207 protein-coding genes, 7 tRNA genes and 4 pseudogenes (2 of these 218 only partly in view) are annotated in these 228958 nt (G+C 71.5%); 123 read left to right on the plus strand and 95 right to left on the minus strand.

Features of this window, described 5'->3' with window-relative positions:
* The 4 genes in view from O7614_RS07310 to O7614_RS07325 are tightly spaced (at most 40 nt apart) and all read right to left on the minus strand, a layout consistent with a single transcriptional unit that may run on beyond the window.
* Positions 1 to 958 carry the 5' portion of an MFS transporter gene (locus O7614_RS07310; RefSeq protein WP_278137711.1) on the minus strand. 290 nt of this gene lie to the left of the window's left edge, so 958 of the gene's 1248 nt are visible here — the first part of the coding sequence; it begins with the start codon at positions 956 to 958; the stop codon falls past the left edge of the window.
* A gap of 40 nt (positions 959 to 998) precedes the next feature.
* Positions 999 to 1580: an isochorismatase family protein gene (locus tag O7614_RS07315; RefSeq protein ID WP_278137712.1), complete on the minus strand. Its 582-nt coding sequence runs from the start codon at positions 1578 to 1580 to the stop codon at positions 999 to 1001.
* A 36-nt stretch (positions 1581 to 1616) separates the two neighbouring features.
* Positions 1617 to 2903 carry a nicotinate phosphoribosyltransferase gene (locus O7614_RS07320; RefSeq protein ID WP_278137713.1) on the minus strand — a complete coding sequence of 429 codons (1287 nt, stop codon included), beginning with the start codon at positions 2901 to 2903 and terminating at the stop codon, positions 1617 to 1619.
* Between the two features lie 16 nt (positions 2904 to 2919).
* Positions 2920 to 5598, minus strand: coding sequence for a LuxR family transcriptional regulator (locus tag O7614_RS07325; RefSeq protein ID WP_278137714.1), 2679 nt, complete (start codon positions 5596 to 5598; stop codon positions 2920 to 2922).
* Positions 5599 to 5792: 194 nt separating this feature from the next.
* On the opposite strand from O7614_RS07325, the gene O7614_RS07330 reads away from it, so the two are divergent.
* The 11 genes from O7614_RS07330 to rdgB all read left to right on the plus strand — a co-directional run bounded on the left by O7614_RS07330 (position 5793) and on the right by rdgB (position 15050).
* Positions 5793 to 7343 (plus strand): hypothetical protein, encoded by a 1551-nt coding sequence (locus O7614_RS07330; RefSeq protein ID WP_278137715.1) that lies wholly within the window; start codon positions 5793 to 5795, stop codon positions 7341 to 7343.
* A gap of 148 nt (positions 7344 to 7491) precedes the next feature.
* Positions 7492 to 7782, plus strand: coding sequence for an ATP-dependent Clp protease adapter ClpS (clpS, locus tag O7614_RS07335; RefSeq protein WP_030487198.1), 291 nt, complete (start codon positions 7492 to 7494; stop codon positions 7780 to 7782).
* Between the two features lie 2 nt (positions 7783 to 7784).
* A complete protein-coding gene (locus O7614_RS07340) occupies positions 7785 to 8279 on the plus strand; it encodes a DUF2017 domain-containing protein (RefSeq protein ID WP_278142183.1) in 495 nt (164 codons plus the stop codon).
* Between the two features lie 52 nt (positions 8280 to 8331).
* The gene (locus O7614_RS07345; protein ID WP_278137716.1) at positions 8332 to 8820 is read left to right on the plus strand and encodes a M67 family metallopeptidase; all 489 of its coding nucleotides are present in this window, start codon (positions 8332 to 8334) and stop codon (positions 8818 to 8820) included.
* A 65-nt stretch (positions 8821 to 8885) separates the two neighbouring features.
* Complete coding sequence (locus O7614_RS07350; protein ID WP_278137717.1) at positions 8886 to 9269, plus strand: MoaD family protein; 384 nt, start codon at positions 8886 to 8888, stop codon at positions 9267 to 9269.
* 11 nt (positions 9270 to 9280) lie between these two features.
* Positions 9281 to 10246 (plus strand): pyridoxal-phosphate dependent enzyme, encoded by a 966-nt coding sequence (locus tag O7614_RS07355; protein WP_278137718.1) that lies wholly within the window; start codon positions 9281 to 9283, stop codon positions 10244 to 10246.
* A gap of 224 nt (positions 10247 to 10470) precedes the next feature.
* The gene (locus tag O7614_RS07360) at positions 10471 to 11214 is read left to right on the plus strand and encodes an MBL fold metallo-hydrolase (protein ID WP_196921334.1); all 744 of its coding nucleotides are present in this window, start codon (positions 10471 to 10473) and stop codon (positions 11212 to 11214) included.
* 110 nt (positions 11215 to 11324) lie between these two features.
* Positions 11325 to 12473, plus strand: coding sequence for a glycosyltransferase family 1 protein (locus O7614_RS07365; RefSeq protein WP_278137719.1), 1149 nt, complete (start codon positions 11325 to 11327; stop codon positions 12471 to 12473).
* Positions 12470 to 13639 carry a glycosyltransferase gene (locus O7614_RS07370; RefSeq protein ID WP_278137720.1) on the plus strand — a complete coding sequence of 390 codons (1170 nt, stop codon included), beginning with the start codon at positions 12470 to 12472 and terminating at the stop codon, positions 13637 to 13639. Before O7614_RS07365 ends, O7614_RS07370 begins: the two co-directional genes overlap by 4 nt.
* A 9-nt stretch (positions 13640 to 13648) precedes the next feature.
* Positions 13649 to 14380 carry a ribonuclease PH gene (gene rph / locus O7614_RS07375; RefSeq protein ID WP_278137721.1) on the plus strand — a complete coding sequence of 244 codons (732 nt, stop codon included), beginning with the start codon at positions 13649 to 13651 and terminating at the stop codon, positions 14378 to 14380.
* A 52-nt stretch (positions 14381 to 14432) separates the two neighbouring features.
* Positions 14433 to 15050, plus strand: a complete 618-nt coding sequence (gene rdgB / locus O7614_RS07380) for an RdgB/HAM1 family non-canonical purine NTP pyrophosphatase (RefSeq protein WP_278137722.1) — start codon at positions 14433 to 14435, stop codon at positions 15048 to 15050.
* Between the two features lie 61 nt (positions 15051 to 15111).
* Here rdgB and hutH read toward each other — a convergent pair whose 3' ends face one another.
* The 6 genes from hutH to O7614_RS07410 all read right to left on the minus strand — a co-directional run bounded on the left by hutH (position 15112) and on the right by O7614_RS07410 (position 23064).
* Complete coding sequence (gene hutH, locus O7614_RS07385; RefSeq protein ID WP_278137723.1) at positions 15112 to 16650, minus strand: histidine ammonia-lyase; 1539 nt, start codon at positions 16648 to 16650, stop codon at positions 15112 to 15114.
* Positions 16647 to 17831 (minus strand): imidazolonepropionase, encoded by a 1185-nt coding sequence (gene hutI, locus O7614_RS07390; protein ID WP_278137724.1) that lies wholly within the window; start codon positions 17829 to 17831, stop codon positions 16647 to 16649. The genes hutH and hutI overlap by 4 nt, the downstream gene beginning before the upstream one ends.
* The gene (locus O7614_RS07395) at positions 17828 to 19189 is read right to left on the minus strand and encodes a formimidoylglutamate deiminase (protein WP_278137725.1); all 1362 of its coding nucleotides are present in this window, start codon (positions 19187 to 19189) and stop codon (positions 17828 to 17830) included. The genes hutI and O7614_RS07395 overlap by 4 nt, the downstream gene beginning before the upstream one ends.
* 148 nt (positions 19190 to 19337) lie before the next feature.
* On the minus strand, positions 19338 to 20540 hold the full coding sequence (locus O7614_RS07400) for an allantoate amidohydrolase (protein ID WP_278137726.1): 1203 nt from the start codon (positions 20538 to 20540) through the stop codon (positions 19338 to 19340).
* Complete coding sequence (gene hutU / locus O7614_RS07405) at positions 20537 to 22195, minus strand: urocanate hydratase (RefSeq protein ID WP_278137727.1); 1659 nt, start codon at positions 22193 to 22195, stop codon at positions 20537 to 20539. Before hutU ends, O7614_RS07400 begins: the two co-directional genes overlap by 4 nt.
* 17 nt (positions 22196 to 22212) lie before the next feature.
* Complete coding sequence (locus O7614_RS07410) at positions 22213 to 23064, minus strand: MurR/RpiR family transcriptional regulator (protein ID WP_278137728.1); 852 nt, start codon at positions 23062 to 23064, stop codon at positions 22213 to 22215.
* 130 nt (positions 23065 to 23194) lie between these two features.
* Between O7614_RS07410 and O7614_RS07415 the strand changes: the two genes are divergently transcribed.
* The 7 genes from O7614_RS07415 (at position 23195) to O7614_RS07445 (ending at position 31939) form a co-directional block, all read left to right on the plus strand.
* Positions 23195 to 24499, plus strand: coding sequence for a hypothetical protein (locus O7614_RS07415; protein WP_278137729.1), 1305 nt, complete (start codon positions 23195 to 23197; stop codon positions 24497 to 24499).
* A gap of 89 nt (positions 24500 to 24588) precedes the next feature.
* A complete protein-coding gene (locus O7614_RS07420) occupies positions 24589 to 25710 on the plus strand; it encodes a glycosyltransferase (protein ID WP_278137730.1) in 1122 nt (373 codons plus the stop codon).
* Positions 25711 to 25818: 108 nt separating this feature from the next.
* The gene (locus O7614_RS07425) at positions 25819 to 27033 is read left to right on the plus strand and encodes a glycosyltransferase (protein WP_278137731.1); all 1215 of its coding nucleotides are present in this window, start codon (positions 25819 to 25821) and stop codon (positions 27031 to 27033) included.
* Between the two features lie 65 nt (positions 27034 to 27098).
* Positions 27099 to 28253: a glycosyltransferase gene (locus O7614_RS07430; protein WP_278137732.1), complete on the plus strand. Its 1155-nt coding sequence runs from the start codon at positions 27099 to 27101 to the stop codon at positions 28251 to 28253.
* Between the two features lie 8 nt (positions 28254 to 28261).
* Positions 28262 to 29332: a glycosyltransferase gene (locus O7614_RS07435; RefSeq protein ID WP_278137733.1), complete on the plus strand. Its 1071-nt coding sequence runs from the start codon at positions 28262 to 28264 to the stop codon at positions 29330 to 29332.
* 22 nt (positions 29333 to 29354) lie between these two features.
* Positions 29355 to 30419 carry a glycosyltransferase family 4 protein gene (locus tag O7614_RS07440; protein WP_278137734.1) on the plus strand — a complete coding sequence of 355 codons (1065 nt, stop codon included), beginning with the start codon at positions 29355 to 29357 and terminating at the stop codon, positions 30417 to 30419.
* Positions 30416 to 31939 carry a flippase gene (locus O7614_RS07445; RefSeq protein ID WP_278137735.1) on the plus strand — a complete coding sequence of 508 codons (1524 nt, stop codon included), beginning with the start codon at positions 30416 to 30418 and terminating at the stop codon, positions 31937 to 31939. Before O7614_RS07440 ends, O7614_RS07445 begins: the two co-directional genes overlap by 4 nt.
* Positions 31940 to 31960: 21 nt before the next feature.
* Here O7614_RS07445 and O7614_RS07450 read toward each other — a convergent pair whose 3' ends face one another.
* Complete coding sequence (locus O7614_RS07450; RefSeq protein ID WP_278137736.1) at positions 31961 to 33661, minus strand: hypothetical protein; 1701 nt, start codon at positions 33659 to 33661, stop codon at positions 31961 to 31963.
* A gap of 14 nt (positions 33662 to 33675) precedes the next feature.
* Between O7614_RS07450 and O7614_RS07455 the strand changes: the two genes are divergently transcribed.
* The 3 genes from O7614_RS07455 (at position 33676) to O7614_RS07465 (ending at position 37781) form a co-directional block, all read left to right on the plus strand.
* Complete coding sequence (locus O7614_RS07455) at positions 33676 to 35754, plus strand: O-antigen ligase family protein (protein ID WP_278137737.1); 2079 nt, start codon at positions 33676 to 33678, stop codon at positions 35752 to 35754.
* Between the two features lie 183 nt (positions 35755 to 35937).
* The gene (locus O7614_RS07460; RefSeq protein WP_278137738.1) at positions 35938 to 36783 is read left to right on the plus strand and encodes a glycosyltransferase family 2 protein; all 846 of its coding nucleotides are present in this window, start codon (positions 35938 to 35940) and stop codon (positions 36781 to 36783) included.
* Positions 36780 to 37781 (plus strand): glycosyltransferase family 4 protein, encoded by a 1002-nt coding sequence (locus O7614_RS07465; RefSeq protein ID WP_278137739.1) that lies wholly within the window; start codon positions 36780 to 36782, stop codon positions 37779 to 37781. Before O7614_RS07460 ends, O7614_RS07465 begins: the two co-directional genes overlap by 4 nt.
* 127 nt (positions 37782 to 37908) lie before the next feature.
* Here the strand turns inward: O7614_RS07465 and O7614_RS07470 are convergent, their stop codons facing one another.
* Together O7614_RS07470 and O7614_RS07475 are read right to left on the minus strand one after the other, a co-directional pair.
* Entirely contained in the window at positions 37909 to 39213 is a 1305-nt protein-coding gene (locus O7614_RS07470; protein ID WP_278137740.1) for a sugar transferase, read from the minus strand.
* Positions 39214 to 39521: 308 nt separating this feature from the next.
* A complete protein-coding gene (locus O7614_RS07475) occupies positions 39522 to 40433 on the minus strand; it encodes an LCP family protein (protein WP_278142184.1) in 912 nt (303 codons plus the stop codon).
* 276 nt (positions 40434 to 40709) lie between these two features.
* Between O7614_RS07475 and O7614_RS07480 the strand changes: the two genes are divergently transcribed.
* The 3 genes from O7614_RS07480 (at position 40710) to O7614_RS07490 (ending at position 43470) form a co-directional block, all read left to right on the plus strand.
* A complete protein-coding gene (locus tag O7614_RS07480; RefSeq protein ID WP_278137741.1) occupies positions 40710 to 41543 on the plus strand; it encodes a class I SAM-dependent methyltransferase in 834 nt (277 codons plus the stop codon).
* 4 nt (positions 41544 to 41547) lie between these two features.
* Positions 41548 to 42366 (plus strand): MOSC N-terminal beta barrel domain-containing protein, encoded by an 819-nt coding sequence (locus O7614_RS07485; protein WP_278137742.1) that lies wholly within the window; start codon positions 41548 to 41550, stop codon positions 42364 to 42366.
* Between the two features lie 114 nt (positions 42367 to 42480).
* Positions 42481 to 43470 carry an expansin EXLX1 family cellulose-binding protein gene (locus O7614_RS07490; RefSeq protein ID WP_278137743.1) on the plus strand — a complete coding sequence of 330 codons (990 nt, stop codon included), beginning with the start codon at positions 42481 to 42483 and terminating at the stop codon, positions 43468 to 43470.
* A gap of 247 nt (positions 43471 to 43717) precedes the next feature.
* Here the strand turns inward: O7614_RS07490 and O7614_RS07495 are convergent, their stop codons facing one another.
* The 4 genes from O7614_RS07495 to bcp form a co-directional block, all read right to left on the minus strand.
* The gene (locus O7614_RS07495) at positions 43718 to 44257 is read right to left on the minus strand and encodes a GNAT family N-acetyltransferase (protein ID WP_278137744.1); all 540 of its coding nucleotides are present in this window, start codon (positions 44255 to 44257) and stop codon (positions 43718 to 43720) included.
* Between the two features lie 82 nt (positions 44258 to 44339).
* Positions 44340 to 44422 (minus strand) — tRNA-Leu (locus O7614_RS07500).
* Complete coding sequence (locus tag O7614_RS07505; protein ID WP_278137745.1) at positions 44408 to 45331, minus strand: hypothetical protein; 924 nt, start codon at positions 45329 to 45331, stop codon at positions 44408 to 44410. The genes O7614_RS07500 and O7614_RS07505 overlap by 15 nt, the downstream gene beginning before the upstream one ends.
* Positions 45332 to 45361: 30 nt before the next feature.
* Entirely contained in the window at positions 45362 to 45838 is a 477-nt protein-coding gene (bcp, locus tag O7614_RS07510; protein WP_278137746.1) for a thioredoxin-dependent thiol peroxidase, read from the minus strand.
* 185 nt (positions 45839 to 46023) lie between these two features.
* Here bcp and O7614_RS07515 point away from each other — a divergent pair, with 185 nt between their 5' ends.
* Genes O7614_RS07515 through O7614_RS07530 form a run of 4 tightly spaced genes read left to right on the plus strand, consistent with a single transcriptional unit; the run spans position 46024 to position 48707 of the window.
* A complete protein-coding gene (locus tag O7614_RS07515; RefSeq protein ID WP_278137747.1) occupies positions 46024 to 46740 on the plus strand; it encodes an energy-coupling factor ABC transporter permease in 717 nt (238 codons plus the stop codon).
* Positions 46737 to 47165, plus strand: a complete 429-nt coding sequence (locus tag O7614_RS07520; RefSeq protein ID WP_278137748.1) for a PDGLE domain-containing protein — start codon at positions 46737 to 46739, stop codon at positions 47163 to 47165. The genes O7614_RS07515 and O7614_RS07520 overlap by 4 nt, the downstream gene beginning before the upstream one ends.
* A 16-nt stretch (positions 47166 to 47181) precedes the next feature.
* Positions 47182 to 47952, plus strand: a complete 771-nt coding sequence (cbiQ, locus tag O7614_RS07525; RefSeq protein ID WP_278137749.1) for a cobalt ECF transporter T component CbiQ — start codon at positions 47182 to 47184, stop codon at positions 47950 to 47952.
* Complete coding sequence (locus tag O7614_RS07530) at positions 47949 to 48707, plus strand: ABC transporter ATP-binding protein (protein WP_278137750.1); 759 nt, start codon at positions 47949 to 47951, stop codon at positions 48705 to 48707. Before cbiQ ends, O7614_RS07530 begins: the two co-directional genes overlap by 4 nt.
* On the opposite strand, the gene O7614_RS07535 is transcribed toward O7614_RS07530, so the two are convergent.
* Genes O7614_RS07535 through O7614_RS07550 form a run of 4 tightly spaced genes read right to left on the minus strand, consistent with a single transcriptional unit; the run spans position 48691 to position 51647 of the window.
* A complete protein-coding gene (locus tag O7614_RS07535) occupies positions 48691 to 49803 on the minus strand; it encodes a hypothetical protein (protein ID WP_278137751.1) in 1113 nt (370 codons plus the stop codon). The genes O7614_RS07530 and O7614_RS07535 overlap by 17 nt on opposite strands.
* Entirely contained in the window at positions 49800 to 50516 is a 717-nt protein-coding gene (locus O7614_RS07540) for a thioredoxin domain-containing protein (protein ID WP_278137752.1), read from the minus strand. Before O7614_RS07540 ends, O7614_RS07535 begins: the two co-directional genes overlap by 4 nt.
* A complete protein-coding gene (locus tag O7614_RS07545; protein ID WP_278137753.1) occupies positions 50509 to 51024 on the minus strand; it encodes a MauE/DoxX family redox-associated membrane protein in 516 nt (171 codons plus the stop codon). Before O7614_RS07545 ends, O7614_RS07540 begins: the two co-directional genes overlap by 8 nt.
* A 32-nt stretch (positions 51025 to 51056) precedes the next feature.
* Positions 51057 to 51647, minus strand: a complete 591-nt coding sequence (locus tag O7614_RS07550) for a sigma-70 family RNA polymerase sigma factor (RefSeq protein WP_278137754.1) — start codon at positions 51645 to 51647, stop codon at positions 51057 to 51059.
* Positions 51648 to 51849: 202 nt separating this feature from the next.
* Here O7614_RS07550 and O7614_RS07555 point away from each other — a divergent pair, with 202 nt between their 5' ends.
* Entirely contained in the window at positions 51850 to 53517 is a 1668-nt protein-coding gene (locus O7614_RS07555; RefSeq protein WP_278137755.1) for a copper resistance protein CopC, read from the plus strand.
* Positions 53518 to 53534: 17 nt separating this feature from the next.
* The gene (locus O7614_RS07560) at positions 53535 to 54278 is read left to right on the plus strand and encodes a YcnI family protein (RefSeq protein ID WP_278137757.1); all 744 of its coding nucleotides are present in this window, start codon (positions 53535 to 53537) and stop codon (positions 54276 to 54278) included.
* Positions 54279 to 54475: 197 nt separating this feature from the next.
* On the opposite strand, the gene O7614_RS07565 is transcribed toward O7614_RS07560, so the two are convergent.
* Entirely contained in the window at positions 54476 to 55759 is a 1284-nt protein-coding gene (locus O7614_RS07565; protein ID WP_278137758.1) for a glycosyltransferase 87 family protein, read from the minus strand.
* A gap of 66 nt (positions 55760 to 55825) precedes the next feature.
* Between O7614_RS07565 and orn the strand changes: the two genes are divergently transcribed.
* Complete coding sequence (orn, locus tag O7614_RS07570) at positions 55826 to 56422, plus strand: oligoribonuclease (protein WP_278137759.1); 597 nt, start codon at positions 55826 to 55828, stop codon at positions 56420 to 56422.
* Between the two features lie 105 nt (positions 56423 to 56527).
* Positions 56528 to 56600, plus strand: a tRNA-His gene (locus tag O7614_RS07575).
* 116 nt (positions 56601 to 56716) lie between these two features.
* On the opposite strand, the gene O7614_RS07580 is transcribed toward O7614_RS07575, so the two are convergent.
* On the minus strand, positions 56717 to 58006 hold the full coding sequence (locus O7614_RS07580; protein WP_278137760.1) for an Ig-like domain-containing protein: 1290 nt from the start codon (positions 58004 to 58006) through the stop codon (positions 56717 to 56719).
* A 251-nt stretch (positions 58007 to 58257) separates the two neighbouring features.
* Positions 58258 to 59532, minus strand: coding sequence for an Ig-like domain-containing protein (locus O7614_RS07585; RefSeq protein WP_278137761.1), 1275 nt, complete (start codon positions 59530 to 59532; stop codon positions 58258 to 58260).
* A gap of 187 nt (positions 59533 to 59719) precedes the next feature.
* On the opposite strand from O7614_RS07585, the gene O7614_RS07590 reads away from it, so the two are divergent.
* From O7614_RS07590 to O7614_RS07600, 3 genes are all read left to right on the plus strand, one after another.
* Positions 59720 to 59795 (plus strand) — tRNA-Lys (locus tag O7614_RS07590).
* A gap of 141 nt (positions 59796 to 59936) precedes the next feature.
* Positions 59937 to 63017 carry a VWD domain-containing protein gene (locus tag O7614_RS07595; RefSeq protein ID WP_278137762.1) on the plus strand — a complete coding sequence of 1027 codons (3081 nt, stop codon included), beginning with the start codon at positions 59937 to 59939 and terminating at the stop codon, positions 63015 to 63017.
* A gap of 65 nt (positions 63018 to 63082) precedes the next feature.
* A tRNA-Lys gene (locus O7614_RS07600) sits at positions 63083 to 63158 on the plus strand.
* Positions 63159 to 63403: 245 nt separating this feature from the next.
* Here the strand turns inward: O7614_RS07600 and O7614_RS07605 are convergent.
* Positions 63404 to 64267 carry a helix-turn-helix transcriptional regulator gene (locus tag O7614_RS07605; RefSeq protein WP_278137763.1) on the minus strand — a complete coding sequence of 288 codons (864 nt, stop codon included), beginning with the start codon at positions 64265 to 64267 and terminating at the stop codon, positions 63404 to 63406.
* A 195-nt stretch (positions 64268 to 64462) separates the two neighbouring features.
* On the opposite strand from O7614_RS07605, the gene O7614_RS07610 reads away from it, so the two are divergent.
* Positions 64463 to 65335 carry an SDR family NAD(P)-dependent oxidoreductase gene (locus O7614_RS07610; protein ID WP_278137764.1) on the plus strand — a complete coding sequence of 291 codons (873 nt, stop codon included), beginning with the start codon at positions 64463 to 64465 and terminating at the stop codon, positions 65333 to 65335.
* A gap of 176 nt (positions 65336 to 65511) precedes the next feature.
* Positions 65512 to 65979 carry a carboxymuconolactone decarboxylase family protein gene (locus O7614_RS07615; protein ID WP_278137765.1) on the plus strand — a complete coding sequence of 156 codons (468 nt, stop codon included), beginning with the start codon at positions 65512 to 65514 and terminating at the stop codon, positions 65977 to 65979.
* Between the two features lie 378 nt (positions 65980 to 66357).
* Here the strand turns inward: O7614_RS07615 and O7614_RS07620 are convergent, their stop codons facing one another.
* Positions 66358 to 67470 carry a ricin-type beta-trefoil lectin domain protein gene (locus tag O7614_RS07620; protein WP_278137766.1) on the minus strand — a complete coding sequence of 371 codons (1113 nt, stop codon included), beginning with the start codon at positions 67468 to 67470 and terminating at the stop codon, positions 66358 to 66360.
* 441 nt (positions 67471 to 67911) lie between these two features.
* Here O7614_RS07620 and O7614_RS07625 point away from each other — a divergent pair.
* Positions 67912 to 68322, plus strand: a pseudogene (locus O7614_RS07625) (beta-glucosidase); the annotation flags it as partial.
* Positions 68323 to 68428: 106 nt separating this feature from the next.
* Entirely contained in the window at positions 68429 to 70897 is a 2469-nt protein-coding gene (locus O7614_RS07630) for a glycoside hydrolase family 3 protein (protein WP_278137767.1), read from the plus strand.
* A 52-nt stretch (positions 70898 to 70949) separates the two neighbouring features.
* On the opposite strand, the pseudogene O7614_RS07635 reads toward O7614_RS07630, so the two are convergent.
* From O7614_RS07635 to O7614_RS07650, 4 genes and pseudogenes are all read right to left on the minus strand, one after another.
* Positions 70950 to 71312, minus strand: a pseudogene (locus O7614_RS07635) (cellulose binding domain-containing protein); the annotation flags it as partial.
* A 42-nt stretch (positions 71313 to 71354) separates the two neighbouring features.
* A pseudogene (locus O7614_RS07640) lies at positions 71355 to 73136 on the minus strand (CotH kinase family protein); the annotation flags it as partial.
* Positions 73034 to 73855, minus strand: a complete 822-nt coding sequence (locus tag O7614_RS07645; RefSeq protein WP_278137768.1) for a polyphosphate polymerase domain-containing protein — start codon at positions 73853 to 73855, stop codon at positions 73034 to 73036. The pseudogene O7614_RS07640 and the gene O7614_RS07645, both read right to left, overlap by 103 nt.
* Positions 73852 to 74454: a DUF4956 domain-containing protein gene (locus O7614_RS07650; RefSeq protein WP_278137769.1), complete on the minus strand. Its 603-nt coding sequence runs from the start codon at positions 74452 to 74454 to the stop codon at positions 73852 to 73854. The genes O7614_RS07645 and O7614_RS07650 overlap by 4 nt, the downstream gene beginning before the upstream one ends.
* A gap of 954 nt (positions 74455 to 75408) precedes the next feature.
* Between O7614_RS07650 and O7614_RS07655 the strand changes: the two genes are divergently transcribed.
* On the plus strand, positions 75409 to 78102 hold the full coding sequence (locus tag O7614_RS07655) for an RICIN domain-containing protein (protein ID WP_278137770.1): 2694 nt from the start codon (positions 75409 to 75411) through the stop codon (positions 78100 to 78102).
* A 44-nt stretch (positions 78103 to 78146) separates the two neighbouring features.
* Here O7614_RS07655 and O7614_RS07660 read toward each other — a convergent pair whose 3' ends face one another.
* Positions 78147 to 79358, minus strand: coding sequence for a DUF1996 domain-containing protein (locus O7614_RS07660; protein ID WP_278137771.1), 1212 nt, complete (start codon positions 79356 to 79358; stop codon positions 78147 to 78149).
* 367 nt (positions 79359 to 79725) lie between these two features.
* Here O7614_RS07660 and O7614_RS07665 point away from each other — a divergent pair, with 367 nt between their 5' ends.
* Together O7614_RS07665 and O7614_RS07670 are read left to right on the plus strand one after the other, a co-directional pair.
* Positions 79726 to 80022 carry a DUF6582 domain-containing protein gene (locus O7614_RS07665; RefSeq protein ID WP_278137772.1) on the plus strand — a complete coding sequence of 99 codons (297 nt, stop codon included), beginning with the start codon at positions 79726 to 79728 and terminating at the stop codon, positions 80020 to 80022.
* Positions 80023 to 80135: 113 nt separating this feature from the next.
* On the plus strand, positions 80136 to 81968 hold the full coding sequence (locus O7614_RS07670) for a glycoside hydrolase family 15 protein (RefSeq protein ID WP_278137773.1): 1833 nt from the start codon (positions 80136 to 80138) through the stop codon (positions 81966 to 81968).
* Between the two features lie 9 nt (positions 81969 to 81977).
* Here the strand turns inward: O7614_RS07670 and O7614_RS07675 are convergent, their stop codons facing one another.
* Positions 81978 to 82793 carry a DUF72 domain-containing protein gene (locus O7614_RS07675; protein WP_278142185.1) on the minus strand — a complete coding sequence of 272 codons (816 nt, stop codon included), beginning with the start codon at positions 82791 to 82793 and terminating at the stop codon, positions 81978 to 81980.
* 255 nt (positions 82794 to 83048) lie between these two features.
* Between O7614_RS07675 and O7614_RS07680 the strand changes: the two genes are divergently transcribed.
* From O7614_RS07680 to O7614_RS07690, 3 genes are all read left to right on the plus strand, one after another.
* Positions 83049 to 83798, plus strand: a complete 750-nt coding sequence (locus O7614_RS07680; protein WP_278137774.1) for a Clp protease N-terminal domain-containing protein — start codon at positions 83049 to 83051, stop codon at positions 83796 to 83798.
* Between the two features lie 278 nt (positions 83799 to 84076).
* A complete protein-coding gene (locus tag O7614_RS07685; RefSeq protein ID WP_278137775.1) occupies positions 84077 to 87415 on the plus strand; it encodes an ALF repeat-containing protein in 3339 nt (1112 codons plus the stop codon).
* A gap of 34 nt (positions 87416 to 87449) precedes the next feature.
* Positions 87450 to 87911 (plus strand): hypothetical protein, encoded by a 462-nt coding sequence (locus tag O7614_RS07690; protein ID WP_278137777.1) that lies wholly within the window; start codon positions 87450 to 87452, stop codon positions 87909 to 87911.
* A gap of 9 nt (positions 87912 to 87920) precedes the next feature.
* Here O7614_RS07690 and O7614_RS07695 read toward each other — a convergent pair whose 3' ends face one another.
* The 4 genes from O7614_RS07695 to O7614_RS07710 form a co-directional block, all read right to left on the minus strand.
* Positions 87921 to 88439: a hypothetical protein gene (locus O7614_RS07695; protein ID WP_278137778.1), complete on the minus strand. Its 519-nt coding sequence runs from the start codon at positions 88437 to 88439 to the stop codon at positions 87921 to 87923.
* Positions 88440 to 88548: 109 nt separating this feature from the next.
* A complete protein-coding gene (locus O7614_RS07700) occupies positions 88549 to 88968 on the minus strand; it encodes a PIN domain nuclease (protein ID WP_278137779.1) in 420 nt (139 codons plus the stop codon).
* Positions 88968 to 89222, minus strand: a complete 255-nt coding sequence (locus tag O7614_RS07705; protein WP_269680765.1) for a type II toxin-antitoxin system VapB family antitoxin — start codon at positions 89220 to 89222, stop codon at positions 88968 to 88970. Before O7614_RS07705 ends, O7614_RS07700 begins: the two co-directional genes overlap by 1 nt.
* Before the next feature lie 63 nt (positions 89223 to 89285).
* Positions 89286 to 89480, minus strand: a complete 195-nt coding sequence (locus tag O7614_RS07710; RefSeq protein WP_278137780.1) for a DNA repair protein — start codon at positions 89478 to 89480, stop codon at positions 89286 to 89288.
* Between the two features lie 172 nt (positions 89481 to 89652).
* On the opposite strand from O7614_RS07710, the gene O7614_RS07715 reads away from it, so the two are divergent.
* Positions 89653 to 90315: a GNAT family N-acetyltransferase gene (locus tag O7614_RS07715; protein ID WP_278137781.1), complete on the plus strand. Its 663-nt coding sequence runs from the start codon at positions 89653 to 89655 to the stop codon at positions 90313 to 90315.
* 295 nt (positions 90316 to 90610) lie between these two features.
* Here O7614_RS07715 and O7614_RS07720 read toward each other — a convergent pair whose 3' ends face one another.
* On the minus strand, positions 90611 to 92065 hold the full coding sequence (locus O7614_RS07720; RefSeq protein ID WP_278137782.1) for a glycoside hydrolase family 3 N-terminal domain-containing protein: 1455 nt from the start codon (positions 92063 to 92065) through the stop codon (positions 90611 to 90613).
* Between the two features lie 168 nt (positions 92066 to 92233).
* Between O7614_RS07720 and O7614_RS07725 the strand changes: the two genes are divergently transcribed.
* Complete coding sequence (locus O7614_RS07725) at positions 92234 to 93409, plus strand: ROK family transcriptional regulator (RefSeq protein WP_278137783.1); 1176 nt, start codon at positions 92234 to 92236, stop codon at positions 93407 to 93409.
* Positions 93410 to 93518: 109 nt separating this feature from the next.
* Here O7614_RS07725 and O7614_RS07730 read toward each other — a convergent pair whose 3' ends face one another.
* Positions 93519 to 94529, minus strand: a complete 1011-nt coding sequence (locus O7614_RS07730; RefSeq protein WP_278137784.1) for an ABC transporter permease subunit — start codon at positions 94527 to 94529, stop codon at positions 93519 to 93521.
* Positions 94526 to 95530 (minus strand): ATP-binding cassette domain-containing protein, encoded by a 1005-nt coding sequence (locus O7614_RS07735; RefSeq protein ID WP_278137785.1) that lies wholly within the window; start codon positions 95528 to 95530, stop codon positions 94526 to 94528. Before O7614_RS07735 ends, O7614_RS07730 begins: the two co-directional genes overlap by 4 nt.
* Before the next feature lie 131 nt (positions 95531 to 95661).
* Here O7614_RS07735 and O7614_RS07740 point away from each other — a divergent pair, with 131 nt between their 5' ends.
* Together O7614_RS07740 and O7614_RS07745 are read left to right on the plus strand one after the other, a co-directional pair.
* A complete protein-coding gene (locus O7614_RS07740) occupies positions 95662 to 96504 on the plus strand; it encodes an ABC transporter ATP-binding protein (RefSeq protein ID WP_278137786.1) in 843 nt (280 codons plus the stop codon).
* Between the two features lie 24 nt (positions 96505 to 96528).
* Entirely contained in the window at positions 96529 to 97425 is an 897-nt protein-coding gene (locus O7614_RS07745; RefSeq protein WP_278137787.1) for a ribokinase, read from the plus strand.
* 57 nt (positions 97426 to 97482) lie between these two features.
* On the opposite strand, the gene O7614_RS07750 is transcribed toward O7614_RS07745, so the two are convergent.
* The gene (locus O7614_RS07750; RefSeq protein WP_278137788.1) at positions 97483 to 98211 is read right to left on the minus strand and encodes a hypothetical protein; all 729 of its coding nucleotides are present in this window, start codon (positions 98209 to 98211) and stop codon (positions 97483 to 97485) included.
* A gap of 90 nt (positions 98212 to 98301) precedes the next feature.
* Between O7614_RS07750 and O7614_RS07755 the strand changes: the two genes are divergently transcribed.
* Positions 98302 to 99918 carry an alpha/beta fold hydrolase gene (locus tag O7614_RS07755; protein ID WP_278137789.1) on the plus strand — a complete coding sequence of 539 codons (1617 nt, stop codon included), beginning with the start codon at positions 98302 to 98304 and terminating at the stop codon, positions 99916 to 99918.
* A gap of 32 nt (positions 99919 to 99950) precedes the next feature.
* Here O7614_RS07755 and O7614_RS07760 read toward each other — a convergent pair whose 3' ends face one another.
* The 3 genes from O7614_RS07760 to O7614_RS07770 form a co-directional block, all read right to left on the minus strand.
* Entirely contained in the window at positions 99951 to 100322 is a 372-nt protein-coding gene (locus O7614_RS07760; RefSeq protein WP_278137790.1) for a hypothetical protein, read from the minus strand.
* Entirely contained in the window at positions 100319 to 100801 is a 483-nt protein-coding gene (locus O7614_RS07765; RefSeq protein ID WP_278137791.1) for a DUF6232 family protein, read from the minus strand. Before O7614_RS07765 ends, O7614_RS07760 begins: the two co-directional genes overlap by 4 nt.
* Positions 100802 to 101219: 418 nt before the next feature.
* A complete protein-coding gene (locus O7614_RS07770; RefSeq protein ID WP_278137792.1) occupies positions 101220 to 101699 on the minus strand; it encodes a DUF6232 family protein in 480 nt (159 codons plus the stop codon).
* A 98-nt stretch (positions 101700 to 101797) separates the two neighbouring features.
* Here O7614_RS07770 and O7614_RS07775 point away from each other — a divergent pair, with 98 nt between their 5' ends.
* Positions 101798 to 102571 (plus strand): enoyl-CoA hydratase-related protein, encoded by a 774-nt coding sequence (locus O7614_RS07775; RefSeq protein ID WP_278137793.1) that lies wholly within the window; start codon positions 101798 to 101800, stop codon positions 102569 to 102571.
* Between the two features lie 82 nt (positions 102572 to 102653).
* Positions 102654 to 104276 (plus strand): acetolactate synthase, encoded by a 1623-nt coding sequence (locus O7614_RS07780; RefSeq protein ID WP_278137794.1) that lies wholly within the window; start codon positions 102654 to 102656, stop codon positions 104274 to 104276.
* Between the two features lie 47 nt (positions 104277 to 104323).
* On the opposite strand, the gene O7614_RS07785 is transcribed toward O7614_RS07780, so the two are convergent.
* From O7614_RS07785 to O7614_RS07795, 3 genes are read right to left on the minus strand one after another with little or no spacing between them, the layout of a single operon-like run.
* Complete coding sequence (locus O7614_RS07785) at positions 104324 to 104740, minus strand: PLD nuclease N-terminal domain-containing protein (RefSeq protein ID WP_278137795.1); 417 nt, start codon at positions 104738 to 104740, stop codon at positions 104324 to 104326.
* A gap of 27 nt (positions 104741 to 104767) precedes the next feature.
* A complete protein-coding gene (locus O7614_RS07790) occupies positions 104768 to 105073 on the minus strand; it encodes a DUF202 domain-containing protein (protein ID WP_278137796.1) in 306 nt (101 codons plus the stop codon).
* Positions 105070 to 105462 (minus strand): DUF202 domain-containing protein, encoded by a 393-nt coding sequence (locus O7614_RS07795; protein WP_278137797.1) that lies wholly within the window; start codon positions 105460 to 105462, stop codon positions 105070 to 105072. The genes O7614_RS07790 and O7614_RS07795 overlap by 4 nt, the downstream gene beginning before the upstream one ends.
* Before the next feature lie 42 nt (positions 105463 to 105504).
* Here O7614_RS07795 and O7614_RS07800 point away from each other — a divergent pair, with 42 nt between their 5' ends.
* The 4 genes from O7614_RS07800 (at position 105505) to O7614_RS07815 (ending at position 108654) form a co-directional block, all read left to right on the plus strand.
* The gene (locus tag O7614_RS07800) at positions 105505 to 106302 is read left to right on the plus strand and encodes a GNAT family N-acetyltransferase (protein ID WP_278137798.1); all 798 of its coding nucleotides are present in this window, start codon (positions 105505 to 105507) and stop codon (positions 106300 to 106302) included.
* Positions 106299 to 106712: a hypothetical protein gene (locus tag O7614_RS07805; RefSeq protein WP_278137799.1), complete on the plus strand. Its 414-nt coding sequence runs from the start codon at positions 106299 to 106301 to the stop codon at positions 106710 to 106712. The genes O7614_RS07800 and O7614_RS07805 overlap by 4 nt, the downstream gene beginning before the upstream one ends.
* A gap of 188 nt (positions 106713 to 106900) precedes the next feature.
* Positions 106901 to 107680: an electron transfer flavoprotein subunit beta/FixA family protein gene (locus O7614_RS07810; RefSeq protein WP_278137800.1), complete on the plus strand. Its 780-nt coding sequence runs from the start codon at positions 106901 to 106903 to the stop codon at positions 107678 to 107680.
* 14 nt (positions 107681 to 107694) lie between these two features.
* Positions 107695 to 108654 carry an electron transfer flavoprotein subunit alpha/FixB family protein gene (locus tag O7614_RS07815; protein WP_278137801.1) on the plus strand — a complete coding sequence of 320 codons (960 nt, stop codon included), beginning with the start codon at positions 107695 to 107697 and terminating at the stop codon, positions 108652 to 108654.
* A 96-nt stretch (positions 108655 to 108750) separates the two neighbouring features.
* On the opposite strand, the gene O7614_RS07820 is transcribed toward O7614_RS07815, so the two are convergent.
* Positions 108751 to 109635 (minus strand): anti-sigma factor, encoded by an 885-nt coding sequence (locus O7614_RS07820; RefSeq protein ID WP_278137802.1) that lies wholly within the window; start codon positions 109633 to 109635, stop codon positions 108751 to 108753.
* Positions 109589 to 110191 carry a sigma-70 family RNA polymerase sigma factor gene (locus O7614_RS07825; RefSeq protein WP_278137803.1) on the minus strand — a complete coding sequence of 201 codons (603 nt, stop codon included), beginning with the start codon at positions 110189 to 110191 and terminating at the stop codon, positions 109589 to 109591. Before O7614_RS07825 ends, O7614_RS07820 begins: the two co-directional genes overlap by 47 nt.
* Before the next feature lie 230 nt (positions 110192 to 110421).
* Between O7614_RS07825 and O7614_RS07830 the strand changes: the two genes are divergently transcribed.
* The 7 genes from O7614_RS07830 (at position 110422) to O7614_RS07860 (ending at position 116957) form a co-directional block, all read left to right on the plus strand.
* Positions 110422 to 111252: a DUF4397 domain-containing protein gene (locus O7614_RS07830; protein WP_278137804.1), complete on the plus strand. Its 831-nt coding sequence runs from the start codon at positions 110422 to 110424 to the stop codon at positions 111250 to 111252.
* A complete protein-coding gene (locus O7614_RS07835) occupies positions 111249 to 111902 on the plus strand; it encodes a class F sortase (RefSeq protein WP_278137805.1) in 654 nt (217 codons plus the stop codon). The genes O7614_RS07830 and O7614_RS07835 overlap by 4 nt, the downstream gene beginning before the upstream one ends.
* Before the next feature lie 103 nt (positions 111903 to 112005).
* Complete coding sequence (locus O7614_RS07840) at positions 112006 to 113181, plus strand: cysteine desulfurase family protein (protein WP_278137806.1); 1176 nt, start codon at positions 112006 to 112008, stop codon at positions 113179 to 113181.
* Positions 113182 to 113367: 186 nt separating this feature from the next.
* Entirely contained in the window at positions 113368 to 114441 is a 1074-nt protein-coding gene (gene mnmA, locus O7614_RS07845) for a tRNA 2-thiouridine(34) synthase MnmA (protein ID WP_278137807.1), read from the plus strand.
* Positions 114442 to 114478: 37 nt separating this feature from the next.
* Positions 114479 to 115483 (plus strand): methionine synthase, encoded by a 1005-nt coding sequence (locus O7614_RS07850; protein ID WP_278137808.1) that lies wholly within the window; start codon positions 114479 to 114481, stop codon positions 115481 to 115483.
* A 36-nt stretch (positions 115484 to 115519) separates the two neighbouring features.
* A complete protein-coding gene (locus tag O7614_RS07855) occupies positions 115520 to 115885 on the plus strand; it encodes a VOC family protein (RefSeq protein ID WP_278137809.1) in 366 nt (121 codons plus the stop codon).
* A gap of 31 nt (positions 115886 to 115916) precedes the next feature.
* Positions 115917 to 116957 (plus strand): ADP-ribosylglycohydrolase family protein, encoded by a 1041-nt coding sequence (locus tag O7614_RS07860; RefSeq protein ID WP_278137810.1) that lies wholly within the window; start codon positions 115917 to 115919, stop codon positions 116955 to 116957.
* A 159-nt stretch (positions 116958 to 117116) separates the two neighbouring features.
* Here the strand turns inward: O7614_RS07860 and O7614_RS07865 are convergent, their stop codons facing one another.
* Entirely contained in the window at positions 117117 to 117653 is a 537-nt protein-coding gene (locus tag O7614_RS07865; protein WP_278137811.1) for a type II toxin-antitoxin system PemK/MazF family toxin, read from the minus strand.
* A gap of 324 nt (positions 117654 to 117977) precedes the next feature.
* Between O7614_RS07865 and ligA the strand changes: the two genes are divergently transcribed.
* The 4 genes from ligA to gatA all read left to right on the plus strand — a co-directional run bounded on the left by ligA (position 117978) and on the right by gatA (position 124947).
* On the plus strand, positions 117978 to 120113 hold the full coding sequence (ligA, locus tag O7614_RS07870; RefSeq protein ID WP_278137813.1) for an NAD-dependent DNA ligase LigA: 2136 nt from the start codon (positions 117978 to 117980) through the stop codon (positions 120111 to 120113).
* Positions 120114 to 120271: 158 nt separating this feature from the next.
* Entirely contained in the window at positions 120272 to 122953 is a 2682-nt protein-coding gene (locus O7614_RS07875) for a GGDEF domain-containing phosphodiesterase (protein WP_278137814.1), read from the plus strand.
* 136 nt (positions 122954 to 123089) lie between these two features.
* Positions 123090 to 123395 (plus strand): Asp-tRNA(Asn)/Glu-tRNA(Gln) amidotransferase subunit GatC, encoded by a 306-nt coding sequence (gatC, locus tag O7614_RS07880; RefSeq protein ID WP_088991147.1) that lies wholly within the window; start codon positions 123090 to 123092, stop codon positions 123393 to 123395.
* A 76-nt stretch (positions 123396 to 123471) separates the two neighbouring features.
* Positions 123472 to 124947, plus strand: coding sequence for an Asp-tRNA(Asn)/Glu-tRNA(Gln) amidotransferase subunit GatA (gatA, locus tag O7614_RS07885; protein ID WP_278137815.1), 1476 nt, complete (start codon positions 123472 to 123474; stop codon positions 124945 to 124947).
* A gap of 75 nt (positions 124948 to 125022) precedes the next feature.
* Here the strand turns inward: gatA and O7614_RS07890 are convergent, their stop codons facing one another.
* Both O7614_RS07890 and O7614_RS07895 read right to left on the minus strand, forming a co-directional pair.
* The gene (locus tag O7614_RS07890) at positions 125023 to 125457 is read right to left on the minus strand and encodes a hypothetical protein (RefSeq protein ID WP_278137816.1); all 435 of its coding nucleotides are present in this window, start codon (positions 125455 to 125457) and stop codon (positions 125023 to 125025) included.
* A 206-nt stretch (positions 125458 to 125663) separates the two neighbouring features.
* Positions 125664 to 125867 carry a hypothetical protein gene (locus O7614_RS07895; protein ID WP_278137817.1) on the minus strand — a complete coding sequence of 68 codons (204 nt, stop codon included), beginning with the start codon at positions 125865 to 125867 and terminating at the stop codon, positions 125664 to 125666.
* A gap of 205 nt (positions 125868 to 126072) precedes the next feature.
* Between O7614_RS07895 and gatB the strand changes: the two genes are divergently transcribed.
* Positions 126073 to 127572 carry an Asp-tRNA(Asn)/Glu-tRNA(Gln) amidotransferase subunit GatB gene (gatB, locus tag O7614_RS07900; protein ID WP_278137818.1) on the plus strand — a complete coding sequence of 500 codons (1500 nt, stop codon included), beginning with the start codon at positions 126073 to 126075 and terminating at the stop codon, positions 127570 to 127572.
* A 108-nt stretch (positions 127573 to 127680) separates the two neighbouring features.
* A complete protein-coding gene (locus O7614_RS07905; protein WP_278137819.1) occupies positions 127681 to 130038 on the plus strand; it encodes a pyruvate dehydrogenase in 2358 nt (785 codons plus the stop codon).
* A 27-nt stretch (positions 130039 to 130065) separates the two neighbouring features.
* Here the strand turns inward: O7614_RS07905 and O7614_RS07910 are convergent, their stop codons facing one another.
* From O7614_RS07910 to O7614_RS07920, 3 genes are all read right to left on the minus strand, one after another.
* On the minus strand, positions 130066 to 131658 hold the full coding sequence (locus tag O7614_RS07910) for a metallophosphoesterase (RefSeq protein WP_278137820.1): 1593 nt from the start codon (positions 131656 to 131658) through the stop codon (positions 130066 to 130068).
* Positions 131659 to 131719: 61 nt separating this feature from the next.
* Positions 131720 to 132892: a PQQ-dependent sugar dehydrogenase gene (locus O7614_RS07915; RefSeq protein ID WP_278137821.1), complete on the minus strand. Its 1173-nt coding sequence runs from the start codon at positions 132890 to 132892 to the stop codon at positions 131720 to 131722.
* Positions 132893 to 132985: 93 nt separating this feature from the next.
* On the minus strand, positions 132986 to 134803 hold the full coding sequence (locus O7614_RS07920; RefSeq protein ID WP_278137822.1) for a SpoIIE family protein phosphatase: 1818 nt from the start codon (positions 134801 to 134803) through the stop codon (positions 132986 to 132988).
* Between the two features lie 186 nt (positions 134804 to 134989).
* Here O7614_RS07920 and O7614_RS07925 point away from each other — a divergent pair, with 186 nt between their 5' ends.
* Positions 134990 to 135916: a 2-hydroxyacid dehydrogenase gene (locus O7614_RS07925; protein ID WP_278137823.1), complete on the plus strand. Its 927-nt coding sequence runs from the start codon at positions 134990 to 134992 to the stop codon at positions 135914 to 135916.
* Here the strand turns inward: O7614_RS07925 and O7614_RS07930 are convergent.
* Entirely contained in the window at positions 135910 to 136290 is a 381-nt protein-coding gene (locus O7614_RS07930) for a PH domain-containing protein (RefSeq protein WP_278137824.1), read from the minus strand. The genes O7614_RS07925 and O7614_RS07930 overlap by 7 nt on opposite strands.
* A 218-nt stretch (positions 136291 to 136508) precedes the next feature.
* Between O7614_RS07930 and O7614_RS07935 the strand changes: the two genes are divergently transcribed.
* Positions 136509 to 138875, plus strand: coding sequence for a GGDEF domain-containing phosphodiesterase (locus tag O7614_RS07935; RefSeq protein WP_278137825.1), 2367 nt, complete (start codon positions 136509 to 136511; stop codon positions 138873 to 138875).
* Between the two features lie 6 nt (positions 138876 to 138881).
* Here the strand turns inward: O7614_RS07935 and O7614_RS07940 are convergent, their stop codons facing one another.
* Complete coding sequence (locus O7614_RS07940) at positions 138882 to 139901, minus strand: LacI family DNA-binding transcriptional regulator (protein WP_278137826.1); 1020 nt, start codon at positions 139899 to 139901, stop codon at positions 138882 to 138884.
* Between the two features lie 111 nt (positions 139902 to 140012).
* On the opposite strand from O7614_RS07940, the gene O7614_RS07945 reads away from it, so the two are divergent.
* Entirely contained in the window at positions 140013 to 142463 is a 2451-nt protein-coding gene (locus tag O7614_RS07945) for a glycoside hydrolase family 2 protein (protein WP_278137827.1), read from the plus strand.
* Between the two features lie 251 nt (positions 142464 to 142714).
* Here the strand turns inward: O7614_RS07945 and O7614_RS07950 are convergent, their stop codons facing one another.
* From O7614_RS07950 to O7614_RS07975, 6 genes are all read right to left on the minus strand, one after another.
* On the minus strand, positions 142715 to 143458 hold the full coding sequence (locus tag O7614_RS07950) for a copper homeostasis protein CutC (protein ID WP_278137828.1): 744 nt from the start codon (positions 143456 to 143458) through the stop codon (positions 142715 to 142717).
* A 73-nt stretch (positions 143459 to 143531) separates the two neighbouring features.
* A complete protein-coding gene (locus O7614_RS07955) occupies positions 143532 to 144533 on the minus strand; it encodes an asparaginase (RefSeq protein WP_278137829.1) in 1002 nt (333 codons plus the stop codon).
* Positions 144530 to 145399, minus strand: coding sequence for an amino acid ABC transporter permease (locus O7614_RS07960; protein WP_278137830.1), 870 nt, complete (start codon positions 145397 to 145399; stop codon positions 144530 to 144532). Before O7614_RS07960 ends, O7614_RS07955 begins: the two co-directional genes overlap by 4 nt.
* Complete coding sequence (locus O7614_RS07965; RefSeq protein ID WP_278137831.1) at positions 145396 to 146040, minus strand: amino acid ABC transporter permease; 645 nt, start codon at positions 146038 to 146040, stop codon at positions 145396 to 145398. Before O7614_RS07965 ends, O7614_RS07960 begins: the two co-directional genes overlap by 4 nt.
* Before the next feature lie 16 nt (positions 146041 to 146056).
* Positions 146057 to 147025 carry a glutamate ABC transporter substrate-binding protein gene (locus O7614_RS07970; protein WP_278137832.1) on the minus strand — a complete coding sequence of 323 codons (969 nt, stop codon included), beginning with the start codon at positions 147023 to 147025 and terminating at the stop codon, positions 146057 to 146059.
* 19 nt (positions 147026 to 147044) lie between these two features.
* Positions 147045 to 147773 (minus strand): amino acid ABC transporter ATP-binding protein, encoded by a 729-nt coding sequence (locus tag O7614_RS07975; protein WP_278142186.1) that lies wholly within the window; start codon positions 147771 to 147773, stop codon positions 147045 to 147047.
* A 163-nt stretch (positions 147774 to 147936) separates the two neighbouring features.
* Here O7614_RS07975 and O7614_RS07980 point away from each other — a divergent pair, with 163 nt between their 5' ends.
* Entirely contained in the window at positions 147937 to 149166 is a 1230-nt protein-coding gene (locus O7614_RS07980) for an ROK family transcriptional regulator (protein WP_278137833.1), read from the plus strand.
* Positions 149167 to 149191: 25 nt separating this feature from the next.
* On the opposite strand, the gene O7614_RS07985 is transcribed toward O7614_RS07980, so the two are convergent.
* The 9 genes from O7614_RS07985 to O7614_RS08025 all read right to left on the minus strand — a co-directional run bounded on the left by O7614_RS07985 (position 149192) and on the right by O7614_RS08025 (position 155406).
* Positions 149192 to 149800 (minus strand): RloB family protein, encoded by a 609-nt coding sequence (locus O7614_RS07985; protein ID WP_278137834.1) that lies wholly within the window; start codon positions 149798 to 149800, stop codon positions 149192 to 149194.
* A complete protein-coding gene (locus O7614_RS07990; protein ID WP_278137835.1) occupies positions 149781 to 151175 on the minus strand; it encodes an AAA family ATPase in 1395 nt (464 codons plus the stop codon). Before O7614_RS07990 ends, O7614_RS07985 begins: the two co-directional genes overlap by 20 nt.
* 36 nt (positions 151176 to 151211) lie before the next feature.
* Positions 151212 to 152147, minus strand: a complete 936-nt coding sequence (locus tag O7614_RS07995; RefSeq protein WP_278137836.1) for an HNH endonuclease — start codon at positions 152145 to 152147, stop codon at positions 151212 to 151214.
* Positions 152148 to 152450: 303 nt separating this feature from the next.
* Complete coding sequence (locus tag O7614_RS08000) at positions 152451 to 152714, minus strand: hypothetical protein (protein WP_278137838.1); 264 nt, start codon at positions 152712 to 152714, stop codon at positions 152451 to 152453.
* A gap of 91 nt (positions 152715 to 152805) precedes the next feature.
* The gene (locus O7614_RS08005) at positions 152806 to 153237 is read right to left on the minus strand and encodes a hypothetical protein (RefSeq protein ID WP_278137839.1); all 432 of its coding nucleotides are present in this window, start codon (positions 153235 to 153237) and stop codon (positions 152806 to 152808) included.
* Positions 153185 to 153895: a hypothetical protein gene (locus tag O7614_RS08010; protein WP_278137840.1), complete on the minus strand. Its 711-nt coding sequence runs from the start codon at positions 153893 to 153895 to the stop codon at positions 153185 to 153187. Before O7614_RS08010 ends, O7614_RS08005 begins: the two co-directional genes overlap by 53 nt.
* Entirely contained in the window at positions 153892 to 154152 is a 261-nt protein-coding gene (locus O7614_RS08015; protein ID WP_278137841.1) for a hypothetical protein, read from the minus strand. The genes O7614_RS08010 and O7614_RS08015 overlap by 4 nt, the downstream gene beginning before the upstream one ends.
* Positions 154153 to 154238: 86 nt before the next feature.
* Positions 154239 to 154433, minus strand: coding sequence for a DUF397 domain-containing protein (locus O7614_RS08020; RefSeq protein WP_278137842.1), 195 nt, complete (start codon positions 154431 to 154433; stop codon positions 154239 to 154241).
* Complete coding sequence (locus O7614_RS08025; protein ID WP_347404340.1) at positions 154426 to 155406, minus strand: helix-turn-helix transcriptional regulator; 981 nt, start codon at positions 155404 to 155406, stop codon at positions 154426 to 154428. Before O7614_RS08025 ends, O7614_RS08020 begins: the two co-directional genes overlap by 8 nt.
* A 111-nt stretch (positions 155407 to 155517) precedes the next feature.
* Here O7614_RS08025 and O7614_RS08030 point away from each other — a divergent pair, with 111 nt between their 5' ends.
* From O7614_RS08030 to O7614_RS08050, 5 genes are all read left to right on the plus strand, one after another.
* Positions 155518 to 155811, plus strand: a complete 294-nt coding sequence (locus tag O7614_RS08030; RefSeq protein WP_278137843.1) for a DivIVA domain-containing protein — start codon at positions 155518 to 155520, stop codon at positions 155809 to 155811.
* Positions 155808 to 156059 (plus strand): hypothetical protein, encoded by a 252-nt coding sequence (locus O7614_RS08035; protein ID WP_278137844.1) that lies wholly within the window; start codon positions 155808 to 155810, stop codon positions 156057 to 156059. The genes O7614_RS08030 and O7614_RS08035 overlap by 4 nt, the downstream gene beginning before the upstream one ends.
* The gene (locus O7614_RS08040) at positions 156056 to 158083 is read left to right on the plus strand and encodes a hypothetical protein (protein ID WP_278137845.1); all 2028 of its coding nucleotides are present in this window, start codon (positions 156056 to 156058) and stop codon (positions 158081 to 158083) included. The genes O7614_RS08035 and O7614_RS08040 overlap by 4 nt, the downstream gene beginning before the upstream one ends.
* Positions 158084 to 158200: 117 nt before the next feature.
* Complete coding sequence (locus O7614_RS08045) at positions 158201 to 159115, plus strand: DNA-processing protein DprA (protein WP_278137846.1); 915 nt, start codon at positions 158201 to 158203, stop codon at positions 159113 to 159115.
* Positions 159116 to 159344: 229 nt separating this feature from the next.
* A complete protein-coding gene (locus tag O7614_RS08050) occupies positions 159345 to 159848 on the plus strand; it encodes a phosphoribosyltransferase (RefSeq protein ID WP_278137847.1) in 504 nt (167 codons plus the stop codon).
* Positions 159849 to 159953: 105 nt separating this feature from the next.
* On the opposite strand, the gene O7614_RS08055 is transcribed toward O7614_RS08050, so the two are convergent.
* Both O7614_RS08055 and ilvD read right to left on the minus strand, forming a co-directional pair.
* Positions 159954 to 160802 (minus strand): hypothetical protein, encoded by an 849-nt coding sequence (locus O7614_RS08055; RefSeq protein WP_278137848.1) that lies wholly within the window; start codon positions 160800 to 160802, stop codon positions 159954 to 159956.
* 140 nt (positions 160803 to 160942) lie between these two features.
* Complete coding sequence (gene ilvD / locus O7614_RS08060; protein WP_278137849.1) at positions 160943 to 162790, minus strand: dihydroxy-acid dehydratase; 1848 nt, start codon at positions 162788 to 162790, stop codon at positions 160943 to 160945.
* Between the two features lie 111 nt (positions 162791 to 162901).
* Here ilvD and O7614_RS08065 point away from each other — a divergent pair, with 111 nt between their 5' ends.
* From O7614_RS08065 to ilvC, 4 genes are all read left to right on the plus strand, one after another.
* Entirely contained in the window at positions 162902 to 165274 is a 2373-nt protein-coding gene (locus O7614_RS08065; protein ID WP_278137850.1) for a bifunctional diguanylate cyclase/phosphodiesterase, read from the plus strand.
* A 187-nt stretch (positions 165275 to 165461) separates the two neighbouring features.
* A complete protein-coding gene (locus O7614_RS08070; protein WP_278137851.1) occupies positions 165462 to 167345 on the plus strand; it encodes an acetolactate synthase large subunit in 1884 nt (627 codons plus the stop codon).
* 81 nt (positions 167346 to 167426) lie between these two features.
* Positions 167427 to 167942, plus strand: a complete 516-nt coding sequence (ilvN, locus tag O7614_RS08075; protein WP_088991111.1) for an acetolactate synthase small subunit — start codon at positions 167427 to 167429, stop codon at positions 167940 to 167942.
* A 90-nt stretch (positions 167943 to 168032) separates the two neighbouring features.
* Positions 168033 to 169046, plus strand: coding sequence for a ketol-acid reductoisomerase (ilvC, locus tag O7614_RS08080; RefSeq protein WP_088991110.1), 1014 nt, complete (start codon positions 168033 to 168035; stop codon positions 169044 to 169046).
* Between the two features lie 81 nt (positions 169047 to 169127).
* Here the strand turns inward: ilvC and O7614_RS08085 are convergent, their stop codons facing one another.
* Positions 169128 to 170111 carry a hypothetical protein gene (locus O7614_RS08085; RefSeq protein ID WP_278137852.1) on the minus strand — a complete coding sequence of 328 codons (984 nt, stop codon included), beginning with the start codon at positions 170109 to 170111 and terminating at the stop codon, positions 169128 to 169130.
* A 271-nt stretch (positions 170112 to 170382) separates the two neighbouring features.
* On the opposite strand from O7614_RS08085, the gene serA reads away from it, so the two are divergent.
* Positions 170383 to 171981 (plus strand): phosphoglycerate dehydrogenase, encoded by a 1599-nt coding sequence (gene serA, locus O7614_RS08090; protein WP_278137853.1) that lies wholly within the window; start codon positions 170383 to 170385, stop codon positions 171979 to 171981.
* Between the two features lie 72 nt (positions 171982 to 172053).
* Here the strand turns inward: serA and O7614_RS08095 are convergent, their stop codons facing one another.
* Both O7614_RS08095 and O7614_RS08100 read right to left on the minus strand, forming a co-directional pair.
* Positions 172054 to 172410 carry a hypothetical protein gene (locus tag O7614_RS08095; RefSeq protein ID WP_278137854.1) on the minus strand — a complete coding sequence of 119 codons (357 nt, stop codon included), beginning with the start codon at positions 172408 to 172410 and terminating at the stop codon, positions 172054 to 172056.
* 437 nt (positions 172411 to 172847) lie between these two features.
* On the minus strand, positions 172848 to 173690 hold the full coding sequence (locus O7614_RS08100; RefSeq protein WP_278137855.1) for an FAD:protein FMN transferase: 843 nt from the start codon (positions 173688 to 173690) through the stop codon (positions 172848 to 172850).
* Between the two features lie 229 nt (positions 173691 to 173919).
* On the opposite strand from O7614_RS08100, the gene O7614_RS08105 reads away from it, so the two are divergent.
* Both O7614_RS08105 and O7614_RS08110 read left to right on the plus strand, forming a co-directional pair.
* Complete coding sequence (locus O7614_RS08105) at positions 173920 to 174951, plus strand: 3-isopropylmalate dehydrogenase (RefSeq protein WP_278137856.1); 1032 nt, start codon at positions 173920 to 173922, stop codon at positions 174949 to 174951.
* A 142-nt stretch (positions 174952 to 175093) separates the two neighbouring features.
* Entirely contained in the window at positions 175094 to 176191 is a 1098-nt protein-coding gene (locus tag O7614_RS08110; protein ID WP_278137857.1) for a branched-chain amino acid aminotransferase, read from the plus strand.
* A gap of 50 nt (positions 176192 to 176241) precedes the next feature.
* Here the strand turns inward: O7614_RS08110 and O7614_RS08115 are convergent, their stop codons facing one another.
* The 4 genes from O7614_RS08115 to O7614_RS08130 all read right to left on the minus strand — a co-directional run bounded on the left by O7614_RS08115 (position 176242) and on the right by O7614_RS08130 (position 178378).
* The gene (locus O7614_RS08115; protein ID WP_278137859.1) at positions 176242 to 177024 is read right to left on the minus strand and encodes a tyrosine-protein phosphatase; all 783 of its coding nucleotides are present in this window, start codon (positions 177022 to 177024) and stop codon (positions 176242 to 176244) included.
* Between the two features lie 19 nt (positions 177025 to 177043).
* Positions 177044 to 177502: a PRC-barrel domain containing protein gene (locus O7614_RS08120; protein ID WP_278137860.1), complete on the minus strand. Its 459-nt coding sequence runs from the start codon at positions 177500 to 177502 to the stop codon at positions 177044 to 177046.
* A gap of 166 nt (positions 177503 to 177668) precedes the next feature.
* Positions 177669 to 178199 carry a carboxymuconolactone decarboxylase family protein gene (locus tag O7614_RS08125; protein WP_278137861.1) on the minus strand — a complete coding sequence of 177 codons (531 nt, stop codon included), beginning with the start codon at positions 178197 to 178199 and terminating at the stop codon, positions 177669 to 177671.
* Between the two features lie 2 nt (positions 178200 to 178201).
* Positions 178202 to 178378, minus strand: a complete 177-nt coding sequence (locus O7614_RS08130; protein ID WP_278137862.1) for a hypothetical protein — start codon at positions 178376 to 178378, stop codon at positions 178202 to 178204.
* Positions 178379 to 178692: 314 nt separating this feature from the next.
* On the opposite strand from O7614_RS08130, the gene cimA reads away from it, so the two are divergent.
* Positions 178693 to 180276 (plus strand): citramalate synthase, encoded by a 1584-nt coding sequence (gene cimA / locus O7614_RS08135; protein ID WP_278137863.1) that lies wholly within the window; start codon positions 178693 to 178695, stop codon positions 180274 to 180276.
* A 144-nt stretch (positions 180277 to 180420) separates the two neighbouring features.
* On the opposite strand, the gene O7614_RS08140 is transcribed toward cimA, so the two are convergent.
* Positions 180421 to 181440 carry an endonuclease/exonuclease/phosphatase family protein gene (locus O7614_RS08140; protein ID WP_278137864.1) on the minus strand — a complete coding sequence of 340 codons (1020 nt, stop codon included), beginning with the start codon at positions 181438 to 181440 and terminating at the stop codon, positions 180421 to 180423.
* Between the two features lie 340 nt (positions 181441 to 181780).
* Between O7614_RS08140 and O7614_RS08145 the strand changes: the two genes are divergently transcribed.
* The 9 genes from O7614_RS08145 (at position 181781) to O7614_RS08185 (ending at position 189463) form a co-directional block, all read left to right on the plus strand.
* Positions 181781 to 182290, plus strand: coding sequence for a hypothetical protein (locus tag O7614_RS08145; protein WP_278137865.1), 510 nt, complete (start codon positions 181781 to 181783; stop codon positions 182288 to 182290).
* 309 nt (positions 182291 to 182599) lie between these two features.
* Complete coding sequence (locus O7614_RS08150) at positions 182600 to 183649, plus strand: MoxR family ATPase (RefSeq protein ID WP_278137866.1); 1050 nt, start codon at positions 182600 to 182602, stop codon at positions 183647 to 183649.
* A complete protein-coding gene (locus O7614_RS08155; RefSeq protein WP_278137867.1) occupies positions 183646 to 184671 on the plus strand; it encodes a DUF58 domain-containing protein in 1026 nt (341 codons plus the stop codon). The genes O7614_RS08150 and O7614_RS08155 overlap by 4 nt, the downstream gene beginning before the upstream one ends.
* Complete coding sequence (locus tag O7614_RS08160; RefSeq protein ID WP_278137868.1) at positions 184668 to 185627, plus strand: VWA domain-containing protein; 960 nt, start codon at positions 184668 to 184670, stop codon at positions 185625 to 185627. Before O7614_RS08155 ends, O7614_RS08160 begins: the two co-directional genes overlap by 4 nt.
* Before the next feature lie 36 nt (positions 185628 to 185663).
* Positions 185664 to 186548, plus strand: a complete 885-nt coding sequence (locus O7614_RS08165) for a trypsin-like peptidase domain-containing protein (RefSeq protein ID WP_278137869.1) — start codon at positions 185664 to 185666, stop codon at positions 186546 to 186548.
* Positions 186549 to 186635: 87 nt separating this feature from the next.
* Entirely contained in the window at positions 186636 to 186932 is a 297-nt protein-coding gene (locus tag O7614_RS08170; RefSeq protein ID WP_278137870.1) for a hypothetical protein, read from the plus strand.
* A 328-nt stretch (positions 186933 to 187260) separates the two neighbouring features.
* Positions 187261 to 187686, plus strand: a complete 426-nt coding sequence (gene arfB, locus O7614_RS08175; RefSeq protein ID WP_278137871.1) for an alternative ribosome rescue aminoacyl-tRNA hydrolase ArfB — start codon at positions 187261 to 187263, stop codon at positions 187684 to 187686.
* 108 nt (positions 187687 to 187794) lie between these two features.
* Positions 187795 to 188793, plus strand: coding sequence for an aldo/keto reductase (locus O7614_RS08180; protein WP_278137872.1), 999 nt, complete (start codon positions 187795 to 187797; stop codon positions 188791 to 188793).
* A gap of 73 nt (positions 188794 to 188866) precedes the next feature.
* Positions 188867 to 189463 carry a TetR family transcriptional regulator gene (locus O7614_RS08185; protein ID WP_278137873.1) on the plus strand — a complete coding sequence of 199 codons (597 nt, stop codon included), beginning with the start codon at positions 188867 to 188869 and terminating at the stop codon, positions 189461 to 189463.
* Between the two features lie 15 nt (positions 189464 to 189478).
* Here O7614_RS08185 and O7614_RS08190 read toward each other — a convergent pair whose 3' ends face one another.
* Both O7614_RS08190 and O7614_RS08195 read right to left on the minus strand, forming a co-directional pair.
* A complete protein-coding gene (locus O7614_RS08190; protein WP_278137874.1) occupies positions 189479 to 190345 on the minus strand; it encodes a 3-methyladenine DNA glycosylase in 867 nt (288 codons plus the stop codon).
* Between the two features lie 34 nt (positions 190346 to 190379).
* On the minus strand, positions 190380 to 191939 hold the full coding sequence (locus tag O7614_RS08195) for a hypothetical protein (protein WP_278137875.1): 1560 nt from the start codon (positions 191937 to 191939) through the stop codon (positions 190380 to 190382).
* A 174-nt stretch (positions 191940 to 192113) separates the two neighbouring features.
* Here O7614_RS08195 and O7614_RS08200 point away from each other — a divergent pair, with 174 nt between their 5' ends.
* The 4 genes from O7614_RS08200 to O7614_RS08215 all read left to right on the plus strand — a co-directional run bounded on the left by O7614_RS08200 (position 192114) and on the right by O7614_RS08215 (position 193537).
* Positions 192114 to 192917, plus strand: a complete 804-nt coding sequence (locus O7614_RS08200; protein WP_145785131.1) for a fumarylacetoacetate hydrolase family protein — start codon at positions 192114 to 192116, stop codon at positions 192915 to 192917.
* 108 nt (positions 192918 to 193025) lie between these two features.
* Positions 193026 to 193097 (plus strand) — tRNA-Gln (locus O7614_RS08205).
* Between the two features lie 134 nt (positions 193098 to 193231).
* Positions 193232 to 193304, plus strand: a tRNA-Glu gene (locus tag O7614_RS08210).
* Positions 193305 to 193464: 160 nt separating this feature from the next.
* Positions 193465 to 193537, plus strand: a tRNA-Glu gene (locus O7614_RS08215).
* A 249-nt stretch (positions 193538 to 193786) separates the two neighbouring features.
* Here the strand turns inward: O7614_RS08215 and O7614_RS08220 are convergent.
* Positions 193787 to 194473, minus strand: coding sequence for an IclR family transcriptional regulator (locus O7614_RS08220; RefSeq protein ID WP_007456408.1), 687 nt, complete (start codon positions 194471 to 194473; stop codon positions 193787 to 193789).
* Between the two features lie 49 nt (positions 194474 to 194522).
* Here O7614_RS08220 and leuC point away from each other — a divergent pair, with 49 nt between their 5' ends.
* The 4 genes from leuC to O7614_RS08240 all read left to right on the plus strand — a co-directional run bounded on the left by leuC (position 194523) and on the right by O7614_RS08240 (position 199508).
* Positions 194523 to 195968, plus strand: coding sequence for a 3-isopropylmalate dehydratase large subunit (gene leuC / locus O7614_RS08225; RefSeq protein ID WP_278137876.1), 1446 nt, complete (start codon positions 194523 to 194525; stop codon positions 195966 to 195968).
* 15 nt (positions 195969 to 195983) lie between these two features.
* Positions 195984 to 196571 (plus strand): 3-isopropylmalate dehydratase small subunit, encoded by a 588-nt coding sequence (leuD, locus tag O7614_RS08230; RefSeq protein WP_278137877.1) that lies wholly within the window; start codon positions 195984 to 195986, stop codon positions 196569 to 196571.
* Positions 196572 to 196743: 172 nt separating this feature from the next.
* Positions 196744 to 197427, plus strand: coding sequence for an HU family DNA-binding protein (locus O7614_RS08235; RefSeq protein WP_347404341.1), 684 nt, complete (start codon positions 196744 to 196746; stop codon positions 197425 to 197427).
* 140 nt (positions 197428 to 197567) lie between these two features.
* A complete protein-coding gene (locus tag O7614_RS08240) occupies positions 197568 to 199508 on the plus strand; it encodes an endonuclease/exonuclease/phosphatase family protein (RefSeq protein WP_278137879.1) in 1941 nt (646 codons plus the stop codon).
* A 6-nt stretch (positions 199509 to 199514) separates the two neighbouring features.
* Here O7614_RS08240 and O7614_RS08245 read toward each other — a convergent pair whose 3' ends face one another.
* Genes O7614_RS08245 through cofC form a run of 5 tightly spaced genes read right to left on the minus strand, consistent with a single transcriptional unit; the run spans position 199515 to position 205232 of the window.
* Positions 199515 to 200393, minus strand: coding sequence for an NUDIX hydrolase (locus tag O7614_RS08245; RefSeq protein WP_278137880.1), 879 nt, complete (start codon positions 200391 to 200393; stop codon positions 199515 to 199517).
* Positions 200381 to 201901, minus strand: coding sequence for a CYTH and CHAD domain-containing protein (locus O7614_RS08250; RefSeq protein ID WP_278137881.1), 1521 nt, complete (start codon positions 201899 to 201901; stop codon positions 200381 to 200383). The genes O7614_RS08245 and O7614_RS08250 overlap by 13 nt, the downstream gene beginning before the upstream one ends.
* A gap of 24 nt (positions 201902 to 201925) precedes the next feature.
* Positions 201926 to 204283 carry an RNA degradosome polyphosphate kinase gene (locus tag O7614_RS08255; RefSeq protein ID WP_278137882.1) on the minus strand — a complete coding sequence of 786 codons (2358 nt, stop codon included), beginning with the start codon at positions 204281 to 204283 and terminating at the stop codon, positions 201926 to 201928.
* Between the two features lie 54 nt (positions 204284 to 204337).
* Positions 204338 to 204535: a cold-shock protein gene (locus O7614_RS08260; protein ID WP_278137883.1), complete on the minus strand. Its 198-nt coding sequence runs from the start codon at positions 204533 to 204535 to the stop codon at positions 204338 to 204340.
* A gap of 49 nt (positions 204536 to 204584) precedes the next feature.
* Entirely contained in the window at positions 204585 to 205232 is a 648-nt protein-coding gene (cofC, locus tag O7614_RS08265; protein WP_278137884.1) for a 2-phospho-L-lactate guanylyltransferase, read from the minus strand.
* Between the two features lie 128 nt (positions 205233 to 205360).
* On the opposite strand from cofC, the gene O7614_RS08270 reads away from it, so the two are divergent.
* The 5 genes from O7614_RS08270 (at position 205361) to O7614_RS08290 (ending at position 210367) form a co-directional block, all read left to right on the plus strand.
* Positions 205361 to 206098 (plus strand): lysophospholipid acyltransferase family protein, encoded by a 738-nt coding sequence (locus O7614_RS08270; RefSeq protein WP_278137885.1) that lies wholly within the window; start codon positions 205361 to 205363, stop codon positions 206096 to 206098.
* Positions 206099 to 206153: 55 nt separating this feature from the next.
* Positions 206154 to 207161 carry an NAD(P)H-dependent glycerol-3-phosphate dehydrogenase gene (locus O7614_RS08275; RefSeq protein WP_278137886.1) on the plus strand — a complete coding sequence of 336 codons (1008 nt, stop codon included), beginning with the start codon at positions 206154 to 206156 and terminating at the stop codon, positions 207159 to 207161.
* Between the two features lie 7 nt (positions 207162 to 207168).
* Complete coding sequence (locus O7614_RS08280) at positions 207169 to 208287, plus strand: cystathionine gamma-lyase (RefSeq protein ID WP_278137887.1); 1119 nt, start codon at positions 207169 to 207171, stop codon at positions 208285 to 208287.
* 8 nt (positions 208288 to 208295) lie between these two features.
* Positions 208296 to 209075 carry a putative protein N(5)-glutamine methyltransferase gene (locus O7614_RS08285; RefSeq protein WP_278137888.1) on the plus strand — a complete coding sequence of 260 codons (780 nt, stop codon included), beginning with the start codon at positions 208296 to 208298 and terminating at the stop codon, positions 209073 to 209075.
* A 242-nt stretch (positions 209076 to 209317) separates the two neighbouring features.
* The gene (locus O7614_RS08290) at positions 209318 to 210367 is read left to right on the plus strand and encodes an ROK family protein (RefSeq protein ID WP_278137889.1); all 1050 of its coding nucleotides are present in this window, start codon (positions 209318 to 209320) and stop codon (positions 210365 to 210367) included.
* Positions 210368 to 210465: 98 nt separating this feature from the next.
* On the opposite strand, the gene O7614_RS08295 is transcribed toward O7614_RS08290, so the two are convergent.
* Together O7614_RS08295 and O7614_RS08300 are read right to left on the minus strand one after the other, a co-directional pair.
* A complete protein-coding gene (locus O7614_RS08295) occupies positions 210466 to 210666 on the minus strand; it encodes a DUF397 domain-containing protein (RefSeq protein WP_278137890.1) in 201 nt (66 codons plus the stop codon).
* A gap of 5 nt (positions 210667 to 210671) precedes the next feature.
* Positions 210672 to 211517 (minus strand): helix-turn-helix transcriptional regulator, encoded by an 846-nt coding sequence (locus O7614_RS08300; RefSeq protein WP_278137891.1) that lies wholly within the window; start codon positions 211515 to 211517, stop codon positions 210672 to 210674.
* A gap of 278 nt (positions 211518 to 211795) precedes the next feature.
* Here O7614_RS08300 and O7614_RS08305 point away from each other — a divergent pair, with 278 nt between their 5' ends.
* Positions 211796 to 212014 (plus strand): hypothetical protein, encoded by a 219-nt coding sequence (locus O7614_RS08305; RefSeq protein WP_145785114.1) that lies wholly within the window; start codon positions 211796 to 211798, stop codon positions 212012 to 212014.
* Between the two features lie 195 nt (positions 212015 to 212209).
* Positions 212210 to 213310 carry a D-alanine--D-alanine ligase family protein gene (locus tag O7614_RS08310; protein WP_278137892.1) on the plus strand — a complete coding sequence of 367 codons (1101 nt, stop codon included), beginning with the start codon at positions 212210 to 212212 and terminating at the stop codon, positions 213308 to 213310.
* 74 nt (positions 213311 to 213384) lie between these two features.
* On the opposite strand, the gene O7614_RS08315 is transcribed toward O7614_RS08310, so the two are convergent.
* Both O7614_RS08315 and O7614_RS08320 read right to left on the minus strand, forming a co-directional pair.
* The gene (locus O7614_RS08315; RefSeq protein WP_278137893.1) at positions 213385 to 214056 is read right to left on the minus strand and encodes a DUF3515 domain-containing protein; all 672 of its coding nucleotides are present in this window, start codon (positions 214054 to 214056) and stop codon (positions 213385 to 213387) included.
* Positions 214057 to 214290, minus strand: coding sequence for an Lrp/AsnC ligand binding domain-containing protein (locus O7614_RS08320; protein WP_007456453.1), 234 nt, complete (start codon positions 214288 to 214290; stop codon positions 214057 to 214059).
* 153 nt (positions 214291 to 214443) lie between these two features.
* On the opposite strand from O7614_RS08320, the gene O7614_RS08325 reads away from it, so the two are divergent.
* Together O7614_RS08325 and O7614_RS08330 are read left to right on the plus strand one after the other, a co-directional pair.
* Positions 214444 to 215376 (plus strand): thiamine-phosphate kinase, encoded by a 933-nt coding sequence (locus O7614_RS08325; RefSeq protein WP_278142188.1) that lies wholly within the window; start codon positions 214444 to 214446, stop codon positions 215374 to 215376.
* A 29-nt stretch (positions 215377 to 215405) separates the two neighbouring features.
* Complete coding sequence (locus O7614_RS08330) at positions 215406 to 215867, plus strand: GNAT family N-acetyltransferase (protein WP_278137894.1); 462 nt, start codon at positions 215406 to 215408, stop codon at positions 215865 to 215867.
* Between the two features lie 101 nt (positions 215868 to 215968).
* On the opposite strand, the gene rpmB is transcribed toward O7614_RS08330, so the two are convergent.
* Positions 215969 to 216160, minus strand: a complete 192-nt coding sequence (rpmB, locus tag O7614_RS08335) for a 50S ribosomal protein L28 (RefSeq protein ID WP_011905179.1) — start codon at positions 216158 to 216160, stop codon at positions 215969 to 215971.
* Between the two features lie 287 nt (positions 216161 to 216447).
* Here rpmB and O7614_RS08340 point away from each other — a divergent pair, with 287 nt between their 5' ends.
* Both O7614_RS08340 and recG read left to right on the plus strand, forming a co-directional pair.
* Entirely contained in the window at positions 216448 to 218061 is a 1614-nt protein-coding gene (locus O7614_RS08340; RefSeq protein WP_278137895.1) for a DAK2 domain-containing protein, read from the plus strand.
* A complete protein-coding gene (gene recG / locus O7614_RS08345) occupies positions 218058 to 220256 on the plus strand; it encodes an ATP-dependent DNA helicase RecG (RefSeq protein ID WP_278137896.1) in 2199 nt (732 codons plus the stop codon). The genes O7614_RS08340 and recG overlap by 4 nt, the downstream gene beginning before the upstream one ends.
* Positions 220257 to 220357: 101 nt before the next feature.
* Here recG and O7614_RS08350 read toward each other — a convergent pair whose 3' ends face one another.
* Positions 220358 to 221866, minus strand: a complete 1509-nt coding sequence (locus O7614_RS08350; protein WP_278137897.1) for a cell wall anchor protein — start codon at positions 221864 to 221866, stop codon at positions 220358 to 220360.
* 305 nt (positions 221867 to 222171) lie between these two features.
* On the opposite strand from O7614_RS08350, the gene rsmD reads away from it, so the two are divergent.
* The 9 genes and pseudogenes from rsmD to O7614_RS08395 form a co-directional block, all read left to right on the plus strand.
* Positions 222172 to 222735: a 16S rRNA (guanine(966)-N(2))-methyltransferase RsmD gene (gene rsmD / locus O7614_RS08355; protein WP_278137898.1), complete on the plus strand. Its 564-nt coding sequence runs from the start codon at positions 222172 to 222174 to the stop codon at positions 222733 to 222735.
* Positions 222732 to 223214, plus strand: a complete 483-nt coding sequence (gene coaD / locus O7614_RS08360; RefSeq protein ID WP_278137899.1) for a pantetheine-phosphate adenylyltransferase — start codon at positions 222732 to 222734, stop codon at positions 223212 to 223214. The genes rsmD and coaD overlap by 4 nt, the downstream gene beginning before the upstream one ends.
* Positions 223215 to 223442: 228 nt before the next feature.
* Positions 223443 to 223940 (plus strand): hypothetical protein, encoded by a 498-nt coding sequence (locus tag O7614_RS08365; protein ID WP_088991070.1) that lies wholly within the window; start codon positions 223443 to 223445, stop codon positions 223938 to 223940.
* Between the two features lie 111 nt (positions 223941 to 224051).
* A complete protein-coding gene (locus O7614_RS08370; protein ID WP_278137900.1) occupies positions 224052 to 224615 on the plus strand; it encodes a YceD family protein in 564 nt (187 codons plus the stop codon).
* Between the two features lie 5 nt (positions 224616 to 224620).
* Positions 224621 to 224794: a 50S ribosomal protein L32 gene (gene rpmF, locus O7614_RS08375; protein WP_030335284.1), complete on the plus strand. Its 174-nt coding sequence runs from the start codon at positions 224621 to 224623 to the stop codon at positions 224792 to 224794.
* 111 nt (positions 224795 to 224905) lie between these two features.
* A complete protein-coding gene (locus tag O7614_RS08380) occupies positions 224906 to 225892 on the plus strand; it encodes a phosphate acyltransferase PlsX (RefSeq protein WP_278137901.1) in 987 nt (328 codons plus the stop codon).
* Positions 225889 to 226596 (plus strand): annotated as a pseudogene (gene rnc / locus O7614_RS08385) (ribonuclease III); the annotation flags it as partial. The gene O7614_RS08380 and the pseudogene rnc, both read left to right, overlap by 4 nt.
* 244 nt (positions 226597 to 226840) lie before the next feature.
* Complete coding sequence (mutM, locus tag O7614_RS08390) at positions 226841 to 227698, plus strand: bifunctional DNA-formamidopyrimidine glycosylase/DNA-(apurinic or apyrimidinic site) lyase (RefSeq protein WP_278137902.1); 858 nt, start codon at positions 226841 to 226843, stop codon at positions 227696 to 227698.
* A gap of 223 nt (positions 227699 to 227921) precedes the next feature.
* Positions 227922 to 228958, plus strand: partial view of an MMPL family transporter gene (locus O7614_RS08395; protein WP_278137903.1) — the beginning only. 1183 nt of this gene lie beyond the right edge of the window; the window shows 1037 of its 2220 coding nt (coding positions 1–1037); the start codon lies at positions 227922 to 227924; its stop codon lies off the right edge, out of view.

The raw sequence follows: 228958 nt of genomic DNA on the forward strand, positions 1-228958 counted from the left end.
CGCAGAGCGCGCCGGCCGGGATCAGCGCCAGGCACAGCAGCCACCAGTGCGCCCCGCCCAGCCCGACCGGGATGGTGCACAGGGCGAGTGCGGCGGTCAACGCCAGTGGGGAGAACGAGCGGTGCACAGCCCCGTAGGCGAACCCTCCGGCCAGCGAGGCGACCGCCCAGATGGCCAGCACCGCGCCGGTCCAACCGACCTCACCGCTGGCCCGCAGTACGGCGACCACCGCCACGTCGGTGCCGCCGAGCACCAGGGTCGCCGCGGCGCTGAGTGCCAGTACGGCGAGCAGTCGGGGAGTCAGCCACTCCCGGCGAGGCACCCGCTGGGGTGGGCCGCTGGGCTCCGCGGTGGCTTCGCGGATCGGCGGGTTGACCAGCCACAGACCGATTCCGGCGGCCACGATGCCGCCGCCGACCAGGTACATGGTGGTCTGCGCAGAGATAGCGGTGACCAGAGCCACCGCCAACGCCGGGCCGATCATGAATGACAGCTCCACCGACATGGAGTCCAACGCGTACGCCGGGCGGCGCTGGTGCTCCGGAACCAGCGCGGCGATCGACTGACGGACCACGGAGAAGATCGGCAGGGCCAGGGAGCCGGCCACGAAGGCAGCCGGCAACAGCAGGGGGTACGGCAGTGACGGCGCGGTGGACCAGAAGATCGCCTCGACGATGCCGGTGAGCACCAGGACCGGGCGTAGACCCCGACGGTCCACCAGTCGGCCGAGGATCGGGCCGCCGATCGCCGCGCCCACGGTGACCGCCGCACCCACCAGGCCGGCGGCCCCGTAACCTCGACCAAGGTCGAAGACCACGTGGAAGGTAAGCGTCACCCCGGTCGCGGTGAGCGGGATGCGGGCGAGGACGGCCACCACCAGCAGCGACCGCAGGCCGGGTAGCGCGAGCGCTTGCCGGTAAGGCTTCATGTTCACGTGGGTCCGTACCTCCGGCGTCATCCTCGACCGGAGACGGTCCGATGGCCAATCATTTACGCTCTCATGCGGCAGTGATCACAGGCTCCCCGTGCAGAGTCACCCCGGCACCCTCCATCGAGCGAAGCGCCACGTCGGTGGTCGCCGGGGCGACGGCCGCGGTCAGCTCCAGCAGCACGGTGGTGGCGAACCCCTCCCGGGCGGCGTCCAGCGCGGTCGCCCGCACGCAGTGGTCGGTGGCGATGCCGACCACGTCGACCCGGTCCACGTCGTGCCGCCGCAGCCAGTCGGCCAGGCACTCGCCGTCGGCGGCGTGCCCCTCGAACCCGGAGTACGCCGCCGCGTGCTCGCCCTTGTGGAAGATCGCCTCGACCCGGCCGGTGTCGAGCTCCGGGTGGAACTCGGAGCCGCTGGTGCCGACCACGCAGTGCCGGGGCCAGGACTCCACGAAGTCCGGCGGATCGCCGAAGTGCGCACCCGGGTCGACGTGGTAGTCCTTGGTGGCGACGACGTGCGTCCACCGGTCCGGCTCGCTGGCGAGCAGCCGGGAGATGCCCGAGGCCACCCCCGCGCCGCCTGCGACGGCCAACGAACCGCCCTCGCAGAAGTCGTTCTGCACGTCCACGATGATCAGCGCGTTGGCCATCGGGGTTCCCTTTCCAGATCGGTTCGGTGGGAGGGGTCAGCCAGCGGGCACTACGGTGACCGGCACGGCCGGGTCACCGGCCGAAAGCTTCAACCCCTCCCACGGGATAGAGATCAGGCACTCCCGCAGGTGCTCCCGTGACGCGTCGAGCGACGGTCGCGACACCGGCTCGCCGTCGACCACGTACGAGTGCTGGAGCATGCGGTCGTTCGGCTTCCGGTCCGGTACGCCCTGCGGGACGATGACCTCCTCGGTGGCGGTGCCGGTCGGCTTGTGCCGGCGGACCGCGACCTTCCGGCCGCCGATGGTCGCCTTGTGCTCGGAGCGCTTCACCACCGGCCGTCCCTCGACCTCGACGAGCTTGTAGACCAGCCCGGCGGTCGGCGCTCCGGAGCCGGTGACCACGGCCGTGCCGGCGCCGTACATGTCCACCGGTTCGGCGGCCAGCGCGGCGATCGCGTACTCGTCGAGGTCACCCGAAACGATGATCTTGGTTTCGGTGGCGCCCAGCGAGTCGAGCAGTTCCCGGGACTGCTGAGCGATCACCGCCAGATCGCCCGAGTCGATCCGTACCGCCCGCAGGTCCGGTCCGGCCACCGCGATCGCGTTGCGGATGCCCTGACTGATGTCGTACGTGTCGACCAGCAGCGTGGTGTCCCTGCCCAGCGTGGCGACCTGTGAGGCGAACGCCGCCCGCTCGTCGTCGTGCAGCAGCGTGAACGCGTGCGCCGCCGTGCCCGCCGTCGGGATGCCGTAGCGCGCACCGGCGGCGAGGTTGGACGTGAACCGGAACCCGGCCAGGTACGCGGCCCGCGCCGCGGCCACCGCGGCCTCCTCGTGCGCCCGACGCGATCCCATCTCGATCAGCGCCCGGCCCCGTGCCGCGGTCACCATGCGTGCCGCCGCCGCAGCCACCGCGCTGTCGTGGTTGAGCACGGAGAGCACCAGCGTCTCCAGCACCACGCACTCGGCGAAGCCGCCGGAGACGGTGAGGATCGGTGAACCGGGGAAGAACAGCTCGCCCTCGGCGTACCCGTCGACGTCGCCGGTGAAGCGGTAGTCGGTGAGCCACGCCGCGGCCGATTCGTCGACCACTCCGGTCCGGCGCAGGAAGTCGACCTCGGAGGGGTCGAACCGGAAGTCGCGGATCAGCTCGACCAGTCGGGCGGTGCCGGCGACCACGCCGTACCGGCGACCGCTGGGCAGCCGGCGGCTGAACACCTCGAAGACACACCGGCGGTCGGCGGTGCCGTCCCGCAGTGCCGCGCTGACCATGGTCAGCTCGTAGTGGTCGGTCAGCAGCGCGGGTCGGTGGTTGCTCACCGCCCCAGCCTAAGGTTCAGCCCGCGTCGCCGCCTTCGTGGCCCGGGATCGAGCGCAGCGCGGCCCACAGTTCGGCGCGGCCGGTCACGCCGAGCTTGGTGTAGATCCGCTGGAGGTGGTTCTCCACGGTGCGTGCCGAGAGGTAGAGCCGTTCGGCGATGGCCCGGCTGGGCGCGCCGTGCGCGGCGAGACGGGCCACCTGCCACTCCCGCTCGGTCAGCACCGGCGCGCCCGCGTGCAGCGCCGGCGTCCGGATCGAGTCACAGCGCCCGAGCAGCCCGGCCAGGCGCTCCCGGGCGTCGTTGGCCGCCGCCGAGTGCTGCCGGCGCAACCGCTGTACGGCCTGGGAGGTGGCCTCGGCCGCGTACACGGTCAACTCCAACGCGGCATAGTCGTCGGCGACCGCCAGTAGGTCGGTGGCAGAGTCGGTGGCCGCGGCGCGGGCGTGCCGGGCCAGCAGCGGCGGAAGCACCCCGTCGACCCGTTCGGAGAGTTCGGCGAGGCGCTGGGCGACCGTGCGCCGGCCGCCGTCGGAGCAGGTGGGCCCGACTGCCATGCCGGCCTGGTCCAGTCGGACGAGGTCGTGCAGCACGTGCACCTCGTGTCCGGCGAAACCGTCCGCGCGCAGCCGGTCCACCAGGTCGCCGAGGTGCTTGACCGCGCCCGGCAGGTCACCCGACGCGGCGAGCGCCGCGCCCCGGGCCTGCTCCAGCCACGGGTAGAGCACCGCCATACCCGGCGCGTGGGTGCGGTCCGCCTCGGCCATCGCCGCGGTCGCCTGCGCGGCGTCACCGCGCAGCGCCGCCGACTGGGCGCGCTCCGCCTGGGCCAGGCCGGCGTAGACCCGGCTGGTGGCCAGCACCGCGCAGGCGCCCAGCGCGGTACGCATGGCCGCGTCGCTCTGCCCACGCATCCGGGCCGCGTACGCCTGGAGGATGGCGAGGTAGCCGGTGCCGAGCCGGAAGTCACCGGCACCGGCGAGGTCGGCGAACTCGTCCGCCACGATCGCGTCGATCCCGGCCAGGTCGCCGGTGAGCATGAGCCTGGTGCCCCGGGCCAGCTCCAGTGCCAACTGCAGGTACGGCATGTCGGTGCGCCAGTTGGCGGCAGCGGAGTGCACCTGGGCGATCGCCGTACCGCTGCGGTTGAGCTGGCCCTGCGCGGCCTGGACGTACGCGATGGTGGAACGCGCCAGCTCGCGGGCGGCGACGCCGGCCGCCGGCCGGTCCAGCACGCGTTGGCTGAGTCGCACGGCGGTCGTCGTGTCCAGCCCGTGCAGGCGCATGATCGCCTCGAAGGCGTGCACCCGGGACCGGTCTGCCGAGTCGCTGAGTTGCTCGACCCGGCTCGCGATCTCCTCCACCGTGGACTGTCGGCTCAATCCCCAGTAGCTGACCATCCCGCGCACGGTCAGCCAGCGGCAGAGTCGCCGCTCGTCGCCGGGCTCGGGGGTCACCGTGTCGAGAACCCCGATCGCCTCCTCCGGTCGGTCGGCGAACATCAGGATGGTGGCCAGCAGCTCCGCCGCGTCGGAGCCGCCGTCGGCGTTGAGCGCGGCGCGCGCCAGGCGGGTGGCCAGCGGCACGTCGTAGCGGGTGAACGCCTGGACCGCGGCATCCACCAGCAGCGCCGGATCCTGCGCGGTGCCCGAGTCGAGTCGCCAGACCGCCACCCGCAGCAGGTCGTCGCGGCGGCGCTTGCCAACCTGTTCGAGCAGTTCCGCGAGGTGCGCCTGGAGTCGGCGGGTGCGGCTGACCGGGCAGCGGCGGCGCATCACCTCGCCGTAGAGCGGGTGGGCCAACCGGACGTCGGTGCGCCGGTCGTGCTGGATCACACTGATCAGGCCGCGTTCCTCGGCGGTCTCCACGTCCGCCTGGTCGGCGGCCTGCTTGAGCAGGTGCAGGCCGAGTGGTTCGCCGAACGCCACCAGTTCGACGACCGCGCGGACGCCGTCGGTGAGCTTGCCGACCCGGGTGTCGATCAGGTCGGTGAGGTTGGGCGCCAACTCCAGTCGCCCGGTCCACTTCCAGATCCCGTAGGTGCGCTTCAGTTCCGCGCTGCCGCTGGCGGCGTGCACCAACTCGCGTAGCAGCAGCGGGTTGCCGGCCGCGAGTGCCCCGAGCCGGTCGGCGGAGCCGGCATCGACCGGGCCACCGAGGATCGCCGCCAGCAGGCCGGCGGTCTCCTCCTGCGGCATCGGGGTCAGCTCGACGTGCTCGACCAGGTCGTCGGTCCAGAGTGCGCGGATCGGCAGCGGAATCTGTTCGCCGTCGCGCAGGGTGCCGAGCACCGTGGCGTTCTCCGCTCGGGCGACCAGGTGCACCAGCGCCGCCGAGGGCGGGTCGAGCAGGTGGGCGTCGTCGATGGCCAGCACGATGCGTCGGCCCGCCGCCTGCTGTTGCAGCACGTTGAGCGCCCAGCGCAGGATGCCCGCGGGGGAGAGGCCCTGGGGCTGCTCGGCGGGGAGGATCTGCACCAGCCCGCCGAACGGCAGCGCGGCGGTGGTGGCGCTGGCGGCGATGTGCCAGATCGCGAACCGGTCGGTGGGCAGCGCGGTGACGCCTTCACGCAGTAATCGACTCTTGCCGATGCCCGCGCTGCCGCTGAAGAAGAGCCCTCGGCCGGCCTCGCCGGTCACCGCCGCCAGCAGGCGGTTCAGCTCATCTGTCCGGCCGACGAACTTCCATCGACTCATCCGCGCAGCATATCGACCGGAATCCGTCCGCGCCCGTATCGTCACCGAACGAAGTTGAGTAGCCGCACAATTACCGATGAGTATTCGATGTGTCCACCCGGTCGCTGGCCCGCCCGTAGTCTTCCGGCATCCGGGTTCTTCACCGATCTTCCACGCGACCGGGCAACCGGTCACCTGCCACGGGAGGCCACCTGATGAAGCAGGGCCCTCTCCCCTCGGTCGATTCGCCGGACGACATGGCCGGCCCAGCCGACCTGCCCACCTGCGGCCCGCTGCCCACTCGGATCGGCGTGACCGGCCCCACCCCGGCGGAGCCGCTCGGCGTGGTCGCCGTCGGCCCGGCCGGCGCCGACCGGCGCGCCGTGCTCGCCACCCTGGTCGGGCTCGACCCGGTCATGCTCACCGTGCCCACCGGCAGTTGGCTGGTGGTGCGCAACGCCAAGGTGCCCACCCGGGCCGCGTTCGTGCCCGGTTACCGCCAGCCGCACTCCTACGGCGCCGACCGCAACGCCGCCGGACCGGCGTTGGCCCGTCCGCCCCGGCGTGTCGAGCTGAGCGTGCCCGAGCCACTGCTGCGGCACTTCACCCTGATCGACAGCCCGGACACCGCCACGCTCGGTGCGGCCGGCGCCCGGGTGCTGCTCGACGCGGTGGGCCGGGCCGGCGCGCTGCTCTTCGTGATCGCCGCCGACCAGGCTTTCACCGCTGCGGAGCTGAACCTGCTCACCGAGGTCGCCCCGACCTCGGTGGAGGTCGTCTTCGCGGTGACCCCCGGTGCGGCGGGTTGGGCCCCACTGGCCGACGGCGCGGTGACTACGGAGGACGCGGGGGCGTCCGTCCCGCCGGCCGAAGGTGCGGCGACCGAGGTCGACTCGGCCTCGGTGACCGTGGCGGCACACCGCGCGGCGCTGTTGGCCGCGGTGCCCGCGCTGGCCGGCGCACGGTGGTTCCCGGTCGGTGACACCGATTCCGCCGCCGACCTACGGCGGGCGCTGGTGGGATGGTCGTCGCGGGAAGGGCTGCAACGGGCCAGTGTCGACCCGCCGGTGTTGCCGGGCGGGCAGGGCCGCATCCCGGTGGCCGCCGACCCTGGCGACTGGTCCGAGCGACTCGACCGGCACACCCGCTCGTGCGCTCAGCGGATCCGTCAGCACCTCGCCCTGGAGTTGGCGAACATCCACCTCCGGGCGGTCCAGGAGATCGTGTTCGGGGTCGGCTGTGCGGGTCTACCGGATCTGCTGGACCGGGAGATGGCGGCGTTGTCGTTGTTGGCCACGGCACAGTGCGACCAGGCGGTGCGCGGCATCATGAACGACGTGGTGGGCCAGGTGCTCGGCGCGCCGCCGACCGAAGGCGTGCGACGGCGGATCTCCACCGCCGTGCAGTACGGCCTGGTCGACGACCGGCCCGGCCAGGAACTGGACAAGGTGCTTCTGATCACCAGCACGGCCGGGGTCGCGGGGCTGACCGGCCCGGAGGCGATCGACGCTCTCGCCAGCTATCCGGCGGCGGCCCGTGCCGAGGTGCTCCCGCCGGTCGCGGTGGCGCTCTCCGGCGGGTGCTGGCAGCAGTGGCGTACACCCGGCAACGACGACCACAGCGCGGCGCGGGCCTGGTCCCAGCGGGCCGTGCGGGAGGTCGAGCTGGGGTTGTCCAGGGAGATCTCCCGACGGTTCGAGGTGATCCGCCTCTCGCTGGGCGCGGTGCTCTCCGATGCAGTCGACCACGGCATCCTGCTCGCCTGACCGCGTGGTGGCACCTCGGTCCGGGTTCGTCTCGCACCGCGCGTCGGATGGCGTGCGGGGCGACTCAGGGGGGCCCGGCGTGGGTGATCCACGACGGGCCGGCGTTCCGGTTCCTCGGTTCCGGGAAACCGGTGGCACGATGGGGGGCATGGCGGCTCCGCAGGTTGCACCGGTCGAGACGCCGGCCACTGACGAGGTGCCGGCGTCCGACCGGCAGTGGGTGACGATCGTGTGGGACGACCCGGTCAATCTGATGACGTACGTGACCTGGGTCTTCCAGAAGCTTTTCGGCTACAGCCGGGAGAGGGCCGAGCAGCTGATGCTGGACGTGCACCACAAGGGCCGTGCCGTGGTCTCCACCGGTGCCCGGGAGCGGATGGAGCACGACGCGTCGCAGCTGCACGCGTACGGGCTGTGGGCGACGGTGGACAAGTCGTGAGCATGTTCCGTCGTCAGGCCGGCTGCTACGTCGCCACCTTCGCCGTCGACGAGGCGCGGGTGTTGCGCAAGGTCGCCTCCGAGGTGGTCGGCCTGCTCACCGATGGCTTCGACCACACCGACCCGGTCGTCGGTCGACTCTTTCCGGCGGTCTATCCGCAGGACGCCCCGAGCACCGCCGAGTTCCGCCGCTACACCGAGGGTGACCTGAAGACCGCGAAGATCGACCAGGCGGGGGCCATCCTGGCCGCGCTTCCCGACGAGGCGGGCGGCGAGGTGCGGCTGGACGCCGAGGCGGCCGAGGCGTGGTTGCGGGCGCTGAACGACGCCCGCCTCGCGATGGGTGTCCGGCTGGAGATCAAGGACGGCACGGACCTGGGCGAGGAGTTGGACGACGCCGTCGCCGAGGACCCGGCGTCCAGCCGGGTGTTCCAGCTTTCGGTCTACGCGTACCTCGGATATTTGCAGGAGTCGCTGCTCAACGCCTTGATCGACTAAGCGTGACCGGCACCACTTCGACCCGTGCTCGTCAGGCGTTAGGCTGGTGCTCGTGCTGAGCATCGACCGGTCGATCATCGACGCGATCGTCGCCCACGCTCGCCGGGATCACCCCGACGAGGCGTGCGGCGTGGTCGCCGGTCCCGTGGGCGGCGACACCCCGACCCGGCACATCCCGATGGACAACGCCGCGCGGTCGATGACCTTCTACGAGTTCGACTCGATGGAGCACCTGCGGGTGTGGCGGGAGATGGACGATCGGGACGAGGAGCCCGTCGTCATCTACCACTCGCACACCGCCACCGAGGCGTACCCGTCGCGGACGGATGTCTCCTTCGCGGGCGAGCCGAACGCGCACTACCTTCTCGTCTCGACCCGTGAGCCCGACTCGGAGGAGATCCGGTCGTTCCGGATCGTCGACGGCGTGGTCACCGAGGAGCCGGTTCGCATCGTGGAGGCCGGTGTCGACCCGCATGCCGTCCAGTCCTACATGTTCGGGCAGAGCCCGGCGACGGTCGACTACGAGTGTTCCGGCCGCTGATCCGTCAGCGTCCGACCCGTCTCGTCCCGTCACCGTAGGCACACCCGATCGAGGAGCTCGACATCATGGCCATTGAGGTTCGCATCCCCACCATCCTGCGCAGCTACACCGGCGGCGCCAAGGTCGTCGACGGCACCGGCGACACCCTCGCCGATCTGCTCACCGACCTGGACTCCCGGCACGGCGGTCTGCGCGGCCGGCTGATCACCGAGGCGGGCACGTTGCACCGCTTCGTCAACGTCTACGTCAACGACGAGGACGTCCGTTTCCTCGGCGCGCTGGACGCCAAGCTCTCCGACGGTGACAGCGTCACCATCCTGCCCGCCGTGGCCGGCGGCGCGTTCGGCTTCGCGGCGGCAGCGGCGATCAGCTCGCACGGCGCGGCGGCAGCGGCGATCAGCTCGCACGGCACCGCGGTGGCGGTGCGCGGCGTCGTCGCGGCTCGCTGAGGTCGGCCGCCATGGCGCGGTACGACAGCCTGCTCGACGCGTGTGGGGGCACGCCCCTGGTCGGCCTGCCCCGGCTCTCCCCGACGGTGCCCGACGGGGCACCGCCGGTGCGGCTCTGGGCCAAGCTGGAGGACCGGAACCCGACCGGCAGCATCAAGGACCGCGCGGCGCTGTTCATGGTGCGGGCGGCGGAGGAGGCCGGCCGGCTCCGGACGGGTGACACCATCCTCGAGCCGACGAGTGGCAACACCGGCATCTCGTTGGCGATGGTGGCCAAGCTGCGCGGCTACCGGTTGGTCTGCGTGATGCCGGAGAACGTCTCCACCGAGCGGGTCCAGCTACTTCGGATGTACGGTGCCGAGATCATCTTCTCGCCGGCGGCGGGTGGTTCCAACCAGGCGGTCGCCACGGCCAAGCAGATCTCGGTCGAGCACCCCGACTGGGTGATGCTCTACCAGTACGGCAACGAGGCCAACGCTCGGGCGCACTACGAGACGACCGGGCCGGAGCTGCTGCACGACCTGCCCACGATCACGCACTTCGTGGCCGGGCTCGGCACCACCGGCACGCTGATGGGCACCGGCCGCTACCTGCGGGAGAAGGTCGACGGGATCCAGGTCGTGGCCGCCGAGCCGCGCTACGGCGAGCTGGTCTACGGCCTGCGCAACATCGACGAGGGCTACGTGCCGGAGCTGTACGACGCCTCGGTGCTCTCCCGGCGGTTCTCGGTCGGCACCCGGGACGCGGTGCTGCGTACCCGGCAGCTCGTGGAGGTGGAGGGCATCTTCGCCGGCTTCTCCACGGGTGCCATCCTGCACGCCGCCCTCGCGGTGGCGCACGAGGCGGTCCGTGACGGCCGGCGTGCAGACGTGGCCTTCGTGGTCTGCGACGGCGGCTGGAAGTACCTGTCCACCGGCGCGTACGGCGGCACGCTCGCCGATGCCGAGGACGCCCTGGAGGGGCAGCTCTGGGCCTGACCGATCTTGATCAGCCGACTACGGGCCGTCGACATGCGTCGACGGCCCGTTCGCTGCCGGGGGTACCGCGAGCGGGTGTCACGTTCGCGACAACTTCCGTTGGATGATTCTTGCCGCCGGGTGCGCCAGCGTAGGCTGCGCAGCGTGGCGTACGCGTCGGTAGAGATCATGGCCGGGACCATCGCCGGCACGGGCGCTACTGATAGTGACAGCGAGAACACTCGATGCGACTGACCGTTCTGGGAAGCGCCGGCAGTTTCCCTGGCCCCGAATCCCCCTGCTCGGCCTATCTCGTCGAGGCCGACGGCTTCCGGCTCCTGGTCGACTTCGGTTCGGGGTCGCTGTCCAGCCTTCAGCGGTACGCGGGGTTGCACGCCCCGGACGCGATCCTGCTGACCCACCTGCACTGCGACCACATGTTCGACGCCGTGCTGTACGTGGTGGTGCGCCGTTGGGCCCCGGACGGCCCCTACCCGGCGCTGCCGGTGTACGCGCCCGCCGGCGCGCCGGACCGGCTCAGCGCCGCGTACGGCGAGGACAGTTCGGTGGAGGACGTGTACCAGTTCTACGCGCTGCAGCCGGGCACCTTCCCGATCGGCCCGTTCAGCGTCACCGTCGACCGGGTCAACCATCCCGTCGAGACGTACGGCGTGCGGCTGGAGCACGACGGCCGTTCGCTGTGCTACTCGTCGGACACCGCGCCCTGTGAGGCGCTGCTGCGGCTGGCCCAGAACGCCGACGTGTTCCTCTGCGAGGCCAGTTACCTCGATGGTGTGGACAATCCGCCGGATCTGCACCTGACCGGTCGGGAGGCCGGTGAGGCGGCGACCAAGGCCGCCGTGGGCCGGCTGTTGCTCACCCACCTGGTGCCCGCCTGGGGCAGCGAGGCGCACACGCTGGAGTCGGCCGCCTCCGCGTACACCGGGCCGCTCGAAGTGGTCCGGCCCGGGGCCAGTTACGACGTCTGACGCGCCGAGTCCCGGTTCGCGGGGCCGGGCCGCGGTGTTGTGCCGAACTGTTCGCCGGCCGGTCAGCGGACGGTCGTCTGACGCACCCGTGGCACCCGCACGGTGTGGGCATGCGGATCGCCATCGTGACCGAGTCGTTCCCACCGGACGTGAACGGCGTCGCGCACTCCGTGGTGCGCACGGCGGAGCACCTGCTCGACCGGGGCCACGAGCCGGTCGTCATCGCGCCCGCCCCACCCGGTGCCAGCCGGCAGAACATCGACCGACTGCCGTACCCGGTGGTGCGCATCCCCAGCGTGCCGCTGCCCCGATACCAGGGTTTCCGGTTGGGCGTGCCGACCACCACCCGGCTGACCGGGGCGTTGCTGTCGGCTCAGCCGGACGTGGTCCACCTGGCCAGTCCGTTCGTCCTCGGCGCACGGGCGGCCACCCTGGCCAGCCGGCACGGGCTGCCCATGGTGGCGGTGTACCAGACCGATGTGGCCGCGTACGCGCGGGCGTACCGGGTGAGCTGGGGTGAGGCGGCGGCCTGGCGGCGGATCCGGGAGATCCACAACTCGGCGCAGCGCACCCTCGCCCCGTCCACCCGGGCGGCGGCCGACCTGATCGCCAACGGGGTGCAGCGGATCTGGCTGTGGCGTCGTGGCGTGGACGCCGTGCGCTTCGACCCGGCCAAACGGTGTGCGGCACTGCGGGAGCGGCTGGCACCCAACGGTGAGCTGCTGATCGGCTACGTCGGCCGGCTCGCCCCGGAGAAGCGGGTGGAGTTGTTGGCGGCGACGTCGCGGCTGCCCGGTGTGCGGGTGGTGGTGGCCGGCGACGGCCCGGCCCGCCGGCAGTTGGCCCGGGAGCTGCCCGGGGTGACCTTCCTCGGCGTGCAGCAGGGTGAGGACCTGGCCCGGCTCTACGCGAGCCTGGACGTGTTCGTGCACACCGGACCGCACGAGACCTTCGGCCAGACCATCCAGGAGGCGTTGGCCTCCGGGGTGCCGGTGGTGGCACCGGCCAGCGGCGGCCCGGTCGACCTGGTCGACGAGGGCGTGACCGGGTCGCTGGTGCCGCCGAACGACGGCGACGCCCTCGCCGCGGCGGTGGCCGGCCTTGCCGGCGACGCGGACCGGCGGCGGGCCTACGGGCTGGCCGCCCGGGTCGCGGTCAGTCGCCGAAGCTGGTCGGCCGTCGGCGACGAGTTGGTCGGCCACTACCACGCGGTACGCGCCGTGGCCGCCACCACCGCCGGCCTCCCGGCCGCCTCGTGACCGGGGGCACTGACGGTCTGCGGATCGTGCGGCTCGCCAACTTCGTGACCGCACGCTCCGGCGGTCTGCGTACCGCGCTGCGACACCTGGGCGAGGGCTACCGGGCGGCGGGACACGATCCGGTGCTGGTGGTACCCGGCCGGCACGCCTCCGACGACTCGTACCCGTGGGGGCGGGTGATCACAGTGCCCGGCCCGGAGATGCCGGGCAGCGGCGGTTACCGGATGCTCGCCGGCCGGCGTCGGCTGGCCCGGCTCCTCGCCGACCTCACCCCGGACCGGTTGGAGGTGTCCGACCGCTCGTCGCTGCGCTGGACGGGCCGGTGGGCGCGGGCGCACGGGGTGCCGTCGGTGATGGTGTCGCACGAGTCGCTGACCGGCCTGCTCGGCCAGTGGGGTGTGCCGCACACGCTGCGCCGGTCGATCGCCGACCGGCTCAACCGGGCGACCAGCCAGGCGTACGACCGGATCGTCTGCACGACCCGGTGGGCCGCCGAGGAGTTCGACCGGATCGGCGCCGGCAACGTCGACCTGGTGCCGCTCGGGGTGGACCTGGACACCTTCTCCCCGGACCGGGTCGACCCGCGGCTGCGCGCGCGGTACGCCGACCCGGGTGAGCTGCTGGTGGTGCACTGCGCCCGGCTGTCCCCGGAGAAGCGGCCGGAGCTGGCCGTGCAGGCCCTCGCCGAGCTGCGTCGGGCCGGCGTACCGGCGGTGCTGGTGATGGCCGGGGACGGCCCGCTGCGCGGCACCCTCGCCCGTCGGGCGCAAGGGTTGCCGGTCACGTTCACCGGCTTCCTCCCGGACCGTGCCGCGGTGGCGGCGTTGCTCGCGAGCGCCGATGTCGTACTGGCGCCCGGCCCGGTGGAGACCTTCGGCCTCGCCGGGCTGGAGGCGTTGGCCTGCGGCACCCCGGTCGTCGTCAACGCGGCCAGCGCACTACCCGAGGTGGTCGGCGCCGCCGGCCTGGCCGCGTACGGCTCGGGGGAGTCGATGGCCGCGGCGGTGACCCGCCTGGCGGCCCGCCCGGAGGCGCAGCGGCGACTGGCCGCTCGGGCGCGGGCCGAGGAGTTCGGGTGGCCGGCCGCCGTCGCCGGGTTCCTCCGGGTGCACGACGCGACCGCGCTCGTGGGCACCCCGAGCGAGGTGGATCCCCGCACCGCATAGGGTGCAGTCATGGCGCGACCTGACGGGCGAGGGCCCTCTCAACTTCGACCGGTGACCCTGACCCGAGGCTGGAGCACCCATCCGGAGGGCTCGGTGCTCGTCGAGTTCGGCGGCACCCGGGTGCTCTGCACGGCGAGCGTCACCGAGGGGGTGCCCCGCTGGCGTAAGGGCTCCGGGCTCGGCTGGGTGACCGCCGAGTACGCGATGCTGCCCCGGGCCACCAACACCCGCTCCGACCGGGAGAGCGTCAAGGGTCGGGTCGGTGGTCGTACCCACGAGATCTCCCGGTTGATCGGCCGCAGCCTGCGGGCCAGCATCGACCTCAAGGCGCTCGGTGAGAACTCGATCGTGCTCGACTGCGACGTGCTCCAGGCCGACGGTGGCACCCGCACCGCGGCGATCACCGGCGCGTACGTCGCCCTGCACGACGCCGTGGGCTGGCTCGCCGCGCGGAAGGCGCTGGCCGGTAAGCCGGAGAAGGTGATGCACCGGTCGGTAGCGGCGGTCAGCGTCGGGATCATCGCCGGCGAGGCACGTCTCGACCTCTGCTACGAGGAGGACGTCGCCGCCGAGGTGGACATGAACGTGGTGTGCACCGGCGCGGGTGACTTCGTCGAGGTGCAGGGCACCGGTGAGGCGGGCGTGTTCGCCCGGGACCAGCTCGACAGCCTGCTCGACCTGGCCGTCGCGGGTTGCACCGAACTGGCCGAAGCCCAGCGGAAGGCACTTTCCTCCCCGTGAGCGCGAGGAGTGAGCTTGCGAGCCCCGCAGTCGCGAACAAAGGTGATTCAGCATGAACAAGGTCCTGCTCGCCACCCGCAACCGGAAGAAGCTGGTGGAGCTTCAGCGGATCCTGGACGGCGCGCTCGGCGCGCACCGGATCGCCCTGCTCGGGCTGGACGACGTCGAGCAGTACACGGAGCTGCCGGAGACCGGCCTGACCTTCGGTGAGAACGCACTGATCAAGGCGCGGGAGGGGTGCCGGCAGACCGGTCTGCCGACCATCGCCGACGACTCCGGGCTCGCGGTGGACGCGCTCAACGGGATGCCGGGGGTGTTCAGCGCCCGCTGGTCCGGACAGCACGGCGACGACCAGGCCAACCTTCAGTTGGTGCTGAACCAGATCGCCGACGTGCCGGACGAGCAGCGGGCAGCCTCGTTCGTCTGCACTGTGGCGCTGGTGCTGCCCGGCGGCAAGGAACACCTGGTCGACGGCCGGCAGTCCGGGCAGGTGCTGCGCGCTCCGCGCGGCGACGGCGGGTTCGGCTACGACCCGATCTTCCTGGGTGACGGGCAGGACCGGACCAACGCCGAGCTGACGCCGGCCGAGAAGGACGCGATCAGCCACCGTGGCAAGGCGCTGCGCGAGCTGGCCAAGCTGGTCGCGAAGGTGCTGCCGCCCGCCAGCTGACGGGCGCGAGGTGCTGCCGCCCGCCAGCTGACCCGTGGCGGACGGCAGCGCCCGGCCTGGGTCAGCCCAGCGGGCCGACCTCCCGTTCGATGGCCGCGCGCAACTCCGGTCCGGCGACGACGGCACGGGCCGCCTCCATCACCGGGGCGAGGAACACGTCCGGGCCGGGCTCGCCGGCCGCCGGGCCGAGCGCGGTGACGGCGGCCCGTCCGGCCGGTGACGGCTCCAGCGGTGCGCGCAGTTGCAGACCGCGTACGCCGGCCAGCAGCTCCACCGCGAGCAGGCTGGTCAGGTTGTCCAGCACGCTGCGCAGCTTCTTCGCCGCCGCCCAGCCCATCGAGACGTGGTCCTCCTGCATGCCGCTGGTGGGCAGGGAGTCCACCGAGGCAGGGGCGGCCAGGCGACGGTTCTCGGCGACGATGCCGGCCGCCGTGTACTGGGCGATCATCAGCCCGGAGTTGACCCCGGCGTCGGGGGAGAGGAACGCCGGCAGTTCCCGGGAGCGGGTGACGTCGAGCAGCCGGTCCACCCGCCGTTCAGCGATCGCGCCCACCTCGGCGGCGGCGATGGCGAGGAAGTCCGCGGCGAAGCCGAGCGGCGCGCCGTGGAAGTTGCCCGTCGACTCGACCCGGCCGTCCGGCAGCACGACCGGGTTGTCCACCACCGACACCAGTTCCCGCGCGGCGACGGTGCGGACGAAGTCCAGGGTGTCGCGGGCCGCGCCGGCCACCTGCGGGGCGCAGCGCATCGAGTACGCGTCCTGCACGGCGTGTGCCAGGTCGTCGCGGTGCGAGTCCATCACCCGGGAGTCCTGCAGCAGTCGATGGATGTTCGCCGCCGAGGCGGCCTGACCGGGGTGCGGCCGGATCGCGTGCAGCTCGGGCAGGAACGGCCGCTCGGAGCCCAGCATCGCCTCGATGGCCAGCGCGGCCGTCACGTCGGCCATGGCGAACAGGTGCGCCGCGTCGTTGATCGCCAACAGCAGCATGCCGAGCATGCCGTCGGTGCCGTTGATCAGCGCCAGCCCTTCCTTGGCGGCCAGCTCGATCGGTTTGAGCCCGGCGGCGGTCAACGCGTCGGCCGCGTCCTGCCGCTCACCGGCCGGGCCGAGGACCCAGCCCTCACCCAGCAGCGCCAGCGCGCAGTGCGCCAGCGGCGCCAGGTCACCGGAGGCGCCCAGCGAGCCGTGCTCGGGCACCCACGGGGTGATGTCGTGGTTGAGCAGGTCGACCAGGGCCTCGGCGACCACCGGCCGGACCCCGGAGCGGCCCAGGGCGAGGGACCGGACCCGCAGCAGCATCATCGCCCGGACCACCTCGCGCGGCATCGGGGCACCCACCCCGGCGGCGTGCGACCGGATCAGCGCGTGTTGCAGCTCGGCCCGCCGCTGCGGGGCGATGAAGGTGTTGGCCAGCGCCCCGAACCCGGTGGAGACCCCGTAGACGGGGCGGCCGGACGACTCGATCCCGTCCACGATGGCCCGACTGGTCGCCATCGCGTCGATGGTGGCCGGGTCGAGGACGACCTTGGCGGTGCCGCGCGCCACGCTGAGCACGTCGTCGGCGGAAATTCCGGTGGGCTGGATGGTCACGGTCGTCATTGCGGCACTCCGTTGAGCAGGACCTGGCGGATCAGGGGGACACCGGGCCGGTAGGCCAGGTGCAGGTACGACGGCGCGTCCAGGACGATCAGGTCCGCCCGCGCGCCGGGGGTGAGGACGCCGATGTCGTCGCGGCGCAGCGCCCGCGCGCCGCCGGCGGTGGCGGCCCAGACCGCCTCCGCCGGGGTCATCCGCATCTCGCGGACCGCGAGGGCGACGCAGAACGGCATCGAGGAGGTGTACGACGAGCCCGGGTTGCAGTCCGTCGCCAACGCCACTGTGACACCGGCGTCGAGCAGCCGACGCGCGTCCGGGTAGGGCGAGCGGGTGGAGAACTCGGCACCGGGCAGCAGGGTGGCCACCGTGCGGGTGCCCGACCCGTCGCTGTGGGCGGTGTCGGCGAGCGCGTCGATGTCGGCGTCGCTGAGGTGGGTGCAGTGGTCGACGCTCGCCGCGCCCAGCTCGACGCCGAGCTGAACGCCGGGGCCGGGGCCGAGCTGGTTGGCGTGCAGCCGGACGCCCAGCCCGGCAGCCTGCCCGCAGGCCAGGATGGCGCGGGCGTGGTCGACGTCGAAGGCGCCCCGCTCGCAGAACACGTCGATCCACTTCGCGTACGGGGCGGCGGCGGCCAACATCGGTCCGCAGACCAGCCCCACGTAGTCGTCGGGGCGGTCGGCGTACTCGGTGGGCACCACGTGCGCGCCCAGGAAGGTGGTCTCGCTGCTGCTCTCGGCGGCGATCCGCAGCGAGCGGGCCTCGTCGGCGACGGTCAGCCCGTACCCACTCTTGATCTCCATGGTCGTGGTGCCCTGGCGCAGCGCCTCCCCGCGCAGCCGGCGCACGGTGGCCCGGAGTTCGTTGTCGGTGGCGGCCCGGGTCGCACCGACAGTGGTCCGGATGCCGCCGCCGGTGTACGGCTGCCCGGCCATCCGGGCGGCGAACTCGGCGGACCGGTCCCCGGCGAAGACCAGGTGGGCGTGGCTGTCCACGAAGCCGGGCAGCACCGCGGCCCCACCGGCGTCGATCCGCCGGTCGGCGGCCGGGGCGTACGCGGACGGCCCGACCCAGGCCACCCGCCCCTCCTCGATCAGCACGGCGGCGTCGCGGCGGATGCCGAGCGGGCCGTTACCGGGACTGTTGGTGACCAACTCCCCGATGTCGTCGACCAGCAGACTGCTCATGTCGGGTTCACCGCCTCGATCGCCGCCGACAACTCGGCCGGCACGTCCACGCTCAGGTGTCGACCCTCGGCCACCACCACCCGGCCGTCCACCACGACCCGCTCGACGTCTGCCGCGCCGGCCGCGAAGAAGGCGCCCACCGGCGGTACCCCGGCGGTGCGGGCGCTGTCCAGGCGTACCGTCACCAGGTCGGCACGCCCGCCCACCGTGATCCTCCCGGCGTCGGCCCAGCCCAGCGCGGCGTGCCCGGCGACGCTGGCCGCGGTCAGCAGGTCGAGCGGCGCGAAGTGGCCGCGCCGACGGGTGCGCAGCCGCTCGTCCAACTCCACCGCCCGGGCCTCCTCGAACAGGTCGACCACCGCGTGACTGTCGCTGCCCAGGCTGAGCCGGATCCCCGCCTCGGCCATCAGCCGGGCCGGGCCGATCCCGTCGGCGAGGTCCCGCTCGGTGGTCGGGCAGAGGCACACGCCGGTCCGGCTGTCGGCGAGCAGGGTGAGGTCGGCGCTGGTCGGGTGGGTGGCGTGCACGGCTGTGGTGTTCGGCCCGAGCACGCCGTGCTCGCCGAGCAGCGCGGTCGGCGAACGCCCGTGCACCGCCCGGCACTCGTCGTTCTCGGCCGGCTGCTCGGAGAGGTGCACGTGCAGCGGCGACTGCCGCTCCCCGGCCCACTCGGCGATCGTGCGGAGCTGGTCGGCCGGGACCGCGCGCACCGAGTGCACGGCCGCGCCGACCCGGACGTGGGGGTCCGTCGGCTGGAACGCCCCGGCCCGCTGCGTCCAGCGGGCCGCGTCCCCGTCGCCGAAGCGGCGCTGCGGTCCGGCCAGGGCCTGCCCGTCCACGGTGGAGGTCAGGTAGCAGGTGTCCAGCAGGGTCAGCCGGATCCCGGCGTGCGCGGCGGCCTCGACCAGCGCGGCGCCCATCTCGTTCGGGTCGTCGTACGCGCCGCCGTCGGGCCGGTGGTGCAGGTAGTGGAACTCGCCCACGCAGGTGACCCCGGCGAGCGCCATCTCCGCGTAGACCGCGCGGGCCAGGGCCAGGTAGGTGTCCGGGTCCAGCCGGTCCGCGACGCCGTACATCTGGTCCCGCCAGGTCCAGAAGTCTCCCCGGCCGCCGTGGGTGCGCCCGCGCAGCGCCCGGTGGAAGGCGTGCGAGTGCGCGTTGGCCAGCCCGGGCAGGGTCAGTCCGGGCAGTGCCACGGCGTCCGCGTACACGTCGACGCCGGAGGGCGGCCGGCTCCCGGGGGTCAGCGGCGTCACCCCGGTGATCCGCCCCCCGTCGGTCTCGATCAGCACGTCGGGCGTGGGCTCGGCGTGCTCGGGCAGCCAGGCGTACTCCGCCAGCCAGCGGGTGGTGGTCATGCCGCTCGCCTCCTTTGGAGCTGAATCGTCTGTGACATCAGCGGCAGCACCGGTGTCGGGTCTCGGTGTGATTCGTTTGCGACATCAGCTCCAAAGGACGACACCACCAGAGGTCGACCCCCGCCGTGTCGGCGCCGCCGCACCTCGCCTACCGGCATGTCAGCTCCTCCAGCGCCCGGGCCAGCGCCCGGACCCCGGCGGCGCAGTCGTCGTCGGTCGCCGTCTCGGCGGGGGAGTGCGACACCCCGGTCGGGTTGCGCACGAAGAGCATCGCGGTGGGCAGGTGCCCGGCGAGCACCCCGGCGTCGTGCCCCGCACCGGTGGGCAGCACCGGCGCGTCCAGCAGTGTGGCGAGGCGCTTGGCCAGCCCACCGTCGAAGGCGACCAGCGGAGTCGCCGACTCCTCGGTGACCGTCACCGCCGTACCGTCGCGGCGGGCCCGTTCGGCGAGCTTGCCGCGTACCGCGTCGACCAGGCCGGCGAGGGTCTCCGGGTCGGCGGCGCGGGCGTCCAGCCAACCGGTCACCGTGGACGGGATCGCGTTTGTGGCGTTGGGTTCGACGGCGACCCGTCCCACTGTGGCGTGTGCCCCCCGCAGCCGGGCCTCCTTGTTCGCCGCCAGCACGGTGAACGCGTAGGTGAGCATCGGGTCGCGGCGGTCGGCCATCCGGGTCGTACCCGCGTGGTTGCCCTCGCCGACCACGTCGAAGCGCCACCGGCCGTGCGGCCAGATCGCACTGGCCACCGCGACCGGCGCGTCGCTGTCGACCAGCGCGCGGCCCTGCTCGACGTGCAGCTCGACGAACGCGCCGATCCGGCCCAGCAACTCCGGGCGGGCGCCCGCCGGCCGGTCGCCCAGCGCCTCGGCGAAGCTCACCCCGGCCGCGTCGCGCAGGCCGGCCGCGCGCTCGGGTGACAGCGCCCCGGTGAGCAGCCGAGACCCCAGGCAGGGTACGCCGAAACGCGCCCCCTCCTCCTCGACGAACGCACCCAGCACCAGCGGCCGGTCCGGGGTGACCCCGGCGGCGCGTAGTTCGTCCACGGCGAGGAAGGCGCTGACGATGCCGAGTGGCCCGTCGTACGCCCCGCCGTGCGGCACCGAGTCGAAGTGGCTGCCGGTCAGCACGGCGTCGGCGCCCTCGGGGTCACCCCAGTGCGCGAAGAGGTTGCCGTTGCCGTCCTCGGTGACCGGCATCGCACGCCGTTCGGCCTGCGCCCGGAACCAGCCCCGTAGTTCCAGCTCCGGCGCGGTCAACGCGTACCGCAGATAGCCGCCACTGTCGGCGTCCCGCCCGATCGGCGCGATCTCGTCCCACAAAGCCCGGAACCGGGCGGAGAGGTCGCCGCTCACGAGTCGGCGCCCTCGGTCATCGGGATGCGGACTCCGGTGCGCTCGGCGACCTCGCGGGCACTGTCGTAGCCGGCGTCGACGTGTCGGATCACGCCCATCGCCGGGTCGTTGGTGAGCACCCGCTCGATCTTCTGACCGGCCAGGGCGGTGCCGTCGGCCACGCAGACCTGCCCGGCGTGGATCGACCGGCCGATGCCGACGCCACCGCCGTGGTGGATGGACACCCAGGACGCGCCGCTGGCGGTGTTGACCAGGGCGTTGAGCAGCGGCCAGTCGGCGATGGCGTCGGAGCCGTCGGCCATCCCCTCGGTCTCCCGGTACGGGCTGGCGACGCTGCCGGTGTCCAGGTGGTCCCGGCCGATCACCACCGGCGCGGAGAGTTCGCCGGAGGCGACCATGTCGTTGAACCGAACGCCTGCCTTGTCCCGCTCGCCCTGGCCGAGCCAGCAGATCCGGGCGGGCAGGCCCTGGAAGGCGACCCGCTCACCGGCCAGCTTGATCCAACGGGCCAACGACTCGTTCTCCGGGAACAGCTCCAGGATGGCCCGGTCGGTGGCGGCGATGTCCGCCGGGTCACCGGAGAGCGCCGCCCACCGGAACGGGCCCCTGCCCTCGCAGAACAACGGCCGGATGTACGCCGGCACGAAGCCGGGGAAGTCGAAGGCCCGCTGGTAGCCGCCGAGCTGCGCCTCGCCCCGGATCGAGTTGCCGTAGTCGAACACCTCGGCGCCGGCGTCGAGGAAGCCGACCATCGCCTCGACGTGCTTCGCCATCGACGCCCTGGCCCGGTCGGTGAACTCGGCCGGCTTCGCCGCGGCGTAGTCCCGTGCCTCGGCCAGCTCGACCCCCACCGGCAGGTACGCCAACGGGTCGTGCGCGCTGGTCTGGTCGGTCACGATGTCGATCCCGATGCCCCGGTTGAGCAGCTCGGGGAAGACCTCGGCGGCGTTGCCGACCACCCCGACGCTCAGGGCCCGACGGTCCCGCTTCGCCGCGAGCACCCGCTCGACCGCGTCGTCCAACGAGTCGGCGACCTCGTCCAGGTAGCGGTCGTGCACCCGACGGTCCAGCCGGGTGCGGTCCACGTCCACGATCAGGCAGACGCCGCCGTTCATGGTGACCGCGAGCGGCTGCGCGCCGCCCATCCCGCCGCAGCCGGCGGTCAGCGTGAGGGTGCCGGCGAGGGTGCCCCCGAACCGTTTGGCTGCCACCGCCGCGAACGTCTCGTAGGTGCCCTGGAGGATGCCCTGGGTGCCGATGTAGATCCACGAGCCGGCCGTCATCTGCCCGTACATGGTCAGGCCGAGCTGTTCGAGGCGACGGAACTCCGGCCAGGTCGCCCAGTCGCCGACCAGATTGGAGTTGGCCAGCAGCACCCGGGGCGCCCACTCGTGGGTACGCATCACCCCGACCGGGCGGCCCGACTGCACCAGCATCGTCTCGTCCTCGCGCAGGTCGGTGAGCGTACGGACCAACGCGTGGTACGACGGCCAGTCCCGCGCCGCCTTCCCGGTGCCGCCGTAGACCACCAGGTCGTCGGGACGCTCGGCCACCTCGGGATCGAGGTTGTTCATCAACATTCGCAGAGCGGCCTCCTGCTGCCACCCTCGGGTGGTGAGCTGGCTGCCCCGTGCGGCACGGATGGGCTTGGTCATCTCTGCTTCTCCTCCGGTCATCCGAGGAACAACTGTCGGCGGGCCGCAGAGGCTTCGAACGCCTCCAGTCGGCGCTGGGTGTCGGCCGGCGCGGCGTCGCAGATCGCCTGCAACAGCACCATGGCCAGGGTCATCGGTGCGGTGTGCAGGTCGAACACGAGCCGCGCGCCGACCGCGGCGGGCAGCACCACATGGGCGTACTCGGTGGCCGGGCTGACCGGTGAGTCGGTGATCGCCACCACGGTCAGCCCGGCGGCGCGCGCGTCGCGCAGCGCGTCCAGGGTCTCCCGGGGATAGCGGGGCAGGACGAAGGCGAGCAGCGCGGACGCTCCGGCCTCGGCAGCCTGCTCCAGCCGGTCGGTGAGCAGACTGCCGCCGTCGTCGAGCACCCGTACGTCCGGGTGCACCTTGGCCGCGAAGTAGGCGAAGTACGCGGCCAGCGGCGCGGCAGCACGCAGGCCGAGCACCGGCAGCGGGCGGCTCTCGGCGAGCAGCCGCCCGGTCTCGGCGAGCCGGTCCCGGTCGGCGAGTTGACCGGCCAGCCGGTTCAGGTTGCCCATCTCGGCGCGTACCGCCTGCTGGAGTTCGTTGCCGGCGTCCGCCGGCCCGCCGGGTGTCCCGGCGGTCAGGTCGCGCAGCCGGCGGCGCAGCGCCGGGTAACCGTCGTGCCCGAGCGCGACGGCGAACCGGGTGACCGACGGCTGACTGACCCCGGCGAGATCGGCGACCTCGGCGGCGGACAGGTACGCCACGGCGGGGGCGTGCTGCACGAGGCAGTGCGCGATCCGGCGCTGGGTGGGGGTGAGCCGCACCCCCTGGAACAGGTCGAGCACCCGGTCAGCGGGTGCCTCGACAGCTCCTTCATTCATGAGCTGACTCTATGCATAGAAACTTTCACGAAGCAAGCAGTGGCCTGCTCATCGAAGCGGGCCAACCGGGGCCGGTCCGGCTGGACGACGGTCGGTACTATCCGCACGGCGGTTCAACGGAGGAGTGCGCATGCAGCCGGAAGGCCCCTACAGGTTCACCCACGCGCTCGGCGGGTCACCAGTGGGGAAGGCGTGGGCAGCGATCGACGAGCAGGGCCGGTTCGTCACGGTGGCGGTGCTCGACGCCACCGTCGCCGCCACGGCCGGCTGGCGCGAGGCGTTCTCCGGAGCCGCCGACCTGCTGGCCCAGTCGGCCGACCCGACGCCCTACACGTACGCCGACTTCTCCGCCGCCGCACCCTGGGTGGCCTACTCGGCGGAGGTCGGCCCCGGCGCGGAGAAGCTGTTCCGGGCCCTCGGCGTCGACTACACCCCCGCCCCGACGAGCGCCCCACCGACCTCCGCGCCACCGTCGTCCGCCCCACCGATCTCCGCCCCACCGTCGGTGTCCGCGCCTCCCGTGTCGGCCCCGCCGCAGCCCGTCTCCGGTGGACCGCCGGCCCCGTGGGCCGTGCAGGCCGCGCCGATCCCGAGCCAACTGGTGTCCGCCGCCCCGCACCCGGTCTCCGGCGCACCCACCTCACCGGGCGCGGTGACCTCGGCGCCGCCGGCGGTCCCGATGCCGACGAGTGGGCCGGGCGGCGACGCGTTCTCCTCACCGGTCCGCCGCATCGCGCCGTCCGCGCCGAAGCCCCAGCGGACCGGTCTCTGGATCGGGATCGCCGCGTTGGTCCTGGTGGTGCTCGCCGGTGCCGGCGGCCTGGCGCTCTGGAAGGGCTCGGGCGACAACGACACCCCGACGGTGACTGCGTCCGGCAGCAGCCTCGGCTCGCCGCCTCTGCCGACGGCGCCGCCGCAGGCGCCCGGCATCGAGCCGCCGAAGCCCGGAGCATGGCCGACCCAGTGGCCGAAGTACAACGAGCGGGATGAGGTGCAGACCCTGACCGACCTCGACGGGGTCGGCTTCCCGGTCAAGCTTCCGATGGACTGGAAGTGTGCCCTCGCGGCCCGCGCCGACGGCTTCATCAAGTACAACTGCGGGAACAATGCGCCGGGCGAGCAGATGATCGGTGGCGAGTTGATCGTGCGAAGCTGCCCTGCGCCGTGCAACGAGCAGTGGCAGGTCGCGATGCGCGCGGTCGAGGAGGCATGGGGCGCGCAGTGGGTTCGCAGCGGCCAGCACGCGGCCTACGCCGAGCAGATCATCGAGGCCAACGGCACGAAGCGGCACGGGCTGGTCGTCGTCGCCTACGTCCGCAGCGGCGAGGCCGGCACGATCGACCGGCAGGTGGTGGTCCGGATGACCTCGCCGGTGGAGGGCGCGTACCTGCTGCGGCGCTTCGCCAGCTACATCCGGGATGTCACCGTCTTCTGAGCGCGCCCGCGGAGTCCGCCACCCTGGTTCGTCCGAATCTCTGTCGCAGCGAGTGTGACCGGTGACCCGGTCGCCTGAGGGGAAAGTCAGTGAGCCTCACTTCGTCCACACCCGACGCGGGTCTGCGGCCCCTGGCCGACCGGTCGGTCGCTCTGATCCACGAGTGGTTCGGTGCGACCGGCGGCTCGGAGCAGGTCTTTCTGAGCATGGCCGACGTGGTGCCACACGCGGATCGCTTCGTCCTGTGGAAGGACGACGATGCCACTGTGGACCAGGGCATCCACGAGTCCTGGATGGCCAAGACGCCGCTGCGGCGCAGCAAGGCCCTTGCGCTCCCGCTGATGCCGCTGACGTGGCGAACGCTGACCCGTAAGAAGTACGAGTTCGTCATCTCGTCGAGCCACGCCTTCGCGCACACCGTCAAGATCGGCGACCCGGACGAGACCCGGCACCTGAGTTACGTGCACTCGCCAGCTCGCTATGTCTGGAGCCCCGAACTGGACCAGCGGGGTGCGAACGCCGTGCTCGCACCGATGCGCGCGGTGCTGCAGGCCGGCGACAAGCGGCTGAGCCGGCACGTGCACAGCTACGCGGCGAACTCCATGGAGGTCCAGGCACGGATCCGCCGATTCTGGGGCCGCGACGCACGGGTGATCAACCCTCCGGTGGAGGTGGAGTACTTCGGCGCGGCTCCGCAGGAGGTACGCAACCAGGAACGCCGCTACCTGCTGGGCGTGGGCCGGTGGATCCCGTACAAGAACTTCGACCTGATGATCGAGATCGCCGCCGCGGCGCGGCTGCCGCTGGTGATCGCCGGCGGTGGCCCGGAGGAGGAGAACCTGCGTCGGCTGGCCGCCCGAGCTGACGTGCCGGTGGAGTTCGAGTTCCGGCCGACCACAGAGCGGCTCCGCGAGCTGTACTGGGGTGCCGTGGCACTGCTCTACCCGGCACTCGAGGACTTCGGCATGATTCCGGTGGAGGCGCAGGCCTGCGGCACCCCGGTGGTGGGCTGGGCTCGCGGCGGCTTGTTGGAGACCGTGGTCACCGGCCAGACCGGGTTCCTGTTGAACGAGACCGACCCGGCTGCCTACGTGGACCCGATTCGCCAGGCGGCGTTGCTGCCCCCGTCCGGGCCGATGGCGAACGCCCAACGGTTCACGCCGCAGGCCTTCCAGGCGAACATCGCCACCTGGTTGACGGACGAGGCATAGCCGCCCGGCCAGCCCTGTTGGCAGGAAGACCCCAGGTCTTGGCTTCACCTGCCGGCTCCCTTAATCTTGCGCCGGGTCTGAGTGGCGCTGCGAGCTGGAGATGATTTTATGGTGACGGCGTCAATGCCGGAGCAGGCCCGATTCGGCGAGGCTCCCCTGCCGAACGTGCTGATGTTGGGAACGGCCGAGTGGGATTCGCCGATCGCGACGAACCAGCACTACGTCGCGCGGGAGCTGTCGAGGAGCGCGAACATCACCTTCGTCGAGTCGCTGGGTCTGCGCCGGCCCAAGCTGCGCCGCGACGACGTGGTCCGGATGGCCAGCCGGGTCAGGCGGGCCATCGGCGAGCAGACGGAGACTCCGGCCCACCGGCCGCGACCGGACAACGCGCAGATCGTGTCGCCCCTCGTGCTGCCGGTGCATCGCGCTCCGACGCTGCCGCTGAACCGGGCGTTGCTCAGGCGTGCCACCGGCGACTGGCTCCGCAGTCCGCACCCGCGTGTGCTGTGGACGTTCACCCCGGTCACGTACGGCCTGGAGGCGTCGGCGGACGTCGTCATCTACCACTGCGTGGACCTCCTGGCGACCTTCCCGGGCGTGGACGGTGTCGCCGTGGGCCGGGGGGAGAAGTCGCTGTCGTCGCGTACCTCCGTTGCCATCGCCACCAGTCAGGCGGTGCACGAGCACCTCGTCGCCGCCGGGTTCCCCAGGGTCGAGCTGCTGCAGAACGTGGCGGACGTGTCGGTCTTCACAGCGGCCAGCCGCCCCGCGGCCGAGCGTCGTCCCGCCGTTCTCTTCTCCGGCAACCTCACCGTCCACAAGCTGGACATGCCGATTCTCGAAGCGGTCGCCACCGCGGTACGTGGTCGCGGCGAGCTGCTGCTGGCGGGTCCACTGGCAGCCGGTGGCGGCAGCTTCGACGCGGAGCTGCGGCGTCTTGAGGAACTCGGGGCGCGCCATCTCGGTGTCCTCACGCCCGCGCAGCTCGCCGAGGTGGCGGGTACCTGCGCGGTGGGGCTCATCCCGTACTCGATCAACGACTACACCCGGGGTGTCAGCCCGCTGAAGTGTTTCGAGTACCTGTCCTCCGGTCTGTCCGTCGTGAGCACCGGGCTTCCGTCGGTGACGGAGCTGGCGCGCACCAATCCGCACGTGACGATGGCCGCGGGGGACGACTTCGCCCGGCGCGTGGCGGAGCTGCTCGAACCGGTCTCCGACGCCGTGCTGACCGATCGGATGACGAGTGCTGCGGAGAATGGCTGGGAGGGCCGTGGCGCGGTGCTGCGGGAACTCCTGCAAACCGAACTGACCCGCGCACGTTAGCGGGCGATGGGCAATGATCACCGGCCGCTACGCGGTCGAACACGGGGGAATCGGGTGGTGCCGGTATGAGCCGGGTACTTGTCGTGAGCGTCGAGCCGCCCTGGCCGGCGCACCACGGAGGGCGGATACGGACCGCCCGGGTCGCCGAGGCGCTGAGCGAACAGGTCGAGGTGCTGGTCACGTTCCCCGACCACGGCAACCGCGAGGCGGATCCGCCCGTCGCGACCCGTCCGCTGCCCTGGTCGCCGCCATCGGCGGTCCGCACCCGAGCTTCCGGTCGCCCGCACCTGGGTGGGCATTACATGATGCCCATCGCCGAATCCCTGGACGCGCTCTGCGCTGACTTCCGGCCCGACGCCGTGTACTGGTCACACTCCTATCTGGCCGCGTGGGCGCCCCCGGCGTCCCGCCGGGTGCCGCAGATCGTCGAGTTCGCCAACATCGAGAGTCAACGGCTCCAGACCCTGGTGACCTCGGCCCAGGGCTGGCAGCGGATGGCCCGTCGCGCCGAGGCGACCAAGGCCGGCTTCTGGGAGCCTCGGGTCGCGGCCCAGGCGGAGGTCTGTGTCGCGCTCGCACAACCGGACCTGGACGTCCTGAGCAAGTGGGCCCGGCAGGTCATCCTCGCCCCCAACGGCGTCGACATCTGGCCCTACCAACCGTCACCGTGGGACGGGTACGTGCTCGCCCTGGCGTCGTACGACTACGAGCCGAACGTGACGGCGCTGCGGGCGCTGGTGCGGGACGTCTGGCCCCTCGTGCACGCCGAGTCCCCCGAGACCCGACTGGTGGTCGCCGGCCGGCGGAGTGAGGCACTGGCCCCGGAGTTCGCCGACGTTCCCGGGCTCACCGTCCTCGGCACCCTCGACGACGTGGCGCAGGCGTACGCGGGTGCCGCGGTGACTGTCGCGCCCGCCACCACGGGCGGCGGCTCGCAACTCAAACTGACCGAGTCGATGTCGCGTGGACGTTCCGTCGTGATGAGTCCATTCGCCGCCCAGGGCCTGCCCGACGCGCTGCGGGGCGCCGACGCCTACTGGTCGGCGGACCATCCGCAGTCCTTCGCGAGGGCGGTGGTCGACGCGGTACGCGACCTGCCCACCCGACACACGCGGGAACTCACCGGATGGCAACGCTGCGAAGCCCTCGGCTGGTCCCGGACGGTTGCCGAGGTCGTTGACTCCGTCACCGCCCTCGCCAGGCGAAAGGCGGCCCGATGATTCGGCGGGTGCATCTCATCGAGTCCGGTGGTCGGGGTGGAGTCTTCAACCACACCGTCGAGGTGGCTGCCGGCCTGGTGGCACTCGGTGTGGACGTGGTCGTCCACACCGCCGACGACTGCGACGCCGCTCCCGCCGCGGTCCGCCTCTGCCGGTGCGTCAGCTGGCACCGCGCGTCGTCCAGCCGGGTGGTCCGGCAGGCTCGGACGTCGGCGCGTTATGTCGTCCGGACCCTGCCCCACCTCCACCGCGCCATCGACCCGCAGGACGTCGTCCACATCCAGGGCATGTTCGCGCTGACCCCGGAGCTGGTGTCGGTGGCCCGCCGTCGCGCCGCCACTGTCGTCACCAGCCCACACAACACCTTCGTCCGGTCGAACGCTCCCGGCGGCGGACGCGCCCTGCGCAGCGCGATCGAGGGCTCCGACCGGGTCCTCGTCTACTCCGACGCCGACCGGCGGCTGCTGCTCGACCGGGGAGTGCCGAACGTCGCGCAGGTTCCTCTGGTGCAGTGGACGCCGCCCGCCGATCCGGCACGGGTCCGACACTGGCGGGCCGAGCTCGACCCGGATGGTGGCCGGCTCGCCCTGCTACCTGGTCAGGTCCGTTCCGACAAGAACCCTGAGCTGTTCGTCCAGGCGATGGCCGGTCTGCCCGGCTGGCGAGGTGCGGTGGTCGGCGAGGACCTGGGACCGGGCACACAGGTGGACTCGCTGGTCGCGCAGACCGGAGCGGCGGTGGTGACCGACTACCGCTACCTGGACGTCGACGATTTCACCGCGCTGGTCGCCGCGGCCGACGTCGTCGTCGCGCCGTATCAGATCGCCAGCCAGTCCGGTGTCCTCGCGGTGGCGGCCCGGTTGGGTGTGCCGACCGCTGTCGCGCCGTGCGGAGGGCTGGGCGAACTGGCCACCGCCGTCGCGCGTGACACCAGCGTCGAGGCGGTACGGGACGCCATCGTCGCCGCGTACGACACCGGGGCTCAGCCGCTCGACACGGCCGACGCCGCCGGGCGTTACCTCCACGAATACACCGTCGCTCAGGAGAGCCGGACCGATGGCCGGACCCGTGTCGGCTGAGAAGAGGACGAGCTTGTCCACGATGACCGTCACGGTGGTCTCCGTCTCCGACACGGCCGGTGGGGCCGAGGCGCACACGGTCGCGCTCGGCCACGGAATGCGTGAGCGCGGCCACGACGTCGTGCTGTACGGCCAGTGCCCAGGCTGGGAGGAGCGCGGCCTCGACCGGCGGGAGATCGGGCTCGGCCCGAAGTGGTCCCGCAAGACGATGGCCGCGGGCATTCTGCGGGTCCCCCTGGAACGGCACCGGACGCAGGTCGTCGCCGACGCCTCCGTCTACTACCTGCAGTTCAAACGGGAACAGATCGCCCTGACCGCGCCGCTGTCCCGTCGGGCGCCGGTGGTCTGGACCGAGCACGGGCGATGGATGGGCGGTCCGGCCGGGCGTCTGCTCCTCGCGGGCTACGCGCGCGCCGCCGAGCACGTCTCGCGCGTGGTCTGCGTCGGCGAGGCCGTGGCGCGCGACCTCGAACCGGTGGTCGGCCGGGACAAGCTCGTCGTGGTGCCGAACTCGATCGACACCCAGCGCTACGCCGCCCCGTCGGCGGAGATGCGGGCGACGTTGCGCGAGCGGCTGCTGCCACGCCACTTCCAGGACCGTCGAGTCGCCATCCTCGCCTCCCGCCTGCACGGTGCCAAGCGCCACGACCGGGCGATCGCGGCGGCGCTGGCCAGCGGGAGCGCTCTGGTCGTCGTCGGCGACGGACCGGACCGCGAGCGGCTCGAACGGTTCAGCGCGGGCAGCGCCGACGTGCACTTCACCGGTCACCGCGACGACGTGCCGGACCTCCTCGCGGCGAGCGACCTCTACCTGTACTGCGGGGCGGAAACCGACGGTACGCCGACCTGCGTGCTGGAGGCCGCCGCCGCCGGCCTGCCCATCGTGGCGTTCGACGGTGACCCCGGCACCGAACTCGTACCCCGCTGTGGGGGTCTGGTGATCGGGGACCCGTCGGAGTTGACTCCGGACCGGGCGACAGGGCTCCTGGAACTGCGGGGGAGCGGCCTGTCGTACGTCGAGCAGCAGCACGGCCGCGAAGCCTGGCTGGACGCGTACGAACACATCTTCGGGGAGTGCCTTCGGTGACCGCGACCGACAGAACCACAACTGAGCCGGGCGACCGGGACGCTGCGACAGTCGGCACCCTTCCGGCGGACGCCGGAACGATCGACGAGCCGGGCAGCCCGACCGGCGGTACCCGCTCGGCGCGGGGCCTGAGCACGGCCACGGCGATCTCCCTCGGCCTCCGGCTGCTGGGCATGGTGGTGGGCATGGCGACCACCTCCGTGCTGGCGCGCTACCTCAACCCGGAGGGCTACGGGGTGTTCGCCCTGGCGCTCACCCTCGGCACGGCGGCGGCACAGGTCGCCGACATGGGCACCACGATCACCGTGAGCTCCCGGATCGCCCGGGAGAAGGCGGCGGCCGGGCGCATCCTGAGTACCGGTCTGGTCATCCGCACGTCGGTGGCGCTCGCCGCGACGGTGGCCCTGCTGGTCTGCGCCGCACAGGGGCTGTTCGGCGAGTCGAGCGGCGTCGTCAGCGTCGTCGCCATCGCGACGCCGCTGTCCGCGGCGTCCATCCTCACGGCCGGCGCGATGGCGCGTTTCCGGCCCGAGGTCTCGGCCATCCTCGCGCTCGTGCAGGGGGTCCTCTGGCTGGTCGCCGTGGTCGTCATCGCGGGTACCGGCGGCGACGTCGTCATGCTCGCCTGGTTCTTCGTCGCCGTCGTCGTGTTGCAGACGGGCGTCGGCGTGGCGATCAATCGGCGGCTCGTACCACTCGGCCGGCCCTCGTGGGCGGAAGCGGGTCGGATCTTCGCGCTGAGTTGGCCGCTGGCGATCAGCGCGCTGGCCGTCATGGCCTACTACCGCCTCGGGTCGGTGATCCTGTTTCACCTGCAGGGAGCCGCTGAGGTCGGCTACTACTCGGCGGCGTACAAGTTCCTGGACGTCGCGCAGCTCGGCCCTGCCATGCTGGTGGCGCCGCTGCTGCCCATCGTGGCCAACAGCATGTCGATGGACCCGCACCGCCGGACGCTGGTCTTCAGCTTGGCGACCCGCACCGGGGCCGTGATCGGCGTCGGTACCGCGGTCATGCTGATCGCGCTCGCCCCCGCTCTCGTCGCCTACCTGTACGGCGACGAGTTCGGTCCGGCGGTCGCGCCGCTGGTCCTGCTCTCCGTGGCCTTCATCGGCGTCACCCTGGGCTATGTCGGCACGACGATCTGCTCCGCGCTGGGCCTCGTGAAGCCGATCGCGGTGTTGACCGTTTCGGTGGCGGTCGTCAACATCGCCGCCATGTTCTGGGCCTCCGCCCGCTGGGGAGCCACCGGCGCGGCAGCGGTCGCCGCCGGCACGGAGCTGACCATCGGAGTCGCCACCTGCCTTCTCGCCGCTCGGGCGATGGCGTCCCGGCTGCCGGTGCGCGAGATGGCGAGTGTCTTCGTCGTCGGTGCGGTCACGATCCTCGCGCTGTGGCTGGTCCAACTGCCCTGGCCGGTCGAGGCGGTGCTGGCCGGTGCCGTGTTCGGCGGAGCGGTGCTGGTGGCACGGGTACTCACCCCCGCCGATCTCAAGCGTGTGTTGTCGCGTAATGCCCTCTGACGTGCGGCCGGCGTCACCTGCTCAGTAGGTGGCGCCGGTCCGAATGTTCTGCCAGGTCAGTCGGGAGCACACCACCGGCCCTGTCCCACAGGACAGTTGGCCGTTGGTGTTCGTGGCGGTGCTGCCCTCCGCGCGTACGAGCCGGCTGACATCGACGGCCAGATCCTGCGCGTACGAGGTCACCGAACCGCCGGAGGAAATGGCCACTCCTGGTGAGCCGTGGGCGGTCCGCAGCGTGTCGCCCCGGACGACCGCCGCGCCCGAGCTGTGTACCTTCAACACCCCACCGGCCGTGTCTTCGATGGTGACCTCCGACAACCGTAGGTCGGTGTGGGTGTTCAGATTGACGAGCCAGGCCTTCCCGGTTGTCCGTACGTTGGTCAGGGCCAGTTGCGGCAGGGTGTGAGTCGCCGCGGTGGCGGCGACGAGGCCACCACCGCGGCCGGCGATGCCCGATTCCGAGACACTCGCCTGACGGACGGCGGCATTCTTGGCCCAGGTCGGCAACTCCAGGAGGTAGCTGTCGCCGGGAGCAGCGGCGGTGACCGCCCGCATGGCGAGGTCGTCCACAGTTCCGGCGATCCGCACCATGGGCGCGCCGGCGGCAGCCGCCGTGACCGTCAGGCGGTTCACCCGCAGCCGTTGGATCCGTGCGGTGCGGTCGACACCGACGACGGGCCCGGTGCCGAGTTGTGCCACCTCGACGCCGTCGACGGCAAGCTCCGTGACGGTCGCGGTGGTCTGCGATGCGACCCGCAGCAGCGCGCCGTCCGCTCCGGGGTCGGCGAAGGTCAGCTCCCGGACCTGGACGCGGCCGATGTTCGAGCCGTTGAGGTACACGACATGCCGGCCGGGCACCGTGGCGGCGGTGACGCGCTCCACGGTCAGCTCGTCGATCTGGCCGCCGGTGGTGCGCCACTCGGCCGTGTCGTCGCCGATCCAGATGACGTTGTTGCGGGCACGGCCGGCGACACCACGGACGGTGGTACGCAACGCGACGGTCTCCGGCGATCCGCCGAGAACCTTGACCAACGCCGCGGCCGAGGTCACGTCGATGTCCTCGATGTGGGTGTCCACGACCGGCCCCGACACGTCGTCGTACGCCTGCCAGTCGCGGGGTGTGATGGCGACCGTGTCGTCGCCGGTGGTCCCCCGCAGCGTGCTGATCCTGGTCCGTGCGGCGGGCCCCTGGATGTGCACGCCGTCGGACCGCACGTCGAAGGTGATCCTCGCGACGGTGGCGTCGGCGACGTCGCCGAGGGAGATCGCGTACTTGTCACCGGAGGTCTTGACCGCCAGCCCTTCGATCACCAGCTTGTCGACCCGCCGGAACCGCAGCGTGTGCAGATCCGGGCCGATGCCACTGGCCAGGTCGGCGCGAATCCAGGTGCCACCCGTCACTCGGATGTCGTGGTCCCGGCCACCGCCCGCGACCGCCATGTTGGTGAGCAGGTTGCAGCCGCTGCCCGGCACCAGGGTGACGGTGCTGTCGGACATCACGAGGGTGGTGCCGCTGTGCAACACGAGCGGGCCACTGACCCGGTAGTTGGCACCTTTGGGGGCATGGATGAGACCACCGGCGCCGACACGGAGTGCGGCGTTGAGCGCCGCGGTGTCGTCGCCCCCGGACGGCGTGGGTAGCACAGCGCGTCTCGGCCGCGGCGCGTCACTGGCCAAGGCCAGGCAGCCGGCGACGGCAATGAGGCTGCGACGGGTGATCATGTCCGGCTCCGTGGGTGATCGGCGAACTCGTCAGGACGCCGGGCGGTGCACGCGGTAAGAGACGGGTACGCACAGCCGTCGGCATACTACTGAAAACAGTCGGCCGGCGGTGCCTCGGGAGAAACTTCCCCTGGCGTCGGCAGGCGGGTTGCCTGATACTGTTTGCCGCGACGGCCGGAGGCCGTCGTTTCAACTATGACAATGCGCGCAACCGCTGCGATCTCAGGATTGCCACGCTGGGCCGTCCGGTGACTGCCACGGCAACCGGTTCGGCGTTGTACTCAACGGTTTTCATGGCGAAGGCGGCGATGGGTTCCAGAGGGACGGCGGCTGAACCGGGCATCGGAGCCGCCGATATCAGTTCGCCCCGCCAGCCCGTCGACCGACTCGACATCACGGCCGGGCCCGAGGGTGTCGCCGATCGATCGAGCGTCTCCGGTTGGCTGCTGCGGGCCGTCGGTCCACTGAACGTCACCGTCCGTCGGCCACTCGGTTGGGCCTCTTTCGTCGCTGCGGCCATGTCTGCCGCATACATTCTCTGGACTGTGCCGTCGGCGATCGGGGTCTTCTTCGCGGCGACGCTTCCGTTGCTTGTTCTCCGCCTCCCGCTGGTGGGCGTCGTCCTCGTGGTGGTGCTCGCTCAGGAGGTCGCGCCCAACGGACGATTCGGGATGCTGACGACGTTCGGCTACCAATTGTTTCTCGGGTCGGGAAAGATTCCCGTCGTCCTGCCGCTCGCGCTGACGGCGGTGCTCGCGGCCGCCGCCCAGTGGTGGCCGCCGAGGAACGTCCGCCTCCGTTCGACCGGAGGAGTGCTGCTCGGCCTGGCAGTCGCCCTCGTGGCCCTGGCCGCGGTCAGCGGACTGATCCACGGTCAGTCGGTCTTCTCGGCCGTCAACCAGAACGCCCGGCCCTTCGTCCTGCTCGTCCTGGGTCTCGTCCTCGGCCTGAGCCTGCGGGTGTTGGGTGACGACCTGCGGCGCTTCGCGGTGCTGGTCGGCGCCGCCCTGACTGCCCTGTTGATCGGCGCCGCCGTCGCCATCCGACTGGGCTACGTCGCCGACGATAGGCTCAGCGACTACTTCGTCTACTACGATTCGGCACTGCCGGCGATCGCGGTCGCCGCGTTCCTCGGAACGCTCGGCGACCGTGGGTGGCGCTGGGACTGGCGGCACATGGTGGCGGCCGTCGCCGGGCCGCTGCTCCTTCTGTTCAGCTTTCGGCGCAGCGTGTGGCTCGCGGCCGTCGCTGTCGGCGTCGTCGTCCTCGTGCTGAGGTGGGCACGGTGGAAGCCCATACTGAAGCAGTTGACCTTCGCCGGGCTCGTCGTCGCGGTGGTGGTGCTCGCCGCGCCGGGCCTCGCCGCGGACGTCGGCCTGCGCAGTGTGGGCAGCTTCGGAACGAGCAGCGCCGATGACGTCGCCACCGGCGGTGCCTGGGTGGCGGGCAGCACGCCCAGCAGCCCGGCCAGGCCGAGCAGCCCGGCCAGGCCGAGCAGCCCGGCCACACCAAGCAGCCCGGCGGCGGTCGGCAGGCCGAGTCCGACGAAATCCGCGCCGACACCCGCGCAGCCCGTGCCACCGAAACCGTCGACCGCCGCGCCCCGCCCGTCCCCGAAGCCCCCCGCCAGACCGGACAGCGCCGAGCTACAGGCGGCATCGACGGACGGACACATCAGCGATCTGCAGGTCGGGTGGGATCACGTCCGGGCGAACATGTGGACCGGGGTGGGGCCGCAGTCCCCGCAGCTCCCTGGTCTCACCGCCAGCGCCTCCACCCGGGTGTACGTGCACAACGAGTTGCTGCAGAACTGGCTGCGTTACGGCCCAGCCGCTCCGGTGCTCGTCTTCGTCTTCCTGGCGGTCGCCGGTCTCGCGGCCATGGCGCGTCTGCGTGATCCGCGCAGCGACGTCGTCGTCCGGGGCGCGGCGGTGTTCTGCCTGATCGCACCGCTGTGCTTCATGACCGCGCCGTTCCTGTCCGAGACGAACCGGTGGCCCGTGCTGATGGGTCTCGCTGCCGGGATCGTCGGCCAGGCCGTCGGCACGTCACGTGGAGACGACGCCCGCTCCACTTCGGGCGGAGGAGAGTGACCGGCCAGCGACGGCGGTTCACGACCCGCACGGCCGGTCCGGTCTCCGGACCGCCACGTTCGTGACGTAGCGGCCCGAAGCAGGTCCAGCACACAACAGATTCTGGTCGAGCGGCGTGTGGAGGTCATAGTGCAAGGCGTACCGCAGAGTGGGCACCAGGTGGGCGCGGAGGCAACGGCCGCGGTGTCTGTGGTCGTACCTACCCGGAACAGGAGCCAGCTTGCCTACGCGCGGGCCCAGTGGGCGCTGTCGCAACCCGTCGTTCGAGAGGTTGTCTTCGTCGTCGACGGGAGCGCGGACGACACAGCGGCCCGGTTGCAGAGCCTCGCCGATCAGGACGCCCGGCTCCGTGTCATCGTCAACGAGCGCAACGTCGGCCCGCCCAAGGCCAAGAACATCGGGATCCGCGCCGCCACGTCGGAGTGGGTGTTCGTGATCGACGACGACGACGTGCCCAGCACCAACCTCATCGCCGAGCTCGTTCAGGTCGCCAACGAGGCGGGTGCCGACGTGGTCGGCGTGCCCTGGTTCAACATTGGCGAGGGTGAGGACATTGAGGACCGCATCGCGCGAGCTCCGAGGATGCCCGGCGGCCCCAAGCTCGAACAGCCCGGCATCTTCCCAACGTCGGCCTGGACCGACTGCGTCTGGATGCATGCCAACGCCCTCTACCGGCGCTCGGTCTTCGCCGCGGCGATGTACGACGAGTTCTACTCCGGCAACTACTACCGCGAGGAGACGGACCTCTTTGTGGCGGCGGCGCGGGCGGGGCACCGGGTGGTGGTGACTGACCGCGGCTACACCTACATGCGCTCCCGCGCCGGTGGCGGCATCGACCGCGCGTCCAAGGCCCGCTACGAGTACTTCGTGGTCCGCAACAACTGGTACTTCCTCCGTAAGCACGGGGCATGGCTCCGTGAGCAGGGTCTGATTCGTGGCTCGGGGCATGAGCAGATGTCGTTGATCAGCCGACGGACCAAACCCCTGGCCCGTGCCGCCGGCCGGCGCCTCACCCGGTGGGCACGATGATGAGAGTCGCGGTCGTCAGCCCTGACCCGACCAGCAACTCGGGCGGCGTCGAGCGCTTCTGCCACACTCTCAGAGACGTGATCGGGCGGCTCGGAGGTGCGGCCGACGTCGTCGGCGCCAACGAGCTGGACTCTGTCGCCCACGACCTGGTGATCACGAATGGCATGGTCAGCCGCCGGTCGTCAGCTCCCCGGATCCACGTCTACCACGGGTGCTGGGTGGACCACGTCCGTCTGGGAACCCGAACCAACGCGTACTCGCTGCAGTGGCGGACCCAGTTCCTGCTCAAAGGTGCGGCGAAGGAGATCTGGGCGGGCGCCAACGCGTACCGGGTGGCCGTGTCGCAGCCGACCGCCGAAGAGGTGGAGCAGTGGTACCGCCTCCGGGTCCACCGGGTGATTCCGAACGGGATCGACACCACCACGTTCGTGGTCGGTGACCGCGACGCTGCCCGCAGCCAACTGGGGGTTTCACCGGACGAGAGGCTGGCCCTGTTCATCGGTCGTGCCGAGGCACGTAAGCGGCCCGACATCGCGGTCGCTGCCGCGTCCCGGGCCGGCTACCGGCTGATGACCGCCGGTGCGGGCACCGTCGACGGCGCGACCAGCCTGGGGGTGCTGTCCCCGTCGGAGCTGCGCACCTGGATCCAGGCTGTCGACTGTGTGCTCGCGCCGAGCGACTACGAGGCGTGTTCCCTCGCCATTCTGGAGGCGATGGCCACCGGGACTGCAGTCCTGACCACACGGGTGGGTTACGTCCGCACTCTCATCGAGCAGGTGCCGGGCTACCGCGATCTGACGGCGGCAGCCGGCGACCTGGACGAGTTCACCCGGGCGCTGACGCTACTCCCGTCCAGGGGACAGGCGGTCGCGGATGCCACCGCGTTCGTGCGGGCGGAGAACAGCCTCGATCGCTTCGCCGAGCACTGGTCCGCAGCGATCGACGAGGTCATGAAGAGGACGACCACGGCCGGCAGCCACCAGGGCCCGGTGTCCTGACGGCCGGCGGGCGACCGCCGCCGAACCCCGACCAAGCGAAGCTGGGACCCGTGTCGAAGTCCTCGGTGGAGTCGAATCCACTCGGGGCCTTTGACGCGGGTCCCAGCTGTCGGTGCGGCGACACCGGTCAGCGGCCGCCGCCGCGGAAGACCTCCGCGATGGTACGCAGCACGACCTTGATGTCCAGCCAGAGCGACCAGTTCTCGATGTAGTAGTTGTCGAACCGCGCCCGGTCGGAAATCGGGGTGTCGCCGCGCAGGCCGCTGACCTGCGCGAGCCCGGTGAGGCCGACCGGAACCCGGTGCCGCATCGCGTAGTTCGGGTACTCCGCCGAGAACTTCTCCACGAAGTACGGCCGCTCCGGGCGCGGCCCGACCACACTCATGTCGCCGCGCAGGATGTTCCACAGCTGGGGAAGCTCGTCCAGTGAGGTGCGGCGCATGAACCTGCCGATCGGGCCGACCCGCCGGTCGTTCGCGATCGACCAGTTCGTCTGCGACTCGGTCTCGTCGACCGGGCGCATCGAGCGGAACTTGACCACGTTGAACGGCTTTCCGAACCGGCCGATCCGCTCCTGGTAGAAGAAGATGCCCCGGCCGCCGTCGATGAAGGTCGCGAGTGCGCACAGCAGCAGCACCGGGCTGAGCAGGAGCAGGGCGAGGCCGGCGACCACCACGTCGGAAGCCCGCTTGATCGCCCATCGCGGACCGGAGAGCGAGATGTCACCGACCTTCACGATCGGGATCGCACCGATGTGGTCGGGGTATCCGCCCTGCGAGCGGGACCCCCACAGTCGCGGTACTTCCCACAGGTCGCAGCGTGAGCTCTGGGGCAGCAGGAGAGTGTCCATCAGTTCCGACTCCGGGCAGTCGGGGTCGGCGATGACCAGGACCTCACACTTCAGCACCCGGACGAGCTTCTCCAGGTCGTTGAGGCTGCCGAGGAGAGGAAGCGACGCCGGGTCCTGCTGCGCGGTCACGTCGACGCAGCCGACGAAGCGCAGCCCGTACTGCGGGTAGCGGCGCAGCAACCGGGCCAGTTCCAGGGCGATCGGGCCGCTGCCGATGATGATGGCGTTGTGCTCCACCCAACGCCGCTTGCGCACCAGGATGGTGAGTGCCCGGCTGAGCGCCCGACCGACGATCACCAGACACGCGGAGATGGCGACGCCGCGCATGAAACCGCCGACGTACTCGACCGAGGAGTGGCGTTCCGCGGCGATGATGGCGACCACCGCGGCGGACGCCAGCAGACGCCCGACGATGCTCGGCAGCTCGTCCAGGATGCTCACGTGCCGGCGGGCCTGGTAGAGCCCGCCGGCCGCGAAGATGGCCATGGTGAGCCCGGCGTTGACGAGCGTGCCGCGCCAGTAGTTCTGCGAGATCGCCAGTGGGAAGAGCAGCGCCGCGACGTCGATCGGAACCGTCATCATCCAGGCCCGCAGCAAGCGCGTCCGAGACGACGTGCGGGACCCGGCGTACGGCAGGACCGCCGTGGTTTCCAGGCCCGGCAGAGGTGCCGGCGCGGTCCTCGGCGCCGGCGCGGCCGGGCGCTGGGCCGGGCCGGCCTGCTCGCCGGACCATTGCTGTGGTACGTCTGATCGGCTTGCCGTTGAATGACCCGACATGGTCAACCTTTCCCCCGTTAGTCCTTCGGAATTCGCACATCGAGCCGAAGGGCGAAGGAAGGATACGGCCAGGTCAGGGCCGCTGGTATAGACGAAGGGCCGATTTTCGCTGGCTACTTTGTCGCGGCTGCGATGTCCTCTACCGCGTCACGGCGAATTGCATCGAAGACACGCTCCGCTTTCGGCTTGTCGACGAGGACGACGCTCTCGTTGCCCATTTGGCCGGTGCCCTTCGTGGGGCAGGTGTAGAAGGCGAGCTGCCCGCTGCGCAGGTGTCGCAGCTGCGTTGCCAGGTCCACCAGGGACATCGACTCGTCGACCGCGACGGCGTCGGCGGTGGCCCGGACGAACGAGTTCAACTTGGTCGGGCTGCCCAGCGTGCCACCGGAGGCGGCCTTGTCCAGGATCGCCTTGATGACCTGCTGCTGGTGCTTGATCCGGGTGAAGTCGCCCTCGGCGAACGCGTACCGTTCACGGGCGTAGTCCAGTGCCGCGCCACCGTCCATGGTCTGCCTGCCCGCGACGAACTCCCGCCGGCCGTCCGGGTTCAACGAGTGCTTCGACGTGAAACCCTTCTCCACGGTGATGTCGATGCCGCCGAGGGCGTCCACGATCTCCTTGAAGCCGGCGAAGTCCACCATCGCCACGTTGTCGACGCGGACGCCGGTGAACTTCTCCACGGTCTGCACCATGAGCGGAACGCCACCCCACGCGAACGCTGCGTTGATCTTCGCGTCCCGACCGCCCCGGCCCTGCGGCGACTCCGGCACGCTGACCCAGCTGTCCCGAGGGATCGAGATGAGCTGCGCGCTCTGCCGGTCCTTCGGAAGGTGGGCCAGGATGATGGTGTCGGTCCGGGAGCCGGAGCTGTTCTCCGGATCGCGGGAGTCGCTGCCGAGGATCATGATGTTCAGGGCGCCCTTCGCGACGACCTGGGGTCGGGACTCCTCCGGTACGTCCGCGAAAGCGTCGACCCGTTCGATGCCTGAATTGATCGAACGGAAGTAGAGGCCTCCGGCGACCATGCCGCCACCAGCGAGCAACGCGACGACCACGAAGGTGATCAGCGCGATCTTCCGCCACCGCCGACGCCGCGGACGCGTCGGCTCAGTCGGCTCCGATGATTGCTGCGGTGCAATGAACTGGGTTTCGGGTTCCGCGTACTCCTGGCGATACTGCATGCCGCGATGCTACTGATTGCGGGTTACGCTCACGTGCCCCCGTCTGGGCCGTACGGTTTCACATCCTGACCAAAAAAACTTTCCGCCCAGACGTTCGCCCGAACCTGGTATGAAGCAGCGGTGGACGCTACGCAGTTGCGCCGAGCCATCGCCCGTACCCCCCTCGCACCCGTCGCCGCGTTTCCCAAGCGGCTCGCCCGGGTCGCCCGCCACGACGCCAAGGTGCTGCGCATCTCGGCCCGGTGGCTGGTCACCTCCCGGGAGCATCACAACTACACGTACGAGCTGACCAAACTCAGCCGTAACCACCTGGCCTGGTTCGTCAGCGTGGTCTGCGACCGGCCGGTCCAGCAGGTCCGGGGCTGGCTCGACGAGATCGAGTCCGACCAGGCGCTGCGCGACCACATCGAACGGGCCACCGCCGGCGCGGCCCGCCGTGGACTCGCCGACAGGAAGGTCCACTACGCCCGACGCGTCGGCTGGTACGCGATGGTCCGGGCCACCCGCCCCGCGCACATCGTGGAAACCGGTGTCGACAAAGGGCTGGGCACCTGCGTCCTGGCCTCCGCCCTGCTGCGCAACGCCCAGGAGGGGCACCCGGGTCGGGTCACCTCGCTGGACATCAACCCCGAGGCCGGCTACCTCGCCGCCAGCGAGCCCTGGTCGGAGGTCGTCGACCTGGTGATCGGTGACTCGATCGCCTCGATCGGCGCACTGGACCGCCCGGTCGACCTGTTCCTGCACGACAGCGACCACAGCCGCGCCCACGAGAAGCGCGAGTTCGACGCCGTGGAGCCGAAGCTCGCCCCCGGCGCGCTCCTACTCACCGACAACGTCACCAGCACCAACGTGCTCGCCGAACACGCCGAGCGCACCGGCCGGAGGTTCCTCGCCTACCGGGAGAGCCCCGCCAACCACTGGTACCCGGGCGACGGGATCGGCGTGGCATGGTGACCGGGTGCGGCTGACCTCGATCCACACGTACCCCGTCAAGGGTTGTCACCGGCTCGACCACGACGGCGCGTTCGTGCAGCCGTGGGGCCTGGCCGGCGACCGGCGGTGGATGGTCGTGGACGCCGACGGCGTCGGCGTCACCCAACGGGACACCACCCGGCTGGTCGGCCTGCGCGCCACAGTGCATGACGGTGGTCTGACGCTGCGCGCCGACGGGCAGCCCGACCTCGACGTGCCCGAGCCGAGCGGCGGCGAACCGGTTCCGGTGCGGACCTTCCGCAGTCGCACGTTCCCGGTCCCGGCACTGGCGGCCGGCCCGGCGGCCGACGACTGGCTCGGCGCGCTGCTCGGCCGACCGGTGCGGCTGGTCTGGCTGGCCCGACCGACCCGCCACCTGGCCGCCGGCTCCCGCGAACACGACACCGGTGACCAGGTCAGCTTCGCCGACGCCTATCCACTGCTGCTGGCGAACACCGCCTCCCTCGACGCCCTGAACGACTGGCTGGCCGAGGCCGCGGAGGAACCCGTGCCGATGACCCGGTTCCGGCCCAACCTGGTGGTCGACGGGGCATCGGCCTGGGCCGAGGACGACTGGGTAGGCCGGTCGCTGCGCATCGGCGACCTGCGCTTCCGCGCCGCCGGGCCGTGCGACAGGTGCGTGGTGACCACCACCGACCAGGAAACCGGGGTACGCACCAAGGAGCCGCTGCGCACACTCGGGCGACACCGCAACGTCAAACAGAAGCTCCTCTTCGGATTGAACCTGGTGCCGGTCGACAGTGGACAGCTGACAGTGGGAGACGCCGTCGTCATCGCACAGTGACCCGGGCACGCGAAAACCGCGATCGAAACGCTCCGATCACCGTCCGTCGATGCTGTCTTAGCTTTGGCTTAGCCGGCTTGTCCGTGCGCGCCCAGGTCCGGCAACATCGCCGTCGTGACGGACGTCAGCGCGGTCGACATCGACATCGACCTGGACCACGCTCCCCAGGAGCAGCCCGCGTCGCCGTCCCGCTCGATGCCGTGGCTGGTCGCCACCGGCGTCACAGTCGTCGCGGCGGCGCTCGGGCTCACCCTGACCCTGCGGTCCGGTTCCGCCCCGGCCTGCGCCGCCGGCCGGGCGCTCGCCGCCGCACCACCCACCGGCAACGCCACGCACAACGGCAAGGCGACCTTCTACGACTCGAAGGGCGCCGGCGGCAACTGCTCGAACCCGGCGGCCCCGGCCAACCGGCTGTACGTCGCCCTCGGCCCGACCGAATACTCCGCGGGCGCAGCCTGCGGTGGATTCCTCGACGTGACCGGCCCGAAGGGCACCGTCCGCGTGCTGATCATGGATCAGTGCCCGGAGTGCGCGCCCGGGCACCTCGACCTGTCCCGCGAGGCGTTCGCCCGGATCGCCGACCCGGTCCAGGGACTCGTCCCGGTCACCTACCGCGCCGTGGTCAACCCACCACTGCCCGGACCGCTCACCTTCCGGATGAAGGAGGGCTCGTCGCAGTGGTGGTTCGCCGTCCGCGTGGGCAACCACGGCAACCCGCTGCGGTCCGTCGAGGTCCGGCAGGGTGACAGTGGCGCGTGGAAGTCGGCCGCCCGGCAGGACTACAACTACTGGCTGATCACCTCCGGCGCCGGGCCCGGTCCGTTCAGCATCCGGGTCAGCGACGTGTACGGAAACCGGGTCACCGTGTCCGGCATTCGGATGACACCAGGTCAGGTGCAGAACAGCACGGTCCGGATGTACGGGCGCGGCGCCGTGGCGGCCACCCCGCGCGCGTCCGCGTCGGCCCGCCCACCCGGAAACCGGCCCGCCGTCACGCCGACCCCGGCCCGCCAGCCGGTCGAGGTGGCGAAGGCGAGCGCCCCGGCCAGCGGCACAGCGAGCGCCCAGTCGGCCGCGGCGAACGCCCGCTGGTGCACGGGCTGACCGCTCAGTCGACGGATCGTCCACGCCGCACGCCCCGCGCCGCACGCCCCACGCCCCACGCCCAAGATCCGCGCAACTTCCCGGATGTTGCTGCCTCCAACCCGCGCATGACACCAACATCCCTGATGTTGCGCGGATCTTGGCGACGAGCACTCGGCTTGGTCGGTGCCTTGACGCTCTGCGGCGCCGCCTCCTGGCTCGACAACCACTCTCGGCCCGGGCCTTGCAACCGCCGGTGCCCTGCGCGTTACCGCCGTTGCGGCCTCAGGTCCAGCCACATCAGGATCTCGTCCCGGTCGTCGTCGGGCGCCACCCGCAACGCGCCTGGCAGGCGGCCGATCTCCCGGTAACCGAGGCGGTCGTAGAACTTGTCCAACCCCAGCCCGTCGCGCACCGTGACGTGCAACGCCTCGTGGCCGAACTGCCGGCCCAACCGGGCCGCCTCCATCATCAGCGCCGAGCCGTAGCCGGTGCCCTGGGTGTCCGGGTGGACCATCACCCGCTTCAACACACACCAGTGCGCCTTCAGCGGGAAGCGGTTGTCACCGAAGACCAGCATCGCCACGAGTCGGTCGCCCGAGTAGGCCACCAGCAGCCGGTCCGGGCCGTCGGCGATCCCGGCGAAGGTCGGGTCGGCGAGCACGTGGACGTCGGCCGCCGTGACCGGTGGCACGAAGCCGACCGCGCCACCGGCGTTGCTGACGTCTGTCCAGAGGTCGACGATCTCGGCGCGCAGCCGCGGGGTCAGGTCGGGGTCGAGGACGAAGCGCAGACTCACGCCCGCCATCCTGACCCGACGACCAGGCCCGCGACCCACGACAGTGACGCGCCCGACAGCTGTCGTCTGGCAAGTGGTGCTCGTTGAGTTGTGCGGGAGAGGGGACTCGAACCCCTACGCCCTTTCGGACAATAGGACCTAAACCTATCGCGGCTGCCGTTACGCCACTCCCGCCAATTCGCTGAGTCTAGAGCGTCTGGCTGCGACGGTGTTGAGCCCGGCCTCCTTGAGGATGGCCGAGATCGTGTTGTGACTCACTCGGCATGCACCGCCGGGCAGGTCACGGAGGATGTCGGACAGTCGCTTCGGTCCGACATCCGGATGTGCCAGCGCCTGTGCTATCACCGCATCACGATGAGCCCTCGAACGCCAACTGCGGTCCGGACGTGCCCTCAACAGGCCGTCCTGCTCGAGTCTCCGCCGAACCTTGTACAGATACGCCGGGGCCCAACCCAACTGCCGTGCCGCCTCCACGGCCGTCATCTGCTGCGCGTCGACCCGACCGAACAGGCCGACGATCTCCTCCCGGGTGGCCGGTCGGCGTCCAGAGTCGGTCGTCGTCCTGTGCGAGTGTTCTTCCCTACCGGAGGGCTCCGCGAGGATGGCGAGATCAGACGTCCGGTTCCGGCCAGCGTAGGTCGTGGTCTGGCTGTGACAGTTCGGGCAGAGGAGCCGAAGGTTCGGTGGTCGGTTGTCGAGGAAGTCCCCGTTGATGTGGTCGACGTGCAGGATGAGTGGAAAGCCTCGCCACGTTGGCCCAGTCCCGCAGCCTTCGCACTCCTCCGGCACGCCCAGTGTGCCCAGCGCCCACTTCAACCGCGCGCCGGGCGTCCGGCGGGACCCTTCGGGCAGCACGATCAGAAGTTGTGTTGATGTGGTGCGCCGTTCGCCCCGGCGGCCCTTGTTGTGCGCCTGCCTTGTGAAGTGCGAGGTGTCGATGCCGAACCTCTTGAGCTGCCGGCTGATGTGCGCGTGCGAGCCACCGCTGACGCGTACGCCGAGCAGGCGCATCACCTCGGTGATGTTGCGCGCGGCGGCGGCAGCGGTGGCGAGCGCCTCGGGCGTGTATTTGTATCGGGCCATTCACCGAACGTAACGGCCCGGTGTGACAGCTCAGTCCAGCCCGAGCTCGCGGCGGAGCTTGGCGACGTGACCGGTGGCCTTGACGTTGTAGAGCGCGCGTTCGATCTTGCCGTCGGCGTCGATCACGAAGGTCGAGCGGATCACGCCGGTGACGGTCTTGCCGTACGACTGCTTCTCGCCGTACGCGCCGTAGGCGGTCAGCACCGCCTTGTCCTGGTCCGACACGAGCGGGAAGGTGATCGCGTCGCGCTCGCGGAACTTCGCCAGCTTCTCCGGTTTGTCCGGGGAGATGCCGACGACCTCGTAGCCGGCGGCCTGGAGTGAGGCGAGGGAGTCGCGGAAGTCGCAGGCCTGCTTGGTGCAGCCGGGGGTCATCGCGGCCGGGTAGGCGTACAGGACGACCTTGCGGCCGCGCAGGTCGGCGAGGGAGAGCTGGTCGCCGGTGTCGGTGGCGAGGGTGAACTCGGGTGCGGGGTCACCGGGGGAGAGGCGGTCGGGCGCGGTCATGGCCCGACCCTACCGCCGAGGTGAGACGTGTTGTCATCGTCGGCGCGCCGGAGCTGGGCGCCCGTCACCTGCCGTAAAGGTGATCATCACCTCGCGTTGTTGCCAGACTATGGCAACAACGAGGCCTGGGAAATAGGCTGACCCACGCCGGCCCGGTCGGGGCCGCTGACGTGTGGGGAGGTCGCGTGGAGACACTGGCGATGCACATCTCGAACGGGATCATCGACGGTCCCGTCGCAGCGGTCTTCGCTGCGCTCGCGCTGGCCGGGCTCACCGCCTGCGTCCTGCGCGGCAGGCGCGACCTGGACGACCGGCTGGCCCCGATGGCCGGCCTGGTGGCGGCGTTCATCTTCGCCGTCCAGATGCTCAACTTCCCGATCTTCACGGCCGGCGTGAGTGGCCACCTGCTCGGTGGCGCGCTCGCCGCCATGCTGGTCGGCCCGTGGGTCGGCGCGCTCTGCGTGTCAGTGGTGCTGGTCGTGCAGGCGCTGGTCTTCGGCGACGGCGGCGTGGCGATGCTCGGCCTGAACATCACCAACATGGCGCTGCTCGGCACCGCCGCGGCGTACCTGCTGATCGCCCTGCTCCTGCGGGTGCTGCCCCGCACCCGCGCCGGTCTGGCGGTGACCGCGTTCGTCGCCGCGATGCTCAGCGTGGTGGTCGCCTCCCAGGGCTTCGTGGTGGAGTACTGGTTGGGCGGCACCACCGACCTGGGTGGCAACCTGGCCGGCCTGGCCGGCACGATGGCCGGAACCCACCTGCTCATCGGCATCGGCGAGGGCCTGATCACCGCGACGACCGTGCTCACCGTCGCGAAGGTGCGACCCGACCTGGTGTACGCGCTGCGCTCCCTGCCTACCCCCACCGCCCCCGCTGTCCCGGTCTCCGGAGGTGTGCGATGAAGAACCGCTCCTGGGCCTTCCTGGCCGGCGGCCTGCTGGTCGCCCTGCTGCTCGCCGGAGTGGTGAGCAACTACGCCTCGTCGCACCCGGACGGGTTGGACTCCTCGCTGCTCAAGGGCTGCACTGTCGACGCCGACGACACCATCGTCGGCGGGAGCTGCCCGGCCCAGCAGGCGAAGGACCACGAGCTGGGGGACAGCCCCCTCGCCGACTACGGCGTGCGGGGCATCGAGAACAGCTTCGTCTCCACCGGTCTCTCCGGCGTGCTCGGAGTGCTGGTCACCTTCGCGATCGGCGCGGGCGGCTTCTGGCTGCTGCGCCGTCGGGGCGGCACGCCGACCGACGGTGACGAGACGACGGCCGCCGAGGGCGAGACCGCGGCCTCCGACGACGACACCCGCCGCCGCGCCGACGCGGCCAGCTGAACAGGAGTACGCGGAGATGGGTGCCGGTCACGGGCATGTGCTGTACCGCGAGTCCAGCTCGCCCGTGCACCGGCTCCCGCCCGAGGTCAAGATCGTGGCGATGGTGGTCTTCACCATCGCCGTGGTGGCCACCCCACGCGAGGCGTTCTGGGCGTTCGGCGCGTACGCCCTGCTGGTGGCGGCGGTGGCGGCGCTGGCTCGGGTCGGGCCGCGGTGGTTGCTCAGCCGGGCGTTGATCGAGCTGCCGTTCGTGCTGTTCGCCGTGGCGCTGCCGTTCCTCGGCAGCGGTGACCGGGTCGAGGTGCTGGGTCTGCGGCTGTCCGAGGACGGGTTGCACGGCGCGTGGAACATCCTGGCCAAGGGCACCCTGGGCGTGCTCGCCTCGCTGCTGCTCGCCGCGAGCACCACCACCCGGGATCTGATCGTCGGGCTGGACCGGCTGCACTGTCCGCAGGTCCTCACCCAGATCGCCACGTTCATGCTGCGCTACCTGGACGTGCTGGTCGGCGAGGCGCGGCGGATGCGGGTGGCCCGGATCTCCCGGGGTGACGACCCGCGCTTCGTGTGGCAGTTGCGTGGCTTCGCCGCCGGGATCGGGGCGTTGTTCCTGCGCGCCTTCGAGCGCGGCGAGCGGGTCTACCTGGCGATGCTGTCCCGGGGCTACAACGGGCGGATGCCTGTGGTGTGGCAGGGCGAGGGCGCGGCGAGCGTCGGTCAGTGGTTGGTCGCGGCGACCGTGCCGGTGCTGGCGGCCTCCATCGCCGCCACCGCCGTCGTGCTGTCATGATCGGTGTCGTGCAGACCGCTGTCTCGCTGGACGTTCGTGGTGTCCGGTACGCGTACCCGGACGGGCACGTCGCCCTGCACGGGGTGGACCTGACCGTGCCGCGCGGGGATCGGGTGGCGCTGCTCGGCCCCAACGGTGCCGGCAAGACCACGCTGGTGCTGCACCTCAACGGCATCCTCACCCCGGCCGAGGGCAGCGTGAGCGTCGGTGGGCTGACGGTCACGCCGGATCGGGCCACCCTGGCCGAGGTGCGCCGCCGGGTGGGCATCGTCTTCCAGGACCCGGACGACCAGTTGTTCCTGCCCACGGTGGCGGAGGACGTGGCGTTCGGGCCGGCGAACCTGGGTCTGCGCGGGGCGGAGTTGACCGCCCGGGTGGACGAGGCGCTCGCCGCGGTGGGGATGGGTGAGCATCGGGACCGGTCGCCGCAGCACCTGTCGTTCGGGCAACGCCGCCGGGTGGCGGTGGCCACCGTGCTCGCGATGCACCCGGAGATCCTGGTGCTCGACGAGCCGTCGTCGAACCTGGACCCGGCGGCCCGTCGTGAGTTGGCCGAGATCCTGCGTGACCTGCCGGTGACCCTGCTGATGGTCACGCACGACCTGCCGTACGCGGCGGAGCTGTGCGAACGTTCGGTGATCCTCGACGGCGGTCGGATCGTCGCCGACGCTCCCACGCTGGACGTGCTGACCGACTCGGCCCTGCTGGCCCGCCACCGCCTCGAACTGCCCTACGGCTTCAGCCCGCGGCGGTAGTCCCCTGCTCGGCGACCTCGGCTCGGGGCGGTCGGGTGGCGGCCCGCGAGGCGGCGTGCAGGCGCAGGACGCCGGCGGCCGTCGCGCCGGCGCCGACGACCAACGCCGACGCCACCATGACGCGGGCGACAGCGGGCGACCAGGGCACCGGCGCTATGGACCGGGCGAACACTGCGGCGTTCGTGGCACCCGCGAAGAGCGCCAGGCAGGCTCCGGCGAGCGCCACCACGAAGTCGGCGGCCGGGCGGCGGGCCAGCGCGTACCACCCGGCGGCGATCGCACCGAGCCCGGTGAGCAGCGACCAGACCTGCCCGGACAGCAACCCGAGCAGCACCCCGCCGACGCCCTGGGCGCCGGCGTCCAACTCCCGTCCCACCGGGTACACCACGGCGACCGCGCCGCCGACGACCAGCAGCGCACCCAGCGCGGACAGTGCCCGGCCGCCGGCCGCCGAGGCGGCGGCGACCAGACCGAGCGCCCCCACCGCGAGGAGTCCCACGATGGTCACCGTCCACCAGGTGTACGCGTCCGGCGGCGGTACCCAGTCGAGCGTGCCGCCGATCACCACCGGGTCCGCGCCGTCGCGCAGCGGGACCGTCCATTCCCGCACCCGGTGCTCGCGGTCGGGTGCGGCGCGTACCGCCGCCGGGGGGCCCGATTCCTGCCACAGCGCCCGCTGGTCGTGCCAGCGCACGGTGGGCCCGTCGGCGACCCGCCGCCAGGCCGCTGGTGCGGCCGGGTCGACCTCGGCCGGCAGCGCGGTGTCCCCGGCGAGGGTGCGGTTCAGGTAGGTGGCGGGGGAGCGGCTGTTCTCGAAGACCCCGTCCGGGCCGACCCGCAGGTACGGCTCGCCGGAGTAACCGATCACCTCGACGGCGCGGCCGGTGCGGTTGGTCAGTTCCAGTCGGGCGCCCGCCTCGACGACGCGTACCTCCAGACCGGGTCGAGCCGGTGCGACGCCGGTGGTCGCGGTCCGGTAGTCGGTGCCGTCCGGGGCGTCCGCGCCATGGGCGGCGGCGGGCGCCGCCGTGAGCAGTGTGGCCGCGCCGGCTGCGGCGGCGACCAGGCCGGCGCGGGTCAGCAGGGTACGGATCACTTGCCGGCCGCCGCCACGGCGGCGCTGAGGCCCTGCGGGCTGCGGTCTTCGAGCGGCTGGCCGTTGACCAGGATCGTCGGTGTGCCGGTGACGTTGCTCCGGCTGGCCTCGTCGGTGACGTGCTCGGTCCACGTCCGGTACGTGCCGTCCTTGACGCAGCCGGCGAACGAGCCCCGGTCGAGGCCGACCCCGACGCCGATGTCGATCAGTTGGTCGTTGTCGAGACCGGCGCTGCCCTCGGGCGGCTGCTTCTCGAAGAGCGCCGACGCGTACTCCCGGAACTTGCCGCCGGCCGCCGCGCACCCGGACGCGGCCGAGGACCGGGTCGAGTATTCGGTGGTGGAGAAGCGGTTGAGGTACGCCACGGGGTGGTAGACCACCTTCGCCTTGTTCTCGGCCGCCAACTGCGTGAGCGTCGCCCCGCTGGTCTGCTCGAACTGGTTGCAGGCCGGGCAGAGGAAGTCCTCGTAGACGTCGACGGTGACCGGTCCGCCGCCGGTGACGATGCCGGTGCCGTCGGCGTTCGCGCCGGGCGGGGCGGTGAAGGTGTCCGAACGCTGGCTGGACCAGATGGCCCATCCGGCGACCCCGGCGATGACCAGGACGACGACCGCGGCGGCGGAGACCCAGATCGTGCGCCGGCGCCGCCGCTCGCGGGCGAGCTGCTCGCGGACCACCCGGGCGGCGTCCCGCTGCCCCTTGCGACTACTCATCCTCGTCCTCCCCAACGGGCTCGCCGGTCAACCACCCGTCCACCGACACCGGCGTACGTGGCCAGATCAGCAGGAATCCGGCTAATACCAAGAATCCCAGGTCCCGGAGGATCTCCGGGAGATAACTGGGGGCCTGTCCCTCGGCCAACTGCCCGCCGCTGCCGAAGCAACCACAGTCGATGGCCAGCCCGCGTGCCCAGGCCGAGGCGATCCCCACGATGAAGACCACCAGCAGCGCGGCGGACATCCCGGCGACGAGTCGGGTGGCCAGCCCCAACAGCAGCAGCACGCCCAGCGCCAGTTCGACGAAGGGCAGGGCCGCGCCGATCACGGTCGCCACGTCGTACGGCATCACCTGGTACGCGTTGACCGCCCGCCCGGAGGCGGCGAGGTCACCGACCTTCGACGCGCCGGCGACGAGCCAGACGGCGGCGAGGCCGAGCCGGGCCGCCGTGCCGAGCCAGGGTCGGACCACAGGCCAACGGCCGGGAGGTGCAGTCACGCTCATTTGTCGTTCCGTCTCCGCCGGAAGTTCCGGGATCAGCCGGCCAGGGCGTCGCCGACCGCCTCGACCAGCTCGTCGCGGGCCCGGGCCACCCGGGACCGGATGGTGCCCACCGGCACCCCTTCGACGGCTGCCGCCTCGGCGTACGACAGGCCGAGCAGTTGGGTGAGAACGAACGCGGCGCGCCGTTCGGCGCTGAGCCGGCGGACCAGGTCGGCGGCCCCGAGCTGCCCGGACGGGTCCGGGTGCGGGTGGTCGGTGTACGCGTTCGCCGTCAGGCGCTCGTCGAGCCGGCGGCGACGGATCACCGTGCGCAGGTGGTCGGCGCAGGCCCGACGTGTGATGCCGAGCAGCCAGGTGCGGGCGCTGGAGCGGCCCTCGAACGCGGGCAGAGCCCGAAACGCCCGCAGGTACGTCTCCTGGGTCAGGTCGTCGGCGCTGTCCGGGTCGACCAGGGCGGCGGCGAAACGCCAGACCTCGGCCTGGGTCAGCCGGACGAACGCCGCCTGCGCGCTCGGGTCGCCGTGTCGCGCGGTCAACGCCCACTCGGTGGCCGGGTCCCGGGCGACGTCGTCGGCCGGCTCGGCCGGACCGGCGGAACCGGTGTCACGCGGGACGGGGATCACGACAAACCACGATACGCGCCGCTCGGCTGAGCGTTAGGGTCCTTCGGCCCGTGGATGGTCTGCGCCACGTCGGGAACTTTTCCCCACCGGGGGCCGACTACCTCCTTATGACACGCGATCCCTCTCGCGCGGCACTGGCGGCTGAGCGGAGTTGAGCCTTCTGCCCGACTCGGGTCGCCGAGATCCACACCGGTCGGCGACCATGGCTGGCATGACTGTCGCCCCCCGCCGCTGGCTCGCCCGGCTGGCCGTCGCCGTTGGCCTGCTGGTCACCGTCGGCGCTCTGTTGATCGCGCCGGCCACCTCCGCGAGCGCCCACGCGGTGCTAGAGAGCAGTAGCCCGGCTGCCTCCTCGGTCGTGCCGAGCGGGCCGTCCGAGGTGGTCCTCACGTTCAGTGAGGCGGTCCGCAAGGTCCCCGGCAAGATCAGGGTCATCGCTCCGGACGGCTCCCGGGCCGACCGGGGTGAGCCGTCCTTCGACGACACCGTCGTGACGATTCCGGTGGCACCGGACGGTGGCCGTGGGACCTATCTGGTCAGCTTCCGGGTGATCTCCGCCGACAGCCACCCGGTGTCCGGCGCGTTCACCTACTCGGTGGGTGCGCCCTCGACGCCGCCGGCCGACTCCGGTGGGGACGACAGCCGCGCCGATCCGGTGGTGAGCACCGCCGTGAAGGTGGCCCGATTCCTCGGCTACGCGGGCCTGGTGCTGCTGGTCGGGCCGGTGCTGGTGCTCGCCGCGCTGTGGCCGCGGCGGCTCTCCCGGCGCGGGCCGACCCGGCTGGCCTGGACCGGTCTCGGTCTGGTGACCGCCGCCACCCTCGCCGACCTGTGGTTGCAGGTGCCGTACACGGCCGGCGGTGGTCTCTTCGAGGTGAGCGGCGAGGGGTTCGGCACCGTCTTCGGCAGCCCGTTCGGTGCCACCCACCTGGTCCGGCTCGGCCTGCTGGCGGCCTCCGTGTTCCTGCTCCGGCCCCTGCTGGCCCGCCCGGCCGGCCGCACCGACGCGATCATCCTGGCCGTGCTCGGCGTCGCCGCCCTGCTGACCTGGCCGATGGCCGGGCACCCGGCAGCATCCCCGGCGCCGGCGGTCTCCGTGGTGGTCGACGCGGTCCACCTCGGCAGCATGGCGGTCTGGCTGGGCGGCCTGCTGATGCTCGCCGTCTTCCTGCTGCCTCAGGCCGACGAGCGGGAGTTGAGCGCGATCCTGCCGATCTGGTCCCGTTGGGCGGCGCTCGCCGTCTCGGCCCTGCTACTCGGCGGCACGGTCCAGGCGCTGATCGAGGTGGCCACCCCGCAGGCGCTGGTCAGCACCACCTACGGCCGGCTGCTGCTGGCCAAGATCGCACTGTTCGCAGTGGTGATCGGCGTAGCCGCGTACTCCCGGCAGATGGTGCGCAGCCGGGTCGCGGCGCAGCGCCCCGTCCCGGTCCGCCGGGCGGTCTGGGTGGAGTTGGCCGTCACGGTGGTGGTGCTGGGCCTGTCCGCGACACTGGTGCAGACGCCACCCGCGCGGACCGCCGCCGCCGAGTCGTCCGACGTCGCGGCCGGCCTGTTCAGCACCACGCTGACCAGCACGCTCTACACCATGCAGATCGAGCTGAGCCCGGCCGAGCGGGGCAACAACTCCGTCCACCTGTACGCGTACAGCAAGGACAACCTGCCGTTGCCGGTCAAGGAGTGGCGGGCGACCGCGGCACTGCCCTCGGCCGGGATCGAGCCGATCGAGGTCCCGCTGCTGCCGTTGACGGACAACCACGCCTACGGCGACATCAGCCTGCCGGCCGCCGGCGAGTGGCAACTGAAGATCACTGCCCGTACCACCGACATCGACCAGGCCACGGTGACCGCCACCGTGCCCGTCCGTTAGAAAGGTCCGCGAAACCCATGACCCGACTCCGGCGTACCGCAACCGCCGCTGCCGCCCTGGCGTTCACCGCCGCCGCCACCGCTGTGCTCGGCTTCGCCGGGCCAGCATCCGCCCACGTCACTGTCAACCCGAAGGAGGCGACCCAGGGCGGCTACGCGCGGGTGGCGTTCCGGGTGCCCAACGAGAGTGACACCGCCTCGACCAACAAGCTGGAGGTGGTGTTGCCGGAGAACGCCCCGGTCGGCTCGGTCTCGACGATGCCGGTCCCCGGTTGGACGGTGGCCACCGAGAAGCGCAAGGTGGACCCGCCGATCGAGGTGCACGGCAGCCAGCTCACCGAGGCGGTTTCGAAGATCACCTGGACGGCCACCGGCGACGCGGCGGTGAAGCCGGGCCAGTTCCAGGAGTTCCCCGTCTCGATGGGGCCACTGCCGAAGGTCGACTCGATGGTCTTCAAGGTCCTGCAGACCTACTCGGACGGCAACATCGCGCGGTGGATCGACGACCCGGCGCCGGGCGGCGAGGAGCCCGAGCACCCCGCGCCGGTGCTCACCCTGGCCGCCGCGGCGCCGGAGGGTGCGGCGGCCACGCCGAGCACCTCTGCCGCCGCCGTCGCGACCCCGGACGACGACGATGACGACGAGGGCAACGGCCTCGCGGTCGGCCTCGGTGTGGCCGGTCTCGTCGCCGGCCTGGCCGGCCTGGTGCTGGGCGGCCTGGCGTTCACGCGGACCCGCCGGGAGTCGACCACCAAGGCCTGACCCCGCCGCACGCGCTGGCCCGCCCGGACCGCCGGGCGGGCCAGCGCGCGTTCGGGTGGGGCGCGGATGACCCGGCTACGGGCTTCGGTGGTGAGGCGCCCCAACGGCGGGTGGCCCTCCGCGCTGCCGACGCGGAGGGCCACCTTCACCGGGGGAGCGGTGCTACCCGAGCGACGCTTGAGGTAGATGAGGTCAGATTAGCGCTGATCGCGGCTAGTGGACAGGTCTGTCCATTTGGTGCGATTTTCTGCACCGTGTCCCGAGCGGACCGGGAGGGCCGCCAGCAGCAGCAGGCTGAGCAGCACGTAGCTGTTCTGCAGGACGAAGTCCAACGGATCATGGGTGCGGACCGGTTCCACACCCCATTTCTGGAACGTCACCACGCCGTAGACGATCACCGCGGTGGTGCCCAGCGCGAGTGCCGACAACCACCACCGGCGGCGTGCCTCGTCCGGACGGTCGGCGCTCAACGCCGCGTCCGCGAGCAGCACCACCGCCGGCACGAACCAGTAGATGTGGTGGGTCCAGGTGATCGGGCTCGCCAGGGAACCGACAAACCCGGTCAACGTCAGACCCGTCAGCGCGTCGCCGGCCCGCGCGGCGCGGGTGGCCCGCCACAGCCCGTAGACGGCGACCACGGCGACCAGCAGCAGCCAGAGCAACCGGTCCGGCTTCTCCGGTGCGGTGAACCGGCTGAGCAGGCCGAACAGCGACTGATTGCCGACGATGTCGGTGCGCCCCACCCGATCGGTGGTCCACAGCTCGTGCGTCCAGAACCGCCAAGAGTCGCGCGGGGCGATCGCCGCCGCGAGCGCTGTCGCCGCCGCGGCGGTCGCGCTCGCCACCGCCGCGGCCCGCCACCGCCGGGTGGCCAGCAGGTACACGATGAAGATGCCGGGGAAGAGCTTGAGCGCGGTCGCCAGCCCCACGCCGACCCCGGCCCACCGTCGCGCCTGCGGCACCGCGAACAGCAGATCGGCCAGGATCAGCACGATCAGCAGCATGTTGATCTGGCCGAAGGTGATCGTCTCGCGGATGGTCTCCACCGCCAGCACCAGCAGCACGGCGGCGACCAGGGTGAACATCCGCGGCAGGTCGTGTCGGGCGATCAGTGGTGCCACCAGCCACCAGGTGGTCAGCACCACGGCCAGCACGGTGAGCACCGTGAAGATCGTTACGGTGACATCGAGCGGCAGCAGACCGAACGGCCACAGCAGCAGCGCGCTGAACGGCGGGTAGGTGAAGTACAACTCGCCCTGCACCCGGTCGGGTTGGACGTAGTCGTAGAGCGGGTGGCCGACGCGCCACCAGTCCACCGCGGACATGTAGATCTTGAGGTCGAGGAATTTGTGGTTCAGGCCGGGCAGGTAGAGCGCTGGCAGCACGGCGATGAGGGCCACCACCGCGACCAGGCGACGGACCGTACGGCCGCCGGGATCGTCGTCCGTGACGGCGGGCGGTGCTACCGGTTCTGCTGGCACCCCGAAACCCTAGCGGGCCGGGCGGCCGACAGCGCGCAGCCGCAGGGCGTGGGCTGCGCGTAGGCTGTGCCGGTGGCTGATCTCCTCGTCTGGATCGACTGTGAGATGACTGGGTTGGACCTCGGCAGGGACAAACTGATCGAGGTTGCGGCACTGGTCACCGATCCCGACCTCAACGTGCTCGGTGACGGTGTCGACGTGGTCATCCACGCCGACGAGGCGGCGTTGGAGGCGATGCCGGAGATCGTGCAGACGATGCACGCCAAGTCCGGCCTCACCGACGAGGTCCGTCGCTCGCCGGTCACCCTCGCCGAGGCCGAGGACCGGGTGATGGACTACGTCACCAGCTTCGTCAGGGATCCGCGTACGGCCCCGCTGTGCGGCAACTCGATCGCCACCGACCGGGGCTTCATCGCCCGGGACATGCCCCGCCTCGACGCGCACCTGCACTACCGCATGATCGACGTGTCGTCGATCAAGGAACTGTGTCGTCGCTGGTACCCCCGGGTGTACTTCGGCCAGCCGCAGAAGGGGCTCGCGCACCGGGCGCTCGCCGACATCCGGGAGAGCATCCGGGAGCTGGAGTACTACCGGCGGACGCTCTTCGTCCCGCTGCCCGGCCCGGACGTGGAGACCGCCAAGGCGATCGCCGCCGAACTCTGACCCCCGCGCCGGCGAGCGGGGAACCCGCTGGACGTGGCCGGCCGCGGTGCCGCTATTATTGGTCCGCACCCCGCCCGGGGCGATCGACCGGGCGACGGCGGCATGGTGGCTGTAGCTCAGTTGGCAGAGCACCGGGTTGTGGTCCCGGTTGTCGTGGGTTCAATTCCCATCAGTCACCCCGATGGTTGCACTGCTCAGGCCCCCTCTGCGGAGGGGGCCTGAGTCGTTGTAGGGAAGAGGTAGGGGAATACGGGACAGCCCCCTCCGGATCGGAGGGGGCTGTCGTCGTCGGGCTCAGGCGGTCGGCGTCGGTGACGGGGTCGCGCCGTCCGGGGTCGTCGGGGTGGTGTCCGGGTCGGCGGGAGGCTCGTACGGCAGGGCGCTGCCCTTGACGTACTCGTCCCAGCTCATGTTCCAGTCGGTCCAGCCGTTGCCGTTCTGCAGCTTGCGCTCGGTGCCCTTCACGGTGATGGGATCACCGATCTGGGTGTTCTTGAACAGCCAGTCGCCGTTGGCCATCGACACGTTCACGCAACCGTGCGAGACGTTCGTGGTGCCCTGCTGCCCCTCCGACCAGGGTGCCGCGTGGATGAACTCTCCGCCCCAGGTGAGGCGTTGCGCGAAGTCAATCTTGGTGCGGTAGCCCTCCTCCGGGCCCAGCTCCTCGAACGTGTCGAAGACCGTCTTGCGCAGCTTCTCGATCACCACCATGGTGCCGCTGGACGACGGGGTGCTCTTCTTGCCGAGGCTGACCGGGATGGTCTTGATCACAGAACCGTTGCGGGTCACCGTCATCCGCTTGGTCTTGTTGTCCACCGTCATGACCACCGCAGGGCCGATCTTGATGTCCACGCTGAGGTCGGCACGGCCGTACCAACCCTCACCCATCGGCAGACCACCGGCCTGCACCCGGTACGAGACCTTGCTGTCGGTCTTCCAGAACTCCTTCGGCCGGTACCGGATCTCGGTGGGGCTGACCCAGTGCCAGATGCCCTCCTGCGCCGGCGTCGACGTCACCGTCATGCGGCGCTGCACGTCGTCGCGGTAGTCCTCCGGAATGCCCCGGCTGAACTTCACGATCAACGGCATGCCGACCCCGACGACCTGGTTGTCACCGAGGAAGCTGGTCACCCGTACCTGGTTGGCCGGCTTGGCCATCGTGGTGAAGGTGCTGGTAGCGGTGGCCGGACGACCGTCGTCGCCGGTGGCGGTCACGGTCGCCGTGTACGCGGTGCCGTACTCCAGCGCGCCGGCCGGCAGCCACGACTTGCCGTCCGGGGCGAGGGTGCCCTCCACCGCCTTGCCGGCCGCGTCCTTGAGCTCGACGGCGGTCTCCTTGGCGTCCTTGGTGGTGAAGGTGATGCCGGTGGAGGCCGGCACGTCCTTGGCGTCGGCCGCCGGCTCGCTGATGGTCGCCGCCGCCTTCGGCGCCGGGTCCTCACCACCACCGTGCCAGGAGGACGGGTTGCCGCCGTCGCCGTCGGTGCACGCGGAGGTGAAGGCCAGTGCCACGGCGAGCAGCCCTGCCGCGAACACGCGGCCTCGCCCACCGCGCCTGATCAGCTGGTCCTGGCTAGCTCGCATGATTCCCTCACAGTCGTGGTCGCTGCCCCATCGTCTCCTACTGACGCGCCAGAGCCGGCCCCGGTTGCCGAGGGTGAACCGAAACACGCCGACCATGATGCCGGATTCTTGCTACTATCCGGCGTTTCGTGAGCGTGGCTCGTCTCCGTACCAGGATCGAGGGGTCGCCGCGGCGTCGTCCGGGGCGCGGGACTGCAAGAGTACGCGCCGGCCCGGCCATCGGCCGGACCGGCGCATGGACGTCGGGCGACTCAGATCGCCGGGCCGGCCCCACCACTGGGTACGGGTAGTGCGCTGCCCTTGACGAACGCCGACCAGCTCAGGCTCCACGCCGTCCAGCCGTTGCCGGCGGCGATCTTGCGCTCGGTGCCCTTGATGGTGATCGGGTCACCGACCCGGGTCTTCTCGAACAACCACCTGGCGTTCGCCATCGACACGTTCACGCAGCCGTGCGAGACGTTCTGCCGCCCCTGCACGTGCTCCGACCAGGGCGCGGCGTGGATGTACTCGCCACCCCAGGTGAGCCGCTGGGCGAACTGGATATCGGTGACGTAGCGGTTGGCCGGGTCCGGGTCGTCGCGGGTGTCGAAGACCGTGGCCTCCTTCTTCTCCATCACGACCATGGTGCCGCTGGACGACGGGGTGCTCTTCTTGCCCAGGCTCACCGGGATGGTGCGCACGAGCGCGCCGTTCTCGTACACCGTCATCTTCTTGTTGGCGTTGTCGACCTTCATCTCGAACGACCGGCCGATCTTCGCGGTGGCCTTGCGGTCGATGTCGCCGTAGCGGCCGTTGCTCAGCGGCATCCCCGCGATGGCGATCCGCACGGTGATGGTCGTGCCCGGCTTCCAGTACTCCGGGGCCCGGTAGTAGGCCTGTGTGCCGTTGTCGACCCAGTGCCACGCTCCCGGCTGCGGCGGGTCGGTGCGGACGAACATCCGCTTCTGCACCGCTGCCCGGTCCTTCTTCGGGATGCCCGGGTGGAACTCGGTGACCACCGGCATGGCCACCCCGTAGCTCTTGTCGTCGAAGAGGTACAGGCCGGACCCGATTGTCGACTTCGGCTTGGCCATCGTGGTGAAGCTGCTGGTGCCCTGACTGCTCGTGCCGTCGGCTCCGCTCGCCGTCAACGTGGCGGTGTAGCGGGTGCCCCACTTCAGCGGGGCGGACGGCACCCAGGCGGAACCGTCGGTGCGCAGCTTGCCCTCGACCGAACCCCCGCCGTCCGCCGTCAGGGTGACCGCGGACACCTTCCCGCCGTCCGGGAGCTTCGCGCTGATCTCCGTGCTCACCGGCCGGTTCTTCGCGCCGTCGGCCGGGCTCAGGGTGAGCGTCGGCCCGCTCGGTGTGCTCGGCGTGTTCGGATCCGGACTCGCCGACGAACCCGGCGCGGCGCCCGGGTCGGCCGCCGACGTCCCGCCGACGAATTCCGGCTTCTTCTGCTCGCCGCCACACCCGGTCAGTGCCAGCGACGCCGCCAGAGTCAGAGCGCCCACCACCGCTCCGGCTCGCGTGAACCGTGCCATGCCCACCTCTGTTCTCGCGTACCTGGCGGACATCGTGCCGCATCGACGCCGCAACCCACGTCCCCGGCTTCAGCCGGTGCGACGGTTTGCGGCATTTTGTCGGCAAAGCTCGACCGAAGGGGGGAGTCGGGTAACCGAATTGGAGCCCGGGTTCCGGGGGTGCTAATGTTCTCTCCGTTGCCGACGAGCGCCGCTAGCTCAACTGGCAGAGCAGCGGACTCTTAATCCGCGGGTTCGGGGTTCGAGTCCCTGGCGGCGCACCAACGATCAAGGCTCTGACTGGTGGTTACTACCTGGTCAGGGCCTTTTTCGCACCGGCGGATGACGGCGCAGGGCGTCACCGCTGGGACCGGTCCCCGACAGAGCGTACGAAGATCGGCCGCCGCGCCCCTACAGTCCGCACCATGAGGTGGACGGCGCGACTCGCGGCCACAATTCCCGTACTGCTCACCGCCCTGGCTGCCGGCGCGGTGAGTGCCGTCGCGGCGCCCGCCGACGGCGGTCTCGGCCTAGCCCTGCGGCCCGGCCAGACCGACTACCGGGCCGGCGACCAGGTCCGCCTCGACCTCACTGTCACGAACACCACAGGCACGGCCTGCGCGCTGCCGACCAGCGCCGTCGGCACCGTCCAGGTGACCGGGGTACGCCTCGACGGGCGCGACCTCACGCCGACGCTGGCCCGCAGCTTCCACGACGACGGCATCGGTGCTGCCGCCACCGCAGGGCTCACCACTGTGGAACCCGGTGCGACAACGACGGTGAGCCTGACCGGCGTACGCCTGCACGACGGTGACACGCCCGACGCGGTGCTGCTCCGCTCGGTGGCAGCAACCCCGGACGGCGGTGGCCTGGACACGTTGTGGCCGGTCGGCGCCCCCGGCCGGTACGAGGTGACCGCCGGCTACCTGCCACTGCCGGTGACCGGCGCGACCAGCCTCTGCGCGGGCGGGACCACGCTGCGGACGACCACCTTCACTGTTGGTGACGGCGACGGCGTGACCGGCCAGCGCTGGCTGTGGCTTGCCGGCGGAGCGTTGCTGCTGACGCTGCTCACCGTCGCGCTCGTGGTGGTCCTCCGGCGGAGACGCCGCCGGCCGGCCGCCGCCGCGGTGGCACTGCTGCTGGTGTCCGTCGGCGCACTGGTCGCCGGCGGGCCCCGGCCAGCCCGGGCCGATTACGCGGTGGACCCGACCGGTGGCGTGCCGGTCAGCGGCGTCGACTTCCAGGGCGCTGTCGACGCCTGCCTGAAGGGATTCGCCGCGCCCGGCGGGGACCCGTCCGGCCTGCTCCCGCGGCTGCGGGACAAGAAGTCACCCCGGGTGCGGATCATCCCGACCACCGGCGGCTCGGGCGCGTTCGAGACCCCGGACAGCCCCGACGGGAAGGGCTCCTCGACGGTCACCTGGAATCCGACCTCCGTCGACCCGTACGGCGACGGTGTGTCCCGGGACCCCTGCGCCGCGCTCTACCACGAGCTGAACCACGCCGACGACATCTCCCAGAACAAGGTTCCGCAGGGCGACTGCGGCAGCACCGGCATCCGTACCGCCGAGGTGAAGGCGACACTCGCGGAGAACCGGTATCGGGCGGCGAAGGGCCTGCCACCGCGTACCGAGTACGACGGGAAGACGCTGCCGAAGAGCCTCGACGAGTGCAAGAAACCGGCGAAGAAGAAGCCCCCGCAGAAGGGGCCGGTGAAGCTCTGCGAGGAGGGTGCCAACTGCGGCGGCAGCAACGGTGACCCGCACCTGGTCACGTTCGACCGGGTTGCCTACGACTTCCAGGCTGTGGGCGAGTTCACGCTGGTCACCGCCGCCGGCAACGACCCGCTGGAGGTGCAGGTCCGGCAGGCGCCGATGACCGGCACCCGGACCGCCTCGGTCAACTCGGCGGTCGCGTTCCGGGTCGGCGCCCACCGGGTGGCGCTCACGCTCACCGACGGCGGCACCCGGGTACACGTCGACGGCGCGTCGGTGGCCGCGCCGCCGGAACGCACCGATCTGCCCGGCGGTGGCACCCTCACCCGCCGTCCCTCCGACACCGGACCCACCGACGGGTACGACGTGACGTGGCCGGACGGCTCCGCGGCGGCGGTCGACCAGATCGGCCACTACGGCTACCGGGTGCTGGTCAAGCTCTCCGACGGCCGGGCCGGGAAGGTCCGCGGCCTGCTCGGCGACTTCGACGGCGACCCGGCCGACGACATCGCACCCTCCAACGGGAGCGCGCTCACCCAGCCGGTGCCGTTCACGCAGCTCTACCCCGCGTACGCGGACAGTTGGCGGGTCACCCCGGAACGCTCGCTGCTGCACTACGACGACGGGCAGGACACCGGCACGTTCACCGACCGCACCTTCCCCGAACGGGAGGTCACCGTCGGCGACCTCGACCCGGCCCGTCGCGCCACGGCCGAGCAGATCTGCCGGTGGGCCGGCATCACCGTCCCCGCCCAGCTCGCCGAGTGCGTCTTCGACGTCGCGGTCAGCGGTCGCCCCGAGTTCGCGGTGGCCGGCGCCACCACCGAGCAGGTCGCCCCGCCCGCCGCCACGTCGATCACGGCCGTACCCATCGCGACCGCCAGCCTGACCCTCGGCGGGCCGCCGCTGACGTTCCCCGGCCAGGCCGGTGACGCCGTCTTCGTCGACGTCACCGCGCCCGGGATCGCCAACCGCTGTTCGCCGTACGCGCTCACCGACCCGAGCGGCCAGTACATCGGGGGCGGCTGCGCCATCAACGGCCTCGGGTACATCGACCGCGTCGACCTCACCACCACCGGCACGTACGCCGTGCGGGTCACCGCCGCCCCCGGCGACACCGGACGAGCAGCAGTCCGGGTGTACGTGACCCGGGACGTCGACGGCACGCTGCAAGCGAACGGCCCGGAGGTCACCGCGATCCTGGACCATCCCGGCGCGCGGGCCCGGTACCGGTTCACCGGGCAGCAGGGTGAGCGCGTCTTCGTCGAGGTGCCCACGAGCACACTTCCCAACCAGTGCTCCCCGCTGGAACTGCGCGACGCCGAGGATCGGCTGCTGACCAGCGGCTGCGTGATCAACGGCGTCGGCGAGATCGACGGCACCCTGCTGCCCGCCGACGGGACGTACACAGTGGTGGTCGACCCGACGGGACGCACCACCGGCGCGACCACACTGCGGCTGGTCAGCAGCCGCGACCAGGCGGCGACGATCACCGTCGGCGGTCCGCCGGTCGTCGTCACCGTCGACCGTCCCGGCGCGGTCACCACCTACCGGTTCACCGCTGGCGCCGGCACTTCGGTGAGTCTGGCCGCGACTGCCTCCGACCTACCCGACCAGTGCGGCGTGCTGGAGCTACGCGCCCCCGACGACAGCCCGATCACCAGCGGCTGCGTGGTCAACGGGGCTGGCGATATCGGGCCGACAGTGCTGCCGGCCTCCGGCGCGTACACGGTGGTGGTGGACCCGTCCGGGGTCGCCACCGGGCGGGTCACGCTGACGCTGCGGTGAGGCGGACCCCTGCCTGTTCGGGGCGACGTGCGGGACGTGCTAGCGTCTCGTCCCGTTGCCGACGAGCGCCGCTAGCTCAACTGGCAGAGCAGCGGACTCTTAATCCGCGGGTTCGGGGTTCGAGTCCCTGGCGGCGCACCACTGAGATGGGCCCTGACCTGGGTTTCCACCTGGGTCGGGGCCTTCTTCATGTTCCGTGCCCGTAGCCGGGTGCTCGGAAGCCGTTGGACCGTTCCGTGCCTGGAGCGACACGGCCTGCGTTGGTGGACGTCGCCGGGCATCTTCGATTCGTGGTTTCAGGTTGGTGTCGTCGGCTGGTGGGCGACAACCGCCGCGTCGGGGATGTGGTCGTCGGTGAGTGGGGCGACACGTTCGGAACGGGGATTTCAAGCCACCGGCGTGTTCGCCCACTGGGCGAGCAACTTCAGTGCCTCGTGGGATGGGCTGTCTGGTTCGGCGGTGAACACCACGAGGTGTTGGTCGGACTTGCCGCTGACGTCGAATTGCTGCGAATCGAGGGCGAGCGGACCGACCAGTGGATGTTGGTAGATCTTGCGGCGCAGCGTGGCGCCGGTCACGAGGTGGCCGCCCCACCATGCGCGAAAGTCCGCGTCTTTGACGCAGAGAGTCCCGACAAGTTCGGCCAGGCGCTGATCGCTCGGGTAGTTCCGGGCCTCCATGCGTAGATAGGCGACGCATTCCTGGGCGGCCCTGGCCCAGTCGGTGTTCAATTCCCGGTAACCCGGATCGAGAAAAGTGAGCCAGACAAGGTTCCGGTGCCGCTCCGGCAGTGCCCCATAATCGGTGAACAAGGCAGCGGCCAGGGGATTCCAGGCGAGGATGTCCAGTCTCCGACCGAATACGTAGGCGGGAATTTCGTACAGGCTATCGAGCAATCGCTGGGTCTGCGGGTCAACCCGCGACGTGGTCTGAGTACGGGATCCTGGGCGCTGTTTCGGCCCTGCGATCGAGTGCAAGTACTCCCGGCCGTCGCGGTCGAGACCAAGCGCGTCCGCGAGGGCGTCGAGGACCTCGGGTGACGCAGTGGTGACGCGTCCCTGCTCGAGCCGGGCCAGATAGTCCGCGCTGACATTGGCCAGCTGGGCGACCTCTTCACGGCGCAGCCCGGGAACGCGGCGCCGCCGGCCGCCGCCGGGTAGGCCGACGTCGTCCGGCTGGATACGTGCACGGCTGGCGCGCAAAAACTCGGCAAGCGGATTGCTCACGCTGGACGCCGGGCGCTTGGACATGAAACCCAACCTACCCCCGGGCCTCGGCGGATACCTGGGACTTTCTTTCCCATGAAAAACCGAACCTGGCCGGCCCGATCTACCACGGTGAGACTAGGACGCATCAGCAAGCCACCACTTGCCCGGACAGCAGCAAAGCCCGTAGAGGGCACGGATGTCCGGGCCGGTACCAACTAATGGGAGAGGAAGCCCTCCATGTCGAAAACGATCGTGGTGACCGGTACCGCAACTGGAATGGGCCGGGCCATCGTCGAAAAGTTCGCCGCCGAAGGCTGGAACGTGGTCGCGACGGTCCGCAAGGAGGCCGACCTGACGGTGCACGATGGATTGGAGCGGGTCAGGACGCTGCTGCTGGACGTCGATGACGAGCAGGCGGCAGGGCCCTTCGCGCAGGCCGCCGTGGAGCAGTTCGGAAAGGTCGACGTCTTGGTCAACAATGCGGGTTTCTACCAGATGGGGCCTGTGGAGGTGAGCAGCATGGACCAGATCCACCGGCAGTTCCAGACCAACGTGTTCGGACTGATCGCGCTCAGCCAGGCCTTCCTGCCGATCTTCCGCGCCCAGCGCTCCGGAACGATCATCAACATCTCCTCGTTGACCGCCGAGCAGGGTTATCCGTACAGCGCCGTCTACGCCGCCTCCAAGGCAGCCGTGGCGGCGCTCAGCGAGGGGATGAGCCTGGAGGTGGCCGCCTTCGGCATCGCGGTCAAGGCCGTCCTGCCCGGACAGCACTCCACCCGCATTTTCACGAAGATCGACATTGCGCAGGACGTCCCTGCGGACTACCAGGCTGGAATCGATGCGTTCTTCTCCAAGAACGCGCCGACCGGCTCCGACCCGTCGATTACCGCCGACGTCGTGTACCGAGCCGCCGTCGACGGGGACAACACCAAGGTTCGTTACTACTCCGCACCGGACTCGGCAGCCATTCCCAGGGCCAAGCAGATCCTGGGCACCGACGGCTACTGGGCGGAGTTCCGTACCGCCGTCCTCGCAGAGCCCAGCCCGCTGTTCACTGCGTTGATCCCGCGCCCGGGCGAGCATCCGATCGATTGGCAGATCTCCTGACCATGCGCTGACTCCGTCTCGGGTAACAGGCGGCTCGGTCGGCTGGCCGATCCCGGCAACCGCCACCGGGGCCGGCCAGCGGCCGTCAGCCATGGCTCCCACAGCGAGACGCTGCCCGGTCCCGACATGCGACTTGATCAGCTCGACGGAGGTGACGATCCTCAGTCACCCTCTAGATGCCGGATCTCGCCTGCTTTGTCCTTATAGATGAAAGAATGATTATCGTGACGACGAACCATCCGACAGACCCGGGGTATGCCGCCGCGCTGGACACGGCTGAGCGTCTGCTGGGCTTCCGCTTGGAGCGCTTTCTTGGCGCCACGCCTGGTGAGCCAGCTAACGGCGCAGACTTCAAACGGATCGCGACGATGCACGCCTTCGGCGACGTCTGGCCGCGCACCGAGCACCTAGATACACGGACGCGGGCACTGGTGTCCGTCACCATCGCGGCGACACTCGGCGTCCTGGAGCCCCTCCGTGGTCAACTTCGCATCGCGCTCAACGCCGGCGCCGCCAAGGAAGAGATCGCCGAAGTCTTTCTTCAGGTAGCGGCCTACGCTGGCGTAGCACGCGCGTTCGACGGCTACCAGGTCGCGGCTCAGGTCTTCGCAGAGAACCCGCAACGCTCAGACCCTGGTAAGTAAGGGGTTCAGGGGTCAGGCCCGGTCCGGTTGGACCGGGCCTGACCCCTTCCGGTCAGCGCCATGAGCCGGACGAAGTGCCGGTTCAGGTTTCGCGGCTCGATGGGGTATCGATGCCGGTTGTGAAGACCAGGTCGAAGTCCAACCGCCGGCCAACCACGTCGACACGTTCGTCCGCTCCGGTGCGTACCCAACGGCACTTCCGCTGCCCTTCGTGGTCGGCCGCGACCTGGTCGGCCGGGTCCCGGTGCCGCTGTCGGCGGTCGCCGACGCGCACCGGATGATCGAGCAGGGCGAGCTGCGCGGTCGCCGAGCGGTGATCACTCCATAGCGTCGGCTTTCCCGGGGTACGCCGGCAGTCGGGACGCCAGGTCGCGTCGGCTATCGGCGGCTCCACTGCTGGTTGGTCTGGCCGGTGCAGGTCCAGAGAATGAGCTTGGTGCCGTTGGCGGTGCCTTGGTTGCTCGGGTCCAGGCAGAGGCCGGACTGCACGCCGGTGATGGTGCCGTTCGCGTTGACGTTCCACTGCTGGTTCGTGCCGCCGTGGCAGTCGTAGATGGTGACCAGGGTCCCCGGTGAGGTGCCGTAGCCGGCGGCGTCGAGGCACTTGTTGCCGTACACCGTCAGTGTCTTGGCGCTCGTGTAGGTCCACTGTTGGTTGGTGCCGCTGTGGCAGTCCCACAGTTGCAGCTGGAGGCCGTTGGTGGTGGACGCCCCGGGGACGTAGACGCACCTGCCGGACCGGGTGCCCACGATGGCGGTGGTCTGGCCGCCTCCGCTGCCCGGGTTGCCGATGCTGCCGGGCACCGACTGCAAGGCGCTGTACCAGCGGGCGGCCATCTTGTCGTAGCCACCGGCGGTGGGGTGCACACCATCGATCAGGTCGGAGGTGGTGAGGGCGCCGTGCATGTCGACCAGGTGCACCCGTTTGCCGGCGTTCACCTTGCTCTGCACGATGCCCGGGATCGCCGCGTTGAAGGTGCGGACGGCCGCTGCCTGGTTGCTGTTGGAGATCGGGATGAGCTGCGCCACGAACACCTCTGCGCTGGGTGCGGTGGTGGTGATGCGGTCGATCAGCGTGGAGAGTCGGTTCGGCGCGGTGCTCACGTTGTAGTTCTGCAGGATGTCGTTGGTGCCGATGTGCAGCAGGACGGTCTGCGGCCGTTGGGTGTTGAGCCAGCCGACGATGTTCGCGTCGATCTGGTCGATGCGCCAGCCGGGATGCCCCTGGTGGTCGTGGTCACCCAGGCTGGCCGGCCCGTTGAACTGCGACCCGACGAAGTCCACCGTGTACCGGCCGTTGACCAGTCGCTGCCAGAGCCCGATGCGGTATCCGCCGGGCACCTGGGTCCCCTCGGTGATGGAGTCACCGAGCGGCATCACCCGTACCCCGCCGTTGGACTCCGCGCTGGCCGGGCCGGTCGGGGTCAGCACACCGGCGACCACGACGCCGAGCGCGGCGAGTGTCGCGAGCCATCTTGCCCTCGTTCGCATAGATCTCTCCTGCCTCAGCACTGGGACGAGTGTGAGCGTTAACAACGAAGATTGTAGATGTCCCTTATCGGCTGGGTCTACCCACGCGCCTCGCGCCCAAGATCCGCGCAACTTCCCCGATGGTGCTGCCTGCGGGAGGTGGGAGGCGGCAACATCCCTGATGTTGCACGGATCTGGGGCGTGCGGCGCCCGGCGCGGGTCGTCGGCTGCTCGTCGCCGAGGCGCACGCGGCCCCCGCCGGTCGACGGTGGCCGGCCTTGTTCATCAATAGATGCCCACCTATAGTTGCGCGAATCGCGCACCTTCCTGACCGTGGTGCCGTGGTGGGGTCGTCGAAGCGCTTCGATGATTCGTCGTTCAGGCCCGTCAGCCGGGTGTCGAGCCTGGCCACGCTGGTCTTGGCGCTGAATCGCGCCTGTCGTACGACAAGAGGAGAACCGCATGCGGAAGTGGCGCCTTCGGCGCGGAATCACCGCGCTCGCGCTCGCCCTGCTGGCCCTACCCGCCGTTCCCGGCACCGCGCTCGCCGAACCGACCTACCCGTTCCGAGATCCCCACCTACCGGTGAACGCCCGGGTCGACGACCTGCTCGGCCGTCTCACGCTGGACGAGAAGATCTCCTGGCTGCACCAGTACCAGCCGGCCGTACCCCGACTGGGCATCGGCCTGTTCAAGACCGGCACCGAGGCCCTGCACGGGGTTGCCTGGTCGACCGACATCGACGACAACGGCGCGGTGGTGAAGGCCCGCGGCACGGTCTTCCCGCAGCCGGTGGGCATGGCGAGCACCTGGAACACCGACCTGGTCCGGCGGGTGGGTTCCGCCGTCGGCGACGAGGCGCGCGGCTATCACGCACAGAACCCCCGGGTGTGGGGTCTCAACCTCTGGGCGCCGGTGGTCAACCTGCTGCGCGACCCCCGGGTGGGGCCGCAACGAGGAGGGCTACTCGGAGGATCCGGTGCTCACCGGCGCGATCTCCAGCGCGTACGGCTCGGGCATGACCGGCGGCGACCCCGACCACCTGAAGAGCGCCCCGACCCTGAAGCACTACCTGGCCTACAACAACGAGGTCCGGCGCGACGTCACCTCGTCCAACGTGCCACCCCGGGTGCTCAACGAGTACGACCGGGCGGCGTTCAAGCCGGCGATCGCCGCCGACGCGGCGACCGGGATGATGGCCGCGTACAACCTGGTCAACGGACGTCCCGCGACCGTCGACCCGGACCTGGACACGGTGGTACGCGGCTGGACCGACCAGTCGCTGATGCACGTCACGGACGCCTGGGCGCCGAACAACCTCGTCAACTCCCAGAAGTACTACCCCAACCAGGCCGAGGCCAACGCGGCGATCATCAAAGCCGGCCTCAGCAGCTTCATCACCGACGACACCAACGCCCAGCCGACCGTCAACGCCGTCAAGCAGGCGCTCGCCAGCGGCCTGCTCACCGAGCGGGACATCGACGCCCGGATCCGGGACATCCTGAACATCCGGTTCCGGCTGGGCGAGTTCGACCCGGGCGGCGGCCGGTACGGCGGCATCACCCCGGACGTCATCAACAGCCCGCAGCACCAGCGACTCGCCCGGCAGGCCGCCGGTGAGGCAATGGTGCTGCTGAAGAACTCCCGGCAGGCGCTGCCGCTGGACCCGGCCCGGACCCGCACTGTCGCTGTGCTCGGTCCGCTGGCCGACACCCTCTACTCGGACTGGTACGGCGGTGACCTGCCGTACCAGGTGACGGCACTCGACGGCATCCGCGAACGGCTGGGCGCCTCCGCGAGCGTCGACGGGATCGACGGGGCGGACCGCATCGCGCTGAAGGACCCGGCGACCGGCCGGTACGTCACGGCCACCGGCACCACTGACGCCGACCCGGTCGCCGCGACCGGCGATACCGCGTCACTCGCCGCCCAGTTCGACGTGGTGGACTGGGGCCAGGACGTGGTGACGCTGCGCAACGCCGCCAACGGCCGCTACCTCGGCTACAACTGGGGGCCGTTCGTCACCCGCGACGAGCAGCCGAACGGCTGGTACGTGCAGCAGCAGTTCACGCTGGAGCCGCAGGCCGACGGCACTGTGGTGCTGCGCTACGTCGGCTACGAGACCCAGGAGAGCTGGTTCGGCGCCGAGAAGTACGTCACCGTCGGCGAGGACGGCGCGCTCAAGCTCGGCGCGGCCACTCCCGACGCCGCGACCCACTTCAGTCGTGAGCTGGTCAGCAGTGGTATCGACCGGGCCGTGGCGGCGGCCCGGGCGGCCGACACCGCCGTGCTGGTGGTCGGCAGCAACCCGTTCATCAACGGGCGCGAGGCGCACGACAGGTCCTCCACGGCGTTGAGCGCCGGTCAGGAGGCGCTGGTCAAGGCCGTGACCACTGCCAACCCACGGACGGTGCTCGTGCTCCAGACCAGCTACCCGGTCACCATCAACTGGGAGCAGGAGCACGTGCCCGCCGTGGTGTGGACCACGCACGCGGGTGCCGAGACGGGGCACGCCATCGCCGACGTCCTGTTCGGCGACCGCAACCCGTCCGGAAAGCTCACCCAGACCTGGTACCGCTCCGACCGGCAACTGCCCCCGGACCTGCTGGAGTACGACATCATCTCGTCCGGGCAGACCTACCTCTACAGCAGCGCGAAACCGCTCTACCCGTTCGGCCACGGGCTGTCGTACACCCGTTTCCGGTACGGCCCGGCCCGCGCCGGCGCCGGATCGGTCAGGGCCGACGGCACCATCGCGGTCGACGTCGACGTGACGAACACCGGCGGGCGGGCCGGCTCCGAGGTGGTGCAGCTCTACACCCATCAGCGCACGTCGCGGGACACGACCGCGATCCGTCAGCTCAAGGCGTTCCAACGGGTGGAACTCGCCCCCGGGCAGACCCGGACCGTGACGCTGCGGGTGCCCGCCGCCGACCTGGCGCACTGGGACGTCACCCGCAGCCGGTGGGTGGTCGAGTCGTCCACCTACGACCTGATGGTCGGGGCATCCGCCGGGGACATCCGGGCCCGGGCCGCGGTGCGTGTGCGCGGGGAGACGATCCCGGCGCGTGACCTGTCCCGGCCCACCCGGGCCGAGAACTTCGACGGGTACGCGGGGGTCCGGCTCGTCGACGAGACGAAGCCCAGCGGTACGGCCGTCGGTGCCACCGAGGCCGGTCAGTGGATCTCGTTCGCCGGTTCCGCCCTGCGTCCCGGCGCGCACACCTTCACCGCGAAGGTCGCCAGGGCCGCGGCGGGTTCCGGCACCATCCAGATCCGGTTGGGATCACCCACCGGCCGGCTGCTCGGCACGGCCACCGTGCCCAGCACCGGCGACGACTACCGGTACGTGAGCACCAGCACCGAGTTGGCCCGAGCTGTCGGCACCCATGACGTGTACCTGGTGTTCGACTCCCCGCTGCGGCTGGCGGAATTCTCCATGAGGTGACCGGAACCCGGGGCCGGGTCGACTGTCGACCCGGCCCCAGGCCTCTGGTTGGTCAGCTCGCCGTGCAGCTCAGCGTCGGTGTGCTGGGCGCGCCGGAGGACGAGCCGAGGAACCCGAACGTGGTGCTCGCGCCGGCCGCGAGTGCGCCGTTGTAGGCGACATTGCGGGCGGTGACCGCGGATCCCTGGCTCGTGACGGTCGCGTTCCACGCCTGGGTGACGCTCTGGCCACCGGCGAAGGTCCACGTCACGGTCCAGTTGCTGATCGCCGAGGTCCCCGCGGTGACCCGTACCTCGCCCTGGAAGCCGCCGGTCCACTGGCTGGTCACCGCGTACGTCGCGGCGCAGCCGGTCGCCGGCGGTGGGGTGGTGGGCGGTGGGGTGGTGGGCGGTGGCGTGGTGGGCGGTGGCGTGGTGACGGACCCACCCCAGCCGGCCGTGGAGTCCAGCCAGGCGGCGCGTCGCAACATCCAGTCCCGCATGACCTGGACCTGCCCCTGCCAGGTGGGCGAGGTCGGGGTACGGAAGAAGCTGACCGTCGGCGACGTCAGGTTGGGCCAGCGTTGGAAGTTGCGCTGGGCCGCGTTGGTAAGCGGTGTCGCCAGAGCATTGATCCGGGTCTGGAGCGCGGCGTCGGAGAGCTGGCCGCGGCGCAGCGTCTGCCAGCGTGATCGGGCCTGGTTGACGAACGCGGGGTCGCGCAGCAACTGGGCGAACCAGTCGTTGGCCGAGGGCTGCCGGGTCTGCTGGTGCTGCCAGCCCGACACCTGGTCGTTGGCGAAGAATCCACCGACGCCGAAACTGAGGTCGAAGTCCCACAGCGGACCCGCGAAGATCTTGCTGTCCCGGTCCTTGTAGAAGTGCGAGCTACGGACGTAGGCGTCCATCTCCCGGCTCAACTCGTTGACGATCATGAGGTCGACGAAGGAGTCGACGTCGATGTACTTGCGGTATCCGGTGGCCGGGTCGGCGAAGTTCGACGAGTGCAGCACGTCGTTGAACTCCTGGAGGTGACCGCGCAGCCAGTCGCGTTGCTGCGGTTGCAGGGGCGACGGATCGGCAACCTCAAGGTAGTTCCAGCAGGTCGCCGCCGGCCCGGTGCACGGCAACGTCGGCTCCTCGGCCGCCATCCACTCGAACTTCCAGATGTACCCGCCCTGGATCTTCGGCAGGGTCACGTCGTCGGAGTCCAACTGCTTCAGGTCGAGGCGGTCCTTGGAGTTCTTGATCGTCTCCATGAACATGTAGACGCCCATGTAGTCGCTGGCGCCCACCGGCGCGGCGTCCGTGTTCAGGTAGAACTCGGCGAACGCGTAGCGCGGAGCCGGCAGCCCCATCTCGCGTCCGAGGTCGTAGACGAGCGCCTCGCGGATCAGCGCCTTGTCGGGGAACGGGCCGCGCAGCACCCAGTCCGAGTCGGCGGGCATGCCCAGCACCGGGTGGTCCGCGTCGTCGTCCTCGTTGTCCCAGAACTCCACGCGGAACGGCGTCTTCTCGAACGTCGCGGACGAGTTGCCGCGCAAGCGGAATCCCGCCCGGGTGCTGAGCGTCGGGGCGGCCGAAAGCGACGTGGTGCCGCCGCTCGTCGGTTCGAAGATCATGGTGGTGGCGTCGAGGTACTCGCGGTCGGGCCGGCCCGCACCGTAGGAGTCGATCAGCACCACCGGCAGGTCGTGAGCGGTGGTGACGTTCTGTGCGGCGTACATGGCGGTGCCGGGCGCACCCGTCGGTGTCTGACCGACGAAGGCCTGTGCCCGCAACTGCGTGGTGCGGGTGAAGCGCAGCGCCGAGCCCGAGTAGAGCGACGACTGGGCGGTGGGCGGCTGCCCGTCGGTGGTGTAGCGGATCTGGGCACCGCTGACCGTGCTGCCCAGCGTCACCGCCACCTCTCCTCGGAAAGTGCCGCTGGGCACCGAGAAGGTGATGTCGCCGACCAGGTCGTCCGCCGCGGCCGGCGCGGCGTCGGCGGCCTGGGTGCCGGCGATGAGTTCGGTGACGGGCGGGGCGGCCTGGGCGGCGACGGGTCCGGCGCCGGCCTGTGGCGATTGCACCACGAGCAGGCCTGCGACGAACACGGTGGCGGCGGCGATCCCGGCGGCACGAAGGGCCACCACCGGAAGACCGGTGTTGCGGGTGGTCATGCGCACGATGCCTCCTGTTCTGATCGGGTGGGAACGGTCAACTCCGGGAGCGCCGCGGGCGGGTTGGCGCGGAAATGGCGGCGTAGCGTCCGTCGCCATGGCACGTCGGGAAGGTCCAGCCGGAGAGCCGCGAGCCCGGTCGCGTACTTCGAGATGCGTACGGGCCTGGTCCCGCGGTGCCACAGGATGCGGTCGACCAGCGAGGGAGCCGAGCTGGTCTTGGTCTCGACCACGGCGATGCCGGGTAGCCGCAGTGTGTGGTCACCGTCCTGCCAGGTGAGGCCGGTGTCGATGGTGACCCGGCTTGCGGTCGCCGGCAGCAGCAGAGTGGAGCGACGGTAGCTGGTGACCAGCATCGGCTCGAGCGGGCTGCCCGCGATGTCGGCCCGGATCGACTCGCGGTCGAGCACATCGTTGACGAACCCGCGTCCGGACCGGACGGTGCGGCGGTCCTCGGCGAGATACGGCAGACGGTGCTTGGTGACCAGTCCGCGTGCTCCGCTGATCTTCACTTCCAGCCAGCACTGGGCCGAGTCGAGGTAGGTGCGGGTCCGTACCTTGAAGCGCCTGCGCCGCCGGTACGCGGCGCAGTGGTAGCTGGCCAGACAGGGTGTGTCGAAGTACACCGACTCGTAGCGGAAGGTGCGCTCACCGTCGATGTCCAGCACCCGGGCGTACCCGGTGAGCTGGTCCAGCAGGTTCGGCAGCTGGTCCACCGCGATCACGTACTTGCGGTCCACCCTGCTCTGCAGCGCCGCCCGGTCGATCACCTCGGCGAGTGCGATCGGTGCCAACCCCGCCAGCGGTGGCGCGGTCATCGGACCGCTCCGGCTCGTACCCGCTTGCTGGTGCCGGCCGACGCGCTGCGCCCGGCGACCGAGTATCGGACGTCGACCACTGTGGTCTCGTTGACCATGTCGAGCCGCTGGACGATGGCCTTGTGCACCCGGGCGTTGAGCAGCTGCTCCAACTGGGCGACGAGAGCGACCTGATCGGTGACGGCGGAGTCGAGCACCATGATCTGGTGCCGGTAGTGGCGGAGCAGCCGCCGGTGGTCACCGACGAACATGACCGCGACGATGAGTGCCATCAGGCCGCCGCTGAGCCAGACCGAGGTGGTGCTGAGCGCGCCGAGAATGCCCAGTGCGAGAGCGGAGAAGTAGTACGCGACCTCGTGCTGGTCGAGCTCCGTCGAGCGGAGCCGGATGATGGAGAGCACCCCGAACAGCGCCAGCCCCAGCCCGAGCCCGGCGCCGACGTCGCTGGCGCTCAGCGCGCTCGCCACCGCGAGGACGCCGACGTTGACTCCCAGATAGGCGACGACCAGGTCGCGCCGGCGGTGCCGCGGGAAGTAGAGCCCGAACACGAGCAGCGCCACCGCGCAGATGTCGATCGCGAACAGGACGAGCTGCGACATCGCTGGGATTCCTCCTGGTCAGCCGCCGGAACGGGCCGCGTTGGCCGCTGTCGCTGCGTGGCGACCTGCGGAAGGTGGCCGGACCGCCGGATTTCTTTCCGGTAAACTTTCGGTATTCCGTAGGTGACTGTAAGCAGAACATCAATGTAAGTCAATGTATGTTTCGTGCGCGCATCCGGCTCCTGAGCCGCCTGGCGAGGGCCCGGTGCGGCTGATCTGGGCATGCCGACGGCGGTGACTCGACTTGCTGGGTCGTCGAAACTTTCGGAACCTTTCGGGTGTCGTGCGTCTCGATTGATCGCAGCCTGGGGGGTTGATCGTCGGCGTGGCCCAGGGGGTGTGGCCGTTGACTCTCTCCCGCGACGGCCAGCGTTGGCGGGGCTCGGTAGCCGCGGCGCCTATGGAGCTGATGCCGCAAACGAATCAGGCGGAAGGGCTCGCGGCAGTGGTGTCGCGGCGGGCTGTGCGGTGGACCGTGCGACGGACTGCGCGGTGGACCGTGCGACGGGCTGCGCGACGGACCGCGCCACGGGCCGCGCGGCGGGCTGTGCGGCGGGGTGCGCGGTGCGCGCGCGGCGGGTCGCCGGTCGGTGATGTCGTAAGCGATTCAGCTCCAAAGGAGAGTTGTGGCACCTGCGCTCCCGGTGCCGACGGCACCGGATCGCGAGCCTCGCCTCGTCGCTGCGGATTCGTCGGACGACGTGTGCAGAGGGGGGTGGTCGGTGTGGCCGATCTGCCCGATAGGGGACCATTTATGGATAGACGCCCCCCAATTGATGGTTGCATTGGTCAGACGTGTGACCTACGCTCCCAGTAAGAATTTCGGGGCGGTTAACAAAGAGTGCGGTCGGGGCGACGGAAGTCCCCACCGGCCCTTAGTGGCGTCGCTGTTCCGTACTCGTCGCTCGATACGCGCTTTGGGCACCACATCGACGACCAGTGAGAGGAACAGACGTGAAATCAGCCGTATCCGCCGCTCGAACGTCATTGTTGGCGGTGGCAGCGCTTGTCGCCGCCACGCTGCCGGCCGTGATGACCAACCCGCTGCCGGCCTCGGCCGCAGCCCAGGCCACGTACTACGTGGCCCCGGACGGTAACGACGCCAACCCGGGAACCCTGCAATCGCCGTTCCGGACTCTGGAGCGCGCGCGGGACGTCGTTCGCACGGTGAATGCGAACATGACCGGCGACATCAACGTGTTCCTGCGCGGTGGAAGTTACCCGATCGGCAGCACCGTCGAATTCGGTCAGAGTGACTCCGGCACCAACGGGTTCCGGGTCATTTACGGCGCGTACGCCAATGAGAAGCCGATTCTCGACGGTGGCGTCCGGGTGACCGGTTGGACCCAGCACAGCGGCAACATCTGGAAGGCGCCGTTGGACCGCGCCAACAAGCTGCGTGCGCTCTACGTCAACGACAAGCGCGCCTACATGGCGTCGAAGACGATCAGCTCGGGCGGGTGCTACGGAACGTACAACATCACTGCCGGCCAGGCCGCGTGGGCCTGGGAGTCGGGGTCGCAGTGTGACGGCGCCAGGTACAACCTGAACGACTTCCCCGCCGTTCCGCGCAACCAGGACGACATCGAGATCGAGACGGGCACGACCTGGACCACCGCCATCGTGGGCGTCCGGCAGGTGACCACCGACGGCGGCAGCCGGGTCGCACTGTTCCAGCAGCCGGGTGCGGCCATCGCCCAGGGCGCCTTCAACGGCAACGCCCAGGTCGGCGGCACCCACAAACTCATGAACGCGTACGAGTTCCTGGACGCGCCCGGCGAGTTCTACTACGACAAGGGCGCCAAGACGGTCTACTACTACAAGGCCAGCGCCGAGAACATGCAGACCGCGACGGTCTACGCGCCGAACAACGTGACCACCGTGCTGCGGGTCGCCGGCACCTCGACGAGCAACCACGCCCGCAACATCACGTTCTCCGGCCTGACGGTGCGGCACTCGGACTGGAACCTGTTCAACGTCGCCGGGTCGTCCTACAAGCAGGCGCAGCAGGGCAACCTCGGAGCCCAGGCGTACGCGAAGGGCAACTTCCACGTCTACTACTACCGCAACGTGGACGTCACTCCCGGCATCATCCAGATCCAGAACGCCGACGGCCTGCTGCTGCAACGCAACCGGATCGAGCACACCGGTGCCGACGGGATCAACATGGTCAACGACGTGCAGGGCACCCAGCTGGTCGGGAACGCCACCAACGACATCGCCGGGTCCGCCATCACCGTGGGCCATCCCCAGCACGTCTACATCGGCGACGGCACGTCGAGCAACCGGGAGAAGTACCTCCCGCAGGTCGAGGGGCTGCCGAAGAACATCGACATCAAGAACAACTACCTCTACGACAGCGCCGTTCTGTTCAACGGGCACAGCCCGATCTCGGCGTACTTCGCCGACACCCTGACCATCCAACGCAACCGGATCGAGAAGACCCCGTGGTCAGGTATCACCCTGGGTTGGGGCTGGTGGAACTTCGACGGATCGTCGGGCTCGATCGTGCCCAACCGACCCACCACGACGGCGCGGAACAACACCATCAGCTACAACCACATCATCGACACGGTGCAGCGTCTGAGTGACACGGCGCCCATCTACACGCTGGGCAGCCAGCCGGGAACGACGATCACCAACAACTATCTCCAGGGCGTCCCCTCCGGTCACAAGTACGGACTGCACCCGGACGAGGGGTCGGCGTTCATCACGTTCCGGGACAACGTCCTGAGCATCGACAAGAACGTGACCTGGATGATCAATTCCGACGACTTCGGACGGAAGCACGACCTGAGCATCACGCAGATCTACGGCCCGATCAACAAGGTCTCGAACAAGAACCTGCCGAACAGCACTGTCGCCGACATCCTCGTCTCCTCCGACTACGTCTGGCCGGCGGCGGCCTACAGCATCGCGGCGAACTCCGGCCTTGAGGACGCGTACCGGGACATCCTCCCGGCGAGCACCTTCTCCGCGCCGAACTACGTGCTGCCAGCCAGTACGTTCGTCACCAGCGCCACGGCGTCGATCCCGATCCGGAGCACCGGCGATGCCACCAGGTCGGTCTGGCTGGCCCCGTACGGCACGACCACCTTCACCGCCGGGGCGACGATGACCAGGGCGGGCGGCACCGCCACCTCCATCGCCGTGCCGGCGACCCAGGGTGAGTACCGGCTCTACGTCGTCGACGCCCAGGGAAACCGGTCGGCGGAGTCGACCTCGATCGTCCGCCAGCAGGGCGGCGGCAGCGGTACGGGGACCGGACAGCTGGTGGGTGGCCAGTCCGGCCGCTGCGTCGAGGTGCCCAACTCGTCGACCACCAACGGCACCCAGGTGCAGCTCTACGACTGCGGCAGCGGCACGAACCAGCGGTGGACCTCCACCAGCAGCAAGCAACTGACCGTGTACGGCAACAAGTGCCTGGACGCCTCCGGTGCGGGCACTGCCAACGGCACCCAGGTCATCATCTGGGACTGCCACGGCGGGACGAACCAGCAGTGGAACGTCAACACCAACGGCACCGTGACGAACGTCCAGTCGGGGCTCTGCCTCGATGCCAACGGCGCCGCCACCGCCAACGGCACCAAGATCATCCTTTGGTCCTGCAACGGCGGCAGCAACCAGCAGTGGACGCTGCGTAGCTGACCCACCCAGACACCGGGGCCAGGCCGACACGGGCCTGGCCCCGGCTACTTCTGGTAGCCGTAGTTGTCGCAGGTCCGGCGCTGCAACACGCAGTTCTTGGTGCGCTTGTTCATGGTGTTGACGTCCCACATCACGAACGCGTCTCCGTGCATCGACGAGGCGCTCTTCCCCTCCCTGTCGGACGAGAGGTAGTAGCCCGCCGGGGTGCCCTTCGCCGGGTACTGGATGTCGAAGGTGATCGCCGGGATCCGCACCGGGTGGCTGGTCGGGCAGGCGTTGCCGCTGCCGTACGCCACATGGTCCTTGTGGTTGGGGCTGTCCAGGTGCTTGCCGTCCCAGCAGTCCGGGAACTGCATCATGAAGTGCAGGGTCGCGTCCCCGCCGCAGATGGGCCAGTTGCCGTTGGTGCTGCGGGCGATGCCGTCCAGGTCACCGGGGCCGTAGAAGGCGCAGTAGAACTGGCCGGTCGCGCCGCGCGGCGTCGGCTTCTTCTTCTTGGCGTCACCGGAGATCATGCGCAGGCCGTTGGGCATCGGCATCTGGCCGGTGGAGTTCTTCGCCAGCGAGCGGTAGTAGACCCGGAAACCCGTGGTCTCGACCGGTTTGCCGGTCGCGTTGTCGTAGAGCGTGGGCACCCAGTAGGCGGAGTGGTCCTGGACCGGCTTGCAGGAGGTGGCGGTGAACTTCGTCAGGTCCCCGGCGACGGTGTTGGCGTCGACGGCCTTGTTCCCGACGAAGGAGTGCATGTGGGAGGCGCCCGGGAGGCCCGGAGCGACGATCGGGTCGTCCGGCAGCCGGTGGCTGTACTGGCAGTCCGCCCGGAACTCCGGGAGGTTGCCCACGCCAGCCGGGACGGGATCGACCTTCAACGCCTGGTACGCGTCCGCCTGCGCCTTCCAGGCGGCCCGATCGACGGGTATCCAACCGGTCACGGGGGCCTTCGGCGTGGCCGCGGCCGACGTCGTCGCGGACGCCGACGGGGTCGCGGAAACGGCCGGTGCCGCGGAGGCCGACGCCGCCGCGGCGGGTGCCTCGGCCTGCCCGGCCGACGGCGACGGGTAATCGAGGGCGTTGGCCGCGTTCGACGGCTCGGGCGTCACGTCGCCACTGCCCAGGTACACGCCGGCCGCCGCGATGACGAGCGCGACCGCCGCGCCCGCGGCCACGCCCAACCTGTTGCGGGCGAACCAACTCGGCGGGCGGTGACGGGACGGCGGTTGGCTCGCGTCCGGTTCGGGCAACGAGGCGTACGACACGGGTCACTCCCAACGAGCAGACGACGGCGCTGACCCGGACGGCCACGGCCGCCGTATGGTAGGCGCTTCCCGATCACACCCGACAGCTTCTTAAAGCTTCTTTAAAGGATGTTGGTCGTTTCGCTTTCGGAGGTGAGGCACCGACCGTCAGGTTCGATGGTCGGTGCCCCCAGGTGGCAGGTCGGAGCGTGGCGCCGTTCGGGCGTCCTCGTAGGTGTCCATGCCGGCCATGCTCGCGATCCACGAAGGACGAACCAGGGAAGGGTCTCGGCCAGACCGGGCTGGACCGCATGGTCAGGATCTTGTGGTGGCCGGGAAAAGTCGTCGTGGGAGGTGCTGCCGGGCCGCTTGCGGGTACTGGTGGGAGATGACGTCGACCTGGAAGCCTCACGAGAAGCACGGCGGCCTGTCGGACAAGGACAAGCGCGAGCTGCCGGAGAGCGTTTTCGCGTTCCCGGGCAAGCGTAAGGAACCGATGACCGACGCGAGCCACGTCCGAAACGCCATCGCCCGGTTCGACCAGGTGCAGGGCGTCACCGACAAAGAGCGTGACCAGGCCTTTCAGAACATCCTCGCGGCCGCCGAGCACTACGGTGTCGAGGTCGCGGAGACGAACTGGCGTCAACTCGGCAAACTCCCGCACACCCCGAATCCGGCCCACTGAGTGCTCGGCGGGGCGGACGGCGGATCCGGACGGGTGGACTGACCCTCTCGTGTGTGTCACGGCCCTTTTGCGGGTAGTCGCCGCCGTTGCCACGACGAGCGGCAGGGGACAGCGTGAAGGCGACCTACCCGGCGATCGAGGAACACGGTCTGATCGGTGACCTGCAGACAGCGACCCTGATCAGCAAGGACGGCACTGTCGACTGGTTCTGTGCCCCACGCTTCGACTCACCGAGTGTGTTCGGCGCGCTGCTGGACCGCCGCAACGGTGGTCACTTCCGGCTCTCGCCCGAGGGCGTCGACTACGCCAGCAAACAGCTCTACCTGCCCGGCACGCCGGTCCTGATCACCCGCTTCCACAGCGCCGACGGGGTGGGGGAGCTGTTGGACTTCATGCCCGTCACCGGTGAACGCGCCACCGACCAGCACCGGTTGATCCGGCTGGTGCGCATGGTCCGCGGCACCATGCGGTTCCGGTTCGACTGCCACCCACGGTTCAACTACGGGCGCGATCCGTACCAGCTCGAGGTGCACCCAGAGGGCGACGTCTTCCGGAGCCCGACGCTGACCTTCACCCTCGCCGCCTTCAAGAACGTGGAGCGGGCGTTCGAGATGCGGGATGTCCGACGCGACGCGGAGGGCGTGTCCGCGTCGTTCATCCTCAACGAGGGCGACATCGGCGGGGTGGCCCTGGAGACGGCCTGCCCGCACGCGCCCCGAGCGCTCAGCACCGAGGAGGCGTGCGAACTGCTCGCCCAGACCCGCGACTACTGGCGGCGGTGGCTGAGTGGTTCCAGCTACACCGGTCGCTGGCGGGAGATGGTCGAGCGGTCGGCGATGACGCTCAAGTTGATGACGTACGCGCCGACCGGCGCCCTGGTCGCCGCACCCACCGCTGGGCTGCCGGAGCAGGTCGGCGGGCAGCGGAACTGGGACTACCGCTACACCTGGGTCCGCGACGCGTCCTTCTCCGTGCACGCGCTGCTCCGACTCGGTTTCACCGAAGAAGCCAAGAAGTATCTGTACTGGTTGGACGCGCGCATCCGTGAGTCCAACGACAGCGACCAGCCCTTGCAGATCATGTACCGGATCGACGGCTCACCGGACCTCGACGAAGAGGTGCTGGGCCACCTGGAGGGGTACCGCGGCTCGGCGCCGGTGCGGATCGGTAACGGCGCGGCAGACCAACTTCAACTCGACATCTACGGTGAGGCGCTCGTCGCGCTGGACCTCGCGGACCGCCACGGGCTGATCGCGCCGTACGAGGGGTGGCGGAAGACGGCCCGGCTGATGGACTGGCTCTGCGAGAACTGGGACCAACCCGAGGACGGCATCTGGGAGACCCGGTCCGGGCGGCAGGATTTCACCTACGGGCGGGTGCTGTCCTGGGTCGCGCTGGACCGGGCCATCCGCATCGCACAACGCCGGGGGCGTCCCGGCGACATCACCCGCTGGACAGCCGAACGGGACTCCATCTACAAGCAGGTGATGACCCGTGGGTTCCGCCAGGAGCGACGGGCGTTCGTGCAGCACTACCGTTCCGACATCCTGGACGCCTCGCTCCTGGCGATGCCCGGGCTGAACTTCATCTCGCCAACCGACCCGATGTGGGAGTCGACGCTGCGGGCGATGGACGTCGATCTGGTCTCCGACAGCCTGGTCTACCGCTACGACCCGAAGGCGTCGCCGGACGGTCTCGCCGGCACCGAGGGCACCTTCAACATGTGCACCTTCTGGTACGTGCAGGCGTTGGCCCTGGCCGGCCGGATCGACGACGCCCGGCTGACCTTCGAGAAGATGCTCACCTACAGCACCCCGCTCGGCCTCTACTCGGAGGAGATCGCGCCGACCGGTGAGCAGATCGGCAACTTCCCGCAGGCGTTCAGCCACCTATCACTGATCAGCACCGCGTCCCACCTGAACGAACTGCTCGACAATCAGGGCTGACCGGCTTGGTCAGAACAGCGTCAGCGGCTCGACCGGGATCGGTTCGGGCAGCGCGTCGAGCGCGGGCACCTGTGCGCGTACCTCGTCGTGGAACCGGCGGGCGAGCACTGGTGCTTCGGCGTTGTCCGGGGTGTGGACGAACATCGTCGGCGAACGCCCCTCCCGGAGCCAGCTGGCGACCACGTCGACCCAGCGCTGCCACCCCTCGACGGTGCGCGCCGAGTCGTCGCGGCCGAGGTAGCGGACGATCGGCTGGTCGGTCAACGCCCGCGACCGGAGCGGCACACGTGGTTTCTTGGTCCAGGCGTCCCGCTCCGCGTCGCTGGTCGGCGGGCTCGCGAAGAAGGCGGTCGTGTCGAACGGGATCCACTCGGCCGCCGCGGCGGTGAGGGTCGCCTCCAGCAGCCGGATCGCGCGCTCGTCGGTGAAGAACGCCGGATGGCGGACCTCCACCGCGTACCGGTGCGATCGGGGGAGTCGCGCCAGGAAGCGGTGCAGGGTCGGCACGTCGGCGGGTGCGAACGAGCCGGGCAACTGGATCCACAGGGCATGAGCGCGTGGGCCGAGCGGCTCGATCGCGTCGAGGAAGGCGCGCAGTGGTGCGTCGACGTCGGTGAGCCGGCGTTCGTGGGTGACGACCTTCGGAAACTTGGGTACGAACCGGAACGCGGGTTCGGTCTGCGCGGCCCACGACGTCACGGTGTCCCGGGTCGGGGTCGCGTAGAACGTGGTGTTGCCCTCCACGGCGTCGCACCAACTGGCGTAGTGCGCCAGGCGTTCCGCGGGCGGCAGCCGGTGACCCGGCCACGACCGGTGACTCCACATCGCGCACCCCACGTGGAGACGCATGCCCGCCCCCTTCCACCGGTGACCGTGCTCGACGCTGCCCCACGGTATACGGGCCGACGCGCCAGGCCGGCGACGGTGCGGCTGCACGGATGGGGTTGCCGCGCTTCCGGAGGAAGTGAGCCAACGGACGTCCCGGCCGTCGCCCGGAGACTGCCGGAGTTCGTCGAGGGAACCTGCTGGTGTCGTCAACTCAGGGTTGACGACAAGAGTGCGTCAACCTATGGTTGACGCATGACAGAACCTATTCGAATGAGCAACACGGTCAAGCTCGACGACCTGATCCAGGCGATCAAGACGGCGCACAGCGACGCCCTGGATCAGCTCACCGACGCGGTCATCGCCGCCGACCATCTCGGCGAGGTCGCCGACCACCTGATCGGTCACTTCGTCGACCAGGCCCGCCGCTCGGGTGCCTCCTGGACCGACATCGGCCGCAGCATGGGCGTGAGCAAGCAGGCGGCCCAGAAGCGCTTCGTGCCCAAGACGAGCGACGCCACCGCCCTCGACCCGAACTCCGGCTTCAGCCGGTTCACTCCCCGGGCCCGCAACGTCGTGATGGCCTCCCAGGAGGAGGCCCGGGCCAGCGGGAACGCCGAGATCGGGCCGGAGCACCTGGTGCTGGGTCTGCTGGCGGAGCCGGAGGCGCTGGCCGCTCGGGTGATGGTTGAGTTGGGCGTCACGCCCGAGGCGGTGCGGGAGACGGTCGCCGCCGCCCTGCCGCCACGGGTCGAGCAGGTGCCGGACCTCATCCCGTACGACGCGCGTGGCAAGAAGGCGTTGGAGCTGACCTTCCGGGAGGCGCTGCGCCTCGGGCACAACTACATCGGCACCGAGCACATCCTGCTCGCCCTGCTGGAGCAGGAGGACGGTGCCGGGGTGCTCACCAGTCTCGGCCTGGAGAAGGCGGCGGTGGAGTCCGCCCTCGCCGCCGCCCTCGCCGCCGTGGTGAAAGCCGCGTCGAAGAGTGACGACGCCGGTTAGGCGCCCAGGAATCGTTCCCGCCGTCCCGTGAATGGCGAGGCCACTCCGGGGCGGCGCGCTTTCCCGCGCCCGCAAACGGGGGCGTCGGTACGAAATGACTCAACCGAAGACCTCGATCCGGGCCCTAAGTCCGGAAAGGTGCATATGCCTTCACGGGTTCTCCTGATGGATCGCCCTCCCCTAGCCTCGCCTCATCGCGTCTTTCTATCGACGCATTGACATTCGTTGAACGGGGGAGCGAATTGAGGACCTCAGTCAGACGGTTAATTCGCCGTGCCATGGGAGCTGCCGTCGTGTTGACAGTGGCCGGCGGGATGTTCGCCGCACCGGCACATGCCGATCCACCGACCGCTGCCGACCGGCAGCGCTGCGTCGACCTGCTGCTGACCGGCGGCCCGGAGGTCGTCCGAGCCGCCGAGTTGGCGTTGACCGGCTCGGACGCCGACCTGCGGGCCTTCCTGGACACCGGGTTGGCCGCCGCTCAGGCGCACGACGACCGGGTGCAGGTAGCCGAGTACCAGGCAGCGGGCGGCAGCACCGTGCGTGCGGCGGCCGAGGCCGCTCTGGCCGGCTCGCCCGCCGACGTCCGGGCCTTCCTCGACGGTGGCTACGAGGAACCACTGAACACCGACCTGCGGATCAAGCTGGGTCAGGTCATCTCCGTCGGCGGGCCGCAGGTGAAGGCCGCCGGTCAGGCCGCGCTGAACGGCACTCACCAGGACATCCTCAACTTCTTCTACCTCGGTCTGGACCAGGCCCGCACCCTCGACGACCGGATTCGCATCGCGCAGATCATCTCCGCTGGCGGCCCGGTCGTTCGGGAGTCGGCTCAACAGGCCCTCAACGGCGGCACCGGTCAGGACCTGCGCGACTTCCTGATCGCCGGGCAGCACGTGGCCCGGGCGCGCGATCAGGAGATCAGCACGCTGTCGTTGTTGGTGAGCCGGGCCAAGGAGGCCGGCGAGCTGGCGGCCGAGGAGACCGAGGCCGCCAAGCTCGCCTCCGCCCAGGCGGTGGAGGCGTCCCGGCTGGCCAAGGAGGCCGCCGAGCGTGCCAAGGCCGAGACCCAGGCCGCGCAGAACTCCGCCGAGCGAGCCTCGCGCGCTGCGGCCCGGGCCGCCGACGCGGCAGCTCGCGCTGCGGACGCGGCGCGGACCGCGGTCAGCGCGGCGAAGGCCGCCAACAACGCGGCCCGACTCGCCTCGAACGCCGCAGCCCGGGCGGCCTCGGCCGCGACCCTCGCCGGTCAGGCGGCGTCCAAGGCGTTCGGCGCGGCCGCCGCGGCGGCAACCGACGCGGGCAAGGCCGAGGCGGCCCGCCAGGCCGCCGCGACGGCACGCAAGGTGGCGGCGGACGCCCGGAAGGCGGCCGACGCCTCGAAGGCGGCCGGCAACGCGGCGCAGGCAGCCAGTGGCGCCGCGCTCTCCGCGGCCAACGCAGGAGCGAACGCGGCGGCGGCAGCCGCTGCGGCAGCCGCCGCCGGTGGGCAGTCCAACGTGGCGGCGGCGGAGGCGGCGCGGGCTCGCGCCGCAGCCGAGGCGGCACAGCGCAACGCCGCCGCGGCTACCCGAGCGGCGAACGAGGCCGACCGGTTCGCCCGGCAGTCGGCGCAGGCGGCCAACCAGGCGTACCAGGCGGCGATGGACGCTGCCGCGCACGCGACAGCGGCCGCCGCGGCGGCCGACGACGCGGCGGCGCACGCTGGTGACGCCGCGACCGCGGCGGCCAAGTCGACCCAGCACGCGGCGGGCGCCCTCGCCGCCGCCAACACCGCGACCGCGGCGGCGAACCAGGCCGCGGCGGTCGAGGAGGCTGCCCGGGTCGCGGACGCGGAGCGGTTGGCGGCCCAGACGGAGTACGGCGTGCAGGACGCCACGGAGGCCCGGCTCGCCGAGCAGGCGGAGCTGACGAAGGCCGCCGACGACGCGGCCGAGGAGGCCCGGCTGGACGCGCAGACAAGGCAGTGGTTGACCGAGGCCAGCGCACCCGGAGCGCCCTCGGCGGTGGTGCTGTCCAGTGGCCGACTCGCGGCCGCGCGACTCGTCCGCACCGGTGGTCAGTGGACCCAGAAGGCGGCCGCCGAGGCCCTCGCGGGTTCCGAGGCCGACCTGCGGACCTTCCTGACCGCCGGTCGGGCCGTGGCCGCCGAGGAGGACGACCGCGCCCGGGTACGGCACATCGGTGCCCTGGGCAAGCCCGCGCTGCTCGACGCGGCGAAGGCGGCTCTCGCCGGTGACCACGACGACGTCGAGGAGTTCCTGCGCACCAGGGACTACGCGGGCAAGGAACAGGACGACCGCATCCAGATCGGTCAGCTGATCACCGCGGGTGGGCCGACCATGCAGGCCAGGGGACAGGCGGCGCTCAACGGCACGGAGGCCGACCGGCACGAGTTCCTGATGACCGGGCAGTACGCCGCGGCCGAGATCGACGACCGGATCAAGGTCGGCCAGATCATGTCCGCCGGTGGCCCCGAGGTGAAGTCCGCCGCCCAGGTGGCGCTGGAGGGTTCCCGGGCATTCCTGACGGACTTCCTCACCGACGGGCAGTTCCGGGCGCAACGGCGGGACCTGGAGGCGGTCACCCACGTGGCGCGGGTGCGTGGCCTGGTCGCCGAGGCGGCCGGTTACGCCGCCAACGCGCGTAAGGATGCCGCCGAGGCCGCAAGGGTCGCGGCGGTGGCCCGGAAGGCGGCCGAGGACGCGGCGCGTTACGCGCAGGAGGCCCAGCAGGCCGCCAGCCAGGCTGCCGGCTACGCCACCCAGGCCATGCAGTCCGCGCAGTCGGCAGCGGCGTCGGCGATCCAGGCCGCGCAGGCGGCGCAGGTAGCCAAGGCCGCCGCCGCCTCGGCGCAGCAGAGTGCGGCAAGTGCCGCCGCGTCGGCGGCACAGGCCACTGACGCCGCGGCGCGGGCGAGCGCCTACGCCAGCGCGGCGTACGACGCCGCCGACCAGGCCCGCGCCTCGGCGCTGGCCGCCGGCCGAAGTGCCGACCAGGCCGCCGCGGAGGCCTCGGCGGCGTTGGCCTCGGCGGTTGCCCTGCAGCGTCAGGAGGCGGCCCAGAACCCGGGTGGGCCGCCCGACGGGCCGCGACTGGACCAGCCGACCGGGGACGACCCGAGGCGGTTGGGGAACCAACTGTCGGGCAACAACGCCCTCGCTTTGGCGGCGGTGACCCTCTGGGGAGGTAGCTGCTACACCGCCGCCAAGCAGATCATCTGCACCGATGTGGACACGCCGAACGGTCGGCCCATGACGGTCGGCGACTACCTCCTCTACCCGGACTCGCGGAGAGTGCTCACGGAAGAACTGGATGCAGAAGCCGCGGCTCGGGAACGACTGCGGTCAATGGGCATCGACGCCAGCACCTACGGGCCGGACCTGCTCGAACACGAGGCACGACACTCGGATCAGTGGCAGTACTTCCCACCAGCCGCATTCCTGAGTCTGTACTTTGCCGGCACGGGTCTCTCCTACCTCATCACGGCTACCGACGGTAAGGGCAACCCGTGGGAGATCGGGGCCAATCCCTACAAGGGTGGATACTGGAAGCCGGGTGTTCCGATTCTCATCGTCCCGAAGATGTGGCCGAAATGCATGATAACGCTGTGTTGGTGATGGGACATTGATGGGCCGATCAGGTGTCCGGGCGGTGGGTGTCCTGGTGACGCTCACCGCCCTGGCGGGGCTCTCCGCCTGCACTCCGGCAGACAAGCCGTTGACCGCACTGCGAGTCGTCGACGGCCAGCCGGTTCTGGTGGTGGCGGAGTGCGCCGCCTTCACGGCGACCAGGATCGCCATCTTCACCGAAGAGCCCGCCCCGCCGGCGAAGTGGGCGATCGAACGTGAGGGCACTGACGAGCTGGCCGCCGTGACGCTGTTGCAGCCGCCACCCGGCTGGAAGGTCGCCGAGCAGTCGCTCGTCGCGTTCGAGCCCGACGTCGAGTACGCGGCGACCGCCCATGGCGATCAGAACGACGCCGACCCCATCGACTTCACCATGCGGGAGTTGACCGCCCTCGGGCCGGACCAGGTCCTGGTGAGCGACGGCGGCGCGAAGCGGAAGGCGGTCAGCGAGACCGCCTTCCGTGATCGCGCCAAGAAGGCCTGCTGACGTGGTTGGTCAGGAGACGTCGGGAAAGCCGTAGCGCAGGGCGTGCTCCGGGTCGGCCGGGTCGATCTGGCGCACGCCCGCGTCGGCGAGGCGCTTGTTGACCTCGTCGAGCTGCTCTCGTACCAGTCGGGCCTCCTCCTCGGTGACCCGACCACGGTGCGGTTTGCCGGCGTGCTCCAGCGTGCCGTAGTCGATCTTCTCGGCGCTCTTGCGGGCCTTCGGTGGGCGGACCCGCTCGGCCGTCTTCAACAGTTGGGCCATCGGCACGTCGGTGGCCATCGCGTCGAACTCGCTGGCGGTCAACACCACCCGGCGGGGCTCGCCGCCGCCGTGCCGGTCGTGGATCTCGACCACCGCCACGTCCAGGGCGGCGTCGTCGATGTTCTCCACCTCGGTCGGCGTGGCGTCCAACTGCACGGGCCCGGCGACCAGGTCCGGGTGCTCCAGCACCACGACGCGGACCACCTCGTCGTCCTGCTGCAGGACCGTGCCGGTGAAGTCGGAGACGTGGATCGTCTTCTTGCCCATGCGCGGAGCTTCTCCTGTCGTAGGCCGGATGCCGGACCACAAGAAATTACCCGACAGGTGTGCGAAAGCCGCCGCTGGACCTCCCCGGTGTGTCGCCCGTTCAGGAGGCTCAGAGGCTGCCCTTCGGTGCGACCCACTCGGTGGGCTGGCCGGTGACGGCGCTGATGCTGTCGTAGTCGGCGTCGTAGTGCAGCACTGTCGCGCCGTGCTGTTCTGCGGTCGCTGCGATGATCAGATCGGGTAGCCGGAAGTGACGGTGCTGACTGTCGGCCGCGAGGACGCGGTGGACCTCCAGGGCTCGGTCCATCGCTGGCGTCGACACATCCATCCAGCGGTGCCCGCGCAGTGCCTGCCAGAGGATTTCGTAACCCTTCGGGTGGGGTGCGTTGTTGAGATATTCGAGGCTGGTCATCTGACAGGCGGCCAGCCGTCCCTCGGCCAACAGTGTCTCGAAGCGCCGCCGAACCGACGGGTGGCGACCCTGTAGGACGTAGACCGAGGTGTCCGCGAGGTAGATCTGCCCCGCCATCAGGCTGCCTCGGTGTCGCGCGCCTGTTCGGCGAGTGAACCCAGGTCGCGGCCGCCGCCGTGGCGCCAGGCATCGACAGACCCGCTGAAGTCCATCTCCACCTGGTCGAACGCGGCGACGATCTCGCGAGCCTGCCGACGGACGGCGAACGCGTGTAGGGCGGCATTGATGGTGGCCACCTTGGTGTCAGTGCCAAGGACCTCCCGGGCGGCGTCCAACCACTCGTCGTTCACGTCCACGGTGATGCGAGTCATGAGGGGAAATCTACACCAGCTGACACCCTCATGAGGCACCAGAAAGAGTCTTGAATTGGTGCGTCAACGGCGGTTCAGGCGATGCCGGCTGGAGTTGCCGGTCGACATCTTGTTCAGCCCGCACCACGACAGGTCCCCAGCGCCCACCGCCCTGGGGTGGCGGTAGCGGGGCTGGGGCGGGATGCCACCGACGGTCTCCGCCGCCTGCCAGAGTCGCTCGGGGTCCTGCTGGTAGTGGTCGTTCGGCTGCATCGGCATGCGTTCACCGTCCCAAACAAAGGTGACCAGGTATGGAAATAGATATGACGGTCGATTTGTTTACGTGGTTCCGTTCGCCCGCTGTCGGGTCCGGCCCGCACGGTTCGTCCGCCCGACCGCGCCCCCCGGCGTACGGTGATCCACGACGGGCCGGGTGACGGGGGAGGTCTGGATGCTCGACCGGCGACTCCAACTGCACCTGGCCACCTGGCTCGGCCAGTGGCCGGCCGGGCCGGGGTTGCACGTGGTCGCCTCGCACCGGCGGGCCAAACCCGCCTGGGACGGTCGACTACGCCCCGCGCTCGCCGTGGACGCCGGGCGAAGTGGTGTCCTCTCGGTGGCACCGGAGCGGGTGGCGGCGATCCGCTCGCTGGTCCGGCGTACGCCGGAGCGGCTGCTCGCCGCGTTGCCGGAGGCCGTCGGGCTGCCGGACTGGTGCGTGCACGACGGCCCCTTCCGGTGGAGCGTGGCCCCCGCGCCGCTCCCCGACGTGGGGGAGTGGACCGACCCGAAGGCTCCCGGGTTGCCGCCCTGGTTGCGGCTCTTCGACCAGCCGGTGCTGGTGGTCCGCGATCCGGACGGTGACTACCTGGCGGGTGCCGGGATCAAACGGCACGACGCGTACGGGCACGAGTTGGCCGTCGGCACCGTGCCGGCCGCCCAGGGGCGCGGACTCGCCCGTCGACTCGTGGCACAGGCGGCGCGGCGGGTCCTCGACGAGGGTGCGGTGCCGACCTACCTGCACGAGCGGGACAACCACGCGTCCGCCCGGGTCGCCGACGCGGCCGGCTTCCCCGATCGGGGCTGGCGGGCGTACGGGGTCTATCCGCGCTGAGCGACCACCGGGTTGCTGCCGAGTCGGACCGGCCAGCGGGCCGGTAATGGGCGCGGACCGTGGATCCCGGGCCGGATCCACGGTCCGCAACCTCCCCCCAGGCCCCGGTTCCGGTGCGCCGGCCACGCTCTGCGCGAACCGGAACATGTCGATCACGCTACGTATCGAACAGGCGGGGGGCAAGGTTTGAGCTGTCGGTTCGGAGTGTCGAAAAGTGGACTTGACCTGCGGCTGTGTGGGTCAACGGGCTTCCACCGACGGTGACGTAGCGTGCAGCACCGCGGCTGGCGGCTCGCTATCGGGTCAGCCCGAGCGCCTCGGCCGCCGCGCGCCCGTTGGCGTGGCTCGCGCCGTACGTGGTGACGAAGGCACGGACGCCGGCTGGTCGCCACTGTGCCGGCCAGCCCATCTCCACCACTGTCACCGCGTGCTCGGCGGCCAGGCCGGTGATCAGCTCCCGGCCACCGGGAAGCCGGTGCAGGTGCCGCCCGACCAGCACGATGGGTCGGTCACCGGCCAGCCCGCGCAGGCTCGCCAGGTCGGCCTCGGTGGCGATCACCCGGAGCTCCTGCACTTCGTCGAGGTGTGGACCGAGGCCCCACGGCACCCGCCCCTCGGCGATCGTCGACTCGGTGTGCAGGTGCACCACGAGTGGTCGGTCCAGGCCGGTGAGCACGCCGTCCACCCGGACGGCGCGGCGCGCCGCCGCGTACCCGAGGTCGGTGTCGTCGGTGATCGGTGACCCGACGGCGGCCCGGGTCCAGGCGGCGAGGTCGGCGGCGCGACCGGCCGCCTCCTCGACTCGCGCGGTCGCCAACCGGCCGTCGCCGAGGGCGTCGACGATCTCGGCGGCAACCAGCTCGACCAGTTCGGCGTCGACCTTGGCACCGATGCAGAGCAGGTCGGCGCCGGCGGCCAGGGCCCGGACGGCGGCCGGGCCCACCCCACCGGCAGCCACCGCGGCGCCCTTCATCTCCAGGGCGTCGGTGATGACGGCGCCGGTGAAGCCGTACTCGGCGCGGAGCAGGTCGACCAGGACAGCGCGGCTGAAGGTGGCCGGGTCGCTTCCGGTCAGCGCCGGGACCCGGATGTGCGCGGTCATCACGGCCCGTGCCCCGGCGGCGACGACCGCAGCGAACGGCGGCAGGTCCCGCTGGCGCAGCAGGGTCAGTGGGGCGTCCACGGTGGGCAGCTCGTGGTGGGAGTCGGTGACGGTGGCACCGTGCCCGGGGAAGTGTTTGGCGCAGGCGGCCACGCCGGCCGCCTGCAGCCCGGTCACGGCGGCGGCCGAGTGGGCGGCGACCCGCACCGGATCCGCGCCGAAGGACCGGGTGCCGATCACCGGGTTGTCGTCGGCGGTGTTGACGTCCACCGTCGGGGCGAGGTTGACGGTGATGCCGAGCGCGGACAGTTCGGCACCGATCGACTGGTAGACCCGTCGGGTGAGCGCCACGTCGCCGATCGCGCCGAGCGCGGCGTTGCCGGGGTACGGGCTGCCGGTGGCGTGTGCCAGCCGGGTCACGTCGCCACCCTCCTCGTCGATGGCGATCAGCGCGTCCGGCCGGCCGGCGCGCAGCGCGGCGGTGCTCGCCGCCACCTGTGCGGGGTCGTGCACGTTGGTGCCGAACAGGGTGTGCCCGGCCAGCCCGTCGGCCAGCAGCTCGACCGCCCAGTCCGGCGGGACCGGCCCCGGGTACGCGGCCAGCATCGTGCCCAGCGCCAGCCGGCGCAGTCCTGGATCCAGCCCCACGTGATCTCCCCCTTCGGTGCCCAGCGGGTACGAAACCTCGTACCGGCGGTGGTCTTGGCCCTGCCGAGTCGGCCGAGCGTCCCACCGTCGGGTGACCGTTACGCTACGGCTACCCGTTCGCAGGTCGGTTTACAGTTAGCAAAGTTTACTAAAACTAGAGGACGTGTCATGAGTGCGACCCGGCTACCCGGCACCCCCCGCCTGTTGCGGGCGCTCAACGACCGTGCCGCACTGGAACTGCTCCTCGAACGCGGCCCGCTGACCAGGGCCCGACTCGGCGAGCTGACCGGGCTGTCCAAGGTCACCGCCTCGCAACTCGTCGAGCGGCTGGAGGAGCGCGGCCTCGTCACGCGCGTCGGCGAGCAGGCCGGCGGGCGGGGGCCGAACGCCCAGCTCTACGCGGTTCGCCCGAGCAGCGCGCACGTGGTCGGTGTCGACGTCGGGCCGGACCGGGTGGTGGCCGCCTGTGCCGACATCACCGGTGCGGTCATCGGTCGGGTGGAGCAGTCGACCCGGGACACCGACGATCCGGTGGGCGTGGTGCACAACGCCGTGGTGCAGGCGGCGAGCAGTGCCCAGGCGCAGCTGAGCAGCGTACGGCGGATCGTGCTCGGCACGCCGGGTCTGGTCGACCCGGGCACCGGCGACATCACGTTCGCCTTCAACCTGCCCCGCTGGCACAGTGGCCTGCTCGCCGCGTTGCGGGACGACCTGCACACCCCGGTCGTCTTCGAGAACGACGTCAACCTGGCCGCGGTGGCCGAGGCGCAGTCCGGCGCCGCACAGGGTCTGGCGGATTTCGTGCTGGTGTGGGTGGGTGCCGGTGTCGGCCTGGCGATCATGCTGGGCGGGCGGCTGCACCACGGCAGCAGTGGAGCGGCCGGCGAGATCGGCTACCTGCCGGTGCCCGGCGCGCCCATCCCGCGTGATGTCTCCCGTCGCGCCAAGCCGGCCTTCCAGCAGCTCGTCGGCGCGGACTCGGTGCGCGCGGTGGCCGGTGAGCACGGCTACCCGGACGCCGACGCCGCCGAGGCGGTCCGCGCGGCCGTCGCGGCCGGCGCCGACGGCGGCCCGATGCTCGACGAGTTGGCCCGCCGGCTCGCGATCGGCGTGGCCAGCACCTGCGTGGTACTCGACCCACCGCTGGTGGTGCTCGCCGGCGAGGTGGGTCAGGCCGGTGGCGCGGCGCTCGCCGACCGGGTGCAGCAGGAGGTGGCGGCGATCACCCTGGTCCGACCTCGGGTGGTGCCGACCGGGCTGACCGAGGAGCCGATCCTGCACGGCGCGCTGCGCACCGCGCTGGACGCCGTGCGCGACGAGGTGTTCGGCTCCACCGTCGGCTGAGCCCGCTGCGGCGGTCATGTGAAGAAATATTTCACCGCCAGTCCACGGGTTGCAAGCCCTTGCCGTCCCGTCGGGCCGACCCCCGGGGGCCGGCCCGACGGGCTGCGACTCAGATCAGGTCGCGGCGACGGAACACGGCGAACGCCGCCGCGGTCAGTCCGCCGGTGAGCACGAGCAGCACCACCAGGGCCGGCCCCCAGGTCAGGACGTAGGAGCCGTCGCAGTAGGCCGTGCCCGAGTTGCCCGGGCAGGTGTCCCAGAAATCCGCTTTGGCAGTGAGCCAGGCCTGGATGTGGCTGGACAGCATGAACCGGTCCGGCCGACGGGCGTCGATGATCTCCAGGACCAGGCGGCCGCCCAACTCCCACACCACCAGGTACGCGGCTGCCGCCCCCAGCGCCGCCGACGTGTGCCGACCCAGGGTCGCGATGGCGAAGCCCAACGCGGACGCCAGCAGCACCAGCACCACGCCACGGAGGTGCACCGCGCCGAGCGAACGCCAGAACTCACCGCTCAGCCGGCCGGGTAGCCCGGCGGTCTGCCCGATCACCCAGAACGTGGCGAGGTAGGCCACCGACGCGATCAGGGCCAGGACCAGCACCGTGCCGAGCAGGGTGCCCAATTTGGTCGCGAGCACCGTCAACCGGCGTGGTCGCCAGAGCAGCAGGTTCACCACCCCACCGGAGTTCAAATCGGCGCCGATGTAGGAGGCGCCGACCAGGAACCCGAACAGCACCAGGAAGGCGATGAGGAAGTAGAGCAGCGGCAGCGCCTGGTTGGCGAAGCTGAACACCCCCGGCAGGAAGTCCGCGGCGATCGGCAGCCGATCCTGCCGGAACGGGTCGATCTCCGAGCAGTCCTGAGGGAAGTACTGGCCCATGTCGCTCTGCGGAAGCGTGCCGTTCTGTCGGGCCAGGCACTGCTGGTGAGCCACCTCCATTCCCTGCCGCGCCTCGACCGCCTGAGCCCGCGCCGAGTTCATCTCGTCCGAGCTCGGCTTGTGGGAACCCGCCAGGGTGGTCGCCGCCGTGACGGCGAAGGCGAACGCCAGCAGGACGACCATGAGCTGTACGAAGCGACGGGCCGACAGCCGCTCCACCTCGGCACGGACCAGGTTCACGCGTCCACTCCCCGATCGATGTCGATCACGGCATCGCCCTGATCGTTGTACGGCAGCGCCGAGTCGTCGACCTGGCGGGGCACCGAAGGCTCGTACCCGCCCGTCAGCTCCAGGAAGACACTCTCCAGATCCGGCCGGAGCGGCGTCAACTCGCCCACCCACAGGCCCTGCTCGCCGAGCACTTGGCTGACCACCGTCGGGTCACCCACCCCGCTCACCACCAGCGCCTCCCCGTCGACGACCGCCGTCAGCCCGGCCGCGTGCAGCAGCTCGACGGCGCGCTCGGGATCGGCCACCCGTACCAGGAACTCGTGCCGGTCGTAACCCGCCAGCACCTCGTCCACCCGGCCGGCCGCCACCCGACGACCCCGGGAAATGATCGTGACGTGGTCACAGATCAGCTGGATCTCACCCAGGATGTGACTGGACACCAGCACGGTCACCCCGTTGGCCGCCAGCGACCGCATCAGGTCCCGCATCTCCCGGATGCCCGCCGGGTCCAGCCCGTTCGCCGGCTCGTCCAGGATGAGCAACCGGGGGTCCTTCAGCAGCGCGGACGCCACCGCGAGGCGCTGCTTCATGCCCAGCGAGTAGCCCTTCACCCGCTCGTCGCCCCGGTCCCGGAGGCCCACCAGGTCCAACGCCTCGTTCACCCGGGAGACCGGCACCCCACCGGCACGCGCCAACAACCGCAGGGTGCGGTACCCGGTGAAGTTGCCGAAGAACTGCGGACTCTCCACGATGGCCCCGACCTGACCAGCCACCCGGGGCAGCGACTCCGGCGACGGCGCACCCAGCACCGCCATCCGCCCGCCGTCCGGGCGTACCAGCCCGAGCAGGGCACGCAGGGTGGTGGTCTTGCCGGAGCCGTTGGGGCCCAGGAAACCGTGGATCTGGCCCTCCTCGACCAGCAGGTCGAACCCGTCCACGGCCACCCGTCGGCCGTTGCGCATGCTGTGGAAGGTCTTGCGCAGACCCTCGATCTCGATGACCGCGCTCATCCGCGCGGATCCGTACCTCGACGAGGCATGGGCGGTCCTTCGGTCTTGGTGATCAATGACACGGCGCTTCACCCTATGGCCGGGGCGCCGCCCATGGGGGGCGCCGCTTCGCTGCGTGGTTGGATGGAGTGGTGACTGGTGACCTGATCCCCGGCGCCGCCGGCGCCGCGCCTGCCGCCGCCCCCGTCGACCCGGATCTGGTGGTCAGCCTCGACGGCGTCGCCGTACGCCGCTCCGGCACCGCCCTCCTGCAGGACCTGACCTGGCGCGTCGAGCTGGACGAACGGTGGGTAGTGCTCGGCTCCAACGGCGCCGGCAAGACGACACTGCTCAACCTCGCCGCCGGTCGGCTGCACCCCACGACCGGTGTCGCGCACGTGCTCGGCGAGCGGATCGGCCGCACCGACGTCAACGAGTTGCGGACGCGCATCGGGCTCACCACCGCCGCAGTCGCCGAGCGACTGCCCGCCGACGAACGGGTCAGCGACGTGGTGGTGACCGCCGCCTGGTCGGTGGTCGGCCGTTGGCGGGAGAACTACGACCGTAGCGACGAGGCGCGGGCGCGGGCCCTGCTGAGTCAGCTCGGCGTCGGCGGGCTCGCCGAACGCCGCTACGGCACCCTCTCCGAGGGGGAACGCAAGCGGGTGCAGATCGCCCGTGCCCTGATGACCGACCCGGAGCTGCTGCTGCTCGACGAGCCCGCCGCCGGGCTCGACCTGGGTGGTCGGGAAGACCTGGTCGCCCGACTGGCCGAGCTGGCGTACGACCCGGACGCCCCGGCGATGGTGCTGGTCACCCACCACGTCGAGGAGATCCCGCCGGGGTTCACCCACGCGTTGCTGCTGCGCGAGGGTGGCGTGATCGCCCAGGGGCTGCTCGCCGAGACCCTGACCGGTGACAACCTTTCCAAGACCTTCGGCCTGCCACTGGTGGTCGAACGCTCCGGCGACCGCTACACCGCTCGGGCCGCCTGAGCGACGGCCGGAGCGGAGACGACAGTGCCGCAGACCCGGGTTGCCGTGGTGGGCAGCGCCAACATGGACCTGGTCGCGATGGCACCCGCGTTGCCGCGACTGGGCGAGACGATGCTCGGCACCGACTTCATGATGGTGCCCGGCGGTAAGGGCGCCAACCAGGCCGTCGCCGCAGCCCGGGCCGGGGCGTCCTGCGCCTTCCTCGGCGCGATCGGCTCGGACGCCTTCGGCGTCACCCTCAGGGCCCGCATCACGGCGGCCGGGGTGGACACCAGCCACCTACGGGTGGTCTACGGCACCTCCGGGGTGGCCCTGGTGATGGTGAACGCCCAGGGCGAGAACGCCATCATGGTGACCCCCGGCGCCAACGACGCACTGATCGGCCTCACCGAGGAGGAGTTGGCCACGGTGAGCGCGGCGGACGTCCTGGTCGCCCAACTGGAGATCCCGGTGTCGACCGTCACCGCCGCCGCGGTTGCCGCCCGCGCCGCCGGCACCCGGGTCATCCTCAACGCCGCCCCGGCCCGCGACCTCCCGCCCGAACTGCTCGCATCGGTGGACCTGCTGGTCGTCAACGAGGGCGAGGCGCGCACGCTCGCCGGTCGAGGTCGGGAGGAACCCCGGGCGCTGCTCGACCTGACCCCCCGGGCCGTGCTCACCCTCGGTGGCGAGGGCGCCTGGTACGTCGACCGCGACGGCACCGAGGTACACGTGCCGGCGTTCCGCGTCGACGTGGTCGACTCCACCGCCGCGGGTGACGCGTTCACCGCCGCGCTGGCCGTCGGCTGGGGCGAGGGACGCGACCTGGTCGACGCGGTGCGCTGGGCCTCGGCGGCCGGCGCTGCCTGCGTACGCAAGCTCGGCGCCTCGGTGGCGCTCCCGCAGCGCGCCGAGATCGACGAGTTGTACGCGCCGGCCTGACCCGCCCGCGCCCCGCTGGCCGGCCCGCGTCGGTGTCGATCAGCCAGCTGATCGGGCTCAGCCGGCGGGCTCGTCGGCGAGCTTCTCGCCCCTCCGGCGCAGCATGCCCAGCCCGGGGATGCCGGCCACGGCGAGCTTGAGGTCGCGGGTCACGTCGAGCAGGTCGTGCAGGTCGGGCCCGACCCGGTCGAGGGTGGCCAGGATCGGCAGGATGTCGGCCGTCAGGTGTTCCTTGAGCTTGGGCAGCTCGTCGATCAGGTGGATCGCCGCGCTGATCTCCTCGTGGCTCAGCTCCTCGACGAACCTCCCCGCCATCGGCGCGGCCCGGCGCAGCGCCGGCTCGTACGCGGCCAGCAGCTCGGCCGCCGTGGCGGCGGCCTCCGCCGCGGTGCCCACCGTGACGGTGGCCCGGCCGGCGACCCCCTCGGCCTTGGCGACCACCGTGGCGGCGCTCCGGGAGACCCGGTCGGCCTCGGCGACCACGACGGCGGCGGCGCCGGCCACCTCGGTGGCGGTGTCGATGGCGGTGGTCGCGGCGGCGCTGATCACGGCCACCTCACGGACCGCCGTCTCGGCGTCGGTGAGCACCTGGTCGGTGCGGTCCAGGGTCGTCTCGATGCGGTCGACCACGCCGTTGATCCGGGCCAGCAGCGCCTCCACACCGTCCAGCACCGCGAACGCGCGCGCGGGCACGGCGGCGAACGAGGCGGCCGAGCCGAGCGCCTGGTCGAGGGCGGAGCGGGTCAGGCCGACCACTGCGGTGGGGGTGGGGAGGGGAATCGCCATGGGATCAAGTGTGCGTCGGCCGCACCAGAACCGCCCGACGTGCTCGCTCGGCAGGGCAGCGGGATAGACACCTGGCGGTACTGTGCCGGCATGTCGGCACCCTCGCCGCACCGCCCGCCCCGCACCCGGACCGCCGTCCTGCTCGCCGTGTTGGCGGCTGTCGCCGCCGGGCTGGGCACACTGGTGCTGGTCCGGGCGGACGCCGGCCTCACGGCCCGGCAGGTCACCGTCGGCGGGGTGCCGATGACCGAGGTACGCGCCGGTCCGCCGACGCCCGGTGTCCGGCGACCCGGTGTGGTGATCGCGCACGGCTTCGCCGGCTCGGCCCGACTGATGCGCCCGATTGCCGACACCGTCGCCCGGCGCGGGGCGGTTGCGCTGCTGTTCGACTTCTCCGGACACGGTGCCAACCCGGCGCGACTGCCCGGCGCGGGCTCGAACACGTCCGCCGCCACGCTCGCCGCCGATCTGGACGCCGCCGTCGGCCACCTACGCTCCCGGCCGGACGTCGACGCGGACGGAATCGTCCTGGTGGGCCACTCGATGGGCGCCGGCGCGGTCACCCGCTACGCCGCCGCGCACCCGGAGATCGCCCGAACCGTGGCGATCTCGCTGCCCGAGGCGGGCGAGCTGCCCCCGGGTCGACCGTCGGAGTTGCTGCTGATCGTGGGAGGCGCGGAGTTTCCCGCCTTCCGCAGGGCCGCCGACGACGCCGCCCGACGCGGTGCGTCATCGGGCCGACGGCCGGCGGTAGTGGTGCCCGGCACGGAGCACATCTCCGTGTTGTTCGCCGCCCGTACCCACCAGGAGATCGCCGACTGGTTGCCCGGCGGCGACGGCACCGCCCGGCCGCGACCGAGCGCCCGGCTCTCCGGGGCGGCGCTGCTGGTGTTCGCCTTCGGCATCGGAATGGTCCCGCTGGCGGCCCTGCTCCTGCCGCGCCGGGCGACCGGCCGCCGGCCGACCGAACCACCCTCCGGCCGGGAACCCGACGCCCCGGCGCAGACCGACAGCCCCGCGTCGCCGGGGAGTCCAGCGCTGGCCGGGGATCGAGTGCCGTTCGGTGGTGTGCTGCCGATCGCGTCGGCGCTGCTGGCGGCCGGCGTCGGCGCGGTCGTCGCCGCGGCGCTGCCGACGGCCCGTCTACCGCTGGCGGTAGGCGGTTACGTCGCCGCCTTCCTGCTGGTCACCGGCGTGCTGCTGGTCGCGGGTCAGCGCTGGCTGCCGGGTTGGCTCGGCGTACGGCAACCACCGTCCGGCACGGCCGTGTCGGCGGGCCGGCGCGCAACGGCACGGAGCGCCGTGGCGACGCTGGTGTTGACCGGGTACGCCGTGCTCGCCACCGCGCTGCCGATCCACCTGGGCCTGACCTCGGCTCTGCCGGTCGGTGCCCGCTGGTGGCTGTTCCCGCTGGTGGCGGGCGCCTGCCTGCTGTTCCTGTGGGGTGTCGAACTGGTCGCCGCCGGCCGGACCGGTCGGCACCTGCTGGCCGTCGCGGTCACCGTGGTCGTGTTGACCGCGTCGACGCTGGTCGGTCTGGCACCCGGCTTCGTCGTGCTGGTGGTGCCGCTGTTCGCGCTGCTGCTCGGTTGGCAGGCCGCCTGGGCGGCCGTGCTACGCCGGTACGCGGCCCCACGCTGGCTGCCGGCCGTGTCGGGCGCCGCCCTGGTGGGCTGGCCGATCGCCACCACCCTGCCGTTGAGCTGACCGGCCCGCCGTCGGGCCGGTCGGGCCTGGGCCTACCGGCCGGCGCGGGCGACGCGCAGGGCCCACCAGATCAGCGGCACCTGCACCGGCACCCGCCCGTAGGCGATGGCCCGCTTCGCCGGACGCCGGTGCCGCCAGTCGACGGCCATCTTCACGTTGGCCGGCAGCACGGCGACGAAGAGGGCCGCTGCGGCCCGACCGCCGGCCCGTCGGGTGGCCGGGTGCGCCACGGCCGCCGCGACCGCCAGCTCGGCGACCCCGCTGGCGTACGTCCAGAAACGGGCCGGGCCGGGCAGCGCGCCCGGCACGATCGGGTCGTAGACGCCGGGGCGTACCAGGTGGGTGACGCCGGCCGTGGCGAGCAGCCCGGCCAGCGCGGCGGCCTCGCCACGGCGGGTGGTCATCGATGGTCCCCCTGTTGTTCGACGGCACGTTGCACGGCCCGGTAGATCTGCCCGAACCGTAGCGCGTCCGGGGTGCGCAGCAGCAGATCCTCCCGGCCGTGGTGCTGCACCCACAACTCGTGTACATGGCTGCCGCGCTCGTAGGAGCGGTCCAGCCAGCCCAGCGGGATCTCCAGGAACGGGGTCAACGCCAGCGCCCCCACCGCGCAGGCGGCGAGGATGATCAGCGCCAGCTGCCAGTTGCCCCGGTCCTGTGCGGACCAGGCCAGTGACAGCACGCAGACCACGGCGACCAGCGGCGGCAGCGAGAGCAGCAGGACCAGGACACCGCGACCCAACACCCGGCCGTGTACGGCGAGGGTCTTCTGCCCGCGCGCGTGCCACACGAACGTCACGTCGGACAGAGCGATCACGTGACCGCCCGCCCGGATCGACTCGGAGGTCACCTGCACCGCGTCGTCCCGGTAATAGAGGGTCATCACTAAGCCTAACCACCGGCGGGCAACTCCGCCCCCCTCGGACCGTTCCGCTCGGCCCTCGCCCCGAGGGCTCGACAGGTAGGCCCGCGCAGGGGTCGGGGGTGTTGGTGCTGCGCTCCTTTGGAGCTGAATCGTTTGCGACATCGCCCCTCGTCACGCACGGCATGTCCGCCGCAGGAGGCCGCGACGCTCGCACGACGCCGCGAGTCACGAGGGTCGCGCGCTCGCACGGCGCGGCGGGCGGCATGGCCGCTTCGAGGCATCGTGGGCCCGATTCGTTTGCGGCATCAGCTCCAAGGCGCCGACGGTGTACCGCGGCCCTGGCCGCGACCGGGGCTGCCGCCGACGAGGCCGGGTCGCACCGCCGGTCCCACGGCGGCGAGCGCGCCGGGTCCGGCGGGGAGGTGAACCAGAGCGCTTAGCGGCGGCTGCCGGGGCGGGCCGGTTGGCCGTGCTCGACCGCGCGCTGCACGGCCCGGTAGATCTGCCCGAAGCGCAGCGCGTCGCCGGTGCGCAGCAACCGCACCGGCTGACCGCGCCAACGGGCCCAGATCTCCAGTTGGCGGCTGCCCCGGGCGTACGAGCGGTCCAGGTGTTCGAAGAGGAAGTCAGCGACCGGCCCGACGGCCAAGCCGACCAGCACCGACGCGCCGACGATCGCGATCGTCACGGTGGGGGAGCGGTGCAGCCACACGGCCACGCCGATGCCGAGCACCGCCGCGACCAGCGGGCCGGCGAGGGCTGCGCCGATCGCGCCCCGCCCGGCGAGCACGCGCCAGGAACGGGTGCCCCGGCGGTGCCAGATCATGCTGATGTCGGACAGCGCGTAGGTGCGGCCATCGACCCGGACGGTGGTGGAGGTGACCTGCACCGACCTGTCGTCGTAGTACGTCGTCATGGCTTGACTCCTGCCCACTGGGCTGACACCACACTACTTACCCAAACGAGCCGGGTCGTAAGGTTGGCACGCGACTTCGACGAGGAAGTGAGGGCAGCGTGGGCGAGTTCGTTCGGCTGGAGACCACTGACGGCATCGGCACGATCCGGCTGGAGCGGCCGCCGATGAACGCGCTCAACACCCAGGTGCAGGAGGAGTTGCGCGCCGCCGCCACGGCGGCCACCGCCGATCCCGAGGTCCGCGCCGTCATCGTGTACGGCGGGGAGAAGGTCTTCGCCGCAGGCGCCGACATCAAGCAGATGGCCGAGATGTCCTACGTGGACATGGCCGACCGGGCAGCGAACCTGTCCAGCGCCCTCGGTGCGATCGCCCGGATCCCCAAGCCGGTGGTCGCCGCGATCACCGGGTACGCCCTCGGCGGCGGCTGCGAGTTGGCGCTGGCCTGTGACTGGCGGATCGTGGCCGACGACGCCAAGCTCGGCCAGCCGGAGATCAAGCTCGGCATCATCCCGGGCGCCGGTGGCACCCAGCGGCTGGCCCGCCTGGTCGGCCCGGCGCGCGCCAAGGATCTGATCATGACGGGCCGGATGGTCGACGCCGAGGAGGCGCTGCGGATCGGCCTGGCCGACCGGGTCGTCCCGGCGGCCGAGGTGTACGAGGCCGCTGTCGCCTACGTGAAGCCGTACCTGACCGGGCCGGTGCAGGCGTTGCGGGCGGCGAAGCTGGCGGTCGACGGCGGCCTGGACATGGACCTGAACTCGGGCCTGGCCTGGGAGAGTCAGCTCTTCGCGGCGCTGTTCGCCACCGACGACCGGCGCGAGGGCATGGCGGCCTTCGTGGCGAAGCGCAAGCCTGACTTCACCGGCCGCTGAGTATCGGCCGAGAATGGTTCACATTGTTCCTACCGGCCAGTAGCGTGAGGCCCCGGTCATGCGGAACGAAGGGGAGCGGCGAATGACGGAGCGGATCGAGGGTCACGGCGGCGAGTTGGCGCTCGCGGCCCTACGCGCGCACGGCGTACGGGAGATGTTCACCCTCTCCGGAGGGCACGTCTTCCCGCTCTACGACGCCGCGTACAAGACCGACTTCCCGATCTACGACGTCCGGCACGAACAGTCCGCGGTCTTCGCCGCCGAGGCGGTGGCCAAGCTGCAGCGTCGCCCCGGCCTCGCCGTGCTCACCGCCGGGCCCGGTGTCACCAACGGCATCTCCGGCATGACCAGCGCGTTCTTCAACGCCTCGCCGGTGCTGGTGCTCGGAGGCCGCGCGCCCGCGTTCCGCTGGGGTTCCGGCAGCCTCCAGGAGATGGACCACCTGCCGCTGGTCGCCCCGGTCACCAAGCACGCCGAGACGGTGTTCAGCACCGACGACATCCCGCGCGCGGTGGGTGCGGCGCTCAACGCCGCGCTCACCCCGCACCGCGGCCCGGCCTTCCTCGACTTCCCGCTCGAGACGGTCTTCTCGGTCGCCGAGGCCGAGCTGCCCGCCGTACCGGGCGTCGACCCGGTCGTACCGGACCCGGAGGAGGTCGGCCGCGCCGCGATGCTCATCGCCGCGGCGCAGCGGCCGGTCATCATCGCCGGCTCCGACGTGTACGCGGGCGACGCGGTCGCCGCCCTGCGCGAGGCGGCGGAGGCGTTGCAGGTTCCGGTCTTCACCAACGGCATGGGCCGCGGCTCGCTCCCGCCGGAGCACCCGCTCGCGTTCGCCAAGGCCCGCCGGGCCGCGCTCTCCGGCGCCGACGTGGTCGTGGTGGTGGGCACCCCGCTGGACTTCCGGCTCAGCTTCGGTGACTTCGGCGACGCCAAGGTGGTGCACATCGTCGACGCGCCCAGCCAGCGGGCGACGCACGTGCAGCCGGCCGCCGCCCCCGCCGGCGACCTGCGCCTGATCCTCTCCGCGTTGGCCGACCACGCCGGCGACCGGACCGACCACGCCGACTGGATCGCCGACCTGCGCGTCGCCGAGGACGCGGCGAAGGCACGCGACGCCGCCGAGATGGCGGCCGAGACCGACCCGATCCGCCCGGCGCGGATCTACGGCGAGCTGCGCCGGGTGCTGGCCCCGGACGCGATCACCATCGGCGACGGCGGCGACTTCGTGTCGTACGCCGGGCGGTACCTGGAGCCGTCCCAGCCCGGCACCTGGCTGGACCCGGGCCCGTACGGCTGCCTGGGCACCGGCATGGGCTACGCGATGGGGGCCCGGGTCAGCCACCCGGACCGGCAGATCTGCGTGCTGATGGGCGACGGCGCTGCCGGCTTCTCGCTGATGGACGTCGAGTCGCTGGTCCGTCAGAAGCTGCCGGTGGTGATCGTCGTCGGCAACAACGGCATCTGGGGGTTGGAGAAGCACCCGATGCGCGCGATGTACGGCTACGACGTGGCCGCCGACCTGCAGCCGGAGCTGCGCTACGACACGGTGGTCAGCGCGCTCGGCGGTGCCGGGGAGACGGTCGCCAAGCCGGCGGACCTCGGTCCGGCCCTGCAGCGGGCGTTCGACGCCGGAGTGCCGTACCTGGTCAACGTGCTCACCGACCCGACCGACGCGTACCCCAGGTCGTCGAACCTGGCCTGAGTCGCACCTGTCGCCGCCGTCGCTCCCCAGGGGCGACGGCGGCGCGTTCACACCTCCGGCCGGTCACCCTCGCGGGGAGGTTCACCGTCGCGGCGGCGCAGGTCGTCCTCGCGCCGGCGGAGGTCTTCCTCCCACCGGCGGAAGAGCTCCTGGTCCTGCTGCTTGGCGCGGTCCTGCACGGAGCGCAGGAACTCCGGGTCGTCGTCCGGGGCGACCGGCCGGGGGCGCTGTCGTTCGGGCGACGAGATGCCGCCGGGCCAGCCCTTGCGGGCACCGGGGGTCGATTCGCGGCCGACGATGAACCAGGCGATCGAGCCGATCAGCGGGAAGAACAGGATGATCAGCACCCAGGCGATCCGGGGAAGGGCACGGATCTGCCCCTCCTCGGCGGAGAGACAGCTGATCAGCGCGCAGACCGCGAGGACGATCTGCACCAGGAAGAGGAGTATGCCAAGCCGGGCCATGTACCCATCATGGCGCACCGTTTCCCGTCACCACAGTCCGCGGAGCACCAGCAGCACTCCCAGTAGTGCGAGCGCCACGGTGCCGAACGCGACCAGGGGCAGTGTCCGACCGCCGGTGCGCGCTGGTCCGCTGCCGGTGGCGCGAGGCCAGCAGAGCACCAGCAGGGCGCCCCACACGACCACTGTGACGCCGGCGATCAGCGCCCCGGTCGGGTCTCCGGTCGACGCCAGTCGGACGGCGAGCGCGGTCACCACTGTCGCCGTGAGCAGGGTGCGCCGCCAGGCCAGCCGGGTGCGCTCCGGTTGCAGCCCGGGGTCGCGTCCGGTGCTCACCGCCCGCCGACGGCCCGGATCAGGACGGCGACCACCAGCAGCACCGCCCCGCTGCCGACGGCGAGGGCGAGGATGGCGGGGAACCGCGACGCGGGCAGCTCCTCACCGAGCCGGATGGCCCGCTCGGTACGCGCCCAGTGGTCCACGGCGCGGATCGCGACCACCCCGCCGAGCAGCAGCAGCGTCACCGCGATCACCTCCCGCAGGTGGCTCATCGGCAGGGGTGGCAGGAACTGCGCGGCGGCCAGTCCACCGCCGACCAGCGCCAGCCCCGTGCGCAGCCAGGCGAGGAAGGTGCGTTCGTTGGCCAGGGAGAACCGGTAGTCCGGCGTTTCGCCGACCGAGCGCAGCTCCGCCGGGTCGAACCATCGCCTGATCGTCTCCCACACAGTGGGAGATTATCCGCTTCCCCTGCCGCTTAGCCTGGTCCGGTGACTGATCTCGACGTACAGACGCTGCGCGACGCCTACGACAACCAACTCCGTCCGGAGATCCCCGACCCGGTTCCGGCCGGGGTGACGGTGGAGCGGGACGGCCCGCTGGTCCGGATCATCGGGCTCGACGCCGGCGGGTTCCTCACGTACCGCGACCTGGGCGGATTGACCGGTGCCGCGCTGGACGAGCTGATCGCCCGGCAGGTGCAGTTGTTCCGTGAGCGTGGCCAGTCGGTCGAGTGGAAGCTCAACGAGCACGACGAACCGGCCGACCTGGCGGACCGTCTGCGTGCTGCCGGCTTCGTCGCGGAGGACCGGGAGACCGTGGTGGTCGGGCCGGTCGCGCCGCTGGCCGCCGCGCTGCCGGTCATCCCCGAGGGGGTACGCCTGCGTGAGGTGACCTCCCGCGCCGACCTGGAGCGGATCGCCGCCATGGAGGAGGAGGTCTGGCAGGAGGACCGCTCGCACCTCGTGTGGGGCCTGGCCAAGGAGATCGACGCCGACCCGAACTCGATCACCGTGGTGGTGGCCGAGGCGGGCGAGACGGTGGTGAGCGCCGGCTGGGTGCGGTTCCCGTCGAACACCGGCTTCGCCACTCTGTGGGGTGGCTCGACCCTGCCGCAGTGGCGGCGCAAGGGCATCTACCGGGCGTTGGTCAACTACCGGGCGCGGCTGGCCGGGCAGCGGGGTCGGACGCTCATGCAGGTCGACTGTTCCGAGGACAGCCGGCCGATCCTGCAACGGCTCGGCCTCGTCGCGGTCACCACCACCACCCCGTACGTCTACACTCCGTGATCATGGAGCAGCGGTTGACGGACGAGGAGCAGCTGATCATCAAGACCGGCGCCTTCGGCGCTGTCTTCCTGGTCTCCAACGCCGACCCGGGGGTGCTGGGGGTGATCCGGGAGAGCATCGCCGCGTCCGGCGCGCTCGCCGATGCCAGCGGTGCGATCAAGGAGGCGCTGACGACCGGCCCGTTGCCGCGGCTTCCTCGGGACTCGCAGTTGGAGATCGAGTCGGTGGTGCTGCCGGCGTTGCGTCGGGCGGTGCTGATCCTGCGTGAGAAGTCACCGCCGGACGTGGAGGCGTACCGGTCGGTGGTCATGGCCGCGGCGGACCGGGTGGCCCGGGCGCACGACGGGGTCGCACCCGCCGAGGCGGCGGCCATCGACCAGATCCGGGTTGCGCTGGCCGACCCGGCCTGACCGGCCGCACGTCGGTGAGCTGTGTCACCCTGTGTGCCTCGGGAGCGCAACCTACTGGCAGGTAACATTGCCCTCGTGGGCAACCGCACAGCAGCTCGCGGTTGACCTGGCGTCGACCGACGCGCGACGCTGCGCCCCATACCGGGCGAGCGAATCGCAACACCACACAGGAGGGTCGTCGAAGCGCGATGAATATCGTCGTACTCGTCAAGCAGGTGCCTGATTCGGGCGCGGACCGCAACCTGCGCAATGACGACAACACCGTCGACCGCGGTTCGGCGAACAACGTGATCAACGAGATGGACGAGTACGCCATCGAGGAGGCGCTGAAGATCAAGGAGGCGCACGGCGGTGAGGTCACCATCCTGACCATGGGTCCGGACCGGGCGACCGAGTCGATCCGCAAGGCGCTCTCCATGGGCCCGGACAAGGCCGTGCACGTGTTGGACGATGCCCTGCACGGCTCCTGTGCCGTCGCCACCTCCAAGGTGCTCGCCGCCGCGCTCGGTCAGCTCGGGGCCGACCTGGTCATCTGCGGTGCCGAATCCACCGACGGTCGGGTCCAGGTCATGCCGCACATGATCGCCGAGCGACTGGGCGTCGCGGCGCTCACCGGTGCCCGCAAGCTCACCGTCGACGGCGCGACGCTGACCGTCGAACGGCAGACCGAGGAGGGGTACGAGGTCGTCACCGCCTCCACCCCGGCAGTCGTCTCCGTCTGGGACACGATCAACGAGCCGCGCTACCCCTCCTTCAAGGGCATCATGGCCGCGAAGAAGAAGCCGGTGCAGACGCTCGCGCTGGCCGACCTCGGCGTCGCGCCGACCGAGGTGGGCTTCGACGGCGCCACCAGCGCCGTCGTCGAGCACACCAAGCGCCCGCCGCGTTCCGGCGGAGCCAAGATCACCGATGAGGGCGAGGGCGGCGTCAAGCTGGTCGAGTTCCTCGCCACCGAGAAGTTCGTGTGAGAGCGGGTCTGGACATGTCTGAGGTTCTCGTCGTCGTCGAAGCCACCAAGGAGTTCGGCGTCAAGAAGGTCACCCTGGAGATGCTCACCCTCGCCCGCGAGCTGGGCACCCCGAGCGCGGTGGTGCTCGGCGGCGCCGGCGCCGCCGAGGCGCTGAGCGGCAAGCTGGGCGAGTACGGCGCGGAGAAGATCTACGCCGCCGAGGGTGACGAGATCGACGGCTACCTGGTGGCACCCAAGGCCACCGTGCTGGCCGAGCTGGTCAAGCGGGTGCAGCCGGCCGCCGTGCTGCTGGCCTCGGCCCAGGAGGGCAAGGAGATCGCCGCCCGGCTCGCCGTCAAGCTGGACAACGGCATCCTGACCGACGTGGTCGGCCTGGACGCCGACGGCACGGCGACGCAGGTCGCCTTCGCCGGCTCCACCATCGTCAAGGCCAAGGTCACCAAGGGCCTGCCGCTGGTCACCGTGCGACCCAACTCGGTCACCCCCGCCCCGTCGGCGGCCACCCCGACGATCGAGCAGCTCACCGTGTCGGTGACCGACACCGACAAGCTGGCCACTGTCGTCGAGCGGGTCGCCGAGCAGAAGGGCTCCCGCCCCGAGCTGACCGAGGCCGGCGTGGTCGTCTCCGGCGGTCGCGGTGTCGGCAACGCCGACAACTTCAAGCTGGTCGAGGAGCTGGCCGACCTGCTCGGCGGTGCCGTCGGCGCGTCCCGCGCGGCCGTCGACTCCGGCTTCTACCCGCACCAGTTCCAGGTGGGCCAGACCGGCAAGACGGTCTCCCCGCAGCTCTACGTCGCACTCGGCATCTCCGGTGCCATCCAGCACCGGGCCGGCATGCAGACCTCGAAGACCATCGTCGCGGTCAACAAGGACGGCGAGGCGCCGATCTTCGAGCTGGCCGACTTCGGCGTGGTGGGCGACCTGTTCAAGATCGTCCCGCAGGCCGCCGAGGAGATCCGCAAGCGCAAGTGACCCGGTAACGAAACGGTGGCCGCCCCCCAATGGGAGCGGCCACCGTTTTTCAATGGGAGCTGATCGGCGGGCCGGGGAGCTGAACCGGCCCACCGATCAGCCCGTCAGGGTGCCCCTCAGCAGGCTGTCGCCGGAGTGGTCGGTGTTGTTGTCGTACTGCTCGGCGGAGACGTCGACCACCGAGTAGGTCTTGAGGTCGACATTCGGGGGCAGCGGCAGCAGCGCATCCGAACCGCCTCCCAGGGTGCCCACCGAGAACATCTCCATCGTCGTCGGATTGATGAGCCAGACCTCGTAGTACCCAGGGACGCGCGGGAGATTCGCCACATGCAGATGCAGTTGGCCGTCCTGGAGAACCCGGGCGTCACCCTTGGCCGTCGGGGGCGTCGACCCGTACGCCGCCAGCGGGGCGCTCGCCACCACCACCTGCGGCGGAGTGGGCGCCGGGTCGTCCGGCCGTAGCACGGAGACGGTGCCCACCACACCCACCGCCGCGGCGGCGGCCGCCGTCACCGCGGTGGCCACCCAGCGGGACCAGCCGGAGCCCCGGCGGGCCCGGCGCGTCGGATCCAACCGGGTGACCGTCGACCCGGCCGTCGTGCCGGTGGCCTGCCCGGCCGTCGTGCCGGTGGTCTGCTCGGCCGTCGTGCCGGTGGCCTGCTCGGCCGTCGTGCCGGTGGACTCTGCGGCCGTCGTGCCGGTGGTCTGCTCGGTGACGGTGCCGAGGGCCTGCCCAGGGACCTGCTGAGGCTGGGCCTCGGCCGCTCTGACCTGGGCGGCGATGCTCTGCCAGACGTGCTCCGGCGGGTCCGGCAGGTCAGCCAGGCCCTGCGTCTCGGCGCCGAGCCCCGCCACCTGATGAAGGGTCGCCAGCTCGGCCCGGCACAGCGCGCAGGTGCCGAGGTGGGTGCTCTCCCCGTTGTCCGCCTCGCTCTCACCGAGCGCCAGAAAGACCAGCCGGTCGTGGTCCAGGTGCTGCACCGTCCACCTCCCATCTGCGTTTCAAGCTCGCCATGCCGCGCCGGATGTGGCTCTTCACTGTGCCCAACGGCACTCCGGTCACCGTGGCTATCTGCTGGTGTGTCAGGTCGTCGTAGAAGGCCAACTCCAACATGCGCCGCTGGTCGTCCGGGAGGCGGGCCAGCTCGTCGGCGACCACCAACCGGTCCACCACCCGGTCCGGGTCCGGCTCGCTGGGCGTCGGCTCGGGCAGTTGTCGGACCGTCTCCACCACCCGGGTCTCCCGGGCCGAGGCGCGCATCCGGTCGATCACCTTGCGTCGGCCGATGCCGAGCAGCCACCCGACCAGCGATCCCTTGGCCGGATCGAACGTGTCGCGACCCAGCCAGGCGGCGACGAACGTCGCCTGGGTGACGTCCTCGGCGTCGCTGCGGTTGGCCAGCATGGAGGTGGCCAGGTGGTGCACGGCGCGACCGTACCGGTCGTAGGCCTCGCGGAGGGCCACCTCGTCGCCTCTTCGAAAACGGAGGCCGAGGTCGTCCACCGGGGGGTCCGGTTCCTGTCGTAGGGCCGTCATCGGGCGGCTCGCCTTCGATGGGGCATGCCCGACTGTAGCTGCCACAGTCTCCGCCCCACTCTCCCGGTCGATGTCATCTCACCAGCTCTTCGTCGCAGGAGCATCGCCCGGATGCAGTCGGGGGCGAAAAAGAAAAGTGCGTTCGGTGCGCATCCACCCGTCGACGAGCCGGCGTAACCCGTTCTGCACGACAGGCATGACGAATCAGCAGCAATCACCAGGAGGCAGACATGCAGCTCTCGTACTTCCGTCGGGTCGCCGCGGGCGGCGCGGTCGCCGCGTTGGCCTTCGCCGGTGTCGGCGCGTTCACGGCCACCCCCGCGTACGCCGCCACGTCCAAGGTCTCCGTCGTGCACGGCATCCCGGACACCCCGGTCGACGTCTACGTCAACGGCACGAAGACGCTGGACAACTTCAAGCCCGGTGACGTCGCCGGTCCGCTGAACCTGGAGGAGGGCGACTACGACATCGCGCTCACCAAGCCGGGTGAGCCGATCGGCAGCGCGATCCTCAAGGTCGACGACGCGGCGGTGCCGGGCGGGGCGAACATCAGCATCGCGGCGCACCTCGACGCCGCCGGCCAGCCGAAGATCACGCCGTTCGTGAACGACGTCTCGAAGGTCGGCGCCGGCAAGGCCCGGCTCATCGTCCGGCACACCGCCGCCGCCCCGGCGGTCGACGTACGCGCCGGTGGCACCCCGGTCTTCGAGGACCTCACCAACCCGAACGAGGCCAAGGGCGACGTCGACGCGGGCAGCGTGAAGGCGGACGTGGTGCTGGCCGGCACCGACACCGTCGCGATCGGCCCGGCGGACCTCAACCTCAGGGAGGGCACCGCGACGATCGTCTACGCGATCGGCTCCGCCGAGGGCAAGACGCTCGGCGTGGTGGCACAGACCATCACCGGCCTGCACTCCGCTCCCGGCGGCGTGCCGAGCGGTGACGGTGGGCAGGCCGGCACGGGCGTGAACACCTGGTGGTACGTGCTCACCGGTGCCGGCGTACTCCTGCTGCTCGGTGGTGGGGTGCGGATGGCGACCGCGCGGAACGGTCGCAGGTGACGGTGCGCAACCGCGGCGCGCTGGCGGCCCTGGCCGCCGGCGTCGCCGCGCTCACCGTCGCCGCCCTGGTGGCGTGCGGCTCGCAGCCGGCCGGGAACGTGGGCACCGACGAGGCCACCGCCCTCGCCAGCACCCCACCGACCGTCGACAGCGGCCCGACGGTCCCGGTGACCGCCGGTGACCTGCCCGCCGACGCGGAGATCGTCGAGCCGGTACGGCTGGTCATCCCCGACATCGGCGTCACCGCCACCGTCGACGCGGTCGGCATCAACGAGCGGACCGACGAGTTCGAGGTGCCGCCGAGCGTCGACGAGGTCGGGTGGTACCGCCACGGCCCCGGTCTGGAGGCGGAGGCCGGATCGGTCGTCATCGCCGGTCACGTGGACAGCGCCCAGCAGGGCAGGGGTGCGTTCTTCCGGCTGCGGGAGCTGGACCAGGGAGACACGGTGACCGCGACCGGCAGCGACGGAAAGGCCCGGCGGTACCGGGTCGTGGCCCGGGAGGAGTACGCGAAGACCAGGATCCCGCTGGACCGGTACTTCGCCCGGGACGGGAAGCCGCGGCTGACGTTGATCACCTGCGGCGGGCCGTTCGACGCGAAGGCCCGCAAGTATCGGGACAACATCGTCGTCACCGCGGTGCCCGCCTGACCAGGTCCCGCCACGTGCCGGGGTGGGGGAGTCCCACCCCGGCCGTCCGGCTCAGCCCCTCCGGCATCCGGCCCCCGAGGTGTCGGCCGTACGCTGAACGGTGATGGCTTACCTGGATCACGCGGCGACGACTCCGATGCTCGACGAGGCACTGGAGGCGTACGTCGCTACCGCCCGTGAGGTCGGCAACGCGTCCTCCCTGCACGCGTCGGGCCGCCGTGCCCGCCGCCGGGTCGAAGAGTCGCGCGAACGGGTGGCCGCGGTGCTGGGTGCGCGGCCCTCCGAGGTGATCTTCACCGGCGGTGGCACCGAAAGTGACAACCTCGCGGTCAAGGGCATCTTCTGGGCCCGCCGGGGCGCCGGCACCGACCGCCGACGGGTGGTCTCCAGCGCCGTCGAGCACCACGCCGTGCTGGACGCGGTCGACTGGTTGGCCCAGCACGAGGGCGCGGAGGTCGGCCTGCTGCCGGTGGACGCTCTCGGTCGGCTCGACCCGCAGGACCTGCGCGCCGAGTTGGCCGCCCACGCCGACCAGGTGGCCGTTGTCACCGCGATGTGGGCGAACAACGAGGTGGGCACCGTCCAGCCGATCGCCGAGCTGGCCGCCGTCGCCGCCGACCACGGCGTGCCGTTCCACACCGACGCCATCCAGGCGGTCGGTCAGGTGCCCGTCGACTTCGCCGCGAGCGGAGTCTCCGCGCTGACCGTCACCGGCCACAAGCTGGGCGGCCCGGCCGGGGTGGGCGCGCTGCTGCTCGCCCGGGACGTGGCGGCCACGCCACTGCTGCACGGTGGCGGCCAGGAACGAGACATCCGCTCCGGCACCCTGGACACCGCCGGCATCGTCGCCTTCGCGGTCGCTGTGGAGGCGGCGGTGAAGGGTCAACAGGAGTACGCGGCCCGGGTGGCCGCCCTCCGCGACGACCTGATCGAGCGGGTACGTCAAGCGGTGCCCGAGGTGATCTACAACGGTGACCCGGCCGACCGTCTGCCCGGCAACGCGCACTTCTCCTTCCCCGGCTCCGAGGGCGACGCGCTGCTGCTCCTTCTCGACGCGCAGGGGATCGCCTGCTCGACGGGTTCGGCCTGCTCCGCAGGGGTCGCCCAGCCGTCGCACGTACTACTGGCGATGGGCGCCGACGACGATCGCGCCCGCTCCTCGCTGCGCTTCTCCCTGGGCCACACGAGCACCCAGGCCGACATCGACGCCCTGATCGCCGCCCTCCCCGCTGCGGTAGACCGAGCCCGCCGAGCCGCCGCCCTCCGCACCCCCCGCTAACTGCTCCCCCGCCCTCTCTGCGGTCGATCATGGAGTGGTGGTGCCTGAAAGAAGACTGATTGCGGCTTTTGTTGACCACCACAAGTCCATGATCGACGCCGCCGACGGTGGACGAGGTCACTTCGCGGCCTGCGGAGAGTGCGCGGGGCGGGTGGGTAGGCTGGCGGTGGGGAAGGGAGTGGGCTGGTGAGGGTTCTGGCGGCGATGTCGGGCGGGGTTGACTCGGCCGTGGCGGCGGCGCGGGCGGTGGCGGCCGGGCACGACGTGACGGGCGTGCACCTGGCGCTGGCCCGTAACCCACAGACCTATCGGACCGGGGCGCGTGGCTGCTGCACCCTGGAGGACTCCCGCGACGCGCGCCGGGCCGCCGACGTGATCGGCATCCCCTTCTACGTATGGGACATGGCCGACCGCTTCCACGAGGACGTGGTGGACGACTTCGTCGCCGAGTACGCGGCCGGCCGCACGCCGAACCCCTGTCTGCGCTGCAACGAGAAGATCAAGTTCGCGGCGGTGCTGGACCGGGCGGTGGCGCTGGGCTTCGACGCGGTGGTGACCGGGCACCACGCCCGACTCGGCCCGGACGGGCTGCTGCGGCGCAGTGTCGACGTGGCCAAGGACCAGTCGTACGTGCTCGCCGTGCTCACCCGCGAGCAGCTCGACCGTTCGATCTTCCCGCTGGGCGACTCGACCAAGGCGCAGGTTCGTGCCGAGGCCGCCGAGCGTGGCTTGGCCGTCGCCGACAAGCCGGACTCGCACGACATCTGCTTCATCGCCGACGGTGACACCCGTGGCTTCCTCGCCGGCCGGCTCGGCGAGGCGCCTGGCGACGTGGTGGACGCGAGCACCGGCGCGGTGGTCGGCAGTCACAGCGGCGCGTACGCGTACACGGTGGGGCAGCGTCGCGGGCTGCACCTGGACCGGCCGGCCCCGGACGGCCGGCCGCGCTACGTGCTCTCCATCACCCCGAAGACCAACACGGTGACCGTCGGCCCGGCCGAGGCGCTGGAGGTGTCCGAGGTCCGTGCCGCTCGTCCGGTCTGGACCGGCGGCACGCTTCCGGACTCCCCGGTGGAGTGCGAGGTGCAGTTGCGGGCGCACGGCAACGTGGTGCCGGCGACCGTCGCCCTGGACGGTGACCGGCTGCACGCCGAGTTGCGCCGGCCGGTACGCGGCGTCGCCGCCGGTCAGGCCCTGGTCGCGTACCGACCGGACCCGGCCGGCGACGTGGTCCTCGGCTCCGCGACCATCACCGGCTGACCGCACGGCCCGGGTGTCCGCGGGATAGCCTTCGCCCGTGACAGATCAGGCGTGGCCCTGGCCGGCCGGCGCGGCAACCGGAATCGGTTCGCTGCCCGGCACCGACATCGGCGAGGCCCAGCGGGTGGTCCTCGGTGAGCTTCCCGACCTGCCCCACCTGCCCGAGTTGCCGGCCCGTGGGCCCGGCGCAGACATGATCGGCCGATCCGCCGGGCTGCTTGTCGACCTGCCCGTCGAGGTGTACGCGGGGCGGTGGCGGGTCGCCCCGCGCACTGGCCGTGACCTGCGCCGCGCCCTCGACCTGATGGAACGCGACCTGGACCAGCTCGCCGAGCAGGCCGAGGAGTACGCCGGGCCGATCAAGGTGCAGGCCGCCGGCCCCCTCACGCTGGCCGCCTCCCTGGAGCTGCCGATCGGTGGCCGTCTGTTGCGTGATCCCGGCGCGGTTCGCGATCTGGCCGGCTCCCTCGCCGAAGGGCTGCGCGCGCACGTCGCGGCGGTGGCCCGGCGGCTGCCCCGGGCAGCGGTGCTGCTGCAACTGGACGAACCGTCGCTACCGACAGTGCTGGCCGGGCGGGTGCCCACCGAGAGCGGGTTGGGCGCGTACCGGGCGATCGAGTCGGTGGACGCCGCCGCGCTGCTGCGCACTGTCGTCGAGGCGGTCGGCGTGCCGACGCTCGTGCACTGCTGCGCCCCGGACGTACCGCTGGAGCTGATCCGCTCCACCGGCGCCGTCGCGGTCGCCCTCGACCTGGACCTCGTCACCGACCTGGACCCGCTGGGCGAGGCGATCGACGCCGGCCTCGGGTTGCTGGCCGGGGCCGCGCCGACCCGACCGCCGTCGGCCGGCCGCGCGCCGACCTCCGCCCAGATCGCCGATCGGGTACGCCAGCTCTGGGACCGTCTCGGCTTTCCCCGCCGGCAGCTCGCCGAGCAGGTGGTGGTCACCCCGGCCTGCGGTCTCGCCGGTGCCGACGAGCAGTACGCGCGGGCGGTGCTCGCAGCGTGTCGGGACGCGGGCCGGCGGTTCGCCGAGGGCTGAGGTTTCCTGTCGTACCCGGTGGGCAGGATGACGGTCATGATTGGACAGCTGCGTTCAGTGGTGATCGACTGCCCGGATCCGCGGGCGCTGGCGGCGTTCTACGCCGAGCTGCTCGGCATCCCCTTCGCCGAGGGTGACTTCGACGACGACTGGGTGGTGCTGGGCGGTCCGCCCGGTCACCAGCCACGTCTGGCCTTCCAGCAGGCGCTCAACCTGCGGTCACCGGCCTGGCCGGACCCGGAGCGCCCGCAGCAGTTCCACCTGGATGTGACGGTGGACGACATCGACAGCGCGGAGAAGGCGGCGCTGGCACTCGGTGCGCGGCGGCTGCCCGGTGAGGGCGAGGGCTTCCGGGTCTACGCCGATCCGGCCGGCCACCCGTTCTGTCTCTGCTGGGACTGAGGCCCGACGGGGGTTGCGGCGGCCGGGCATCATGGCCGCCGTGATCCCTACCTCCCCGCTGCGCGCCTCCGGTTCACTCTTCGGCCTCGCCTACGGTGACGCGCTCGGCAAGCCGACCGAATTCCTCAGCGTCGCTGAGATCGAGCACCGCTACGGCCCGGCCGGTCCCCGTGAGCTGTCCGGCGATCCGGCCCTGGTCACCGACGACACCCAGATGGCGCTCGCCGTGGGCTGGGCGCTGCACGAGGCTCCGTCGTTGACGCCGGAGGCGGTGGAGCCGCTGCTGCGGCGGCGCTTCGTGGCCTGGTCGGTCAGCCCGGACAACAACCGTGCCCCGGGGATGACGTGCCTGCGCGCCTGCGCCGAGCTGAGCCGTGGGCTGCCGTGGCAGGCGGCGACGGTGGTCGGGTCGAAGGGGTGCGGCGCCAACATGCGGGTCACCCCGGTCGGGCTGATCGACGTCGACCTGGACACGCTGGCCGGCCTGGCCCAGTTGCAGGCTGGGCTGACTCACGGGCACCCGACCGGGCTGGCCGCCAGCGAGCTGACCGCGTACGCGGTCCACGCGCTGCGCGGGGGCGTCACGCTGCCTGAGCTTCCCGCGCTTCTCACCGAGCGGGCGTTCGCCCAGCGCCTGGTCTACCGGGAGCAGTGGCTGGGGGACCTGTGGCAACGTGCCGGGGCCGGCACGCCGGAGGCGTTCATCGCCCCGGGCTGGGACGAGTGCCTGGCGGTGCTGCGCCGACTCACCGCCGCCCTGGGACGGCCGGACGACGGCGCTGACCCGTGCCGGGCCACCGGGGAGGGCTGGGTGGCCGAGGAGGCACTGGCCACCGCGCTGCTCTGCGCCGTACGGCACGCCGACGACCCGGTCACCGCCCTGGCCCGGGGCGCGACCACCGCCGGCGACTCCGACTCGATCGCCGCCCTGGCTGGCGCGTTCGTCGGCGCGGCCGTGGGGATGGCCGCCTGGCCGAGCGGGTGGGCCGGCCGCATCGAGTACGCGGACCAGCTCGCCACCCTCGGCGAAGCCTGGGACCGACCCGCCCGCACACCCCCAGCCCGGGCCTGATCCACCGGGGTGATCCACTCGGGTTCCTGAAAGTCGGGGTGTCCCGTGGCGTCTGTCACCACGTTCTTCCAGGAAGCTGAGTCGATCATGCCCTCCCGGTCAGGCGAGGACCGGTGGTCAGGGCGACGGCGTGGTCAGGGCGCTGCGGCAGCGGGGTGGTCAGGCGGTGGGCAGGTGCCGCAGGCTGCGGACCTTCTGCCACAGGTCAGCGTCGCAGCGGCCGGCGTGATCCTCGAACGCGGCCGAGCTGAGTCGGATCGGCTCGGTCAGGCTCAGGTAGCTGTCGTGCTCCGCGCCGGGGTCCCAGTTCCGGGTGGGGATCCGTACGTGGTCGTCCCGGTCGCCCTTGTCCTGGCTGGTGATCTTGAGGACGTCGGCGCCCCGGGAGTCGGCGCGCAGCACCAGGCAGGGACGCACCTTCGACCCGCTGCCGTCGGCGTACGGCACGTCGGCCCACCAGATCTCTCCCGGTGCCGGAGCGCCGGCCGCGCGTTCGGTGTCGCGTGAGCGGGGCTTGGTGGACGGCCGATCGGTGCCGCGTGGCCTCGGCGCCGTGGAGCGACGGCCAGGGCGGGTGCCCCGACCCGGCCGGGTGCCCGGACGGCGGTCGGCCACCCGGTGCCGCCAACTGTTCCACGCCCAGCCGGCGGTCACCGCCAGCAGGATCGCCACCGCCCAGAGCAGCGCCTCGGGCATCAGTACCTCCGCCTCTCGGCGACCCCAGGGGGTCGCGCCGTCCGGCGATCCTCGCACGCCGCAGGCCGTGCCGCCCGCCGACGACACCGCAGTGTCCCCACCGTCCGAGGTGCCCGCCGACCCGTCCTGGCCCGGTGATCGAGTCCGCGGGGCGATGTGGGGGCGTCGGGACGGCACCACGTCGCCGCCGTGGAGTCGATCACCGGACGGCGCGACCCCCGGCGTCGCTCCCGGCGCGGGCGGGCGCCGGATTGTCCCACCGGCCCGATACCGTGCCGGAGTAGCGTGATCAGGGAGGTCGCAGGCGTGTCCGAAGGTGGCGGTGTGTCCGAGGAGCAGATCGGTCAGCAGGTCAGCCCGGCCCAGGAGGCGGCGGCCGGGTCGGAGCCGACGCCGCAGGCCCGCGAGCGGCACGCCACGCTCAGTCAGGAGCTGACCGAGCACCAGTACCGCTACTACGTGTTGGACTCCCCGACCATCACCGACGCCGACTTCGACCGGCAGTTGCGCGAGTTGGAGGCGTTGGAGGCGGAGTTCCCGGCGCTGCGGACGCCCGACTCGCCGACCCAACGGGTGGGTGGCACGTTCTCCACCGACTTCACCCCGGTCACCCACGCCGAGCGGATGCTCTCGCTCGACAACGCCTTCGCCGACGAGGAGTTGGCGGCCTGGGCCGAGCGCGTCGAACGGGACGCGGGCGGCCCGGTGCCCTACCTGTGCGAGCTGAAGGTCGACGGGCTGGCGATCAACCTCACCTACGAGAACGGCCGGCTCGTTCGTGCGGCCACCCGGGGTGACGGTCGCACCGGCGAGGACGTCACCGCCAACGTGCGCAGCATCCGCGACGTGCCCAGCCAGCTCACCCCGTCCGCCGACTTCCCGACCATTCCCGAGCTGGTGGAGGTCCGGGGCGAGATCTACTTCCCGGTCGCCGCGTTTGCCGACCTCAACGCGGGGCTGGTGGAGCAGGGCAAGGCACCGTTCGCCAACCCCCGCAACGCCGCCGCGGGCAGCCTGCGGCAGAAGGACCCACGGATCACCGCCTCCCGACCGCTGCGCCTGGTGGTGCACGGCATCGGTGCCCGCCGGGGGTTCCAGCCCACGGCCCAGTCCGAGTCGTACGCGGCGCTGAAGGCGTGGGGGCTGCCGACCAGCGACCGGTGGCGGGTCGTTCCGGATCTCGCGGGTGTCGCGGAATACATCGCCTACTACGCCGAGCACCGGCACGACGTCGAGCACGAGATCGACGGGGTCGTGGTCAAGGTCGACCCGGTGTCCATCCAGGGCCGGCTGGGCTCGACCAGCCGCGCGCCGCGGTGGGCGATCGCCTTCAAGTACCCGCCGGAGGAGGTCACCACCAAGCTGCTCGACATCGACGTCAACGTGGGGCGCACCGGTCGGGTCACCCCGTTCGCCGTGCTCGAACCGGTGCGGGTGGCCGGCTCGACCGTCGCGCTGGCCACCCTGCACAACGCCCGCGAGGTCGAACGCAAGGGCGTGTTCATCGGCGACACGGTGGTTCTGCGCAAGGCCGGCGACGTGATCCCCGAGGTGCTCGGCCCGGTCATCGAGCTGCGTCCCGCCGACGCCCGGCCGTTCGTCATGCCGACCACCTGCCCGGCGTGCGGCACCCCGCTCGCGCCGGCCAAGGAGGGCGACATCGACATCCGTTGCCCCAATACCCGCAGCTGCCCGGCCCAGCTGCGGGAGCGGGTGTTCCACCTCGCCGGTCGCGGCGCGTTCGACATCGAGGTGCTCGGCTACAAGGGTGCGGCGGCCCTGCTGGACGCGGACGTCATCGCCGACGAGGGCGACCTCTTCCAGCTCGACGCCGAGCAGTTGTCCCGGTCCCCGTTCTTCGTCAACAAGGACGGCACGTTGGGCAGCAACGCGGTCAAGTTGTTGGACAATCTCGCGGTCGCCCGGGAGCGTGACCTGTGGCGGGTGTTGGTGGCGCTCTCCATCCGCCATGTCGGCCCTACCGCCGCGCAGGCGCTCGCCCGGCACTTCCGCTCGATGGAGGCCATCGACGCGGCCAGCGAGGAGGAGCTGTCCTCGGTCGACGGGGTCGGGCCGACCATCGCGGCCAGCATCCGCGAGTGGTTCGCGGTGGACTGGCACCGCGAGGTCGTCCGCAAGTGGGCCGAGGCGGGCGTACGGATGGCCGAGGAGGCGGTCGACGAGGGGCCGCGCCCGCTGGAGGGGCTGACCGTGGTGGTGACCGGGACGCTGGCCGGCTTCTCCCGGGACCAGGCCGCCGAGGCCGTGCAGAGCCGGGGCGGCAAGCTCAGCGGGTCGGTCTCCAAGAAGACGAGCTTCGTGGTCGTGGGGGACAACCCCGGGTCCAAGGCCGACAAGGCGGCGAGCCTCAAGGTGCCGGTGCTGGACGAGGACGGGTTCCGGTTGCTGCTGGACGCGGGGCCGGACGCCGCACGGGAGGTCGCCCAGCCCGGCGGGTGATCCCGGCCGGACGGTCGCGGCGACAACTGGCGGCGTATACCAACTTAATTACGACTACGACCGATTCGTGACTGTCATACCGGGAAACCGGGGGCTGAGGGCGTTTCATTGGGTCACGGCGTACCGCACCGGCACGCCGACGCTCGTCGGGAGGTGTGGTGGAGACCGCCGATCCACGCAACTCGCTCCCTCCGGGGCGGGCGACTCCGTTCGCCACCTTCGTCGTCGGCATCCTGGTGGTCGCCGCGCTGACCGCTGGCGTTCCGCTGGCGAAACTTCCCGCCGAGGTCTCCGGGCTGCCGGTGGCGTTCTGGACGATGGCCGTGCTCGCGGTGGTCTGCGACGCCCGGCCGTTCGTCCCACCGGGGCGTCGGCAGACCTCCGCGGTGTTCCCGTCCACCTGCTTCACCTTCGCGATCCTGCTCGGCTGGGGCCTCGGCCCCGCGGTGGTGGTGCAGGCGGTCGGGGTGATCGTCTCCGGCTGGCGGATGCGGCACGCGGCCTGGCGGACGGCGTTCAACGTCGGCCAGTACGCGTGCGCTCTCGCCGCCGCGTACGGGGTGATCCGGCTCGGCTCGGGCACCATCTTCTCCGGCGGGCGTCTGCACTGGACCGACGTGGCTGCGGTCGGCGGTGCCACCCTGGCGTGGTTCGTCGTCAACTACGGGCTGGTCAGCTGGGCGGTGCGGCTGCGGTTCGGCGACCGCTGGTGGCCCACCCTCCGCCAGGGTCTCGGCTTCGAGTTGCTCTCCACCGGCTCGCTGTTGCTGCTCGCCCCGGTGCTGGTCGCCGCCGCACGGGTCAGCGCGGCGTTGATCCCGCTGGTGCTGGTGCCGCTCTTCGCGGTCTACCGGATGGCCCGGCTGACCGTCGAGCAGCAGCACCTCGCCGCCGCCGACCCGCTGACCGGGCTGCCGAACCGCAAGGCGCTGTTGGTCGAGGTGGCCGAGCAGGTGCACCTGCACGCCGAGCGGGCGGCCCGGGGTGAGCCCGGCGGGCAACTGGCGCTGCTCCTGATCGACCTGGACCGTTTCAAGAACGTCAACGACGCTCTCGGTCACGCCGTGGGCGACCGGCTTCTGGTCGAGGTCAGCGCCCGGCTCACCGATGTGCGGCCCCGACCACAGATGATCGCCCGGCTCGGCGGAGACGAGTTCGCCATCGTGATGACCGGCCTGACCGATGTCGGTCAGGCGCGGGAGTTGGCCGACCGGGTGGTGCAGGCGCTGGCCGAGCCGGTGCCGCTCGACGGGCTGCCGTTGGACGTCGGCGGTTCGATCGGGATCGCGCTCTTTCCCGAACATGGCGAGGACTTCGCCACCCTGATGCGCCACGCCGACGTGGCGATGTACGACGCGAAGCACCGCAACGACACGGTGGCCGTCTACGCCCCCGAATCCGACCACAACTCCGCCGAGCGACTCGGCCTCCTCGCCGACCTGCGCCGGGTGCTGGAATCCAGCCCGTCGACGGAAGGGCCGTTCGACGCCGAGCAGCCCGATCGGCCGGAGGGGCCGTTCGAGGCGGATCCGGCGGGGCGCGGTGACGACGACGGGGTGGCCGAGCAGGCCGACGGGAACGGCCGGGACGTGGTGCCGAGCGGCGTCGAGCGGGTCGACGTACCCCTGGCCGCGAAGGCCGAGGTGCGCGGCGGTGACGGGGCGGCGCTGCCCATCGGGTCCCCGGCCGAGCCCGCACCACGCGCGGAGCCGGCGTCGGCGGTCGCCACCGCGCCGCCCGCCGGCCCCCGCTGGTGGGGGCGCCGTCGGCGCAACGCCGAGGAGTTGGTGCACGCCGACGAGCTGATCAACCGGATCGCCACCGGGGCCGACCCGATCCGGGGCCGCAGCTCCCGTGCCCCGGCCGCCGGCAGCCGCTCGGGTTCGGCCCGGGAACGACGCGCCGGAGCGGGCAACGGCCGCCGGGCACCGAACGCAGGCGCGCTGCCGGCCAGGGGCAACGGTGGTCCCTGGCCACGGCGTGACGCCGGGGCGGGCACGTCGGGGCAACCGGCCGGATCGACCGGGTGGGCACACGCGGACGGTGACGCGGCGGACGACGCCGGGGAAATCACTATGTACTACCAGCCGCAGATCGCCATCGCGACCGGCGAGGTGGTCGGGGTCGAGGCCCTGCTGCGGTGGCGGCACCCCCGGCGGGGCATGGTCGACCCGGAGGAGCTCATCCGGGTCGCCGAGCAGAGCGCGGTGATGCGCCTCCTCACCCGTCGGGTGGTCGACGACGTGGTGGAGCAACTCGCCAAGTGGTCGGCGGCCGGCATCGGCCTGCGCGCGGCGCTGAACGTGAGCGTGCGGGACCTGCACACCGGCGAGATCGCCGACCAGATCGCCGACCGGCTGGCCCGCTACCAGGTGCCGGCTGAGCGGTTGCAGGTGGAGATCACCGAAGGTGCCCTGATGGCCGACCCGCGCCGGGTGCTGGCCACCATCTCCCACCTGCACCGGATCGGCGTGGCCATCGCACTGGACGACTTCGGCACCGGCTACTCCTCCCTGCAACACCTGCGCCGGTTGCCGCTGTCCGAGGTGAAGGTGGACCGGTCGTTCGTGCTCGGCATGGCCGACGACGCCGACGACGCGGCGATCGTCCGGTCGATGATCGAGCTGGCCGGCGCGTTGGGGCTGCGGGTGGTCGCCGAGGGCGTCGAGGACGAGCGGACCTGGCGGATGTTGCACGCCGCCGGCTGCGACGCCGCGCAGGGCTGGTTCTACGCCCGGCCCATGCCCGCCGAGGAACTGGTCACCTGGCTGGCCCGGTATCGGCCGGTACGCCCGAGCGGGCCACCGCAGTCGGACACCGGTCGCCGCCCCACCCGCTGACCCGGCTGTCGGGAGGGGGAGTCGGGGACGCGGCACCAGAGCGGAACAATAGACTCGCTCCGGTCACCGCGCGTCACGCTCCACCGTCGCGCGGCAGGCACACCGCCGACCAGCAGGACATCAGAAGGGGGCACGGATGGCCGCCATCTCCCGCGAGGAGGTCGCGCACCTGGCGCGCCTGTCGCGGCTCGCCGTCACCGAGGAGGAGCTGGACACGTTCGCCGGCCAGCTCGACGTGATCCTCCAGGCAGTCGCCCAGGTCGGCGAGGTCGCCGCCGCGGACATCCCGCCGACCTCGCACTCGGTGCCGCTGACCAACGTCTTCCGCGAGGACGTCGTCACACCGTGCCTGACCCCGCAGGAGGCGCTCTCGGGGGCACCCGACGCCGAGGACCAGCGTTTCCGCGTACCGCGGATCCTGAGCGAGGACGTGGCCTCATGAGCGAGCGGCAGCGAGCGAATCAGCATGGCAGCGCTGTGGTGCCTCATGGCGTCGCGGAGCGAAGCGGAGTGACGGCATGAGCGATCTGATCAAGATGACCGCGACGGAGATCGCGTCCCTGGTCGCCGGGGGCGAGACCTCCGCCGTCGAGGTGACCCAGGCCCACCTGGACCGGATCGCCGCCGTCGACGACCGGGTGCACGCCTTCCTGCACGTCGACACCGACGGCGCGCTCGCCGCGGCCCGCGCGGTGGACGAACGGCGGGCCGCCGGCGAGGAGTTGGGCCCTCTCGCGGGTGTGCCGGTTGCCGTCAAGGACGTGCTCGCCACCCGAGGCGTGCCGACCACAGTGGGGTCGAAGATCCTCGAGGGTTGGCGCCCGCCGTACGACGCGACGATCGTGCAGCGCCTGCGCGACGCCGGCACGGTGATGCTCGGCAAGACCAACATGGACGAGTTCGCCATGGGGTCCTCCACCGAATACTCGGCGTACGGCCCGACGCACAACCCGTGGGACCTGACCCGGATCCCGGGCGGCTCGGGTGGTGGCAGCGCCGCCGCGTTGGCCGCGTACGAGGCACCGCTGGCGATCGGCTCGGACACCGGCGGCTCGATCCGCCAGCCCGGCGCGGTCACCGGCACCGTGGGCGCGAAGCCCACCTACGGCGGCACCTCCCGCTACGGGCTGGTCGCCTTCTCCTCGTCGCTGGACACTCCCGGCCCGTGCGCCCGGAACGTGCTCGACGCGGCCCTGCTGCACCAGGTGATCGGCGGGCACGACCCCCGGGACTCCACCTCGATCCCGCAGCCGGTGCCGGACGTGGTGGCGGCAGCCAAGCTCGGCGCGACAGGTGGCCTGACCGGCGTTCGGCTCGGCATCGTCAGCGAGTTCGTCGGCGAGGGTGCCGAGCCGGGTGTGATGACCGCTTTCCGCGAGTCCGTGGACGCGCTCGCGAAGATGGGCGCGGAGATCGTCGAGGTGTCCTGCCCGACGTTCGCGTACGCGCTGCCGGCGTACTACCTGATCGCCCCGAGCGAGTGCTCCTCCAACCTGGCCCGGTTCGACGGCGTCCGGTTCGGCCTGCGGGTCGGCGACGACGGCAACCGGTCGCTGGAGGAGGTCATGTCGCTGACCCGGGAGGCCGGCTTCGGTCCGGAGGTCAAGCGCCGCATCATGATCGGCACGTACGCGCTGTCGTCGGGCTACTACGACGCGTACTACGGGCAGGCGCAGAAGGTCCGGACGCTCATCACGCGGGACTTCACCGCCGCGTTCGAGCAGGTCGACGCGCTGATCTCGCCGACCACCCCGTCGGTGGCGTTCCCGATCGGCGCGCGGACCGCCGACCCGTACCAGATGTACCTGGCCGACCTGTACACGATTCCGACCAACCTGTACGGCGGGCCGGGCATCTCGGTGCCCTGTGGGCTCTCCGAGGGGTTGCCCGTCGGTCTGCAGGTGATGGCCCCGACCATGGCCGACGACCGGATGTACCGGGTGGCCGCCGCCTTGGAGTCCGCGGTCGGCACGTTCACCCCTCCGACGTTGTAGACCGGACGTCACCGCGTCGGCGTCGAGGGCCAGTCCCTCGGCGCCGACTGCGCGTTCGGACGGTGTGAGCGTCGGTCAGGGCTGGCTCGGCGGCCCGGCGAGGTAGCGGCGGGCCTCCCGCAGGCCACGCCAGCGCACCCATCCCTGGGTCGCCCAGAGAGCGCCGAGCGCCACGGCGATCACCCGGGTTGAGAGGTGGGATGCGCCGACGAACAGCAGTGCCTCGAGCAGCACGCCGGCGCCGAGGATCCAGAGCACCCAGCGCCCACCCCTGCGTCGTTCTGCCTCCCGGCGGGCGAGGGCGTCGACGCGCGGGTCGTCGGTGTGCCCGGCGCGCAGGGCCTGGCGAACCGCCGGATCGGGGCTCCGGGCGGCCGGAGGGCCGGGTAGTCGGTGCCCGGCCAGCAGCGCCACCGCCGCGCCGACCGCCGCGAAGAAGAGTGAGAGCGTGAAGATCGTGAGCACGCCGCGCGGCGAGGTCTCCCGCCCGTCCAAGACGAACACCGCCACCGTCAGCGTCGGAAGCCCCACCACCAGCCCTGCGGCAACCAGTGCCGCACTCCGCCACGAGCGGCGGCCGACCGACTGCCGCAGTGAGGTCGGCCCACGTCCACGAGCGGGTGGGGTCGAGGCCGAAGCGGGATGCTGAGCCGGCGGGCCGGACGTCGGACCGATGACCCGATCGGTAGGACCCGACGGCTCAGCCGCCGACGGGGTCACGATCCCGCCCGGTCTCGCCGGCGTGACGCCGTCCACCGTCCTATCCCCCGGGCGACGGCCAGCCCGATCACGCCCGGAATGACGAGCAGGACCACCAACAGCCACAGGTCGTCCGGTTGCCGTTCGCCGCCGGCGACGGACCAGCCGACCACTGTGAGCACGGCCGCCACCACCCACGCGGCCAGCACCGCCAGGAGCACCTGCCTGGTGTTGTACCGTCGGCCCGGATCGGCCCGGCCAGTGGATCGATCATTCCCCGTATTCGTCATGGTCGACAGGTACCCGGGTGTTGTCGCGGACACACTCGGCGACGACAACTGTGTGTTCTCGAAACCCGCGCGAAGCCGGACGCGGCAACCCCATTAGGCTGGACAGGTTCTGTCCGGATCGCGCCTGGAGCGTCTCATGACCACGACACTGCCCGCGTACGACGAGGTCGTTGCGCGCTACGAACCGGTGATCGGCCTGGAGACCCACGTCGAGCTGGGCACGAACACCAAAATGTGGTGCGGCTGCCCGACCGACTTCGGTGGCGCGCCGAACACCCGGGTCTGCCCGGTGTGCCTAGGCCTGCCCGGTTCGCTGCCGGTGGCCAACAAGGCTGCGATCGAGGCGATCATCCGGATCGGTCTGGCGTTGAACTGCTCGATCGCCGAGTGGTGCCGGTTCGCCCGGAAGAACTACTTCTACCCGGACATGCCGAAGAACTTCCAGATCAGCCAGTACGACGAGCCGATCTGCGTCGACGGTTACCTGGACGTCGAGGTGGGCGGCGAGACGGTGCGGATCGAGATCGAGCGGGTGCACCTGGAGGAGGACACCGGCAAGACGTTGCACGTCGGTGGTGCCACCGGCCGCATCCACGGCGCGACGGAGTCGCTGGTCGACTACAACCGGGCCGGCATCCCGCTGGTCGAGATCGTGACCAAGCCGATCACGGGCACCGGTGCGCTCGCCCCCGAGGTGGCCAAGGCGTACGTCGCCGAGCTGCGCGACGTGATCCGCACCCTCGGCGTCTCGGACGTGCGGATGGAGGAGGGTTCGCTGCGGTGTGACGTGAACACCTCGCTGAACCTGCCGGGCGCGGAGTGGGGCACCCGTACCGAGACGAAGAACGTCAACTCGTTGCGGTCGGTGGAGCGGGCGGTCCGCTCGGAGATGCTGCGGCAGGCGTCGGTGCTCGACGCGGGTGGCCGGATCACGCAGGAGACGCGCCACTTCCACGAGGACACCGGCGACACCACCCCGGGTCGCTCGAAGGAGACGGCCACCGACTACCGGTACTTCCCGGAGCCGGACCTTGTGCCGATCGCCCCGGACCCGGCCTGGGTCGCCGAGCTGAAGGCAGCCCTGCCGGAGCTGCCCCGGGTGCACCGGCGTCGGCTCCAGGAGCAGTGGGGCCTGTCCGACCTGGACATGCAGTCGGTGTTGAACGCGGGCGCGGTCGAGCTGATCGAGGCCACCGTGGCCGCCGGCACCACCCCTGCGGCGGCCCGCAAGTGGTGGCTGGGTGAGTTGTCCCGCCGCGCCAACGAGAGCGGCGTGGAGCTGGCCGAGATCGGCGCGACCCCCGCCCAGGTGGCCGAGCTTCAGGGGCTGGTCGACGCCGGCAAGCTCAACGACAAGATGGCCCGTACGGTGCTGGAGGGTGTGGTCGACGGTGAGGGCTCACCCACCGAGATCATGACCAGCCGGGGCTTGGAGGTCGTGTCGGACACCGGCGCGCTGACCGCCGCCGTGGACGAGGCGATCGCCGCGAACCCCGGCATCGCCGACAAGATCCGCAGCGGCAAGGTCGCCGCGGCCGGCGCGCTGGTCGGCGCGGTCATGAAGACCACCCGGGGCCAGGCCGACGCCGCCGCCGTCCGCACGCTGATCCTGGAGCGCCTCGGCGTCCAGGGCTAATTGTAAGGAAGGGCCCCTTCTTATACATCAGGCGTTAAGAAGGGGCCCTTCCTTAGCTCGCACCCCTTGGATAGTGGGCGTCAACGGCGACGCCTGGATGGAGCCACCGTGACCCAGCACGACCTCGATGTCCTCGACGAGATCCAGCGGCGGGTGCTCTGGCTCGCCACCCGGATCGTGGACGCCGCCAACCACGACCGGGCCACCGGTGACGGTGTGAAGGTCGGCGGCCACCAGGCGTCCAGCGCCTCCCTGGTCACGGCGATGACCGCGCTCTGGTTCGCGCACCTGGACGCCGAGGACCGGGTCGCCGTGAAGCCGCACGCGTCCCCGGTGTTCCACGCCATCCAGTACCTGCTCGGCAACCTGGACCGCTCCTACCTGCCCCGGCTGCGGGCCCGTGGCGGCCTCCAGTCGTACCCGTCGCGTACCAAGGACCCGGACGCTGTGGACTTCTCCACCGGCTCTGTCGGCCTCGGCGCTGCGGCGCCGCTCTTCGCCGCCGCCACCCGGCGGTACGTCGACGCGCACTTCGGGGCACGCCCGCACTCCCGGTTCGTGGCGCTGATCGGCGACGCCGAGCTGGACGAGGGCAACATCTGGGAGGCGGTCGCCGACCCCGCCACCACCGGGCTGGGCAACGTCATGTGGCTCGTCGACTTCAACCGCCAGTCGCTGGACCGGGTGGTGCCGGGCATCCGGATCAACCAGTGGCGCGGTCAGTTCGAGGCGGCCGGATGGCACGTCGTGGAGGTCAAGTACGGCCGTAAGCTCGCCGAGGCGTACGCCCGGCCGGGTGGCGAGGCGCTGCGCGACTGGATCGACGCGATGCCCAACGAGCAGTACCAGTCGCTGTTCGGGTTGGCCGGCCCGGCCCTGCGCAAGCAGTTCCTGGACGGCGCGCCGGCCGGCATCGGCGAGCTGATCGGCGACATCACCGACGACGAGTTGGGCCCGCTCGTCACCGACCTGGGCGGGCACGACCTTCAGGCGATGCTCGACGCGTACGCCCAGTGCGACGCGGTCACCGACCGGCCCAGCGTCGTCTTCGCGTACACCGTCAAGGGTTGGGGTCTGCCCATCGCCGGCAACCCGCGCAACCACTCGGCGTTGCTCAGCTCGGAGCAGGTGGACACGTTGCGGGCCGCGCAGGGCTTGACCGCCGAGACCGAGTGGGACCGCCTCGACCCGGCGTCACCCGCCGGGATCCGGGCCGGCGCCCGCCGGGAGGCGCTGTCCCGCGCGCCCCGCGAGCGCGCGTTGGGGGTCACCGTCCCGGAGAGCACGGGAGTACGCGCCAACAAGCCGATCTCCACCCAGGAGGTCTTCGGCCGGGTGCTGGTGGACCTGGCCCGGGACCGGGAGGTCGGGCGTTACCTGGTCACCACCGCCCCGGACGTGGCCACCTCCACCAACCTCGCCGGGTTCATCAACAAGACCGGGGTGTTCGCCCCCACCGAGCAGCGTTCCTGGACCGAGGACCGGATGCTGCGCTGGACCGAGAGCCCCGCCGGGCAGCACATCGAGCTGGGCATCTCGGAGATGAACCTGTTCCTGCTGCTGGGTCAGCTCGGCCTGTCGTGGGACCTGTCCGGGCAGCCGCTGCTGCCGGTGGGAACGGTCTACGACCCGTTCGTGCTGCGCGGCCTCGACGCGTTCCTGTACGGCACGTACTCCGGCTCCCGGTTCGTGGTGGCCGGCACCCCGTCCGGCATCACCCTGGCCCCGGAGGGCGGCGCCCACCAGTCCACCATCACCGCGTCGGTCGGCCTGGAACTGCCCGGGGTGACCTTCCTCGAACCGGCGTACGCGGGCAGCCTCGACTGGTTGCTCTGCGACGCGCTGGGGCAGATCGCCGGCGGTGCGAGCCCGGCCGCGACGGCCGCGCCGACCGAGGACGGGGCGTACTACTTCCGGTTGAGCACGCGCCCGCTGGACCAGGCACCGTTCGAGGCGGCCCGGGCCCGGCTCGGTGACGCGGTGCTGCGCCGGCAGGTGGTCGCCGGGGCGTACCGGCTGGTCGACGCGCACCAGGCGTACCCGCACCTGGCCGACGCCCCGGTGGTGCAGCTCGCTGCCTCCGGTGCGGTGCTGCCGGAGGTGCTGGCCGCCGCGGCGGAGTTGGCCGAGGAGGGCGTCGCCGCGCACGTGGTGGACGTGACGTCGCTGGACCGGCTGTACCGCGCCTGGCAGCGCACCCTGCGCCAAGGCGTGCGGACGGCCACGGTGCCCAGCGTGCCGGGCGCGCTGCGGTCCGCGTTCGCCGACCGGGTGCCGGTGGTGACGGTGCACGACGCGGCGTCGCACGCGATGGCCTGGCTCGGGTCGGCGGTCGGAGCGCCGGCGGTGCCGCTCGGGGTGGACGAGTTCGGCCAGTCCGGCACCGTCGCCGAGCTGTACGAGTTGCACGACCTGCTGCCCGGCAGCATCGTCAACGCCGCGCTGGCCGCCATCGCCCTGCGCTGATTGGCGCGCGCACGCCCCGGCCCGCGCTCAGCGGGTCGGGGTCGGTGTCGGGGCGAGCGTGGGTGTGGGGGAGACCGGGGCGGGGACCCCGGCGCTCGGGTTCTCCACCAGGCGTCGTTCCAGGTTGACCTGGGCCTGCCCGGTGCCGCCGACGGTGATGGTGTCGTACGCCTGGAGCATCTTCTGCTGGTCGAAGTAGAGCACGCTCATCGACAGCGGGGTGGGCTTCTCGCCCTCCAGGCCCCGCAGCCCGGCACCTCCGGTGGAGCCCTCCACCATCAGCGTGGTGGGCTGCTCCCCCGGCGCCTGCGGCAGTTTCGAGACCTGCCGGGAGTGGGTGTGCCCGGCCAGCACCAGCGGGCAGGTGCCGGCGAGTGGCCCGGCCGACGCGGGGTCGTGCACCAACGCGATGTTCACCGGTCGTGGTGAGGCGCGGACCGTCGCGGCGAGATCGATGCCGGCTCCGACCACCTGGTCGGCCACCTGCGGGGTCAGCCCGCTGCCGGCCGGGGAAGTGTTCTTGTCCGGGGTGAAGCGCGGGTCGCCGATGCCGGCGATGGTCAGGCCGGCCACGGTCGTGATGGAGTTGTCCAACACGATCGCGTTCGACTGCCGCGCCACCGCGGCGGCGGTCTTGCCGGAGTCGTGATTGCCCCGGATGAAGACGTACGGCTTCTTGAGCAGGCTGATCGAACCGACGAAGGACGCCTCCGGCTCGCTGCCCCAGTCGGTGATGTCCCCGGTGTCGATCACCACGTCGATGCCGAACTGCTCCACGACGGTGCGGATCAGCTGCCAACCGGTCGGGTTGAGGTGCATGTCGGAGACGTGCAGGACGCGGGTCGTGCCCGGGGCCGGCTCGTACACCGGGAGCGCCGAGACCGTGGTGTAGAGCTGGCTGACGTTGCCGACCAGGCGTTGCAGTTGCTCGGCGTACTTGGTGTAGTCGTTGGCGATCCGGCGGGCGTCACCGACGATGGCCGGCGCGTTGACCAGCAGCCCTTCGTAGCGTGGTTCCTCGATGGCCTGGGGACGTAGGGTGGCCGCCGCCGTGCCGAGACTGCCGGCGGTGAACAGCAGCGCCAGGCCGCCCGCCCAGGCCGTCCGCCGGAAGTTCCGGAAGATCAACCCGGCCAGGATCAGCGTGACCAGCACCGACGCGCCGAGAGCCCGCAGGCCGAGCCGCATGATGCCGGAGCGGACGTCCTCCACGGCGCTCTGGCTGGCCCGGCTGATGCTGGCCGGGTCGTCGATCAGCGCCTCGGTGCGGCCCTGGTCGAGTGCGCCCAGCCGGACGGTGAGGTGGGTCGGCCCGTCGTGACTGTCGAGCAGCAGCGCCCCGAGCGGTGGGATGTCGACGGTGGTGCCGCCGTCCCGGGAGGGGGAGATGCTGAGGTCGGCCCGGAACGGGCCGATGTCGGTCTCCACCCGACCGCCGGCGAGGACGCCGAGCACCGCCCCGGCCAGGGCGATGGCGAGGACGGCGCCGATCAGCCCGATGCGGCGCAGCGGCCCGGCCAGCGCTAGCCACCGGCCGTTCGGTCGCGGCGGATCGTCGCCGGCACCCGTGGCGTCCCGGTCGTCGTCGGCGTCGTGCTGCTCGTCGCGTTGCCCGTCCATGCTGAGATTCTGACCTGCCCGTCGGGAGATCTAGGCGAACCTGAACGGATGGTGACGAAGCTCAGCTGCGTCCGCCGTCGCCGCCCGCGAAGACCACCCGCAGGAGTCGGTCGTCGTCGCCGGCCGGGTCACCCCGCCCGTCGTGGTTGGAGGTGCCCACCCAGAGCGACCCGTCCGGTGCGGCGGCCACCGCGCGCAGTCGGCCGTACCGGTTGGTGAGCAGCTCACTGGGCTGACCCAGCAGCGTACCCGTGTCGGTCAACTCCATCACCCAGAGGCGCTTGCCCCGCAGACAGCCGGCGACCAACAGCCGGTCCGCGGCGGCCAGACCGGAGCAGGACGCGTCCGAGGTCGCCCACTGCGTGATGGGGTCGGTGAAACGCTTGTCACCGGCCCGCCCCTCGACCTCCGGCCAACCGTAGTTGCCGCCCTTGGTGATCTGGTTGATCTCGTCCCAGGTGTTCTGACCGAACTCGACGGCGTACATCCGCTTGGCGCCGTCCCAGGTGAAGCCCTGCACGTTGCGGTGGCCCAGGGACCAGACCGGGGATCCGGGGTACGGGTTGCCGGCGGACGGCTTGCCGTCCGGCGTGATCCGGAGGATCTTGCCGCCGAGGCTCTTCACGTCCTGCGAGAGGGGGCGCTCACCAGCGTCGCCCGTGCTGACGTAGAGCTGCCCGTCGGGGCCGAAGCCCAGCCCGCCGCCGTTGTGCACGTTGGCCTTGGGAATGCCGGTGAGGATCGGGGTGGGCTGGCCGCCCAGTTCCAGCCGGGCGACCCGGTTGTCCTGCGCGGAGGTGTAGTAGACGAAGACCGACCGGTCCTGGGCGTAGTTCGGGGAGACGGCGATGCCGAGAAGACCGCCCTCGCCGGCCGCCGCCACGTCGGGGATCGTCTGCGCGGGGCGGACCCGCAACCCGTCCGGCCCGGACTCCGGGCCGACCTGCAGGATCCGGCCGTTGTCCCGTTCGGTGACCAGCGCGCCGCCGTCGGGCAGGAAGGCGATGCCCCAGGGCACCCGCAGACCCTTGGCCAGCACGGTCGCCACCGCCTGCTGGCCGGCGCCGCCGGGGCTCGCCGACGCCGACGGGGTCGGCAGATTGGGCGGCTCGCCGGCCGGGTCGGGCTCCGGTTCGCCGAAGCTGCAACCCGAGGCGAGCAGCAGCGCGGCGCAGGACGCCGCGAGGGTCGCCCGGAGGTGCCGGACGCGAGGGTACGGGGGACGGGCTCTCACCCGGCCCAGGGTAGCCCGCCGGACGGCTCACCCGGGCCCGTCGCGATCCGACCGGCGCCGGTCACCCCGGCCGGAGGGTCCCCGGTGGACCGCTCAGCGTGCCCGTACGGCCAGCAGCGCGGCGTCGTCCTCACGGCCGTGGATCGAGGCGAGCAGCAGGTCGCACACCTCGTCGAGGGGCAGCGTGTCGGTGCCGGTCAGTCGGCCCACCAACTCGGCCAACCCTTCGTCGATGGACCGGTCCCGCCGCTCGATCAGCCCGTCGGTGTAGAGCAGCAGGGTGTCGCCGGTGGCCAGGTTGGTCGGCTTGCTGGTCCGCGCCCGCGAGCGGGCCAGACCGAGCAGCGGCTCCGGCGTCGCCTCCAGGACCTCGACCGCCCCGCCGGCGCGGACTACCAGGGCCGGTGGGTGCCCGGCGTTGGACCAGGTCACCTCGTGGACGCCGGCGACCTGTGGACAGATCCGGACCAGCGTCGCGGTGGCGGCGATGGGCAGCCGCAGGCCGCGGATGGCGCCGTCCAGGTTGCTCATCAGCGCGCCGACACTGTCGGGCCGGCCGAAGGCGTTGCCGCGCACCAGGTTACGCAGCTGGCCCATGGCCGCTGCCGCCTCGATGTCGTGCCCGGCCACGTCGCCGATGGTGGCGATCACGTCGCCGTCGGGCTGGATGAACGCGTCGTACCAGTCCCCACCCACCTCGACCTGGTCGGCGGCCGGCTGGTAGCGGGCCGTCAGCTCCAGCTCCGGCACGTTCGGCAGGTTGGGCAGCATGCTGTGTTGCAGGACCTCGGCGACGTGCCGCTGTTCGCTGTACATCGAGCTGTTGCCGACGGCCTGGCCGGCTCGGCGACCGATCTCGGCCGCGGTGAGCAGGTCATGGTCGTCGAACTGCTGACGTTGCGAGCTGTTGACGAGGGTGATCGCCCCGAGCACGGTGCCGCCGGCGGCGCGCATCGGCACGCTCAGGTACGAGGCGATGCCCAGGCGGGCGGCGATCGACACCAGCTCCGGGTCGGTGGTCCCCCGCGCCACGTCGGCCAGGGACGCCACGCTGCCGAGCTGGGGCTGGCCGGTGCGCAGGACCGCCCGGATGATCGAATCCGGGCTCAGCCCGGTGCGCAGCAGCTCACCGAAGTGTTCGACGTCCGTCGTGCGAGCCGGGTCACGGTGCACCGAGACCATCTCGCGGGGCTGGCCGGTCGGCCCGATCAGGGTGAGCAGGCACCAGTCGGCGAGCGGCGGCACCATGGTGGCGGCGAGCCGGCGCAGCGCCGTGCCCACGTCGAGTGTGCCGGCCAGCGTCTCGCTCACCCCGGCGACCAGCTCCAACCGCTCGTGCGCCTGCACGGCTCGCCGTTGTGCCTCCTGCGCGCCGTCGAGCGCGATCCGCAGCCGCAGCTCCGACGAGCACGCGGCGGCCAGGTCGGCCAGTGTCCGCAGTTGGGCGGTCGTCCACGCGCGGGGTTTGTTGTCGATGGCACACAGCGAGCCGAGCACCCGGCCGGAGAGGTCGGTCAGCGGCATCCCGGCGTACGCGACGACACCGAGGTCGTCGATGGCCAGATTGTCCCGGACGCGCGGGTAGAGCCGAGCGTCCGGCAGCACCATCGGCACCTCGATGTCCACGACGTGCTGACAGAACGAGTGGCTCAGCGGGGTCTGCCGGCGCTGCGACCAGGGTTCCGGCAACCCGACCGCGCCCGGGAAGAACTGCCGGTCGGCGGAGACCAGGGAAACCAGCGCCACCGGTACGTCCAGCAGGTCGCTGACCAGCCGGGCGAACCGGTCGAACGCCTCGTCCGGGACGGCGTCGAGCCCGGTCTCGGTGAGCGCACGCAGTCGCGCCGCGTCGCCGAGCGCCGGAGGTGGCACTGCCGAACGCCGGGCGTTGGCGGGGGAGCCGTCGGTCATCGAGCACCTGTCTGCCGGGGCGGAGGACGACCGGCCCTCCGACTGTTCGTTATACCTCGGCCAGGCCGGAGTCGAACATCGGTGTGCTGAGTCTCGCCCGCCCCGGCGCCGGGCGCCATCCCCCGGGACGCCGGATCATCGCCGTGCCGACGCGGGCCCCCGCGCCGGGGACTATCGTCGGCGGACGTGAAGGTATGGATCCCGCACCAGGCCGGCCCGAGCCTCATGGGCGAGCTGCCCCCGGACGTGACGGTGGAGGTGTTCGAGCACACCGACCGGATGCCGTCCGACCCCGCCGACGTCCGCGTCTGGGTGCCGCCGTTCCTGGGCGGCTCGGACGGGACGGCGTTGCTGCGTGAGCTGCCCGACCTGGCGGTGGTGCAGTTGCTCTCCGCCGGTGCTGATGCCTGGGCTGGCCGGACCCCGCCGGGGGTCACGCTGTGCGACGCCCGGGGCGTGCACGACCCGTCCACCGCGGAGTGGGTCGTCACGGCGATCCTCGCCCAGCTGCGCGCGTTTCCGGCGTTCGTCCGGGCGCAGGCCGAGCGGCGTTGGGCGTACGAGGGGAACACCCCCACCGACGAGCTGACCGGTAAGCGGGTGCTCATCGTCGGGGCCGGTTCGATCGGCACCGCGGTGCGGGACCGGCTCGCCCCGTTCGACGTGAGTTTCACGCTTGTCGCGCGGACCGCCCGCCCGGAGCAGGGGGTGCACGGCGTCGAGGAGCTGCCCCGACTGCTGCCCGAGGCCGACGTGGTGGTGGTGGTCGTGCCGCTCACCGACCAGACTCGTGGCCTGATCGACAAGGACTTCCTGGCCGCGATGCCGGCCGGGGCGCTGCTGGTCAACGCCGCCCGAGGGCCGGTGGCCCACACCGAGGCGCTCGTCGCCGAGCTGGCCACCGGTCGGATCGCGGCCGCGCTGGACGTCACCGACCCGGAGCCGTTGCCGGCCGACTCGCCGCTCTGGGCGATGCCGAACGTGTTGCTCACCCCGCACGTGGCCGGGTCGGTGCGTGGTCTGCTGCCGCGGGCCTACCGACTGGTCGGTGACCAGGTGCGTCGGTTCGCCGCCGGGCAGCCGCTGATCAACACGGTGGTCGACGGTTACTGACCGGGCGTCTCGGCCGGCGTCTGGCCGGTGGCCGACACCAGCCGGGGCAGGTCCACGCCGCGTACCGCCGGCAGGGTGACCTGCTGGCCGTCGTCGAGCCGGGCGACCGCCCGCCCGCGCTCGTCGGTGACCAGCTCGACGACCTGATCCCAGCCGATCCGGCGTTGCCCGGCCAACGCCCGCACGCGCAGCCCTTCGGCGTCGGCGTCGGTGCCGGCCCGCCAGGCCCAGACCGCGACGGCGAGCGGCAGGAGCAGCACCGGCAGAAGGTAGGACCGGGCGCTGGCCAGCGGCAGGGCGCCGATGAAGGCGATGATCGCGGCGGCCAGGATGGCTTGGTTGTGCCGGAAGCGGACCGTGTCGGGCTTACTCACCCTCCGATGATCCCACCCCCGGCCGGTCCGGCTCGCGGCGGGCGGTGCCAGCAGGGTGCGGTACGCCGTACAGTGACACAGGTCGTTGTCTCCTCCAGGTGACCGACACGTAACCGATCCGGCCGCCGATCGTTGCCAGTTGTTGAGCAGCGGACCCGCAACGTCCGATGCCCCGCACCGTCGTACCGCCCCCGTGCCCCCTCACGAAGGCGACCGCTGTGCTCCTCGCGTACCCGTTCCGCGTTCTCGTCCCTCGCCGGGCGGCGTCGGAGGCCGTCACGTCCACGGTGGTGACGCTGCTCCTTCTCGCCGGTGCCTTCGACCTGGTTCCGACACCGGTGGTGATCGCCCTGGCCGTCGGTGCCGGCGCCACGGTCGCCGGGGTGCGGCTCTCCCGGCTGGCCGGCCCAGGCGCCACCGGCCCACCGCCGCGCGCGGCGGGTGTGTTGCTCGACGCGGCGGTGGTGACCGCTGGTCTCACCGCTGTCGTGCTGCCCCTGGCCGCCCCCGGGCCGAGCTTCGCCGTGCTGGTCGGGTCGTTCGCGGTCGCGGTCCTCGCGGTGGGCGGTCTGCGTCGCCTCCCCGGCCGGACGCGTCCGTCGCCCGGGGCGCGGCTGCGCCGGCTGGTCGAGTCGGGCGGCCCGGCCGTGGGTCTGGCCCTCACCGGTTGGCTGCTGCTGCCCCGCGACGCCCTGCCCGATCCGGCCCGGCTGGTCGCCGCGTTGGCGCTCGGCGGGCTGGGCATGGCCGCGCTGGACGCGTTCGCGGGGCCACGCCGACGTTCGGACGCGGCGGTCTGCCGGGGCGGTGTCCTCCTCACCCTGGGTGGGTTGGTGCTGCTGGCCACGCTGGTGTCCGCACCGGCGGGCCGGGCGGCCCTGCTGGCCGTACCCCCGCTGGTGTTCGGGATGCTGCTCGTCGCGGTCGGTGCGGAGGCCGCGGGTGACGCGGAGCCGGTGCCGCCGGTCGCCGCGGCCTGGCCCCGGGCGGTGCTCCCGGCGGCGATGCTGCTGCTGGCGGGGGGTCTGCACCTGGGTGCCGGACGCGCCCCCGACCGGACGAGCGTGGTGTTGGCCCTGGCGGCGGTGCCGTCCCTGATGGTGCGCGAGCTGCTGCGGGCGGGTGAGGCGACCATCACCGAGCGGCGGGCCGCGCACCGCCGCCGCGCCGCCGGTGGGGTCCGGCACCGTGCGGCGCAACCGCGCTGGTTGGGCAGGTCGGAGCCGCCGCCCGCACCGCCCGCGTCCGCCGCCGACCCGGCCGCACCGACCACCGCGAGTGGCGTCGGCGCGTCCTGGCCCTCGGGTGCCGCCTGGCCAGCTGTCGACCGGCGGCCCGTTCCGGGAGGCGGTGGTCCGGGCGACCGGGCGGCCCTGCTGGACGCCCTGGCCACGATCGGTGACGTGCCGGCGCCGACCGGCGCGCTGCTGCTGGTGGACCTGCACGGCACCGATTCGGTCGGCCCGACGGCCCGGGAGGACGTGCTGGCCGAGGCGGTGCACCGCGCCCGCGCGGTCATCGCTCCCGACGACCTGGTCACCGGGTGCACGGGTGCCGGCTTCGCCGTGGTCACCGCCGCCGGTCCGGTGCTGGCGTACGCGCTGGGCACCCGGCTGCTGACCGCGCTCAGCCCGCCCTATCCGCTGCCCGGCGCGGTGCTGCGGGTGCAGACGAGCATCGGGCTGGCCGAGGTGAGCGGGGCTGGGCCGGCGGATGTGCTCCGGCAGGCCGAGCTGGCCCGGCGACGGGCGGTGCAGTTGGGTCGCGACCGGGTCGAGTGGTACGACGCGTTCCTGGAGGAACAGCTGGTCCGTCGGCTCGACCTGGAGCGAGAGCTGCCCGGTGCGGTGGCCCGCGGCGAGTTGGACCTCGTCTACCAGCCGGTGCTCGACCTGGCCGACGGGCAACCGGTGGGCGCGGAGGCTCTGCTGCGGTGGCGGAGTCCGGTCCTCGGCACGGTGCTCCCGGCCGAGCTGCTGCCGGTCGCCGAGGACCTGGACCTGGTCGGCGAATTGGAGTGGTGGGTCCTGGACCGGGCCTGCCGGCAGTTGTCCAACTGGTCGGTGGGCGTCCGGGAGCTGTGGATGGCGGTCAACGTGACGACCCGGGAGCTGACCTCCCCCGACTTCGTGCAGCGGGCGGCGGCCGTGCTGGCCGCGTACGGGGTGCCGCCGGAGCGGCTCGTGGTGGAGGTGAGCGAGCCGCGGGTCGCCGCCGACCTGTCGACGGTGGTGGCCCGGCTGGCCGGGTTGCGGTCGTTGGGCGTACGCACCGCGTTGGACGACTTCCGGGCCGAACACGCTTCGCTGGCGCAGCTTCGCCGGCTGCCGATCGACCTGTTGAAGGTGGGCCCGGAGTTGGTGGGCGCGCGACCGGACGGGCAGCCGCCGCTGATCGACGTGGTGGTCAACGTCGGCGAGCGGCTGGGTGTGGAGATCGTCGCGGAGGAGTTGGAGTCGCCGGCCCAGGTGGAGAGGGCGCGCCGGGGCGGCTGCCGGTACGGGCAGGGGTTCGCGCTGGCCCGACCGGCGACGGCCGAACGGGTCGAGGCGTACTTCGAGGAGTTCCCCTCCGCATCTCGCTGAACCGGTTCATCCCCGCCGGGGTGGTGCGGTGCTGCCGCGCGGTGTGAGGTGGGGTGTCTCGTCCTGCACCCGGCCGGCCGGGTGTCCGCCGATGACGGCGAGAAGCTGACGGGCGGCGTGCGCGCCGTATGCCGCGATGTCCCGGCCCAGCGCTGTCAACGGCGGGTGCACCAGCCGGCACAGCGGCGAGTCGTCCCAGGCCACGACGGACAGATCCGCGGGCACGGTGAGCCCCATCTCCTGGGCCACGGAGAGCCCGGCGATGGCCATCACGTCGTTGTCGTAGATGACCGCCGTGGGCCGCTGGGCGGAGCTGAGCAGGCGGCGGGTAGCCCGGCCGCCCTCCTCGCCGGTGTAGTCGGACGAGACGGTGACGGCGTCGACCAGGCCGAGCCGCTGGCAGACCGCCGTGAAGGCCTCGGTGCGGATCTCGGTGTGCCGCAGGTCGGGCAGGCCGCCGACCCGGGCGATCCGCCGGTGTCCGAGCGCGACCAGGTACTCCACCGCCTCGGTCAGCGCGGCGGCGTCGTCGGACCAGAGACTGGCCAGCTCACCGGTGCCGCCGGGCCCGCCGATCACCACCGCCGGCAGTTGGATCTGCTCCAGGGCGGGAATGCGACGGTCGTGGCTCCGCAGGTCGCAGACCAGCACCCCGTCGACCCGGCGTTCGCCCCACCAGCGCCGGTAGACCGCGATCTCGGCGTCGTGGTCGGCCACCACCTGGAGGGTCAGCGCGTACGAGCGGGCGGAGAGTTCGGCCTCGACGCCGCTGATCAGCGCCATGAAGAACGGCTCGACCCCGAGTGTCCGGGCCGGCCGGCACAGGGCCAGACCGACCGCCCCGGCGGCGGCGGCGGAGAGGGCTCGGGCGGCGCTGCTCGGGCTGAACCCGATCTCCGTGGCGATGGTCAGGATCCGCTGCCGGGTGGCTTCGGAGACGCCGGGCTGGCCGTTGAGCGCGTACGAGACGGCGCCCTTGGACACCCCGGCGCGTCGGGCGACGTCGGCGATTGTCGGCCGCTTCACCGGCGTGCTCCTTCGCTTTCCGGCCGTTGACAGCCCGGAACCCGGACCGTACGGTGGCTCAACTTATCCGGTTCAGTGAACGTCTTTCGATGCAGAAGATGTGGTGAAGCCTTGAGTCGACAGGCACTCTACGACGGTTGGATGCTGCGGGCAGCCCACGGAGCGCAGGTGCCACCCGACATCGCCGGACGGGCCGTGCCGGCGACCGTGCCGGGCTGCGTGCACACCGACCTGCTCGACGCCGGGCTGATCCCCGACCCCTGTCTCGACGACAACGAGCTGACGCTGGCCTGGATCGGGCGCACCGGGTGGACGTACCAGACGAGCTTCCGGCCGCCGTCCGGCGACCACGACCGGGTCGACCTGGTCTGTGCCGGCCTGGACACCGTCGCCACGATCGCCGTCAACGGCGTCGAGGTCGGCCGTACCGAGAACATGCACCGCGGCTACCGGTTCGACGTCCGGTCGTCGCTGCGCGACGGCGACAACGACCTGGTGGTCGCGTTCGGCTCCGCGTACCGCTACGCCGAGGCGCAGCAGGAGCGACTCGGCGACCGACCGAACGCCTACCCGGAGCCGTTCCACTTCATCCGCAAGATGGCCTGCAACTTCGGCTGGGACTGGGGGCCGACACTGGTCACCGCCGGCATCTGGCAGGAGATCGGCCTGCACGCCTGGTCCACCGCCCGGCTGGCCACCGTCCGCCCACTGGTCACCATGGACGGCCGCGACGGCCGCGTCGAGCTGCACGTCGAGGTCGAGCGGGCGTCGGACGTCCCGCTGACCGTCCGGGCCGCCGTCGCCGAGGCCTGTGCCGACGTGGTCGTCCCGGCCGGGCAGCGCACGGCCGTGCTGACCCTCACCGTCCGCGAGCCGGCGCTCTGGTGGCCCCGGGGGTACGGCGACCAGGCGCGGCACCCCGTCGACGTGACCCTGTACGGGCCGGACGGCGACACGGTGGACACCTGGTCGCACCGGATCGGCTTCCGCTCGGTCCGACTGGACACCACGCCCGACGAGCACGGCACCCCGTTCGCGTTGTCGGTCAACGACGTCCCGGTCTTCGTCCGCGGCGTCAACTGGATCCCCGACGACGTGTTCCCCACCCGGGTCACCCGCGACCGCCTCGCCGAGCGGTTCGACCAGGCCACCGAAGCCAACGTCAACCTGCTGCGGGTCTGGGGCGGCGGCCGGTACGAGTCGGCGGACTTCTACGACCTCGCCGACGAGCGTGGGCTGCTCGTCCAGCAGGACTTCCTCTTCGCCTGCGCCGCCTACCCGGAGGAGGAACCCTTCGGCACCGAGGTGGCCGCCGAAGCCGCCGAGCAGGTGACCCGGCTGTCGCCGTACCCGTCGCTGGTGCTCTGGACCGGCAACAACGAGAACATCTGGGGTTGGCACGACTGGGACTGGCAGCAGCCCCTCGCCGGACGCACCTGGGGGCGCGGCTACTACCTCGACGTGCTGCCCCGGATCGTCGGCGACCTCGACCCGACCCGCCCGTACTGGCCGGGCAGCCCCTGGTCGGGCAGCGACGCCATCCACCCCAACGACCCGGCGCACGGCACCACCCACATCTGGGACGTGTGGAACACCGACGACTACACGAAGTACCGGGAGTACGTGCCGCGCTTCGTCGCCGAGTTCGGCTACCAGGCCCCACCGGCGTACGCCACACTGCGCCGCGCGCTGAGCGACGAACCCCTCGCCCACGACTCACCGGGCATGGCACACCACCAGAAGGCGGCCAACGGTGACGCCAAACTCCAGCGCGGCCTGGACGCGCACCTGCCCGCCCCGGCGGACTTCGACGACTGGCACTACCTGACGCAGCTCAACCAGGCCCGCGCGATCCAACTCGGGGTGGAGCACTTCCGCTCCCACCGGGACGTCTGCGCCGGCACCATCGTGTGGCAGCTCAACGACTGCTGGCCGGTGACCTCCTGGTCGGCCGTCGACGGCGACGGCCGCCGCAAACCCCTGTGGTACGCGCTGCGCCACGCGTACGCCGACCGGCTCCTCACCGTGCAACCGCGCGACGGTGGTCTCGCCCTGGTCGCGGTCAACGACGGCGGAACGCCGTGGCAAGCGTCGGCCTCGGTGACCCGGGTGACCCTCACCGGTGAGTCCCGGGCGAAGACGACGACGGCACTGGACGTCCCGGCGTACTCCTCGATCGTGCTGGCGCTGCCGGCGGACCTGGTCCGACCGGACGAAGGGCACCGTGAGTTGCTGGTCGCGGAGGCTGATGACACCACGGAGCGCGCCCTGTGGTTCTTCGCCGAGGACAGGGACGTGGACTGGCCTTCGGCGGCCTGGGACGCGACGGTCGAGCCGGTCGACGGCGGTCAGCAGGTCCGGGTCACGGCCCGCACCGTGCTCCGCGACCTGGCGCTCTTTGCGGACCGGCTGGATGCGACCGCCACTGTGGACGAAGCCCTGGTCACCCTGCTGCCGGGCGAGTCGGTGCTGTTCACCGTGCGCGCCGGGGCCCCGCTGGACCCGGCGGCTCTCGTCGCCCGCCCGGTGCTGCGCTGCGTCAACGACATCCGCCAACGCTGAGCCGACCTCGGGCGGCACGGCCGCCGAGGTCCCGAGCCGAACCGGGCCGCCGCTTGGTCACCACCCTGTCGCCGATGTCGCGGTATCCACGCGTGCGGGACACCGCGACATCGGCGAACGATCTCCGTCTGAGGTGGGGTTGGGGTCCGGTGATCGTGCTGGATCCATGAAGTAGTGGCCTCCCATCGTGGGGAGGCCACTACTTCCATGTTCGAGCACGATCAGCACGCCCGGGGCGCGATCCGGCGGGGTCAGGCGCGGGCGGCGGCGAGCACCTGGCCGACCAGGGCACCGGAGGTGCCGGAGCGCTCGTACTCGGGCCGGTTCAGGCTGCCGCCCATCAGCGGCGCCGGGTTGCGGTGCACGGCCGGGCTGTCCGAGCTGACCAGGGCCGCGAAGTGGTACTCGTCGGCACCCGTCGCCTCGACGATCCGGGCGATGTTGCGCGGGGTGATGCCACCACCGGGCATGACGACGATCCGTCCGGCGGCCCGGCGCACCAGCTCGGCGATGAGTGGGGCACCCTCCAGCACGCTGACCTCCTGGCCCGAGGTGAGCACCCGGTGTACGCCCAGCTCGATCAGCTGCTCCAGCGCCGCGTACGGGTCGCGGGTCATGTCGAACGCGCGGTGGAAGGTGATGCTGACGTCACCGGCGGCGGCGATCAACCGGCGGGTGGTCGGCACGTCGACGTCGCCATCGGCGGTCAACGCGCCGATCACGATGCCGTGCGCGCCGGCCGCGACGGCGGCCCGCACGTCCCGCTCCATCGCCTCGATCTCGAACGGCGAGTAGATGAAGTCGCCGGCCCGGGGCCGGACGATCACGTGGACCCGGATCCGGTTGACGGCGCGCAGTGTCGTCTCGATGGTGCCCAGGCTGGGGGTCAGGCCACCGTCGAAGAGCGCGGAGCACAGCTCCACCCGGTCGGCGCCGGCCTCCTCGGCGGCGACCGCTCCCTCGACGCTGTCGATGCAGATCTCGAATGTGCTCATGACTCTTCCTTCTGGGTGCGAGACGATGCCGCTTCGGTGCGAGACGAGGCCGTTTCAGTGAGACGATGCCGCTTCAGTGAGACGAGGCCGCTTCGGTGCGGGACGAGGCCGCGGTCCAGTCGATGACGGCCGTGACGGCGCCGACCGGTTCGCCGCCGCCGAGCACCGGCACCTGGCGCAGCGCGTCGGCGCCGCCCACCGGTACGCCGACGGCGTCGAGGGCGGCGAGCGCGATGGCGGTGGTGGCTCGGGGTGAACCGTCGACCACCTTCACCGCGACGGCGTGACCGTCCGGGGCGGCCACAGCGAGCACGCCCTCGGCCCCGCCCTTGGCCAGGACGCCGGGAAGCGCCCTCATCAGGTCGGTGTTCGGGTGCCCGTGCCAGCCGCCCACGTACTCCGGGTATCGGCGCATGGCCTGCGCGACCAGCGCCTCGTCGCTGCCGGCGGGTGCGGTGACCAACGCCTGGAACGTGCGGGCCAGGCCGGTCAGCGGCAGGCCGAACAGGGGTGCGCCGCAACCGTCGACGGCGTGGTGCGCGATCGGAGTTCCGGCCAGCCGGGCGACCGCGGCGGCGGTCTCCCGCTGCAGCGGGTGCTCCGGGTCGAGATAGTCGTGGGTGCTCCAGGACCGGGCGACGGCGGCGACGAGCATCGCGGCGTGCTTGCCGGAGCAGTTCATCCGGATCCGGTCGCGCTGCCCGCCGGCGCGGATCAGCCGCTCCCGGGTCGGTTCGTCCTCCGGCCAGTCCACCGGGCAGCCGAGCGCGTCCGCGGTCAGGCCGACGCCGGCCAGCATCGCCCGGACCACAGCGACGTGCCGGTCGTCGCCGGTGTGGCTGCCGGCGGCGAGGGCCAGCGCCGGGCCGGTCAGCCCGTCGCCCGCCGCGACCCGGCAGGCCAGTGCCTGCACCGGCTTCAGCGTGGACCGGGGGAGCACCGGCTCGTCGGGTACGCCGGCGGCGAGGACGACAGTGCCGTCCGGTGCGAGCACCACGACGCTGCCGTAGTGCCGGCTCTCGACGAAGCCGTTGCGGACGACCCGAGCCAGTTCGGCGTAACGGAAGATGGTCACCGGGGGGTGGTCCCTTCGATGAGCGGCGGGGGCAGGTCGGTCTTGCGTCCCCCGCGCCGGCCGCCGAAGCGACCGTTGTGCGCCTGGAGTACGCGGGCGAACTTCGACAGCGAGGCGTTGACCACGAGGTAGATCAGCGCCACCACCAGGAACGTCTGGATCAGCAGATGGGTGTACGACGAGAGCACCTGCCCGCTGTACAGCAGCTCGGTGTAGCTGACCACGAAGCCGAGCGAGGTGTCCTTGAGCAGCCCGACCAGTTGACTGACCAGGGACGGCGTGAGTTGGAGCAGCGCCTGGGGCAGGACCACCAGCGCCATCACCTGTCCACGGCGCAGCCCGACGGCGAGTCCGGCCTCGGTCTGCCCACGGTCCAGGGCCAGGATGCCGGATCGGAAGATCTCCGCGAACGCTGCCGAGTTGGACACCACCAGCGGCACCACGAGCTTCCAGAAGAGCGGGAAGTTCATCCCGTACTGCGGCAGCGCGAACAGCGTCACGTAGATCAGCAGCAGGGTGGGGACGGTCCGGAAGATCTCCACGTACGCGCCGGCCAGCCAGCGCAGCGGTCGGTGCGCGGAGAGGCGTCCGAGCGCCAGCAACAACCCGAGCACGGCGCTGAGCACGGCGGTCGCGGCGGCGGCCCGGACTGTGGCCCAGAGGCCGTTGAGCAGGTACCGCCAGATCGGCCAGGTGGTGAACGGTTCCCACCGGGCGGCGGCCAACTCGCCGTGGCTGGCGAACTGGTGAACGGCCGCCACTGCGGCGGCGACCAGCAGGACGGCACCCACCACTGTGGCGATCCGGATCCGCCGCTGGGCGCGCGGGCCGGGTTCGTCGAAGAGGATCTGTTGCGTCTTGTTCATCGGACGATCGCCAGCCTTCGTTCGAGCAGGCCGGTGACCTGACCGATGATCAGCGCCAGCAGCATGTAGGCGAGACCCGCGCCGGTGAAGACGGCGATCGGTTGGGCCTCGACCAGGTTCACGGTGTTGGCCGCCTGGGTCAGCTCGACCACTCCGACGGCGGCGGCCAGCGAGGTGTTCATCAGCAGCGCGATGCAGATGTTGCCGATCGGCTGGATGACCGCCCGCAGTCCCTGCGGAAGGATCACGTGCCGCAGGGACTGTCCGAACGTCAACCCGATGGCGCGGGCCGCCTCGGCCTGGCCGACGCCGACCGTGTTGATCCCGGCGCGGATCGCCTCGGCCAGGTACGCCCCCTCGTACACGGCGATGACGATCGCGGCGGAGGTGAACAGCGGGAACGTGATGCCGATGGTCGGCAGGGCGAAGACGAAGAGCACCAGCAGAGCCAGCAGCGGCAGGTTCTGGAACACCTCGACGTACGCCGTGCCGATGGCGCGCAACAGCGGGACGGGTGCGATCCGCAGGGTGGCCACGACGATGCCCAGCAGCATCGCGCCGACGGTGGTCACGACTGTCAGTTCGACAGTCGTGACCAGGCCGTGGCCGAGCTCGCTCAGGTGGGCGGTGAGGGCGTCCATCGGTACGGGAGGATTCTCAGGAACCGTCGGCGGAGCCGAGGGCGGGCGGGGTGGGCGCGCCACCCTCCACCACCGTGCCGAGGGTGCCCTCCCAGACCTTCGCCCAGGTGCCGTCGGCCTGGATCTTCTTCAGCCAGTTGTTGACGAACTCCTTGAACTGCGCGTCCTCCTTGTTGAGGCCGATGCCGTACGCCTCGGTGGTGAACGGCTCGCCGACCACCTTCATGCCCGGGTTGGCCTTGGCGCCGGAGGCGAGCAGCGTGAAGTCCTGCACGTACGCGTCGCCGCGCTTCTGCAGCAGCGCCTGCAACGCCTGCGGGTCGGTGCCGAAGGCGATCTGCTTCGAGCCGGGAGCGGCCGAGGGCAGCGCGGTGACCGCGGGGGTGTTCGCCCCGACGATGACGGTCTTGCCGGCGAGGTCCTTGACGCTCTTGATCGAGGTGTCGTCCTTGCGGACCCCGACCGCGAGACCGGAGGTGAGGTAAGGGCCGGCGAACGCGACCTGGGTGGCCCGCTGCGGGGTGATCGTGTACGTCTGGAAGACGGCGTCGACCGACTTGGCCTGGAGCATGGCCTCCCGGGTCTGGGTGCCGATGGTCGTCGTCTTCACCTCGGGCTTGCCGATGATGTACTTCGCCAGCAGCTTGGCCATGTCGGCGTCGAAGCCCTCGATGGTGCCGCTGACCGGGTTCTGCTGGGCGAGCAGCGGCGCGTCCAGGGAGCCACCGACGTTCAGGTACCCGCGCTTGCGGATCGCGTCCATGGTCGAGCCGGCCGGGATGTCCGCGTCGGCGGCGACCGGGGCGGCGTCGTACACCGACTGGGCGACCACGCCGTCGCCACCCAGGCCGGGGTTGCCCGGCAGCGTCGGGGCGCTGCTGCCGCTGTCACCGCCGCAGCCGGTGGCGGCGAGGGCCACCGCCACGGCGGTGGCGGTGAGGGCGAGCGAGCGCCGCCCGGTGAAGCTCATCTTGAGGATTGACATGACACCCTCCCGTTGGGGGCTAGTGCTGGAGGATCTTGGACAGGAAGTCGCGAGCCCGTTCGGTGCGCGGAGCTGCGAAGAAGTCGTCGGGGGCGCCGGATTCGACGATGCGGCCGTCGTCCATGAAGACGACCCGGTCGGCGGCGCGGCGGGCGAAGCCCATCTCGTGGGTGACCACGATCATGGTCATCCCCTCGCTGGCGAGGGAGACCATCACGTCGAGCACCTCGTTGACCATCTCCGGGTCGAGCGCCGATGTCGGCTCGTCGAAGAGCAGCACCTTCGGCTGCATCGCAAGGGCCCGGGCGATAGCGGCCCGCTGCTGCTGCCCGCCGGAGAGTTGGGCCGGGTGGTGGTCCGCCTTGTCGGCGATGCCGACGCGATCGAGCAGGGCCATCGCCTGCTGCCGCGCCTCGGGTCGGGCGATCCTGCGGACCCGGGTGGGGCCGAGGGTGACGTTGTCCAGCACCGTCTTGTGCCCGAAGAGGTTGAAGGACTGGAAGACCATGCCGACGTCGGCGCGCAGCCGGGCCAGCGCACGGCCCTCGGCCGGCAGCGGCTCGCCGTCGATCTCGATGCTGCCCTGCCCGGCCGTCTCCAACCGGTTGAGGCAGCGGCACAGTGTCGACTTGTCGGAGCCGGACGGCCCCACCACGACGACCACCTCGCCGGCGGCCACCGTGAGGTCGATGTCCTTGAGCACGTGCAGCGGACCGAACCACTTGTGCAGGCCGCGTACCGACACCATGGGTCGGTCCGCGCCCGTCGTCTCCGGTGCCACCAGACGGCCCTACTTTCTTCGACATTCGAACTAAGTAAGCTTCATATCGAACCAACAGCGCCATCTAAAGGTAGCCAACAAACTAAGTCAACCGGTTGCTTGAACGAACTGCGGATGCTAAGAACCTGACGTGACGATTGACGACGCGCCACGCGAAGCCCTCCGGGGTGGTCCCCGGGAGCTGCTGCGGTGGGTGGCCACCGGAGCCGCCGTCAGTCGCGCCGACCTGTCCCGGCTCTCCGGGCTCTCGCCCTCGACGGTCTCCCAACGGGTCGAGGCGTTGATCAACCAAGGGTTGCTGGAGGAGGCCGGCGCTGGTCGTTCCCGGGGCGGACGACGACCGCGCCAACTCGCCGTACCCATCGGCGGCGCCGTGGTCGGTGCCATCGACCTCGGCGCCCACCACGCGCGCATCGGCACACTGGATCTCTCCGGGCGGGTGGTCCAGGCCCGCACCCTGCCGGTCCGCATCGAGGACGGCCCGGAATCCGTGCTCGGCACGCTGCTGGCCGAGGTCACCGCGCTGGCCGGAGGAGCCGCCCCGGGCGCCTCCGGCGGTGCGACGGCGGCTCCCGGCGGCGCTTCCGGCGCTTCGCTGGCTGCTGGCGGCGTCGCGGCGGGCGCGCTGCGGGGCATCGGCATCGGCATACCCGGTCCGGTGCAGCACGCCACCGGACGGATCGTCAGCCCGTCCCGGATGCCCGGCTGGAACGGTTTCGACGTCGCCGCCTTCTGCGCCGGCCGGGTCGACGTGCCGGTCATCGTGGACAACGACGCCAACCTGATGGCGCTCGGCGCGCACCGCACGGCACACGCCGAGATGGACCATGCCGTCTACATCAAGGCTGGCACCGGAATCGGCTCCGGGGTGATCTCCAGTGGACAGTTGCACCGGGGCGCACAGGGATCCGCCGGGGACATCAGCCACTGCCGGGTGGTGGCCGATCCGGCGCCGCTGTGCAGCTGCGGCAACGCCGGTTGCCTGGAGGCGGTGGCCAGCGGCGCAGCCCTGGTCACCGCGCTACGCGAGCAGGGCGTACCGGTGGACGACCTGACCGGCGTGCTCCGCCTGATCGACGACGGCGACCGGCACGCCACGGCGCTCGCCCGCCAGGCCGGACGGGCCATCGGCGAGATCCTGGCCGTCGTGGTCAACTTCTTCAACCCGCAGGTGGTCGCCATCGGCGGTCGGCTCGCCGACTGCGAGCCGCTGCTGGCCAGCATGCGGGCCACCCTCTACGAGCGGTGCCTGCCGCTGGCCACCCAGACCCTGCTCATCGAACGGGTCGCCGCCGGCCAGGACGTCGGCATCACCGGCGCCGCCCACCTGGTCATCGACCACGTCGTGTCCGCCGGCTGACCGTCGACCGCACCGAGCACGGCCACTATCCACGAAGCACCAGCGCCAACCGCCACACCGCGGTTGACGGGTTCGCGGCAGGGGGAGGCGGCAGCGTCTGCGCCCGTTCGGTGGCGGCCTCGATGCCGTTGCGGAAGTCGTCGAAGTCGAGCCTGGTCTTGTCCCAGTGCGGCAGGTGCTTGCGAAGCAGAGCCTCCGCCCTCTTGGCGTCTTCCAGGTAACGGGTGCACAAGTCCAGATGCAGGATGAGCCAGACCTCGAAGCAGGGGTTCGACCAGAGAAGAGTCACGTCGTGTCGTCGCGCTTCTCGCTCTGAAAGCTCTGGTGGGTAGTGGTCGACGTCGCAGATGACGTAGGCCTCGTCGAAGTCACTGTCATTACGGCGACGAGCTGCGCCTCGCGCTGCATCGATCGGCGAGCCTGTCTCCACCGCCACGACGAGGCGGTGCTCAAGCCACGGCTCCCACCGAAGCCCTTCAAGATAGCCCCGCTCGGTCGATTTGCCGTTGGTGACAGCGAGGATGGTCCGCCGCTGCTCTCTGACGGAGACCCTGCGACGAAGGTCGGTCACCCGGGTCGCGCCGACCTTGGCGCGGCCCTTGCGTTGCTGCTGGTCAGTCTGTGGCTTCGCCATCCACCGGTCCTCGGGCCGCGAGCGCCTGCTCGAACAGATACGTCGAAAGGTCCGGAACCGCGCCGTAGTTGCCGTTCAGGTAGCGGCGTTGTCGGTTCTCACCCTCCTTGCGAGGCTTGAAGTCTGTCAACGGGTACAGCGTTGATGCTCCATCGGCGTCCTTCTCCACGAACCAGATCTCGTCACGGTGCAGGATCTCCTCGGTGTCGATGGTGCCAAGCAGAGCCGCGTCGTGACTGGTGAAGATGAGCTGACTGTGCCGGGGGTTCGAAGCGGTGGACTGAAACAGGCCGATGAGCTTCGCGGTGAGCAGTGGATGCAGGCTCGCGTCTATCTCGTCCACGCACATGGTGCCGCCTTGGCTGAGGACATCGGCGGCTTCGATTGCGAGGCCGAGTAGCTGCTGGGTCCCGGTCGACTCCTCGGCCAACTCGAATTGGACCTCGCCTGCTGGCCCCTGGTGGGCGAACGTCAACCGCTTCCGCTCCCGGCTCGCCCTGTTGCGTGCGTTCCGCAGCATCCTTCGCTCGTTGACAGCCAAGTCTGAGGGCTGGAAGAGCGTCGGCTGCTCGTCGGTCACCGTGGTGGTCACCTCGACCACATCGACGATCCCCACGTCGGCCGCCCGCAACAACTCGACCAGGGTGCGCCGGCTGGCGTCGCTCCGCGGCCAGCCGGATCGATAGCTGCCGCCCACGTGGGGTTGGCTCCGCGTCGACATGCCTTGGAACCACCGGTAGACAGCGCGCAGTGGCTCGCCTCCCGGCTCGTCCGGCGCGGCTTGTCGGCGATCGAAGCGAGCCATGGTGCTGACGAAGAGTGCGGTGGGGGCGGTGACCTCGGCGATCCGCTCCAGCAGTAGACGCTGGGCCGAGTCCTCACCCCAGGCGAAAGTGTCGCCGTTGCGCTCGAAGACCCGCCGCTTTCGCTTCAGCGGATAGTGGTAGAGCCACTCGTCGAGGACGGCGTCGTTGTCGATGGTGAAACCGTACGTGTGCCGTACTCCGTCGAGATCGAGGTCGACGACGTAGTGGGACGGGGCTTCGAGCGATTCAGCCGTCATTCGGTACGGCTCGCGAGCCACGCCGAGCCCAGGCTCGACGTCCCGGTCAGAGAAGATCACGAAGCGGCGCATGAATGCCAGAGCGTCCAGACAGTTGGACTTACCAGAGGCGTTGGCACCGAAGATGCCGACCACCCGGACCGCCTGCTCGTGTTCGTCACTGCGGTAGGCCGGCGTGAGGTTGAGTTGTTGCTCGTCGCGGAACGACCGGTGGTTGGCGAAGCGAAAACTCAACAACATGGCTGTGCCCTCTGGTTTCCTGGCCTTGCGGCCGTTCCCTGCGAGTAAACCACGCGGAACGGCCTGAGACACCGGGCTCGCCGACGCCCAGGCTTCAGGTGCCCTTGGTCAGGCCGCCTGATACACCTCGTCGAGATGCCATTCGAGGAACTGGCGATGCGGGCGGTCGCGAGCGGCGGCCGGAACAGCGATCGCGGTGCCGGCGCGGGCATAGAACTGTTCTCCGTTGCCGAACTCTGCCCGTAGGCGCGGACTGACCATCAGGCGGTACTTGGGGTCGACGCCCAAGTAGCCGTGGTCGAAGAGAGTATGAACATCGGACCGGAGCAACAGCCCGTTGTCCAACCTGTGCTCGCCACCCGCCGGCAGCGGCCTGATGTGTGCTGCCTGGAGCACCGGCTGGATCCGGTCACCGGTGATCGCACACCGGCGGCCGTACGCGTCAAGCACCACAGCCTTGAACGACTGCTGCCCCAACCGGTTCGGCATCAGCCGCGGATCTCCGAACACCGGTCCGGGCCGGTGCCACGGCTGGCTGAGGTCGATCTCAACCGACGCTCCGAGCAGTCGTCCCATCAACATCTCGAAGTACCCGGACGCCGCATGGTCCGCGACGTCGTAACCCTTGCCCTGCACAACGTTAGGGGCAAACAGCGGCGGTGGTTCGGATGGCTCATCGGCGGGGAAGAAGACGGTGTCACGGATGAGGACGCAGCCGATAAGCGGGTCCTCGGAGCCGGCGATCGGATCAGACCGGTAGCGTCCGACGATTCGCCGCATCGCGGCGAGGTCCGGGACCCCGTTTCCCTCCCGGAACAGGTCCCACGCCTCTGAGATGCGCAACTGCGCGAACCCGCTGAAGAAGCCGCCGCCCACCACGCTGTTGTGCGGGTGGTGGCTTTTGAAGAAGAAGGGCTCGCCGGGTGACAACGCGCGAAAGACCCGAGAACCCGCGGGACGCCAAAAGTTGACTTCGGTGAGGTGCGGGCGAGCAGCCAGGAACCGCGACCAATCCCCGTCGGTCACTCCGACATAGGCTCTCACGGAATCATTCTGCCGGGCCGGCAGCCACTCCGTCAGCCCCTGCCGAGTGTCATGATCGCGACGAGCCCTGCAAGCGGGCGGCGCTCTAACCCTCTCGAGTACAGAGTCGGCTCACACCCGGCTGGCGAGCTCAGTTGCCTCGGCGAGCAGGGCGTCCAGGTCTTCGTCCGAAGTGGCACCGTGAGACCCAGGATTCGCAGGATCACCAGACCCTGAACCTTCCGGCCATCTGGGGATCGATGTCCGTCTCGATATCCGGGTTCAGTGCGGCGCTGATCAGCCGCTCGGTCGCGTCGGTGTTGTTCAGCCGAGGACGCTGATGTAGCGGCGTGCCGCCTCCGAGCTGCCCTGCACCAGGGTCATGGCTTCGGCCAGGCGCTGCTTGCTCTGTTCGCCTCGGGCGATGGCTTCGGCGATCGTCGGGTGGCCGGTGCCGGCGGAGATTGCGCGTAGCCGGGCCAGCATCTGCTCGGTGTTCTCGGCGGCGGCCCGGATCTGGTTGACCGAGGCGTTGCCCTGCTCGGCGGCCTGCATCAGCGCCGCCTTGACTTCCTCGATGCTGGCCATGCCGCCTCCGTCTGCCGATCGCGCAACGAGTTCACGTCTGCGTGGTCGCACGGACACTATCTGAGATGGCGGCGACACGCAGTCCCGCCGATCACATGAACTCGGCAGCCGTCCGCTCCACGTCGGCGATGAACTCCTCCAACTGCGCCTCGTCTGGATCGCGGTCCTGAAGCAGCTTGCCGAGGAACACGATCTGCATCTGGAGGGCGGTCTCGGGGCTGAGATTGTCGATCAGCCCGACCTCACCGAGGGCCGCGCGGACGAGACCCTCCATCTCCAGCGTAGGCAGTGACTCCGCGCCGGTGAACTGGTCGCGGGTCTCGGCTACGAACCGGGCGACCGCGGTGGGGGAATGGTCGGCGGCGAAGCGGTCGTTGACCGCGATGGCGAACGCCGCGCCAATCATCTGGTTACCGCCCTGCCAGCCGGAAGTCTCCAACCCGTCCAGGAGCTGGTCCACCGTGCCCCAGTCACGCCGCGCCATCGCCCGGATCAGGTCGCTGAACTCGGTCCGTACGCTCACGATCTCGTAACCTCGCTATTCCCTTGCGGATTGATTGAACGGAGCGGTGGAGGGCGATACTCGCCACCAGCCCCACCACGACGAGGTGCCCCGCCGCGTCCGGTGCCTCGTTGAGTAGACGCTGACCAACGGTCGATCCGACTGCTGGCGTTGTGGTGCCGGCTTGCTGAGCCCCTGCCGGACCTTGTGGACCTCGAACAATCTCGAACGCTTCCCTGGCCGCCGCCACGGACTTCTGGGTGTTGTCCTGAAGATCCTCAGCCTTCCTGGTCATCGTACTCAGGAAGGATGCGACGTTCTTCCGTGCGGATTCGCGCTCCACGGCCTCGGTGAGCAGATCCTCGCCGGACGGCGTGGCCGAATCGGTCGGCTGCCGGGTCGGTGCGGAGCCGGGAGCGACCGCGTTGGAGTAGGCGCTGACGTGGTCGGCTGCCTCGCTGATCAGGCGGGCGAGTTTGCCGGCCTTCTCGGCGGCAGTTCTGCTCTCGGTCAGTGCACCGGTGAGCTGTGGGTGGCTGCTGCCCCGAGCTGCCTGGCTGTAGTGCGCGAGGGCTTCCTCCGCGTCGGCCTGTGCGCGCGTCGCGACCACGGCGGCGCTGCGGAGGGTGTCGATGGCACCGCGCAGTTGGGCGACTACCTCGCCGAGGCTTTCGCTCATCCGATGGCGGCGAGGTAGGCGGCAGCATGTTCCTTGGCGGCCGTGATGCGGCGAAGCACCAGCTCGACTTCGTCCGCTGCCTCGCGAAGTGCTACGCGTGAATTCTCTGCCTCGCCGCGCTCGCTGTCGTGCAGTGTGGCGAGCGTCAGTGCGGACGCGTCGGCGAGTTTGGCGCTGGCCTTCCCGATGCTCATCTGGGCCTTGTCGAGCGCTTGATCGCCCTTCCGGATGGTCACCTTGACATCGCCGATGGTCACTGTCGCACGTTAGCGAACCCTGCTACACACCGCAGCCCCGAAGGTGGGTGGGTGTCCGGGCGACCCCCGAGACACCCACCGAAGCCTCAGCGCAAGGTGCCGGTCGCTTGGACGAACGTGGCCCACGCGGCAGAGGGGAAAGCGAGGGTGGGGCCGTGCGGGTCCTTGCTGTCGCGTACGGCGACGATGCCGGGCAGGTTGTCGGCGACTTCGACGCATTCGCCGCCGTTGCCGCCGCTGCGGGTGCTCTTGCGCCAGTGGGCGTCGGTCAGATCAGCCATGGTGGACCTCCCCGATGATCTTATTGATCAGTTGGAACGATTGTCCCTCATCAAGGCTGCGGTCGAGCAGCCCCGCCCAGACCTTCTCGTAGGCGGCGAATTCGGCGGGCCGGTCGAGGTACAGCGAGCCTGTCCACGATTCGCTGTAGACCACAGGCGGCTCGGGAGTGCTTCGGTTACCGAGCGGAAAGTCCAAAAGAACGAACTCGCCGCCCACCGCACCATAGTGAGGGCCGGCAGTGAGCGGCAAGATCCGAATCGACACGTTCGACATCCGGCTCATCGCCAGAAGGTGGTGGAGTTGCCCGGCCATGGTCTCGGCGTCGTCCACCGGCCGGAGGAGTACCGATTCGCAGAGCACCACCTGCACCTGCGGAGCCCTGGGTAAGCGACGGGTCAGCAGGGACTGCCGTTGCATTCGAAGTTCGACCACCCGCTCCCGGTCGTCGTCGCTCATGTCGGGCTGGTCGATGCGGTAGATGCCCCGGGCGTAGTCGCGGCTCTGGAGGATGCCGGGCACAAGACTGTTCTTGTAGAAGCGCAGATGGGACGCCGCGGATTCGAGCCCCACGTACAGCTCGAACCATTCCGGGACGGCGTCACCGTACGCGTGCCACCACCCCTTCGCTTTCGTCTCGCCGGCCAGTGAGGTCAGCGCCCGGGTCAGTTCGCCCGTCGCTCCGTACAGCTCGCACATCGCGCGGACGTCGACGCCGCGCACCGAGCCGAGCCCGCTCTCGATCCGCCACACCTTCTGGCGGCTGCACTCCAGCGCTTCGGCGACTGCGTCGAGGGTCGCCCCGGCCTCGGTGCGCAGGTCACGCAGTGCCCTGCCGAGCTGGCGTCGGGGCACCGTCGAGCCCATGTCATCGGCCACCCGGCTCTCCTTCCTGTTGAGTTTTGCAACATCCCGACAGCCGTTGTGCAACAGGGGAATGTTGCCCACAAATACCGGAACAGTGTGATTGGACATTCATTGCAATGGTGTCTCTGACCTTACAAGATGGTCCCGACAGCGGCGATGGACGCGCAATTCCCACGCCAATGGACGTCGAACAATTGCGAGGAAGGGTGGTGCTGCTTCGTGCGCGCGTTTCTCCGTCAACTCCGGGCCGAGCCACCCCGGCCGGCGTTCTACCGGGCGGCCAACTACGTACCCCTGAAGCCCTGGCAGGTCCGCGACCGCAGCTTCACCCGACGTGGCCGCCGTGGGGTGGACGCCGTGGAGGTCGCCGAGTTCCTCGACCGCGTCGCTCATGATCTGGCCGAGGTGTACGCAGCGTTGGGCAGCAGCCGGAGGGAGACCGAGCGGATAAAGGACGCGTTGAAGTGCTGGCAGTCCCAGCGGGCCCGCGAGGATCTGGCGGCCCGCCGGTGAGCGCCCGCTGGGTGGCGCACCTGCCGTTCACCGCCGCCGATCTGCCGGCTGCCCAACACTTCGCAGGCACCCTGGCCCGCTCGCTGAGCTTCCTGTCCGAGGTGGACGCTGGGGAAACCACGGTGTCCGCCGAGGACGCGCAGGGCGTACGCCATCGGGTCTTCTGCGACCTGCCGCTCGACGGCAGCCGGCGGTGCGTGCGGCGGGTTGAGCACGACGGTGACTGCGCCTCCCGGCGGTGTCGGTGACCGCCGCACCCGTCGTGACCTGCCCCGACTGCGACGGGTTGACCTTCACCCTGGACCCGTGCCGGTGCACCGCCTACGGGGACCGATTTCTCGCCGATGCCGACACCGACGTGCTCGGGCCGCGCCGGGAGGCGTACCGAAGCTGCGAGCAGTGCCGCGGCACGGGCCGCGTCGCGTACCCCTGTTATCGCTGCGGCCGGCGCGGCCGGCGGCGGGCGCAGCTCGTGGTCTCCGTCGCCAACCTGGACACCGGCGCGGTCGCGTCCCATCAGGTGGTGCCCGGCGGCCTCCACCCCCACCGCGACCCGACGGGCCGCTGGTTGGTCGACCTTGTCCTCCGGGTACGCGAGCTCGCCGCCATCGTGGGCGCGGTCGTGGACGAGGCCGACGTGCCCTCGCTGTGGCTGGACCGGCAGTGGCGACCCGACCTTCCCGAGGCGCTGCGGCACGAGTTGGAGGCCCACGCCCTCCTCCGGGCAGACCACGTCGCCTGGCGGCTGGTGCTGGGCCGATCCACCGCCGCGCCCACCGTCGACCCGGCCGCCCGGCTGACCCGGCTCTGCGCGGTGGCCGACCTGCTGCTGCTCGACCTGGTCGTCGAGGCCCGCCGGCACGGCGGGGGGTTCGGTTGGGCCGTCCGGTACGAGGTGCCCGGCAGCCCGGTGCCCTCCGGCTTGCCCGGCTGGTGTCGAGACCTCCCGGAAGCGCTGACCAGCACCGACGTGGCCGGCGCGCTCACCGGTCTTGCCGAGCGCGGCATGGCCGCCGCCGCCCGACTGCTCCGCCCCGACTCGCCGCGCCCACCCGCTGCCCCGGCCGTGGACGTCGACCAACTCGAACGAAGCGTCCTCGCTGACTGCGTCGACCTGGCCGGCGGCGAGTTGCCCGGCGCGCAGGCCCTGTGGCGCGACGGCCGCTGGTGGCACACGAGTCTGCACGCTGGCGAACCTGTGGAGACCCTCGCGGAGCAGCCCACCGGCCAGGTCGTCCGCAGTGCGCGGGTGCCGGTAAGCCGCGGCTACGAACCACCCGACCCGTCCTGGCTGGGTGAACCCGCCTGCTGGCGGCCCTGCCCGGACTGCCGACCACACAGCCGAATACGCGCCTGCGACTGCCGGCTCGGCGGTCGCGCGGCTGACACCGACTGCCCGCACTGCTGCGGCGCCGGCCTGCGCCCATCCGCGCTGCGCTGCTTCACGTGCGGCGATACCCGGCGTCTGCACCAGACCGTGCTGGTCACCGTCACCGACCTGCGGCACCGGGTGGTGCACCTGGCCTGGCAAACCGGTACGCCCGAAGTCACTCCGCTGGTCACCACCCAACCGGGCGGCAAACCCGTCGTGCAGTTTCCGGACCGCTACCGGCTCGGATCCTGGGCCGCCCTTCTCGGCGCGCGACCCGAAGACCTCGCCGACGCTGACGGCGGGCACGAGATCGACCGATACCTACGCGACGGGTACGTCACCCTGCCCTGGGCCGGGGCCGACCCGGTGCGGGAATACGTACGCCAGGCTGGCCGGGGCACGGCGGCCGGCCGGCTGATCGTGGTGGCGGCACGTCCGGACGCACCGCCGCTGCCAGAGTTGCTGCGACTCGCCCTCGGCCTCGACCTGGCGCTCGTGGTGGCCGTGTGCGACCTGCGGCACAACACGGGTGACCCGTTGCTCACCGACGGAGTGCGCTGGTCGGTGCAGGTGCAGCCGCTCGACGCCCCCGTCCGCCCCGACGACTTTCCGCACCGACCGAGCCTGGCCGCCGCGCTCGCCTGGTGCGGCGAGTGTCTGACCGACGCCGTCGCCAGGGCCGCCCCGACCGACCCGACAGCGCCGATACCTGTGCCCCGTTCTGGACCGCGCGACGTCGCCGACCCCGAGCCGGAACTGTGGCACCTGGCCGCCCGGCACGCCGGGCAGGTGGTCACCGTGCGCTTCACCCGCGCCGGTTGCACGGTGCACCGTCACGACGAGGACGGCGTACGCCTCCTCGCCCAAGCCCTCGACCTGCGCGATCTTCGGTTGACCTGAGGGCTGAGGGAACATATGTTCGATCGTGTGGGGCGAAGTGATGTCCGCCGGGCTTCTCTGCCGGCTCCGCGTGGCCGGTGGGCCGGGCGGCCGGGAGTTGCCTCTACGATCAGGGGCATGGACCGGGTGACGGTGGAGCGGGCGGCGCTGATTGCGCTGCTGCGGCAGCCGGACCTCGGCTGGTCTGATGCCGTGCACGACATTCAGGAGGTCGGCACCGCGCTGGCAGTCCTGCGCCGGGTCGTCGGGCAGACCGACACGCTCTTTCCCGACACCCGCTCCGTCGACTCGCTGATCGAGGCCGCGGCCGGCGAACTCGCCGGCTGGCGGGCTGAGGGCATTACAGTGCGGGCCTTCTTCGACGACGACTACCCCGCCCAGCTGCGTGACATCCGCGAGATGCCACCAGTGCTCTTCGCCCGAGGTGAGTCGCGCCCCGACGCTCGGGCCATCGCAGTGGTCGGCAGCCGCGAGGCGAGCGATCGAGGCGTCGAGATCGCCAGCTCGGTATCAGAATCACTTGCCCGCCGTGGTGTGACGGTCGTCAGCGGTCTGGCGAAAGGGATCGACACCGCAGCCCACCTGGCGGCACTCGCGGCAGGGGGACGCACGGTCGCGGTCATCGGGACCGGGATTCGTCACCACTACCCGACGGTCAACCGCGCGCTCCAGGAGCACATCGCAAAGGTCGGATTGGTGCTCAGCCAGTTTTGGCCCGATGCCGCCCCCACAAAGCAGAGCTTCCCAATGCGAAACGCGGTGATGAGCGGCTACGCCGCGGCCACCGTGGTCATCGAAGCCGGCGAACGCAGTGGAGCCCGGATCCAGGCGCGGCTAGCTCTTCAGCACGGTCGGCCCGTGGTGCTCACCAGTCAGGTGATGCGGCACGACTGGGCACGCGCCTTCGCCGCGCGGCCCGGCGTCCACGTCGCGCACGGGACCATGGACCTGGTGGAGGCGGTCGACGCCATTCTCGACCGTTCACCGGCTGCGGCCGAGTTGGAGGGCTTTCCTGACTTCGCCAGCCTCTGACCCGTGGGCCAGGGTCCGGGAGTACGTCGAGACCCAGCGGAACTTCCTTCGAAATCCCCTGCCTGCCCTCCCCTGGATCTGCCCGACGTGTCGCGGTGTCCGCACTCCCGGGTTCGACTACTGCTATCCCTGTCAGGAACACCAGACGGCGTCTGGTGGCCTGCTCGCCGACGTGGTCGTTCCTATCGCTTACTCGCCGCGTACCGGTCAGCATCATCACCACCTGCGCTTGTACAAGGCCAAGCCGGGGTCGGCCCAGGCTAGGTGGAATCTGCTCGCACTGCTGCTGCTGTTCCTGCAGCGGCACCGCGACTGCGTCGCTGATCGGATGGGCGGTGCTCCGACCCACGTGGTGGTCGTGCCGAGCACCCGGGGCCAGGCCCATCCGCACCCCCTGCAGGATCTGATCGGCGACCGTCTTGGACTGCCGTGGCTCGCGGCGCTGTCCAATCCCCGCCACGGATCTGAGACACGGACGTTCCAGCGCGACTGGTTCACGGTCCAGCTTCCGGTCGAGAGCGTCGGCGTTCGGCCGCTGGTACTGGACGACACTTGGACGACCGGTTCGCGGGCGCAGTCGCTGGCGTACGCGTTGAAGAGCGCTGGCGCATCGTCGGTGGCGGTTGTGGTGCTCGGGCGGCACATCAGGCCGGAGCACGTGGCATCCCGACCGCTGCTGAAGGCGATCGAGGATCCGATGTTCGACCCGGCTGAGTGCGCTGTCGAACGATGAGCGTAGAGCGCTGGACGGCCTAGGTGTGAGGGCTGCCTGGGTCCTGGTACGGCGCTGCCCGACCAAGCGCGTCTCCGCGCCGGCCGGGCAGCAATCCGGTCCTGATCAGCTGGTGGTCAGGCCCTGCAAACCCTTGAGCATCTCGGCGAAGTCGAGGGTTTCCGCCGTCGGCGGCGTCTCGACCGTCACCGCCTTGCCGTAGTCGGTGTAGTCCATCTGCAGATCGCCCAGCGGGCCCATCTTCAGAGTCGCCCGGCGGGGCCGGTACTGCTCGTCGACCCACAGGTCGGTGGTGATCTCCTTGACGCCCATCTTGGTCATCTGCTGCTCGACGCCCGCCCGCAGCTTCGCGTCCATCTGCTGAAGGTGGGTCGCCACCGGGACGGCGACGGTGTAGTGGACGGTGGCCGCCCCGTTCACCGTCTCCTGCCCGACCACCTTCGTGCCCTCGGTGGCGAGCAGTGTCTTGACCTGCTTGGTCGGGTCGATGTCCTCGAACTGCTTACCGAAGTTCATCCCTGCCTGCTCACCGGCGGTGCTCAGGTCCATTTTCATCCACCGCTTGCCGTCCATCTCCGCGCGGTCCGCTGCGGGGATCTCGACGTAGACGACCGCACCGACCATCCGGACGACGGTCGGGTCGCCCTTCGGGTCCTTCACCGTCATCTCGGCCTTGACCGGGTCGCCGAGGTCGATGACGCCGCTCATCTCGACCTTCTCGCCGCCGGCCGTGCCCGTCATGCTCACGGTCACCGAGTCGCTCTTGGTGGTGGCCTCGGCGGTCTTCTGCAGCGACCCCTTCAGGTCACTGGCCAGCAGTTCCAGAACGCTGGGCTGCTTGGGGGCGTCGGACCCGTCGGACCCGCCGGACGTCGTGCCGCACGCGGAGACAGCGAACGCGGTGAGCGCCGCCACCGCCACCGCCACGGACTTCTTGCCAAATGCCACGTGCACGCCTCTTCCCCGAAGGAATCCGGGCTCTCCCCGAATTGATCGACGACACGCTAGCCCACACGACCGACATCCGGGGACCGCGTTTCGTCGATATCGGGGTGTCCGAGCCAGTGGGACACCCCGATATCAGCGGGCGACGGTCACTCCGGGACGCGGCGGTAGGCGCCGTCGCTGGCCGAGGTGGCCATCGAGGCGTACGCGCGCAGCGCCGCCGACACCGGGCGCTGCCGGTCGGTCGGGGTGTACGGCTTGTCGCGCTTCTCCTCGGCCACCCGTCGTGCCTCCAGCTCCTCGGCGGGCACGTTCAGCTCGATCGACCGACTGGGGATGTCGATGACGATCTCGTCGCCGTCGCGGACCAGGGCGATCAGCCCGCCGGAGGCGGCCTCGGGGGAGACGTGCCCGATGGAGAGCCCGGAGGTGCCGCCGGAGAAACGGCCGTCGGTGAGCAGCGCACAGGAGCGGCCCAGCCCCCGTCCCTTGAGGAACGAGGTCGGGTAGAGCATCTCCTGCATGCCGGGGCCGCCCTTCGGGCCCTCGTACCGGATCACCACGACGTCCCCGGCGACGACCTGCTTGGCGAGGATGGCGGTCACCGCGTCGTCCTGCGACTCGTAGACCTTCGCCGGGCCGCGGAAGGTCAGGCTGTCGTCCGGCACCCCGGCGGTCTTCACCACGCTGCCGGCCGGCGCCAGGTTGCCGTGCAGGATGGCCAGCCCGCCGTCGGCCGAGTAGGCGTGTTCGCGGTCCCGGATGCAGCCACCGGCCGCGTCGGTGTCCAGCGACGACCACCTGTTGGTGGTGGAGAACGGTTCGACGGTGCGCACACCGCCCGGCGCGGCGTGGAACAGCTCGACCGCCTCCGGCTTCGGCGAGCCACCGCGCACGTCCCAGTCGGTCAGCCACTGCGCCAGCGAGGGGGAGTGCACGGCGTGCACGTCGCGGTTGAGCTGCCCGGCCCGGTCCAGTTCGCCGAGGATCGCGGGGATGCCGCCGGCCCGGTGCACGTCCTCCATGTGGTAGTTCGGGGAGTTGGGTGCGACCTTGGCCAGGCACGGCACCCGCCGGGAGATCGCGTCGATGTCGGTGACGCCGAAGTCCAGCTCCGCCTCGCGGGCGGCGGCGAGCAGGTGCAGCACGGTGTTGGTGGAGCCGCCCATCGCCACGTCCAGGGCGACCGCGTTCTCGAAGGCGGCCTTGGAGGCGACCGTACGCGGCAGCACGGAGTCGTCGTCGCCGTCGTACCACCGCTTGGCGATGTCCACGACGGTGCGGCCGGCCTCGACGAAGAGCGACCGGCGTGCGGCGTGGGTGGCCAGCGTCGACCCGTTGCCGGGCAGCGCCAGCCCGATCGCCTCGGTGAGGCAGTTCATCGAGTTGGCGGTGAACATGCCGGAGCAGGAGCCGCAGGTCGGGCAGGCGGAGCGTTCGATCTCGCCGAGCTGCTCGTCCGTGACCGATTCGTTCGACGAGGCGATCATCGCGTCGATCAGGTCGATCTTGCTGTGCACCACGCCCTCGATCGCCATCGTCTTGCCGGCCTCCATCGGGCCGCCGGAGACGAAGACGGTCGGGATGTTGAGCCGCAGCGCGGCCAGCAGCATCCCGGGGGTGATCTTGTCGCAGTTGGAGATGCAGACCAGGGCGTCCGCGCAGTGGGCGTTGACCATGTACTCCACCGCGTCGGCGATCAGCTCCCGGCTGGGCAGCGAGTAGAGCATGCCGCCGTGGCCCATCGCGATGCCGTCGTCGACAGCGATGGTGTTGAACTCCCGGCCCACCCCGCCGGCCTCGGCGACCGCGTCGGCGACCAGGCCACCCATGTCCTTGAGGTGTACGTGACCAGGCACGAACTGGGTGAAACTGTTGGCGATGGCGACGATCGGCTTGCCGAAATCGTCGTCGGTCATCCCGGTGGCCCGCCAGAGGGCCCGGGCGCCAGCCATCGTCCGTCCGTGTGTGGAAGTCCTCGACCGCAGCTCAGGCATGCATACCAGCATGACACCGCCGCCGCGCCGGCCCTCCCCGGTGGGTGCCGTGTCCCAACAGATGCACACCCAGTCCCCCACGGGGTGCGCGCATCCGGCACTCTTGAGGGCGTGCAATTCCCCCCGGGCATGGTCGCTGTCGCGGTGGTCAGCGGGCTCGTCGCCGCCGTGGCCACCGGGCTGCTGACCGCGATCGCCCGGCGGCGCACCGGGCCGCACCGGCCGGCACACGTGCTGCTCGCCGCCGCCGCCGGGGGAGCACTGCTCAGCCTGCTGGTCGGGGTCCTCGCCGCGCTCACCGCGAACGAACACTGGGCCCACCAGCAGGGGCAGCGCACGGGGTGGGCGACAGTGGTGGCGATCGGCACGGCGGTGAGCGGGCTGGTCTTCGCCGCCGGCCTGCTCCGGCTGCCGGGGGTGGCCGCGACCGCGACGGGAACGGCCCGACTCGCCCTGGACGGGTTGGTCATGGCCGCCGCGCTGTGGTTCGTCGGCTGGGTGCTCTTCTCCGAGCCCACCCGGTTGCTCGGCGCCGCCACCCCGATGGCCTGCCCGGCGATCCTGGTCACCACGGTGAGCGCCGCGCTCGCGGCCGGGCTCGCCGTGATCGTGGTCTTCCGGGCCGTGAGTCCACGTCGGCGGCTCGCCGTCCTGAGCACCGGCATCACCGCGGTGACCTGCGGCGGGCTGGGCCTCAGTGCCGGGCTCTGCCAGGCTGGGCCGACGATGGCCCTGACCGGTGCGGCGGTGCTCGCCGCCGGCCTGTTGACCGTCGCGTTCGCGGTGCACCGGGCCGACCGGCCGGGGCAGGTCGAGTTGGACCTGATCGGTCGCGACGGCGAGTACGCCATCGCCCCGATGCTGGCGATGGCCGCTTCGGCGATGTACCACCTCGCCCAGGACGGCCGGTTCACCGCGGCGGGCATCGTAGCCGGCAGCGTGGAAGGCTTCGCCCTGGTGGCGCGGCAGTACCTCACCCTCCGCGACGTCCGGGGGTACGCGGACCGCCTGGCCGAGCGGGAGGCGCACTTCCGTGAGCTGGCGCACACCGACCCGTTGACGTCGTTGGCCAACCGGCGTGGCCTGCTCCGCGCGCTGCACGACAGCGCCGCTGCGGGCACCCCCCGCGTCCTGCTCGGCCTCGACCTGGACGGCTTCAAGAACGTCAACGACATGCGTGGCCACGACGTGGGCGACGCGGTGCTGGCCGAGGTGGGCCGGAGGCTGCGTGGCAACCTGCGCCCCGGCGACGTCGCCGCCCGGTTGGGTGGCGACGAGTTCGCCGTACTCATGCAGGGCCGGCCGGCCGAGGCGGACCGGGTCGCCGAGCGGTTGCTCGGGGTGCTCAACCGGCCGTACGACGAGCCGGAGGGGCCGGTCTTCCTGTCGGTCAGCATCGGGGTGGCCGGTTGGGCCGGCGAGCCGGACGTGGAGTTGCTGTTGCGCCACGCCGACCTGGCTCTGCGCTACGCGAAGCAGCGTGGCAAGAACCGCATCGAGCGTTACGACGCCGCCTACGACCAGTTCCTGCGGCGGCGTACCGCTGTGGAACACGAACTGCGGGGCGCGATCGACCGCGACGAGCTGCGGTTGGCTTTCCAGCCGGTGGCGTCACTGCCGTCGGTGCGGCCGGTCGGTGCGGAGGCACTGCTCCGCTGGCACCACCCCGAGCTGGGCAACGTCCGTCCGGACGAGTTCATCCCGCTCGCCGAGGAGTGCGGGATGATCGCTCCTCTCGGTGCCTGGGTGCTGCACCAGGCCTGCTACCAGCTCTCCCGGTGGCTGGCGGACGGGCACGACGTCTGGGTGTCGGTCAACGTGTCCCCGCGTGAGCTGCACGCCCCGGAGTACGTGGTCCAGGTCGCCGAGGCGCTGCGTGCCCACCACGTGCCGCCGCAGCGGCTGGTGCTGGAGGTCACCGAGCACGCCGTCGCCACCGACCTGGACGAGCTGATCCGGCGGCTGACCGCGTTGCGGTTGACAGGTGTCCGGATCGCGCTGGACGACTTCGGGGCCGGCTACTCGTCGCTGGGGCAGTTGCGTCGGCTTCCGATCGACATCCTGAAGATCGACCACAGCCTGGTCGCCGAGCACGAGCCGGTCCGCCCGGTCGGCCAGGACGGCCCGGCGTTCGCGCCGATGGTCGACATCGTGATGCGGCTGGGTCACCAGTTGGGGCTGGAGGTGATCGCCGAGGGGGTGACCACGCCGACCGAGTTGGCTGCCGTGGTGGCCGCCGGTTGCCGGTTCGGCCAGGGCGCCCTCTTCGGCTGGGGGGTGCCGGCCGAGCACCTGGAGGCCATGTTGGAGGCGGCGACCTCACCGGGTGCCCGGCCTGCTCCGGTGCCCGCGCCGCGTCGCAATCCGGCTGGGTCGGGGCAGCTCAGCCCGCCTGCCGATGGCGCGTCACCGGCCGACGCGCCGGACTCCGTTAACCAACATGTGGGATCAGTTGACTCATCGCGTGAGATGCGTCAGGCTTAGCCGCATGTCGTCGTACCGGTCGCTGCGAGTACTTACCTGAGCGCACTCTCCCAGATGAGAGTGCGCTGGCCCCGTGCATCTGCACGAGGGCCGTTTTTATTGCCATCGGAACCCGGCGAGGCGGGCCCCGCCCGTGTCGCAACGCTTGACTAGCCACCAGCCACTCCAGCCGAAGGCCAGAACCGTCATGACGAGACCCACGCCCGAGACCCTCGCCCACACCGCCCGCCGGGCCCGCGCGGCCGCCGACCCGACCGTCGACGTCGACCCGGCCCCCGCACGCAGCGCGGCGACCCCGGCCGTTCCGGCGGTACGGCCCTCCGCCCCGGCCCAGGTCTCCGGGGCCGGCTCGCTCGTGCGGTCCCTCGAGGCGCTCGGCGTCGACGTCGTCTTCGGCATCCCGGGCGGCGCGATCCTGCCGGCGTACGACCCGCTCTACGACTCCACCGTCCGGCACATCCTGGTGCGCCACGAGCAGGGCGCCGGGCACGCGGCGACCGGGTACGCGCAGGCCACCGGCAAGGTCGGTGTCTGCATCGCCACCTCCGGCCCGGGTGCGACGAACCTGGTCACCCCGATCGCCGACGCGTACATGGACTCGGTGGCGATGGTCGCGATCACCGGTCAGGTGGCCAGCCCGTTGATCGGCACCGACGGCTTCCAGGAGGCCGACATCCAGGGCATCACCCTGCCGATCACCAAGCACAACTTCCTCGTGCAGAACGCCGAGGAGATCCCGCGGGTGCTGGCCGAGGCGTTCCACCTGGCCAGCACCGGGCGGCCCGGCCCGGTGCTGGTCGACATCCCCAAGGACGTGCTCCAGGCGCCGACCACCTTCGCGTGGCCGCCCTCATTGGACCTGCCCGGCTACCGGCCGACCCTGCACCCGCACGGCAAGCAGATCCGGGAGGCGGCGCGGCTGATGGCCGGCGCCCGCCGACCGGTGCTCTACGTCGGCGGCGGGGTGCTCAAGGCCGGCGCCACCGACGGGCTGCGCCGGCTGGCCGAGCTGACCGGCATCCCGGTCGTCACCACGCTGATGGCGCTCGGCGCGTTCCCCGACTCGCACCGGCAGCACCTGGGGATGCCCGGCATGCACGGCACTGTCGCCGCCGTCTACGGCCTGCAGAAGGCGGATCTGATCGTGGCGCTGGGCGCGCGGTTCGACGACCGGGTCACCGGCAAGCTGGACTCGTTCGCCCCGGACGCGACGGTGGTGCACGCGGACATCGACCCGGCGGAGATCGGCAAGAACCGGCACGTGGACGTGCCGATCGTCGGTGACGCCAAGCACGTCATCGACGAGCTGATCGCCGCGGTGACGGTCGAGCGGTCGGCGGGGCGCAGCACCGACCTGGGCGACTGGTGGACCCAGTTGGACGACCTGCGCAACCGCTACCCGCTGGGCTACGACGAGCCGTCCGACGGCACGCTCTCCCCGCAGTACGTCATCAAGCGCCTGGGTGAGATCGCCGGCCCGGACACGATCTTCGTGGCCGGGGTGGGTCAGCACCAGATGTGGGCCTCCCAGTTCATCTCCTACGAGAAGCCGCACACCTGGTTGAACTCCGGCGGCCTCGGCACCATGGGCTACGCGGTGCCGGCGGCGATGGGCGCGAAGGTCGGCAAGCCGGACACGGTGGTCTGGGCGGTGGACGGTGACGGCTGCTTCCAGATGACCAACCAGGAGCTGGCCACCTGCGCGTTGGAGGGCATCCCGGTCAAGATCGCCGTGATCAACAACGGCAACCTCGGCATGGTCCGGCAGTGGCAGACGCTCTTCTACAACGAGCGCTACTCCAACACCGAGTTGGGCACGCACAAGCACCGCATTCCCGACTTCGTCAAGCTCGCCGAGGCGTTGGGCTGCGTCGGCCTGCGCTGCGAGAACGCGGCCGACGTGGACAAGACCATCGCCGCCGCCATGGAGATCAACGACGCCCCCGTGGTGATCGACTTCGTGGTCGGCAAGGACGCGATGGTCTGGCCGATGGTCGCCGCCGGCACCAGCAACGACGAGATCATGTTCGCCCGCGGCGTCCGCCCGGTCTTCGACGAGGATGACATCTGACATGAGTGAGCACAGCGAACGAATCAGCAAGCTCAGCCCTGCCCACGGTCGCGGCACGACCGAGCGAAGCGAGGTCGTGGCATGACCATGCACACCCTGTCCGTGCTCGTGGAGAACAAGCCCGGCGTGCTCGCCCGGGTCTCCGGCCTGTTCTCCCGCCGTGGTTTCAACATCGACAGCCTCGCCGTGGGTGAGACCGAGAACCCGGACGTCTCCCGGATCACCATCGTGGTCAACGCCGAGTCGTCCCCGTTGGAGCAGGTCACCAAGCAGCTGAACAAACTGGTCAACGTGCTGAAGATCGTCGAGCTGGACCCTCAGGTGTCGGTTGCCCGGGAGTTGCTGCTGGTGAAGGTCCGCGCCGACCGGGCCGCGAGGTCCCAGGTGCTGGAGACGGTCAACCTGTTCCGCGCCCGGGTGGTCGACGTCGCACCGGACACGCTGACCATCGAGGCCACCGGCACCCCTGACAAACTCGACGCGCTGCTGCGCGACCTCGAAGCCTTCGGCATCAAGGAGATGGTCCAGTCCGGGCTGGTGGCGATCGGGCGCGGCTCGCGTTCGATCACCGCAGGCCCCGCGCTACGGGCCGCCTGACGCCACCGGTCGGCCCCGGCGGGCCTCCCGGACCCAACCACACAGACCACGACGGGCCGCCCCGGCCGTCGTACGAAAGGGAAGTTTCTGATGAGCGTTGAGGTGTACTACGACGACAACGCCGACCTCGGCCTGATCCAGGCCAGGAAGGTCGCGGTGATCGGCTACGGCAGCCAGGGTCACGCCCACGCGCTGTCGCTGCGCGACTCGGGCGTCGACGTGGTGATCGGTCTGCCGGAGGGCTCGAAGAGCCGTCCGAAGGCCGAGGAGCAGGGCCTGCGGGTGCTCACGCCGGCGCAGGCCGCCGCCGAGGCCGACGTGATCATGGTGCTCGCGCCGGACACCGCCCAGCGCAAGCTCTACACCGAGTCGATCGAGCCGAACCTCGCGGCGGGCAAGGCGCTCTTCTTCGGCCACGGCTTCAACATCCGGTACGGCCTGATCAAGCCGCCGGCCGAGGTCGACGTGGCGATGGTCGCGCCGAAGGGCCCCGGTCACCTCGTCCGCCGCCAGTACGCCGACGGCAAGGGCGTGCCGTGTCTCGTCGCCGTCGAGCAGGACGCCAGCGGTAACGCCCTCGCGCTCGCGCTCGCCTACGCCAAGGGCATCGGCGGCACCCGGGCGGGCGCGATCAAGACCACCTTCACCGAGGAGACCGAGACCGACCTGTTCGGCGAGCAGGCGGTGCTCTGCGGCGGTGCCTCGGCGCTGGTGCAGACCGGTTTCGAGGTGCTCACCGAGGCGGGCTACGCCCCGGAGGTCGCGTACTTCGAGTGCCTGCACGAGCTGAAGCTGATCGTCGACCTCATGTACGAGGGCGGCATCGCGAAGATGCGCTACAGCATCTCCGACACCGCCGAGTACGGCGACCTGTCCCGTGGCTCGCGCATCATCGACTCCCGGGTCAAGGACGAGATGCGCAAGATCCTCGGCGAGATCCAGTCCGGCGAGTTCGCCCGCGAGTGGGTCGCCGAGGACGAGGCGGGTCGGCCGAACTTCAAGAAGTGGCAGGCCGAGGGTGCGGCGCACCCCATCGAGGAGACCGGCAAGAAGCTGCGCGGCATGATGAGCTGGGTCGACCGCCCGATCACCGAGACCGCCTGACAGGTTCGACCCGCAACGGTCCACCGGCGGCCGGCGATCGTGCGCTCTCCCCAGCGCGGGTCGCCGGCCGCCGGCCCTGTCTCAGCGGCTCTCGATCGTCTCGGCCTCGCCGGTTGCCCCGGCGGCCTCCTCGTGCCGACCGACGGCCTGGAGGATCACGGCCTGCGCGCGCAGCGCGACGACCAACCGACGCCGGTGTCGAACGGGGTCGCGCCCGGCCAGCCAGCGGCAGTGCTCGATCGCCTTCGTGGCCGTCGTCACCGCCGCCTGCGTCTCGTCGAGCCCGACGTGACACCTGGCGATCACCAACGACAGGTTGGCGAGCGGCGGACGGGCCCGTAGCGGTTCCCACCGGGACCAGAAGACGAGCTCCTCGCGAGCGTCCACGGCCATTGTCAGCGCCTCGGTCCACCGGCCGTACGTGGCGAGGGAGTGGGCCAGCCCGGCCGTCGCATCGAGTCGGGAGGGCAGATACCTCTGCCGTGTCCAGAAGGGCAGCCGACGGAACATCTCGACCGCCTCCTCCCGGGCGGCAAGCGCCTCCGCCGGCTCGCCCAGCGTCGCCCGGCAGTAGCCGATCGCAGTGAGGGACCGGGCCAGGTCCGTCCGCTCCCGAAGACCGAGCGGCGTGCACCGTAACCAGGTCTCCCGGGCCTGCTCCGCGAACGACAACGCCTCCCGGGGGGCTTCGGGCGAGAGTTGGATGGCCATCATCAGCTGCGCCGAGGCCAGCACGACCAGACCGTCCCGGTCGGTCGCGTCCTCGACGTACCCGATCGCCTCTTGGCCCTGTGCGAGCGCTGAGGTCATGGTGCGGTCGTCGGGGACAGACGCCTGCGCGACGAGCGCCCGGGCGAGCCCCACCTCGTGCCGGCCCGGCCGGTCGAGGACCAGCCGCCGGTAGAGCGCGACCGCCTCGTCGGCGGCGGCCGTCCGCCGACGTACGAAGTTGCGTCGGATTTTCACCTGCTGGGACCGGGTGACCAACGCCTCGGCAAACGTCGGACCGAACCGTGCCGGATCGACGCGGCTGAGCTGCCGGAGCAGGACGACACGCGTGGCCATCAGCACGGACGCCTCCTTCAGCCGGTTCCCGGACCCGTTTGTAGTGGGCGGACGCAACCGTTTCGGTCAGGTGAACTGCCGATGTCCGTCGCTCGACCGGGCGTGTGAGGGCCCTCACCCCACAGACCGGAACATGCCGGGCAGCGCGGCCCCTACGATCGCCTGTAGGTGCAGCAGCCGGCACCTGACGGCCACGGCACGGATCAGCGCGGGGCGCAGTGCGGCGCCCCGCCGCCCGGGCCGATCGCAAACACGACCTCTACGAGGACCGATGAATCCTGTCGTACTGATCGCCGAAGAACTCGCCCCCGCCGCCATCGAGGTGCTCGCCCACGACTTCGACGTCCGTCACGTCGACGGCACCGACCGTCCGGCCCTGCTCTCGGCGCTCTCCGAGGCCGACGCCGTCATCGTGCGCAGCGCGACCCAGATCGACGCCGAGGCGGTCGCCGCCGCGCCGCGACTCAAGGTGGTCGCCCGGGCGGGCGTCGGGCTGGACAACGTCGAGGTGCCGGCCGCCACCGCCCGGGGCGTCATGGTCGTCAACGCGCCCACCTCCAACATCGTCTCCGCCGCCGAGCAGGCCGTCGCACTGCTGCTCGCCGTCGCCCGCAACACCGCGAGCGCCAGCTCGGCGCTCAAGGCGGGGGAGTGGAAGCGGTCGAAGTACACAGGTGTCGAGGTGCAGGGCAAGACCGTCGGCGTGGTCGGGCTCGGTCGGATCGGGGTGCTCTTCGCGCAGCGCATCGCCGCCTTCGGCACCCGGCTGATCGCGTACGACCCGTACATCCAGCCGGCCCGTGCGGCGCAGCTCGGCGTACGCCTGGTCGGGTTGGAGGAGTTGCTGCGGGAGAGCGACTTCATCTCCATCCACCTGCCCAAGACGCCGGAGACGGTGGGCCTGATCGGTGAGAAGGAGCTGGCGATCGTCAAGCCGGGCGTCCGCATCGTCAACGCCGCCCGCGGCGGGCTGGTCGACGAGCAGGCCCTCGCCGACGCGATCGCCGAGGGTCGGGTCGCCGGCGCCGGCGTCGACGTGTACAGCAAGGAGCCGTGCACCTCCTCGCCGCTGTTCGCCTTCGACAACGTGGTGGCGACCCCGCACCTGGGCGCCTCCACCCACGAGGCGCAGGACAAGGCCGGTCTCGCCGTGGCCCGGAGCGTCAAGCTGGCGTTGCAGGGCGAGTTCGTCCCGGACGCGGTGAACGTGCAGGCCGGTGGCCTGGTCGCCGAGGATGTCCGGCCGCTGTTGCCGCTGGCGGAGAAGCTGGGTCGGGCGTTCACCGCGGTCGCCGGTGGGGTCGCCGCCAGCGTCACGGTCGAGGTGCGCGGCGAGATCGTCAGCCACGATGTGTCGGTGCTCAAGCTCGCGGCCACCAAGGGCCTGTTCAGCTCGGTCGTCGAGGACCAGGTCACCTACGTCAACGCCCCGCACCTGGCGGCGGAGCGCGGTGTCGAGGTCACCCTGGCGGCCCTGGCCGAGACGGCCGAGCAGTCCACCCTGGTCACGGTTCGTGGCGCGCTGCCGGATGGTCGTACGGTCAGCGTCTCCGGCACGGTCACCCACTCCGGTGCTCGCGACGTCCTCAAGCTGACCGAGGTGGACGGCTTCGACGTGGAGATCGGCGCGGAGGGCATCCTGCTCTTCCTGCGCTACGCGGACCGGCCCGGTGTCGTCGGCACCGTCGGCACCCTGCTCGGGGAGTCGGGCATCAACATCGCGGCCATGCAGGTGGCTCGGCGCGAGGCGGGTGGCGAGACGCTGATGACGCTCACCGTCGACCAGGCGCTCGGCGCCGACCTGCTCACCTCGGCCGCCGACTCGATCGGTGCCACGGCGGCCAGCGCGGCGGACCTGCGCGACGAGTAACGACGGCACAGCACCATGGGGGCCCGGCGATCCGCTGGGCCCCTTGTCGTGTCCGGGTGAGATGACCCGGCGTCAGCCGGGCATCCGGGCCGGGGGCGGGTAGACCGAGCCGTCCTGCGGGTCGAACAGCATGAGCCCGTGCTCGCCGGCCAGCCGCTCGATGTCCAGCAGCACCTGGTCCGCGCAGGTCGGATGCAGGTTCAGCTCGACATGGTCGTGGGCGGCGTGCAGAGGCGCCACCGCCCACGGGCTGTTCGGGCCGGGATGGCGGTCCGGATAGGAGGCGGTGATGGCCCGGTAGAAGCTGACCACCCGCGGGTCCGGGTAACGGTCGATGTGTCGCCCCTGCCGGCAACCGTCGACCGCTGCCCGTACGTCCTCGGGCGTCGCCCCGTCCTCCAGGGCCCACACACTCAGATCGAAACTCACGGCGGACAGCGTGCCATCCGCCGTTCACCATGTCGAAACTGCCTCGCCGCCAGCCCAACTGCCGAATTCCGCAACCTCCGGCCAGGACGGTCCGGTGTGGAGACTCTTGCGTCGAGTTGCGTCGATTCGCTAGCGTACGTGCTGCGGTCACTGGCCGAGTCGAGGCACCGGCCCGTCTTCGGGTGGCGCGGTCGACGTCCGGCCCGACCGGTCCGCACCCCTCGATTGTGCGAGCCACGCGCACTCGTCGCTGACCGGCCCCCACGGTCGTTGCCGAGACCGTGGGGGCCGATCGCAAGGCCCGACCGGCCGACCAGCACCGGCGACGGGGTTCGCCGGCAGCGGAACCATCACCGGGTTCACCGGTTGTGGGCGGTCGAGGTGCGAATCGGGCCGGAGCGCCGCGGGGAGACGGGCTCGCTGCGACGACCTGCTGTTCAGCGTCGGTGGGCGAAGAGCACGCGATAGTCGGCGTCGCCACGGAACCACGACAGGCCGGTGGGGCCGGCCGCGTACAGCGCGGTGGCGTAGGCGTCGGCGATCGTCAGATCGGGCCCCACGACGGTGGCGGCGACGAGTTGGTCGGCCGGCTCACCGGTGTGCGGGTCCACCACATGTCCCTGCCGTCCGGTCACCCCGGAGGTGCCGACCGCGCCGGCGGTCATCTCCAACACCAGCGGCGCGCGCTCGGGGGCGGTCGGGTGGTGCACGGCGACCCGCCACGGCCCGCCGTGCGACGCGTGGCCCCGGACGACGAGGTCGGCACCGGTGAGTACGGCGTAGTCGTGGATGCCTGCGGCGCGCAGTCTCTCGGCGGCGCGTTCGACAGCCCAGCCGCCGAGCAGGCCGCCCGGGTCGAAGCCACCGGGCACCGCCCAGGCGTCGAACCACCCGTCGGTGGCGGCGCGCATGGCCGTGCAGCGGTCCACCAGGTCGGCGAGGGGTGGGTACGAGTCGGGGCTGATCTCGCCGCGACGTAGGCGGGAGACCAGGCTGTCCGGCCGGTTCGGGCCGTAGGTGAGGTCGATGGCGCGTAGCTCGGCCACGCTGTCCCGCAGTGCCTCACCGACGCCTCGGCGGCCGAGCCAGGCGGGGGCGTTGAGCAGGAGGGTGTATTCGGCGGTCGCGGTGCGGACGGTGTGCTGCACGGCGATTCGGCCGTCAGCGGCGGCGGCTGGGTCGATCCGCTGCCGTCGGCGGCCGAGTCGGAGGTCCGGCCGCCGGCTGCGGAATGCGGACGGGTCCGGCCAGCGGGTCCGTGGCTGCTCGTCGATGCGCATCGCATCTGCCCCCTCGCGCTTGGTGTCGCGTCGCCGCGACCCCGGGTGGTCAGCAGGCCCCCGTGACCCACTGACCACCACGGTAGGCAGCGGAGATGACCGCCTCATGAGTCTCAGCTGAGAGGGTGCTGTGCATCCGCGCGTCTCGAATAGTGGAAGCCGCGTACCGGGAGGCGGGACAGGGACGTACCGTTGCCCGGACGGAACCGTTGAGCAGAGGAGTGCGGTCGTGGCGCGGATCGCGGTGGTGGCCGGGGATGGCATCGGGCCCGAGGTGGTCGCGCAGGCCCGCAAGGTCCTCGACGCGGTACTGCCCGGCGTGCAGGCCACCGAGTACGACCTCGGCGCGGCCCGCTGGCACCGTACCGGAGAGGTGTTGCCCGACTCCGTGCTGGCCGAGCTGGCCGGGCACGACGCGATCCTGCTCGGCGCGGTCGGTGACCCCACGGTTCCGCCCGGCGTGCTGGAGCGAGGTCTGCTGCTCAAGCTCCGCTTCGCCTTCGACCAGTACGTCAACCTGCGCCCGTCCCGGCTCTGGCCCGGGGTCGCCGGCCCGCTGGGCAGCGTGAAGCCGGGCGAGGTCGACCTGGTGGTGGTGCGTGAGGGCACCGAGGGTCTCTACGCCGGGGCCGGTGGCTCGCTGCACCGGGACACTCCCGCCGAGGTCGCCACCGAGGAGAGCCTGAACACCCGGCACGGCGTGGAGCGGGTGATCCGGGACGCGTTCGCCCGCGCCGGCCGCCGGGAGCGGCGCAAGGTCACCCTGGTGCACAAGACCAACGTGCTCACCCACGCCGGGTCGCTCTGGGCGCGCACCTTCGACACGGTCGCCGCCGAGCACCCGGACATCGCCACCGAATACCAGCACGTCGACGCGGCGGCCATGTTCCTGGTCACCCAGCCGCAGCGCTACGACGTGGTGGTCACCGACAACCTCTTCGGAGACATCCTCACCGACATCGCCGCCGCCGTCACCGGCGGGATCGGGCTGGCGGCCAGCGGCTGCATCAACCCCGAGGGGGCGTACCCCTCGATGTTCGAGCCGGTACACGGCTCGGCGCCGGACATCGCCGGTCAGGGCGTCGCCGATCCGGTTGCCGCGGTGCTCTCCGCCGCGCTCCTCCTTGAGCAGTTGGGGCACGCCGAGGCCGCAACCCGGGTCAACGCGGCGGTCGCCGCCGAGCTGGCCAGCCGCACCGCGGGCGTGACGCTGCGGACCGAAGAGGTCGGCGACCGGCTCGCCGCCCACGCCGTAGCCTGACCACCCCGGCGTCGGCCTGCCCGGGCCCGCCGTCCTGCCCGGACGGCGCTACCCGCTGAACGACCGTTCGGGGTAAGTTTTCTGGCACAGCCAATTCGGTGTGCGGTCCCGCATGCCGTCGTCCCGCAGGGAGGTCAGCGCGATGAGCGGTGGTGACAAGCTCGACTTCGAGATCCGTCCGAATCCCGCGCCGGTATCCGCCGCCGACCGGGCCGCCCTGCTGGCCAACCCCGGGTTCGGTCGCGTCCACACCGACCACATGGTCACCATCCGCTACGCGGAGGGCAAGGGCTGGTACGACGCCCGGGTGGAGGCGCGTGGCCCGATCCCGATGGACCCGGCCAGCGCCGTGCTGCACTACGCGCAGGAGATCTTCGAGGGGTTGAAGGCGTACCGGACGGCCGACGGCGGCGTGACGATGTTCCGGCCGGATGCCAACGCGGCCCGGTTCGTCGCGTCGGCACAGCGGATGGCGATGCCGGTGCTGCCGCCCGAGGTGTTCGTCGACTCGCTGCACAAGCTCATCGAGATCGACCAGGAGTGGATCCCCACCGGCGAGGACGGCAGCCTCTACCTGCGGCCGTTCATGTTCGCCAGCGAGGTGTTCCTCGGCGTCCGCCCGGCCAACGAATACCTCTACCTGGTGATCGCCTCTCCGGTCGGGGCGTACTTCACCGGTGGCGTCAAGCCGGTCACGGTCTGGGTCTCCCCGGACTACACCCGGGCCGCACCCGGCGGCACCGGCGCGGCCAAGTGCGGTGGCAACTACGCCGCGTCGCTGGCCGCCCAGGCGGAGGCCATCGAAGCCGGCTGCGACCAGGTGGTCTTCCTGGACGCGGTGGAGCGCCGCTTCGTCGACGAGTTGGGCGGCATGAACGTCTTCTTCGTCTACGACGACAACACGGTGGTCACCCCGCCGCTGACCGGCACGATCCTGCCCGGCATCACCCGCGACGCGATCATGACGCTCGCGGCGGCGGCCGGGCACCAGGTCGAGGAACGGCCGGTCAGCTTCACCGACTGGCAGGCCGACGCGGCCAGCGGTCGACTCCGGGAGGTGTTCGCCTGCGGCACCGCCGCGGTGGTCACCCCGATCGGTGGGGTCCGCTTCCCGGACGGCGAGTTCCTGATCGGTGGGGGCGAGCCCGGCCGGGTCACCATGTCGCTGCGTCAGCAGTTGGTCGACATCCAGCGCGGCAAGGCCGCCGACGCGCACGGGTGGGTGCAGCGGGTCCTCTGACCATCGTCACGGGGTCGGCCCGTCGGACGGACCGGCCGACCCCGCTTCGCCTACGCCTCGTTCAGCAGGTGGTCGCGAAGGGCGGCGAGCTGCTCGTCGGTCACCCCGGCGTGCCGCAGGTACGCCTCGACCGACCCGTGCCCGGCACGCAGTTCGTCGAGGAAGATCTGCATCGCCTCGGCGGGGGAGGCCAGGAACGGCGCCGGCACGTCCGCCTCGTCCGGGGTGACGGAGGCCAGCCACGCGCTGTATCGGGCCGACGCCTCGCTGCTGAGCGCGTAGTCCGCGGTGATGTCGGCGTCGTCGACGCCGAGCACGGCGAGCGTCAACGCGCAGACGATCCCGGTGCGGTCCTTACCGGCTACGCAGTGCACCACCACCGGGGCGTTGGCGGAGTCGGCGATCAGCCCGACCGCCTCGGCCAGCCCGGCGGTGCCGGTCTGGGCCAGGTCGGCGTAGCGGTCGGCGAGGTACCGGGCGAGGCTGGCGCCCTCCTCGTGCGGCGTACCCGACCAGTCGTCGTGCTCCGGGTGGATGTGCCGGTAGGTCAGCCCCTGGTAGGCCGGCACCCGGCCGTCGCGCTCCACCTCGGTGGGGCGGCGCAGGTCGATGACGGTGCGGACGCCGATCGCGGCGAAGGCGTCCCGGTCGGATTCGGTGAGGCGGTGCAGCGAGTCGGAGCGGTAGAGGCGGCCACTGCGGACCGGCCGGTCGCCGTGGCCGAGGTACCCACCGACGTCGCGGAAGTTGAAGGTGGCTGGGAGCGAGACATGGCGGCTGTCGTCGATGGCGTCCACGTTCACACGGTAACGGCCGGTGGGTCCGTGTCCCACCGGCCGTCGAGCCGAACCGTCAGCGTGCCGTGCCAGGCGGGAGAGCGCCGTACGTCTCGTCGTAGTAGCCGCCCAGCCGATCCCGGTAGCTCGGATCGCTGTGGCTGGTCTCGTCGTACTCCGGGGCGGCCTTGATCTGGTCCCGGGTGCGGTCGACGGAGACGGTGCGCTGGTCGTGGTCGACCTGGTTGACGGTGCCGGCCGGCAGCATCACCTTCTTGCCGAAGATCCACGGGCCGGTGTCCACGACCAGGTAGCTGCCGTCCACCTCGTGGCTGGCGCTGTCGATCTTGCCGATTCCACCGTCGGTGGCCTCGACCTTGTAGCCGACCAGGTCGGCGTCGGCCACCCCGGCGTGGTCCCGGTAACGCCAGGGGTCGAAGGTGCCGGCGGGCGCGCCCCCGGACACCGTGCCCTGGTCGCCGCCGCGCAGCGGGTCCGGCCCGGCGTGGGTGGCGTGCGGATCGATCCTGTCCATGCCGTTCACTCCTGACTGTCGCCGATCGTCGCGGCGTCGGTGGGTGCGTTCCCCCAACGCAGCTACCCGGCTGCCGGGGGATGGAAACGGCTGGAGTGTGGCGATGCTCAGGCGGAGGCCACGGCGCTGCGGTCAGGGCCGCGGCGCCCAGGCGAGGGTGTGGTGCTCAGGCCAGGGCGGCCTCGGCGTCCAGCGTGACCGCAGCGGCGTGCACCACGGCGGCGATCCGCAGTGCGTCGTGCAGCTGCTCAGCGGTGAAACCTCGGCCACGCAGGGCCTTCTCGTGCAACTCCAGGCACACCCCGCAGCCGGCGATCGCCGACACCGCGAGGCACCACACCTTGAAGTCACCCTTGTCCACGCCGGGCCGGGCGGTGACCTGCATCCGCAGCCGGGCCGGCATCGAGGCGTACCGCTCGTCACCGACGAGGTGCTTGGCCCGGTAGTAGACGTTGTTCATCGCCATGATCGCAGCGGCGGCCTTGGCCGCCTCGACACCCTCCGGCCCGAGGTGTCCCAGCGCCTCGGCCGCGATCTCCCGCAACACCAGCGCGTTTCGGGCCGTCACCGCGCACGCCAGGGCGGTGCCCCAGGTCTGCGCCGGGGTCAACGTCGAGGTGCCGATGGTGGAACTCAGGTTGAGTGCGATGTCCTTGGCGTACCCGGGCAGGGCCGCCCTGATCGCGTCCAGGCCCATGGTCAGACCCCGGCGATCTCCGTCGGACCGATGACGCTGACGTCGATCGGCCCGACGGGGACCAGACGCCACTTGCCCTCGTGGGACGCGTGGTTGATCGTCTTGGACGCGTTGGTGACGCCCAGCGATACGCAGGCGGCGAGCCTGTGCTCAGGTAAGCGGTCACTGACGGTGAGCACAGGTCCTCCTTGCAGATGGCGCGGTGGCCATCATTGGATCCGTTCCAGATGCTTCCGCACGGCTGTTCCCGCCGGTGAGCGGCCTGGTGGCTTGTGAAGCCGATCACGAGCGGTGGTTCCGACTGAACGAACCCTCAGTAATCGTCCCGCCATGTGGGTTCTTCCTCCCAAAACCAGGGGCGGGGTGGCAGAGTGGCGATCGTGACCAGCACTGCCCTGATTATTGCGACCTAGCGCGCCGGCCCCCCTCCGCCGAGCGCGCAGACCTCCCGCATCCGCGGGAGGTCTTTTTGTTGCTCCGAGAAAGGATCCTGATGACGTTCCAGGTCTTCGACACGACGTTGCGCGACGGCGCCCAACGCGAGGGGCTCACCTACTCGGTGGTCGACAAGCTGGCCGTGGCCCGGCTGCTCGACGAGTTCGGCGTCGGCTTCATCGAGGGTGGCTGGCCGGGCGCGGTGCCCAAGGACACCGAGTTCTTCCGCCGGGCGCGCACCGAACTGGCCCTGCGGCACGCCGTGCTGGTCGCGTTCGGAGCCACCCGCAAGGCAGGTGTCGCGGTCGCCGACGACCCCCAGGTAAGGGCCCTACTCGACGCGCAGACACCGGCGGTGGCACTGGTCGCCAAGGCCGACAGCCGGCACGTCGAACGCGCGCTGCGCACCACCGGCGCGGAGAACCTCGCGATGATCCACGACACCGTCAGCCACCTCGTCCGCGAGGGCCGGCGGGTCTTCGTCGACGGCGAACACTTCTTCGACGGCTACCGGCACGACCCCGCGTACGGCGCGGCGGTGGTGCAGACCGCGCTCGCCGCCGGTGCCGAGCGGATGGTGCTCTGCGACACCAACGGCGGAATGCTGCCGTCCCAGGTGACCTCCGTGATCGGTGACCTCACCGACAAACTCGGCATCGACGCGGGGCTGCTCGGCATGCACGCCCAGAACGACACCTCCTGCGCCGTGGCCAACACGATCGCCGCCGTGGAGGCCGGTGTCCGCCACGTCCAGGGCACCGCCAACGGGTACGGCGAACGGCCCGGCAACGCCGACATCTTCGCGGTCGTCGCCAACCTCCAACTCAAGCTGGGCCTGCCCGTCCTACCGGAGGGCTGCCTGGCGCAGATGGTGCGGGTCTCGCACGCCATCGCCGAGATCGCCAACATCGCCCCCGACACCCACCAGGCGTACGCCGGGGCCGCCGCCTTCGCCCACAAGGCAGGGCTGCACGCGAGCGCGATCAAGGTGGACCCGTTGCTCTACAACCACGTCGACCCGTCGGTGGTGGGCAACGACATGCGGATCCTGATCACCGAGATGGCCGGCCGGGCCAGCGTCGAGCTCAAGAGCCGTGAACTCGGCCTGGACCTGGCCGGCAGCCCGGAGGCGCTGACCCGGGTCACCAAGCGGGTCAAGGAGTTGGAGGCGGGTGGTTGGTCCTTCGAGGCCGCGGACGCCTCCTTCGAGTTGCTGGTCCGCTCCGAGTTGCCGGAGGGCGGCCCGGCCCGACCGTTCACCCTGGAGTCGTACCGGGTGCTGGTCGAGCATCGAGAGGACGGCGCGGTGGTCTCCGAGGCGACCGTGAAGATCCGGGTACGCGGTGAGCGGGTGATCGCCACCGCCGAGGGCAATGGCCCGGTCAACGCGCTCGACGAGGCGCTGCGGGTGGGCCTGGCTCGGCACTACCCGCAGCTGCGCGACTTCGAGCTGGCCGACTACAAGGTGCGCATCCTGGAGGGCAGCCATGGCACCGGCGCGGTGACCCGGGTGCTGCTGGAGACCGCCAACGGCACCGGCCGGGACTGGACCACTGTGGGTGTGCACCCCAACGTGGTCGAGGCCAGCTGGCATGCCCTAGTAGATGCCCTCACCTACGGCCTGGCCCCCACCCCCGTCTAACCCCACCCCACCCCACCCGTCCCCGTCCCCACCCCACCCGGTCGATCATGGAGTTGTGGCGGTGTGCGAAACGGGCTTAAGTGTCCAAAACGCCCACCACAACTCCATGATCGACCAGAGTCGGGGGTGGGGGCGGGGGCGGGGTCAGGGGTGGGGGTGGGGGTGGGGGTGGGTGAGGGTGGTTAGGACGGGGCGGTGGTCGCTGCCGGGTAGGGCTAGCACCTTCACGGACCGGACCGCGATGCGCCGGTCGACGAGCACGTGGTCGATGGTGACCGGTGGGATGAGGTCGCCGTCGTAGGGGCCCCAGGTGCCGGTCAGCCCCGCTCCGGCGGCATCGGCGGCGTCGACGTAGCCGGTGTTCAGCAGGGCCCGCAGTGGGCTGTGGTCGAGGGTGGCGTTGAAGTCCCCGGCGAGGATCCGCAGTCCACCGTCCGGGGTGGCCGGCGGTTGGGCCTTCAGGTCGGCATGCCACGCGCCGACCTGGTCCACCGCGGACGGTGCCGCCGGGTGGGCCGACTCGACGCGGACCGGGCCCGCGCCGGGGACGGCAACCGTGCCGTACGCCTGGGTGAAGCGCCAGCCGTTGCGGCTGTGCCGGACCCCGACGTCGCTGAGCGGCCACCGCGAGTAGAGCCCGGAACCGGACGCGCCGGCCTCCGCGTTGAGCTGCCGGTGGGGTAGCAGCCGGTCGAGGCCGAACCGATCCAGGGCCACTTGTGCGTCCGGGGTGAACTCCTGCACGGTGAGCACGTCCACCTCGTACCGCCGGACCAGCTCGACGAGGGTCCGCGCGTCGCCGGCGCCGGCGAGCAGGTTGGCGGTGAGCAGCCGCACCGTCGGCCCGCCTGCCGCCGGCTGCGACGAGGCCAGCGCCCGCGGTATGACGACGCCGAGCAGTGCCACCGCCGCCACTGCCGCGAGAGCCGCCGGCCACCAGCGCCGCAGGGCGAGCGCGAGGCTCAGGGCAAGCACGCTGAAGCCCGCGACGTACGGCGTGAAGGCGAGCGCCTGCACCAGCGGCCCGCGGTCGAGGCCGATCAGCCGGAGGGCGGCCCAGAGGGCCGGCGGGGCGACCGCCAGCCAGCAGAGCGCCGTGCCGAGCCGAGCGCTACGGTGCCGCCCCGACCTCGGTCTGGGTATGGGCGGAGCGTCGACGATCATGGCGGTGATGATAGCCGTGGCACGCTCGGCGCTATTTCGTGAATGGTGAAGCGCTCATCTTTCACAATTTTGTGACGGCTGATTGACAGCTCGACAAAAAGAGATCAACTATTGACTGCCGGCTTTTTTCGGTGCTACGTTCCATCTGGCTCAAACGACGCAACTCTGAGTAGTAACCGCAGCTCAGATGGGGTGTGAATCATTGAGAAACGGATCTCAATGAGGGTAGGTGAAATAGCTTCCCTCGCCCTGACGCCGTCGCCTCGCCTATTGGTGGGCAGCCATCCGTCCCGCCCCGCGGGTCGGCCGAATTCGCACGGTCACACAAGGGGGACCTGTCATGAGCTCAATCTTCCGACGTAAGGTGGCAGCGGTCACATTCGCTGTCCTGGCCCTCAGTCTCGCTGGCGGGGGCATCGCCGTCGCCCAGCCTTCGGCGAAGGCGCCGCAGGAGGCGGTCCAGCCGACGGCCCGTGGCACGAACAGCCAGCCGCCGGTCACCGCCGAGTCCGCACGTTCGGCGAAGGCCGCGCTGGCCGCGGGTGGCGTCAGCACGATGGCGGCCGCCAGTTGGTTCACCGTCGTCAACTCCAACGGCACCAAGGCGCGCGGCACCGGCACGGTGATCAAGTACGGCACCGGTCAGTACGAGGTGCAGTTCGGCTACAACGTCTCGGCCGGTGCCTTCCTGGCCACCATCTCCCGGTCCGACTCCTGCTGCATCCCGCCGGGCGGGGAGGTCTCGGTCGCTCCGCGGCTGCTGACACCCAACGCGGTCTTCGTGCAGACCCGCAACTCGGCCGGCACCCCGGCCGACCTGGGCTTCACCCTGCTCACCCACACTCCCTGACCGAATCGACGCGCCCGGCCCCCGCGCTTCGTGCGCGGGGGCCGCGTGCTGGTCCCCGCGCACCGCCCGGCCCGCAGCCCGCCCGCTCGCCGCCGTGCCCAGGCTTGATCGACTCGGCCTCCGGGAGTCGGGCTGTGCTGGGCAAGTGGACACCGAGGATTCCGGAAAACCGAACCGATCAGCCGTTCTCGCCTCGCCTGGTGCCGATCGTCACGCTTGCGTGCGACTCATCCCCGTTCCGGCCACTGCGGGCCGGTCCGGGCCGCACAATCCCACGTTTGCCGGGCACCTGCCCGGGAAGCAAGCACCGTGACGGACATCTCGGACACCCTGGCCAGCATGCCCAGCTCGGTCGATCCCGAGCCGACCGGCGTCGAGCTGGAACAGACCCTCTTCGAGGTCAAACGCGTGATCGTGGGGCAGGATCGCCTCGTCGAACGCCTGCTCACCGCACTGGTCGCCAACGGACACTGCCTCTTGGAGGGGGTGCCCGGCGTGGCCAAGACACTGGCCGCGCAGACCCTCGCCACAGTGGTCGGTGGCACCTTCTCGCGGATCCAGTTCACCCCGGACCTGGTCCCCTCCGACATCGTCGGCACCCGGATCTACCGGGCCTCCAAGGAGACCTTCGACATCGAACTGGGCCCGATCATGGCCAACCTGGTGTTGGCCGACGAGATCAACCGTGCCCCGGCCAAGGTCCAGTCGGCGCTGCTGGAGGCGATGGCCGAACGGCAGGTCTCGATCGGCGGACGGAGTTGGCCGGTCCCGAAGCCGTTCCTGGTCCTGGCCACCCAGAACCCGATCGAGTCCGAGGGGGTGTACCAGCTCCCGGAGGCCCAGCGCGACCGGTTCCTGATGAAGGTCGTGGTCGACTACCCCAGCGACGCCGACGAACTGGCCATCCTCTACCGGATGAGCACCGACCGACCACGCCCGCGTCAGGTGCTCGACGCCCAGCGACTACAGGACCTCCAGGCCCACGCCGAGAGGGTCTTCGTCCACCACGCGTTGGCCGAGTACGTGGTGCGGCTGATCCTCGCCACCCGGGATCCGGGCCGGTTCGGACTACCGGAGATCGCCCCGCTGCTGGCGTACGGGGCCAGCCCCCGGGCCACCCTGGGCCTGGTCGCCGCCGCCCGGGCACATGCCCTGCTGCGTGGGCGGGAGTACGTGCTGCCCGAGGACATCCGGGAACTCGCCGTCGACGTCCTCGCCCATCGACTGGTGCTCTCCTTCGACGCGGTCGCCGACGGGGTGTCCGCCGAGAGCGTGGTGCGCCGGCTGGTCGAGGCGGTGCCACCGCCCCGGCTGGCCAACGGGCACCCACAGCAGGCGCCGGACCTGGCGGCGGCATGAGACGCGTGCACGTCGCACCGGTCGTCGCGTCAGCCGACCCCGGCCTGGCCGAGCTGGCCCCCGACCAGCGGTTACGCCGCCTTGAGCTCACCGTCACGCGCCGACTGAACGGTCTGCTGCACGGCCAGTACCGTGGCCTGTTGCCCGGTCCGGGCAGCGAACCCGCCGGCAGCCGCGAGTACCGGCCGGGCGAGGACGAGGTACGTCGGATGGACTGGGCGGTGACCGCTCGTACCGCCGTGCCACACGTCCGGCAGGTCGACGCCGACCGTGAACTCACCACCTGGCTGCTTGTCGACGGCAGCGCCAGCATGGAGTTCGGCACCGCCGAACTGGACAAGCGGGAGCTGGCGGTGGCCGCCGTCGCGGCGGTCGGTTTCCTGACCGCGGGTGTCGGCAACCGCCTCGGTGCCCAGGTGCTGCGTGCCGACGGGGTACGCCGCTTCCCGGCCCGCACCGGACGTACCCATCTGCTCGCGTTGCTCCGCGCGTTGCTCGCCGCCCCACGTGCCACCGCACCCGCCGACGGGGCGGGGCGGGCGTCCACGATCGGCTCGCCGGACCTCGCCGACGGGCTCGACGCGTTGCACCGGATCGCCAACCGGCGCGGCCTGGTCGTGGTGGTCTCCGATTTCCTCGACGGGCTGCCCGACGACCCCGACCAGCAGGCGCCCTGGGAGCGGACCCTGCGCCGGTTGGCCGCCCGGCACCAGGTGCTGGCGATCGAGGTGACAGACCCCCGTGAGCTGGAATTACCGGACGTCGGCCTGATCACGCTCGTCGACCCGGAGACCGGCCGCTGCCGCGAGGTGTCCACGTCGGACCGCCGGCTACGCGAGCGGTACGCCGAGGCTGCCGCCGCCCAGCGCGAGCAGGTCCAGCAGGCGTTGCGCCGTGGTGGAGCGAGCCACCTGCCGCTGCGCACCGACCGGGACTGGAGCGCCGACATCGTCCGGCACGTGCACGCCCAGCGTCGGCTTGCCGCCGCACCGGCCGGCCAACGACGGGGAGGTGTCGCGTGATCTGGCAGTCGCCGCTGCGGCTCTGGTTGCTGCTCGGTGTGCTCGCCCTGGTCGTCGCGTACCTGATGGTGCAGCGCCGACGTAGCCGGTACGCGGTCCGCTTCACCAACCTGCGGTTGCTCGACCGGGTGGCGCCGGAACGGCCCGCCTGGCGTCGACACGTACCAGCCGGGCTCTTCCTGGCCATGCTGGCGCTGCTCGTGGTCGGCTTCGCCCGACCCAGCGCCGAGGTCCGGGTGCCTCGGGAACGCGCCACGGTGATGGTGGCGGTGGACGTCTCCACGTCGATGCTCGCCACCGACGTCGATCCGGACCGGTTGGCCGCCGCCAAACAGGCGGCCCGGCGCTTCGTGGAGGGCCTGCCCGACGAGTTCAACGTCGGACTGGTCGCGTTCGCGGGCAGCGCGGCGGTACTGGTGCCGCCGAGCACCGACCGGGACGCCCTGGACGAGGGGATCGGCCGGCTCGCCGAGGGCATCACCGGCGTGCAGGGCACCGCGATCGGCGAGGCGATCAACACGTCGCTCGGCGCGGTCAAGAGCCTGGACAGCGAGGCCGCGAAGGAACCGCCGCCGGCCCGGATCATCCTGCTCTCCGACGGCGCCAACACCTCCGGGATGGACCCGATGGAGGCGGCAGCCGAGGCGGTGACGGCGGAGGTGCCGGTGCACGCCATCTCGTTCGGCACACCGTCCGGTTTCGTGGACCGCGGCGGGCGACCCATCCAGGTACCTGTCGACGGGCAGACCCTCAGGGCGGTCGCCGAGGAGACCGGCGGGATGTTCCACGAGGCCAGCACCTCCGACGAGTTACGCGCCGTCTACGACGACATCGGCAGCTCGGTCGGCTACCGCACCGAACGGCAGGACGTCTCGGCCCGGTTCATCGGCCTCGGACTGGTGTTCGCGATGGGTGCCGCCGCCGGCTCGATGCGCTGGTTCTCCCGACTGCCCTGATCGCCGCACCACTGACGTCGACTGTGAGGAGTACGCATGGCAGTGCAGACCGGACTGGGCGAACCACGCGGTCCCTGGTTCATCTCGCCGGAACTCGGCCCGGACGGGCGCGGGTGGTGGGATCCTCCCGAGCGTGAACCGGGTGGGCGACGGCCTGGGCGGCTGCTGGCCGTGCTGGCCGTGGTGGCGGTCTCGGCCGTCTCCGGTGCTCTCGCCGGTGGCGTGGTGGCCAGCCGGGACGGGGCCGGGGGCCCGGCAGCGGCGTCCGCCGCCCCGGTTCCGGCCGAGCTGGTCACGGCGGCCGAGCGCACCGTACCCGGGGTGGTATCGGTGCTGGCGGGCGGCACGACCACTGGTTCCGCGACCGGCGGATCCGTGAACGGCGCGTCCGCGACCGGCTCCGGCTTCGCCGTGGACGACCAGCAGCACCTGATCACCAACGACCACATCCTGGCCAAGGGCGGTGGCGGGCCGGTGACTGTGGAGCTGCCCGACGGCCGTCGGTTCGCCGCCGAGGTGGTCGGACGGGAGCCACGCAGCGACCTTGCGGTGCTGAAGGTCCCGGCATCGGCCGGTCTGACCCCGCTGCCCCTGGCCAAACCGGGCGCGACCCGGGTCGGTGAGCCGGTCCTCGCGGTGGGTTCGCCGCTCGGCCTGGCCGGGACGGTCACCGCGGGAATCGTCAGCGCGCTGAACCGGCAGGTGCGACTGGGCAACAACCGGCACACCGCCGTGCAGACCGACGCGTCCATCAACCCCGGCAACTCCGGTGGGCCCCTCGTCAACGCCCGCGGGGAGGTGGTCGGGGTGAACACCGCCATCGCCACCATCGACGGCAACGGGTCGATCGGCATCGGGTTCGCCATCCCGATCGACCAGGTGCAGCAGACCGCCGACACCATCATCGGCAAGGGCGGCTGAGCTGCCCGGACAGCCTCCAGTGTCGGATATCCGGCCGCACAGCATCGGGCCATGGAAATATTACGGTCGGTATGGATACTGGCGGAGGTGGAGCGTCCTCTTCTCGCGGTCCTCCTGCTGGTGGGCCTGTTCATCGGATGTGCAGTGGGGTCGGCGTACGCCCGGGCGCGACGCGGGTGGAACGATTACCAGACCGTCAAGAAATCGGTGCCGGGCGCCCGTCGAGGCGCCTGGTTGCTGATCCGTGGTGTCGCCGTCAAGGCCGGCGTGATCGCCCTGCTTCTCTTCGGCGCGGTGGCGTACGCGGCGGTCGGCTCGGACGAGGACGCCGCCGGGCCGACACCCGGCCAGTCCCCGACGCAGAGTGACCCTCCGCGCCGCTAGGGCCTGTTTCATAAGAACTGGCCGGCCTGCGGCGGGCCCGGACGACGCCCGGCGGCGTTGCGGTTTCGTCCGGATACAACACCGGTATCCGGACGAAACCGCGCCTTGCCGGATCGCCGTCCGGACTCCGCCTCGGCTCGACCGCCCTTATGAAACAGGCCCTAGGCCTGCCCCCGCGCAGTTAGGGCCGCGCCCCGCGCCCCGCGCCGCGCCAAGATCCGCCCAACTTCCCGGATGTTGCTGCCTCCGACGGCGGGAGGCACCAACATCCCCGACGTTGTGCGGATCTTGGGGACGGGTGCCCGGCCTCGCCGTATAGCCTCAGGGCGTGGACGACGGACTGCGGGTGACCGACCGGTGGGTCGTCCCCGCCGGGGAGTTGCGGGAGCGCTTCTCCCGCTCCTCGGGGCCGGGAGGGCAGGGGGTCAACACGGCGGACTCCCGGGTCGAGCTGAGCTACGACCTGGCCAACTCGCCTGCCGTGCCCGAGTCGCTGCGGGCACGGGCGCTGGCCCGCCTGGCCAACCGCCTGGTCGACGGGGTGTTGACGATCGCCGCCAGCGAGCACCGCGCCCAACTGGCCAACCGGGAGGCGGCCCGGGAACGGATGACCGCCCTGCTGCGGGAGGCCGCCGCGCCCCCTCCGCCGGCCCGTCGAGCGACCCGCCCGTCCCGTGGAGCCAAGGAACGCCGACTGGCCGAGAAGAAGCGCCAGTCCCAGCGCAAGCGCGACCGCCGCGCCGACGGCGAGTAGCCGATCCTCCTTCGTGACGCCGGCCTGTCACGCCGCTGACTGACAGAATCTGGAATCTGTTAGCTGATGTGTGTATGTTGGTGGGGTCACTCCGAGAGAGGAAGATCCATGAACACCCGCACCCTCGGCGCCACCGGCCCGACCGTCTCCGCACTCGGCCTCGGTCTGATGGGCATGTCCGACCTCTACGGTGCCAGCGACGAGGCCGAAAGCATCGCCACCATCCACGCCGCGCTCGACGCCGGCATCACGTTGCTCGACACCGGCGACTTCTACGGGATGGGCCACAACGAGATGCTGCTGCGCGACGCGCTGCGTGGCCGCAACCGCGACAACGCGGTGATCAGCGTCAAGTTCGGTGCACTACGCGACATCGAGGGCGGCTGGAACGGCACCGACCTCCGACCCGCCGCGATCAAGAACTTCCTGGCCTACACCCTGCGCCGGCTCGGCACCGACCACGTCGACATCTACCGCCCGGCCCGGCTGACGCCGGACGTGCCGGTCGAGGACGTCATGGGCACCCTGGCCGACCTGGTCAAGGCCGGTGACGTCCGGCACATCGGCCTGTCCGAGGTGAGCGCGGAGACACTGCGCCGCGCGCACGCCGTGCACCCCGTCGCCGACCTCCAACTCGAATACTCGCTGATCTCCCGCGACCCCGAGGCGGAGATCCTGCCCACCGCCCGCGAGTCGGGCATCGGCGTCACCGCGTACGGGGTGCTGTCCCGGGGCCTGATCAGCGGCCACTGGTCGCCGCAGCGCCAGACCGGCGTCACCGACTTCCGCAGCCACCTGCCCCGGTTCGCCGGCGCGAACCTGGACCACAACCTCGCCCTGGTGGACGCGCTGCGCACCGTCGCCGAGGCTCGTGGCGTCACCGTGGCCCAGATCGCCATCGCCTGGGTGCTGTCCCGGGGCGAGAACATCGTGCCGCTGGTCGGTGCCCGCCGCCGGGAGCGACTGACCGAGGCGCTCGGCGCGGCGGCGTTCACCCTGACCGAGGCCGACCTCGCCGCGATCGAGGCCGCCGTCCCGTCCGGCGCGGCGGCCGGCTCCCGGTACGGCGAGGCGCAGATGGCGCTCCTGGACAGCGAGCGGGCATGACCACCGTGCCGTGGCGCGACCGTCGGCCGGGGGTCGCGCCACGGCCCGCGACCCGGTCAGGAAGGCTGGAGTCATGAGCGACGCCACCGCCCTGACGGCCGACCGGATCCTCGACACCGCCGAGGAGGTGCTGCGCCGGTACGGGCCGGCCAAGGCCACCGTGCTGGACGTCGCCCGCGCGCTGAGCGTCAGCCACGGCAGCGTCTACCGGCATTTCGCCAGCAAGGCCGCTCTCCGGGAGGCGGTCGCCGAGCGGTGGCTGGCCCGGGTGTCCACCCCGCTGATCGGGGTGGCCACCGGTTCCGGGCCCGCGCCGGAGCGGCTACGCCGCTGGCTGGCGGAGCTGAGCGGCACGAAGCGCCGGATGGCCCGGGAGGACCCGGAGCTGTTCGACAACTTCCACCAACTCGCCACCCTCTCCGAAGGGGCGGTCGCCACCCACCTCGAGGTCCTCGCCGGTCAGCTCAGCGTGATCGTGGCGGACGGGGTGACGGCGGGAGAGTTCACCGTGCCCGACCCGGCGGTGGCCGGCCGGGCGATCCTGCAGGCCACCGCCCGCTTCCACCACCCGGCCCACCGCACCGAGTGGGACGAGTCGGGGCTCGACGACGACCTGGCGGCGGTCGTGGACCTGCTCATCGACGGCCTGCGTACCCGTTCGACGAGCTGACCCGGGCGCCTGAGGTCAGGCCGGGACGGCGGTGAGCAGCCGCTCGCGCAGAACGGCGCCCCGGTCGGCGAAGGCACGTTGTGCCGCCGCGTACTCGGCCCGACCCTCCGGGGTCTCCACCCGCACCGGCGGGTAGCCGAGCGCCGCCAGGTCGTACGGGCTGGCCCGCATGTCCAGTGTGCGGATCTCCGTGGCCAGCTCGAACGCGTCGGCCACCAGCTCCGAGTCGACCAGCGGGGACAGCTTGTACGCCCACTTGTACAGATCCATGTTGGCGTGCAGGCACCCCGGTTGTTCGAGGGCGTGCTGCGTCTCCCGGGTCGGCGCGAGCACGTTCAGCGGGCGGGCCGGCGGTGTGAAGAACCGGAACGCGTCGAAGTGGCTGCACCGCACGCCCCGCTCCTCGACGACCGCGGCGGTCCGCTGCGGGGTCAGTCGCAGCGGCCAGGCGTTGTGCCGCAGCTCCGCCTGGGTCTGCCGGTAGACCATCGCCCACTCGTGCATCCCGAAGCAGCCGAGGTGTGGCGACCGCCCGCTGGTGGCCGTCAACAGGGAGCGGATCCAGGTGATCGACTCGCCGCGCCGTGCGCGTACCGCAGCGGTGTCGAGGGTGACCCCGGCGGCGGTGGCGCGGTAGTCCCGGCCGAACTCGGCCGGGTCGGCGTCGTGCAGCTCGACCCCCGCCCCCGGATGCCAGCGACGCAGCTGGGCCGGGCGGTGCGAGTAGTAGGTGAACAGGAAGTCGGCCACCGGATGCCGTTCACCGCGCCGCCGGCGGGCCAGGTGCGGCGTCAGCCAGACGTCCACGCGTTCCTCGTGGGCTCGCCGACGGGCCTGCCACTGCGCAGCGTCGAGCACGGCAGGGGCTAGGGCGGCGGTCACGCACCCCAGGGTACGACCGCCGCCCGCGCACCGGTCAGGGCATGTGCACCCGAACCCCGGCGGAGAACACGCCGCTGCGCAACTCCAACTGCTGGGGCGGGTCCCGCCCGTCGACGGTGAAGACCAGCGGGAGCACTATCCGGGTGCCCGCCGCCATCGGGTCGGCGAAGACGTCCCGACCCAGGTTGGCCGCCCGGGTGGCCGGCTCGTCGGTGCTCACCCAGCGCCCGCCGGGCAGGTACGCCCGTTGCAGCTGCCCGTGCCAGGCCTGGTGGTCGCCGGTGACGTTGCGCACACCCACGGTGGCCTGGCAGCGTCGGCCGTTGGCCGGTGTCGCACCGCCGTCGGTCTTCGCGGCAGAGCCGGACGTGCCACACGACATCCGGTACACGGTGAACTCGAACGCCGACTCGCGCAGCGGCACACCCACCGGTCCGGTGACCCCGGTGCCCATCCACGCGCCGCTGGTCGGTTGCTTCTGCGTGTCGATCTGCGAGACCTGACGGGTCGCCGTCCACCCGGCGGTGCCGACGACGCCGGCCAGCACCGCGACGGCGGCACCCACCAACAACCAGACCGGTGGGGTACGCCGACGCCTCGTCGGCCTCGGGGTGGCCGGCCGCGGATAGATCGTCCCGCGTCCACCGTCCGGCCCGCCGTTGCTGGCCAGCGCGGCGGCCGTCACCCGACGCCGCCGCCGACGTCGCCACACCCAGACCAGGGCCGCGCTGATCAGCAGCAGGACCGCCAACCCGGCGAGCAGCACCGGGTACCGCCGCCAGGGCGGCGCCTCGGTGATCTCGGCCGCAGGTGGCGCCGCCGCCTTCCAGGTCGCCGTGGCGCAGTCGTACGGCCGGGTGCCGTCGCTGGTGAACGCACACGCCGGGGCGGTGAGTGGTTGGCCGGGCGCGGTCGCGGCGAGCGCCGTACCCAGCGTGGTGGAACTGTGTGCCGGCAGTCTCAACCGCCAGGTCACCTCGGTAGTGGAACCGCCGGCCCGGGTGGACCGGCCGCCGCCACTGATCGCGGTCGGCGACGAGCCAGGTGGCAGTTCCTGGCGCACCGTGGTCTCCACCGGGGCGTTGCCCACGTTGCGGACCTGGATCCGGTACCTCGGCGCCGGGCTGTTCTCCGACGCGACCGCGACGGTGACCTGCTGCGGCGGCGCCGACGCCGGTGCCCGGGTTGGTGGTGCCATCGCCGGCGGCGCCGAGGGCGGGGTGGGCTCGGTCAGCATGGCGACCGTCGCGACCGGTGGCCGGGTGGACGTCTCCGTCGGCGGCCGGGCGGCGCTCGGTCGTGGCGTCGCGGCACCGGGCGGCGATTCGGCCGTCGGCCGTGGCGTACCGGCCGGTGGTCGCGGCGTGGCCGCCGGTGGTGGCGGCGTCCCGGCCGTTGATCGTGGCGGGGCCGTTGATCGTGGCGCTGCCGCCGGTGGTGGCGTGCTGGCCGTCGGTGCCGACGTGGCGGCCGGTGGTCGTGGCGTGGCCGCCGCCTCCGGCGTCGCGGCCGGCAGGGCCGGCACAGCGGCGAGGATGCCGAGGCAGTGCACGAACACTGCGAGGGCCCTGTGGTGTCGTGTCGATGCAGGCATACGAACGAACCTCCGGAGCCGACGGTAGGGGCGGGCCGCCTCCGTGCGGGTACGAAGTCGGGAAGACGGCCCCGCTCACCTCCTGCTCCGATAGGGTGCCGCCCGGTGACGGGTTGAGCACATCCGACGGCCGGTCCTGGCCGGTCGGGGTGCCGGCGGGGCTAGATTGGCCGGGTGCGTATCGCTCGTTTCGCCCATGCCAAGGGAATGTCGTTCGGTGCCGTCGAAGGCGAACCGGAGGCCGGGCCGCAGGGCCTGACCATCGCCGAGATCGAGGGCCACCCGTTCGGCAATCTGTCCTTCAGTGGGGCCCGTTGGGCCCTCTCCGACGTTCGGCTGCTCTCGCCGATCCTGCCCAGCAAGGTCGTCTGCGTCGGCCGCAACTACGCCGACCACGCCGCCGAACTCGGCAACGACGTGCCCAAGGAGCCGCTGCTCTTCCTCAAGCCGTCCACCTCGGTGATCGGCCCCCGGGACGCCATCCGACTGCCGATCTTCTCCAAGCAGGTCGAGCACGAGGCGGAACTCGCGGTCGTGATCGGGGCTCCGGGCGCGCGCCGCGCGGACCGGGCCGCCGCCGAACGTGCGATCTTCGGCTACACCTGCGCCAACGACGTCACCGCGCGCGACCTCCAGCGTTCGGACGGGCAGTGGACCCGGGCCAAGGGCTTCGACTCGTTCTGCCCGATCGGTCCGTGGATCACCACCGGTCTGGACGTCTCCGACCTGGAGATCAGGTGTGAGGTGGGTCGCAACCCGGAGGAGATGGAGGTGCGCCAGCTCGGCCGGACGAAGGACATGGTCTTCGACGTACCGGGCCTGGTGTCGTACATCTCGCACGTGATGACCCTGCTGCCCGGCGATGTCGTTCTCACCGGCACTCCGGCCGGGGTTAGCCCGCTCGTCGAGGGGGATACGGTCACCGTGCGGATCGAGGGCATCGGCGAGCTCACCAACCCGGTGGTCCCCGTCGCCTGATTCGTCTGATGCCCCTGTTTTCGCAGCTCACGGGTGGTTCGGGGGGATCGGATTTGGCCCGTCGGCACCGGGAGGGTAAAGTTCACTCCCGGCGCCGCAAGGGGCCAATGGGGTATGGGGTAATTGGCAGCCCGACTGATTCTGGTTCAGTTAGTCTAGGTTCGAGTCCTGGTACCCCAGCGCTGCTGGAATTCGTGAGAATTTCAGACGCTGGATTCTGACGGAGTTCGACTCCGCCCCTCCGGGGGCGGAGGGTGGTCTCTGGTAGAGTGCAGCTCCTCCGCCCGCGAGGGTGGGGGAGCGAAAGTTGTTCTGGCCCCGTCGTCTAGCGGCCCAGGACGCCGCCCTCTCAAGGCGGTAGCGCCGGTTCGAATCCGGTCGGGGCTACGTCGTACACAGCCCGTCTCACCTGGTGAGGCGGGCTGTTTCGTTGTCGCTGTTTCTTGTCGCGGCAGCCCTGCTGCGTCCCGTACCCCGCGATTCTGCCGCTCGGCGGTGCCGCTAGACTACTGCCGCATCGCCCGCGAGGGTGGTGAACGGAAGTTCTGGCCCCGTCGTCTAGCGGCCCAGGACGCCGCCCTCTCAAGGCGGTAGCGCCGGTTCGAATCCGGTCGGGGCTACAACCAAGGCTCGTCTCGCTTCGCGAGGCGAGCCTTTCCCGTTTCCCCCCGGCCCCTGCTCCCACCCCGCGCCGGCGGGGGTCCCTGCGCTGGGAGGCAGCAACATCCCCGATGTTGCCGCTTTCCGCGCGTCGGAGGCAGCAGCATCGGGGATGTTGCGCGGATCTTGGTGCGGGGTGCGGGGTGCGGGGTGCGGGGTGCGGGGTGCGGGGTGCGGGGTGCGTTGCCCCTCGGGGCCGAGGGTGTGGGTCAGAGGCCGGACAGGCGTTGGCCGGCTCTCACCACGGCCATGGCGTGGCGTTCGCCGGGGCGGCGGCCCAGGCGTTCGATCGGGCCGGAGATGCTGACCGAGGCGATGACCCGGCCGGTGCGGTCGCGGATCGGGGCGGAGACGCTCGCCACACCGGCCTCCCGCTCGGCGACGCTCTGCGCCCAGCCGCGGCGGCGTACCTCGGCGAGGGTCCGCCCGGTGAACTTGCTGCGCGGCAGCAGTGGCATCACCGCCTCCGGCGGCTCCCAGGCGAGCAGGATCTGGGCCGCGGAGCCGGCCGTCATCGGCAGCACCGAACCGACCGGAACCGTGTCCCGCAGGCCGCTGGCCCGCTCCGCCGCCGCCACGCAGATCCGCTCGTCGGCGCGGCGGAGATAGAGCTGGGCGCTCTCACCGGTGGCGTCGCGCAGCGCGGCGAGCAACGGCTCGGCGGCGGTCAGCAGGACGTCCGGCGCCGCGTTCGCCAGCTCGCCCAGACGGGGGCCCGGTCGCCATCGGCCCTGGGTGTCGCGCACCAGCATCCGATGGATCTCCAGTGCCTGCGCCAGCCGGTGCGCGGTGGCTCGGGGCAGCTTGGTGCGTTCAACGAGTTCGGCCAGGCTGGCGCCGTCCACGCAGGCGGCCAGGATGACCACCGCCTTGTCGAGAACGCCGACACCGCTCATACTGTGTCCCACAAGCCGAAACTTACCTCCCAGAATTTAGGATGTCCAGATGGTGGGAGTCACTCCTGAGCCGAGGACCCTGGCCGAGAAGGTCTGGGACGCGCACGTCGTACGGTCCGCCGCCGGTGAGCCGGACCTGCTCTTCATCGACCTGCACCTGCTGCACGAGGTGACCAGCCCGCAGGCGTTCGACGGGCTGCGGCTCGCCGGGCGCCGGGTGCGTCGTACCGACCTGACCCTCGCGACCGAGGACCACAACACCCCGACCGGGTACGCCGACCCGGCGTTCCGCCTCCGCCGAGGTGACCTGCTCACCATCGCGGACCCCACGTCGCGTACGCAGATTGAGACGCTGCGCCGTAACTGCGCCGAGTTCGGGGTGCGGCTGCACCCGCTCGGTGACGACAACCAGGGCATCGTGCACGTGATCGGCCCGCAGCTCGGTGTCACCCAGCCGGGCATGACGATCGTCTGCGGCGACTCGCACACCGCCACCCACGGAGCTTTCGGCGCGCTCGCCTTCGGCATCGGCACCAGCGAGGTGGAGCACGTGCTGGCCACCCAGACGCTGCCGCAGGGCCGGCCGAAGACGATGGCCGTGAACGTCACCGGCCGCCTCGCCCCCGGCGTCACCGCCAAGGACCTGGTGCTCGCGCTGATCACCCAGGTCGGCACCGGCGGGGGGCGCGGGCACATCGTCGAGTATCGCGGCGAGGCGATCCAGGCCCTCTCCATGGAGGGGCGGATGACCATCGCCAACATGTCCATCGAGTGGGGCGCCAAGGCCGGCATGATCGCGCCGGACGAGACCACCTTCGCGTACCTCAAGGGTCGACCGAACGCGCCCCAGGGCGCCGACTGGGACGCGGCGCTGGCGTGGTGGCGGACGCTACCCACCGACGATGGCGCGCGCTTCGACGCCGAGGTGACCCTGGACGCCAGCCGGGTCACCCCGTTCGTCACCTGGGGCACCAACCCCGGTCAGGGCGCACCGTTGAGCGCGCCGGTGCCGGACCCGGAGGAGTTCACCACCGACTCGGAGCGCGCCGCCGCGCGCCGCGCCCTGGAATACATGGACCTGCGCCCCGGCACCCCGCTGCGGGAGCTGCCGATCGACGTGGTCTTCGTGGGCTCCTGCACGAACGGGCGTCTGGAGGACCTGCGGGCCGCCGCCGACGTGCTTCGCGGTCACCGGGTCGCCGACGGCGTCCGGATGCTCGTGGTGCCCGGTTCCGCCGCCGTGCGGGAGGCCGCCGAGGCCGAAGGGCTGGACAAGGTCTTCGCCGACGCCGGCGCGGAGTGGCGGTTCGCCGGCTGCTCGATGTGTCTGGGGATGAACCCCGACACGCTGAAGCCGGGCGAGCGGTCCGCCTCCACCTCGAACCGCAACTTCGAGGGCCGTCAGGGCCGGGGTGGGCGTACCCACCTGGTTTCCCCGCCGGTCGCCGCCGCCACCGCCGTGGCCGGCCGGCTGGCCGCTCCCGCCGACCTGTAGAAGGGACTCCAGGAGATGGACAAGTTCACCACCCACACCGGCACCGCCGTGCCGCTGCGCCGGTCCAACGTGGATACCGACCAGATCATCCCCGCCGTGTACCTCAAGCGGGTGACCCGGACGGGCTTCGCCGACGGGCTGTTCAGCGCCTGGCGGGAAGACCCGGCATTCGTGCTCAACGATGACAGCTATTCCGGGGCGTCGATCCTCATCGCCGGCCCGGAGTTCGGCACCGGCTCCTCCCGGGAACACGCGGTCTGGGCGCTGCGGGACTGGGGCTTCCGGGCGGTGGTGGCGCCGCGCTTCGGCGACATCTTCCGGGGCAACGCCCTCAAGGAAGGTCTGTTGCCGGTCGAGTTGGAATTGAAAGCCGTCGAAGAGCTGTGGGACCTGGTCGAGTCGGACCCGACCACTCCGGTGACCGTCGACCTGACCGCCCGGCAGCTCCGGGCGGGGGAGGCCAGCTGGTCGTTCCCGCTGGACGACTTCAGCCGGTGGCGCCTGCTGGAAGGCCTCGATGACATTGGACTAACCCTCCGCCACGCCGCCGACATCGACTCGTACGAGGCGCGCCGGCTGCCGTTCCTGCCCTCCGTGGCATAGCCGTACGCCTGCTCGCACAGGGAATTTCACCCCCATCGGTCCAACCGGTGGGGGTGAATCCGTTGCGACACAAGGGCTTTTTTCTACCGAATGTTTGTGTCTCGGCAGCACAGGGCATAACGTGCGCGCAGAATGGCTCGCGTCGAGTCAGTTGCACAATCGGGAGGAAGTCGTGAACAAGGCCGAGCTCATCGAGGCGCTCGCCGTTCGCCTGGGGGACCGGAAGATGGCGACGGCCGCGCTCGACGCGGTCCTCACCGAGGTCCAGGCGGCGGTCACCAAGGGCGAGAAGGTGGCGATCACCGGATTCGGAGCATTCGAAAAGCGTGTGCGTGGCGCACGAACAGCGCGCAACCCGCGTACCGGCGAGGCGGTGAAGGTCAAGAAGACGTCAGTCCCGACCTTCCGCCCCGGCGCCGGGTTCAAGGAGATGGTGGCCAGCGGCAAGGTGCCGAAGGCCACGGTGGCGGCGAAGAAGACCGCCACCAGCACCGCCACGGCCAAGGCGGCGGGCACGAAGGCGACCGGCACCAAGGCGGCCACCGCCAAGGCGGCGGGCACCAAGGCGACCACGGCGAAGGCGGCCAGCAAGAAGACCGCCCCGGCCAAGGCGAGCAAGACCGCCACGGCGACCAAGACGGCCGCCAGCAAGAAGACCGCCCCGGCCAAGGCGAGCAAGAGCACCACGGCGACCAAGACGGCCGCCAGCAAGAAGACCGCCGCGGCGAAGAAGACCACCGCGGCTTCCAAGTCGACCGCGGCGAAGAAGACCACCGCGGCGGCGAGCAAGAGCACGGCGGCAAAGAAGGCGCCGGCGAAGAAGGCTCCGGCCAAGAAGGCGGCCAGCAAGCGCTGACCGACCCACTGCGAAAGGGCGTCCACCCGTTGGTGGGCGCCCTTTCGGCGTACGCGGACCGTTGACCCGTCAGGTCCGCTCGCGCAGAATCGCCGTGCCGGCCCCCCTCCGCCGGCCCGTCGACGGGAAATGGGGCGCCGGTGCGCTATCGCCAGCTCACCACCGGGACGCTCGCGCTGGGCGTCATCCTCCTCGTCGACGTGCTGCGGGTCTGGCTGCCCGGCATCATCACCATCTTCGGCCAGGCGGCGTCCACCCCGGCCGAGTTGATGGGAGCGTTCGCCCTCGGCTGGTTCGTGCTCGCGCTGGGCGCACCCGCGGTGGTCCGTCGGGTCGGCGCCCGCCCGGTCACGGTTGTCGCCGCCGTCGTGCTCGCCCTCGCCCGGCTCACACTCACCGCCGCGCCGGGCGGGCGTACGCAACTCTGGTTGGCCACCGCTGGACTGCTCGCCGGGCTGGTCTGGCTGGTCGGCGTCGCCACCGACACCGACCGCCCGGTTCCGGGACTGGCGTTGGGTTTCGCGGTCAACGCGGCCCTGCACGCCGTGTGGGACACCGTCGACCTGGTCTGGCGGGGCGACTGGGTGGCCTGGCTGCTCAGTTCCGTCGCGGTGCTGCTGTTCGTGCTCGGCACGGCCCAGCCCGGTACCCGTGCCGGTGGCGGTGGCGCGCGGGCCTGGCTGCTGGCCGGGCCGGCGCTGCTGCTGGCCGGAATGGTGGCGCTCTCTCCGGCGCTGGCCCGGACCGGGATGTCGTACCTGGTCGCCAGGGACGGTGTGGCGGGTTCGCCGTTGCTCGGCCTGGCACCGGTGCCGGTGGCGGTCGCCGTGTTCCTGTTTGCCGCGACGACCCGGCCGCCCCGAGGGTGGAGCCGCGCATACGGGCCGGTGGCGTTGCTGGTGGGCGCGGTGCTGTTCGCCCTCGACCGGGGCGACCTGCTTCTTCCGGCCATGCTGCTCGCCGCTGTCGGTCTCGGCGCCTGCCTCGCCCTGACCGACGACGCCGACGGCCCGGCCCCGACGGCAGTGACCGTGCCGGCGAGCACGGAGGCCGACACCACGAGCGTCGACAACGCCGACGACATCAGCGCGATGGCTGCCCGCCGGGGGTACGCGGTGGCCACCGGCATGCTGGTCTTCGCGCTGGGGGCGGTCGGCTACTACTCCGCCTACGACCTCGGATACCCCAACGCGGCGGTGCCGGTGGTGGTGGCCGGTCTGGTCGCCGTCGTGGCGTTCACCGCCCGGCCCGTCATGCAGTGGCTCCCCGGGCCGTTTCCGCCGCTACGGGCCGCCACGGCGGTCACCGCGCTGGCGCTGCTGGCACCGGTGCTCGCCGACGAGGTCCCGGTGGCCAGCAACCGGGACGGTCCACCGGAGCGGCTGACCGTGGTGGCGTACAACATCCGGATGGGCTTCGGGCTGGACGGTCGGTTCGACCTGCGCGGGCTCACCGAGGCGGTCGACCGGCAACGCCCCGACGTGGTGCTGCTCAGCGAGGTGGACCGCGCCTGGCTGCTCAACGGTGGGCACGACACCCTTGACGTGTTGGCCGACCGGCTCGGCATGCCGTACGTCTTCGGGCCGGCCGCCGACCCGGTCTGGGGTGACGCCGTGCTCAGCCGTTGGCCGATGGACGATGCGCGGAGTCTCCCGCTGCCGGCCGTCGGTGCGCCCACCGGGGCGCAGGCCCTCGCCGTCACGCTGGACCTGGGCGACGGTGTTCGTACCGCGGTGGTCAGCACCCACCTGCAACCGCCACCCGGGCAGGGCCCGGTGGTCCAGGCCCGCGCGGTCGCCGACTTCGCCACCCGGTACGCCGCCGGGCGGCCGTTGGTGGTGGCGGGCGACCTGAACACCGAGCCGGGCGACGAGGCGTTCGGGCAGTTCACGGCCGCCGGTCTGGTCGACGCGTTGGCTGCCGCCCGACCGCTGGCGACCAGCCCCGCCGACGACCCGCGCGAACAGATCGACCACATCTTCGTCTCGGCCGGTCTGACGCCCAGCGACCCGGTCGCGCCCCGCAGCACGGCCAGCGACCACCTGCCGGTCGCGGTGACACTGACCCTCCCGCCCCGCTGAGCCGCGCTACAGGCGGTCGGTGGCCAACAGTCGGCCGGCGGTGAAGGCGAGCAACCAACCGCCGCCCTTGGGCGTGCTGAAGTCCTCGTCGGTGCGCCCGGTCAGCTGCTCCAGGGCGCCCGGCAGCACCTTGCCCTGGCTGCACACCGCCGCCTGTCCACCGGCGTCGGCCAGCTCCAGCAGACGGGCGGCGGTGGCCAGGATCTGCTCGTCGTCCTGCTGACCGGGCCGCGGCTCGTCCAGGTCGCCGCAGACCTCGATCGGCAGGTCGAGCAGCGCGGCGGCCGGGTCCAGCGTCTGCACACACCGTCGCGGTGACGCCGACACCAGCCGGGACGGCCGGATCAGGGCCACCAGCCCGCCCAGCGCGTTCGCCTGCGCCCATCCCTCGGCGTCCAGCGGCCGTCCGACGTCCGGGCCGGACCAGGTGGCCCGCTTACCGGCGTGCGCGTGCCGGACCAGCGCGACGGTCGCGGTCACCGACGGCAGCGCCGCGAACGCCGCCAGCACCTCGGTGTCGTGGGGGTAGCTGACCAACCGGATCGCGTCGTCCACCGGCAGCCAACGGATGTCGTCCACCTCGGTGCCCGGCTGGAAACCCCCGTCGGCGACCGCCCGCATCGACCAGTAGTCGACCAGCTTGGGCTGCCCCTCGCTGCGGTAGCGCACCGACGGCAGCCGGACCTGCGGCACGCCCCGCACGTCGGCCTCCTCGGCCACCTCGCGGACCGCCGCCGCCAGCGCGTGCTCGCCCGGTTCCAGCTTGCCCTTCGGCAGCGTCCAGTCGCCGTAGCGGGGGCGGTGCACCACGCAGACGTGTACGCCGTCGGCGGTCGGCCGCCAGGCCACCCCGCCCGCCGCGCGGATGCCGGTCACGGCAGCCACCTGGTCCGCCGCCGTCGGGTGGCCCGGTGCCAGGCCGCCGGGAAGGCAGCCCGCATCCGGTGTACGCAGGCGCGTTCCCGCTCGGCGAGGCGCCCGGCGGTGACCGCCAGCTCGTGGTCGTCCGGCCGCTCGGCGGCGATCTCCAACCAGGTGTCCGCCGCCACCGCCGCATCCTGGTGCTCGCCGAGCACGTCCTGCACCCGGGCCAGGGCGCGGGACAGCCGGCGCGCTCCCTTGCTGACCGTCGGTGCCACCGCGTTGACCGCGTACCGGGCCTGTTTGGCCTCCTTGCGGACGGCGTGCCACCTGTCGTCCGGCGACTGCGCGTCGAGCCCCTCCACGCCCTCCGGCCCGGTCAACCGCGCCCACGGTCGGGCCACCAGCGCGGGCAACGCCTCCGCCGCTGGCGCGGCCGCCCGGCTGGTGAGCCGGGGCGAGGCGGAGGCCAGCACCAGGGAGTCCACCAGGGCCAGGTAACGGGCGCCGCGCAACGCCTCGTCGATGACGGCGAGCGCCGTTCGCTGCCGTGCGGCGAGGACGTCGTCCAGCCGGCCCACCGCGCCCTCGTCCAGCGGGCTCAGCGGGTCCGCGTCGGCGGTTTCGCGCAGCCGGGCACGCAGCACCTCGGCGTCCCGGGCCGCGCCGAGGACACCGGCCAGCCAGCGCAGCTCGGTGCGCAGCGGACGGGACCAGGTCTTGCGGACCAACGGTGTGAAGGTGCGCAGGTCACTGCGGAGGCGGCGGCAGGCCACCCGCATCTGGTGCACACCGGTGTCGCCGCCGGCGGCCGGGGCGCGGAGCCGGACCAGCGGGTCGTGCGCCAGCAGTCGGCGGATCTCCTTACGGAGCGCCTCGGTCACCACGTCACCGGCGGTCGGCTCGGCGGGCAGCCCGGCCGGGCCGACGAGGTCCGGATCGGCCTGCGCCGTCGCGCCCAGCGCCCGTACGTGCTTCGGGACGAACGACCCGCGCTGGGCGCCTGCCTCGCGCAGCACCGCGCCGATCCGGTCGAGCAGACTCCGGTCGCCGGCCTTGCGCTCGACCTCGAGCTCGCGGAACGTGTCGGTGGTGGCACCGGAGTCGTCCAGCACCGTCACCCGGTCGTCCACCACCTCGGCCAGCACCGTGCCGGCCCTGTCGCACACCTCGTACGCGTGCCGGACCGTCCGGACCACGGTCACCGGAGCCAGCGCCGCCCCCCGGTGCAGGACGGTGACCAGCTCCACCAGCTCCGGCGGTGGCTGCCTCTTCGGCCCCGGGCGGGAGACCTCGTGCCGGACGCCCGGGGTGTCGGTCGGCAGTTTCACGGTCCAGGGCAGCTCGTCGCCCTTGCGGTGGCGCAGTGAGGCACCGGCGCGGGCCAGCCTCAGGTCGACGGTGTCGAGATAGCGGGCGACCAACGTCACCGGTGGCAGCGCCCGGACCCGGCCCCCGGGCGGTGCCGTGGCGGCCAGGTCCGGCAGCACGTAGGTGTCGTCCACCTCGTACTTCTGCTCCTCCTCGACCATCAACCCAGCCTATGCGGTGATCGGTCAGCCGGCCGTGCCACCGACGCGGCGCAGCAGCAGTTCCTGCAGATGCGCCCGGTGGGTGTCGTCGGTGCTGGTACGCCGGGTCCAGCTCCCGTCGCCGGCCAGCTCGAACGCGTCCACGTCGGGGCTCATGGCGGCGGTCAGCACCTGGTCCAGTTCGGCGCGTGCGATCGGGTCGCTCACCTGCACCAGCGCCTCCACCCGGCGGTCCAGGTTGCGGTGCATCAGGTCGGCCGACCCCATCCAGAACTCGGCCTCCCCGTTGTTGCCGAACCGGAACACCCGGGAGTGCTCCAGGAAGCGGCCGAGGATCGAGCGGACCCGGATGTTCTCCGACAGCCCGGGCACCCCGGGGCGCAGCGTGCACATGCCCCGGATGAGCAGGTCGACGTGGACACCGGCCTGGGAGGCCCGGTACAGCGCGTCGGTCACCCCCTCGTCGACCAGTGAGTTGACCTTGAACTGGACCAGGCCGGGCATGCCCAGCCGGACGTGCGAGATCTCCCGCTCGATGCGCTCGATGAGGCCGGCGCGGATGCCCTGTGGGGCGACCAGCAACCGCCGGTACGCGGTCTGCCGGCTGTATCCGGTCAGGACGTTGAACAGGTCGGTGAGGTCGGCACCGATCTCCGGGTCGGCGGTGAGCATCCCGAAGTCCTCGTACAGCCGGGCGGTCTTGGGGTGGTAGTTGCCGGTGCCGATGTGGCAGTAGCGGCGGATCTGGTTGCCCTCCTGGCGGACCACCAGCGCGGTCTTGCAGTGCGTCTTCAGGCCGACCAGGCCGTACACCACGTGGCAGCCGGCACGTTCCAACGTGCGGGCCCAGCCGATGTTCGCCACCTCGTCGAAGCGGGCCTTCACCTCCACCAGCACCACCACCTGCTTGCCGGCGGCGGCCGCGTCGACCAACGCGTCGACGATCGGGGAGTCGCCGCTGGTGCGGTAGAGGGTCTGCTTGATGGCCAGCACGTTCGGGTCGGCGGCGGCCTGCTCGATGAAGCGCTGCACGCTGGTCGCGAACGAGTGGTACGGGTGGTGCACCAGGATGTCCCCGTCGCGCAGGGTGGCGAAGACGCTGCGCGGCACCTCGCCCTCGGCGAGCCGGGGATGGGTGGCCGGCACGAACGGCGGGTCCTTGAGGTCCGGCCGGTCCGCCTCCCCGTAGACCTGCCACAACGCGGACAGGTCCAGCAACCCGGGCACCCGCAGCACGTCCTGGTCGTCCATGTCCAGCTCGCGGACGAGCAGCTCCAACATGTGGTCGGAGATCGACGCGGCCACCTCCAGGCGGACCGGCGGACCGAACCGCCGCCGGGCCAGCTCCCGTTCCAGGGCCTGCAGCAGGTCCTCGTCGCGGTCCTCGTCGACCTCCACCTCGGCGTTGCGGGTGACCCGGAACAGGTGGCACTCGACGACCTGCATGCCGCTGAACAGCTGCCCCAGGTGCACCGAGATCAGGTCTTCCAGGGGCAGCATCCGTACGCCCGGCTGGCCCCGGTCGACCCGGACGAAGCGGGGGACGTTGTTGGGCACCTTCACCCGGGCGAACAGCTCGGAGCCGCCGTCGGGGTCACGAACCGCCACCGCCAGGTTCAGCGACCGCCCCGAGATGTACGGGAACGGGTGCGCCGGGTCGACCGCGAGCGGGGTCAGCACCGGGAAGATGTGCTCCCGGAAGTAGGTGCGCAGCCGTTCCCGCTCCGGGTCGCCCAACTCGCCCCAGCGCAGGATGCGGATGCCCTCGTCGGCCAGCTTGGGCAGCACGTCGTCCACGAAGCAGGCGGCGTGCCGGGCGACCAGCGCGGCCGTCCGCTCCGCGATCAGCTCCAACTGGGTACGCAGCGGCAGCCGGTCCCCGCCGCGCACAGGCAGGCCGGCGGAGAGTCGCCGCTTCAGCCCGGCGATCCGGACCATGAAGAACTCGTCGAGGTTGCTGGCGAAGATCGCCAGGAACTTGGCCCGTTCCAGCAGTGGGGTGCGCTGGTCCTCGGCCAGGGCGAGCACGCGGGCGTTGAAGTCGAGCCAGGACAGCTCCCGGTTGAGGAACCGGTCCTCGGGCAGCGGCGCCGGTGGTTCGTCGTCCTCCTCCTCGGCGGCGGTCGGGAGGCCGTCCGGCAGGACCTGGTGGACGCCGGTGGTGGCCGGGGCGTCCACCTCGTTGCTCGTCGGCGCGGGGTCGAGGACCTCGTCCAGCCCGGAGGAGGCGGCCCCCGGGTCGTCGGCGAGGGTGTCGGCGCGGGCGGCGCCGGCCCGTTCGGCGCGGGACGGGCGGAAGCGCCCGTCGGTGCCGCGTGCGCGGGAACCGTTGCGGAGGTCGGTGGCGGGCGGGTGGGCCGGTTGCTCGCGAGGGGTGCTCACCCGCTCATAATCACCCGATTACGGTGAACGCAAAATGAACTTGGGCTCGCCGGTTCAGATCATCGTCGGCAATGTCACCCGGACGACCGCACCGTCGGGATCGGTGTCGATGTGAACCCGCTGGCCGAGCCGGAGAAGTCGCAGCCCGGAGGCATCGAAGGCCCGCGCGGGGAAGCGCATCTCGGTGCCGTCGTCGAGCAGCAGGACACCGCTTCGTGTCGCCGCGTCGTAGCTGGCCACCGTGCCCTGCATGCTGGCACCGTACACCGGGCGGGTCGGCCTGCGGCGGGGGCCGGGCGGGTCAGCCCGTGCAGTGGGCGGGGCGGTCACCGGCGACGAGTGCGGCGGTGTGCGGCCCCAGCCCGAGCCGGGTGGCGGTCACCAGGTCCGCGGGGGTGTCCACGTCCCGGCGCAGGCTGGGCCAGTCTCCGGTCAGTGGCAGCGCCCCGCTCGCCGTGTGCGCGGCGGCCGAGCCCACCCCGAAACGGGGTTCCAGCGGAACGCCGGGCGGGGCGGTGAGCAGAACCGTGCCGCTGCCGGGTGCGTCCGGCACGAACCGGCGTACCCCCGGCCGGCCGTTCTGGGCCGCGAGCAGTGCGCCGGCCAGCTCGGCCGGGCGCAGCGCCGGCAGGTCCGCGGTGAGCCCGGCCACCCAGCCGGTGGTTGTCCCGGCCGCGCCGTGCCGGAACGCCGCGTTCAGGCCGGAGTCCGGCCCGTCGGGCAGCACCCGCGCGCCGGCGGCCCGCGCCTCCGCCGCCACGCGGGTGTCGTCCGTGACCACCAGGGCCTCGGCGACCGCCGGGCAGGCCAGCACCGCGCGGAGGGTGTCGGCCGCCAGGGCCAGCGCCAGTTCCTCGTGCGGTACGCCGGACAGCGCGCCCCGCAGCCGGCTCTTTGCCGCGCCCAGATGCTTCACCGGCACCACCACGGCCCACCTCGGCTGACTCACGTCGGCAATCCTGCCAGCCGGACGACGGGACCCTCGCTGGCCGTACCGGGGGCGAGCAGGCATGATTTCCGCTGCGGGTGTCGCGGACGGGGTTTCGCGGCGGGGTTGGGGCGCGATGAGGAGGCACAGTGGCACGGCGGAGGCTGGGGTTCTGGCAACGGTTCGCCGTAGGGCTGGTCAAGCCCGTGATGACCGTGTGGACCCGCCGGACCTGGAGTGGCCAGGAACACCTCGGCGGCGACGGCGGCGTGATCATCGTGGCGAACCACCTCTCGCACGCCGACCCGCTGGTCTCCGCGCACTTCATCTACGACTCCGGGCGATGGCCGCAGTACCTGGGCAAGGCCAGCGTGTTCCGGGTGCCGGTGGTCGGCTGGATCCTGCACCGGTGCCTGCAGATCCCGGTCGAGCGGGGCAGCGTCGACGCGGTCCGCTCGCTGGACGCGCTGGTCGGTGCGCTCAACCAGGGCGGTGCCGTGGTGATCTACCCGGAGGGCACCACCACCCGGCAGCCGGAGCTGTGGCCGATGAAGGCGAAGACCGGCGCGGCCCGGCTGGCCCTGGCCACCGGTGCACCCGTCGTACCGGTGGTGATGTGGGGGCCGGAGCAGATCTTCGATCCACGCACCAGTCGCGTGAACCTGCGCCCCCGGATCCCGGTGACCGTCGTCGCCGGGGAACCGATCGACCTGAGCCGGTGGGCGGATGCCCAGCCGACCCGGGCCACCCTCGAAGAGATGACGGACACCATAATGTTGCGGCTGCGGGACATGCTCGCCGAGATCCGTGGTGGCACTCCGCCGCCGCTGTGGGCGCGACCGGCCAGGTCCTCCGCAGGCCGCGAGCAGCAGGGCGAAGCGGCATGAGTGAGCGAAGCAGTGGTGCGGTCCGGGCCGCCGTGAAGCGGAACGGAGCGGCGGCATGAGCGGGCATGTCGCGGTGCTCGGGGCCGGTTCCTGGGGCACCGCGTTCGCCAAGATCCTGGCCGACGCGGGTCGGGACGTGACGGTGTGGGCCCGCCGCGCGCCGGTCGCCGAGTGCATCCGGGCCGAGCGCCGCAACCCGGAGTACCTGCCGGACCTGCTGCTGCCGGCCCGGGTCACCGCCACCGCCGACGCGGTTGAGGCGATCACCGGCGCGGAGGTGGTGGTGCTGGCGGTGCCGTCGCAGACCCTGCGCGGCAACCTCGCCGAGTGGGTCGGGCACCTGCACCCGGACTCCACCCTGGTGTCGCTGATGAAGGGCATCGAGCTGGGCACCACCAAGCGGATGAGCGAGGTCATCGTGGAGACCGCCGGGGTCGCCGCGGACCGGGTGGTCGTGGTGTCCGGCCCGAACCTGGCCCCGGAGATCGCCGCCGAGCAGCCCGCGGCGACGGTGGTCGCCGGGACGAACAGCCACCGCACGGCCCTCGTGCAGGCGTCGATCCGGACGCCGTACCTGCGCCCGTACACCAACGACGACGTGATCGGCTGTGAGCTGGGCGGTGCGGTCAAGAACGTGATCGCCCTGTCCTACGGCATCGCCACCGCGATGGGGTTCGGCGACAACACCCGGGCCATGCTGATGACCCGTGGGCTGGCCGAGACGGCCCGGCTGGGCGTGGCGCTCGGCGCGGACCCGATCACCTTCGCCGGCCTCGCCGGGATGGGTGACCTGGTCGCCTCCTGCTCGTCCCCGCTGGCCCGCAACCGCACCTTCGGCGAGCACCTGGGCCGGGGCGAGACGCTGGAGCAGGCCCAGACCGCCACCCGGCAGACCGCCGAGGGCGTGAAGAGCTGCCTGGCGATCCGCGACCTGGCCCGCGCGCACGGCGTGGAGATGCCGATCACCGAGCACGTCGAGCGGATCTGCCACGAGGGGATGGACCCGCGGCTCGCCGTGGAGGCCCTGATGAGCCGCACCGCCAAGCCCGAGTCGTACGAGTGAGGAACCGATGAGCGAGTGGGGAGACGGCACCCGCTGCGTACGCGCCGGCCTGCCTGAGCCGGCACCGGGGGATCCGTTCCTGCCGGGGCCGGTCTTCGCCGCGCCGTACCATCTCGACCCGTTCCAGGGTCAGGGCACGTCGCCGAACGGCTACGGTCGCCCGGACAACCCGACCCGGCGGTTGCTGGAGGCGGCCGTGGGCGAGTTGGAAGGCGGTGAGTGCCGCGTCTTCGCCACCGGCCAGGCGGCCATCACCGGCCTGCTGCTGACCCTGCTGCGCCCCGGGGACACGGTGGTGTTGCCCACCGACGGATACTTCCCGGTCCGGGCGTTCGCCACCGACGTGCTGGAGGCGATCGGCGTCCGGGTGCTCTTCGTGCCGACCGTCGGGCCGTACCCGTCATTCGAGGGTGTCCGGCTGGTGCTGGTGGAGACGCCGGCGAACCCGGGCCTGGACGTGGTCGACGTGGCGGCCCTGGCCGAGCGGGCGCACGCCGCCGGTGCGCTGCTCGCGGTGGACAACACCACGGCCACCCCGCTCGGTCAACGCCCGCTCGACCTCGGTGCCGACCTGGTGGTCGCCTCGGGCACGAAGGCGCTCACCGGCCACTCCGACCTGCTGCTGGGTTACCTGGCCAGCCGGTCCACCGAGCTGATCGCGGCGGTGACGACCTGGCGGACGACCACCGGATCGGTTCCGGGGGCGTTCGACGCCTGGTTGGCACACCGGTCGCTGGCCACCCTCGACCTGCGGCTGGCCCGGCAGAGCGCGAACGCCGCCGCGGTCGCCGACCTGCTCGCCGGCCGGTCGGACGTGACCGGCCTGCGCTGGCCGGGGCGGCCGGACGACCCCGCGTACCCGGTGGCCTCGGCCCAGATGCGCCGGATCCCGGGGGTGCTCTCGTTCGATTTGGGCAGCGCCGACCGGGTGGGCCGGTTCATCGAGGCCGCCCGGCTGGTGGCGGCGGCGACCTCCTTCGGTGGCCTGCACACCACGGCGGACCGGCGGGAGCAGTGGGGCGACGACACCGCACCGGGCTTCGTCCGGCTCTCCTGCGGGGCGGAGGACACCGCGGACCTGGTGGCCGACATCGTCGCCGCGCTGGACGCCGCCGGGTCGGTCTGAGGGTTTCGATGGCGCTCGCCGACCGTTCCGCCCTCGTGGGTCGGCTGCGCGCCGCTGGCTGCGTCTACGCCGAGGACGAGGCGGATCTGCTGCTGGCCGCTGCCGACGATCCGGCGACGTTGGCCGACCTGAGCGAGCGCCGGGTGGCCGGCGAACCGCTGGAGTACCTGCTCGGTTGGGCGGAGTTCGCCGGTCTGCGGATCGCCGTCGACGCCGGCGTCTTCGTGCCGCGTGCCCGGACCGCCCTGCTGGTCCAGGTGGCGGCCGAGGTGACCGGCCCGGAGCCGGCCGTCGTCGACCTCTGCTGCGGGTCCGGGGCCGCCACCGTCGCGCTGGCGCACCGACTCACGCCACGCTGGCTGGCCGCCGTCGACATCGACCCGGCGGCCGTGGCATGTGCGAGGCGCAACGTCGCCGGGCTGGATGCCGAGGTGTACGAGGGCGATCTCTTCGCCCCGCTGCCCCGGCAGTGGCGGGGTCGACTGGACCTCGTGGTCGCCAACGCCCCGTACGTGCCGACCGACGCGGTGGCGTTGATGCCCCCGGAGGCGCGGCTGCACGAGGCCCCGGTGGCGCTCGACGGCGGGCCGGACGGGCTCTCGGTGCTGCGCCGGGTGGGCGTCGACGCCGCGCACTGGCTGACCCCCGGTGGACACCTGGTGGTCGAGGCCGGCACCACCCAGGTGCCGGTGCTCTGCGACGCGTTCAGCGCCGCCGGCCTGGTCCCCACCGTGCGACAGGACGAGGACCTGGACGCCACCGCAGTCGTAGCCCAACGCCCAACCTAACCCCACCCCACCCCACCCCCACCCCCACCCCCACCCCGCCCCCACCCCACCCCGCCCCCGCCCTGCCCGAACCTGTCGATCATGGAGTAATGGTGCCCGGTTGGTGGTGCATCACGTGGTTTGTCCCCCACCACAACTCCATGATCGACGGGGGAGGGCTGGGGCGGGGTGGCCGCGCGTGGCGGGGGAGAGGGCTTGGCACTAGCCTCGGCTCACACTCACGACGGCGAGAGGCGGTTTCGGTGGGCAGCGCAGGGGTGCCGGTGGTCGTCGGCTTGGACAACGGCGGCACGAGCAACAACGCCACCGTGCTGACGGTGGACGGCCGGTTCCTGGTGGACGGGTTGCTGGAGATCCCCAGCGAGGTGCAGGCCGGGCCGGACGCCGCCATCGAGGCACTGGCCCGGGCGCTGGACGGAGCCCTGGCGCAGACCGGAGTGCCGCGCGAACTGGTCCAGGCGGTCGGGCTGGACACTCCCGGCCCGGCCAGCGCCGACGGCGTCATCTCGTCCCGGGGTTCGACCAACTTCTCCCAGCCGGCGTGGCGGGGCTTCGACGTGCGAGGAGCACTGGAACGACGGCTCGGCCTGCCGGTGGTCTACCACAACGACGGCAACGCGGCGGCCCTCTACGCCCACCACGTGCACTTCGGCGCTGACGCGATGAACCGCTCGTCGGTCGCCGCGATCGTCGGCACCGGCCTCGGCGGTGGTGTGGTCGAAAGTGGTCGGGTGATCGCCGGTGCGGCCGGCATGGCCGGGGAGCTCGGTCACGTGCACATCCCGCTGACCGGGCTGCTCGGCCCGGGTCAGCCGGAGCCCACCTGTGCCTGCGGCTTCACCGGTGACGTCGAGAGCGTTGCCTCGCTGACCGGCATCGAGCGCAACCTGCTGCCGTACTGGCTGACCCGGTACCCGGACCACCCGCTCGCCGGCGAACCGGCGGCCCGGGCCGCCAAGCTGGTGCGCGGGTACGGCGAACGGGGGGATGCCCTCGCGCGGGACCTGTTCACCCAACAGGCGATGGCGCTGGGACGACTGTTCACCGTGGCGGCGAACTTCACCGACCCGCACGCGTACTTCGTCGGTGGTGGGGTGGTCGAGGCGGCGCCGGAGTTCCGCGACTGGTTCCTCGCGACGGTCCGCGAGCACACCGTGCTCCGCGAGGAGCAGGCGGCCGTGGCCACCTTCGCGCTGGTGCCGGACCGGGACATGGCCGGTGCCCGGGGCGTGGCGATCGCCGCCCTGGAGAGGCTACGCGCTGCCCCGGAACCCCGTCCGTTGGTTGCCTGAGCTCGCCCGTTTCCACCCGCCGGGCGCCCGGGCGGGCGGCACGGCAGGCGGTCGGCAGGTGGTGTGTCCGGTCCGGTGGGCGGTGTGTGCAGGTCTGGTCAGGGGCGCGGTGGTGCCTGGGCGAAGGCCGTCCACGCGGCCGTTGCGAACAGCAGGGCCGGGCCGGCCGGGTCCTTGGAGTCGCGGACGGCCACCAGTCGTGGCAGCGCGGCAACCTCGACGCAGGCGCCCTCATCGCCGCTGCGGCTGCTCTTGCGCCACGCCGCTACGGCCAAGGCCGCTGTGATTGTCGGTGTCATCGGTCCTACCGTCCCTTCAGGACTGACAGGAGCATCTCGCGGCTGTCCGCCGGACTGAGCGCCACGCTCCGGAGATGCTCCATGATCTTGGTGCAGGTACGCGTCTCGCCGGCCCGGTCCAGGATCATCTGACCTGCGACGGTCTCCACCGAGGCGATGATCGGATCCTCCGGGTCGGCGAACTCGAGAATGTGCAGCGAGCCCCGCGTGCCCCGGTGGTAACCGGCGGAGAGCGGAATGACCTGGACGCTGATGTTCGGTAGTTCGGCCATCTTCACCAGGTGTCGCAGTTGCCCGTTCATCACCGACTGGTCGCCGACCGGGCGTAGCAACGCGCCCTCGTCGATGATCGCGTCGAAGATCGGCGGGTTGTCGCCGGTGAGCCGTTGTTGACGGTCCAGCCGGATCTTGACCCGTTGCTCCACCAGGTCGTCGCCGAGGGTGTGCGGCCCGCCGCGCATCACGCCACGGACGTAGTCCGGGGTCTGTAGCAGGCCGGGCACCACCGAGGGCTCGAAGTTGGCGATGGCGGTCGCCTCGGCCTCCAGCGCGATGAAGTCGATGGTGCGCGGATCCAGCAGGTATGAGTAGGACACCCACCAGCCCGGCTTGCGGGCGTCCTTGGCGAGCAGCACCGCCGCGGCCACCTCCTCGGCACTCACCCCGTACGACGTGAGCAGGGCGCGCACGGTGGCCGGGGTGATGAGGGTCTGGGCGTTCTCGTAGCGGGAGAGGGTGCTGCGGGTGCTGTTGATCTCATCTGCCGCGGTTTCCAGCGTCAGGCCGGCGGCTTCCCGGTGATGGCGCAGGGCGATGCCGAGCCGGCGGGCACGGGCGGTCTTGGGGGCCATGCATCGATGGTCGCACACATTTGCGGGAACGTCTGCATGAGAGAACGTCGATGAGAGTTGCATTCACGGCTGTACACGTGTCAATCTGTTATCGCGTCCTCACCGCCGGTTGTCGTGGCGACGGTGGTGGTGAGCGACCGGAGGGGATGGGGCGCGCGGCGATCGGGTTTCTCCCCCGTACCCGATCGTCGCGTGCCGCCCCACCATCCCGGCCCGCCGGAAGGAGACGACGTGGGAACCTGTCCGGAGCCCCCCGCCGTGGACGCGGGCGGCCTTCGATGACCCGCTTCCTCGTGGTGCTCACCGACGTGCGCCCGGTCGAGGGCATCGAGCGCAACGAGCGGGTCGCGCCGGAGCGGCGCCGGCAGGTGGTCGGCGCCAGCAGTCGCGAGGCCGCCGACCGGATCGCGGGAGCGTTCATGGCGCTGGGCATGGTGCGGGCCGGCCGGCAGCGGGTGAAGGTGATAGCGGTTGGTCGCCGGCATTCCCGGGACTGAATAGGCCCAGGTCACCGGCCTACGAGACCGCCACTGCGCCGTCACGCACCGTATATCCTCTGTTGACCGATTGCCGTGTCGTGCTGCGGCTCGCCGGGTATCGCCTCGCCCCGTCGCCACGCACAGTAAGGTCAACCGGGTGAGCGCCACCGGCGAGCACGACCAGCCGCAGTCGCGTACGAAGAGGTGACCGGAGTGACCACCCCAGGCAAGACCCGCGTGGCGATCGTCTTCGGCGGCCGCAGCCCGGAGCACGGCATCTCCTGCGTCAGCGCCGGCAGCGTGTTCGGCGCGCTCGACCCGGACGAGTTCGAGGTGGTGCCCGTCGGCATCACCCGGGCCGGCCAGTGGGTGCTGACCAACGGAGATCCCGCCCAGCTCGCGATCAACGCCCGTCAGCTGCCGGAGATCACCTCCGATTCCGGCGACGACATCGTGCTGCGCGCCGACCCCACCGGCAACGGGCTGATGGTGCTCGACCCGACCGAGGGTCCGCGGGTGCTGGCCGACGTGGACGTGGTCTTCCCGGTGCTGCACGGCGCGTACGGCGAGGACGGCACCATCCAGGGAATGCTGGAGATGGCCGGGATCCCCTACGTCGGGGCGAACGTGTTCGCCTCCGCCGCCGCGATGGACAAGGAGTTCACCAAGAAACTCTGTGCCGTCGAGGGCATCCCGGTCGGCGCGTACGCCGTGCTGCGCAACGGGATGACGCTCAGCGAGCAGGACAAGGAGCGGCTGGGCCTGCCGGTCTTCGTCAAGCCGTCGCGGGCCGGGTCGTCGTTCGGCGTCAGCAAGGTCAGCGACTGGGCGCAGTTGGACGACGCGGTCGCCGCCGCCCGGAAGTTCGACCCGAAGGTCATCATCGAGGCCGCGATCGTCGGCCGTGAGGTCGAGTGCGGCGTGCTGGAGGGCGAAGCCGGCGGCGCGCCGGAGGCGTCCGTGCTGGCCGAGGTGCGGGTCGTCGCCGACCACGACTTCTACGACTTCGAGGCAAAGTACCTCGACGACTCCTGTGAGTACGACATCCCGGCCAACCTGCCGGAGCGGGTGACCCGTCAGGTGCAGGAGTACGCGGTCCGCGCGTTCACCGCGCTGGACTGCGCGGGCCTGGCCCGGGCGGACTTCTTCGTCACGCCCGAGCTGGACGTCTACCTCAACGAGGTCAACACGATGCCCGGGTTCACCCCGACGTCGATGTTCCCGCGGATGTGGGCGGCCGCCGGCCTGGAATATCCGAAGCTGGTCAACCGGCTGATCCGCACCGCCCAGCGGCGCGGCGTCGGCCTGCACTGAGCCACCCGGCCCCGCCCGCGCATGTCAGCCGGTGCGGGGCCCGTTCAGCGCCCGCAGCCGGACGGGATGCCCGCTCAGCGCTGGCAGCCGGACGGGATGGCGCCGCCGGACGGCATGGTCGCCACGATCGTGCTGGAGATGGTCGGCACCCACTGCAACGGCTGCTCGTACGAGCGTGGGACCCGCACGCTGATCAGCGTCTCCCGGTCGACGGTGTTGAGCACCGCCGCGTCGGACTCCTCGGCCAGGTGCCAGCAGACCCCGTTGACCGTCCAGACCTCGTCGGTGCTGGGGAACGTCGGCTCGGTGCCACCGCAGGCCACGGTGAGCGCGGGGTCGCCGTACGCGGCGTTCTGCTCGGGGCCGGCGGTCACCGGCCGCTGGGCCAGGTCGCGGATGCTCGCCGGTAGTTGGGAGAGCAGCGCCCGGCAGACGGTGGCCGGGCGAGCGGCCAGCGCCGGGGCGGCCATCTGCACCGGGGTGGTGGACTGCACCCGGGCGGTGGTGGCGGACGGGCTCGGCGCGGCGGCCGGCGTGTCCGGGGCGAGCTTGGTGAAGGCCAGCACGGCCACCAACAACGTGATCGGCAGCGCGATCAACGTGGCCAGCAGGGCGGCGCCGCGAATGGTCCGGTCCCGACCGGCCGGCGCGGCGGCGGCCGGGGCGGCCGGGTCGCGGTTACCGTCAGCCGGCTCGCGCGTCCCGTCGTCGTCCAGAGCAGAGGAGGAGGTCGTCATCTCGTCCACTTACAGCCGCACCACCGAACACGTGAGGGTGCGGGTGATGCCGGGCACCATCTGCACCTTGCTGACGATGAGTTTGCCGAGCTCGTCGACGGTGTTCGCCTCGGTGAGAACGACCACGTCGTACGGCCCGGTGACGGCGTCGACGCGCACGACGCCGGCAATGTCCGCGATGAGACCCGCCACGTCGCGTGCGCGGCCGACCTCGGTCTGGATGAGGATGTACGCCTGTACCACGACTCGACCTCCGTCCGTCGCCGCTCGGGAGCGGCCCGAAGGGTGAAACTACCTTACGGACCAGGTCTGATCCCTATCGGTGGTCAAGGAGCAGCGGTGAGCGAGCACGGCGGGGCCGGGCGGCACGGGCGGAACGCCGGCGGTGGCGTCAGCGTGTCCGGGATCGGGGAGTTCGGGCTGATCGAAAAGATCACCGCTCGACTGTCGAACGGGCCGACGACACTCGTCGGCCCAGGTGACGACGCGGCGGTGGTGACCGCGCCGGACGGTCGGGTGGCAGCCTCCACCGACGTGCTGGTCGACGGCCGACACTTCCGGCGGGACTGGTGCTCGGCCCGCGACGTCGGGCACAAGGCGGCGGCGGCCAACCTGGCGGACATCGCGGCGATGGGCGCGACGCCGACGGCCCTGCTGGTCGCCCTCTGCATGCCGGCGGACCTGGAGACCGGCTGGGTGGAGGAGTTGGCCGACGGCCTGTCCGCGGAGGCGGCGACGGTCGGCGCGAGCGTGGTCGGCGGGGACATGTCCTCCAGCCCCACGCTGACCGTGGCGGTCACCGCGCTGGGCGACCTGCAAGGGCGTCCACCGCTGCTGCGGTCCGGGGCCCGTCCGGGGGACGTGCTCGCCCTGGCCGGGCGCACCGGGTACGCGGCAGCCGGGTTGACCGTGCTCACCCGGGGCTTCCGGACCCCTCGGCTGCTGGTCGAGGCGTACCGCCGGCCACAGGTCCCCTATCCGGCTGGTCCGCAGGCCGCCAAGCTCGGCGCCACCTCGATGATCGACGTGTCGGACGGGCTGCTCGCCGACCTCGGGCACGTGTCGACGGCGAGCGGGGTGGCGATCGACGTCCGCCGGGACGCGTTCGAGGTGCCCCGGCAGATGGCCGACGCCGCGCAGGCGCTCGGCGTCGACCCGTACACCTGGATCCTGACCGGTGGCGAGGACCACGCGCTGGCCGCGACCTTTCCCCCGGCGGTGGCGTTGCCGCCGGACTGGCGGCCCATCGGCGTGGTCACGCACGGTGCCGGGGTGACGGTCGACGGCGCGGCCTACGACGGCCCGACCGGCTGGGACCACTTCCGGTAGAGCCGGGCAGCCGCCGTACCCTGGATACCGTGAGTGAGATCGAGATCCGGGCGGTGCGGTTCGACGCGCCGGTGGCACAGCAGTTGATCCGAGCCGCACTGGCCGACCTCGGTGCCCGCTACGGCGGCTCCGGCGACGACACCCCGGTGGACGCGGCCGAGTTCGAGTCGCCCGACGGCGCGTTCCTGGTCGCCTACCTGGCCGGTGAGCCGGTCGGCTGCGGTGGCTGGCGCAGCCACGGCCCGGACACCGCAGAGCTGAAGCGGATGTACACGGCACCGGCGGCGCGAGGGCGGGGCGTGGCCCGCACGGTCCTGGCGGCCGTCGAGCGCTCGGCGCGCGAGCAGGGCCGCAAGCGGGTGGTCCTGGAGTGCGGAGACAAGCAGCCCGAGGCGATCGCCATGTACCGCTCCGCCGGATACGAGCGGATCCCGAACTTCGGCTTCTACAAGGACGCGGAGGGCTGCGTCTCCTTCGGCCGCACCCTCTGACCTGCGGGTCTGCGGCGAGCGCCCCCGGGCGCGAACACGACAGAGCCGGCGGACCTCAGGGTCCGCCGGCTGAGCCGTACGAGGAAGTGGGTGCTACCGCGTCAGGCGCGGGTGACCTTGCCGGCCTTGATGCACGAGGTGCAGACCTTCAACTTCTTGGTGTTGCCGCCACCGGCCGGGGTACGCACCGACTGGATGTTCGGGTTCCAGCGGCGGTTGGTCCGCCGGTGCGAGTGGGACACGTTGTGGCCGAAGCCCGGTCCCTTGCCACAGACGTCGCACACGCTAGCCACGGGATACTCCTGGGATTGATACGTTCATGGGGTCGCCGGCAGGTGCTGCCCGGGCAACCTGGTCAGGTTACCCGATGACTCGCCGACCCGGCCAACCGGCCCGGTCCGGCGCTCGGCCGTGCTCCGGCTCCCGCCTGGTCGCGGGCCCGTCCGCCCGAGAGTGGGCCGGCCCGGCGGCGAGGTTACCGGAGGGGCTCGTCCGCGTTGCGGTCGCCACTGGACCGGGACGCGGAGGACACGCCGGACGAGTCCGCCACGTGTCGGGGCGCGCAAGTAGGCTTCTGCCCGTGCTGGACACCCTCGACGCCGCCACGGTCCGCCGGTGGTGCGCGAGCGGGTTGGCCGCGCTCAAGCGCCACCAGGGCGAGATCGACCAGCTCAACGTCTATCCGGTCCCCGACGGCGACACCGGCACCAACCTGGTGCTCACCCTCACCTCGGCCCAGCAGGCCCTCGCGATGGACCTGGACACTCTCCCCGACAGCGGGCCGACCGCACACGGGCACGCGCTGCGGCTGATGGCGCAGGGCGCGCTGCTCGGCGCGCGGGGCAACTCCGGGGTGATCCTCTCGCAGATCCTGCGCGGGTTCGCCGATCAGGTGGCCGTGGTGCCGGCGGTGCGCGGCCGGGAGTTGGCCTCCGCGCTGCGCTCCGGCACGGCGGCCGCGTACACCGCGGTCGCCCGTCCGGTCGAGGGCACCCTGCTCACGGTGGTCGCGGCGGCCGCCACCGCCGCCGAACAGGCGGACAGCGACGACCTGCCGGCGGTGGCCCGCGCGGCGGCCCGCGCCGCCGCCGAGGCGCTCGCTCGGACCCCGGAGCAACTGCCGGCGTTGGCCCGCGCGGGTGTCGTCGACGCCGGTGGCCGAGGGCTCTGCGTGCTGCTCGACGCTCTGGTCGCGGTGCTCACCGGCGAGACGGCGGCCCGGCCCGCGCCGACGCCGCGCTCCGCCCGCCCGGCGGCCACCGTCGCCCGGGAGACCGGGTCCGAGGAGTACGCGTACGAGGTGCAGTTCCTGCTCGACGCCCGGGCGGAGGCGGTCGCCGGGTTGCGGCGGACGCTCGACGCGTTGGGCGATTCCCTGGTCGTCGTCGGTGACGGGCGGGAGCCGGAGGGCACCTGGAACGTGCACGTGCACGTCAACGACGTGGGCGCGGCAGTCGAGGCGGGGGTGACCGCCGGTCGTCCGTACCGGATCTCGGTGACCCGCTTCGCCGACCAGCCGGAGCCACCCCCCGGCCCGCTGGCGACCGGCCGGGCGGCGGTGGTGGTCGCCACCGGGGGTGGCATCGCCGAACTGTTCGCCGCGGAGGGCGCGACGGTGGTGCCCGGCAACCCGTCCACCGGTGAGTTGCTGGACGCCGTCCGTAGCACCGGTGCGGCCCGGGTGGTGGTGTTGCCCAACGACGCCAACACGGAGGCGGTGGCCAGCGCGGCGGCCCGCGAGGCCCACCGACTCGGCATCAAGGTGAGCGTGGTGCCGACCCGATCGCCCGTGCAGGCGCTCGCCGCCCTCGCCGTCCGCGACGGCGACCGCCGCTTCGAGGACGACGTGATCGCGATGGCCGAGGCGGCCGGCGCCTGCCGCTACGCCGAGGTCTGTCACGCCAGCCGGGAGGCGCTGACCGTGGCCGGCCCGTGTCGGCCCGGCGACGTGCTGGCGCTGGTCGAGGGGGAGGTGCACCTGATCGGCACAGACCTCACCGACACCTGCTCCGCCGTGGTCGACCGGATGCTCGGCGGCGGTGGCGAGATGGTCACCCTGTTGGCCGGTCTGGACGCCCCGGCCGGGCTCACCGACGCCGTGCGCGCGCACGTCGCGAGTCGCTGGCCGTTCGTCGAGGTGCACGCGTACCCGGGGGGCCAGCCGTTTTATCCGCTCCTGGTAGGGATCGAATGAGCGAACCAGCCACCGTGGACACTCCGCTGAAGAAGCTGGTCGGGGACAAGACAGCCAAGGCGCTGGCCGCGCACCTCGACCTGCACACAGCGGGTGACCTGGTCTACCACTTCCCACGTCGCTACGACGAGCGCGGCGAGCACACCGACATCCGGTCGCTCGACGTCGGCGAGCAGGTCACCGTGCTGGCCCAGGTGCAGCGCACCACCGTGCGCCCGATGCGGCAGCGGCGGGGCAACCTGCTGGAGGTGACCGTCGGCGACGGCTCCGGCGGAGTGTTGACGCTGACGTTCTTCGGCAACCAGGCGTGGCGTGAGCGGGAGCTGCGTCCCGGTCGGTGGGGGCTGTTCGCCGGCAAGGTCACCGAGTTCCGGGGCAAACGACAGCTCAACGGCCCGGAGTACGTCCTGCTCGGCGAGGGTGGGGACGGCGAGGCGGCGGTGAGCGACGAGATCGAGGAGTTCGCCGGCGCGCTGATCCCCGTCTACCCAGCCGCCGCAGCCCTGCCGACCTGGGTGATCGCACGGTGCGTACGGGTCGTGCTGGACACGTTCACCCCGCCGGACGACCCGCTGCCCGCCGACGTGCGGGCCAGTCGCAAGCTGGTCGGGCTGGGCACCGCGCTGAAGGAGATCCACCGGCCGTCCAGCAAGGAGGCACTGCACCGGGCGCGGCGGCGGCTCAAGTGGGACGAGGCGTTCGCCGTCCAGTTGACCCTGGTGCAGCGCAAGCACCGGGCAGCCGACTGGCCGGCCCGACCCCGCCCGGCCCGCCAGGGTGGGCTGCTGGAGGCCTTCGACGCCCGTCTGCCGTACGAGCTGACGGCCGGCCAGCGTGACGTCGGCGTGGAGATCGCCGAGGATCTGGCCGCACCGCACCCGATGCACCGCCTGTTGCAGGGCGAGGTGGGCTCCGGCAAGACGGTGGTGGCGTTGCGGGCGATGCTCCAGGTGGTCGACGCGGGCGGCCAGGCCGCGCTGCTGGCGCCCACCGAGGTGCTGGCCGCCCAGCACCACCGCGGCATGCTCGACCTGCTCGGGCCGCTCGGCAGAGCCGGCGAACTGGGTTCGGCAGACCAGGCCACCCGGGTCGAGCTGGTCACCGGCTCGCTGGGCGCGGCGGCCCGACGGCGGGCGCTCGGCGAGGTCGCCAGCGGTGCCGCCGGCATCGTGCTCGGCACCCACGCCCTGCTCTACGAGGGGGTCGACTTCGCCGATCTCGGCCTGGTGGTCGTCGACGAGCAACACCGCTTCGGCGTGGAGCAACGCGACGCCCTGCGAGCCAAGGCCGACCAGCCGCCGCACGTGCTGGTGATGACGGCCACCCCGATCCCGCGCACGGTGGCGATGACCGTCTACGGCGACCTGGAGGTCTCCACTCTCTCCCAGTTGCCCCGGGGGCGGTCGCCGATCGCCTCGCACGTGGTGCCCGCCGCCGAGAAGCCGGCCTACCTCGATCGGGCCTGGCGTCGGCTGCGCGAGGAGGTGTCCGCCGGCCACCAGGCGTACGTGGTGTGTCCGCGGATCGGGGACGGGCCGGCGTCGGAGGATGAGCCGCCACCCGACGACGACAACGGCCGCCGGCCGCCGCTGGCGGTGACCGAGGTGGCCCCGCTGCTGGCCGAGGGCCCGCTGCACGGGCTGAAGATCGGGGTGCTGCACGGTCGCCTGCCGGCCGACGAGAAGGACGCGGTGATGCGCTCCTTCGCGGCCGGTGACCTGGACGTACTGGTGGCGACCACGGTGATCGAGGTCGGCGTGGACGTGCCGAACGCGACCGTGATGATCGTGCTGGACGCCGACCGCTTCGGTGTCTCCCAACTGCACCAGTTGCGGGGCCGGGTCGGCCGGGGTGCCGCCGCCGGGCTCTGTCTGCTGGTCAGCGAGGCGGCCGAGGGCTCGTCGGCGCGGGAGCGGCTGGACGCGGTGGCATCCACGAGTGACGGTTTCAAGCTCGCCGAGCTGGATCTCGAGCAGCGCCGCGAGGGTGACGTGCTGGGTGCCACCCAGTCCGGTCACCGGTCGCACCTGCGGCTGCTCTCGTTGCGGCGGGACGCCGAGCTGATCCGCGACGCCCGCGCCGAGGCGATCACCCTGATCGAGGACGACCCGGAGCTGACCCGCAACCCGGCGCTGGCCGCCTCGGTTGCCGCCCTGGTGGACGAGGACCGCGCGGAGTACCTGGAGAAGGGCTGAGACCGCCTGACCTGCCGGGGCATCGGCAGCCGACCGACTGCATGACGAAGGGCGCGCCGACCGGATGGTCGACGCGCCCTCAGTTGTCAGAGCGGGGTGTCTCAGGCGGTGAAGGTCACCCGACGACGCCGAGCGATGACGAAGAGCACCGCGCCCGCGATCAGCAGCGCGATCGCGCCGGCGGCGATGCCGCCCGCCGCCGCACCGGTGACCGGGAGGCCCGGCTCCTCGCCGCCGGCGCCACCGCCGCCGCAGTTGCCCTCCGGCGTGTAGACCGCTTCCATCTCCAGGTCGAGGTCAGGCAGCGCGACGAGCGCCGTCTCGGCCTTGCCGGCCGGGAAGGTCACGGTCTCCGACTTGCCGGCCGCGACCGTACGGGTCTCGTTCTTGTCGCCGTAGGTGAACGTCGCCTTGACCGGGAGGCCACCCTCGGGGTTGGTCACGGTGAGGGCGAAGTCCTTGCAGTCGGCCTTGGTGGTGACGGCCGGCAGCGGGCAGTCCTCGGGGCGCTGCCACGAGTACGTCCCGTTCTCGACCACCTTGCCGTCGACCAGCACCTCGATCTTGCCGGCGTCCGCGGCGGGCACGACGACGCTGGTGTCGGCCTTACCGGCGGCGACGGAGACCTTCTTGGAGAAGCCGTTCTCGGCCTTCACCTCGAACTCGACCGCGTACTTGCTGATCTTGCCGTCGTTGCTGAGCGACACGGCGACCGAACCGTCGCAGTTGGACGCGAAGGTCGAGGCCGGCGTGGTGCAGCTCTTGCTGCCGCCGTTGTACCAGCCCTGCGGGCCCTTCGACCGGTTGCCCGGGGCGCCCTGGGAGCCGAGCTTCTTGTTGTCGTAGCGCTTGCCGCCGTCAACCAGCTCGTCGATGACCTGGTCCTTGCCGCCCCAGATCAGGTCGACCTGGGTGTGGCAGTCCGGGATCTCCACGTTCAGCGTGATCTCGGTCTGGGTGCCGCCGATCCAGTTGCTGTCCGGCGTGCCGTAGACGTACTGCGGGGTGGCGAACTGCGGCCGGGGCGCGAAGTACGACACCAGCGTGAACCACTGCTTGCCCTCGCCGCAGAGCGGCAGGTCACCGTCGAGCTTGACGGTGGCGGTGCCCTTCGGGCCGTCGAAGGTGTGGCTGTACTTCGCCTTGTCGACGTCGACGCACTTCGGAGCCGGCGCGCAGGAACTGTCGGCGGCCAGGTTGATGCTGCCGTTGTTGGTGGCTTCCTGACCGTTCTTCTTCCACTTGCCGAAGACGGTGAGCTTGGCGGTGGCGGTGTCGCCCGGCACTCGCTGGACGGCCACGACGCTGCCGCCCTTGGGGATGACGGAGCCCTTCAGCGGGACCGCGTTGGAGCCCTCGACCGGCACGGTGACCTCGGTCGACGGTTCCGCGGTCACCTTCTTGAGGGTGACGGCCTTGTCGCGCTCGCTGTTCTCCACCGTCCACGTGATCACGCGCTCGCCGGTGAGCCGGTCACAGTCGGCTACTGCGGTGATCGTGGTGTGGTGCGCGCTGGCCGGGCCGGCCACCGCGACTGCCCCGGTGAGGCCGATGAGGGCGGCTCCCAGGATGGCCAGCGGTCGCTGTAGCGACAGCTTGGGACGGATCACGGGTACTCCTGGAGTGCTGAAGCGTCAGGGGTGTGGCACGGGAGTGACAGTGGACGGTCGCTGCACGTCCGATCGGAGAGGCGCCCTCCCGTACCGCGGGCCGGTGGGTTGCCGCCGGCACCCGGCAGACCCTAGCGAGATCGTCGGTCGTGAGACAGCGCTCAGGATTTGCTAAGACGGATGTTATGAAGTTGAGATCATTGATATACGAGAAGTGATCACGTGATCGTCGTGGCGGTACCGACCGTGTCGGTCGGTCGGCCCGACGGGTCGCGTAGCGTCGCGGGCATGAGCAGGTGCAGACGGTGACCCGGATCGTGGCCGGCACACTCGGTGGCCGGCGGATCGCCGCGCCTCCCGGTGCTGGCACCAGGCCCACGTCCGACCGGGTTCGGGAGGCGCTGTTCAGCGCCGTCGAGGCCGAGGTCGACCTCGACGGTGCCCGCTTCGCCGACCTGTACGCCGGTTCCGGCGCGGTCGGGCTGGAGGCGCTCTCCCGAGGTGCCCGGCACGTGCTGCTCGTCGAGTCCGACCAACGGGCGGCCCGCGTGATCCGGGAGAACGTCGCGACCCTGGGCGTCGGCTCGGCTGCCCGACTGGTCGCCGGCAAGGTGGCGACGGTGCTGGCCACGGGCCCGGAGGGCGGCCCGTACGACGTGGTCTTCGCCGACCCGCCCTACGCGGTGCCGGACGAGGAGATCACCGCGCTGTTGGCCGCGCTCGTCGGCGGCGACTGGCTGGCACCCGACGCGCTGGTGGTGGTGGAGCGGTCCAGTCGCACCAGGCAGTTCGACTGGGTGGACGGGATCACCTCGGACCGTAGTCGCCGTTACGGCGAGACCACACTTTGGTACGGTCGCCGATCATGAGACGTGCGGTGTGCCCCGGTTCGTTCGATCCGGTCACCAACGGACACCTCGACATCATCGGGCGGGCCAGCCGGCTCTTCGACGAGGTGATCGTCGGTGTGCTGGTGAACCAGTCGAAGAGTGGTCTGTTCACCGTCGAGGAGCGGATCGACATGCTCCGCGAGGTGACCTCGTCGTACGGGAACGTGCGGGTCGAGTCGTTCCGCGGGCTGCTGGTCGACTTCTGCCGGGCCCAGCAGGCGAGTGTGCTGATCAAGGGCCTGCGTGCGGTCAGCGACTTCGACTACGAGTTGCAGATGGCCCAGATGAACATCGGGCTGGCGGGTGTCGAGACGCTCTTCATGCCGACCAACCCGCTCTACTCGTTCCTCTCGTCGAGCCTGGTCAAGGACGTGGCCAAGTGGGGTGGCGACATCTCCGCCCATGTCCCCGACCCGGTCCGTAAGGCTCTCCAGGCCCGTCTCGGCCCCCGTACCTGATCCACCCGGTGCCGGCGATCGCACCGGCCCCGGCAGGCGGGACGCCCCTTTTGCGAGAAATCGAGGCAAGAGTGCGGGCACGGTGGGCGCCGGGTGACGATGTCGCGACGCGCCGGGTAGGGGCGGATGGGGCGCGGGTGGGGCGGGCACGCCATGATTGGTGGCGCGGGGAACGGCCGTAGCCCGCATCATGGAGGTCGGCCGCAGAACGACAGGAGTGAGGTACCGGTGGACCCGCTCGATCGCATCGACGAACTGATCGCCATGGTGGAGCAGGCCCGCTCCGTCCCGATGTCGCGCAACAACTGCATGGTCGACCGGGGCGAGACGATCGCGGCCCTCGACGAGATACGTGCCGACCTCCCCGCCGACCTGCGTCGCGCCGCCGCGCTCCTGGAGGAGCGGGACAAGATCATGGAGGCCGGCAAGCGGGAGGCGGACCGGATCATCAGCGAGGGTGAGGCAGAACACGCCCGCCTGGTCTCGGTGAACGAGATCACCGTGTCCGCCGAGCACGAGGGTGCCCGGATCATCGCCGAGGCCCGGGCCGAGGCGCAGCGCCTGCGGGAGGAGGTCGACGACTACGTCGACACCGCGCTGGCCAACTTCGAACAGTTCCTCACCCGGGCGCTGGCCTCGATAGAGCGCGGCCGGGACAAGATGCACGCCCTGCGCGAGATCGGAACCTTCGCTGGGGACGAGGCGGAACGCCCGCTACCCTTCTGAGCGGCACCTCACCAGCCGACATTCTCGCCGCAGGCGTCGCCCCCGGTTCGACGGTCCGGCGGTCGTCCAGGTAACCTTTTTTGTCGGCCTCTCACCGGCCGGAGTCTAACTATGCCCAAGCACTCGCCATCGACACTCAACCCCAGGTCGCCGCTGGTCCTCGACACGAGGGACCTGCCGCGCCGCCCTGGTGCGTTGCGTGAGGTCCAGCGGGTCGTGCCGGCACCGGCGGACCTCGGTGTGGAGTTGATCGGCGTGCCGGAGGGCGCGGACCTCGACCTCGATCTGAGGTTGCAGTCGGTGTCCGAGGGCGTGCTCGTCTCCGGGACCATCACCGGTCCCGTCAAGGGCGAGTGCGGCCGTTGCCTGCGCGAGATCAACGACTCGATGGGCGTGACGATCCAGGAGCTGTACGCGTACGAGGACAGCACCACGGACGCCACGACCGACGAGGACGAGGTGGGCCGGATGCAGGGCGATCTGATCGACCTGGAGCCGGCGCTGCGGGACGCGTTGGTGCTCACGCTGCCGACCAACCCGCTCTGCCGGGAGGACTGCCCAGGACTGTGCCCTGAATGCGGGGCGCACTGGGACGATCTGCCGGCCGACCACAGTCACCAGCAGATCGACCCGCGTTGGGCGGGCCTGTCGCAACTGACCGTTACAGAGGAGTAAGAACCGTGGCCGTCCCGAAGCGCAAGATGTCGCGCAGCAACACCCGGTCCCGCCGGGCGAACTGGAAGGCGACCGTGGTCGCGACCGTTGCGTGCCCGCAGTGCAAGTCCCCGAAGCTGCCGCACGCCGCCTGCTCCGTCTGCGGCACCTACAACGGCCGCCAGGTTCTCGAGGTCTGACCTGGACGCCCAGTGACGCCCCCGACCTCAGGTCGGGCGGCGCACGCATCCTGGCATTCGCCCGGTGCCCCGGCTCCCTCCGACGCCCGGCCGACTCCGGCCGGCGTTCCCGTGGAGCCGGGCACCGCGCGGATCGCCGTTGACCTCCTCGGCGGGGACGACGCTCCCGCCGTCGTGGTTGACGGCGCTCTGCGGGCCATGCGCGCCGACCCTGACCTGCACCTGCTCCTCGTCGGCCCGGCCGAGGTCGCCGACGAGTTGATCGCTGCCCTCGATCCGGCGCAGCGCGTCCGGATCGCGGTGCGGCCCGTCCGCGACGTCGTCGGCATGGCCGACCACCCCAGTGCCGCCCGTGCGGAGAGCACCGTCCGCGCCGCGGTCACCGCCGTCCGCGACGGCACCGCCGACGCCCTGGTGTCCGCCGGTGCCACCGGTGCCACCGTCACCGCTGCCGTTCTCGGCCTCGGCCGCTGGCCGGAGATCCGCCAACCCGCCCTGGTCGCCACCCTGCCCGCCGTGGCCGGGCCGGTCGTCCTGCTCGACGTCGGCGGCTCCCTGGAGCCCCGCCCGGCCACTCTCGCCCGCCACGCCGTGCTCGGCGCCGCGTACGCCGCGGTCGCCCACTCGATCGCCGCGCCCCGGGTCGGTCTGCTGTCGGTCGGCACCGAGGCCGGCAAGGGCGACCGGGTCCGCCGGGCCACCGACCCGTTGCTCGCCGTCGAACCGCTCCCGGGTGGGGCGCGCTACGTCGGCCTGGTCGAGGGGTACGACGTGACCCTCGGCGCGCGCGCCGATGTGGTCGTCACCGACGGCTTCACCGGTAACGTGCTGCTCAAGGCCATCGAGGGCGCGTACGCCATGGCCGGCGGCCCTCCGGCCGAGGGGGGCGCCCCCCGCGCTGCCGCCCTGCTGGGCGTGGCGGGGACGGTGGTCGTCTGCCACGGTTCCGCGCGCGTCGCCGACGTCGCCTCCGGCATCGCCCTCGCCGCCCACCTGTGGCGGCGGCGCGCCACCGATCTGGTCTCCGCGTTGCTCGACGGCGACGCCGCGACGGATCGCACCAACCGTTCCACCGACACCGAGGTACGCACATCATGAGCAACGACAAGAGGCGGCGGGCGTCCGTCGGTCACCTGGAAGCCGCCTTCGGCGTGAGCCTCGAACCCGAGTTGCTCCAGCGCGCGCTGACCCATCGCTCGTACGCGTACGAGAACGGTGGGCTGCCCACCAACGAGCGGCTGGAGTTCCTCGGCGACTCGGTGCTCGGCGTGGTGATCACCACGGCGCTGTTCCACAACCACCCGGACCTCCCCGAGGGCCAGCTGGCCAAGTTGCGCGCCAGCGTGGTCAACATGAGGGCGCTCGCCGACGTGGCCCGTGGTCTGGGCCCGGACGGCCTTGGCGCGTACCTGCTGCTCGGCAAGGGCGAGGAGACCACCGGCGGTCGGGACAAGGCAAGCATCCTGGCCGACACGCTGGAGGCCCTGCTCGGTGCGATCTACCTCCAGTACGGGCTGGACACCACGGGCATCGTCATCCATCGACTCTTCGACCCGTTGATGGCCGAGTCGGCCGGGCGGGGCGCCGCCCTGGACTGGAAGACCAGCCTGCAGGAGCTGACGGCGGCGCTCGGGCTCGGCGTTCCGGAGTACCGGATCGAGGGCACCGGTCCGGACCATCTCAAGACGTTCACCGCGTGGGTGGTGGTGGCCGGCAACCGGTACGGCGGTGCCGAGGGGCGCAGCAAGAAGGAGGCCGAGCAGCGCGCCGCCGAGGCGGCCTGGCGGACGCTCGCCGAACAGAACGGCCAGGACGGCGGTGCCCCCCAGAACGGCGCGGTAGGCCAGAACGGCGGTGCCGCCCAGAACGGCGCGGTCGGCCAGCACAGCCAGGGTCAGCCGATCGACCGGGGCGGCTCAGCCGACTCCGACGAGTCGGTCGGGACGCTGGAACGCGCCGACCGCGCGGCCGAGGCCGAGCAGGCCGACCACCTGGCGCAGGCTCTGCCGGCCGGGGGTGCCGACGACCACGAGACGGGGTTGCGGCGTGCCTGAGCTGCCCGAGGTCGAGACCGTCCGGCAGGGGCTGGCCGAGTGGGTCGTCGGCCGCCGGATCGTCTCGGTCGAGGTCCGCCACCCACGTGCGGTCCGCCGGCACGTTCCCGGTGACGTGCACTTCGCCGACGTGCTCGCCGGCCGGACGGTGCTCGACGCCCGCCGTCGCGGTAAGTACCTGTGGCTGCCACTGGACAGCGGCGACGCGATCATCGGCCACCTCGGCATGTCCGGTCAGATGCTGCTCCAGCCAAGCGGCACCACCGACGAGACCCATCTGCGGGTCCGGTTCCGATTCGCCGATGACGGGCCGGAGCTGCGTTTCGTCGACCAACGCACGTTCGGCGGGCTTTCGGTGAGCGAGGGCGGTGCGGAGTTGCCCGACGAGATCGCACACATCGCCCGTGACCCGATCGACCCGGAGTTCTCCGACGCGGGGTTCGTCGCCGCGTTGCGCCGACGGCACACCGAGGTGAAGCGGGCCCTGCTCGACCAGACCCTGATTTCCGGGGTGGGCAACATCTACGCCGACGAGGCGCTCTGGCGTGCCCGGCTGCATGGTGGCCGACCCACCGACGCGTTGACCGGTCCGGCCGCGCTGCGCCTGCTCGGCCATGTCCGCGACGTGCTCGGCGAGGCGATCAGGGAGGGCGGCACCAGCTTCGACGCCCTCTACGTCAACGTCAACGGGGAGAGCGGCTACTTCGACCGGGCGCTGAACGCGTACGGCCGCGAGGGCGAGCCGTGCCGTCGGTGCGGCGCGCCGATCCGTCGCGAGGCGTTCATGAACCGGTCCTCGTACAGCTGCCCGCGCTGCCAGCCGCGACCCCGGGGTCCGCTTCGGGGATGACCCGGAGTCGACTCCGGGGCGGCGTCGGCGGGTCGCGGCGGGCCGCTCCGGGCTGGACCCCGGCGTACGTCCGATTCGTGGGCTGATGCCCACCGCACCGCCCCCCGCCGGTCCATTCAGGGTTTCCGGGATGGGCCGGGGCCGATCCCCGATGTGACCGCCTCGTCACGCCCCTAGCGTCAGCACCGATGACTGGGGGGCTGACGTGACAGGGGGATCCGAGATGCGGGGAAGACCGGTGACGGTGCGGCTGGCGCGGTGGAGCGCCGAGCATCCGTGGCGCGCGATCGCGTTGTGGGCGGTGTTCGTGGCGGTGTGCTTCGTCGGCGGCAACGCCGCCGGTCTCAACGAGGCCACCAGCGGTGACCAGGCCATCGGTGAGGCGGGGCGGGCCGGCTTGATCGTGGACGGCGCCAACTTCGACGACCCGGCCGTGGACAACGTCCTGATCACCTCTCGGGGCGGTGCGCTGGACCAGGCCGCGGCCACGGCAGCCGCCGACGACGCGGCGGCCCGGCTGCGTACGGTCGTCGGGGTGGCCGCGGTGGGTCAGCCGGTCACGGCCCGGGACGGCTCGGCGCTGCTGGTTCCGATCACCATGTCCGGTGACCCGGAGACGGCCTCGGAGCGGGTGCAGCCGTTGCGCGACGCCACCGCCTCCGTGCAGGCCGCACATCCGCAGGTGCGCGTGGAGCAGGTCGGCGGGCCGTCGATCGGCCAGGCCCTCGACGACACCCTGGGCAAGGACTTCAAACGGGCCGAACTGCTCAGCCTGCCGGTCACCCTGGCGATCCTGATCATCGCGTTCGGGGCGCTGATCGCGGCCAGCGTACCGGTGCTGTTGGCGCTCTCGTCGGTCGCCGCCGCGATGGGTCTGTCCACCCTCGCCTCGCACCTGGTGCCGGCGACGGACACCACGGCCCCGGTGATCCTTCTGATCGGCATGGCGGTCGGTGTCGACTACTCGTTGTTCTACATCCGCCGGGAGCGGGAGGAACGTGCCAAGGGCCGCTCCGGCCTCGACGCCGTGGAGATCGCGGCGGAGACGTCCGGTCACGCGGTGGTGGTCTCCGGCCTCGCGGTGATGATCTCGATGGCCGGGTTGCTGCTCGCCGGTGACGTGGTCTTCTCGTCCCTTGCGGTCGGCTCGATCCTGGTGGTCGCCGTCGCGGTGACCGGCTCACTGACCGTGCTGCCGGCCCTGCTGGCCCGGCTCGGCCGTTGGGTCGACCGGCCCCGGGTGCCGCTGCTCTGGCGGCT

Source organism: Micromonospora sp. WMMD961 (assembly GCF_029626145.1).
Taxonomy (GTDB): domain Bacteria; phylum Actinomycetota; class Actinomycetes; order Mycobacteriales; family Micromonosporaceae; genus Micromonospora.

What these genes read in the sequence shown, in the direction of transcription:
- O7614_RS07315 (WP_278137712.1), bottom strand. Translation starts at nt 1,580, where the DNA reads ATGGCCAACGCGCTGATCATCGTGGACGTGCAGAACGACTTCTGCGAG.
- O7614_RS07325 (WP_278137714.1), bottom strand. Translation starts at nt 5,598, where the DNA reads ATGAGTCGATGGAAGTTCGTCGGCCGGACAGATGAGCTGAACCGCCTG.
- O7614_RS07330 (WP_278137715.1), top strand. Translation starts at nt 5,793, where the DNA reads ATGAAGCAGGGCCCTCTCCCCTCGGTCGATTCGCCGGACGACATGGCC.
- clpS (WP_030487198.1), top strand. Translation starts at nt 7,492, where the DNA reads ATGGCGGCTCCGCAGGTTGCACCGGTCGAGACGCCGGCCACTGACGAG.
- O7614_RS07340 (WP_278142183.1), top strand. Translation starts at nt 7,785, where the DNA reads ATGTTCCGTCGTCAGGCCGGCTGCTACGTCGCCACCTTCGCCGTCGAC.
- O7614_RS07350 (WP_278137717.1), top strand. Translation starts at nt 8,886, where the DNA reads ATGGCCATTGAGGTTCGCATCCCCACCATCCTGCGCAGCTACACCGGC.
- O7614_RS07355 (WP_278137718.1), top strand. Translation starts at nt 9,281, where the DNA reads ATGGCGCGGTACGACAGCCTGCTCGACGCGTGTGGGGGCACGCCCCTG.
- O7614_RS07360 (WP_196921334.1), top strand. Translation starts at nt 10,471, where the DNA reads ATGCGACTGACCGTTCTGGGAAGCGCCGGCAGTTTCCCTGGCCCCGAA.
- O7614_RS07365 (WP_278137719.1), top strand. Translation starts at nt 11,325, where the DNA reads ATGCGGATCGCCATCGTGACCGAGTCGTTCCCACCGGACGTGAACGGC.
- rph (WP_278137721.1), top strand. Translation starts at nt 13,649, where the DNA reads ATGGCGCGACCTGACGGGCGAGGGCCCTCTCAACTTCGACCGGTGACC.
- rdgB (WP_278137722.1), top strand. Translation starts at nt 14,433, where the DNA reads ATGAACAAGGTCCTGCTCGCCACCCGCAACCGGAAGAAGCTGGTGGAG.
- hutH (WP_278137723.1), bottom strand. Translation starts at nt 16,650, where the DNA reads ATGACGACCGTGACCATCCAGCCCACCGGAATTTCCGCCGACGACGTG.
- hutI (WP_278137724.1), bottom strand. Translation starts at nt 17,831, where the DNA reads ATGAGCAGTCTGCTGGTCGACGACATCGGGGAGTTGGTCACCAACAGT.
- O7614_RS07395 (WP_278137725.1), bottom strand. Translation starts at nt 19,189, where the DNA reads ATGACCACCACCCGCTGGCTGGCGGAGTACGCCTGGCTGCCCGAGCAC.
- hutU (WP_278137727.1), bottom strand. Translation starts at nt 22,195, where the DNA reads ATGACCAAGCCCATCCGTGCCGCACGGGGCAGCCAGCTCACCACCCGA.
- O7614_RS07410 (WP_278137728.1), bottom strand. Translation starts at nt 23,064, where the DNA reads ATGAATGAAGGAGCTGTCGAGGCACCCGCTGACCGGGTGCTCGACCTG.
- O7614_RS07415 (WP_278137729.1), top strand. Translation starts at nt 23,195, where the DNA reads ATGCAGCCGGAAGGCCCCTACAGGTTCACCCACGCGCTCGGCGGGTCA.
- O7614_RS07425 (WP_278137731.1), top strand. Translation starts at nt 25,819, where the DNA reads ATGGTGACGGCGTCAATGCCGGAGCAGGCCCGATTCGGCGAGGCTCCC.
- O7614_RS07430 (WP_278137732.1), top strand. Translation starts at nt 27,099, where the DNA reads ATGAGCCGGGTACTTGTCGTGAGCGTCGAGCCGCCCTGGCCGGCGCAC.
- O7614_RS07440 (WP_278137734.1), top strand. Translation starts at nt 29,355, where the DNA reads ATGACCGTCACGGTGGTCTCCGTCTCCGACACGGCCGGTGGGGCCGAG.
- O7614_RS07450 (WP_278137736.1), bottom strand. Translation starts at nt 33,661, where the DNA reads ATGATCACCCGTCGCAGCCTCATTGCCGTCGCCGGCTGCCTGGCCTTG.
- O7614_RS07465 (WP_278137739.1), top strand. Translation starts at nt 36,780, where the DNA reads ATGATGAGAGTCGCGGTCGTCAGCCCTGACCCGACCAGCAACTCGGGC.
- O7614_RS07470 (WP_278137740.1), bottom strand. Translation starts at nt 39,213, where the DNA reads ATGATGACGGTTCCGATCGACGTCGCGGCGCTGCTCTTCCCACTGGCG.
- O7614_RS07475 (WP_278142184.1), bottom strand. Translation starts at nt 40,433, where the DNA reads ATGGTCGCCGGAGGCCTCTACTTCCGTTCGATCAATTCAGGCATCGAA.
- O7614_RS07495 (WP_278137744.1), bottom strand. Translation starts at nt 44,257, where the DNA reads ATGGCGGGCGTGAGTCTGCGCTTCGTCCTCGACCCCGACCTGACCCCG.
- O7614_RS07505 (WP_278137745.1), bottom strand. Translation starts at nt 45,331, where the DNA reads ATGGCCCGATACAAATACACGCCCGAGGCGCTCGCCACCGCTGCCGCC.
- bcp (WP_278137746.1), bottom strand. Translation starts at nt 45,838, where the DNA reads ATGACCGCGCCCGACCGCCTCTCCCCCGGTGACCCCGCACCCGAGTTC.
- O7614_RS07520 (WP_278137748.1), top strand. Translation starts at nt 46,737, where the DNA reads ATGAAGAACCGCTCCTGGGCCTTCCTGGCCGGCGGCCTGCTGGTCGCC.
- cbiQ (WP_278137749.1), top strand. Translation starts at nt 47,182, where the DNA reads ATGGGTGCCGGTCACGGGCATGTGCTGTACCGCGAGTCCAGCTCGCCC.
- O7614_RS07530 (WP_278137750.1), top strand. Translation starts at nt 47,949, where the DNA reads ATGATCGGTGTCGTGCAGACCGCTGTCTCGCTGGACGTTCGTGGTGTC.
- O7614_RS07540 (WP_278137752.1), bottom strand. Translation starts at nt 50,516, where the DNA reads ATGAGTAGTCGCAAGGGGCAGCGGGACGCCGCCCGGGTGGTCCGCGAG.
- O7614_RS07545 (WP_278137753.1), bottom strand. Translation starts at nt 51,024, where the DNA reads ATGAGCGTGACTGCACCTCCCGGCCGTTGGCCTGTGGTCCGACCCTGG.
- O7614_RS07555 (WP_278137755.1), top strand. Translation starts at nt 51,850, where the DNA reads ATGGCTGGCATGACTGTCGCCCCCCGCCGCTGGCTCGCCCGGCTGGCC.
- O7614_RS07560 (WP_278137757.1), top strand. Translation starts at nt 53,535, where the DNA reads ATGACCCGACTCCGGCGTACCGCAACCGCCGCTGCCGCCCTGGCGTTC.
- O7614_RS07580 (WP_278137760.1), bottom strand. Translation starts at nt 58,006, where the DNA reads ATGCGAGCTAGCCAGGACCAGCTGATCAGGCGCGGTGGGCGAGGCCGC.
- O7614_RS07585 (WP_278137761.1), bottom strand. Translation starts at nt 59,532, where the DNA reads ATGGCACGGTTCACGCGAGCCGGAGCGGTGGTGGGCGCTCTGACTCTG.
- O7614_RS07595 (WP_278137762.1), top strand. Translation starts at nt 59,937, where the DNA reads ATGAGGTGGACGGCGCGACTCGCGGCCACAATTCCCGTACTGCTCACC.
- O7614_RS07605 (WP_278137763.1), bottom strand. Translation starts at nt 64,267, where the DNA reads ATGTCCAAGCGCCCGGCGTCCAGCGTGAGCAATCCGCTTGCCGAGTTT.
- O7614_RS07610 (WP_278137764.1), top strand. Translation starts at nt 64,463, where the DNA reads ATGTCGAAAACGATCGTGGTGACCGGTACCGCAACTGGAATGGGCCGG.
- O7614_RS07615 (WP_278137765.1), top strand. Translation starts at nt 65,512, where the DNA reads ATGCCGGATCTCGCCTGCTTTGTCCTTATAGATGAAAGAATGATTATC.
- O7614_RS07620 (WP_278137766.1), bottom strand. Translation starts at nt 67,470, where the DNA reads ATGCGAACGAGGGCAAGATGGCTCGCGACACTCGCCGCGCTCGGCGTC.
- O7614_RS07645 (WP_278137768.1), bottom strand. Translation starts at nt 73,855, where the DNA reads ATGACCGCGCCACCGCTGGCGGGGTTGGCACCGATCGCACTCGCCGAG.
- O7614_RS07650 (WP_278137769.1), bottom strand. Translation starts at nt 74,454, where the DNA reads ATGTCGCAGCTCGTCCTGTTCGCGATCGACATCTGCGCGGTGGCGCTG.
- O7614_RS07665 (WP_278137772.1), top strand. Translation starts at nt 79,726, where the DNA reads ATGACGTCGACCTGGAAGCCTCACGAGAAGCACGGCGGCCTGTCGGAC.
- O7614_RS07675 (WP_278142185.1), bottom strand. Translation starts at nt 82,793, where the DNA reads ATGTGGAGTCACCGGTCGTGGCCGGGTCACCGGCTGCCGCCCGCGGAA.
- O7614_RS07680 (WP_278137774.1), top strand. Translation starts at nt 83,049, where the DNA reads ATGACAGAACCTATTCGAATGAGCAACACGGTCAAGCTCGACGACCTG.
- O7614_RS07685 (WP_278137775.1), top strand. Translation starts at nt 84,077, where the DNA reads ATGGGAGCTGCCGTCGTGTTGACAGTGGCCGGCGGGATGTTCGCCGCA.
- O7614_RS07695 (WP_278137778.1), bottom strand. Translation starts at nt 88,439, where the DNA reads ATGGGCAAGAAGACGATCCACGTCTCCGACTTCACCGGCACGGTCCTG.
- O7614_RS07700 (WP_278137779.1), bottom strand. Translation starts at nt 88,968, where the DNA reads ATGGCGGGGCAGATCTACCTCGCGGACACCTCGGTCTACGTCCTACAG.
- O7614_RS07705 (WP_269680765.1), bottom strand. Translation starts at nt 89,222, where the DNA reads ATGACTCGCATCACCGTGGACGTGAACGACGAGTGGTTGGACGCCGCC.
- O7614_RS07710 (WP_278137780.1), bottom strand. Translation starts at nt 89,480, where the DNA reads ATGCCGATGCAGCCGAACGACCACTACCAGCAGGACCCCGAGCGACTC.
- O7614_RS07715 (WP_278137781.1), top strand. Translation starts at nt 89,653, where the DNA reads ATGCTCGACCGGCGACTCCAACTGCACCTGGCCACCTGGCTCGGCCAG.
- O7614_RS07725 (WP_278137783.1), top strand. Translation starts at nt 92,234, where the DNA reads ATGAGTGCGACCCGGCTACCCGGCACCCCCCGCCTGTTGCGGGCGCTC.
- O7614_RS07735 (WP_278137785.1), bottom strand. Translation starts at nt 95,530, where the DNA reads ATGAGCGCGGTCATCGAGATCGAGGGTCTGCGCAAGACCTTCCACAGC.
- O7614_RS07750 (WP_278137788.1), bottom strand. Translation starts at nt 98,211, where the DNA reads ATGGCGATTCCCCTCCCCACCCCCACCGCAGTGGTCGGCCTGACCCGC.
- O7614_RS07755 (WP_278137789.1), top strand. Translation starts at nt 98,302, where the DNA reads ATGTCGGCACCCTCGCCGCACCGCCCGCCCCGCACCCGGACCGCCGTC.
- O7614_RS07760 (WP_278137790.1), bottom strand. Translation starts at nt 100,322, where the DNA reads ATGACCACCCGCCGTGGCGAGGCCGCCGCGCTGGCCGGGCTGCTCGCC.
- O7614_RS07765 (WP_278137791.1), bottom strand. Translation starts at nt 100,801, where the DNA reads ATGACCCTCTATTACCGGGACGACGCGGTGCAGGTGACCTCCGAGTCG.
- O7614_RS07770 (WP_278137792.1), bottom strand. Translation starts at nt 101,699, where the DNA reads ATGACGACGTACTACGACGACAGGTCGGTGCAGGTCACCTCCACCACC.
- O7614_RS07780 (WP_278137794.1), top strand. Translation starts at nt 102,654, where the DNA reads ATGACGGAGCGGATCGAGGGTCACGGCGGCGAGTTGGCGCTCGCGGCC.
- O7614_RS07785 (WP_278137795.1), bottom strand. Translation starts at nt 104,740, where the DNA reads ATGGCCCGGCTTGGCATACTCCTCTTCCTGGTGCAGATCGTCCTCGCG.
- O7614_RS07810 (WP_278137800.1), top strand. Translation starts at nt 106,901, where the DNA reads ATGAATATCGTCGTACTCGTCAAGCAGGTGCCTGATTCGGGCGCGGAC.
- O7614_RS07815 (WP_278137801.1), top strand. Translation starts at nt 107,695, where the DNA reads ATGTCTGAGGTTCTCGTCGTCGTCGAAGCCACCAAGGAGTTCGGCGTC.
- O7614_RS07825 (WP_278137803.1), bottom strand. Translation starts at nt 110,191, where the DNA reads ATGACGGCCCTACGACAGGAACCGGACCCCCCGGTGGACGACCTCGGC.
- O7614_RS07830 (WP_278137804.1), top strand. Translation starts at nt 110,422, where the DNA reads ATGCAGCTCTCGTACTTCCGTCGGGTCGCCGCGGGCGGCGCGGTCGCC.
- O7614_RS07840 (WP_278137806.1), top strand. Translation starts at nt 112,006, where the DNA reads ATGGCTTACCTGGATCACGCGGCGACGACTCCGATGCTCGACGAGGCA.
- O7614_RS07855 (WP_278137809.1), top strand. Translation starts at nt 115,520, where the DNA reads ATGATTGGACAGCTGCGTTCAGTGGTGATCGACTGCCCGGATCCGCGG.
- O7614_RS07860 (WP_278137810.1), top strand. Translation starts at nt 115,917, where the DNA reads ATGGCCGCCGTGATCCCTACCTCCCCGCTGCGCGCCTCCGGTTCACTC.
- O7614_RS07865 (WP_278137811.1), bottom strand. Translation starts at nt 117,653, where the DNA reads ATGCCCGAGGCGCTGCTCTGGGCGGTGGCGATCCTGCTGGCGGTGACC.
- gatC (WP_088991147.1), top strand. Translation starts at nt 123,090, where the DNA reads ATGGCCGCCATCTCCCGCGAGGAGGTCGCGCACCTGGCGCGCCTGTCG.
- gatA (WP_278137815.1), top strand. Translation starts at nt 123,472, where the DNA reads ATGAGCGATCTGATCAAGATGACCGCGACGGAGATCGCGTCCCTGGTC.
- gatB (WP_278137818.1), top strand. Translation starts at nt 126,073, where the DNA reads ATGACCACGACACTGCCCGCGTACGACGAGGTCGTTGCGCGCTACGAA.
- O7614_RS07910 (WP_278137820.1), bottom strand. Translation starts at nt 131,658, where the DNA reads ATGGACGGGCAACGCGACGAGCAGCACGACGCCGACGACGACCGGGAC.
- O7614_RS07920 (WP_278137822.1), bottom strand. Translation starts at nt 134,803, where the DNA reads ATGACCGACGGCTCCCCCGCCAACGCCCGGCGTTCGGCAGTGCCACCT.
- O7614_RS07950 (WP_278137828.1), bottom strand. Translation starts at nt 143,458, where the DNA reads ATGAGCACATTCGAGATCTGCATCGACAGCGTCGAGGGAGCGGTCGCC.
- O7614_RS07960 (WP_278137830.1), bottom strand. Translation starts at nt 145,399, where the DNA reads ATGAACAAGACGCAACAGATCCTCTTCGACGAACCCGGCCCGCGCGCC.
- O7614_RS07965 (WP_278137831.1), bottom strand. Translation starts at nt 146,040, where the DNA reads ATGGACGCCCTCACCGCCCACCTGAGCGAGCTCGGCCACGGCCTGGTC.
- O7614_RS07970 (WP_278137832.1), bottom strand. Translation starts at nt 147,025, where the DNA reads ATGTCAATCCTCAAGATGAGCTTCACCGGGCGGCGCTCGCTCGCCCTC.
- O7614_RS07975 (WP_278142186.1), bottom strand. Translation starts at nt 147,773, where the DNA reads ATGGTGTCGGTACGCGGCCTGCACAAGTGGTTCGGTCCGCTGCACGTG.
- O7614_RS07985 (WP_278137834.1), bottom strand. Translation starts at nt 149,800, where the DNA reads ATGGCGAAGCCACAGACTGACCAGCAGCAACGCAAGGGCCGCGCCAAG.
- O7614_RS08000 (WP_278137838.1), bottom strand. Translation starts at nt 152,714, where the DNA reads ATGGCCAGCATCGAGGAAGTCAAGGCGGCGCTGATGCAGGCCGCCGAG.
- O7614_RS08010 (WP_278137840.1), bottom strand. Translation starts at nt 153,895, where the DNA reads ATGAGCGAAAGCCTCGGCGAGGTAGTCGCCCAACTGCGCGGTGCCATC.
- O7614_RS08020 (WP_278137842.1), bottom strand. Translation starts at nt 154,433, where the DNA reads ATGGCTGATCTGACCGACGCCCACTGGCGCAAGAGCACCCGCAGCGGC.
- O7614_RS08025 (WP_347404340.1), bottom strand. Translation starts at nt 155,406, where the DNA reads ATGTCCAATCACACTGTTCCGGTATTTGTGGGCAACATTCCCCTGTTG.
- O7614_RS08045 (WP_278137846.1), top strand. Translation starts at nt 158,201, where the DNA reads ATGGACCGGGTGACGGTGGAGCGGGCGGCGCTGATTGCGCTGCTGCGG.
- ilvD (WP_278137849.1), bottom strand. Translation starts at nt 162,790, where the DNA reads ATGCCTGAGCTGCGGTCGAGGACTTCCACACACGGACGGACGATGGCT.
- O7614_RS08070 (WP_278137851.1), top strand. Translation starts at nt 165,462, where the DNA reads ATGACGAGACCCACGCCCGAGACCCTCGCCCACACCGCCCGCCGGGCC.
- ilvN (WP_088991111.1), top strand. Translation starts at nt 167,427, where the DNA reads ATGACCATGCACACCCTGTCCGTGCTCGTGGAGAACAAGCCCGGCGTG.
- ilvC (WP_088991110.1), top strand. Translation starts at nt 168,033, where the DNA reads ATGAGCGTTGAGGTGTACTACGACGACAACGCCGACCTCGGCCTGATC.
- O7614_RS08085 (WP_278137852.1), bottom strand. Translation starts at nt 170,111, where the DNA reads ATGGCCACGCGTGTCGTCCTGCTCCGGCAGCTCAGCCGCGTCGATCCG.
- serA (WP_278137853.1), top strand. Translation starts at nt 170,383, where the DNA reads ATGAATCCTGTCGTACTGATCGCCGAAGAACTCGCCCCCGCCGCCATC.
- O7614_RS08100 (WP_278137855.1), bottom strand. Translation starts at nt 173,690, where the DNA reads ATGCGCATCGACGAGCAGCCACGGACCCGCTGGCCGGACCCGTCCGCA.
- O7614_RS08110 (WP_278137857.1), top strand. Translation starts at nt 175,094, where the DNA reads ATGAGCGGTGGTGACAAGCTCGACTTCGAGATCCGTCCGAATCCCGCG.
- O7614_RS08120 (WP_278137860.1), bottom strand. Translation starts at nt 177,502, where the DNA reads ATGGACAGGATCGATCCGCACGCCACCCACGCCGGGCCGGACCCGCTG.
- O7614_RS08125 (WP_278137861.1), bottom strand. Translation starts at nt 178,199, where the DNA reads ATGGGCCTGGACGCGATCAGGGCGGCCCTGCCCGGGTACGCCAAGGAC.
- cimA (WP_278137863.1), top strand. Translation starts at nt 178,693, where the DNA reads ATGACGTTCCAGGTCTTCGACACGACGTTGCGCGACGGCGCCCAACGC.
- O7614_RS08140 (WP_278137864.1), bottom strand. Translation starts at nt 181,440, where the DNA reads ATGATCGTCGACGCTCCGCCCATACCCAGACCGAGGTCGGGGCGGCAC.
- O7614_RS08145 (WP_278137865.1), top strand. Translation starts at nt 181,781, where the DNA reads ATGAGCTCAATCTTCCGACGTAAGGTGGCAGCGGTCACATTCGCTGTC.
- O7614_RS08155 (WP_278137867.1), top strand. Translation starts at nt 183,646, where the DNA reads ATGAGACGCGTGCACGTCGCACCGGTCGTCGCGTCAGCCGACCCCGGC.
- O7614_RS08165 (WP_278137869.1), top strand. Translation starts at nt 185,664, where the DNA reads ATGGCAGTGCAGACCGGACTGGGCGAACCACGCGGTCCCTGGTTCATC.
- O7614_RS08180 (WP_278137872.1), top strand. Translation starts at nt 187,795, where the DNA reads ATGAACACCCGCACCCTCGGCGCCACCGGCCCGACCGTCTCCGCACTC.
- O7614_RS08185 (WP_278137873.1), top strand. Translation starts at nt 188,867, where the DNA reads ATGAGCGACGCCACCGCCCTGACGGCCGACCGGATCCTCGACACCGCC.
- O7614_RS08195 (WP_278137875.1), bottom strand. Translation starts at nt 191,939, where the DNA reads ATGCCTGCATCGACACGACACCACAGGGCCCTCGCAGTGTTCGTGCAC.
- O7614_RS08220 (WP_007456408.1), bottom strand. Translation starts at nt 194,473, where the DNA reads ATGAGCGGTGTCGGCGTTCTCGACAAGGCGGTGGTCATCCTGGCCGCC.
- leuC (WP_278137876.1), top strand. Translation starts at nt 194,523, where the DNA reads ATGGTGGGAGTCACTCCTGAGCCGAGGACCCTGGCCGAGAAGGTCTGG.
- leuD (WP_278137877.1), top strand. Translation starts at nt 195,984, where the DNA reads ATGGACAAGTTCACCACCCACACCGGCACCGCCGTGCCGCTGCGCCGG.
- O7614_RS08250 (WP_278137881.1), bottom strand. Translation starts at nt 201,901, where the DNA reads ATGGTCGAGGAGGAGCAGAAGTACGAGGTGGACGACACCTACGTGCTG.
- O7614_RS08260 (WP_278137883.1), bottom strand. Translation starts at nt 204,535, where the DNA reads ATGCAGGGCACGGTGGCCAGCTACGACGCGGCGACACGAAGCGGTGTC.
- O7614_RS08275 (WP_278137886.1), top strand. Translation starts at nt 206,154, where the DNA reads ATGAGCGGGCATGTCGCGGTGCTCGGGGCCGGTTCCTGGGGCACCGCG.
- O7614_RS08280 (WP_278137887.1), top strand. Translation starts at nt 207,169, where the DNA reads ATGAGCGAGTGGGGAGACGGCACCCGCTGCGTACGCGCCGGCCTGCCT.
- O7614_RS08285 (WP_278137888.1), top strand. Translation starts at nt 208,296, where the DNA reads ATGGCGCTCGCCGACCGTTCCGCCCTCGTGGGTCGGCTGCGCGCCGCT.
- O7614_RS08295 (WP_278137890.1), bottom strand. Translation starts at nt 210,666, where the DNA reads ATGACACCGACAATCACAGCGGCCTTGGCCGTAGCGGCGTGGCGCAAG.
- O7614_RS08300 (WP_278137891.1), bottom strand. Translation starts at nt 211,517, where the DNA reads ATGGCCCCCAAGACCGCCCGTGCCCGCCGGCTCGGCATCGCCCTGCGC.
- O7614_RS08305 (WP_145785114.1), top strand. Translation starts at nt 211,796, where the DNA reads ATGACCCGCTTCCTCGTGGTGCTCACCGACGTGCGCCCGGTCGAGGGC.
- recG (WP_278137896.1), top strand. Translation starts at nt 218,058, where the DNA reads ATGAGCGAACCAGCCACCGTGGACACTCCGCTGAAGAAGCTGGTCGGG.
- coaD (WP_278137899.1), top strand. Translation starts at nt 222,732, where the DNA reads ATGAGACGTGCGGTGTGCCCCGGTTCGTTCGATCCGGTCACCAACGGA.
- O7614_RS08370 (WP_278137900.1), top strand. Translation starts at nt 224,052, where the DNA reads ATGCCCAAGCACTCGCCATCGACACTCAACCCCAGGTCGCCGCTGGTC.